At 57.8% G+C, this 227,831-nt stretch carries 202 protein-coding genes and 7 pseudogenes (1 of these 209 running past the window's edge); 112 read left to right on the top strand and 97 right to left on the bottom strand.

The features are described 5' to 3' along the window. From ACX3YD_RS15715 to ACX3YD_RS15690, 6 genes are all read left to right on the top strand, one after another. Positions 1–1,479 carry the 3' portion of a heavy metal translocating P-type ATPase gene (locus ACX3YD_RS15715; protein WP_454838521.1) on the top strand. It extends 870 nt beyond the left edge of the window, so only the last 1,479 of its 2,349 coding nucleotides appear in the window; its start codon lies off the left edge, out of view; its stop codon occupies positions 1,477–1,479. 111 nt (positions 1,480–1,590) lie between these two features. Further along, on the top strand, positions 1,591–1,791 hold the full coding sequence (locus ACX3YD_RS15710; RefSeq protein WP_454838522.1) for a heavy-metal-associated domain-containing protein: 201 nt from the start codon (positions 1,591–1,593) through the stop codon (positions 1,789–1,791). Positions 1,792–1,994: 203 nt separating this feature from the next. Then, complete coding sequence (locus tag ACX3YD_RS15705) at positions 1,995–2,201, top strand: co-regulatory protein PtrA N-terminal domain-containing protein (protein WP_454838523.1); 207 nt, start codon at positions 1,995–1,997, stop codon at positions 2,199–2,201. Between the two features lie 220 nt (positions 2,202–2,421). Further along, positions 2,422–4,371: a copper resistance system multicopper oxidase gene (locus ACX3YD_RS15700; protein WP_458960477.1), complete on the top strand. Its 1,950-nt coding sequence runs from the start codon at positions 2,422–2,424 to the stop codon at positions 4,369–4,371. A 12-nt stretch (positions 4,372–4,383) separates the two neighbouring features. Then, positions 4,384–5,307, top strand: a complete 924-nt coding sequence (locus ACX3YD_RS15695) for a copper resistance protein B (protein ID WP_454838525.1) — start codon at positions 4,384–4,386, stop codon at positions 5,305–5,307. Between the two features lie 167 nt (positions 5,308–5,474). Beyond that, positions 5,475–5,942: a DUF411 domain-containing protein gene (locus tag ACX3YD_RS15690; RefSeq protein WP_454838526.1), complete on the top strand. Its 468-nt coding sequence runs from the start codon at positions 5,475–5,477 to the stop codon at positions 5,940–5,942. A gap of 301 nt (positions 5,943–6,243) precedes the next feature. Here ACX3YD_RS15690 and ACX3YD_RS15685 read toward each other — a convergent pair whose 3' ends face one another. After that, a complete protein-coding gene (locus ACX3YD_RS15685; RefSeq protein ID WP_454838527.1) occupies positions 6,244–6,510 on the bottom strand; it encodes a heavy-metal-associated domain-containing protein in 267 nt (88 codons plus the stop codon). Positions 6,511–6,789: 279 nt separating this feature from the next. On the opposite strand from ACX3YD_RS15685, the gene ACX3YD_RS15680 reads away from it, so the two are divergent. The 8 genes from ACX3YD_RS15680 to ACX3YD_RS15645 all read left to right on the top strand — a co-directional run bounded on the left by ACX3YD_RS15680 (position 6,790) and on the right by ACX3YD_RS15645 (position 11,976). Further along, positions 6,790–7,185, top strand: coding sequence for a hypothetical protein (locus ACX3YD_RS15680; protein WP_458960476.1), 396 nt, complete (start codon positions 6,790–6,792; stop codon positions 7,183–7,185). Between the two features lie 103 nt (positions 7,186–7,288). Then, complete coding sequence (locus ACX3YD_RS15675) at positions 7,289–7,696, top strand: hypothetical protein (RefSeq protein ID WP_454838529.1); 408 nt, start codon at positions 7,289–7,291, stop codon at positions 7,694–7,696. A gap of 166 nt (positions 7,697–7,862) precedes the next feature. Then, positions 7,863–8,093 carry a DUF2933 domain-containing protein gene (locus ACX3YD_RS15670; protein WP_458960475.1) on the top strand — a complete coding sequence of 77 codons (231 nt, stop codon included), beginning with the start codon at positions 7,863–7,865 and terminating at the stop codon, positions 8,091–8,093. A 2-nt stretch (positions 8,094–8,095) separates the two neighbouring features. Then, positions 8,096–8,782: a methyltransferase family protein gene (locus ACX3YD_RS15665; protein ID WP_454838530.1), complete on the top strand. Its 687-nt coding sequence runs from the start codon at positions 8,096–8,098 to the stop codon at positions 8,780–8,782. Next, on the top strand, positions 8,779–9,048 hold the full coding sequence (locus tag ACX3YD_RS15660) for a DUF5676 family membrane protein (protein ID WP_454838531.1): 270 nt from the start codon (positions 8,779–8,781) through the stop codon (positions 9,046–9,048). The genes ACX3YD_RS15665 and ACX3YD_RS15660 overlap by 4 nt, the downstream gene beginning before the upstream one ends. Positions 9,049–9,088: 40 nt before the next feature. After that, complete coding sequence (locus ACX3YD_RS15655) at positions 9,089–11,257, top strand: heavy metal translocating P-type ATPase (RefSeq protein ID WP_458960474.1); 2,169 nt, start codon at positions 9,089–9,091, stop codon at positions 11,255–11,257. Beyond that, complete coding sequence (locus ACX3YD_RS15650; protein WP_454838533.1) at positions 11,254–11,472, top strand: hypothetical protein; 219 nt, start codon at positions 11,254–11,256, stop codon at positions 11,470–11,472. Before ACX3YD_RS15655 ends, ACX3YD_RS15650 begins: the two co-directional genes overlap by 4 nt. Positions 11,473–11,628: 156 nt before the next feature. Next, a complete protein-coding gene (locus ACX3YD_RS15645; protein ID WP_454838534.1) occupies positions 11,629–11,976 on the top strand; it encodes a DUF2933 domain-containing protein in 348 nt (115 codons plus the stop codon). A gap of 242 nt (positions 11,977–12,218) precedes the next feature. Here ACX3YD_RS15645 and ACX3YD_RS15640 read toward each other — a convergent pair whose 3' ends face one another. The 3 genes from ACX3YD_RS15640 to ACX3YD_RS15630 are packed head-to-tail and all read right to left on the bottom strand — an operon-like array spanning position 12,219 to position 14,193. Next, positions 12,219–12,716 (bottom strand): TPM domain-containing protein, encoded by a 498-nt coding sequence (locus ACX3YD_RS15640; protein ID WP_454838535.1) that lies wholly within the window; start codon positions 12,714–12,716, stop codon positions 12,219–12,221. Positions 12,717–12,718: 2 nt separating this feature from the next. Next, positions 12,719–13,555 (bottom strand): TPM domain-containing protein, encoded by an 837-nt coding sequence (locus ACX3YD_RS15635; RefSeq protein ID WP_454838601.1) that lies wholly within the window; start codon positions 13,553–13,555, stop codon positions 12,719–12,721. A 5-nt stretch (positions 13,556–13,560) separates the two neighbouring features. Then, the gene (locus ACX3YD_RS15630; protein WP_454838536.1) at positions 13,561–14,193 is read right to left on the bottom strand and encodes a LemA family protein; all 633 of its coding nucleotides are present in this window, start codon (positions 14,191–14,193) and stop codon (positions 13,561–13,563) included. Between the two features lie 422 nt (positions 14,194–14,615). Here ACX3YD_RS15630 and ACX3YD_RS15625 point away from each other — a divergent pair, with 422 nt between their 5' ends. From ACX3YD_RS15625 to ACX3YD_RS15595, 7 genes are all read left to right on the top strand, one after another. Further along, positions 14,616–15,026 carry a hypothetical protein gene (locus ACX3YD_RS15625; RefSeq protein WP_454838537.1) on the top strand — a complete coding sequence of 137 codons (411 nt, stop codon included), beginning with the start codon at positions 14,616–14,618 and terminating at the stop codon, positions 15,024–15,026. Between the two features lie 11 nt (positions 15,027–15,037). Then, positions 15,038–16,522 (top strand): multicopper oxidase family protein, encoded by a 1,485-nt coding sequence (locus tag ACX3YD_RS15620; RefSeq protein ID WP_454838538.1) that lies wholly within the window; start codon positions 15,038–15,040, stop codon positions 16,520–16,522. A gap of 750 nt (positions 16,523–17,272) precedes the next feature. Further along, the gene (locus tag ACX3YD_RS15615) at positions 17,273–17,614 is read left to right on the top strand and encodes a hypothetical protein (RefSeq protein ID WP_454838539.1); all 342 of its coding nucleotides are present in this window, start codon (positions 17,273–17,275) and stop codon (positions 17,612–17,614) included. 101 nt (positions 17,615–17,715) lie between these two features. After that, entirely contained in the window at positions 17,716–18,972 is a 1,257-nt protein-coding gene (locus tag ACX3YD_RS15610; RefSeq protein ID WP_454838540.1) for a TolC family protein, read from the top strand. Then, a complete protein-coding gene (locus ACX3YD_RS15605; protein ID WP_454838541.1) occupies positions 18,969–20,453 on the top strand; it encodes an efflux RND transporter periplasmic adaptor subunit in 1,485 nt (494 codons plus the stop codon). Before ACX3YD_RS15610 ends, ACX3YD_RS15605 begins: the two co-directional genes overlap by 4 nt. Beyond that, a complete protein-coding gene (locus ACX3YD_RS15600; RefSeq protein ID WP_458960473.1) occupies positions 20,450–23,608 on the top strand; it encodes an efflux RND transporter permease subunit in 3,159 nt (1,052 codons plus the stop codon). The genes ACX3YD_RS15605 and ACX3YD_RS15600 overlap by 4 nt, the downstream gene beginning before the upstream one ends. A gap of 226 nt (positions 23,609–23,834) precedes the next feature. Then, complete coding sequence (locus tag ACX3YD_RS15595) at positions 23,835–24,224, top strand: DUF6957 family protein (RefSeq protein ID WP_454838543.1); 390 nt, start codon at positions 23,835–23,837, stop codon at positions 24,222–24,224. On the opposite strand, the gene ACX3YD_RS15590 is transcribed toward ACX3YD_RS15595, so the two are convergent. From ACX3YD_RS15590 to ACX3YD_RS15575, 4 genes and pseudogenes are all read right to left on the bottom strand, one after another. Further along, positions 24,216–24,572 carry an ATP-dependent nuclease gene (locus tag ACX3YD_RS15590; protein ID WP_458962053.1) on the bottom strand — a complete coding sequence of 119 codons (357 nt, stop codon included), beginning with the start codon at positions 24,570–24,572 and terminating at the stop codon, positions 24,216–24,218. The genes ACX3YD_RS15595 and ACX3YD_RS15590 overlap by 9 nt on opposite strands. Before the next feature lie 324 nt (positions 24,573–24,896). Then, positions 24,897–25,373, bottom strand: coding sequence for a type II RES/Xre toxin-antitoxin system antitoxin (gene parS / locus ACX3YD_RS15585; protein WP_454838545.1), 477 nt, complete (start codon positions 25,371–25,373; stop codon positions 24,897–24,899). Between the two features lie 154 nt (positions 25,374–25,527). Next, positions 25,528–25,785 (bottom strand): BPSL0761 family protein, encoded by a 258-nt coding sequence (locus ACX3YD_RS15580; protein ID WP_454838546.1) that lies wholly within the window; start codon positions 25,783–25,785, stop codon positions 25,528–25,530. A 195-nt stretch (positions 25,786–25,980) separates the two neighbouring features. Next, positions 25,981–26,314: pseudogene (locus tag ACX3YD_RS15575) on the bottom strand (DUF2790 domain-containing protein). Positions 26,315–26,982: 668 nt separating this feature from the next. Here ACX3YD_RS15575 and ACX3YD_RS15570 point away from each other — a divergent pair. From ACX3YD_RS15570 to ACX3YD_RS15540, 7 genes are all read left to right on the top strand, one after another. Next, positions 26,983–27,342, top strand: coding sequence for a DUF305 domain-containing protein (locus ACX3YD_RS15570; protein ID WP_454838547.1), 360 nt, complete (start codon positions 26,983–26,985; stop codon positions 27,340–27,342). A 42-nt stretch (positions 27,343–27,384) separates the two neighbouring features. Then, positions 27,385–27,654, top strand: coding sequence for a DUF2933 domain-containing protein (locus tag ACX3YD_RS15565; protein ID WP_454838548.1), 270 nt, complete (start codon positions 27,385–27,387; stop codon positions 27,652–27,654). 2 nt (positions 27,655–27,656) lie between these two features. Beyond that, positions 27,657–28,304: a methyltransferase family protein gene (locus tag ACX3YD_RS15560; protein ID WP_454838549.1), complete on the top strand. Its 648-nt coding sequence runs from the start codon at positions 27,657–27,659 to the stop codon at positions 28,302–28,304. Positions 28,305–28,556: 252 nt separating this feature from the next. Continuing rightward, a complete protein-coding gene (gene ppk2 / locus ACX3YD_RS15555) occupies positions 28,557–29,432 on the top strand; it encodes a polyphosphate kinase 2 (protein WP_454838550.1) in 876 nt (291 codons plus the stop codon). Between the two features lie 22 nt (positions 29,433–29,454). Then, positions 29,455–31,881: a heavy metal translocating P-type ATPase gene (locus ACX3YD_RS15550; RefSeq protein WP_454838551.1), complete on the top strand. Its 2,427-nt coding sequence runs from the start codon at positions 29,455–29,457 to the stop codon at positions 31,879–31,881. A 427-nt stretch (positions 31,882–32,308) separates the two neighbouring features. Continuing rightward, entirely contained in the window at positions 32,309–32,563 is a 255-nt protein-coding gene (locus ACX3YD_RS15545; RefSeq protein WP_454838552.1) for a heavy-metal-associated domain-containing protein, read from the top strand. A 116-nt stretch (positions 32,564–32,679) separates the two neighbouring features. Next, entirely contained in the window at positions 32,680–33,909 is a 1,230-nt protein-coding gene (locus ACX3YD_RS15540) for an MFS transporter (protein WP_454838553.1), read from the top strand. A 140-nt stretch (positions 33,910–34,049) separates the two neighbouring features. Here ACX3YD_RS15540 and ACX3YD_RS15535 read toward each other — a convergent pair whose 3' ends face one another. Beyond that, positions 34,050–34,382, bottom strand: a complete 333-nt coding sequence (locus tag ACX3YD_RS15535) for a hypothetical protein (protein WP_454838554.1) — start codon at positions 34,380–34,382, stop codon at positions 34,050–34,052. A 69-nt stretch (positions 34,383–34,451) separates the two neighbouring features. Here ACX3YD_RS15535 and ACX3YD_RS15530 point away from each other — a divergent pair, with 69 nt between their 5' ends. Further along, on the top strand, positions 34,452–35,456 hold the full coding sequence (locus ACX3YD_RS15530) for a YVTN family beta-propeller repeat protein (RefSeq protein ID WP_454838555.1): 1,005 nt from the start codon (positions 34,452–34,454) through the stop codon (positions 35,454–35,456). Positions 35,457–35,643: 187 nt separating this feature from the next. After that, the gene (locus ACX3YD_RS15525) at positions 35,644–35,940 is read left to right on the top strand and encodes a hypothetical protein (protein WP_454838556.1); all 297 of its coding nucleotides are present in this window, start codon (positions 35,644–35,646) and stop codon (positions 35,938–35,940) included. Positions 35,941–36,111: 171 nt separating this feature from the next. On the opposite strand, the gene ACX3YD_RS15520 is transcribed toward ACX3YD_RS15525, so the two are convergent. The 6 genes from ACX3YD_RS15520 to ACX3YD_RS15495 form a co-directional block, all read right to left on the bottom strand. Continuing rightward, positions 36,112–36,414 (bottom strand): hypothetical protein, encoded by a 303-nt coding sequence (locus tag ACX3YD_RS15520; protein ID WP_458960472.1) that lies wholly within the window; start codon positions 36,412–36,414, stop codon positions 36,112–36,114. Positions 36,415–36,563: 149 nt separating this feature from the next. Then, positions 36,564–36,716: a hypothetical protein gene (locus ACX3YD_RS15515; protein ID WP_454838565.1), complete on the bottom strand. Its 153-nt coding sequence runs from the start codon at positions 36,714–36,716 to the stop codon at positions 36,564–36,566. A 198-nt stretch (positions 36,717–36,914) separates the two neighbouring features. Then, complete coding sequence (locus ACX3YD_RS15510; RefSeq protein ID WP_454838566.1) at positions 36,915–37,166, bottom strand: hypothetical protein; 252 nt, start codon at positions 37,164–37,166, stop codon at positions 36,915–36,917. Between the two features lie 253 nt (positions 37,167–37,419). Further along, entirely contained in the window at positions 37,420–37,641 is a 222-nt protein-coding gene (locus ACX3YD_RS15505) for a hypothetical protein (protein ID WP_454838567.1), read from the bottom strand. Between the two features lie 57 nt (positions 37,642–37,698). Continuing rightward, a complete protein-coding gene (locus tag ACX3YD_RS15500; RefSeq protein WP_454838568.1) occupies positions 37,699–38,238 on the bottom strand; it encodes a hypothetical protein in 540 nt (179 codons plus the stop codon). A 169-nt stretch (positions 38,239–38,407) separates the two neighbouring features. Next, a complete protein-coding gene (locus ACX3YD_RS15495) occupies positions 38,408–38,653 on the bottom strand; it encodes a hypothetical protein (RefSeq protein ID WP_218538288.1) in 246 nt (81 codons plus the stop codon). 393 nt (positions 38,654–39,046) lie between these two features. Between ACX3YD_RS15495 and ACX3YD_RS15490 the strand changes: the two genes are divergently transcribed. From ACX3YD_RS15490 to ACX3YD_RS15480, 3 genes are all read left to right on the top strand, one after another. Next, positions 39,047–39,298, top strand: a complete 252-nt coding sequence (locus ACX3YD_RS15490) for a hypothetical protein (RefSeq protein WP_454838569.1) — start codon at positions 39,047–39,049, stop codon at positions 39,296–39,298. A 389-nt stretch (positions 39,299–39,687) separates the two neighbouring features. Further along, positions 39,688–39,990: a hypothetical protein gene (locus ACX3YD_RS15485; RefSeq protein WP_282382581.1), complete on the top strand. Its 303-nt coding sequence runs from the start codon at positions 39,688–39,690 to the stop codon at positions 39,988–39,990. A gap of 712 nt (positions 39,991–40,702) precedes the next feature. Then, positions 40,703–42,028 (top strand): OprD family porin, encoded by a 1,326-nt coding sequence (locus ACX3YD_RS15480; protein ID WP_282382579.1) that lies wholly within the window; start codon positions 40,703–40,705, stop codon positions 42,026–42,028. Between the two features lie 376 nt (positions 42,029–42,404). Here the strand turns inward: ACX3YD_RS15480 and ACX3YD_RS15475 are convergent, their stop codons facing one another. The 5 genes from ACX3YD_RS15475 to ACX3YD_RS15455 form a co-directional block, all read right to left on the bottom strand. After that, entirely contained in the window at positions 42,405–42,737 is a 333-nt protein-coding gene (locus ACX3YD_RS15475) for a DUF2790 domain-containing protein (RefSeq protein ID WP_454838570.1), read from the bottom strand. 143 nt (positions 42,738–42,880) lie between these two features. Further along, positions 42,881–43,078, bottom strand: coding sequence for a co-regulatory protein PtrA N-terminal domain-containing protein (locus ACX3YD_RS15470; protein WP_017341679.1), 198 nt, complete (start codon positions 43,076–43,078; stop codon positions 42,881–42,883). A gap of 143 nt (positions 43,079–43,221) precedes the next feature. Beyond that, positions 43,222–46,437 carry a CusA/CzcA family heavy metal efflux RND transporter gene (locus ACX3YD_RS15465; protein ID WP_458960471.1) on the bottom strand — a complete coding sequence of 1,072 codons (3,216 nt, stop codon included), beginning with the start codon at positions 46,435–46,437 and terminating at the stop codon, positions 43,222–43,224. Between the two features lie 26 nt (positions 46,438–46,463). Beyond that, positions 46,464–47,693, bottom strand: coding sequence for an efflux RND transporter periplasmic adaptor subunit (locus ACX3YD_RS15460; RefSeq protein WP_454838572.1), 1,230 nt, complete (start codon positions 47,691–47,693; stop codon positions 46,464–46,466). An 88-nt stretch (positions 47,694–47,781) separates the two neighbouring features. Further along, entirely contained in the window at positions 47,782–49,068 is a 1,287-nt protein-coding gene (locus ACX3YD_RS15455; RefSeq protein WP_454838573.1) for a TolC family protein, read from the bottom strand. A gap of 366 nt (positions 49,069–49,434) precedes the next feature. On the opposite strand from ACX3YD_RS15455, the gene ACX3YD_RS15450 reads away from it, so the two are divergent. The 4 genes from ACX3YD_RS15450 (at position 49,435) to ACX3YD_RS15435 (ending at position 54,101) form a co-directional block, all read left to right on the top strand. Further along, positions 49,435–50,109, top strand: a complete 675-nt coding sequence (locus ACX3YD_RS15450) for a heavy metal response regulator transcription factor (protein WP_045061360.1) — start codon at positions 49,435–49,437, stop codon at positions 50,107–50,109. Next, entirely contained in the window at positions 50,106–51,536 is a 1,431-nt protein-coding gene (locus ACX3YD_RS15445; protein WP_454838574.1) for a heavy metal sensor histidine kinase, read from the top strand. Before ACX3YD_RS15450 ends, ACX3YD_RS15445 begins: the two co-directional genes overlap by 4 nt. Before the next feature lie 481 nt (positions 51,537–52,017). Continuing rightward, positions 52,018–52,692 carry a heavy metal response regulator transcription factor gene (locus tag ACX3YD_RS15440; RefSeq protein WP_045061362.1) on the top strand — a complete coding sequence of 225 codons (675 nt, stop codon included), beginning with the start codon at positions 52,018–52,020 and terminating at the stop codon, positions 52,690–52,692. Beyond that, positions 52,689–54,101: a heavy metal sensor histidine kinase gene (locus ACX3YD_RS15435; RefSeq protein ID WP_458960470.1), complete on the top strand. Its 1,413-nt coding sequence runs from the start codon at positions 52,689–52,691 to the stop codon at positions 54,099–54,101. The genes ACX3YD_RS15440 and ACX3YD_RS15435 overlap by 4 nt, the downstream gene beginning before the upstream one ends. A 41-nt stretch (positions 54,102–54,142) precedes the next feature. On the opposite strand, the gene ACX3YD_RS15430 is transcribed toward ACX3YD_RS15435, so the two are convergent. After that, positions 54,143–54,472: a DUF2790 domain-containing protein gene (locus ACX3YD_RS15430; protein ID WP_149415354.1), complete on the bottom strand. Its 330-nt coding sequence runs from the start codon at positions 54,470–54,472 to the stop codon at positions 54,143–54,145. Positions 54,473–54,756: 284 nt separating this feature from the next. Continuing rightward, a complete protein-coding gene (locus tag ACX3YD_RS15425; protein WP_454838602.1) occupies positions 54,757–55,434 on the bottom strand; it encodes a heavy metal response regulator transcription factor in 678 nt (225 codons plus the stop codon). Between the two features lie 1,276 nt (positions 55,435–56,710). Here ACX3YD_RS15425 and ACX3YD_RS15420 point away from each other — a divergent pair. Continuing rightward, positions 56,711–58,411, top strand: coding sequence for a phosphoethanolamine transferase (locus ACX3YD_RS15420; RefSeq protein WP_454838576.1), 1,701 nt, complete (start codon positions 56,711–56,713; stop codon positions 58,409–58,411). A 249-nt stretch (positions 58,412–58,660) separates the two neighbouring features. Here ACX3YD_RS15420 and rloA3 read toward each other — a convergent pair whose 3' ends face one another. The 5 genes and pseudogenes from rloA3 to tnpC all read right to left on the bottom strand — a co-directional run bounded on the left by rloA3 (position 58,661) and on the right by tnpC (position 65,428). After that, positions 58,661–59,176, bottom strand: a complete 516-nt coding sequence (rloA3, locus tag ACX3YD_RS15415; RefSeq protein ID WP_454838577.1) for a retropepsin-like aspartic peptidase RloA3 — start codon at positions 59,174–59,176, stop codon at positions 58,661–58,663. Between the two features lie 72 nt (positions 59,177–59,248). Further along, complete coding sequence (locus ACX3YD_RS15410) at positions 59,249–60,163, bottom strand: cation diffusion facilitator family transporter (RefSeq protein ID WP_017341666.1); 915 nt, start codon at positions 60,161–60,163, stop codon at positions 59,249–59,251. A 181-nt stretch (positions 60,164–60,344) separates the two neighbouring features. Beyond that, a complete protein-coding gene (locus ACX3YD_RS15405) occupies positions 60,345–60,713 on the bottom strand; it encodes a TFIIB-type zinc ribbon-containing protein (protein ID WP_458962052.1) in 369 nt (122 codons plus the stop codon). Positions 60,714–60,803: 90 nt separating this feature from the next. Further along, positions 60,804–63,164, bottom strand: coding sequence for a heavy metal translocating P-type ATPase (locus ACX3YD_RS15400; RefSeq protein ID WP_454838579.1), 2,361 nt, complete (start codon positions 63,162–63,164; stop codon positions 60,804–60,806). 728 nt (positions 63,165–63,892) lie between these two features. After that, positions 63,893–65,428 (bottom strand): annotated as a pseudogene (tnpC, locus tag ACX3YD_RS15395) (IS66 family transposase). On the opposite strand from tnpC, the pseudogene copD reads away from it, so the two are divergent. The 7 genes and pseudogenes from copD to ACX3YD_RS15360 all read left to right on the top strand — a co-directional run. Further along, a pseudogene (gene copD / locus ACX3YD_RS15390) lies at positions 65,421–65,936 on the top strand (copper homeostasis membrane protein CopD); the annotation flags it as partial. The pseudogenes tnpC and copD sit on opposite strands and share 8 nt — an antisense overlap. A 74-nt stretch (positions 65,937–66,010) precedes the next feature. After that, complete coding sequence (locus tag ACX3YD_RS15385) at positions 66,011–66,352, top strand: hypothetical protein (RefSeq protein WP_454838580.1); 342 nt, start codon at positions 66,011–66,013, stop codon at positions 66,350–66,352. Positions 66,353–66,451: 99 nt separating this feature from the next. Further along, entirely contained in the window at positions 66,452–67,708 is a 1,257-nt protein-coding gene (locus ACX3YD_RS15380; protein ID WP_458960469.1) for a TolC family protein, read from the top strand. After that, positions 67,705–69,189, top strand: a complete 1,485-nt coding sequence (locus ACX3YD_RS15375; protein ID WP_454838582.1) for an efflux RND transporter periplasmic adaptor subunit — start codon at positions 67,705–67,707, stop codon at positions 69,187–69,189. The genes ACX3YD_RS15380 and ACX3YD_RS15375 overlap by 4 nt, the downstream gene beginning before the upstream one ends. Continuing rightward, positions 69,186–72,344, top strand: coding sequence for an efflux RND transporter permease subunit (locus ACX3YD_RS15370; protein ID WP_454838583.1), 3,159 nt, complete (start codon positions 69,186–69,188; stop codon positions 72,342–72,344). The genes ACX3YD_RS15375 and ACX3YD_RS15370 overlap by 4 nt, the downstream gene beginning before the upstream one ends. Further along, entirely contained in the window at positions 72,341–72,691 is a 351-nt protein-coding gene (locus ACX3YD_RS15365; protein ID WP_454838584.1) for a copper-binding protein, read from the top strand. The genes ACX3YD_RS15370 and ACX3YD_RS15365 overlap by 4 nt, the downstream gene beginning before the upstream one ends. Positions 72,692–73,178: 487 nt before the next feature. Next, positions 73,179–73,817, top strand: a complete 639-nt coding sequence (locus ACX3YD_RS15360) for an antitoxin Xre/MbcA/ParS toxin-binding domain-containing protein (protein WP_454838585.1) — start codon at positions 73,179–73,181, stop codon at positions 73,815–73,817. Between the two features lie 633 nt (positions 73,818–74,450). Here the strand turns inward: ACX3YD_RS15360 and ACX3YD_RS15355 are convergent. Together ACX3YD_RS15355 and ACX3YD_RS15350 are read right to left on the bottom strand one after the other, a co-directional pair. Continuing rightward, complete coding sequence (locus tag ACX3YD_RS15355) at positions 74,451–75,176, bottom strand: methyl-accepting chemotaxis protein (protein WP_371919880.1); 726 nt, start codon at positions 75,174–75,176, stop codon at positions 74,451–74,453. 132 nt (positions 75,177–75,308) lie between these two features. Beyond that, positions 75,309–75,476 (bottom strand): annotated as a pseudogene (locus tag ACX3YD_RS15350) (HAMP domain-containing protein); the annotation flags it as partial. A gap of 973 nt (positions 75,477–76,449) precedes the next feature. Here ACX3YD_RS15350 and ACX3YD_RS15345 point away from each other — a divergent pair. The 5 genes from ACX3YD_RS15345 to ACX3YD_RS15325 all read left to right on the top strand — a co-directional run bounded on the left by ACX3YD_RS15345 (position 76,450) and on the right by ACX3YD_RS15325 (position 83,614). Continuing rightward, positions 76,450–77,352: a LysR family transcriptional regulator gene (locus tag ACX3YD_RS15345; protein WP_458960468.1), complete on the top strand. Its 903-nt coding sequence runs from the start codon at positions 76,450–76,452 to the stop codon at positions 77,350–77,352. 127 nt (positions 77,353–77,479) lie between these two features. Next, entirely contained in the window at positions 77,480–78,106 is a 627-nt protein-coding gene (locus ACX3YD_RS15340; protein WP_047535364.1) for a glutathione S-transferase family protein, read from the top strand. A gap of 63 nt (positions 78,107–78,169) precedes the next feature. Then, positions 78,170–80,200, top strand: a complete 2,031-nt coding sequence (locus tag ACX3YD_RS15335) for a 2Fe-2S iron-sulfur cluster-binding protein (protein ID WP_458960467.1) — start codon at positions 78,170–78,172, stop codon at positions 80,198–80,200. 110 nt (positions 80,201–80,310) lie between these two features. Then, positions 80,311–81,507 carry a DUF3142 domain-containing protein gene (locus ACX3YD_RS15330; RefSeq protein ID WP_458960466.1) on the top strand — a complete coding sequence of 399 codons (1,197 nt, stop codon included), beginning with the start codon at positions 80,311–80,313 and terminating at the stop codon, positions 81,505–81,507. Next, the gene (locus tag ACX3YD_RS15325) at positions 81,494–83,614 is read left to right on the top strand and encodes a hypothetical protein (protein WP_458960465.1); all 2,121 of its coding nucleotides are present in this window, start codon (positions 81,494–81,496) and stop codon (positions 83,612–83,614) included. Before ACX3YD_RS15330 ends, ACX3YD_RS15325 begins: the two co-directional genes overlap by 14 nt. On the opposite strand, the gene ACX3YD_RS15320 is transcribed toward ACX3YD_RS15325, so the two are convergent. After that, positions 83,615–84,244 (bottom strand): LysE family translocator, encoded by a 630-nt coding sequence (locus ACX3YD_RS15320; RefSeq protein WP_458960464.1) that lies wholly within the window; start codon positions 84,242–84,244, stop codon positions 83,615–83,617. Positions 84,245–84,389: 145 nt separating this feature from the next. On the opposite strand from ACX3YD_RS15320, the gene ACX3YD_RS15315 reads away from it, so the two are divergent. Continuing rightward, a complete protein-coding gene (locus tag ACX3YD_RS15315; RefSeq protein WP_103402998.1) occupies positions 84,390–84,863 on the top strand; it encodes an Lrp/AsnC family transcriptional regulator in 474 nt (157 codons plus the stop codon). A 109-nt stretch (positions 84,864–84,972) separates the two neighbouring features. Here ACX3YD_RS15315 and lpdA read toward each other — a convergent pair whose 3' ends face one another. Further along, a complete protein-coding gene (gene lpdA / locus ACX3YD_RS15310; protein WP_458960463.1) occupies positions 84,973–86,373 on the bottom strand; it encodes a dihydrolipoyl dehydrogenase in 1,401 nt (466 codons plus the stop codon). A gap of 219 nt (positions 86,374–86,592) precedes the next feature. Between lpdA and hflK (ACX3YD_RS15305) the strand changes: the two genes are divergently transcribed. The 5 genes from hflK (ACX3YD_RS15305) (at position 86,593) to cfaB (ending at position 93,966) form a co-directional block, all read left to right on the top strand. Further along, a complete protein-coding gene (gene hflK, locus ACX3YD_RS15305) occupies positions 86,593–88,554 on the top strand; it encodes a protease modulator HflK (protein ID WP_458960462.1) in 1,962 nt (653 codons plus the stop codon). After that, on the top strand, positions 88,551–89,594 hold the full coding sequence (hflC, locus tag ACX3YD_RS15300) for a protease modulator HflC (protein ID WP_047535344.1): 1,044 nt from the start codon (positions 88,551–88,553) through the stop codon (positions 89,592–89,594). Before hflK (ACX3YD_RS15305) ends, hflC begins: the two co-directional genes overlap by 4 nt. Next, positions 89,591–90,649, top strand: coding sequence for a protease modulator HflK (gene hflK / locus ACX3YD_RS15295; protein WP_103402995.1), 1,059 nt, complete (start codon positions 89,591–89,593; stop codon positions 90,647–90,649). Before hflC ends, hflK (ACX3YD_RS15295) begins: the two co-directional genes overlap by 4 nt. Beyond that, positions 90,646–92,553, top strand: coding sequence for a cation-translocating P-type ATPase (locus tag ACX3YD_RS15290; RefSeq protein ID WP_103402994.1), 1,908 nt, complete (start codon positions 90,646–90,648; stop codon positions 92,551–92,553). Before hflK (ACX3YD_RS15295) ends, ACX3YD_RS15290 begins: the two co-directional genes overlap by 4 nt. Before the next feature lie 225 nt (positions 92,554–92,778). Then, on the top strand, positions 92,779–93,966 hold the full coding sequence (gene cfaB, locus ACX3YD_RS15285) for a C17 cyclopropane fatty acid synthase CfaB (RefSeq protein WP_458960461.1): 1,188 nt from the start codon (positions 92,779–92,781) through the stop codon (positions 93,964–93,966). Here the strand turns inward: cfaB and cls are convergent. Next, positions 93,963–95,402, bottom strand: coding sequence for a cardiolipin synthase (gene cls, locus ACX3YD_RS15280; protein WP_458960460.1), 1,440 nt, complete (start codon positions 95,400–95,402; stop codon positions 93,963–93,965). The two genes, cfaB and cls, sit on opposite strands and share 4 nt — an antisense overlap. 133 nt (positions 95,403–95,535) lie before the next feature. On the opposite strand from cls, the gene ACX3YD_RS15275 reads away from it, so the two are divergent. Further along, on the top strand, positions 95,536–96,057 hold the full coding sequence (locus tag ACX3YD_RS15275; RefSeq protein WP_047535330.1) for a DUF3617 domain-containing protein: 522 nt from the start codon (positions 95,536–95,538) through the stop codon (positions 96,055–96,057). Positions 96,058–96,135: 78 nt separating this feature from the next. On the opposite strand, the gene ACX3YD_RS15270 is transcribed toward ACX3YD_RS15275, so the two are convergent. The 5 genes from ACX3YD_RS15270 to folE2 form a co-directional block, all read right to left on the bottom strand. Further along, a complete protein-coding gene (locus tag ACX3YD_RS15270; protein ID WP_103402991.1) occupies positions 96,136–97,041 on the bottom strand; it encodes a His/Gly/Thr/Pro-type tRNA ligase C-terminal domain-containing protein in 906 nt (301 codons plus the stop codon). A gap of 167 nt (positions 97,042–97,208) precedes the next feature. Continuing rightward, complete coding sequence (locus ACX3YD_RS15265; RefSeq protein WP_458960459.1) at positions 97,209–98,084, bottom strand: metal ABC transporter substrate-binding protein; 876 nt, start codon at positions 98,082–98,084, stop codon at positions 97,209–97,211. 11 nt (positions 98,085–98,095) lie between these two features. Then, complete coding sequence (locus ACX3YD_RS15260) at positions 98,096–98,962, bottom strand: metal ABC transporter permease (protein ID WP_458960458.1); 867 nt, start codon at positions 98,960–98,962, stop codon at positions 98,096–98,098. After that, complete coding sequence (locus ACX3YD_RS15255) at positions 98,962–99,630, bottom strand: metal ABC transporter ATP-binding protein (protein ID WP_458960457.1); 669 nt, start codon at positions 99,628–99,630, stop codon at positions 98,962–98,964. The genes ACX3YD_RS15260 and ACX3YD_RS15255 overlap by 1 nt, the downstream gene beginning before the upstream one ends. Next, positions 99,627–100,523, bottom strand: a complete 897-nt coding sequence (folE2, locus tag ACX3YD_RS15250) for a GTP cyclohydrolase FolE2 (RefSeq protein ID WP_103402987.1) — start codon at positions 100,521–100,523, stop codon at positions 99,627–99,629. The genes ACX3YD_RS15255 and folE2 overlap by 4 nt, the downstream gene beginning before the upstream one ends. A 106-nt stretch (positions 100,524–100,629) precedes the next feature. Between folE2 and ACX3YD_RS15245 the strand changes: the two are divergent. Continuing rightward, positions 100,630–100,827 (top strand): annotated as a pseudogene (locus tag ACX3YD_RS15245) (N-acetylmuramoyl-L-alanine amidase); the annotation flags it as partial. A 3-nt stretch (positions 100,828–100,830) separates the two neighbouring features. On the opposite strand, the gene ACX3YD_RS15240 reads toward ACX3YD_RS15245, so the two are convergent. Continuing rightward, positions 100,831–101,208, bottom strand: coding sequence for a glutamine synthetase (locus ACX3YD_RS15240; RefSeq protein ID WP_458960456.1), 378 nt, complete (start codon positions 101,206–101,208; stop codon positions 100,831–100,833). Positions 101,209–101,352: 144 nt separating this feature from the next. Between ACX3YD_RS15240 and zigA the strand changes: the two genes are divergently transcribed. Both zigA and ACX3YD_RS15230 read left to right on the top strand, forming a co-directional pair. Continuing rightward, a complete protein-coding gene (gene zigA / locus ACX3YD_RS15235; protein ID WP_458960455.1) occupies positions 101,353–102,558 on the top strand; it encodes a zinc metallochaperone GTPase ZigA in 1,206 nt (401 codons plus the stop codon). After that, positions 102,558–103,223 (top strand): DUF1826 domain-containing protein, encoded by a 666-nt coding sequence (locus tag ACX3YD_RS15230; RefSeq protein ID WP_458960454.1) that lies wholly within the window; start codon positions 102,558–102,560, stop codon positions 103,221–103,223. Before zigA ends, ACX3YD_RS15230 begins: the two co-directional genes overlap by 1 nt. A 4-nt stretch (positions 103,224–103,227) precedes the next feature. Here the strand turns inward: ACX3YD_RS15230 and ACX3YD_RS15225 are convergent, their stop codons facing one another. Next, positions 103,228–103,584 carry an NADH:ubiquinone oxidoreductase gene (locus tag ACX3YD_RS15225; protein ID WP_103402983.1) on the bottom strand — a complete coding sequence of 119 codons (357 nt, stop codon included), beginning with the start codon at positions 103,582–103,584 and terminating at the stop codon, positions 103,228–103,230. Between the two features lie 26 nt (positions 103,585–103,610). Here ACX3YD_RS15225 and ACX3YD_RS15220 point away from each other — a divergent pair, with 26 nt between their 5' ends. Continuing rightward, positions 103,611–104,582, top strand: a complete 972-nt coding sequence (locus tag ACX3YD_RS15220; protein WP_458960453.1) for a CobW family GTP-binding protein — start codon at positions 103,611–103,613, stop codon at positions 104,580–104,582. A 10-nt stretch (positions 104,583–104,592) separates the two neighbouring features. Here the strand turns inward: ACX3YD_RS15220 and ACX3YD_RS15215 are convergent, their stop codons facing one another. Further along, positions 104,593–105,006: a DUF3301 domain-containing protein gene (locus ACX3YD_RS15215; RefSeq protein WP_047535298.1), complete on the bottom strand. Its 414-nt coding sequence runs from the start codon at positions 105,004–105,006 to the stop codon at positions 104,593–104,595. Positions 105,007–105,126: 120 nt separating this feature from the next. Here ACX3YD_RS15215 and pdxY point away from each other — a divergent pair, with 120 nt between their 5' ends. Further along, positions 105,127–105,999, top strand: a complete 873-nt coding sequence (gene pdxY / locus ACX3YD_RS15210) for a pyridoxal kinase PdxY (protein ID WP_047535295.1) — start codon at positions 105,127–105,129, stop codon at positions 105,997–105,999. 49 nt (positions 106,000–106,048) lie between these two features. On the opposite strand, the gene ACX3YD_RS15205 is transcribed toward pdxY, so the two are convergent. Next, on the bottom strand, positions 106,049–106,531 hold the full coding sequence (locus ACX3YD_RS15205) for an acyl-CoA thioesterase (RefSeq protein ID WP_003229693.1): 483 nt from the start codon (positions 106,529–106,531) through the stop codon (positions 106,049–106,051). A gap of 283 nt (positions 106,532–106,814) precedes the next feature. On the opposite strand from ACX3YD_RS15205, the gene ACX3YD_RS15200 reads away from it, so the two are divergent. Continuing rightward, the gene (locus ACX3YD_RS15200; protein ID WP_047535289.1) at positions 106,815–108,578 is read left to right on the top strand and encodes a cation:proton antiporter; all 1,764 of its coding nucleotides are present in this window, start codon (positions 106,815–106,817) and stop codon (positions 108,576–108,578) included. Positions 108,579–108,600: 22 nt separating this feature from the next. On the opposite strand, the gene ACX3YD_RS15195 is transcribed toward ACX3YD_RS15200, so the two are convergent. The 4 genes from ACX3YD_RS15195 to uvrD all read right to left on the bottom strand — a co-directional run bounded on the left by ACX3YD_RS15195 (position 108,601) and on the right by uvrD (position 112,870). After that, positions 108,601–109,008 (bottom strand): SMI1/KNR4 family protein, encoded by a 408-nt coding sequence (locus ACX3YD_RS15195; RefSeq protein WP_047535286.1) that lies wholly within the window; start codon positions 109,006–109,008, stop codon positions 108,601–108,603. A 139-nt stretch (positions 109,009–109,147) separates the two neighbouring features. After that, entirely contained in the window at positions 109,148–110,026 is an 879-nt protein-coding gene (locus ACX3YD_RS15190; RefSeq protein ID WP_103402981.1) for a Tim44 domain-containing protein, read from the bottom strand. A gap of 179 nt (positions 110,027–110,205) precedes the next feature. Beyond that, on the bottom strand, positions 110,206–110,646 hold the full coding sequence (locus ACX3YD_RS15185) for an EamA family transporter (protein WP_103402980.1): 441 nt from the start codon (positions 110,644–110,646) through the stop codon (positions 110,206–110,208). A gap of 40 nt (positions 110,647–110,686) precedes the next feature. Further along, the gene (gene uvrD / locus ACX3YD_RS15180; protein WP_458960452.1) at positions 110,687–112,870 is read right to left on the bottom strand and encodes a DNA helicase II; all 2,184 of its coding nucleotides are present in this window, start codon (positions 112,868–112,870) and stop codon (positions 110,687–110,689) included. A gap of 258 nt (positions 112,871–113,128) precedes the next feature. Here uvrD and ACX3YD_RS15175 point away from each other — a divergent pair, with 258 nt between their 5' ends. Beyond that, positions 113,129–115,999, top strand: coding sequence for an EAL domain-containing protein (locus ACX3YD_RS15175; RefSeq protein ID WP_103402978.1), 2,871 nt, complete (start codon positions 113,129–113,131; stop codon positions 115,997–115,999). Between the two features lie 62 nt (positions 116,000–116,061). Here the strand turns inward: ACX3YD_RS15175 and ACX3YD_RS15170 are convergent, their stop codons facing one another. Beyond that, complete coding sequence (locus ACX3YD_RS15170; RefSeq protein WP_103402977.1) at positions 116,062–116,376, bottom strand: hypothetical protein; 315 nt, start codon at positions 116,374–116,376, stop codon at positions 116,062–116,064. 351 nt (positions 116,377–116,727) lie between these two features. Between ACX3YD_RS15170 and hexR the strand changes: the two genes are divergently transcribed. Both hexR and ACX3YD_RS15160 read left to right on the top strand, forming a co-directional pair. Then, positions 116,728–117,594: a transcriptional regulator HexR gene (hexR, locus tag ACX3YD_RS15165; RefSeq protein ID WP_047535270.1), complete on the top strand. Its 867-nt coding sequence runs from the start codon at positions 116,728–116,730 to the stop codon at positions 117,592–117,594. A 160-nt stretch (positions 117,595–117,754) separates the two neighbouring features. Then, on the top strand, positions 117,755–117,967 hold the full coding sequence (locus tag ACX3YD_RS15160; protein WP_081997966.1) for a PA3496 family putative envelope integrity protein: 213 nt from the start codon (positions 117,755–117,757) through the stop codon (positions 117,965–117,967). Here the strand turns inward: ACX3YD_RS15160 and ACX3YD_RS15155 are convergent. After that, complete coding sequence (locus tag ACX3YD_RS15155) at positions 117,909–118,871, bottom strand: LysR family transcriptional regulator (RefSeq protein WP_047535268.1); 963 nt, start codon at positions 118,869–118,871, stop codon at positions 117,909–117,911. The two genes, ACX3YD_RS15160 and ACX3YD_RS15155, sit on opposite strands and share 59 nt — an antisense overlap. A gap of 190 nt (positions 118,872–119,061) precedes the next feature. Here ACX3YD_RS15155 and ACX3YD_RS15150 point away from each other — a divergent pair, with 190 nt between their 5' ends. Together ACX3YD_RS15150 and oadA are read left to right on the top strand one after the other, a co-directional pair. After that, positions 119,062–120,477: an acetyl-CoA carboxylase biotin carboxylase subunit gene (locus ACX3YD_RS15150; RefSeq protein ID WP_103402976.1), complete on the top strand. Its 1,416-nt coding sequence runs from the start codon at positions 119,062–119,064 to the stop codon at positions 120,475–120,477. Between the two features lie 11 nt (positions 120,478–120,488). Next, complete coding sequence (oadA, locus tag ACX3YD_RS15145; RefSeq protein WP_458960451.1) at positions 120,489–122,297, top strand: sodium-extruding oxaloacetate decarboxylase subunit alpha; 1,809 nt, start codon at positions 120,489–120,491, stop codon at positions 122,295–122,297. Positions 122,298–122,405: 108 nt separating this feature from the next. Here oadA and ACX3YD_RS15140 read toward each other — a convergent pair whose 3' ends face one another. Beyond that, on the bottom strand, positions 122,406–123,242 hold the full coding sequence (locus tag ACX3YD_RS15140; RefSeq protein ID WP_458960450.1) for an amino acid ABC transporter permease: 837 nt from the start codon (positions 123,240–123,242) through the stop codon (positions 122,406–122,408). Beyond that, entirely contained in the window at positions 123,239–124,060 is an 822-nt protein-coding gene (locus tag ACX3YD_RS15135; protein ID WP_047535257.1) for an ABC transporter substrate-binding protein, read from the bottom strand. Before ACX3YD_RS15135 ends, ACX3YD_RS15140 begins: the two co-directional genes overlap by 4 nt. Positions 124,061–124,172: 112 nt before the next feature. Between ACX3YD_RS15135 and ACX3YD_RS15130 the strand changes: the two genes are divergently transcribed. Further along, positions 124,173–125,072 (top strand): homocysteine S-methyltransferase family protein, encoded by a 900-nt coding sequence (locus tag ACX3YD_RS15130; protein ID WP_090466316.1) that lies wholly within the window; start codon positions 124,173–124,175, stop codon positions 125,070–125,072. A gap of 119 nt (positions 125,073–125,191) precedes the next feature. On the opposite strand, the gene ACX3YD_RS15125 is transcribed toward ACX3YD_RS15130, so the two are convergent. The 3 genes from ACX3YD_RS15125 to ACX3YD_RS15115 are packed head-to-tail and all read right to left on the bottom strand — an operon-like array spanning position 125,192 to position 126,961. Then, positions 125,192–125,863: a GNAT family N-acetyltransferase gene (locus tag ACX3YD_RS15125; RefSeq protein ID WP_458960449.1), complete on the bottom strand. Its 672-nt coding sequence runs from the start codon at positions 125,861–125,863 to the stop codon at positions 125,192–125,194. A gap of 17 nt (positions 125,864–125,880) precedes the next feature. Further along, complete coding sequence (locus ACX3YD_RS15120; RefSeq protein WP_103402972.1) at positions 125,881–126,327, bottom strand: GNAT family N-acetyltransferase; 447 nt, start codon at positions 126,325–126,327, stop codon at positions 125,881–125,883. A gap of 10 nt (positions 126,328–126,337) precedes the next feature. Next, positions 126,338–126,961, bottom strand: coding sequence for an FMN-binding negative transcriptional regulator (locus ACX3YD_RS15115; protein ID WP_103402971.1), 624 nt, complete (start codon positions 126,959–126,961; stop codon positions 126,338–126,340). Between the two features lie 92 nt (positions 126,962–127,053). Here ACX3YD_RS15115 and pdxR point away from each other — a divergent pair, with 92 nt between their 5' ends. Further along, entirely contained in the window at positions 127,054–128,607 is a 1,554-nt protein-coding gene (pdxR, locus tag ACX3YD_RS15110; protein WP_458960448.1) for a MocR-like pyridoxine biosynthesis transcription factor PdxR, read from the top strand. Between the two features lie 33 nt (positions 128,608–128,640). Here pdxR and ACX3YD_RS15105 read toward each other — a convergent pair whose 3' ends face one another. The 5 genes from ACX3YD_RS15105 to ACX3YD_RS15085 form a co-directional block, all read right to left on the bottom strand. Next, positions 128,641–133,185: a hypothetical protein gene (locus ACX3YD_RS15105; RefSeq protein ID WP_458960447.1), complete on the bottom strand. Its 4,545-nt coding sequence runs from the start codon at positions 133,183–133,185 to the stop codon at positions 128,641–128,643. After that, positions 133,178–137,791 (bottom strand): dermonecrotic toxin domain-containing protein, encoded by a 4,614-nt coding sequence (locus ACX3YD_RS15100; protein ID WP_458960446.1) that lies wholly within the window; start codon positions 137,789–137,791, stop codon positions 133,178–133,180. The genes ACX3YD_RS15105 and ACX3YD_RS15100 overlap by 8 nt, the downstream gene beginning before the upstream one ends. Before the next feature lie 161 nt (positions 137,792–137,952). Then, positions 137,953–139,053, bottom strand: coding sequence for a polyamine ABC transporter substrate-binding protein (locus ACX3YD_RS15095; protein WP_458960445.1), 1,101 nt, complete (start codon positions 139,051–139,053; stop codon positions 137,953–137,955). A 12-nt stretch (positions 139,054–139,065) separates the two neighbouring features. After that, complete coding sequence (locus tag ACX3YD_RS15090) at positions 139,066–140,097, bottom strand: histone deacetylase family protein (protein WP_458960444.1); 1,032 nt, start codon at positions 140,095–140,097, stop codon at positions 139,066–139,068. A gap of 198 nt (positions 140,098–140,295) precedes the next feature. After that, complete coding sequence (locus ACX3YD_RS15085; protein ID WP_047535230.1) at positions 140,296–141,294, bottom strand: AraC family transcriptional regulator; 999 nt, start codon at positions 141,292–141,294, stop codon at positions 140,296–140,298. Between the two features lie 217 nt (positions 141,295–141,511). Here ACX3YD_RS15085 and ACX3YD_RS15080 point away from each other — a divergent pair, with 217 nt between their 5' ends. Next, a complete protein-coding gene (locus tag ACX3YD_RS15080) occupies positions 141,512–144,922 on the top strand; it encodes a dermonecrotic toxin domain-containing protein (RefSeq protein ID WP_458960443.1) in 3,411 nt (1,136 codons plus the stop codon). 76 nt (positions 144,923–144,998) lie between these two features. On the opposite strand, the gene ACX3YD_RS15075 is transcribed toward ACX3YD_RS15080, so the two are convergent. From ACX3YD_RS15075 to aspA, 3 genes are all read right to left on the bottom strand, one after another. Beyond that, positions 144,999–146,003: an asparaginase gene (locus tag ACX3YD_RS15075; protein WP_458960442.1), complete on the bottom strand. Its 1,005-nt coding sequence runs from the start codon at positions 146,001–146,003 to the stop codon at positions 144,999–145,001. Between the two features lie 106 nt (positions 146,004–146,109). After that, complete coding sequence (locus tag ACX3YD_RS15070) at positions 146,110–147,558, bottom strand: alanine/glycine:cation symporter family protein (RefSeq protein ID WP_047535227.1); 1,449 nt, start codon at positions 147,556–147,558, stop codon at positions 146,110–146,112. A gap of 269 nt (positions 147,559–147,827) precedes the next feature. Further along, a complete protein-coding gene (gene aspA / locus ACX3YD_RS15065) occupies positions 147,828–149,252 on the bottom strand; it encodes an aspartate ammonia-lyase (protein ID WP_047535225.1) in 1,425 nt (474 codons plus the stop codon). Positions 149,253–149,432: 180 nt separating this feature from the next. On the opposite strand from aspA, the gene ACX3YD_RS15060 reads away from it, so the two are divergent. Then, a complete protein-coding gene (locus ACX3YD_RS15060; RefSeq protein ID WP_103402963.1) occupies positions 149,433–150,344 on the top strand; it encodes a LysR substrate-binding domain-containing protein in 912 nt (303 codons plus the stop codon). A gap of 50 nt (positions 150,345–150,394) precedes the next feature. On the opposite strand, the gene ACX3YD_RS15055 is transcribed toward ACX3YD_RS15060, so the two are convergent. Then, complete coding sequence (locus tag ACX3YD_RS15055; protein ID WP_458960441.1) at positions 150,395–150,988, bottom strand: reprolysin-like metallopeptidase; 594 nt, start codon at positions 150,986–150,988, stop codon at positions 150,395–150,397. 402 nt (positions 150,989–151,390) lie between these two features. Between ACX3YD_RS15055 and purE the strand changes: the two genes are divergently transcribed. The 4 genes from purE (at position 151,391) to ACX3YD_RS15035 (ending at position 153,954) form a co-directional block, all read left to right on the top strand. Further along, positions 151,391–151,882, top strand: coding sequence for a 5-(carboxyamino)imidazole ribonucleotide mutase (gene purE / locus ACX3YD_RS15050; protein ID WP_017341565.1), 492 nt, complete (start codon positions 151,391–151,393; stop codon positions 151,880–151,882). Between the two features lie 11 nt (positions 151,883–151,893). Then, positions 151,894–152,976, top strand: a complete 1,083-nt coding sequence (locus tag ACX3YD_RS15045; protein WP_047535216.1) for a 5-(carboxyamino)imidazole ribonucleotide synthase — start codon at positions 151,894–151,896, stop codon at positions 152,974–152,976. Between the two features lie 107 nt (positions 152,977–153,083). Further along, positions 153,084–153,329, top strand: a complete 246-nt coding sequence (locus ACX3YD_RS15040; RefSeq protein ID WP_103402960.1) for a GlsB/YeaQ/YmgE family stress response membrane protein — start codon at positions 153,084–153,086, stop codon at positions 153,327–153,329. Positions 153,330–153,417: 88 nt separating this feature from the next. Beyond that, complete coding sequence (locus ACX3YD_RS15035; RefSeq protein WP_103403008.1) at positions 153,418–153,954, top strand: DUF3299 domain-containing protein; 537 nt, start codon at positions 153,418–153,420, stop codon at positions 153,952–153,954. Positions 153,955–154,017: 63 nt separating this feature from the next. Here ACX3YD_RS15035 and ACX3YD_RS15030 read toward each other — a convergent pair whose 3' ends face one another. Both ACX3YD_RS15030 and ACX3YD_RS15025 read right to left on the bottom strand, forming a co-directional pair. Then, the gene (locus ACX3YD_RS15030) at positions 154,018–154,917 is read right to left on the bottom strand and encodes a D-hexose-6-phosphate mutarotase (RefSeq protein WP_458960440.1); all 900 of its coding nucleotides are present in this window, start codon (positions 154,915–154,917) and stop codon (positions 154,018–154,020) included. Between the two features lie 73 nt (positions 154,918–154,990). After that, positions 154,991–155,395, bottom strand: a complete 405-nt coding sequence (locus tag ACX3YD_RS15025) for an acyl-CoA thioesterase (RefSeq protein WP_047535207.1) — start codon at positions 155,393–155,395, stop codon at positions 154,991–154,993. A 363-nt stretch (positions 155,396–155,758) separates the two neighbouring features. Between ACX3YD_RS15025 and ACX3YD_RS15020 the strand changes: the two genes are divergently transcribed. From ACX3YD_RS15020 to ACX3YD_RS14985, 8 genes are all read left to right on the top strand, one after another. After that, on the top strand, positions 155,759–157,057 hold the full coding sequence (locus ACX3YD_RS15020; protein ID WP_458960439.1) for an MFS transporter: 1,299 nt from the start codon (positions 155,759–155,761) through the stop codon (positions 157,055–157,057). A 231-nt stretch (positions 157,058–157,288) separates the two neighbouring features. Next, a complete protein-coding gene (locus ACX3YD_RS15015) occupies positions 157,289–158,290 on the top strand; it encodes a phosphate ABC transporter substrate-binding protein PstS (protein ID WP_090466337.1) in 1,002 nt (333 codons plus the stop codon). A gap of 163 nt (positions 158,291–158,453) precedes the next feature. Continuing rightward, positions 158,454–160,736, top strand: coding sequence for an ABC transporter permease subunit (locus ACX3YD_RS15010; RefSeq protein WP_458960438.1), 2,283 nt, complete (start codon positions 158,454–158,456; stop codon positions 160,734–160,736). 15 nt (positions 160,737–160,751) lie between these two features. Further along, complete coding sequence (gene pstA, locus ACX3YD_RS15005) at positions 160,752–162,422, top strand: phosphate ABC transporter permease PstA (RefSeq protein WP_458960437.1); 1,671 nt, start codon at positions 160,752–160,754, stop codon at positions 162,420–162,422. Positions 162,423–162,536: 114 nt separating this feature from the next. After that, positions 162,537–163,370, top strand: a complete 834-nt coding sequence (gene pstB / locus ACX3YD_RS15000; protein ID WP_047535196.1) for a phosphate ABC transporter ATP-binding protein PstB — start codon at positions 162,537–162,539, stop codon at positions 163,368–163,370. Between the two features lie 118 nt (positions 163,371–163,488). After that, a complete protein-coding gene (phoU, locus tag ACX3YD_RS14995; RefSeq protein WP_047535192.1) occupies positions 163,489–164,250 on the top strand; it encodes a phosphate signaling complex protein PhoU in 762 nt (253 codons plus the stop codon). Positions 164,251–164,416: 166 nt separating this feature from the next. After that, positions 164,417–165,334 (top strand): response regulator, encoded by a 918-nt coding sequence (locus ACX3YD_RS14990; protein ID WP_047535189.1) that lies wholly within the window; start codon positions 164,417–164,419, stop codon positions 165,332–165,334. A gap of 207 nt (positions 165,335–165,541) precedes the next feature. Beyond that, the gene (locus tag ACX3YD_RS14985; protein WP_047535186.1) at positions 165,542–166,438 is read left to right on the top strand and encodes a peptidoglycan DD-metalloendopeptidase family protein; all 897 of its coding nucleotides are present in this window, start codon (positions 165,542–165,544) and stop codon (positions 166,436–166,438) included. Between the two features lie 68 nt (positions 166,439–166,506). On the opposite strand, the gene ACX3YD_RS14980 is transcribed toward ACX3YD_RS14985, so the two are convergent. From ACX3YD_RS14980 to phoB, 3 genes are all read right to left on the bottom strand, one after another. After that, positions 166,507–167,847 (bottom strand): hemolysin family protein, encoded by a 1,341-nt coding sequence (locus ACX3YD_RS14980; protein WP_458960436.1) that lies wholly within the window; start codon positions 167,845–167,847, stop codon positions 166,507–166,509. A 111-nt stretch (positions 167,848–167,958) separates the two neighbouring features. Further along, the gene (phoR, locus tag ACX3YD_RS14975) at positions 167,959–169,245 is read right to left on the bottom strand and encodes a phosphate regulon sensor histidine kinase PhoR (protein WP_256590110.1); all 1,287 of its coding nucleotides are present in this window, start codon (positions 169,243–169,245) and stop codon (positions 167,959–167,961) included. A 137-nt stretch (positions 169,246–169,382) separates the two neighbouring features. Further along, positions 169,383–170,072 carry a phosphate regulon transcriptional regulator PhoB gene (gene phoB / locus ACX3YD_RS14970; RefSeq protein WP_034149326.1) on the bottom strand — a complete coding sequence of 230 codons (690 nt, stop codon included), beginning with the start codon at positions 170,070–170,072 and terminating at the stop codon, positions 169,383–169,385. Positions 170,073–170,224: 152 nt separating this feature from the next. Between phoB and ACX3YD_RS14965 the strand changes: the two genes are divergently transcribed. Further along, entirely contained in the window at positions 170,225–170,611 is a 387-nt protein-coding gene (locus ACX3YD_RS14965; RefSeq protein WP_103402953.1) for a COG4315 family predicted lipoprotein, read from the top strand. 54 nt (positions 170,612–170,665) lie between these two features. Here ACX3YD_RS14965 and ubiA read toward each other — a convergent pair whose 3' ends face one another. Next, positions 170,666–171,556, bottom strand: a complete 891-nt coding sequence (gene ubiA / locus ACX3YD_RS14960) for a 4-hydroxybenzoate octaprenyltransferase (protein ID WP_458960435.1) — start codon at positions 171,554–171,556, stop codon at positions 170,666–170,668. After that, on the bottom strand, positions 171,556–172,119 hold the full coding sequence (locus ACX3YD_RS14955; protein WP_458960434.1) for a chorismate--pyruvate lyase family protein: 564 nt from the start codon (positions 172,117–172,119) through the stop codon (positions 171,556–171,558). Before ACX3YD_RS14955 ends, ubiA begins: the two co-directional genes overlap by 1 nt. 200 nt (positions 172,120–172,319) lie before the next feature. Here ACX3YD_RS14955 and ACX3YD_RS14950 point away from each other — a divergent pair, with 200 nt between their 5' ends. From ACX3YD_RS14950 to ACX3YD_RS14930, 5 genes are all read left to right on the top strand, one after another. Next, positions 172,320–172,487 (top strand): rubredoxin, encoded by a 168-nt coding sequence (locus tag ACX3YD_RS14950; protein WP_007954349.1) that lies wholly within the window; start codon positions 172,320–172,322, stop codon positions 172,485–172,487. A 21-nt stretch (positions 172,488–172,508) separates the two neighbouring features. Further along, the gene (locus ACX3YD_RS14945) at positions 172,509–173,657 is read left to right on the top strand and encodes an NAD(P)/FAD-dependent oxidoreductase (protein WP_103402950.1); all 1,149 of its coding nucleotides are present in this window, start codon (positions 172,509–172,511) and stop codon (positions 173,655–173,657) included. 194 nt (positions 173,658–173,851) lie between these two features. Then, on the top strand, positions 173,852–174,127 hold the full coding sequence (locus ACX3YD_RS14940) for an HU family DNA-binding protein (protein ID WP_003195589.1): 276 nt from the start codon (positions 173,852–173,854) through the stop codon (positions 174,125–174,127). Between the two features lie 41 nt (positions 174,128–174,168). Continuing rightward, positions 174,169–174,417: a hypothetical protein gene (locus tag ACX3YD_RS14935; RefSeq protein WP_458960433.1), complete on the top strand. Its 249-nt coding sequence runs from the start codon at positions 174,169–174,171 to the stop codon at positions 174,415–174,417. A 111-nt stretch (positions 174,418–174,528) separates the two neighbouring features. After that, the gene (locus ACX3YD_RS14930) at positions 174,529–174,912 is read left to right on the top strand and encodes a helicase (RefSeq protein WP_288099514.1); all 384 of its coding nucleotides are present in this window, start codon (positions 174,529–174,531) and stop codon (positions 174,910–174,912) included. Positions 174,913–174,943: 31 nt separating this feature from the next. On the opposite strand, the gene ACX3YD_RS14925 is transcribed toward ACX3YD_RS14930, so the two are convergent. Further along, positions 174,944–175,693: a Fic/DOC family protein gene (locus tag ACX3YD_RS14925; RefSeq protein WP_458960432.1), complete on the bottom strand. Its 750-nt coding sequence runs from the start codon at positions 175,691–175,693 to the stop codon at positions 174,944–174,946. Continuing rightward, entirely contained in the window at positions 175,690–175,947 is a 258-nt protein-coding gene (locus ACX3YD_RS14920) for a hypothetical protein (protein ID WP_047535149.1), read from the bottom strand. Before ACX3YD_RS14920 ends, ACX3YD_RS14925 begins: the two co-directional genes overlap by 4 nt. Positions 175,948–176,020: 73 nt before the next feature. Here ACX3YD_RS14920 and ACX3YD_RS14915 point away from each other — a divergent pair. Continuing rightward, positions 176,021–176,146 (top strand): annotated as a pseudogene (locus tag ACX3YD_RS14915) (helicase); the annotation flags it as partial. Between the two features lie 96 nt (positions 176,147–176,242). Here the strand turns inward: ACX3YD_RS14915 and ACX3YD_RS14910 are convergent. The 6 genes from ACX3YD_RS14910 to exbB all read right to left on the bottom strand — a co-directional run bounded on the left by ACX3YD_RS14910 (position 176,243) and on the right by exbB (position 183,127). Further along, a complete protein-coding gene (locus ACX3YD_RS14910) occupies positions 176,243–177,643 on the bottom strand; it encodes an aminoacyl-tRNA deacylase and HDOD domain-containing protein (RefSeq protein WP_103402946.1) in 1,401 nt (466 codons plus the stop codon). Between the two features lie 79 nt (positions 177,644–177,722). Then, positions 177,723–179,798, bottom strand: coding sequence for an ATP-dependent DNA helicase RecG (gene recG / locus ACX3YD_RS14905; RefSeq protein WP_458960431.1), 2,076 nt, complete (start codon positions 179,796–179,798; stop codon positions 177,723–177,725). Positions 179,799–179,807: 9 nt separating this feature from the next. After that, entirely contained in the window at positions 179,808–180,737 is a 930-nt protein-coding gene (locus ACX3YD_RS14900) for a hydrogen peroxide-inducible genes activator (protein WP_047535140.1), read from the bottom strand. A gap of 240 nt (positions 180,738–180,977) precedes the next feature. Then, positions 180,978–181,727: a TonB family protein gene (locus ACX3YD_RS14895; protein WP_458960430.1), complete on the bottom strand. Its 750-nt coding sequence runs from the start codon at positions 181,725–181,727 to the stop codon at positions 180,978–180,980. Continuing rightward, positions 181,724–182,152 carry a TonB system transport protein ExbD gene (gene exbD / locus ACX3YD_RS14890; RefSeq protein WP_047535134.1) on the bottom strand — a complete coding sequence of 143 codons (429 nt, stop codon included), beginning with the start codon at positions 182,150–182,152 and terminating at the stop codon, positions 181,724–181,726. The genes ACX3YD_RS14895 and exbD overlap by 4 nt, the downstream gene beginning before the upstream one ends. 6 nt (positions 182,153–182,158) lie before the next feature. Continuing rightward, positions 182,159–183,127: a tonB-system energizer ExbB gene (gene exbB, locus ACX3YD_RS14885; protein WP_458960429.1), complete on the bottom strand. Its 969-nt coding sequence runs from the start codon at positions 183,125–183,127 to the stop codon at positions 182,159–182,161. 189 nt (positions 183,128–183,316) lie between these two features. On the opposite strand from exbB, the gene ACX3YD_RS14880 reads away from it, so the two are divergent. Beyond that, complete coding sequence (locus tag ACX3YD_RS14880) at positions 183,317–184,174, top strand: SDR family oxidoreductase (RefSeq protein ID WP_458960428.1); 858 nt, start codon at positions 183,317–183,319, stop codon at positions 184,172–184,174. A 65-nt stretch (positions 184,175–184,239) separates the two neighbouring features. Here the strand turns inward: ACX3YD_RS14880 and ACX3YD_RS14875 are convergent, their stop codons facing one another. The 6 genes from ACX3YD_RS14875 to ACX3YD_RS14850 all read right to left on the bottom strand — a co-directional run bounded on the left by ACX3YD_RS14875 (position 184,240) and on the right by ACX3YD_RS14850 (position 189,542). Next, positions 184,240–184,980 (bottom strand): hypothetical protein, encoded by a 741-nt coding sequence (locus tag ACX3YD_RS14875; protein ID WP_047535125.1) that lies wholly within the window; start codon positions 184,978–184,980, stop codon positions 184,240–184,242. A gap of 67 nt (positions 184,981–185,047) precedes the next feature. Continuing rightward, positions 185,048–185,428: a RidA family protein gene (locus ACX3YD_RS14870; RefSeq protein ID WP_003229509.1), complete on the bottom strand. Its 381-nt coding sequence runs from the start codon at positions 185,426–185,428 to the stop codon at positions 185,048–185,050. Between the two features lie 24 nt (positions 185,429–185,452). Beyond that, the gene (gene spoT / locus ACX3YD_RS14865) at positions 185,453–187,558 is read right to left on the bottom strand and encodes a bifunctional GTP diphosphokinase/guanosine-3',5'-bis pyrophosphate 3'-pyrophosphohydrolase (protein ID WP_103402940.1); all 2,106 of its coding nucleotides are present in this window, start codon (positions 187,556–187,558) and stop codon (positions 185,453–185,455) included. Positions 187,559–187,615: 57 nt separating this feature from the next. Further along, positions 187,616–187,879, bottom strand: coding sequence for a DNA-directed RNA polymerase subunit omega (gene rpoZ, locus ACX3YD_RS14860; RefSeq protein WP_007921129.1), 264 nt, complete (start codon positions 187,877–187,879; stop codon positions 187,616–187,618). Between the two features lie 166 nt (positions 187,880–188,045). Then, the gene (gmk, locus tag ACX3YD_RS14855) at positions 188,046–188,666 is read right to left on the bottom strand and encodes a guanylate kinase (RefSeq protein ID WP_458960427.1); all 621 of its coding nucleotides are present in this window, start codon (positions 188,664–188,666) and stop codon (positions 188,046–188,048) included. Between the two features lie 12 nt (positions 188,667–188,678). Next, positions 188,679–189,542 (bottom strand): YicC/YloC family endoribonuclease, encoded by an 864-nt coding sequence (locus tag ACX3YD_RS14850; protein WP_103402939.1) that lies wholly within the window; start codon positions 189,540–189,542, stop codon positions 188,679–188,681. Positions 189,543–189,808: 266 nt separating this feature from the next. Between ACX3YD_RS14850 and rph the strand changes: the two genes are divergently transcribed. The 3 genes from rph (at position 189,809) to gltS (ending at position 192,566) form a co-directional block, all read left to right on the top strand. After that, complete coding sequence (gene rph, locus ACX3YD_RS14845) at positions 189,809–190,531, top strand: ribonuclease PH (RefSeq protein WP_047535109.1); 723 nt, start codon at positions 189,809–189,811, stop codon at positions 190,529–190,531. Between the two features lie 29 nt (positions 190,532–190,560). After that, positions 190,561–190,929, top strand: coding sequence for a DUF4870 domain-containing protein (locus tag ACX3YD_RS14840; RefSeq protein ID WP_047535107.1), 369 nt, complete (start codon positions 190,561–190,563; stop codon positions 190,927–190,929). A gap of 431 nt (positions 190,930–191,360) precedes the next feature. Next, entirely contained in the window at positions 191,361–192,566 is a 1,206-nt protein-coding gene (gene gltS, locus ACX3YD_RS14835) for a sodium/glutamate symporter (protein ID WP_103402937.1), read from the top strand. Between the two features lie 76 nt (positions 192,567–192,642). On the opposite strand, the gene ACX3YD_RS14830 is transcribed toward gltS, so the two are convergent. After that, a complete protein-coding gene (locus tag ACX3YD_RS14830; RefSeq protein ID WP_003176915.1) occupies positions 192,643–193,422 on the bottom strand; it encodes an exodeoxyribonuclease III in 780 nt (259 codons plus the stop codon). An 81-nt stretch (positions 193,423–193,503) separates the two neighbouring features. Here ACX3YD_RS14830 and pyrE point away from each other — a divergent pair, with 81 nt between their 5' ends. Continuing rightward, on the top strand, positions 193,504–194,148 hold the full coding sequence (gene pyrE, locus ACX3YD_RS14825) for an orotate phosphoribosyltransferase (protein WP_047535097.1): 645 nt from the start codon (positions 193,504–193,506) through the stop codon (positions 194,146–194,148). A 92-nt stretch (positions 194,149–194,240) separates the two neighbouring features. Here pyrE and argB read toward each other — a convergent pair whose 3' ends face one another. The 4 genes and pseudogenes from argB to coaBC all read right to left on the bottom strand — a co-directional run bounded on the left by argB (position 194,241) and on the right by coaBC (position 198,475). After that, on the bottom strand, positions 194,241–195,146 hold the full coding sequence (argB, locus tag ACX3YD_RS14820) for an acetylglutamate kinase (protein ID WP_047535093.1): 906 nt from the start codon (positions 195,144–195,146) through the stop codon (positions 194,241–194,243). A gap of 24 nt (positions 195,147–195,170) precedes the next feature. Continuing rightward, positions 195,171–196,574 (bottom strand): annotated as a pseudogene (locus ACX3YD_RS14815) (phosphomannomutase/phosphoglucomutase); the annotation flags it as partial. Between the two features lie 231 nt (positions 196,575–196,805). Then, the gene (gene dut, locus ACX3YD_RS14810) at positions 196,806–197,261 is read right to left on the bottom strand and encodes a dUTP diphosphatase (protein WP_047535088.1); all 456 of its coding nucleotides are present in this window, start codon (positions 197,259–197,261) and stop codon (positions 196,806–196,808) included. Between the two features lie 5 nt (positions 197,262–197,266). Beyond that, a complete protein-coding gene (gene coaBC, locus ACX3YD_RS14805) occupies positions 197,267–198,475 on the bottom strand; it encodes a bifunctional phosphopantothenoylcysteine decarboxylase/phosphopantothenate--cysteine ligase CoaBC (protein ID WP_047535086.1) in 1,209 nt (402 codons plus the stop codon). Between the two features lie 135 nt (positions 198,476–198,610). Here coaBC and radC point away from each other — a divergent pair, with 135 nt between their 5' ends. Further along, complete coding sequence (radC, locus tag ACX3YD_RS14800; protein WP_047535082.1) at positions 198,611–199,285, top strand: RadC family protein; 675 nt, start codon at positions 198,611–198,613, stop codon at positions 199,283–199,285. 107 nt (positions 199,286–199,392) lie between these two features. Here the strand turns inward: radC and ACX3YD_RS14795 are convergent, their stop codons facing one another. Beyond that, positions 199,393–200,976, bottom strand: a complete 1,584-nt coding sequence (locus ACX3YD_RS14795; RefSeq protein ID WP_458960426.1) for an ABC transporter substrate-binding protein — start codon at positions 200,974–200,976, stop codon at positions 199,393–199,395. A 447-nt stretch (positions 200,977–201,423) separates the two neighbouring features. Here ACX3YD_RS14795 and rpmB point away from each other — a divergent pair, with 447 nt between their 5' ends. Next, positions 201,424–201,657, top strand: a complete 234-nt coding sequence (gene rpmB, locus ACX3YD_RS14790; RefSeq protein WP_034147715.1) for a 50S ribosomal protein L28 — start codon at positions 201,424–201,426, stop codon at positions 201,655–201,657. 11 nt (positions 201,658–201,668) lie between these two features. Continuing rightward, complete coding sequence (gene rpmG, locus ACX3YD_RS14785) at positions 201,669–201,824, top strand: 50S ribosomal protein L33 (RefSeq protein ID WP_007894709.1); 156 nt, start codon at positions 201,669–201,671, stop codon at positions 201,822–201,824. Positions 201,825–202,025: 201 nt separating this feature from the next. Here rpmG and ACX3YD_RS14780 read toward each other — a convergent pair whose 3' ends face one another. Further along, positions 202,026–202,388 (bottom strand): cupin domain-containing protein, encoded by a 363-nt coding sequence (locus tag ACX3YD_RS14780; RefSeq protein ID WP_047535073.1) that lies wholly within the window; start codon positions 202,386–202,388, stop codon positions 202,026–202,028. A gap of 222 nt (positions 202,389–202,610) precedes the next feature. On the opposite strand from ACX3YD_RS14780, the gene ACX3YD_RS14775 reads away from it, so the two are divergent. Both ACX3YD_RS14775 and ACX3YD_RS14770 read left to right on the top strand, forming a co-directional pair. Next, the gene (locus ACX3YD_RS14775) at positions 202,611–204,104 is read left to right on the top strand and encodes an aldehyde dehydrogenase (RefSeq protein ID WP_090466368.1); all 1,494 of its coding nucleotides are present in this window, start codon (positions 202,611–202,613) and stop codon (positions 204,102–204,104) included. A 146-nt stretch (positions 204,105–204,250) separates the two neighbouring features. Then, on the top strand, positions 204,251–205,396 hold the full coding sequence (locus tag ACX3YD_RS14770) for an MFS transporter (RefSeq protein WP_458960425.1): 1,146 nt from the start codon (positions 204,251–204,253) through the stop codon (positions 205,394–205,396). 27 nt (positions 205,397–205,423) lie between these two features. Here the strand turns inward: ACX3YD_RS14770 and ACX3YD_RS14765 are convergent, their stop codons facing one another. Both ACX3YD_RS14765 and ACX3YD_RS14760 read right to left on the bottom strand, forming a co-directional pair. Continuing rightward, positions 205,424–206,989 carry a phospholipase D family protein gene (locus tag ACX3YD_RS14765; RefSeq protein ID WP_458960424.1) on the bottom strand — a complete coding sequence of 522 codons (1,566 nt, stop codon included), beginning with the start codon at positions 206,987–206,989 and terminating at the stop codon, positions 205,424–205,426. Positions 206,990–207,049: 60 nt separating this feature from the next. Next, on the bottom strand, positions 207,050–208,483 hold the full coding sequence (locus ACX3YD_RS14760) for an aminotransferase-like domain-containing protein (RefSeq protein ID WP_103402932.1): 1,434 nt from the start codon (positions 208,481–208,483) through the stop codon (positions 207,050–207,052). 179 nt (positions 208,484–208,662) lie between these two features. Here ACX3YD_RS14760 and ACX3YD_RS14755 point away from each other — a divergent pair, with 179 nt between their 5' ends. Further along, the gene (locus ACX3YD_RS14755) at positions 208,663–208,908 is read left to right on the top strand and encodes a DUF1127 domain-containing protein (RefSeq protein WP_103402931.1); all 246 of its coding nucleotides are present in this window, start codon (positions 208,663–208,665) and stop codon (positions 208,906–208,908) included. 101 nt (positions 208,909–209,009) lie between these two features. Here ACX3YD_RS14755 and ACX3YD_RS14750 read toward each other — a convergent pair whose 3' ends face one another. Continuing rightward, the gene (locus ACX3YD_RS14750; protein ID WP_458960423.1) at positions 209,010–210,323 is read right to left on the bottom strand and encodes an NAD(P)/FAD-dependent oxidoreductase; all 1,314 of its coding nucleotides are present in this window, start codon (positions 210,321–210,323) and stop codon (positions 209,010–209,012) included. Positions 210,324–210,470: 147 nt separating this feature from the next. Here ACX3YD_RS14750 and ACX3YD_RS14745 point away from each other — a divergent pair, with 147 nt between their 5' ends. Continuing rightward, the gene (locus tag ACX3YD_RS14745; protein ID WP_103402929.1) at positions 210,471–210,824 is read left to right on the top strand and encodes a YkgJ family cysteine cluster protein; all 354 of its coding nucleotides are present in this window, start codon (positions 210,471–210,473) and stop codon (positions 210,822–210,824) included. A 140-nt stretch (positions 210,825–210,964) separates the two neighbouring features. Here ACX3YD_RS14745 and ACX3YD_RS14740 read toward each other — a convergent pair whose 3' ends face one another. Further along, positions 210,965–211,453 carry an Lrp/AsnC ligand binding domain-containing protein gene (locus ACX3YD_RS14740; RefSeq protein WP_047535058.1) on the bottom strand — a complete coding sequence of 163 codons (489 nt, stop codon included), beginning with the start codon at positions 211,451–211,453 and terminating at the stop codon, positions 210,965–210,967. Positions 211,454–211,610: 157 nt separating this feature from the next. Here ACX3YD_RS14740 and dadA point away from each other — a divergent pair, with 157 nt between their 5' ends. From dadA to ACX3YD_RS14710, 6 genes are all read left to right on the top strand, one after another. After that, the gene (gene dadA, locus ACX3YD_RS14735) at positions 211,611–212,915 is read left to right on the top strand and encodes a D-amino acid dehydrogenase (RefSeq protein ID WP_047539144.1); all 1,305 of its coding nucleotides are present in this window, start codon (positions 211,611–211,613) and stop codon (positions 212,913–212,915) included. Next, positions 212,887–213,240 carry a RidA family protein gene (locus tag ACX3YD_RS14730; protein WP_047535056.1) on the top strand — a complete coding sequence of 118 codons (354 nt, stop codon included), beginning with the start codon at positions 212,887–212,889 and terminating at the stop codon, positions 213,238–213,240. Before dadA ends, ACX3YD_RS14730 begins: the two co-directional genes overlap by 29 nt. Before the next feature lie 97 nt (positions 213,241–213,337). Beyond that, entirely contained in the window at positions 213,338–214,411 is a 1,074-nt protein-coding gene (alr, locus tag ACX3YD_RS14725) for an alanine racemase (RefSeq protein WP_103402927.1), read from the top strand. Between the two features lie 128 nt (positions 214,412–214,539). Continuing rightward, complete coding sequence (locus ACX3YD_RS14720) at positions 214,540–215,088, top strand: cupin domain-containing protein (RefSeq protein ID WP_090326586.1); 549 nt, start codon at positions 214,540–214,542, stop codon at positions 215,086–215,088. Between the two features lie 182 nt (positions 215,089–215,270). After that, complete coding sequence (locus ACX3YD_RS14715) at positions 215,271–215,687, top strand: c-type cytochrome (protein ID WP_047535053.1); 417 nt, start codon at positions 215,271–215,273, stop codon at positions 215,685–215,687. A 162-nt stretch (positions 215,688–215,849) separates the two neighbouring features. Continuing rightward, positions 215,850–217,772 carry an acetyl-CoA hydrolase/transferase C-terminal domain-containing protein gene (locus tag ACX3YD_RS14710; RefSeq protein WP_458960422.1) on the top strand — a complete coding sequence of 641 codons (1,923 nt, stop codon included), beginning with the start codon at positions 215,850–215,852 and terminating at the stop codon, positions 217,770–217,772. A gap of 67 nt (positions 217,773–217,839) precedes the next feature. Here the strand turns inward: ACX3YD_RS14710 and ACX3YD_RS14705 are convergent, their stop codons facing one another. Continuing rightward, positions 217,840–218,412: a xanthine phosphoribosyltransferase gene (locus ACX3YD_RS14705; RefSeq protein ID WP_196584668.1), complete on the bottom strand. Its 573-nt coding sequence runs from the start codon at positions 218,410–218,412 to the stop codon at positions 217,840–217,842. 56 nt (positions 218,413–218,468) lie between these two features. Continuing rightward, on the bottom strand, positions 218,469–220,478 hold the full coding sequence (rep, locus tag ACX3YD_RS14700; RefSeq protein ID WP_047535049.1) for a DNA helicase Rep: 2,010 nt from the start codon (positions 220,476–220,478) through the stop codon (positions 218,469–218,471). 285 nt (positions 220,479–220,763) lie between these two features. Here rep and ACX3YD_RS14695 point away from each other — a divergent pair, with 285 nt between their 5' ends. Further along, a complete protein-coding gene (locus tag ACX3YD_RS14695) occupies positions 220,764–222,437 on the top strand; it encodes a putative bifunctional diguanylate cyclase/phosphodiesterase (RefSeq protein ID WP_047535048.1) in 1,674 nt (557 codons plus the stop codon). 135 nt (positions 222,438–222,572) lie between these two features. Here ACX3YD_RS14695 and ACX3YD_RS14690 read toward each other — a convergent pair whose 3' ends face one another. Next, positions 222,573–223,970: a NorM family multidrug efflux MATE transporter gene (locus ACX3YD_RS14690; protein WP_458960421.1), complete on the bottom strand. Its 1,398-nt coding sequence runs from the start codon at positions 223,968–223,970 to the stop codon at positions 222,573–222,575. 158 nt (positions 223,971–224,128) lie between these two features. On the opposite strand from ACX3YD_RS14690, the gene ACX3YD_RS14685 reads away from it, so the two are divergent. Then, positions 224,129–225,049, top strand: coding sequence for a LysR substrate-binding domain-containing protein (locus ACX3YD_RS14685; RefSeq protein ID WP_103402924.1), 921 nt, complete (start codon positions 224,129–224,131; stop codon positions 225,047–225,049). A 185-nt stretch (positions 225,050–225,234) separates the two neighbouring features. After that, the gene (locus ACX3YD_RS14680; protein WP_458960420.1) at positions 225,235–227,211 is read left to right on the top strand and encodes a methyl-accepting chemotaxis protein; all 1,977 of its coding nucleotides are present in this window, start codon (positions 225,235–225,237) and stop codon (positions 227,209–227,211) included. Between the two features lie 34 nt (positions 227,212–227,245). Here the strand turns inward: ACX3YD_RS14680 and ACX3YD_RS14675 are convergent. Then, on the bottom strand, positions 227,246–227,831 hold a 586-nt coding region (locus ACX3YD_RS14675), incomplete at its 5' end, for an ATP-binding protein (protein ID WP_458960419.1).

The following is a 227,831-nucleotide window of genomic DNA, read 5'->3' as shown; positions in this document are numbered from 1 at the left end:
GGTGATCACCTACGGGTAAGACCGGGTGAAAAAGTTCCTGTCGATGGCTCGGTATTGGAGGGCGAAAGCGCGGTCGATGAGTCGATGCTGACCGGCGAGCCCCTACCAGTGATGAAAAGAGGCGGAGATAGCCTGATCGGGGCCACGCTCAATACCCATGGCAGCCTGGTGATGGAAGCGCAAAAGATTGGTGCCGAAACCATGCTTTCGCAAATAGTACAGATGGTGGCCCGTGCCCAACGCTCTAAAGCCCCCATGCAGCGTATGGCTGACGCCGTTGCTGGTTACTTTGTGATGGGGGTAATCGGGATTGCCCTACTGACTCTTTTGGGGTGGGGGCTGTTCGGCCCTGAGCCCAGCTGGGTCTTCGGCCTGATTAATGCGGTCGCTGTGCTGATTATCGCCTGCCCTTGCGCTCTGGGGCTCGCGACACCGATGTCGATCATGGTGTCCACGGGTAAAGCGGCCAGCATGGGCGTGCTGTTCAGAGATGCCGGCGCTATCGAGAACCTTTGCAAGATCGACACCCTGATCGTCGATAAGACTGGAACCCTGACAGAGGGACGTCCGGTGTTTCACAGCGTGGAAGCCACGCAAAAGTTCGTCCCTAATGATGTACTTCAACTGGCCGCCAGCCTCGATCAAGGCAGTGAGCATCCCCTGGCTCATGCCATTGTTGATCATGCTCGTGCTGAAAATCTTGTTCTAACCAAACCTGAGTCGTTCGAGTCCGGTTCTGGAATCGGGGTCAGCGGTTTGGTCGATGGCAAGAAAATCCAGCTGGGTAATACCGCCTTGATGGAAGAGGCTGGTGTGAACATCAGTCCTCTCAAAAACCGTGCAGAGCAATTGCGCCTTGAGGGCATCAGCATCATCTACCTGGCGGTCGACGGAGTACTGGCCGGGTTGCTCGCAGTGTCAGATCCGATCAAGCCAACCTCCAAAGAGGCTGTCACCAAACTCAAGGCTGACAATGTAAAAATCATCATGGCCACTGGTGATGGTCTCACCACGGCACGAGCTGTCGCCAAGGAGATGGGTATTGAAGAAGTCCACGGTGAAGTGAAGCCTCAGGACAAGGAGCGTCTGGTCGCAGACCTTCAGCAATACGGTCGACGGGTGGCCATGGCTGGCGACGGTATCAATGATGCACCGGCCTTGGCCCGAGCAGATGTGGGCATCGCGATGGGGACAGGAACAGACGTCGCGATGAACAGCGCGCAGCTCACCTTGGTCAAAGGCGACTTGATGGGGATTCTTCGAGCGCGCGCACTTTCTGTCGCAACGGTAAAAAACATGCGGCAGAACCTGGGTTTTGCATTTATCTACAACTCGATGGGTATCCCTCTCGCAGCAGGTCTGCTGTATCCACTGACCGGACATCTCTTATCGCCGATGGTCGCCGCCATCGCCATGAGCGTCAGCTCCGCATCCGTCGTGTTCAATGCGTTGAGGCTGAGGAACACCCGTATAGAGTGAGGCCTCGACACCATTCAAGCCTGGGTTCAGGCACCCCTTGACCTTCCTATCGTGTCAACGTTGATGCTGTGGTTGCGGCTAAAGTTGCCGCTCAATACGAGAGGAATAACCATGTTCGTCTTAGATGTGTCAGGCATTGGTTGCGGCAGCTGCGTTAGAAAAATCACCAACGCCATTCAATCGCTGGATAATAAGGCAACAGTTTCGGTGGATCGTGATACCGGAAAGGTCAATGTCGAAAGCAACGAAAGCCCAGAGCGCGTCCGCGCAGTTGTTGACGTGTTGGGTTTTCCTTCGAAAATCAGCGCCTGAGGGCGCTGGTCAGTTCACGCGCTTACGTTTCTTATGAGCACTGTCTCCTTAGAATCGCAACCTGACACAACGGTAATGTTCACTTAAGGCTCCTGACAGGAGGAGAGTTTTAAGATTGCGTCGCGTCTTGAACTCTGCCCCCACGAATTACGTCTTGATGTAACTTCAACGGGGGTATCCAAATCTCATCCAAGGATACCCAAATGAAATCCATGAAAACCCTGTTTGTCATCGCAACCCTGACCGTTTCTTCTCTGGCGATGGCTGAAGGCGGTAGTGATCGCGCATTCGCACGCATGGAAGCGGCCAGACAGAACTCAATGGAAGCGTCCCAGGTCGCCCAAAAGCAAGGCCCCCAATCACCCATAGCAGAAAGCAAAGCCAAAGAGGGCGACCATGCTAATTGCTGAATAGCCTGGCGCATTCCCAAGCTGACAGAAATGTAATCACCGCGATTGTCCAAATGTGGCAATTTCTGAGTTCGCTTGCCGTATCAATTCGTCTTTAGCGACGGCGGGCGAAGCTCATCCGGGCTCAACACGAATTCCCGAGAGAGTGCCTTCAACCTGTATGAGCAACTCACTGGTTGTTTCGCTCAGCTTCCCTTTTGACTGATTGGACATAAACGGCATGCATTCCAAAACCTCTAGGCGGACGTTCGTCAAAGGCCTGGCCGCTGGTGGCATTCTTGGCGGCCTTGGCCTGTGGCGCACCCCTGTCTGGGCAGTGACCAGTCCGGGTCTGCCGAGCGTACTGACTGGCGACGAGTTTGATCTATTTATTGGTGAAACCCCGGTAAACATCACCGGTTCGCCGCGCACAGCCATAACCATCAACGGCACCTTGCCGGGGCCTCTGCTGCGCTGGCGCGAAGGAGAAACGGTCACACTACGTGTGAAAAACCGCCTGGACCAGGACACCTCGATCCATTGGCACGGGATCATCCTGCCGGCCAACATGGACGGTGTACCTGGTTTGAGTTTCCACGGCATCGCACCCGATGGCATGTACGAGTACAAATTCAAGGTTCATCAGAACGGTACGTACTGGTACCACAGTCACTCGGGCATGCAGGAACAGTCAGGCGTCTACGGTCCAATCGTGATCGACTCAAAAGAACCTGAACCTTTCCAATACCACCGCGATTACGTGGTGATGCTGACCGACTGGACCGATGAAGATCCTGGTCGAGTCATGGCCAAGCTCAAGAAACAATCGGACTACTACAACCACCACAAACGTACTGTTGGCGACTTCATCGACGATGTCAGCAAGCAAGGCTGGTCCGCGGCCGTGGCCGATCGGAAGATGTGGGCCGAAATGAAAATGAACCCCACCGATCTCGCAGACGTCAGTGGGGATACTTACACCTATCTCATGAATGGCCAGGCCCCTAACGGCAACTGGACCGGCATTTTCAAACCGGGTGAGAAGCTGCGCCTGCGCTTTATCAACGGCTCGGCCATGAGCTACTTCGACGTCCGTATCCCTGGTTTGAAAATGACTGTTGTGGCCGCCGATGGCCAGCACGTCAACCCGGTCAGCGTCGACGAATTCCGCATCGCCGTAGCAGAAACCTATGACGTGATCGTGGAGCCTGTCAGCGAAGAGGCTTACACCATCTTCGCCCAATCCATGGATCGAACCGGTTATGCACGCGGAACCCTGGCGGTACGCGAAGGATTGAAGGCGCCGGTACCGGCGATCGATCCGCGCCCTCTTTTGACCATGGATGACATGGGGATGGGCGGTATGGCCGGCATGGACCATGGCAGCATGGCAGGCATGGGCGGCGGCGATATGAAGCAAGGTGACATGTCCGGCATGGCCGGGATGGATCACAGCAAAATGACCGGCATGGATCAAGGTGATATGACCGGCATGACCGGCATGGACCAAGGTGACATGTCCAACATGACCGGCATGGATCACAGCAAGATGACCGGTATGGACCAAGGCGACATGTCCAACATGGCCGGCATGGATCACAGCAAGATGGCTGGGATGGATCATGGCGATATGTCGGGAATGGCTGGTATGAGCGGCATGGGTGATATGCAATCTCACCCAGCTTCCGAAACCAATAATCCCCTGGTTGATATGCAAGCCATGAGCGCTACGCCAAAGCTCAACGATCCCGGCATTGGCTTACGAAACAATGGCCGTCGCGTGCTCACATATTCTGACCTGAAAAGTACTTTCCAGGATCCTGATGGCCGCGAACCCAATCGCACCATTGAGCTGCATCTGACCGGTCATATGGAGAAGTTCTCGTGGTCATTCAATGGCATCAAATTCTCTGACGCCGAGCCGTTGCGCCTCAAGTATGGCGAGCGTCTGCGCATCACGCTGGTGAACGACACCATGATGACCCACCCCATCCACCTCCACGGCATGTGGAGTGATCTTGAGGATGAGAACGGCAAATTCATGGTGCGCAAACACACGATCGACATGCCGCCCGGAACCAAACGCAGCTATAGAGTCACCGCCGATGCTCTGGGTCGCTGGGCCTATCACTGCCACCTGCTATTCCATATGGAAATGGGCATGTTCCGTGAAGTACGGGTTGATGAGTAAGGGAGACGGACTATGAGCACATATCTAAATCATAAATCGCTGATGGGTTGCGTCTTTGCCACTGGCCTGTTGGGCGCTATCCCTCCCATGGCGCTGGCAGGGGAAAGTTCAATGGATCACGGTTCAATGGAAACCATGGACCATAGCAAGATGAACATGGACCAAGGCCAAATGGAGAGCATGGACCACAGCAACATGAGTATGGATTCAGGGGCGACTACCACAAGTCGAACCCCCATTCCCGTACTGACCGATGCTGATCGTGAAGCCGCCTTTCCGCCGCTGGCTGGCCATGGTGTCCATGACAAAAAGCTCAACTCCTTCGTCCTGCTTGATAAGTTCGAATACCAGGACGCCGATAACGGCAGCGCTCTGAGTTGGGATGCGAAAGGATGGATCGGTGGTGACGTCGATCGTTTGTGGCTGCGTTCGGAAGGTGAGCGTACCAACGGAGTCACAGAAAGCGCCGAACTCCAGGCGCTCTGGGGGCACTCAATCGGTCCATGGTGGGATGTCGTCACCGGCGTACGCCAAGACTTCAAACCCGGCTCACCACAGACTTGGGGCGCTCTTGGTATTCAGGGGATGGCCCTCTACAACTTCGAAACCGAAGCGACCGCTTACATCGGTGAGAACGGCCAGACCGCCGCTCGGTTCGAAGGTGACTACGACATTCTGCTCACCAATCGCCTGATCTTGCAGCCGACCGCTGAAGCGAATCTCTACGGGAAAAACGATCCTCAGCGCGGTATTGGCTCGGGCCTGGCGAATACCGAAGTGGGCTTGCGTTTGCGCTACGAGATTGTCCGCGAGTTTGCTCCCTATATCGGGGTTACCTGGAGTCGCTCCTACGGCAAGACTGCCGATCTGGCCAGCGATGAAGGAGAAGACACTAACGAGGCTCGATTTGTCGCCGGTATTAGGATGTGGTTCTGAGTCATTGCCATGAACAATACAATTAAATCCTTGAGCGATAGGGGCCCGTCCCCCCTACTCTGGGTGGAAATATCAAGTACGCCCGTACAGCCGATATCGAACTTCGCATGGGACTTCTGCTGCTCCGCCGAAGAGTCATGCCCCTGCTGATGCTAAGGAAAATACCCATGAAAAATAACTTCCGACTCTCAGGTCGAGCACTGCGCATTGCAACATTCGCGGCTCTGTTTCTGGGTTCAACTGCCCATGCAGCACAGTCCCAGACGATCGATATCCATCGGGATGCCAACTGTGGGTGCTGCAAGAAATGGATTCAGCACCTTGAGGCCAATGGCTTCACCGTCGTTGATCATGTAGAAACAAACATGAGCGCGGTCAAGCAGGACCTCGGTGTTGTTCCACGTCTCTCCTCATGCCACACCGCGATGATCGATGGGAAGTTTGTTGAGGGTCACGTACCTGCCGAGCAAATAGTCGCGTTGAGCAAGCGCGCTGACCTTGTCGGGATTGCTGTGCCGGGCATGCCGGCAGGATCACCTGGTATGGAAGCAGGCGGAAAGCGGGATGCCTATCAGGTAATCGGCCTAACCAAAGCAGGTACTGATCAAATCATCGCTGAGTACCCGAAAAACTAATCTTCAACCCTTTCTGAATACTTGCATGGTCACGGACCATGACCATGCAAGTTATGTGTACTTTCTTCCGTGTACAAAACCTAACCTATGCGCTCCTTTGACACCCGATGCACCACCTTGCAAGTACGTAGGTGTCTTGAGCCGCACCACTCAAGAGTAAGACGGGCAGAGCGGAAATGCGAAATTTTCCAGCATGAAACCATCCTGAAATGGCGGCTATTCCCCGAACCTTAAACTGCGTCGAGTTGATGCTCAAGCACCAATAAACACTTCCGAATTCGACTGAAATATACTCAACGGGTTATTTACAACAGCATCCTCTCCCGCTACCGCAGCCACCAAATTTCGACGCCGGTGTGACCACTGTTGCAAGTTGCGCTGGATAACCTGCGTTTTTTAGTGCCGTCAATAATGCCAATGGATCTGGCGAACCGTTAACACGGACATAACCAGATTGCAGATCAACCTTAATTTCGCCTATACCCGTGACCGTCTGTAAAGCATCGATGACATGTTTTACGCAGGAGCCGCAGCTCATGCCTTGGACGTTCAGTTCGGTGGTTCTCATGGTGAACTCCTCACAAGTGACCAGATTTTCTGGCCTTGACGCCATCGTCAACCTTAACCTTATGTCAATGTCAAGCGTATCATTTCGCACCATATGGTCACTTGGCGCAGCTGTAAGGATCGAGGCCGATGCCGAGCTCAGCCCTAACCAGGAGCGATTTAAGGCGAGCTTCGACTTCGGTCATCAAGCCATCCATTAGTTTGATCTAAGTCAATCTCTCCACTGTTTTGCTAGCTAAACTGAAAATCAATACGACGTAATAATTCGGGGTTGTACTTCATGTACTGGTTCCGCCGTCACCGCCGAAGCCTATTGCACCTCATCCTCGTGGTGTGGGTGTCGGCAGTGGTCGTGATGGCATTCCAGGGTTGTTTGGTGCAGCCGGATCACAATATAGCCGAGCCATACAATGCCGAGCTGTATATGGCGGATGGCCACGCTCTCCACGCCAGTGGTTGCCTTCAGAACTGTGAGGACACTGCCACGGCGATAAAACCTGCATTGCAGACTCCAGCATTAGACCCCATCCATTGGGCCGCCCTTTTGCTGCTAACTGCGGCAGTAATAATGGTGCTTAACCCCGAGGAGAAATCCTCCTTCGCCGCTCTTGCACTGAAACGCCCCGCACCGCCGGAAGTCCCGGTCCGCCTGATTTTCGTTCGTTCCAACGATTAACCCCTACTTCAGAGTGTCCGGGCACCGGTCGCTCTGTCTTGCTGCGCGGCTTTTTCGCGATTCAGCTATTTCTGCTTATCCCTCACATTCCCTGGAGTTCATCATGCAAACGCATTCCAAATTCGTTCTAGCTGCCATCCTGGCTAGCAGTGCGTTCATGGTCTCTGCCGAGGATGCGCACCACCCGGCCGACGCACCAGGCGACTCATCCGAGAGCACAGCACCAGCGTCGGCGGCCATGACTGAAGCCATGACCGATCAAATGCAGAAAATGCAGGCTGCGCATGACAAAGCAGCAGCGGCTAAAACTCCCGCCGAGCGCCAGGCGGCCATGCAAGAAGGCATGAAAACGATGAAGGACAGCATGGCCATGATGAGCAAGGAGCAGAGCGCAATGGGTTGTATGGGCATGTCTGGAGCTAAGGACGGTGGAGGCAAAGGGATGATGGACATGATGATGCAAATGATGGAGCAGCAGTCATCCATGATGGAAATGCCAATGAAAAAGTAAATGTGTAGTAGAGCTGATGCAAATTACAAAGCACTGATGCTGGCCGGATTAACGCAGACCGCACCCGTCTGATGTTTGTTGTTAAAGGCTCAACCCATGAGTATCCAGCATGGCGAGGTCGCTGACTGAGCCGACGTTGATGACTCCTTGGCAGTAGGAGGTTGATATGCATCACGAACCACAAGCGGATAACAGTCAGAGTCGCGGGATGTTCTGGGCCATGGGCACTATTTACAGTCCCTTACAGCCAACTGAGCACACAACACACGTGCAGGGCGCCTTACCCTACCTGCAATTAGCAACCTGCCCACTTGTGCACCTGTTTATGCCCCACGACCACGGCGACCATCAGCAAAGGCACGAACAGCAAACACACTCGGCAAGTGAGGAGCACTAACCATGAACCATACTGAATCGGCCTACGGTCTCTGGTCGCTGGTCATTATCAACTCATTAGTGTTTATCTTGTTCGCCTTCAGCTTCACCCGGCCTAAGACGAGCCGCGATTGGCGCTCCTTTGGTATGTTCTCGGCGTTCCTGGTGGCTCTGTTTACCGAGATGTACGGTTTCCCGCTGACTATCTACCTATTGATGCCCTGGCTCACTCGTAACTTCCCTGGCATCGACTTCCTCTCGCACGACGCAGGGCATTTGCTTGAAACAGTGCTGGGCTGGAAGGTCAATCCGCACTGGGGTCCATTCCACATTATCAGCAACCTGCTGATCGCTGGCGGCTTCTGGTTATTAGCGGCCGCCTGGCGTGTGCTCTACAAGGCCCAAAATACTGGGCAACTAGCGCTCGACGGGCCCTATGCGCGGATCCGTCACCCGCAATACGTTGGCTTCGTGCTGATCATGTTTGGCTTTCTGTTGCAGTGGCCGACATTGATCACCTTGGTGATGTTCCCAATCCTCCTGTTGGTCTATGCCAAGCTGGCGAAGCGGGAAGAACAGGAGATGCTTGCGCACTTCGGCGACGCCTACCGCGCTTACTGCGAACAGACTCCGGCGTTCCTACCCTGGTCAGCCCCCCGCAGTCCCAACACCCCTACTGGCGCCCCTCCGACCTCGGGAAAACAGTCATGAATGCTCCCTGGAAAACCGGCATTTCTCTGGCCCTGACCATGGCCATTTCCTACACCATCTGTGCGTTGCTCTATGCGCTATGGCCGGCGCAGGGTATCGCCTTTCTCAGCGCCTTGTTCCATGGACTCGACTTCGGTCGTCTTCAAGCTCCCCAAGACTACAGTGTGGCGACTTTCGTCGGGCCACTGCTGGTCTTGAGCGGATGGGGAGCAATGGTCGGCACCTTGTTTGCCTGGCTATCCGGCAAGCTCCATGGCAAGCCTTGATAGCTGCTTCAAGCAGGAGGCAGCGATGAACGAATCACACATGCAGCACAGCCAGCACCAGCAGGCGTTTGCATCAGGGAAAATGGCGAAAGATCCGATCTGCGGGATGATGGTAGATAAGACCACAGCGTTGTCACGAGAACGTGGCGGGCGCAGCTATTACTTTTGCAGCGATACCTGCCTGCGCACCTTCGAGTCGCCAGAAAGTGAACTGAAGGCGATGAAAACCCGCGTGACTATCGCCCTGACCGGTGTACTGGCCTTGGCGCTACTGCGTGCAGGCGCCTTCATCGCGCTGGCCGCCGGTGCCACACTGCTGACTTGGGTGCCGATCCCGGCGCTCCCTTGGTTCACGTGGGGTATATGGCTATTCCTGCTGGTAACACCGGTGCAGTTCATTGGTGGCTGGAGTTTCTATAAGGGGGCGTGGAACGCTATTCGCACCCGTAACATCAACATGGATTTCCTGATCGCCCTCGGCACGTCGGTCGCCTATTTCTACAGTGTCGCGGTGCTGTTCTTCCCGGACGTCCTGCCGGTGAAGGTGGCCGAGCGCGACATCTATTTCGAGGTGTCGGCGGTCATCATCGCCTTCGTACTGCTGGGTAGGTACATGGAGGAGATCATCAAGAAAAAGTCCTCCGCCGCGGTACGGCGCTTACTTGATCTCAAACCAGCGATCGCGCATGTGATTCGTGATGGGCAAGAAGTCGACTTGCCCGCTGAAAGCGTCATGGCCGGGGAGTTCCTGGTAGTCAAACCTGGCGAAAAAATTCCCACCGACGGTGATGTCAGTGAAGGTCGGTCAACGGTAGATGAGTCCATGCTGACCGGCGAGTCGATGCCGGTCGACAAACACCCGGGCAGTCCGGTGATTGGCGGTACGCTCAATGGCAGTGGTGTGCTCACTTTCAAGGCGAGCAGGATCGGTGCCGATACCGCACTGGCACAGATCATCAAGATGGTCGAGGAGGCACAGAGCAGCACGGCACAGATCCAGCGGTTAGCCGATCAGGTCACTGGCTATTTTGTGCCGGCGGTGGTGGCCGTCGCGCTGTTGGCGCTGGTCGGCTGGTCTCTTGCGGGGAATTTCCCGCAGGGGCTGTTGGCCTTTATCGCGGTTCTGATCATTTCCTGTCCCTGCGCACTCGGCGTGGCGACGCCCGCCGCGTTAATGGTCGGTGTTGGTAAGGGGGCTGATAACGGCATCCTTATTCGCGGCGGCGAAGTACTGGAGCGGGCAGAAAAACTGAGTACGGTGGTGTTCGACAAAACCGGCACCATTACCCAAGGCGAACCAAACGTAACCGATGTGATCTCGCTAGGCACAGCGTTGGAAAACGAGGTCTTGATGCTCGCCGCCGCCGTGGAGTCCGGTTCAGAACATCCGCTTGGCGCAGCGATAGTGCGCGCCGCCCGGCATCGCGACATTAGTCTGCCGAAAGCGACCGCCATCAATGGGATCGCCGGTCACGGCATCGAAGGCAGTGTCGACGGTCGCAAAATCTGGCTGGGCAACCGGCGTTTGTTCGCCCGCCAAGGCATTGCGACCGAGGCGGCCGAGGAACACCTCATCCGCCTGGAAGCCGATGGCAAGACCGCCATGCTGATCGGTGTCGACGACCGTTTGCTCGGGGTGATTGCGGTGGCCGATACCATTAAACCTGAAGCGGCTGAAGCCGTTGCGGCATTGCAGGCAAGCGGCATCAAGGTCGTGCTACTGAGCGGCGACAACCACCGTACTGCCGAAGCGGTCGCGCGACAGGTCGGCATTGAACGCGTGATTGCCGAGGTCTTGCCGGACGACAAGGTCGCAGTGATCCGTCAATTGCAAAGCGAAGGGCAGGTCGTGGCCATGGTTGGCGATGGTGTAAACGATGCACCTGCCCTGGCCACCGCTGACATCGGCATCGCCATTGGCTCGGGTTCCGATGTAGCCAAGGAAACCGGCGGCATTATCCTGCTCAAGAACGACGTACGCGACGTGGTCACCGCGATCAAGCTGTCGCGCGCAACCATGGTCAAGATCAAACAAAACCTGTTCTGGGCATTCATCTACAACAGTATCGGCATTCCAATCGCGGCCTTCGGACTGCTTAATCCCATCATCGCTGCCGCCGCGATGGCACTCAGCTCCCTGTCGGTAATCGCCAACTCCGCGCTGCTGAAACGTGCCCGTATCGGCTTGAGTCAGGAGGCTAAATCATGAACCGCGAAGTTTTAATTATCTGCCTCCTGGTCAGTGTTGTGGGCATCGCCACCGTGCTTTACCTGTTGGGGCTGACCGGCAAATCGTTTGTCATAGCAGCGATTTTCCTGCTGTGCCCGGTCTTGGTCGGGGTGCAACTTTTTCGCGGCGTCCGCCAATTTGATAAGGACATGGCCGGGGCTCATCGGCAACTGAAAAGGAAGAAACTGCCTTGATACTTTATGCGACTCACCACCCTGAATTACCGACGCATTGGACACGTAAACCGATGCTCTGGCTCGCTATGCTCGTACCTACGATAGCGCTTCAGCAGAATTGGAAGTGGCTTTGCGTTATGGCCGTCCCTCCCGTTCCCTCCAAGGAGTGCCATCATGAATCAACATAACTTGCCCCAGCACCGCGCAAGGGGCACCAACTGGTACTTTTTAGGCTTCCTGGCCATCGCCGGTTATTTCCTGTTCACCGAGCACAGGGCTCACGTCATTCCGTATCTGCCATTCCTGCTACTACTGGCCTGTCCACTGATGCATTTTTTCATGCACCGTGGGCATGGGCATGGCGGACATGAACACGGTGAAAGTGGTGAACATGAACACAGTAATAGTGGCGAACATGGCAGTGGCTGTGGCCATCAGCACACCAGCGCTCGCAATAGCCAGGAGCATGAGCACGAAGGTCTACCCGATAACAAGACGAAGCACCCCGATCGTCCTGCATAATGGATTCATCATATATGCGTAACGCCATGAAGCTCTTCGATCTTTGGATGGCTCATGGTTCGACTTTTTTGAAACGACGCATGAGTAGAATCAGGACGTAGCCGTTGCGATACTCGCAGAGAGAAAAGGTTTATCTCGCACCCGCTCGCAGAACGACGGAGAAAACGCCCATCAGGGGCACATCTAAGCCATCTTCAAACCAATGGAGAAACAATAAGACTGCGTCCGAACTTTATGACTTCTCAGAGTACCATCGGTTTGTCTGGTAACTCGTTCTGGTCAACACCGGAAGCGGGGAAGTGTTTCTTTAGATGCTGTGTAACTGCCCGAATACCACTGATCACGCCGTCTTCGAAATTGCCGTGTTTAAAGGCAGTTTCCATCTGGAGGCAAATGCTTTGCCATTCTTGAGAGCCCGTCTTCGCGTGAATCCCACGATCAGCGACAATCTCAACATCCCGGTCAGCAAGCAAAAGATAAATCAGCACACCATTATTATAAGTGGTGTCCCATATACGCAATTGAGAAAACACATCGACAGCACGATCTCTTGCGGATTGGCCCTTGAAAAGCGGGGTGCTATCCAGTGCCCCCTCCACGACGAAACGGATTTCTCCTACATGAGCGCTCTCACTTGCTTTTATCGCCTGCTCAATCGCTAACAACGTCTTGCGGGGGAATGCCCGGTTGACCTCCCAATGGGTCATAACAAGGTGCTTGATAATACGTTTGATACTCATCGTCACCACCTCCCCGATGCGCCGCCACCGCCAAATCCGCCACCGCCACCACCAAAACCACCACCGCCTCGACCGAATCCTCCTCGATGCCCTCCCATACCGTAGCCGCCGATACCGCCGCCAACCAATGTGAACAAAAGGGCCATCACGCCAGCACCAAGCGCGATGAACAGCGCGCCGGCCACCAACCAGGCGATGATAGCCACAACCCCGCCAGTGACTAGCGCGCCCGGAAATCTGCCCAATACGGGGCGCAGAACTCTGCCTATTACTAGCGCAAGAATAAAAATTAACGGGCCATACTGTCGAATATCTCCAATGTCACCGATAGGTTGTGCGTTGAGTGCTGGCAATTGCTCACCATCAATTACTCGGATCATCTGGTCAAACCCGGCAGCAATGCCATCGTAGAAATCCCCTTGCTTAAAGCGCGGCGTGATGACTTCGCTAATTATGCGTTTGCTGATAGCGTCATTGAGTGCGCCCTCAAGCCCGTAGCCTACTTCGATGCGAAGCGCACGATCGTTCTTCGCGATGACCAAAATTGCGCCGTCATCCACTTTTTTTCGTCCTAACTTCCATTGTTCCGCAACGCGCAAAGCGTATTGCTCGATCGCTTCCGGCTGGGTGGTAGGGACAATGAGAAGTGCAAGCTGACTGCCTTTTTTGGCCTCAAACGCCCGTAAAGTCTGTTCCAGACTAGCCATCTGCTCTGCCGTGAGCGTAGCGGTCTGGTCGGTTACCCGACTGACCAAGGGAGGTACTGCGATTTCAGCGCCCGCAAGGAAAGACCAGCAAAGCACAAAGACAAATAATGCTGCTGAGCTTGCCGTGCGCATCGTCGTCACTTGGCTGCTCCCTGAGACCCGATTGCGGGAACAGCAGGCGTCGTCCCAAAATCTACGGCAGGTGGCTTAGAAATTTCTTTTTCGTTTTCTACCGTGAAATTAGGCTTCTCTTTGTATCCGAATGCCATTGCCGTTAGATTGGAGGGAAACGAACGTACCGTGACGTTGTATTCCTGTACTGATTTGATGTAGCGGTTGCGCGCCACGGCAATGCGGTTTTCGGTGCCTTCCAATTGCGCCTGCAAATCGCGAAAGCCGGCGTCGGCTTTTAGTTGAGGGTAATTTTCACTCACTGCCAACAGTCGGGACAATGCTCCAGACAGCTCGCCTTGTGCAGCCTGAAATTTGGTAAAAGCGGCCGGATCATTGAGCACTTCTGGCGTCACTTGTATGGAACTGGCCTGAGCCCGCGCCTGCGTCACCTGGGTCAATACTTCTTTTTCATGTGAGGCATAACCTCTGACGGTATTGACTAGGTTAGGTACCAGATCTGTGCGCCGTTGGTATTGGTTCACGACCTCAGACCAAGCCGCCTTAATTTGCTCGTCTTGACTCTGGAACGTGTTGTAGCCGCAGCCGTTTAGACTTAACGCAACCAATGCTGCGAAAACCACCCATAACTTACGCATTTTATTCTCCAAAGAAGAACAAGTTTAAACCTGACAACATTGTGACTGTTGCTTCTGTCGGCATTACTTCTGCCATGTGTCTTGTGTTTTCTTTCAGCCAAAAATTAATACGACATGCTGGGAATGACAATTATTACGCATTGTTCAGAATAGCTCGGCTCCTCATATACGGTATCGCCGTACGTCGTTTTGATGACGCTAAAACTCTGCTCGATCCGCCATGGTGAAATCGACGCCGAACTCCGTAGCAGAATCCAGTAATGACAATAGTATTGGCTGGCACGCCTTTACTTGACCTCTGTCAACTCCCCCTCATTAGACGAAAGCTATTTTTACAAGCAACAGCGTCACCAATTAACTGAAGTGTCCTAATCCGCGCAGTCTATCCGCGCAAGCTTGTCCTTTACCCTATGGAGACCGTCATGCGATCACCACTGAAGCTTGTTCTAGCCGCCTTACTCGCTAGCACTGCCGCGTTCGCCAACGCAGCAGAAGCCCCTACTCCTGCCGGAACAGTGCCTCCTCCCGCAGAGACAAGCACTCAAGCCAAGCCTACCGGCAATCAAGTCATGACCGAGCAAATGCAGAAAATGCAAGCCGCGCGCGACAAAATGGCCGTCGCCAAAACCCCTGCCGAGCGGCAGGCTGCCATGCAGGAGGGCATGCACGCGATGAAAGGCTCAATGGCCATGATGCGTGATATGGGCACAGGTAACGGCTGCAAGAACATGGGCATGTCCGGAACTGAAAACGGCGGTACGCAAATGATGGACATGATGATGAAAATGATGGATCAGCAGTCGAGCATGATGAGCATGCCAATGACCAAGTGAAGGTGACCAAGATGCAACGACGTACCTTTCTCGGCGGGATGGCTGTAGCAGGACTGGCAGGCCCTTGGTTGCGAGCGTGGTCGGCCGAGACCATGGACTCCCTGTCGTCGCCTCTTGGACTGCCATTGCTGGCATCCGAGTTGCTGCCCGCAGGTGGCACACTTCGCGAACTCACCAAACTGACAAACACCAGCAATCAACCGGGTACCTTCCAAGGCAAGCTGACCGCTGCACCTGTGACATTGCCTTTTATCCCCGCTCACGCTTCGACCGAGTTCTGGGCCTATAACGGCACTCTGCCCGGTCCTTTGATCGAGCTATTTGAGGGGGACACGGTGGAAATAACCTTCGTCAATCAGCTCAAACAGCCGTCCACCATTCACTGGCATGGCTTGCCAGTGCCGCCCGAGCAGGACGGTAACCCGCGAGACCCAGTTCCACCTGGCGGAAGCCGTATCTACCGTTTCAATCTGCCGGAGGGTAGCGCGGGCACCTACTGGTACCACCCGCATCCGCATCAATATACAGCCGAGCAAGCCTTTCGTGGATTGGCCGGGCCGCTGGTGGTTCGATCGCGAAAAGACCCACTGACAGCACTGCCGGAAAGACTGTTAGTGATCTCTGATCTCAAACTTGACCGCTATGCTGCCATCGCACCAAATAACGAAAACGATTGGATGAATGGCCGCGAAGGCCAGTTCGCCTTGGTCAACGCCCAGCATCAGCCAGTATTGCCATTTGACATTGGAGGGCGCGAACGTTGGCGCATTTGGAATGCCTGTAGTGCCCGGTATCTGCAACTCACGCTGCCCGGTAGCACGTTGACTCTGGTCGGCACCGACGGCGGTTTACTGGAAGCTGCACAGCCAGGACTGACCGAATACTTGCTGGCACCCGGCCAACGGGTCGAACTCATCGTCGATGCCGGTGGCCGTCGAGACAAAGCAGAGCTAACCGCTAGTGTTTATCCACGGGGCAAGATGGGCAATGTGGTGCCTGATCAAATCATGCCACTGCTGACGGTTGATTTTACAGCCGTCACTACCAAGGTGCAGGCAGCCTTACCTGCTCATCTTGGCTCAGTGGCCGACCTTGGCCCGACCTCAACCCATAAGCAAGTGGTATTCAGCGAAAGCATGAGTATGGTCAACGGTCGCCACAGCATGCAGTTCCTGATCAACGATCAGGAATACGACATGCAACGGATCGACTTGGTCAGTCGAGTCAACGAAGTTGAACTATGGGAAATCGTCAACCGCACGGACATGGACCATCCCTTCCACTTGCACGGCACCCAGTTCCAAGTAGTTGAGCGCGAGTTCGAGGGGGTGGTCACGCCCGCTCCGTTCCGAGCATGGCTGGATACAGTCAACCTGCGCGCGAACGAAATCGTACGAATTAAAACGGTACAGCGTTGGCCCGGCCTACGCATGTTCCACTGCCACATCCTTGAACATGAGGCAATGGGCATGATGGGACAGCTCAAGGTAGTTTGAGCAAGAACCGCGAGATCCGGCTGGATCATTTCCGCGAAGCGGGTTCATCGAACGCTTTAACCGATGACCTGCTGCTGACCTGCTGCGCAAAAAAGGCCAGCCAGAATCACCTACCGGATTCAAGCTCTTAAGCTTACGAATCACGGACTGCCTATTGGGATCGGTCATACTCGAGGTAGTTCAATGAGCTTGGAGTGCGCCTAGGAAGTCTGGAGCGATTCAGTTGAACAACTCAGATTGCGCAAGCGGTTAAACGAGCTGTCCACACAAAGTCGAAGCGCTGCCGGCACCTTGAACCCTCAGGCTATTGGTAGACGACTTTTCTAGTGCTTTCGTGAATCAGCAGGAGCTGATGGTCCTGGAAACTTCCAGGCGGAAGCACGCACGATCTGAAGCAGATGCGACCAGGTCTCCCTAATATTTCTTCATCATGTCATTGCTCATTTCGTCTTTTTTCCATGCCATCGTTCTTCATGGCATCGCTTTTCATTTCGTCCTTTTTTCGAACATTGCGATGACGCTGAGCAACCACCTGGGCCGGTTCTGGATGACCTACCTTCTACAACTTGCCCGAAAGGAGAGCATCATGACTCGTAATAACCCCAGCATGGTCCGGCTGGGTTGTCTGTCTGTTTAGCGAGTCCTTGTTTCTACGTGAGGAGGTTCTTATTGACCTTCAGATGCATCCGACGGGCCTTCCTGACAGAGTCGTAATTGTACAGTCCGTCACCAACGACTAGACTCCCCCGCATGAAACGCTACCTGCGGTGCTGCCTCATTTTCCTGATTAGCCTAGCGCTTCCCCTCAGCGGGATGGCGGGCGTTCAGGCACCGACAGAACCTTGCCCAATGAAAACAACGGGCATGACGATGATGGGAGATATGGGCCAGGACTGTTGCCACGACATGAAAAGCCCCTCCGATCACGGCAAACCCTGCAAGCCGGGCCAGGAGTGCAAGACTGGCGGCATGCTGCAAGTCTCGATCATCAAGCCTCCTGTCACCTTGTCCAGTCCCATTGTGCTTTCCTTCCCCAACGACTTCCTGCCTGCCCAGGCCCCTTCTGGGGTTTGGCGACCGCCTCGCGCTTGATTCCTGTACCACACTGAGCCTCATCCCGTTTTAGCGGGATGGCCTATCTGCGCGCATGTATTCAAAGAGGTGCGCAGTGGATCATCACAGGAATCGTGAACATGAACTCCAAGTGCTATTGCACCGGTTGGTCCCTCGTGGCCGCCCTGGCGGCAAGCGTGCTGGCATTGCCGAGCCTTGCCGCGCCCCTGACACTCGATGAAGCGTTGCGGCTGGCCGAAAACAATGCACCGTCGTTAACCGCCCAAAACGCCAAACTGCAAGCCGCCAGCAGTGCTGCCATTCCAGCCGGCGAACTACCTGACCCGAAGTTAAAGCTCGGCGTACTGAACTACCCCGTTGGCGGTCCCGATCGCTGGAGCATCGACCAGGACTTCATGACCATGCAAATGGTTGGGGTCATGCAGGAGGTGCCCAACCGCGACAAGCGCCGGGCGCGCATCGAAGTAGCTGAGGCAGCCATTGACCGGGCTGCGGCTGAAGGTCGTGTGGAGCGCCTGAACGTCCGTCAGGCCACCGCACTGGCCTGGATCAGTAGCTATTCCGTCGAGCGCAAAGAGGCCCTGTTTCAGGACCTCTATCGAGAGAACCGTCTGTTGGCCGATACCGTTCGGGCGCAGATAGCCGGCGGTCGTGCTCAGCCTGTTGATTCGGTCACGCCGAAACAGGAGGCGGCTCAGTTGGCGGAACAACAGGACGAGTTAGTTCGCCTGCGTGCGCAAGCCCGAGCGGCACTCAAGCGCTGGATTGGCCTGGCGGCCAATGACCAGCCCGTCGGTAGCTTGCCCGAGTGGCCCATCGATACTTCAGGTTATTCCCATAAGCTGCAACATCATCCCACGCTGGCGGCTTTCACCCCAATGACCCGCGAAGCGCAGGCCAAGGTGCGTGAAGCCGAGGCGGAAAAGCAGTCCGACTGGAGCTGGGAACTTGATTACCAACGCCGCGGGCGGGAATTTGGGGACATGGTCAGCGTGCAGTTCACGTTCGATCTGCCACTGTTCCCCGACTCTCGACAAAACCCGAAGATTGCCGCCAAACACGCCGAACTGAATCAGTTGGAGGCTGAGCGCGAAGCCCTGGTACGCGAGCATACCGAGCAACTGGAGGGGGATCTGGCCGAATACGAGCGCCTGACTCGTGCCGTGCGCCGCAGCCAGGACAGCCTGCTGCCTCTGGCCAAGGAAAAGGTCGGGCTGAGCATGGCCAGCTACCGCGCCGGTAAGGGTGATCTGGCGCCGGTCATCGCTGCCCGACGCGAACTCATAGAGGCCCGCCTCAAACAGATCGACGTCGAAGAACAGCGAGCACTGACTAGCGCGCGCCTGTATTTCGCCTATGGGGAAAACAACCAATGAGCACACGAATCTGGAAAGTCGCTGTGTTGACCGGCTTGTCGGTCGCCTTAGGGGTTGTTGGCGGTTATTGGTTCGCTCGGCAGCACATGAACGTAATGCCTGGAACGGCCACCGAACTGCCCCCCAAGACACAAGACGAACGCAAGTTACTGTATTGGTACGATCCAATGCAGCCGCAGCAGAAGTTCGATAAACCGGGCAAGTCGCCCTTCATGGACATGCAGCTGGTACCCCAATACGCTGATGCAGCGACGGACAACGCGGCCATCAGTATCGACCCAAGCCTGACCCAGAATCTCGGCTTGCGTCTGGCCACAGTCACTCGTGGAGTCCTTGCTTCCAGGCTGGACGTGGTTGGTGTGCTGGCATTCAACGAGCGGGATGTCGCGGTGATTCAATCGCGTACTGCGGGCTTTGTGGAACGGGTGTATGCCCGTGCTCCGGGCGATGTACTCCAGGCCAATGCAGCTTTGGCCGATATCCTGGTACCAGAGTGGGCCGCAGCTCAGGAAGAGTTTCTCGCACTCCAACGCAGCGGCGATGCTGAATTGCTGGCGGCAGCACGCCAACGGCTGCGCCTCACGGGAATGCCGGCGGCGCTGATTACTCAGGTAGAACGCAGCGGTAAGGTCCAGCCAACCCTGACCCTCACCAGCCCCATTGGCGGTGTGCTGCAAGAGTTGAATGTCCGTACGGGAATGACCGTGGCGGCCGGCGAGACTCTGGCTCGCGTCAATGGCTTGAGCAGCGTCTGGCTAGCCGTGGCCGTTCCAGAGTCGGAGGCTGGATCAATCGTCGTCGGTCAAAGGGTCGAAGCACGCCTGCCAGCCTTCCCTGGGACTGTGCTCAACGGCACGGTCAGCGCAATTCTTCCCGAGACCAATCCGGACAGTCGCACCATACGTGTACGCGTCGAACTACCCAACCCTGCCGGGCGCCTCAGACCCGGATTGACGGCACAGGTGCGCCTGAGTCGTTCGACTGAGCAAAGCGTGTTGTGGGTACCTAGCGAGGCACTCATTCGCACCGGCCGACGCGTCCTGGTGATGCTTGCCGAAGACGCTGGTCGCTACCGGCCAGTAGAGGTGCAACCCGGGCAGGAAAACGAAGGCAAGACGGTGATGCTGAAAGGTCTGGAAGAAGGCCAGAAGGTGGTTACCTCTGGCCAGTTCCTGCTCGACTCCGAGGCCAGTCTCAAGGGCATCGTCGCAGGCACGGTGGAAACGCCACCCTCTACCGCCGTAGCTTCGGCCTTGCATGAGGCTGACGGGCAGATCGTTGAAATCAACAATAAAGACGTAACCCTTGCTCATGGGCCGTTCAAGACTTTGGGTATGCCAGGCATGACCATGACCTTCCCATTGGCTGACCCGGCGCTCATGCAAGGACTCAAGGCGGGCGACAAGGTTCGGATCGCAGTGAGCCAAACCGATGATGGGTTGCGCGTTGAGCGCCTGGAAAAAACCGGGGGCCAACCATGATCGCCGGCCTTATCCGCTGGTCAGTGGCCAACCGCTTCCTGGTGCTGCTGGCGACGCTCTTCGTCACAGCCTGGGGTATCTGGTCGGTTCAGAGCACGCCCATCGATGCACTGCCGGATCTCTCCGACGTGCAGGTGATCATCCGTACCCCTTATCCGGGACAAGCGCCGCAGATTGTCGAGAATCAGGTGACCTACCCGTTGGCCACCACCATGCTCTCGGTGCCGGGAGCGAAAACCGTGCGCGGCTATTCCTTTTTCGGCGACAGCTTCGTTTACGTGCTGTTTGAAAACGGTACCGACTTGTATTGGGCTCGCTCGCGGGTGCTGGAATACCTGAGCCAGATACAAAGCCGTCTACCGGCCAGCGCCAAGCCGGCATTGGGGCCGGATGCTACAGGGGTGGGCTGGATCTATCAGTACGCACTGGTGGATCGCACCGGCGGACACGATCTGGCGCAGCTGCGCGCGCTACAGGACTGGTTTCTCAAGTTCGAACTCAAGACTTTGCCGAGCGTTGCGGAAGTGGCCACCGTCGGCGGCATGGTCAAGCAGTACCAGGTGCAGCTTGATCCGCTCAAACTGGCCAGCCTGGGCATCACTCAGGCTGAGGTGACCGAGGCTATCGGCAAGGCCAATCAGGAAACCGGTGGCGCCGTGCTGGAGATGGCGGAGACCGAGTTCATGGTGCGTGCTTCCGGCTATTTGAAGACACTGAACGACTTCCGTGCGATCCCGCTCAAGCTCGGTGCGGGTGGCGTGCCGGTGACCCTTGGCGATGTGGCCACGATCCAGTTGGGGCCGGAGATGCGTCGCGGCATCAGCGAACTCGACGGCGAAGGCGAGACTGTCGGTGGCGTGGTGATTCTGCGCAGCGGCAAGAACGCCCGCGAAACCATTGCCGCGGTCAAGGCCAAACTCGACGAATTGAAAAGCAGTCTGCCGGCCGGGGTGGAAATCGTCACCACCTACGACCGTAGCAAGCTGATCGACCGCGCCGTGGAAAATCTTAGCCACAAGTTGATTGAGGAGTTCATCGTCGTCGCGCTGGTCTGCGGGATATTTCTCTGGCACCTGCGCTCATCGCTGGTGGCCATTATCTCTCTGCCGGTTGGGGTGTTGATTGCCTTCATCGTCATGCGCTACCAGGGGATCAACGCCAACATCATGTCCCTTGGCGGGATCGCCATCGCCATCGGCGCCATGGTCGATGCCGCCGTGGTGATGATCGAAAACGCCCACAAGAAGGTCGAGGCCTGGCATGCGGCCCACCCGGGGGAGGAGCTGAAGGGCGAACATCATTGGCATGTAATGACCGAAGCGGCGGCGGAAGTAGGTCCGGCACTGTTCTTCTGCCTGTTGATCATCACCCTGTCGTTCATTCCGGTGTTCACCCTGGAGGCGCAAGAGGGCCGCCTGTTTGGCCCCCTCGCTTTCACCAAGACCTACGCCATGGCCGCGGCGGCCGGACTGTCGGTGACTCTGGTACCAGTGCTGATGGGCTACTGGATTCGCGGACGGATTCCCAATGAGGAGCAGAACCCGTTGAACCGTTGGTTGATCAGAATCTATCAACCGGCCCTGGACGCGGTGCTGCGTCGTCCAAAAATCACCCTGCTGGTCGCGCTACTGATCTTTGTCAGCGCGTTGTGGCCGATCTCTCGCTTGGGTGGCGAGTTCCTCCCGGCGCTGGACGAGGGCGATCTGCTCTATATGCCTTCGGCTCTGCCAGGGTTGTCGGCGCAGAAAGCGGCGCAGCTGCTGCAACAGACTGACCGCCTGATCAAGACCGTCCCCGAGGTCGAACACGTCTTCGGCAAGGCTGGCCGCGCCGAAACTGCTACCGACCCGGCCCCCTTGGAGATGTTCGAGACCACCATCCAGTTCAAACCACGCGAGCAGTGGCGCCCGGGGATGACCCAGGAGAAGCTGGTGGAAGAACTGGATCGAGTGGTACGAGTCCCGGGGCTGACCAATATCTGGATACCGCCAATCCGCAATCGCATCGACATGCTCGCCACCGGGATCAAGAGTCCGATCGGGGTGAAAGTTGCCGGCACCAACCTGACGGAAATCGATGCGGCCACTCAGGCGGTCGAGCGCGTGGCCAAGGAGGTGCCCGGTGTCAGTTCGGCCCTGGCCGAACGCCTGATCGGCGGCCGCTATATCGATGTGGATATCGACCGCAAGGCCGCTGCCCGCTACGGGCTGAACATCGCCGATGTGCAGTCGATCGTGGCCGGCGCTATCGGCGGTGAAAACGTCGGGGAGACGATTGAAGGGCTCGCCCGCTTCCCGATCAATGTCCGTTATCCCCGTGAGTGGCGTGACTCGCTCGGCGCCCTGGAGCAGCTGCCGATCTACACCCCTTTGGGGAGTCAGATCACCCTTGGCACTGTGGCGAAGGTCAAGGTCAGCGACGGCCCTCCGATGCTCAAGAGCGAGAACGCCCGACCTTCTGGCTGGGTGTACATCGATGTGCGTGGCCGGGATATTGCCTCAGTGGTCGCCGACCTGCGCCGGGTCGTCAGTGAGCAGGTCAAGTTGCAGCCAGGTATGAGTTTGAGCTACTCGGGGCAGTTCGAATTTCTTGAGCGAGCCAATGCAAGACTCAAGCTGGTAGTGCCGGCCACACTGCTGATCATTTTCGTCCTGCTCTACCTGACATTCGCTCGCTTCGACGAGGCCTTGCTGATCATGGCCACCCTGCCGTTCGCCCTGACTGGCGGGGCGTGGTTCCTGTATCTGCTGGGGTTCAATCTGTCAGTGGCTACCGGTGTTGGCTTTATCGCCCTGGCCGGTGTGTCGGCCGAATTTGGCGTGATCATGCTGCTTTACCTGAAGAACGCCTGGGCTGAACGTGAAGACGCCGGCGACAACACTGAACGTGGCCTGGTCGCCGCTATTCGTGAAGGCGCGGTGCAACGGGTCCGCCCCAAGGCCATGACCGTGGCCGTCATTATTGCCGGCCTGTTACCCATCCTTTTGGGCAGCGGCACCGGTAGCGAAGTGATGAGCCGCATCGCCGCACCCATGGTCGGAGGCATGGTCACCGCCCCCTTGTTGTCCTTGTTTGTCATCCCGGCAGCTTACCGCTTGATGCGCCGTCGGCGCCTCGCTGTTGAATCCATACCCTCGGAAGGAAGCAGGCTATGAAGTGATTGTGTCCACGACTGCCTGCGTCACATCATCCAGCGGTCTGGTTTTCTGATTGGGCAGGGGACGACCCTTATAATCAGTCTGGGATCGAGCTCTATCGGCACTGCGTCACAACAAGGCTGATAGAGATCGACGCTAGAGGCTAATAGGCCCTGTTCGCACGGATTAACTGCAAGAGTGAAGGTGTATTTCCTCTGAGGCAGACCCTGAGGAATGTATGGAAATGTCAGGTTTGATCGATTTGCTGGCCGGCAAAGGAAACAGCTTGATTGGCAGTGTTCTGAGTGATGCCGAAGCGGTGTCGTTTGTTGAGGCGCATTCTCCGGGCAAAGCGTATTGCCTAGTAGCTGACTGGACGTTGATCGATGTTTCCGTTTCCGACGAGCAGGCCAAAGCGCTTGCGACGCTGGGCCTCGCGGCCAGCATCGTTTATGCGCTTTGCGTCATTGAAGACAGTCGTGGGCGTTTTCTTCCAGGCGACTGGGTTAAAAGCTCATATGAAGTTTCGTTCACCCACGGATGCCTATTCGAAACTCAAAACACCGTCTATGTATTGATGAGATACGGCCGCCGGTTGGGTGCAGATCTGGAATTTTTACTAAGCCTACGCTGATGGTGGATTGCTAAGCCCTGAGTACCGTTGGCCAGTCCTTGTGAGGCTCCTCTTCGATCTCAGATGTTTTTTTGGATTACAGGAGCGCAAGAACATCCCGTATGTCTCGATGCTTTTCAGTGGTGTATCAAGGTCGCGCAGGGTCACCGTGATATTGATCGGCTGGGTTACGTCCATACTGAAGAAGTCCACGTCGGTGATATGCGCGTTGCGCCTAAAACCAAGACATAAATCAATCGCATCAAGGATTGTAGATTTGCCGCTGTCGCCGGGGCCGATTAGGCAATTCAGGCCCGAACCAGGTGCCCACACGAGATTGCGGATACTTCGGAAATTCTGGATTTCCACCTTGCAGATTTTAGCCACGCACACTCCCTATGTTGCCTGTCAGCTCAGACCGCTGTGTTGTGAACGATCCCGACGCTAATTTACTGCCGAGAATTGTACGACTAGGTTAGCCAGGCGATAGCAATGTGCCGGTATTTGAGGGTGTGGAAGACACCACTGCACCTTATGGCTACCCAGATATAAATGAGTTAGAAAAGTTATCCTTGGAACATAAACTCGCTAATTTCCATATACATGACCGCATGACGCTAACCAAGAAGGACACAGGTTAAGTTCACAGGCTCCACATAGCTGACAGGCTCACATAGCTGCGAGTGAGCTAGCTCAGGCGGCACCACCCCATTCCAGAGCTTGAAGTACACGGCGAACCTGTTTGGCTCCGATCTCGGTTTCGCAGAGCATAATCGGCGCCCCTCCGCCGAGGGCTTTGTTCGGCTTCGACATCCACTGCGCGGTCGTCTCTCTGCTCTCAAAAACCTCTTCGGCCAGGTGACATACAGCGGCAATCCGGTCTAGTCGTTCTGACGCGACAGGATCGAGGGGCTTTTGTTCACGCCTACGCCGTTCGAGCGTGGAGATCGATGCATTGAGCAGCGTCTCCAAACTGCGCTCCTGAAGATCAAAGGTCACGCGAATAGCCTGGAAAAGGTCAGCACAAAACCCTTCCTTTATCTGGAGCAGTCGTTCCGAGTCCTTGAGCAAATCTCGATTGGCGCTGAAGTCCCAAAATGCAACGATGGCTAATTCGCGCGATTCGCCTTTCTTTTTTGCCTGACGCCGAACAGTCGTTGAGGTGTTCACCACTACTCCATCACATAAAATGATTTACCCGTGCAATGAGCATAGGTCTCCTATCTGGGCAGTGGGCTGCCTTTCAGCAGGGCGCTCCCATAGTCTGTGACTTATGGCAGTTGACTCACTGAACCAGCTTACGACGCGGGATTAGCTGCACAAATCAATGTTCAAAGCTTGAGCTGAACATACGCACATGAAGGCCAATAGCCATTTCCCGCGCTGCATCATCAGGTTTGGTTGCCGCCAAAAGTTCTTCAAAACGACCGAGCTCCATGATTTGGTCGGCCGTTGGATAATGGCGCAGTAAGCGCCTGGCTTCGTTGCGAATCGCATCGGGTAGTTCGGCGTTTTTGGACAGCTCTCGAAGGAATTCTTCCGCCTGGATAACGCTACGAGTGCGCTCATATGGCAGCGCCATATCAGCTCCTTTCAAAAGTGATTGGACTGGAGGGCCGCTTTGACTTTAGCTCAATGGGCAGCTCAAAGCAGTGATGCAGTACCTATTGGTTCGGCCTATGAGGCTATGCCAAGGGGATTTACCTTAACTTTCCAGGAGCCGGGATGCATCAAGCGGTGTTAATCATTTCAACCGGCCACATTCACCTTTAAGCGATCAGCCGCCATGAGGACAGTCGCTGCCCAACACTTGGTACTCGATGGTGTTGACTTTGCCATTGGAGTCTTCGTAGGTCATACGCGAAGGGACCAGCCCATAATATTTAGTGGTTGGAGTCACGTTAACCACTTTTGCAATATCAAGGTCCAGCCCATACTTAATAGTGGACAATTTCAGGTACGGCTATACCGTTTCTGATGGCATATTGCTCCATTGCGTACAGGTTCTCTTGCATCGTCCGACCGTAGACGCGATCCCCTCCGCGTTTAGCCATGGCTGCGGAGGAAGCTGCCAATATTGCAATAGCGATGCCTGCATTCAATATTTTCATGATTTTCTCTTTGCTATAACTAACTTGTTATTAGATGGTAGCAAGTGATGCCTGTCAAAAAGCTGTCTCTAATGTTACTTATGTGTCAGGTATGATATTTGTTTTTTATTAATGTCATCCCTGGCAGTGCACCTATTGTGGTTTACGCTTCGTCAGTTAAATAGGCTCGGATGGTGCTTAACACCCATGCGCAACGAAATGCTAACCAGCTAGAAGCTGACAGGAATGTAATCTTAATTTCAGTCGACTGTCCGTCAAACGTGGTCTAGGGTGAAATGTGAGCCTTTGGGTATGTGCTTACTTGAGCGTGGTGAAACAGCATTTTGCTCGAGTTGCGCTTGGTAGTTTTGAGGCTTGGGACAAACACCTTGAGGCCGAACATTTCGCCTAATGATCAACTGCGCCGAAAATCTATTAAACGTAGGCCAATTTTTTGTTGAGCGGTTCCGTTTCCACTTCCACGTGTGCGGGCCTGTGTGAATGCGCACAGCGTTGCCGAAAAATGGTTGGCACTTAGGGTTGGTCAGCCCCCATGCGGTTCAGAAATAGCAATTTCCGTGTTCGGGGGGCAATGGCCAACCCTCCGGCCCTAGCAGGAGATTCACAATGTCACAGCATATCAAGTACAACAGCTCTAGCCGGTCACTTTGTTGATGAGGGCGGTAGCGATGGTTGTCGCGGTAATGGCAGCAGCGCCGACGTTGGCCAATGCCGCAGAACCCGCGAAAAGCGAAACGATGCCGATGCCTTCCGAGCAGATGGATCAATCGAAGACCACGAAACAACTGGGCGGCATGTCCATGACTGGTGATGTGGATTATGACTTCGCGGCCAACATGCGCATGCACCACCAGATGGCAATTGAAATGGCGCAAGCCGAACTCAAGAGCGGAAAAAATCAGGAGATGCTTCATGTGGCCAAGGACATAATTGCCGCACAGAAGAAGGAAATTGCCGTATTCGATCAGTGGATTAAAGCGAAAAAAAACCATGACTATGGTGATGCACAAAATCTATTAGTGCGCTGAATTTTTGAAAGAAATACACGCGCCGGTTTGAAGGAGAATTTAGTGAATCACGACCACCTTCAGCACAACTCTGAGCCACCAGGCTTCTGGCGCTCGCGCTACTTGATCGGGTTGATCGTTTTTGGCGCCATTGCTGCGTTTTTCCTGTTCAGCGAGCACCGTGCCCACCTCTTCGGCGCGCTGCCGTTTCTACTGCTGCTGGCGTGCCCGCTGATGCACTTCTTCATGCACGGCGGCCATGGTCACCATCATGGAGACCCATCGACCAAAGTCCCCCCTGGACCATCGCAGCCGCCAAAGATTGGAGATTAGTCATGCACGACACCCCAGCTTACGGACTGTGGACGCTCGTCATTCTCAATTCGGCCATCTTCATCATGTTCGCGTTCAGTTTCTTCAAGCCTCAGACCGCACGCGACTGGCGCACTTTCGGGGCGTTCGCAGCCTTCATAATCGCTCTGTTCGTCGAGATGTACGGCTTCCCGCTGACCATCTACCTGATGTCGGGCTGGCTTCAGACGAAGTTTCCGAGCCTCGACCTACTGTCCCACAACACCGGCCATCTGTGGTCGACGTTACTCGGAGAGAAGGGCGATCCGCACTTCGGTGTGCTGCACATTGCCAGCTATGTGTTCCTTGGCTTCGGCTTCTATTTACTGTCCAGCGCGTGGAATGTCCTGTACCACGCGCAGCGGCGCAAAGGTCTCGCCGTATCAGGCCCGTATGCGCATATCCGCCATCCGCAGTACGTTGCGTTCGTACTTATTCTGCTGGGTTTTCTGTTCCAGTGGCCGACGTTGTTGACCTTGCTCATGTTTCCTATTTTGCTAGTGATGTATGCGCGGCTGGCTATCACAGAAGAGGCAGAGATGCGAAAGCAGTTCGGCGCGGAGTTCGAGGATTATGCTGCGAGGACACCACGCTTTCTGCCGTCGCTGCGCAAGCGGCTATCGGCCACCTGAATCGCGTTAGCAGGTTCAACAATGCAAGCAACCGCATCAATCCCATTCCAGCTGTTGACTGTTCGGGCCTTGTACCTCAGCAGAAGGAGCCTAATGTCGAGGGAGGTATCCGTATCGGGTGCGTGTGCAGACAGCGCGTAAGCGCCTAAAAATTCTGCGTCAGTGACACCGATCCAGATCGAACCGGTGGCAGCCAGAATCAGTTTTTCCCTGAAGGTCCGAACGACCGAGCTGGACGATGGAGTACTTCATATGAGCAAAAAGAAAAAAAATGTCAGGGGAAATGATGAAGTCGCTCTGCCGGTTGCAGGCGGCACAGGTATTTCGCCGGCTGAGCTTATCGTCAGCAGGGAGCAAACCGAGGCATTGATCTCACATGATGACTATGAAGCTCAGCTTCGTGTTTTGCAGATTGAGTTGGTCAAGCTGCAGAGGCACTTTATCGGCTGCGGCGATAAGATTCTCGTGCTGCTGGAGGGGCGAGACGCTGCCGGTAAGGACGGTAGCATCAAGCGCGTCGTCGAGTACCTAAGTCCGCGCGAAACACGCGTCGTGGCACTCGACAAACCCTCTGACCGCGAGCGCAGTGGATGGTACTTCCAGCGTTTCGTCGTCCACCTCCCCGTGGCTGGGGAGCTAGTTCTGTTCAATCGAAGTTGGTACAACCGTGCCGGCGTCGAGCATGTGATGGGCTTTTGCTCTAAGGACGAGCATGAGGAGTTCATGCAATCGGTGCCGAAGTTCGAGGAAGTGCTCGTCAACTCAGGCATCAAGCTGCTGAAGTATTACCTCGACATCAGCAAGGACGAGCAGCGGCGCCGACTAGACGAGCGGCAACGTAATCCGCTCAAGCAATGGAAGACGAGTCCGATCGATGCTGTCGCCATTAAACGTTGGAAGGCGTACTCCGCCGCGCGCGACGAAATGCTGATGCGAACGCATACCGCTATCTCACCGTGGCGCGTCGTACGGGCTGACAATAAGCGGTTAGCGCGTCTAAATCTTATACGCGACGTCCTCTCGCGATTACATTACGCAGGCAAGAAGAACAAGCTCGTCGAGCCGGATCGGGACATCGTATTCGAATTCACGCCCAATTGCGTCGACGCTGGGAAACTGGCGCGCTGATGTCTGCCCCTCAGGAGCGAACATGAAAACAAGCACCTTCGAAGTGGGGGAGTTAATCTCCACCCTGAGCGCGACCGGCGTCCACCGACAGATCGCAATGCTATCGGGTGTTCATCATGTCGAAGTGAACTATGTGGCCGGCAGTGCCACCGTGCACTTTGACGAAGCGAAAACGTCGCATCAAGAGATCCGCCAACGCATCATTGACTGCGGCTACCATTGCCGGGGTGAACTCGTTCCCGCTCACCTCTGCGAGCCTACAGATCACAAGACCGTAGACGCGCATAAAGGCTACATGGCGCATGGTGGTAGCAAGGGACACGCGCCGAAGGAAATGGAACCGGGGAGTGATCCCCATGCCGGCCACAGCGTCAAACCCGCGCAACCGATGAGCGACATGACGCACGATATGGGGCATGCGCCCGGCATGTCGATACAGGACATGGCCGACGATATGCGTAATCGCTTCTTCGTTGCCCTATTGTTCGCTATTCCAGTCTTCCTGTACTCGCCGATGGGCAAGATGTTCGGCGATTTCGCAACTCCGTTCGACCTTAATCGGAAGGTTTTTCTGTTCGTCGCCGCCACTGGCGCGATCGCTTATCCGGGTTGGCCATTCTTCGTCGCAGCCTGGCGTGCTGCGCGCAACCGGGTGGTCAACATGGCGACCCTGGTTTTACTCTCGGTCGGCACTGGGTATGTGTTCAGTGTGGGGGCCACCTTCCTCTACGAAGGTGAGGTGTTCTACGAAGCGGCAGCCGTGCTGCTGGTCTTCATTCTACTGGGCCACTGGCTTGAGATGCGTGCACGCGCGGGTGCCTCAGATGCGATCCGCGCCCTTATGGATCTGGCCCCGCCGATGACCACGGTGCTACGCGCTGGCGTCGAGACCGAGGTGGCCACCTCGGAGGTGCTGACAGGCGAGACGGTAATCATCAAGCCGGGCGACAAGCTTCCGGTTGACGGCGAAATCATCGAAGGTAACTCTGAGGTCGATGAATCTATGCTGACCGGCGAATCGATGCCCGTGAAGAAGACTCTTGGTGATGCCGTTATTGGCGCCACGATCAATAAGAGCGGTAGCTTCCGCTACAAGGCTACCAAGGTTGGTGCCGACACGGCGTTGGCCCAGATTGTCAAGCTCGTCCAGGAAGCCCAAAACTCCAAGGCGCCGGGGCAGCTACTCGCTGATCAAGCCTCGCAGTGGCTGGTTCTGGCAGCCATTGTCATTGGTTTACTCACTTTCGGCGTGTGGTTCTGGGTCCTGGACCAGCCACTGCTGTTAGCGTTGACGCTAACGATCACGGTGTTCGTGATTGCCTGCCCCGACGCGCTAGGCTTGGCCACCCCGATGGCCATAATGGTCGGTACGGGGCTCGGCGCTATGAACGGTATCTTGTTCAAAAACGCCGCCGCACTTGAGAACGCTACCAAGCTCACCATCATCGTTTTCGACAAGACAGGCACTCTCACACTCGGGCAACCTGATGTGGTAGAGATGGTCACCGCCCAGGACGTTACCGAAGCTCAGTTGCTGGCTACCGCTGCGGGGGTGGAGAAGTTCTCGGAGCATCCCTTGGCGTTGGCGGTGCTCAAAAGATTGGGGACCTCGCGGGCCGAGGTCGCGACGGGATTTACCAACATCGATGGTCAGGGTGCTCACGCGATGATCGACGGTGAGAAGGTACTGCTCGGAAACCTCAAGCTGATGGAGTCCGAAGACATCCCATTGCAGGCGCTGGCCACTGAAGCCTTCCGACTCCAGGGTGGGGGCCGAACCGTAGTGTATGTCGCTCGCGGCGGAAAGCTGATCGGTCTAATCGCCATTGCCGATGCCGTACGGCCGACCTCCATGGCGACGATCGCCAAGTTGCAGGAGCGCGGTGTAAAGGTGGCGATGATTACCGGCGATAATCAAGCCACGGCCGATCGCATCGGCAAGGAGCTTGGTATTGATATAGTGCTGGCCGACGTGCTTCCAGGCCAGAAAGCATCCAAGCTTAAGGAACTGCAAGAGCAGGGGCACAAAGTTGGCATGGTAGGCGACGGCATCAATGATGCGCCGGCCCTGACCCAGGCCGATGTAGGTTTCGCGATTGGTGCCGGCACCGACGTGGCTATGGAAAGTGCGCAGGTCATTTTGATGAAAAGTGACCCGTACGATGTCGTCGGTACTATAGAACTGTCACGTGCCACCCTGCACAAGATGCATCAGAACCTGTGGTGGGCGGTTGGTTACAATCTGATCGCCTTCCCGCTGGCAGCCGGCGTCTTCTACCCGTTTACTTTATCGCCAGAAGTCGCAGCATTATCGATGTCGGGTAGTTCGGCCGTCGTGGCAATCAACGCTCTGCTACTGAAACGGACCAAGCTCGCCGGTATCAAGCGTGTACGGCCACAAATTATACCTACGGCCGGCGCGCAGCCTTCCCTCGGCGTCTCGTTGTAACCATCGATATTTCCCACGGGCTCGATCATGCGGCAAGGAGGTAAAACGAACTACCGCAGTCTATACGTAAGCCTTGCTGCCGCAAGTGTGTTGCAACACCAGGTCAATGGATTACCAGGCAGGAGACGTACTCTGACTGTGGCCCTGTCAGCTTGCCGCTGACCAACACCGTCCAGGCTCTTTCCCGCTACCGGTGGTGACCAGAATGAATTACCGGATAAACCAATGGTTCTCTGAAGAGCTCTCTATCGTTGATAGCCGGCCAAAAAACTCAAGCACGCTCAGACGACGTGGTTAGATCCAAAGCAATCCTCGAGTCAAGTAATCCTGAGCAAACTGATCCGCATACAAATGTGAGCCACAGACGGGAGACTAAGAACGTATTACAACGATGTTTGTATTCCCTATCATAAAAAGGAGTATCACCATGCAAAGTGAAACGTTGAATGTAACCGGTATGACGTGTGGCGGCTGCGCCAGCAATGTGGCGAACGCGCTGAAAGCAATTCCCGGAGTTGATGACGTAGTAATGTCGCTCTCGACCGGCGAGGCTGCCGTGCGTTATGACGAGCGACTCACCTCGCTCGATCAACTGAAATCGGCCGTGAAAGGCGCGGGCTATGGAGTGAATGCGGCCAAGGCTACGCCCAATCATCAATCCAAGGGTGGTTGCTGCGGTTAACTCGCCCCTATGATACTCAGACGTCGGACCGCAGGCATGACTCGATGGCCTGCGGCTACATGAGGGCCGCCAGCGCGCGCTCAGCACGTTTGCCCGTAGCGACTACGGCCGTGCTTATGCTCAGCGTGTTCACTGTGTCGGTTGGCTTTGGCATCGTGCTTCCGCTTTTACCCTACCTAATTGAGCGGCTCTTGGGAGCTGAGGGTGATGCTGCGCTAGTTTCCCAGCACACCGGGTTACTGACTGCTGTCTACGCTCTCTCACTTTTTCTGTTTGCACCCATGTGGGGCCGACTTTCCGACCGACGCGGCCCGCGAGGTGTACTACTTGTTGGACTTCTCGGCTTTGGCGTAACCATGTTGGTTTTCTCTTTTGTTGAGAGTCTCGTCGCTGTTTACGCCGAGCGCTTCATAAGCGGTATGTTTGCCGCAGCGGTGACGCCCGTAGCAGCGGCTGTATTCGGCAACGTCACGACGACCGAGCAGGGACGGGCCCGTCGGCTTGCGTTCGTCAGCATGACAGGGATTAGCGGCTTCCTGCTTGGACCGATGCTGAGCGTGTTCGTGACGCGCTTTGCCGCATATACCTTCAGCCTCGCCTTGCCGGCAGGATCAGTCGCGGTTCCGCTCGCGGCGACGGGAGTGCTCGCCTTTCTAGTGGCCGGTGGAGTTGCGTTTTCAGTGCCGAGTATCGAAGGCCTTGGTCGGTCAAAGAAGAAATCTAATGCCTCGGCCGATCAAAACGCATGGCTGGTGCCAAAACTCCTCATCCTCACTTTCATCGTTTCGGTCGGCGTCGGGGCCTTCGAGGTCGGGCTCGCACTGCGTGGTAAACAGGAACTAGGTTTGAGTCCATATCAGATTGCGCTGATGTTTACCGAGTGCAGCTTGGTCATGTTTGGGATGCAAGCAATCGTATTCTCACCCTGGTTCAAGCCGGACACGACCCGCTGGCTCATCGCACCCGCACTCTCCGTGCTGGCAGCTGGGTTGTTCCTTGTACCTTGGGCATCTAATTTTATGTTGATGCTTGTCGTGATCGGTGCGGTCGCTACCAGCGCCGGCATCCTATCGCCGATCCTCACTTATTGGATCTCGGCCAAGGCTGGAAGCGCACAAGGCTGGGAGCTCGGCAAGCAAACGGCAGCGTCCAGTCTTGGGGCAACCTTAGGGTCGGCGGTCGGTGGAATCCTCTACAGTACTGTCTTTCTGCCTGGTGCCTCTTTTGTTCTGAGCGCGAGCCTCACAGTGCTTGGCTTCTTGCTAAGCTTTGGGCTGCCGCATTTACTAATGCTTCCTGATTTATGCTCTCGTTCGTTATCCGCACGATCGAGCAAGCAAAAATGAAAAAAGTAGGGCGTTAGATTTCTCGAGGTATTAAAAGCCCAGTCTGATCTCGATCACGAACATCATGCTGACTCGTTTAACGAATGATAAAGCGATTAAACGTTGTCAATCTTTTAAGTTTACGGCGCAGTAGTGACTTCCTACGCGGGTGCAGCGTTTTCAGCTGCCGCGGCGAATTGAAATACCAGGTGCTCATGTGCGCTGCGGCTTTGGGTGAGCGTGTCCTTGGCCCTGAGCAGGGTGTTTTGTAGGCGATCGTTGTCTTGCGCCAGGCCGGCGATAACGCGCTGTTGGCGGAAGGCTCTTATCAAGCCGCAGCAGGTAGCAAAGCTGTGCTCAAACTGGCGTTTCCCGGCAAGTCGGCTGAGCTGTTTCGCTTCGTCTTGCCGTGAGCAATAACTACTTTTTCCACAGCGCTCAATGCCGAGTAGTTGATTATGATCAATGAGCGACTGGTTGCGGCGGCGCAGCATGATAAGCAGGCGATTGCTCGCCGAACACCAGTCGCAATAGTCACTGTTTCGCTAAAAGGATCAGCGCTCATGTTCAAGTTCAAACTGCTTTTGGCGTCCAGTCTCGCTCTGGCTTTAAACGTAGCGCTGGCAGCGCCAGTTGGCACTGTGTACACGGCCAATGAGCGCGACAGTTCGATTAGCCAAGTCAGGCTCGACACGGGTGTGGTCAAAACGCTTGCCCTGAACATTGCACCGCATAATTTACAAATCAGCGCCGATGGACGCTGGCTGCTGGTGGTGGGCATGCCTGCGCATGCCGAGCATCAAACAGGAGCCATGAGGGCGGGTGAGTTGCTGGTGTTCAGCACTGCCACGCTAGATAAACCGGCCTTTAGCCTGCCGGCGGGGCAACATCCTGCCCACGTGGTGACTGACCTCAGCGGACAGCGGGCTTTCGTTAGCGACTCTGCCGCTAATCTGGTTCGGGTGTTTGACCTACAAGCACGCACTCAGCTCGGCACTGTCAGGACCGGTAGTTTCCCCCATGGTTTACGCCTGAGCCCGGATGGCAAGATGCTGTATGTCGCCAATATGCGCAGTGGCAGCGTATCAGTAATCGATACCGCAACGCTGAAAGAAGCCACGCAAATTGCCGTTGGTAACGGCCCTGTGCAAGTCGGCTTCGCCCCAGATGGGCGGCAGGCCTATGTGTCGCTGAGCGCAGAGAACAAGCTCGGAATCATCGATACGGAAACACAACGCTTGATAGGTAAAGTTGCCGTCGGCAGAACGCCGATTCAGATGTATGCCACGGCAGATGGTCGCCAGGTCTACGTGGCCAATCAGGGCAGCAGCAGTGAGCCGGATGACCGCGTCTCGGTGATTGACCCGCAGACCTTGAGCGTTGTCGCCACCCTGACCACCGGTAAGGGCGCTCACGGTGTGGCCATCAGCAGCGACGGCGCTTATGTGTTTGTTAGCAATATCGAGGCCGGCACCTTCTCTGTGATCGATACTGCCAGTCGCACAGTGGTAGCCAGCCATAAAGTCGGGGCCGGACCCAATGGCATTAGCTACCAAGTGCCTGAGTGAGCCGCAAACAACCGCTGGTTTGTGTGCCGGACTGCGGCAACCGAGTCTGACGGTCCAAAGACTTGTGTGTCCAACCACGCTTTTACCTTCATTCCGAAGAAGTGCTAGTGAGGTGGCCCGTTGGGTAAGCACCGCTATCCTGTAATGACCAGCCAAAAAATCGTGGAGATCTCTCAAGGGAGGGGCCATGAAAATCAGAACTGTCGAGACAATCGAAATTGTCACCAACGTAATTTGTGACGTTTGCGGTGTCAGCACCCGTGTCGAAGGCTACGGGATGCAATTCGGTACGGTGCAGGCACGTTGGGGGTATGGTTCTCAGCATGATGGTGAGTGTTATGAAGTGCATCTCTGCGAGGGCTGCTTCTTCCATACACTGGGCAATTTGCGCCGCGAGCGAATGGTTAACACGATGTTTGATGAGCAGGCCGCCGATCTGGACGACTTCGGTCGAGTTGCTCGCGATAGTTTTTTAGGCGAATAACCGTACGGTTCATCTCCGCGTGTATTGCAGGCATATCGCAGTCCTTGGCTCATAGAAAAGGTAGCGAAATCTATAACAAAGCCATTAACCTTTTTTTTGTATGGTTAATGTCACATTCTATTGTTGGAAATTACACGCTTTTTGCGGCAGGCACGCCAGCAGTGTCACGTTCTATTTATTTATGGAAAGAGAGCCGCTACCGTAACCTATTGATTTTATTGGGGCGCTAGTGTCACATTCTATTGTTTGGCACCACCAACCGGTGTCGGCATCAGAGGTGATCGGCGAACCGTAGCTATCCCGGTTCGGTAGCACCACATGGGCTTCACCTGGCACCAGGGCGATTTGAATCGGACGCAGGTAACCATTCCCATATGGTTCAAGCCAGCCATCTCCACCGAGCGTATGAAGGATCAGTTGTTCCACCCTTCGAGGCGACTGCGTTTTGATGTAGAACCTGTAGTAGATGGACATTCCGCTGTTCCTGTTGTTGCCACTCAAACTGGCGCTATGCGATCTTTAAAGTGAATTGGTAGAACGCCCACCGACTGTCCCCTGTCATCGACTCGCGTGGGCGATGAGCGCTCTACCAATACAGCCTAATAGATCCAGCCAAACTCATACTAAGCGTAAAAATTGCTTTCAAGCTTTTGCTTGGGCACCGTACCTATTGCGGCACAGGCCAGTGCGATCACGCCTAGTCCACCCATGACCCCATCCCCCAAGTAAATGCCGGCGGCGATCTCGATGACCGCAGCAAGTTTTATGATCAGCATATTCATTTCCAATGGTTGTCGAAAATCGCGAGCGTTATATGGTGGTCATCCCGTGAGAATACTTAGCAAGTATGGCCATAATTTCGATCATCCGCAGCATGCTACAGGTGTCTGATACAGCCTCATCGCGTAAAGCCTCCAACCAGGTCATGACGTGTTGATTTTGCTTCATGGTTACTCTACCGCACCTTTAAAGGGTCAAAATGCTTTAGCTTGTTGGTCAACGGAAATGCATTGGCCTTTTACTCGATCCAAATCCCTTCGTGTGATTTCTCGTCCCTCGCGGTTCGCATCCAAAAGAATCTTTTTGGCACAATGCGACACGGATGTTACGGACTGAATATCGTCGACAGATGCAGCCTCCCATTGCTTTCCGATCGGCTTTCCAACAAAAACCACAGCCATTAATGCCAATCCGATCAACCCAATTAATGCAGCCTTTGATTTCATTTTGAGACCTTAAACCTTGTTGATCTGACATAGGTAAGTGATGTTCTTATGGGCTAATCGCTGCACCAGAACGTAGGTACATCATCCCCTGTCAGAACCACATGCAAGGGCGGCTTCGGATCCTTTTACGGGTACCAACCTTCGTGAAGCGCACTTGATACGCGGCTCTCACTCAAATAAAAAAGGGCGACCATTGGCCGCCCTCTGATTAAACACGAACGAAAGCCCGGCAAACGCCGAACTACTGTGACCTTTAGACGTACGCGCCGATCTCGTAGCCGTCACGGCCTTCATCGAAATCGGCCCGATCCAAGTCAGGGTATTCAGACATCGCATAATCAAATGCTGCATCCAGATCATCCGCCGCTACCGTCCAAAGGGTGGCTGAATCCCAACCATTGGCCAATAAGCTGACGTGGAACAGTTTTGCACCTTTGCCGATTGTGGCGGCTGACAGGCTAATTAATAGGGACATCAGAAGGCACCTCAGTTGGAGAGCGATCCCCGTGAGGAGATCGCTTGAATTGACCGCTTAGAGAGCAACCAGCTGATACCCGGTTGTATCCGCGCCCCTTTTCTTCTTCAACTGAGCAACGATTTCCTCGGCCGTAGGATTAGTCATCCACATGATGATTTGGTAGTCATCGCCCCTGGTAGGGTGGACCCAAGTCGTAATGCGATGAGTGCACCCCTTAGCCTTGTATTTCGCATCATCCTTTTTCAGTTTTGCCTGATATTTCTTCTCAAAATCGTCGAACTCTTCATTCAACTTTTTCATGAAGCAACTCTCGCACTCACCATCTCGATTCGTGCGGCAGGATGAAGGATCAAACGCGGGTTTCTGGCAAGTTTTGCAAGGCATTATCTGGACTGTCTCCAGAAGAGACTTACAGTCATTCTCTGTAGCGTCCTTGATCGCAATTTCCTTGTTCTGAACGATGGTGTCACCACCGTTCGGCAAACGCACCGTTATCTGCAGGGGACTGCCGTACATGAAACAGCATGGACTGACTTCGGCAGTCAGTTCCACATCGCCACGCATTGCGGTGAATTTTTGGGCTTGAGTAAGCATGGTGTAGCTCCTGTGTAAAACTCGCGGAGCTACCCCGAGCGGGATGGCGTCCCGCGAGGGTAAGTAAAGTGCTGCGAATGCAGCATTTGGTGGCAGATATTGCCATTAAATCAAAAAATCTAGATCAGTAGATCTAGGTTGCCGAGCATCTGAATCAAATCAAGCAAGGCTAAATTACGCCCTGCTCTCGAAGGGTCTCAGACTGTTTTCTTCGGCGCATCTCTAATTGCAGTTCCCACATTCCAGGTCTTTTGGTTCCAAGAATGTAATGTGAGTTCCTCGTCTTCACCTCGCCTCGACGCGCAGCAACGATGGGCGAAGTCTGGATTTCACGACCGTCTACGATCCCGATTAACGAAATCGTATCTTCAGTGGTCGGAATAATTTTCCAGTCGGTAATGTTCTTTGTGCTCATCAGATCGCTTCCTGCAGAAAGGTTGAATTTAATATCTCAGCCTCACGTCGGATAGCAGTGAAATAGCGTGCAGGTTTAAACATTGGTGTAGCTCCTGGGAGAAAATCTGGCGGAGCTACCCCAAGCGGGATTGCGTCCCGCGAGGGTAGGTGAGGTGCTGCGAATGCAGCTCTAGGTGGCAGAATTACTGCCATTCAAACAGGCCGGAACATCCGATCTGAAAGAAACTTTTGAGTGGTGCCATAAGGCGATGGCCGGAGTATATCCTGGTGAAGGAAACTGGCAACCCCGTCCCGATCCAGCCAGAATCAAGCTGAGTGAATAAACCGCTCCAAACATATGCCAGTGTTATTCCGGTCTAGGAAAACCGCCCCCTTACCAAGGAGTCTGCAGATGAGCAATCCACCGCTTACCGTCACTCTCGACCCGGTACTCCTCGACAGCTTGGAGGCCTTTGTACGAACCCAAGTGGCATACATGGGATTGCCCCAATCCGCCTTTCTTGGCCAAGAAGGCAGACTACTCGCGGGTCAGGGAGCGCAAGCCGCCGTAGCGGTAACCCAAGCATTGCTTAAGGCATTGCCCGCCGATGGATCGGGCTCGCTGGGTGAGGCCCTGGCCGAGCTAAATGCGGCTCGATCTTAATGATATTGCTGACTAGGAAAATGCCATGTCGCCTCAAACGGACTTGATTGATGGCCAACCTGCTGCCCTAGACCCCCGACAGACTACGCGTATTGAGGCAGTTCATCGTGGCTTTCTCTACCAGCATCTATACGCCGTTGGCTTGCTGAGCACGCAGCATCCTCAACGGAGCTGGAGCGTGCGGCGGTTTTCATAAAGGCTGCGCTTTGCAGGAAATCTGGCTTATCCCTCGGCCACGTCGTTTTCAATCGCTCAGTGATAAACGTTAAGAGATGAAAACCCACCATTTGAAACTCCTGAGGCCATCACAGTTGGCGGTCAGCAGGAGCTTGCCACGTAGTCTACGTAATGAAGGTCCCGCGTCTTACATTAGCGACGAGAAATCCCAGATGAGCGTTGAACTGAATGAGGAGGATATGCGCTTGGCGCTATTCGGCTCCCCAAAACAATCCGACCCCGTAGTACTCGCAAAGCCGCAGCCGAGTCCAACGTCGCGACTAAACTCTAAACCGCTATCACCGAAGCTGAGGGTGACACTGCACGTTACCAAGGACTTCGAAGGCGACGTGAGCGTGTTCATTTATGATGCGAACACGCTGAGTACTCTTATCGCGGAACAAGAGGCTAAAAAAGAAGCTAAAAAAAAGAAATTCAAATATTTCGATGTGGTCTCGGTCAAACCCATCCAGTAACTATCGTGTCGTTAAAGAGCGTGCTTCATTGCACTGCTCTTGCTCCCTATGCAATACCACTTACCAGCCAGTTGTTTTCTTGCAGACATTCGTTTGCATGTAACTTGACCAGTATGCGCCGTAATAGGGACTAGCTGATAAAGTCCAAAAGCAACAACTCCAGCAGTATTAAAAAATACTCGGTTTTTTGAACAAGCGGATGGGGAACTCCACAACACTACATCCGGAATATTTCCGCTATCGCTATCCCATTTTGGTTAGCGGCGACCGCCTTCCGGGTACAGCTATTACCGCATCCCAACTTAACCGCGGTCACTGCTTGAATCATATAAAGCTGTGTGATGGTCAGATTGGTCAGGTGAGCCAAAAATCTAAACGATCTCGGTTCGACTTCACTGTGACGATGCATCGAGAACTGATTTCAGCTCCTGAGCATGCGCACTTTCAGGTGTGGATTCGTGCTGCTGGTTAAGAGAATTCCTGAGAAAAGCCCTAGTAAAGGTAGAGCCACCCATCGGTTGGGGGCATGCCGCAAAAGTTAATTTTGAAAAAACAGGCGAATATTACAGAATTGTAATTTTTCAATCATCTCCCCGTTATCTTCAAATTGCAACGATACAAGTCGGCGACGATACGGGAGCAGAAACTGCTCCCGTAAACAATAATTCCAGCCGAAGAGCTTTCTAGTTCTGCCGAACCTAAGGAGTGATTAATGGATAACAATACGAAATTTTCGATGGCCGCTTTGGCGTTGGTTGTCAGTTCTGGGCCTTCTATAGTGTTTGCGGAGGAAAAGACTGGGGGGTTTATCGAAGACAGCAGCCTTACCGTGCTCAATCGAAATTTCTACTTCAATCGTGATCATCGTAACGGTCAATCAAGCCCCACGGGCAATGGCTACTCCGAAGCTTGGTCGCATGCGATTATCAGTAAGTTCGAATCCGGGTTTACCCAAGGCACTGTAGGCGTGGGCGTCGACGCTTTCGCGATGATCGGTTTGAAGCTTGATACGGGTGACGGTCGTAACGGCGGTCGTAGTTCATTCGATGTGCTACCTGTCAATGGCGACGGCGAAGCTCGAGATGAATACACGAAAGTCGGTGGCGCGGCAAAAGTTCGCGCTTTTGACACTGTGGTGAAAGTAGGTGATGTATTTCCCGCCAACCCTGTCGTGGCTTCTGGCGACTCAAGGCTTTTACCGGAAAGTTTCCGTGGTGTGACCGCTACCAATACCAGCATCGAAGGGCTGACAGTTCAGGGTGGTCGCCTGCATGCTATGAGTCAACCAGTCTCCAGCAATATGCGCGACAACTTCGCAACCTTCTATGCAGGCCCAGTTAACTCACCTTGGGTCGGCTATTTTGGTGGCGACTACAATGTGAATAAGAATATTATCGTTAGTCTTTACTCCAGTCGTCTCAAAGACGCCTGGAATCAATACTATGCTGGCACCGGGTTGAACTACTCCTTGTCTGATGAGCTTTCCGTATTCGGCGGTGTGAATTACTACAAGGCCGTTGACGAAGGGAAAAAACTGTTGGGCGAGTTCGACAACAATATTTGGAGCGCTAAGGTTGGCGTGAAGTATGGCGCACACTCACTTGCACTTTCTCACCAGCGAAATAATGGTAACGACGACTTCGACTATCTGCGTCAGTCGGATTCCATCTTTCTCGACAACTCAATCCAGTACAGCGACTTCAACTCGCCAAAAGAACGTTCATGGATGGTGCGTTACGACCTCGACATGAGCTCGTATGGTGTACCTGGCTTGTCGTTTATGACACGTTATGGTCGTGGCACCGACGCCGACTACTCCAACGCCAACGCCACATACATGCGGCGCGATGCGGATGGAAACCCGTTGACCGATCAGAAACGTTGGGAGCGCGACATCGAAGTAAAATACGTCGTTCAGACAGGCTCCTTGAAAGATATGTCCTTCCGCTTGCGACAAATGAACACCCGTGCAACCGCGTTTGAGTCTGATTTGGATGAAGTCCGTGTGATCGTTGAGTACCCACTAGCGATTCTGTAATACCTGAACGGGATAATTCGTTCTTCACGAATATCCCGTTTTCGCTAGAAAGATTTCAAAAATGTAATTTTTCAATCATCTTCATGTTAACTTGAATTGCTTATAGTGAGTGGGAGTTAATAGGAATCTAGCTAGCGCATCTGGTTGGAGTCCTATAGACAAGTAGCTAGTATGTGAAAATCTGAAACTCATCGCTGTTCAGTTAAAAGCTCCAAGCTCACCTTTAGAAGCTCCTTTGGAAAAAGGTGAATTTTTAAGACGTCCCTCGGGGCGTCTTTTTTATGCCCGTTAAAACACGAGCATATAAAAAACGCCCGATACCTCTAAGTATTGAGGTTAATCGAGCGTACAAATCCCTCTGACAGCAGCATAGCTGCTAGCCGCCTCGTTTACGACACTCTCCAGCCACAGTGTACCTAATTGTATTTAGCTGTCCTTTTGAATCTTCATAGGTCATTGCGGCGGGCACCACTGCGCAGACTTTTGCAGGCCGCACCACACTGATAACCTTCACAACATCCACCTTCATCCCGTACTCGTATTCTTTCGACACAGGGGCGCTTTTCCCCTGGCTAATTGCATACTGCTCCATGGCTTTAGCATTCGCCGCCATCATCTTTTCAAAGGCTTTGTCTCCTCCCCCTTCCGCCAGTACGAGAGAGGATAACGTCAGAGCTCCAGCGAAAGTAATAATATTCATGAACTTCATATTTAGTACCTCATATATTAACTGTTACAAGGATATCAATTCGAACATTGCGATGGCGTGGCGGCTAGGTTACGAATGTGTAATAAAGCCGTAAAAAAAACCGCCGCCGGAAACCGGAAGCGGTTTTTTTATACGCAGTACTACTACATTTTACCTGTCTCATCTTTAGCATCACTTGACACCACGGGAACGCTCTTCCCTTCTCTAGCAACATATGCCTCCATTGCCACATCTCGCGCCGCCATCATTTTTTCGAAGGTTCTGTCCCCCCCACCTTCGGCTAAAGCAACTGAAGAAAGGATTAAAGCACCCGCAAGAGCGCAGATTTGAGCAATTTTCATACTGACACCTCATATAGTTAACGCTAGTAGGGTATCAATTCGAACCTATCAACACGGTGGCGCCAAGATTACAGATTCGTTATGTAGCTCACATAAAAAAGCCCACTATCGAATCTCGATAGTGGGCTTTTAAAACTAAAGAATTATACGGCTTCTATTTTATCGTCTTCGTCTTCGGCTTCGTCTTCGTCTTCGTCTTCGTCTTCGTCTTCGTCTTCGGCTTCTTCCTCGTCTCGGCGGTGCGCCCATTGATAAAGCGCAGGCAATATCAGCAGGGTCAACGCAGTTGAGGATAGGATGCCCCCGATCACCACGGTAGCCAGGGGTCTCTGGACCTCTGCCCCCGTTCCGGTGGCCAGTGCCATCGGAATAAAGCCAAGAGAGGCCACCAGAGCTGTCATCAACACTGGGCGCAACCGGGTAAGAGCCCCTTCATTGATTGCGGAACTCAACGAATGTCCTTCCTCCCGAAGATTGCGGATGAACGCAATCATCACCAGACCATTCAGCACCGCCACGCCCGACAACGCGATGAAACCAACACCTGCCGAGATCGACAGCGGTATGTCTCGGAGCCATAAAGCCATGACTCCCCCCGTCAACGCGAATGGAATACCGGTGAACACCAATAGGCCATCCTTGAGGTTGTTGAACATCATGAACAAGAGTGCGAACACCAAGAGCAGGGCCACCGGGACTACAATCTGTAGTCGCTTGGCAGCGGATTGGAGCTGCTCGAACTGTCCTCCCCAGTTGGTCCAGTAACCGGCCGGGATCTGCACTTCTTTATCAATGGCGCTACTGGCCTCCTGTACAAATGAGCCGATATCACGCCCACGCACGTTGGCGCTGACGATCACCAGACGTTTGCCGTTTTCACGACTGACCTGGTTAGGTCCCAACACTAGATCGAGGCTAGCCACCTCTGAAAGAGCAATAAACCCGATCTGATCGGCATTGGTGTTAAGCAGCGCCGGTACCGGGATTAGCAGTGTGGACAATCCCTCGAGATCCTTACGCATGGCGTCGGATAAACGCACCACCATGTCGAATCGGCGGTCTCCCTCATACATCGTACCGGCTTGACGACCACCGACCGCCACCGCAATGGTGTCTTGTACGTCGCCAACGTTCAGTCCGTAACGGGCGGCTTTGTCACGATCGATGTTGATGGTCAGTACCGGCAGTCCCGACGTTTGCTCGACTTTGACCTCGGAGGCACCATTGATCTTCTGCATGGACGCGGCAATTTTTGCAGCGGTGCTGTTAAGCACCGCCATGTCATCACCGAAGACCTTGACCGCCACATCACTGCGCACGCCTGAAATCAGCTCGTTAAAACGCAATTGAATAGGCTGAGAAAGCTCATAGTTGCTTCCGGGCATTCCGGCTGCAGCTTTTTGGATATCAGCTACCAACGCCTCTCTGGATTTATTCGGATCAGGCCATTGATTCTTCGGCTTGAGCATCACGTAGCTGTCAGAGATGTTTGGTGGCATTGGGTCTGAGGCAATTTCTGCTGTACCAGTACGAGCAAACATCCGCTTGACCTCCGGTACCTTTGCTAACACAAGTCTTTCCAGACGTTGCTGCATTTCTACCGATTGCGTCAGGCTGGTACCTGGTACACGCAGTGCTTGCAACGCGAAATCCCCTTCACTGAGGCTCGGCACAAACTCGCTGCCCATTCGACTGGCGACCACACCGCACACCGCGATAACGGCTAGTGCTATGGCGAATGCCATTGATCGATGGCCCATGACCCATTCTAGCGCTGGCGCATACACCCGACGGGCGCCACGCATGATGAAGTTCTCTTCTTCCTTGACCTTACCGGTGACGAACATCGCAATCGCCGCCGGGACAAAGGTCACCGACAACAGCATCGCGCCGAGCAAGGCAATCACCACAGTAAACGCCATCGGGTGAAACATTTTTCCTTCGACGCCGGTGAGGGCAAAAATCGGTAGGTACACGACCATGATGATCAACTGGCCGAAAATCAGCGGTCGGCGTGCTTCCTTGGCCGCCGCGAACACTTCGTGAAAGCGTTCGGAGCGGGTGAGGATGCGTCCGTGGTGTTGCTGTGCATGGGCCAGACGACGGATGGCGTTTTCGACAATGACCACCGCGCCATCAACGATGATGCCAAAGTCCAACGCTCCGAGGCTCATCAGGTTGGCGCTGACCTTGTTGGTAAACATGCCAGTGAATGTGAATAGCATCGCGAGCGGGATCACCATGGCAGTAATCAGAGCCGCGCGAATGTTGCCAAGGAACAGGAACAGAATCGCGATCACCAGGATCGCACCTTCAATCAAGTTCTTCTTAACGGTGGCAATTGCCTTGTCCACCAAATTGGTACGGTCATAGACGGTGACTGCCACCACCCCTTTTGGCAGTGAGCGGTTGATTTGCTCAAGCTTGCTAGCAACGGCTTGGGCCACGGTGCGGCTATTCTCACCGATCAGCATGAACACTGTGCCGAGCACCACTTCACGACCGTTTTCGGTCGCTGCCCCCGTGCGCAATTCACGGCCGATGTCCACGGTTGCGACGTTCTTGACACGGATGGGCGTACCGTCGACGTTGGCCATGACGATATTGGCGATATCTTCGGTGGTCGCTACTTGGCCAGGTGCGCGAATCAGTAACTGTTCGCCACTGTGCTCGATATAACCGGCACCGACGTTGGCGTTGTTGCGCTCCAGCGCTGTAACAAGGTCAGTCAGCGTAAGCTTGTAAGCCGCCAAGCGTTTTGGATCGGGTGCAATCTGGTACTCCTTGGCGAACCCGCCAATGGTATTGATTTCGGCGACCCCGGGAACATTGCGCAGCTGAGGCTTGATGATCCAGTCTTGGATCACCCTCAGGTCGGTCGGCGTATAGGGACTGCCGTCCTCCTTGACGGCACCTTCTTCAGCCTCGACCGTCCACAGGAAAATTTCACCCAGACCGGTTGAGATCGGCCCCATGACGGCTTCCACCCCCTCGGGTAGTTGCTCCTTGGCCACCTGCAACCGTTCGTTGACCAATTGTCGGGCGAAGAACAGGTCAGTGCCTTCCTTGAAGATCACTGTGACTTGCGACAAACCCGAGCGTGACAGCGAGCGAGTTTGTTCTAGAGCCGGCAAACCAGCCATTGCAGTTTCGATGGGAAACGTGATGCGCTGCTCGGTTTCCAGTGGTGAAAAACCTGCTGCCCCTGTGTTGATTTGCACCTGGACGTTGGTGATATCGGGAACGGCGTCGATCGGCAGCTTCTGGTAGCTGGCTATACCGAGGCCGGCCATGAGGAGAACCGCGAGCAGCACGATGATGCGCTGCTCGATGGCAAATTGGATCAGGCGTTCGAACATGAGAACCTTCTCGTGGAAGTGGCGGATCAGTGGGCGTGTTCAGCCGAGGCTTTACCCAGTTCTGATTTCAGAATGAAACTGCCGGCAGCGGCGACTTGAACACCGGGCTCCAGGCCCTCCGTGATCTCGACCAGACCCGCCGAACGGCCACCTGTCTCCACTGGCTGAGCTTTAAACCCGTTGTCCGTTCGAACGAAAACAGTTTGCTTGTCCTCGACTGTCTGGATAGCCGCTTCTGGTACTGCGACCTTTGTTTGCCGAGTATCAGTGTCAACCTGCACGGTCACGAATAGCCCGGGACGCCATGCACCTTGTGGATTGGCCAAGGTCACGCGGACCGTGGCTGTACGAGTTTGCTCGCCCAACAAACTGCCGACATAGGCCACGGTTCCAGTGACTTCGGCATTCAGTTCCGACGCACTGACCGTGACCGACTTGCCCACCAGTACCTTGTTTAAATCCTTTGGCGAGACACCAAAGGTCACCCACACACGCGACAAGTCGGAGAGGGTGAAGGCATTAGTGGTTTCGCTGACAACCTCACCGAGGCCCAAGTGTTTCTCAACGACAACCCCGTCAAACGGCGCACGCAATTCATATCGGTTACCCCCGCTGGTGACCGAGCTGCCACTGAGTACGCTGATTTTTTGTCGAGCATTGCTGAGGGCGATTTCGGCTTCTTGCAAAGCCTGGCGGGCTTGCAGGAAATCCTGTTCGGCAGAGATTTTGTCCTGCCATAACTGTTGCTCTCGCTCGTAGGTAGTACGGGCCAACTCAAGACGACGTTGCGCCGCGGCTTGTTCACTACGTTGATCAGAAATTTGTTGGCTGGCGATCACGGCCAGCAACTGGCCTTTTTTCACCGGCTGACCAAGATTGACATGGACCGACTCAACGACACCGGGTACGCGGGGCACCACATGCGCAGTGCGGTCTTCATCAAAACGGATTTCTCCAGGAAAGGGCAATGAAAGGCTAATGCTCTGCGCCTTGGCTTCGACCAACTGGATGCCGGCTGAGCTGATCTGCTCTTCGCTCAGAGTCAAATGACCCTCTTCCGCTTCTCCTTCGGCGTGTTCGCCCTCGGCCGACTTTCCGCCAGTAGTTTCATCGCCGTGATCGTCATGGCCTTTGCCCTCCTGAGCCTGAGCCTGAGCTTCGGCTGAGGGCACCGATGGGCTGCTCATCCACAACGAGCCGATGCCTATACCCACCGTCAAGGTCAGTACAGCGACGAGGATTAGTTTTTTATCCATGGAGACTCCCTGCGCAGCCCAGTCGGCAGTCACGGATTACCGTGGTATTGCGATGCTGAGCAGCGGTAAAAAAAGCGTTATATGAAATTCACGGGGTTCGAGTGAGAAGGGCGACATCACCGAAAATTCGCTCGATGCGCACCCAGGCATCTGTCGCCTCGGCGATAGCCTGGATGTATTGCGTTCGGGCGCTGATCAAAGTGCGCTGAGCATCGAGCACGTCGAGGAAGTTAAACTTGCCCATTTCGAAACCTCGGGTAGCGGTGTCGACGGCACTTTGCGCGGCAGGCAGGATGGTTTGATTGAACGATGCGACTTCAGTGTTAGCCGTTATCCACTGATCCAGGGTGGTCTGGATTTCTGTGCGCAGGCGTAACTCACTGGCGTTACGAAGGTCGCGGGCTTGATCGGTACGACGGGCGGCGGCCAGTACGTTGCCCTGGTTACGGTTAAACAATGGGATGGGCATAGACAGCCCCACGACATTCACCCGCTCGCGCTCGCGCTCGTCGTATTGGCTCCCGATACTCACGGTCAGGTCCGGAATTCGCCGAGCCTTCTCAAGGCCAAGGGAGGCTTCCCGCTGGTCTATTTGCAGTTTTGCCAATCGTAGCTCCGCGGTTTCACCTATGCGAGTAAGCAGCAGTGACGGCTCCGGCACGGTCGGCATCCCCCGGCTTGGATCGCCCACAGACACGAATGCAGGCAAAGGCGCGCCCATGACCTGAGCGAGTCGCTGGTAGGCACTGGCCTCATCCCGCTCAGCCCGCCTCAGCTCCAGGCGCACTTCTGATAGCTGAACCTCTGCGCGTGTACCTTCAACGGGTGAGGATTTGCCACTCTTGATGCGACCTTGCGCTACCCGCAAACCGCGCTCGGCGAGCTCAAGTGATTGACGTGACAACAGCAGCCTTTGCTGAGCCGTTGAGGAGCTGTAAAACGCCTGAATGACATCGGCACGCAGAACATTGCGTTTGCGCTCCAATTCAATCCCGGCCGCGTCCTGAGCTCGACTTGCCACTTCGATCCTAGCCCCGCGCTTCCCGCCAAGCTCGATCGGCTGGTTGATCATCACCGTCGTAGTGCGCGAGTTTCTCCGAGTATCTTCAGCCTCCCAGGAAACCTCAGGGTTAGGGATCAACCCTGCCTGCTGTCGCTCTCCCTGAGCAATACCAGTCTCCCATTGAGCGGCCGCCAGATCAGGGTTATTGGCAAAAGCAGTTTCAAGCGCCTGATCCATTGTGAGCATTTGAGTGGTCGCCGCAAACAAAGGACTAGTCAAAAGCGCAAGGATCGAAATGAGACCTGCTCTTAGCATGGTCTTATGCGTGATTGGGTGAGCAATAAACTTTCTACACCGAAGTAATTCCATCATTCCTTAAAACCTTTAAAACAAAAAAATTCCCCATGAGGCAAATGTAATTCTCCGCACCTATCAACAAGGTGACTGAAAAATTACAAATACGTTATCCAGCGGAAAAACCTCAATTAATGCATTAGGATGAAGTCAACAAGTGCTCGCGCCAAGAAACAACCCGAAACAAAAAAAGGGGAGCCGAACCTAGTACTTTAGGAGGTCAAGGAAACATGACGAACCTTGCAAAGCTTTAAAAAGACCATGTTGCGAAGAAAATTAAAGATGTAGCCAGAATCGAAACGTTTATACAGATTAATAAAGCCCTTAAACCATGTTTAACGAGCATCCAATCATTCCGATACATTTACCAGAGGGTGAAATCCTATGCGAATCCTTGTGATAGAGGACGAGCTGAAGACTGCTGAGTACTTACATCAAGGCCTGACTGAAAGTGGCTATATTGTAGACTGCGCATCGACCGGGGCTGATGGACTCCATCTAGCACGTCAGCAAGCTTATGATCTGGTAATACTAGACGTAAATCTACCTGAAATTGACGGTTGGGACGTTCTTGAAAATATTCGGCAGACTAGTAGCACTCGGGTAATGATGCTGACTGCAAGAGGGCGTCTGGCAGACAAAATCAAAGGATTGGATTTGGGAGCCGATGATTACCTGGTCAAGCCATTTGAATTCCCTGAGTTGCTTGCAAGAGTACGCACTTTAATGCGTCGCAGCGAACATATTCCAGTTCCAGAGGTATTAAAAGTCGCTGACCTTGAACTTGATCAAGGCAGACATCGCGCATTTCGCGGAAAGCAACGCATAGATCTGACGACAAAGGAGTTCGCGCTGCTTCATCTGTTGATGCGTCAATCAGGAGAGGTGTTATCTCGCACTCAAATTATCTCTTTAGTGTGGGATATGAACTTTGACTGCGACACAAACGTTGTCGAAGTTTCGATACGAAGATTGAGAGCAAAAATAGATGATCCATTTGAAACAAAATTAATACATACCCTTCGTGGCGTAGGCTATGTATTGGAGGCGAGGAAATGAAACCGGTCAGCCTATCGATGCGGCTGGGGTTGACAGTTAGCATTATGGGAGCGGTACTAGTAGTGCTGTTAGCGATACTAGCTTTTTTAGCGCTTACTCACGAACTTGATTCGCGCGCAAAAAATTGCTTAGAGAAGAAGATGAGTCAGATTGAGCACAGTCTACTGATGGATATCAGTACCCGTGACATGAGTTTAAAACCACACGTGCTATTAGATCAAGTGCTGGGACACGACAATCTTAACCTGACCATCTTTGATGATGACAACATGAGTGAACCTCTGCTGAGTTTTGGAGCAGATATACCTGAAGTATCTACGAATCAAGCCGGAACAGCCGCCAGTAATAAGCTGTCGTACTACTCCCCAGCCGAAGAGTCCGGAATCCACATCCTCACCGCCTCTAAGCTCATGAAATTAAAGGATGGTGAGTTCGTATCGGTCCTACTGTCTATTGATCGCTCGAATGATGAAACGCTATTGAGCGCCTACCTGAGTTCGACCATTGTAGCGGTTCCACTGTTGCTGATTCTGATTGGTATCAGCGCCTGGGCTATTGTGCAACGAGGCTTATCCCCCCTCCGGGAATTCCGGAAAGTTGCAGCAATGGTGTCGGCCCAGGATTTAAGTCATCGACTCTCAGTTGTCAAGATGCCCCAAGAACTCAGTGAGCTTGCTCACGGTATAAACTTCATGCTGCACCGTCTTGACGGCGGAGTTCAACAACTATCGCAATTTTCTGATGACTTGGCGCATGAGCTGCGGTCACCGATTACGAACCTTATGGGGAAAGCTCAGGTAACACTTTCTCGAGAACGCCCGGCAAAAGAGTACAAGGCTGTTTTAGAGTCATGCACCGAGGAACTAGGACGAGTCACCAGAATTGTTTCAGACATGCTTTTCTTGGCCCAAGTAAGTCATCCGGCTGCACTCGTGCCGTTTGAAAGCATTTTACTAGAGGATGAAGCGCTAAAAGTCATCGACCTTTTTTCTCTATCGGCTGAGGAAAAGAGCGTTGGTATAACTGTCAGCGGATGGGGCAAAGTTTTAGGTGATCGACTCATGATTCAACGGGCTATTTCCAATCTTTTATCAAATGCCATTCGTCACTGCCCAGCAGGGCAGTCCATTGCTATAGCGATTGAAACGCAATCTGAAAAAGTATCCCTATCAATAAGTAATCCTGGGGTAGGAATTGAGCACCAGCACTTGTTTCATATTTTCGATCGCTTCTATCGTGTGGATAACAGTCGCTCACGAGCTGAAGGTGGTACTGGATTAGGGTTGGCCATTGTCCGATCCATCATGAGCCTGCACCAAGGAATGGCAGAAGTCCAAAGTATGCCGGGCCATCTGACAGTTTTTCGACTTACATTTCCAAAATATAATGCACAAAGCAACTTAAAAGCCAAAAAACCAAGGGAGTGATTTTAGTAAAACCGTAACTAAAATCACGACAAACAATAGTCTAAGAACGAGACTCCGAAAATTCATAGAGCATAGATAGCGCGGGGTACTTACAAATCGCAAAGCGAGATCAACTCCCCTTGGTACATCCTGCCAGTCTCCCCAAAAAGATGCGTGCAGCATTAAATTGACTATCTGCGCCGTAACACTTCGAAACGATTCCCCATAGATATCAGCCGAGCGGAGCTTGGCTTCTGGCTGAAATGAATGTATTGGAGTCGCGCATTAACATGCCTGCGACATATAGTCGCAAATACTTTTATCGTAAAATGTCCTCCTCCTGTTGACCCTGTAGCAGCTTCAGGCTTGATACTGACCACTTGAGCAATGCGCGGTTTTGAGATTTTTATGATCGAATAGTTCTACATCATTTCTTAGTCGGGCACTTAAATAAATTTCGAAAGTTTATTATTCAATTCATATTACATAGGGCGGCACTACCATGCGAATGCTTGTAGTTGAGGATGAGCTTAAAACTGCCGAATACCTGCATCAGGGTTTGACTGAAAGCGGCTATATAGTAGACCGGGCGGCGAATGGTACGGATGGACTTCACCTTGCGCGTCAACAAACCTACGACTTGGTAATACTTGACGTCGATCTACCACAACTTGATGGCTGGGGTGTGCTCGAGCGACTGCGCCAAAGCAGTAACACCCGGGTCATGATGCTAACCGCTCGCGGGCGCCTGGCGGACAAGATCCGCGGCCTGGACCTGGGTGCCGATGACTATCTGGTCAAGCCATTCGAATTTCCGGAACTGTTGGCCCGGGTACGAACTTTAATGCGTCGCAGCGAACAAGTTTCCGTCCCTGAGGTCTTGAAAGTCGCCGATCTGGAACTCGACCAGGGCCGCCATAGGGCCTTCCGGGGCGAGCAGCGCATCGACCTGACGACCAAGGAGTTTGCTTTGCTGCACCTTTTGATGCGCCAGTCGGGTGAGGTGCTTTCCCGCACTCAGATCATTTCATTGGTCTGGGACATGAACTTCGACTGCGACACCAATGTGGTCGAGGTTTCAATCCGCCGCCTGAGGGCCAAGATTGATGATCCTTTTGACAAGAAGCTAATCCATACCCTGCGCGGCGTTGGCTATGTACTGGAGGCCCGGGAGTGAAGTCGGCAAGCCTGTCGATGCGGCTGGGTTTGGCGGTGAGTATCATGGGCGCATTGTTGGTGTTATTTCTGGCGGTTCTTGCGTTCCTCGCGCTAACGCATGAGTTAGATAAACTGTCAAAAGACAACTTGAGCGAGAAAATGCGGCAAATCGAGCACAGTCTTTCGCTGTATGAAAAACCTGTCGACATCAACATTAAACCGCACGTTTTGCTGGATCAGGTGATGGGGCATGACCACCTCAACCTTACCATTTATGACCTGATAAATATGAGGACGCCGCTCTTGAAGTCAGGCTTTGGCTTGACGGACCCCAGGGTGGAGTTGAAGGCGGCAGGGGTTGCCACCGACAAGGTGTCGTACTCCCGAAGCACCGATGATCAGGGCCGGCACTTCCTGACTGCATCCAGACTGATCCGCTTACCGAACGGTACGAATGTCGCCGTATTGCTGTCGCTTGATTGCGCCAACGATGAAGCGCTGCTCAGCACATATCTAAGCTCAACGATCATGGCCTTGCCGTTGCTGCTGCTACTTATCGGCCTCAGTGCCTGGGCAGTGGTAAAACGGGGGCTCGCGCCGCTGCGGGAGTTTCGCAAGGTGGCCGCCATGATCTCTGCTCAGGACCTCAGCCATCGACTCTCGGTGGTCAAGATGCCGCAGGAGCTCAGCGAACTGGCCCATGGCATCAACTTCATGCTGCACCGACTAGACAGCGATGTTCAGCAGTTGTCGCAGTTCTCCGATGACTTGGCCCACGAACTACGAGCACCCATTTCCAACCTGATGGGCAAAGCCCAGGTGACGTTGTCCCGGGTGAGGCCGGCCGAGGAGTACAAAGCGGTTTTGGAGTCCTCCACCGAAGAGCTTGGGCGCGTAGCCCGGATTGTCTCGGACATGCTTTTCCTGGCACAGGTCAGTCATCCCGCTGCGCTGGTCCCGTTTGAGACCATTGCTCTGGAGGATGAAGCCTTGAAGGTCATCAATCTGTTTTCACTGTCGGCGGAAGATAAACAGATCAGCGTGAGCGTTACTGGCAGGGGGTCGACCATTGGTGATCGGTTGATGATTCAGCGGGCAATTTCCAACCTGATGTCCAATGCAATCCGCCATTGCCCAGTAAGCCAAGCCATCACAATCACCATCGAAGTCCATGCCACAGAAGTCTCGCTACATGTAGCCAACCCAGGCGCAGGTATTGAACCTCAACACCTACCGCACTTATTCGATCGTTTTTATCGAGTTGACACTCATCATTCGCGCGCTGAAGGAAGTACCGGGCTTGGTTTAGCCATTGTGAAATCAATCATGAGTTTGCATCAGGGAGTCGCAGAAGTTAATAGCTGCCCGGGCAAGATCACGACCTTCAAGCTGGGTTTTCCAAACATCCATGGACACACCAGCTGGTGACACCAACCATTGAAAAAACAGCCCTTATTCACGTCATCCGTTCATTCGTGCGTGTTACGACACACACCCATAATTTGGTATTCAATAGTGTGAAGCTTTCCAGCTGAGTCCTCATAGGTCATTCGAAAAGGTACAATGTTGCAAGAGCGAATTGGTGGGGTCGTACTCACCACTTTTGCGATATCAAGCTTCATTCCATCACGATATTTCTGAACTTCCGGAGCTGTCTTACCTTTTTGGGCTGCGTAGGCTGCCTTTGTTTTCTGATTTGCTTCCATGGCGTTGTCGTTGCGATCACCACGGCTTTCAGCGAATGTTATCGAAGACAATGATAGCGTCAGCGCAACAGCACTTAATTTTAAAGCGCTCATCGCAGAGTCTCTTTGAAGTGGTTACAAAGCTGTTAAACTTACGTAAGTTTAACGAGATAAACCTTTCTGACTAATTTTAGAAAAATTACTTATTTGTAATTTCCACCCGTTAGCCTCAAAAGCTTAGTGAGGTATCAAAATCAGCCAGGCGCAGTACCGTCCCACCCAGGAGCCATTTGGAAATCCTATAAAACTGACTATTAGAGCAAATATTTGTGCATTCTGAATTTAAATTGAATGTCGATTATTTCACACAATTTCAAAATTCGAAGGATTAAGAGGGCTCATTGATCACGCGTTTCGAGAACATATCCAGCACCACGCAAGGTATGGATTAGCTTCTTGTCAAAAGGGTCATCAATCTTAGCCCGAAGCCTTCTCATTGCTACTTCAACAACATTGGTGTCGCAATCAGCATTCAGCCCCCAGACAGAGGACATGATTTGCTTGCGTGACAGCGTCGTACCAGTCTGGCGCATCAAGAGGTGTAGCAAGGCGAACTCCTTGTTGGTCAGTTCAATCCGCTGCTTGGCGCGACAGGTACGGTGTCTGCCCAGATCGAGTTCCAGGTCGCCGACACACAGCACATCGGGCAATGCCGACAATTCAGTGCGACGCATCAGAGTACGTACTCGGGCCAACAGTTCTGGAAACTCAATTGGTTTGACCATGTAATTGTCGGCGCCTAGGTCGAACCCTTTGATTTTGTCCTCCAGACTACCTTTAACGGTAAGTATCATGATAGGCGCAATAATGACCTTGCGAATGCTTACAAGTAGACCCCAATCGTCACGTTGCGGTAGGTTCGCGTCGAGCACTACAAGATCATAAGCCTGTTGGGATACTAAGCGTAAGCCATCGATTCCGCTGGCGACGCAATCAACGACGAATCCACTTTCAGTCAGCCCCTGATGTAAATAATGGGCGGTTTTCAGCTCGTCTTCTATTATCAAAATACGCATTTTCATAAAATCTCGATACTAAATAATAAAACTTCCTTATACGCGCATAGATAACTTCACTCACCAACCCATTCCAACATATTTGCATTGATCGATTTTAGTCAGTAAGAATTTATCACGCATTATCGAGGCTCCGCTACGCAATCGACGTAAAACATACAAACCTCCACACTAAATAGATCTTAGACTAATTGTCCGCAGCAGATGGGCTTATAACAAATTTGTAATTCTTCAGTCACCCTTCTGATAACTGCTCAGCAGTACATTGAGTGTGCAAAAAATCTACGCGTCATAGGATTCTTCGGACGGGGCGACTTCTGATCGAATCCAGACACCTGAAATCGATGCTCGCAGTTTTTTTAGACCATCAAATATTTATTAGTGAACAAAGAAACAGTGCGCTTTGGGGGCGTAAATCTCGTTATGCGATCTCGCATTAGAAAAATGTTGTGGGCGGTTGGTCCACTGTCTCGTGTTTCGTCGTTGATGACGGCGTCGCGACAGGAAGCCCACGTCGAGGCTAGGACCAAACCCCAAACCGCATTACTCAATAACCCAAGCCCCGTAGATGTCCAGTGGGATATCCAAACTGTCCAAACGGGGCACCAACAGACTGATTTGATCCCTAATCCAGTACTAATGGATGCCAAAGCCTTCCGCGAAAATTCGAACACCACCAACGTAAAGCTCCGTCGGACGCCGAAAGTGTGCGTCATGCGTGCACAGCAAGGTCTGATTTCAGTTCAGAGTTCGCAATGTCTGGCGGAACGAGGATGACCAGCATCCGGAAGCGGTTGACCCTGGTGGGCGCTTCAACACCGATTTTGTCCTTCGGCCGCAAACTAAAAAGTATTTCGTCGGCGGCCAGCCGTACCTATCAGTCTCGTGATCTGCACAACGTCACCAAGCTACGCCTGCGGTACGAAATCCGCCTCGCTGTAGACAAGCGCTCGACGGCCAACAGAGCAACAAAGTCTACGCGGCCCCGCACCCAGTATTACGCTTCAGCACAACTACTGGTGTTCAAGGACGAATCGAGCAGATCTACAGCCACGTCGCTTACTTGGAAGGGTACCTCATGAAAAAGATTTTCATCAGTTTGGGGTGTCTGGCGGTTCGGCTAGTCGCAGATCGCCAACTAGCTGACGAGAACGTTCAGGGTCACTGGTGCATCCACGAGTTGCACCGCGCCATTGGCGATTTTTTCTTACCTAAAACGTAGTGACACTCCGGTGGCAGCTCGCGCCTGGATACGTCGAGATATTCCGGAGTACCCATGAATAACAAAGTACCAATTCGCAGTTGGGAAATCACACTCGGTAGTAATCAGTTAATTCTTGCAGTTTCAACCTGGCTTCTATTGTTTAGTAACTGGCCATTTTGGCGAGCTGTCTGGCAAGGCGTGGGAGGCCTACAGGACGGAAACACCATATTCGTGCTTAGCCTGCCTTGGTTCGTGTTGATTTGGCTATACGTATTGCTCAGCGTGATGGCCTGGGGACGCTTGATAAAACCTGTGCTAGCTATCGTGCTGCTGGTTTCGGCAGCAACGAGTTACTTTATGAATAGCTATGGCATAGTAATTGATTACAGTATGCTAACGAATGTGATGCAGACGGACAGCTCCGAGGCCACGGACCTGCTGAACTGGGAACTACTGCTGTGGATGCTGGGCTTTGGTGTTATACCGGGGTTGATTTTCACCCGAGTCCGTTTGATCCAACGATCGTGGTCTCGCGCACTTGCTCATCGATTGATGGGTGTGGCGGTAGCGCTCACCTGCTTGGCGGTCATCGTATTTACGCTTTATCAATCCTATGCATCGCTGATGCGTAACCATCGCGAACTCCGATTGATGTTGGTTCCGTCGAATGTGGTTTCGGCAATCCATGGGTATACGCGTCGCCAGCTAGCAGTTCCCACCGAATTAAAAACCATTGGTGCTGATGCCCGCCGTGAAGAAGCCACTGCTGGTGTACGCAAACCACGGCTAACGCTACTTATGGTGGGGGAAACCGCTAGGTCCGCTAACTTCTCCCTCAATGGCTATACCCGGGATACCAATCCGGAATTGGCCAGGCGTGGTGTCTTAAGTTTTACCAATGTCAGCTCATGTGGAACAGCTACGGCCGTTTCCTTACCCTGCATGTTCCTGGATGTGGGTAAAGAAGGCTACAAAGACGGTATGGCGCTGCGTAGAGAAGGACTATTAGACGTTTTGCAGCGGGCCGGAGTATCGGTCCTTTGGAGAGACAATAACTCGGGTTGCAAAGGCATTTGCGACCGAGTACCAAATGAAAAATTGAACAATCAAAAAACGCTGGGATTATGTAGAGCCGACGAGTGTTACGACGAAGTCTTATTGCAAGATTTACAAGCCTACTTGGATAAACAGCAGCGGGATTCAATCGTGGTGCTACACATGAAAGGCAGTCACGGCCCATCCTACTCGAAGCGCTATCCGCCAGCGTTCGAACGATTCGGGCCCGTTTGCAATAATAACCAACTTGAACGTTGTACGCGCGAAAGCATTGTCAGTGCCTATGATAACAGTCTCAGTTATACGGACTACGTACTTGGGCAAACGATCGACCTGCTAAAGCGTAACGCTGAACGTTTTGATACGGCGATGCTTTATGTCTCTGATCACGGTGAGTCCCTCGGCGAGAATGGGCTTTACTTGCACGGACTTCCTTATGCTATGGCTCCCAGCGAGCAGACTAGTATCCCCATGGTAATCTGGATCTCCAAAGACATGCAGTCGCGTCAATCCCTCGATTCCCAATGTTTGAAGGAACAGCGTGACGTATCACTGTCCCATGACAACTTATTCCATTCTATATTGGGGTTGATGGGTATTCAAACTACATCATATCGCCCAGAGCTTGATCTGTTCAGTACCTGCCAGTCCAAAGCGTCAACACCGTTAAAGCTCGCGCAGACATTTGAGCGTCAATCAATGAAAACACCGAAATAAGTGGAGCTGCGCGAGAAAGATCTAAAATGACCCTATAGTATGAGCATACTTTGATTAGAAGCCATGCAACTATTAATCGTTGCATGGCGCCACTTCTAACTCTTCCTAAAAATCAGCATCCGGGTGAGCTTTTTTTTTAAGACTATTTAGTCGGCCACATCAAGCATCAAAAAAGCTGCAAAATTCTGCCGAGCTATTTTCTCAATACATTCACCCTGCACGTATAGATAAAATGTATAATTCAGGTGTTTAATTACAGTTTGGTTCGTTAGTGAATGTGCGTGAAACATCGACCGCCCCCAAGCCCCCCAAAGTTTTGCGACCAATCAATACGGGGTAGTTCATGTCGCCTCGATCCTTCAGTGAAAACTCTTCCTTATAAATTTTATCACCTATGCACATCGTCATCATGACTACTGGACGATGTTCAGCGCCACCGGCGCCTCGAACCTTTACATTTCTTTCGACGCGTCGCTCGAAGAGTGCGTTACTCACCTTCTTAGTTTTTGTGTCTTTTACTTTAACGTTGAAACGAACCCATTCCTCTCCATTTTTACGGAATCGTTCTAAGTCTTTCGCATCCATCGAGGATGTAAGAGCCCCTGTATCTAACTTTACTTTCACAGCAATATTTTCTGGTAAAAGTATTCCTTCCTCAACCCACCCGTATACCCTTTCTGGATTAGCAGGTGTTGAAAAAGCTGGCTGCGCAACAAAAGCCAAAAACAAAGCCAGCCCAGAATAACTTAAAATATTTCTGACCATTTTAATCGACCCTTTTGATCTGTATCGCGACGTATAAACGTTCATCCAGCTTAAATAAATACCACGACTCAGTTAGTGGACCATACCCTCATGATCGTCAGCCAGTTGATCGTGAAAATCAGAACCTTCCATTTGGACGGTAGTATGGCTGATGTGGAACTTATCACTCATAAGGCTGGTTACTTCAGCCAAGATAGCTTGCTCGCTGCGGGAAGCCGAGTCAGCGACAAGATGGACGCTCATAACACTTTTACCACTGGTCAAAGCCCAGATATGCAAATCGTGGATATTCTTGACCCCCTCAATGCCATAAAGCGTTGCCTCTACCTTCTCAATATCGATGCCCTCTGGAACCCCTTGCAGCAATATGTTCATGCTTTCCTTGAGCAATGACCAAGTCCTGGGCAGCACCCAGAACCCGATGCCAGCCGCGACAAGTGAATCAACCCAAGTCCAGCCGGTGAAACGGATCAAAAGAGCTGCGATGATGACGCCAATTGACCCCACCATATCGCTCCAGACCTCTAAATAAGCGCCCTTCACATTGAGGCTTTCCCCACTGGCAGCACTCAGTAGGCGCATTGAAACAAGGTTGACGATGAGCCCGAACACCGCAATGACCAACATGCCAGTCGACTGGATTTCCGCCGGGACTTTAAGTCGCAGATACGCTTCATAAACGATGTATATAGCGACTAAAAACAGCAAGACCGCATTGAAGGTGGCTGCAAGTATTTCAAATCGTGCGTACCCGAAGGTCCGCTTCCTATCCGCAGAGCGCTTGGCTATATGAATAGCGACCAAGGATATCGCCAAAGCCGCAACGTCCGTCAGCATGTGGGCCGCGTCGGATAATAAGGCCAAGCTGCCGGTGACAAAAGCTCCAATGACCTCCGCGACCATAAAGCTTGTCGTCAGGGTGAGTGCGATCCACAGCAACTTTTCGTGACCGGCGCGTACCTGGCCGTGACTGTGTCCTGAACTCATAACCTTTTCCTCAAACGCCGCTCGCTGAAACTCCAACCACCCAGGTAGCACCCTTGCTACGAGTCGATTGCAGGATATAAAGACCAGCTAATACCCAAAACCGTTCCATCTCATGAAACACCCTATTTCAGAATTGGTGCTGGTTCGAGGTATATCCCGATCAAAGCGCGAAATCGCAGCCTTAATCGAACATCTCCTGCAAAAATGATTTTTTGCGGTACGACTGTTGCCCCTGATGCCCACTCTGGTTTTGATGTCCACCATGACTTTGATGGCCGCTCTGATGACTGCTCTGATGGCCACCTTCTCTCCAACCGCCACCGTGACTTCCTCGCTGATCTCCATGAGCTTGGCTATCTCCATGCTGGCTGTAACCGGGTTGTACTGCTGGAGGAGCATTCTGTACGGGTGGAATTGGGTTCTGTGGAAGAAACCTAACGGCCTCCTGTTGTTGGCTGCGCTCGATGATCTTGTCGAGTTCACCTCGGTCGAGCCAAACGCCACGGCATTGAGGGCAATAATCAATTTCGATGCTTTGGCGCTCAGTCATTACGAGGGCAGTATCTTTGCAGATCGGACATTGCATGATTTGATTTCCTTGTGTGGGCATGTAATTGAAGACGAAGTCGCAGCTTTCGTATCACCGACGCAGTAGCCGCAGTCCGTTGAATACGACCAGCAGGCTCGCTCCCATATCGGCGAAAACAGCCATCCACAACGTAGCGTGGCCGGACAATGCAAGCGCCAAAAATACAACTTTGATACCCAAGGCCAGTCCGATGTTTTGCTTCAAAACAGAGGCACATCGACGACTCAGGCTAATAAAATCAGCAATCTTGCGTGGGTCGTCATCCATGATGGCGACATCAGCCGTTTCAAGGGCTGTGGCAGTCCCTGCGGCCCCCATCGCAAAACCAATGTCGGCTTGCGCCAATGCTGGAGCATCGTTCACACCATCGCCCACCATGCCAACAGTACCAAAGCGGCGTTTGAGTTCCGCGACGGCGACTTGTTTATCCTCCGGCATCAAGTTTCCGCGTGCATCCTGTATACCGAGCTGCGCGGCGATGGACTTGGCCGTTGCAGGATTGTCGCCCGTGAGCATCACCGGTACGACATTCAATGCTTTCAGAGCAGTTACGGCTGCAATGCTTTCAGGTCTTACTGTGTCCGCCACAGCAAAAATCGCCACCGGACCTCTGGCGGCGCAAAGCACGATTACTGTTTTTCCTGCGTTTTCGAGCAACGACAATCGGGCTTCAAGCGCAGGCGAACACAGACCTAACTCCTCAACCAAGCGGTGGTTGCCCAGGTGCCATAATTGACCATCAATAACGCCTTTGACACCACGACCGTTGAGTACACCGAAGTCCTCAACCGAAAAGGGAGCGACGTCTGGTTGCTGTAATTTCCAGCCGTTGACCAACGCCTTTGCCACTGGGTGCGTGCTGTGGTCGTCGAGACTCGCAGCGATCTTCAAAGCCAATTCGATGGGTAGATCACCAAACGGCTCGGTATCAGTCAGTACCGGCTTGCCTTGGGTCAAAGTTCCGGTTTTGTCGAGTGCCACAACTTTAAGAAGTCGCCCGCTTTCGAGGTATGCACCGCCCTTAATCAAAATGCCATGTTTGGCAGCCGCGGCAAGTCCACTGACAACGGTAATTGGCGTTGAAACTACCAAAGCACACGGGCAGGCGATGACTAGGAGGACCAGCGCCTGATAGAGCCAATCGCCCCAGGTACCAGCGAACAGAACGGGGCCCAACGCAGCAACCAACAGGGCAAGAACCACTACAGCCGGGGTGTAATAACGTGCAAACTGATCTACAAACCGTTGAGTAGGGGCTCGTTGAGCTTGCGCGTCTTGTATGGCCGCAGCGATACGAGCAAGAGTGCTTTCTCCTGCTACGGCCGTCACAGTCGCTTCAACCACTCCGTCGGTAACGATACTGCCTGCGTAAAGCGGGTCACCGACCTGCTTATCAACTGGAAGGCTTTCGCCAGTAATTGGGGCCTGATCAAGCGCAGCGCGACCAGACTCGACGCTGGCATCCAACGGTACTCGCGAACCTGTACGAACCCGAATACGACTACCGAGTAACACATTCGCCACGGGCTGATCTTTCCAGGCACCGTCAATCATTACTTCGGCGGTTTCCGGCGCCAACGCAGTTAGCGACTTGATCGCGTTACGCGCTCGCTCCAAAGAAAGTGCTTCGATAGCTTCAGCAATAGCGAAGAGGAAAACCACCATCGCAGCTTCAGGCCACTTACCAATGACGAGAGCACCAACGACAGCCAGCGACATCAGAAAATAAATGTTCAGAGTAAAGTTCTTAATCGCAATCCAACCCTTTTTTAGGGTAGGCAAGCCAGCGCTAAGAATGGAAAGAGCGGCAAGCACCATCACCGGCCAAGAGCCTTCCTGCCCAGTTGTCCACGCGATGACTTCAGCGGCGATAGCAGCCAAGCCGCTGATGGCCAGCAATCCTTTCAGTTTGGCGCTCAAGGCCGGGGGAACCGCTGATGGCGCGGCACCGGCCTCAAGCAGGCTCGGACCCATGTCCAAAGCGACTAAGGCGGCGACGATTGGTTGCGGATCATCCAGCCGATGATGGACTGTCAGCTCTCGATTCAGGAGATTGAAGTCGAGCCGAACAATTCCGGCCATTGGCTCCAGTCGGTTTCGGATCAAGCGCTCCTCAGTAGGGCAATCCATTTTATCGATGCGGTAGCGAACCCTGTTAGTCCCTTCCGGGGCGGGGCTGCTCTTGGTAATAGCCACACCTTCGGTAGCTAGTGTGCCATGAGCACAGCACGCATCGGCATGCGCATGCTTGTGATCGTGATCGTGATCGTGATCGTGATCGTGGCCATGTTCTTTGTGATGCCTGGGTTCAGCAGCCTTAACAGACCCATGCTGATGGTCAGATCCGCAACACTCTTCTTTCTTCTGCACGTGAAGACGGAGGACCGGCTTGAGCTTGTTTTCTTGGTTCATGATGCTTCTACCGCGAAGGATAATTCCCCCATTCAACAGCCTGTACCTACTACAGGGTCAAGTGCCCAATGAAGTTATTTGTAGCTGCTTTTGTGTGCGGATAGCTTGGTCCTCCTTGAACAGCACCGAGCCTATAGACATGCGCGCGGGCACTGACACCTCGCTTGCTCGGGCAACCTATCCGTGGCGCAGCAAGGACACGCCTTAGTATTGGGAGAATGTGTGACGACAGCCGGCCACGGTAAGCAGTAGGATCTGGTGACACGCAAGGAAGAACAACATGAAATCGAGCAGATTGTTAACCAGAGGTGTGCGGTATGCCAACCAGTGACGAGTGGACGGAGTGGCACCTAACACCCAGGGGCTGGAAGTGTGGCACTGAGCAGAAGGATTACCGTCGGGTGGACCGCACGCCTCCAGCAGACCGAGTACTAACCAGTAAATATAGGCTGTACCTGGGATCATCGAGCTCTATGGTGGACAAAGGTAACGAAGATATATGGCGATCTCCTGATAGCGATGTGGTGGAAGAACTTCTCAAGCTATATGGCAATCCGCCTGAACACCTCTAGAAGGGAAACCCGCCGAATTCGGAAAACCTTCGCGTACGATTTTTTCCGAATTCTGCGGGCCCCCCAATTTTAGTGGGAGATTCGACATGGACGCTGCATAAGAAACCAACCACCCGCGCAAAGGAGCCTGACCAATGCCGAACCCTCATTACATTTTTACGCCGGCTGCCCCTTATGCGGCAGCAACACGTCAATCTGACTCATCTTCTGCGTCGGCAGCCGCGCCAACACGTCTTTCATATAGGCATACGGATCATGCCCATTGAGCCGTGCCGACTGGATCAAACTCATGATCGGAGCCGCACGTTTGCCGCTGCGTAAAGAACTTGCGAACAGCCAGTTCGAACGCCCAATGGCCCACGGTCGGATCTGGTTCTCCGCCCGATTATTGTCAATGGGCACCGCGCCATCGTCGAGGTAGCGCGTCAACGCCGTCCAGCTTTTAAGGCTGTAATCCAAGGCTTTGGCGATGGCTGAGCCTTCGGGTACCAGCTGGCGCTGCGCGATCATCCAGGCATGCAGTGCATTGATGAGCGGCGCGGTTTTTTCCTGCCGTATTCGGCGTCGTAAATCCGCTTCCAAGTCACGTACTTCACGCTCGACTTCGTAAAGGTTTGCGATGTAGTAAAGAGTCTTTTCGGCGATCTGGCTTTTGTTGGTCGCATGTAAATCGAAGAACTTGCGCCGAGCGTGAGACATGCAGGCGATTTCGGTCACGCCTAGGTCAAAGCTGGCGCTGTAACCGGAGAAGCCGTCGCACACCAACTGGCCCTTCCAATCGTGTAGGAAAATGCGGGCATGTTCACCCGCGCGGCTGGGCGTGAAGTCGTAAACGACAGCGCTCAGCTAAGCAAATGGTGTCGTGGCATAGACCCAGACATACGCTCGATGGGTTTTCCTGGCGTCTGTTGAAAGCATCTGCACCGACGTTTCGTCGGCATGTATTACGTTGTGTTGGAGCACGACGTCGCGTAAGGCGTCGACCAGCGGTTGCAACTGTACGCCGCAGGCACCGACCCTGCGCCAGCGTCGAGCGCGGTATGGCCAAGCCGGCACGGCTGAAGATTTTTTCCTGGCGATACAGCGGTAAATGATTGGCGAACTTGGCGATCATCACCTGGGCCATCAGCCAGGCGGTTGGGATAACTTTGTCGATCACATGCGCCGGTACCGGCGCCTGAATCAGTGTTTCGCACTGATCGCAGATCCAATTGCCACGGATATGACGTTCGACGGTAAATACGCCCGGTGTGTAATCGAGTTTTTCGCTGACATCTTAGCCAATACGCTTGAGGGCGCAGCCACAGGTGCATTGCGTGTTGTTCGGTTCGTAATGGATTAGCTTGTGGGGCAACTGCGCGGGCAACGGCGCGCGCTTTGGTTTTTGGCGCACCTCAGACGAAGCGGGGGCGGATTGCAGAGCCTCCAGTTCGGCTTCGATGGCGGCAATGTCGGTGTCGAGCAGATCATTGAGGAGGCTGGCTTGCGCCGGGTTCAAATGTTCACTGCGCTTGGCAAAGCGATGGCGCTTGAGCAGCGCGATTCGTGAGTGAGTTGTTCGTTGACCGTTTTGAAGTGATGGACTTGTTTGTCGAGCTTTTCGACGAGTTGATCCAGGCTCTCGACACGCAGCATCAACTGCGCCGCCAGGGTGCGCAGTTGTTCAGGATGTTTGGACAGGGCAGGCGCCATGGATGAAGGCAGCCGACGCTACTGGCATTTCATCACCGATATATTCCATCTTTTAGCCGCAGGTGGCTGGTTGGGTGCTCTATTGGCATTCGCTCTACTGCTGCGGTTGAAATCGCCAAAGGGCGAACAAGAAGCTCGAATTCTTGCACGGGTGCTGACTGGTTTTGAATCGGACGGCGCTGTGATCGTAGTGATCATAAGCATTACAGGCGTAGTGAATTACCTGTTTGTCATCGGTCCAAATCTCGATGAAGTGATGCTCAGTACGTACGGTGTACTGCTGTTTTTGAAGGTCCTGCTCTTTGCCGGGATGATCGTGTTAGCCACGCTGAACCGCTTTCACCTAAGTCCGGTATTGGAGCGGTCAGTTCGAAATGGAGAATACTCAGCCGCGGTCAATGCCTTACGCCGCAGCATGACACTCGAGTTTTTAATGGCCGTCATCATAATTTGTCTTGTCGCATGGTTAGGCACTTTAAGTCCGGAAATGGAAATGAGCGCGGGATAGAGGTTGGTGACAGCCGACTAAGGAGTCTAGAAGGTGAATTGTAAGGGCCATTTCCACCGGCTACACTCCAGCCCATGAAACGCTATCTGCGGTTTTGCCTCATTTTCATGATTAGCCTGGCGCTACCCCTCAGCGGGATGGCGGGCGTTCAAGCATCGACAGAACCTTGCCCCATGAAGACGATGGGCATGGCGATGATGGACGACATGGGGATGGACTGCTGCAACGACATGAAAAGCCCTTCCGAGCACGGCAAACCTTGTAAGTCGGGTCAGGAATGCAAGACTGGCGGCATGCTGCAAGTCTCGATCTTCAAGCCTCCTGTCACCGTATTCAGCGCTGTAGTGCTTTCCCTCTTCAGCGATTCCCTACCCGTACAAACCCCGTCCGGGGTATGGCGACCGCCTCGCGTTTGATTCCTGTCCCACATTGAGCCTCATTCCGCGTTAGCGGGCTGGACTAGCTGCGCGCATGCCTTTTGCCGCGCGCAGTGGATGATCACAGGAATCATAAACATGAACTCCAAGTGCTATTGCACAGGTTGGTCCCTCGTGGCCGGTCTGGTGGCAAGCGTGCTGGCATTGCCGAGCTTCGCTGCCGCATTGACACTCGATGAAGCGTTGCGGCTGGCCGAAAACAATGCGCCGTCGCTGACCGCACAAGACGCCAAAATTCAGGCTGCCAGCAGCGCGGCTATTCCAGCCGGTGAGCTACCTGACCCCAAACTGCTGCTAGGTGTGCAGAACTACCCCATTGGCGGTCCGGATCGCTGGAGCATCGATCAGGACTTCATGACTATGCAAATGGTCGGGGTCAGGCAAGAAATGCCCAACAGCGACAAGCGCAAAGCGCGCGTCGAGGTCGCCGATGCGGCCATTGATCGCGCCGCTGCGGAGCGTCGAGTCGAACGTCTGAAGGTACGCCAGTCCACGGCGTTGGCCTGGATCAGTAGCTACTCGGTTGAGCGCAAAGTTGCACTGTTCCAGGACTTCTACAAAGAAAACCGCCTGTTGACCGATACCGTCCGGGCCCAGATTGCCGGTAGCCGCGCTCAACCCGCCGATGCGGTGACACCCAAGCAGGAAGCAGCTCAACTGGCGGAGCAACAGGACAATCTGATTCTCCAGAGAGCGCAGGCCCGAGCAGCCCTCAAACGCTGGATTGGCTCCGCCGCCAACGACAAGCCTGTGGGTAGCCTGCCTGAATGGCCTGTCGAAACCTCAAGCTACTCCCATAAACTGCAACACCATCCCGAGTTGGCCGCGTTTGCGCCGATGACCCGTGAAGCGCAAGCCAAACTTAATGAAGCGGTGTCGGAGAAGCTGTCGGACTGGAGCTGGGAACTGGATTACCAGCGCCGTGGCCGTGAGTTCGGCGATATGGTCAGCGTGCAATTTTCCTGGGACCTGCCGCTGTTTCCTGACTCGCGCCAAAACCCCAAAATTGCAGCCAAACAGGCTGAACTCAGTCAGCTTGAGGCCGAGCGCGAAGCCCTGTCTCGCGAGCACACCCAGCAACTGGAAAACGAACTGGCTGACTATGAACGCTTGAATCGTGCTGTGCGCCGCAACCAGGAAAGCCTGTTGCCGCTGGCCAAGGAAAAGGTCGAGCTCAGCATGGCCAGTTATCGTTCCGGCAAAGGCATTTTAAGCGCCGTTGTTGCCGCCCGACGTGAACTCATCGAGGCCCGCCTCAAACAGATCGACGTGGAAGAGCAGCGAGCGCTGACCAGTGCGCGTCTGTATTTTGCTTATGGGGAGTCCAGCCAATGATCCTTAGAAAATGGAACTGGGCATTACTGGTAGGTATCTCGCTGGCATTGGGCGTTGCCGGTGGCTACTGGTTCGCTCATCAGCGCATGAGCGGAGTACCAGCTACCGCTCCAGATCAGAGTCTCAATTCACCGGATGAACGCAAGGCTCTGTATTGGTACGACCCCATGTACCCGCAGCAAAAGTTCGATAAGCCGGGGAAATCCCCCTTCATGGACATGCAACTGGTTCCCCAATACGCCAGTGGCGCAGGGGACCGTGCGGCCGTCAGTATCGATCCAGGTCTGACCCAGAATCTAGGTCTGCGTTTTGCGACTGTCACTCGTGGGATCTTTGAGTCGAGCCTCGATGTGACAGGTGCCTTGACGTTTAACGAACGTGATGTCGCTGTGATTCAGGCACGCACCACTGGCTTTGTGGAGCGGGTCTATGCGCATGCTCCCGGCGATGTACTCAAAGCCAACGCGGCGCTGGCGGATATCCTGGTGCCTGAGTGGGCCGCTGCCCAGACAGAGTTTCTTGCCCTGAAGCGCAACGGGGATGCAGACCTGTTGGCTGCGGCTCGCCAGCGACTACGACTCACAGGGATGCCGGCAACACTGATTACTCAGGTAGAGCGTGGCGGTAAGGTTCAGCCCTACCTGATGCTCACCAGCCCCATTGCCGGTGTGCTGCAAGAATTGAACGTACGTGCGGGCATGACCGTGGCGACTGGCGATACGTTGGCACGCGTAAATGGCTTGAGCAGTGTCTGGCTAGCCGTGGCCGTTCCAGAATCGGATGCCGGATCGATCACCGTGGGGCAGGCGGTCAAAGCGCGTCTGCCAGCCTTCCCAGGGACAACGCTCAATGGCAAGGTCAGCGCGATTTTGCCCGAGACCAATCCGGACAGCCGCACCCTTCGTGTGCGGGTGGAACTACCCAATCCGGACGGGCGCCTCAGGCCGGGTTTGACGGCGCAGGTACGCCTGAACCGCTCGACCGGGCAAAGTGTGTTGTGGGTGCCGAGCGAAGCCGTCATACGCACGGGCCGACGTGCTCTGGTGATGCTCGCCGAAGACGCCGGCCGCTACCGTCCCGTGGCGGTGCAACTCGGGCAGGAAAGTGATGGCAAGACAGCGATATTGAAAGGTCTGGAAGAAGGCCAGAAAGTGGTTACCTCTGGCCAGTTCCTGCTCGACTCGGAGGCCAGTCTTAAGGGCATCGTTGCAAGCTCGGAGGAAGAGTCACCACCCAGCGCAGCAGCCTCCAGCTTTCATGAGGCGGATGGGCAGATCGTTGAGATCAACGACAAAGAAGTCACGCTCGCCCATGGTCCTTTCAAGACGCTGGGCATGCCTGGTATGACGATGACGTTCCCACTCGCCAACCCGGCGCTGATGCAGGGCTTCAAAACGGGTGACAAGGTTCGGGTTGCGGTGAGTCAGACCGACGATGGCCTGCGTGTTGAGCGCCTGGAAAAATCGGGGAGCCAGCCATGATCGCTGCCCTGATTCGTTGGTCAGTGGCCAACCGATTCCTGGTGCTACTGGCGACGCTGTTTGTCACGGCTTGGGGCATTTGGTCGGTGCAGAGCACGCCCATCGATGCGCTGCCAGATCTCTCGGATGTTCAGGTGATCATCCGCACCCCTTTTCCGGGACAAGCGCCGCAGATTGTCGAGAACCAGGTGACCTATCCGTTGGCCACCACCATGCTCTCGGTGCCGGGAGCCAAGACGGTGCGTGGCTATTCCTTCTTCGGTGACAGCTTCGTTTACGTGCTGTTCGAAGACGGCACTGACTTGTACTGGGCTCGCTCGCGGGTGTTGGAGTATCTGAGCCAAATACAAAGTCGGTTGCCGGCCAGCGCCAAACCGGCGTTGGGACCGGATGCAACGGGAGTGGGCTGGATCTATCAGTACGCACTGGTGGATCGCAGTGGCGGGCACGATCTGGCGCAGCTACGCACACTTCAGGACTGGTTCCTCAAGTTCGAACTCAAGACCCTGCCCAACGTTGCAGAAGTAGCCACCGTGGGGGGCATGGTCAAGCAGTACCAGGTGCAGCTTGATCCGCTCAAACTGGCCAGCCTCGGTATTACTCAGGCTGAGGTGACCGAAGCCATCGGCAAGGCCAACCAGGAAACCGGTGGCGCGGTGCTGGAGATGGCAGAGACCGAGTTTATCGTGCGTGCTTCCGGTTACCTGAAGACGCTCAATGACTTCCGTGCGATCCCGCTCAAGTTGGCTTCGGGAGGAGTGCCGGTGACCCTTGGCGATGTAGCCACGATTCAGTTGGGACCGGAAATGCGGCGTGGCATTACTGAACTCGACGGCGAAGGCGAGACCGTCGGCGGCGTGGTGATATTGCGCAGCGGCAAGAATGCGCGCGAGACCATTGCAGCGGTCAAGACCAAGCTCGACGAACTGAAAAGCAGTCTGCCGGCCGGGGTGGAAATCGTCACCACCTACGACCGTAGCAAGCTGATCGACCGCGCCGTGGAAAATCTCAGCCACAAGCTAATCGAAGAGTTCATCGTTGTCGCGTTGGTGTGTGGGATCTTCCTCTGGCACCTGCGCTCATCCCTGGTGGCTATCATTTCGCTGCCGGTGGGGGTGCTGATTGCCTTCATCGTCATGCGCTACCAGGGCATCAACGCCAACATCATGTCCTTGGGCGGGATAGCCATCGCCATCGGCGCCATGGTCGATGCTGCCGTGGTGATGATCGAGAACGCGCACAAGAAGATTGAGGCTTGGCACGTGGCCAATCCGGGGGAAGAACTGAAGGGTGAGCGTCATTGGCATGTAATGACCGAAGCGGCCGCAGAGGTAGGCCCGGCGCTGTTCTTCTGTTTGTTGATCATCACTCTGTCGTTCATTCCGGTGTTCACCCTGGAAGCTCAAGAGGGGCGTTTGTTTGGCCCGTTGGCTTTCACCAAAACCTACGCCATGGCCGCAGCGGCGGGATTGTCAGTGACCTTGGTGCCGGTGCTGATGGGCTACTGGATTCGAGGACGAATTCCCAGTGAACATCAGAACCCGTTGAACCGGTGGTTGATTCGGATCTATCAGCCAGCCCTGGACGCAGTCTTGCGTCGACCAAAGATCACGCTGCTGGTGGCGCTGTTGGTTTTTGTCAGTGCGCTATGGCCAATGTCTCGCTTGGGTGGCGAGTTTCTCCCCCCGTTAGACGAGGGCGACCTGCTCTATATGCCTTCAGCTCTGCCGGGATTGTCGGCGCAGAAAGCGGCACAACTGCTGCAACAGACCGACCGTCTGATCAAGACCGTGCCTGAAGTCGAACACGTCTTCGGTAAAGCGGGGCGCGCTGAAACCGCCACCGACCCGGCACCGCTGGAAATGTTCGAGACCACCATCCAGTTCAAACCACATGAGCAATGGCGTCCAGGCATGACCCAGGAAAAGTTGGTGGAAGAACTGGATCGAGTGGTACGAGTCCCTGGGCTGACGAATATCTGGATACCACCGATTCGCAACCGTATCGACATGCTGGCCACGGGGATCAAGAGTCCCATCGGAGTGAAAGTTGCCGGCACCAACCTGACGGAGATCGATGCCGCGACTCAGGCGGTCGAGCGAGTGGCCAAGGGGGTACCCGGTGTCAGTTCGGCTCTGGCCGAGCGACTGACCGGTGGCCGTTATATCGATGTGGATATTGACCGTAAGGCGGCTGCTCGCTACGGACTGAATATCGCCGATGTGCAGTCCATCGTGGCCGGCGCTATCGGCGGTGAAAACGTCGGCGAAACCATTGAAGGGCTCGCACGCTTCCCGATCAACGTGCGTTACCCACGGGAGTGGCGTGACTCGCTCGGTGCCTTGGAGCAACTGCCGATCTATACCCCGCTAGGTAGCCAGATCACCCTCGGCACAGTGGCGAAGGTCAACGTCACGGACGGTCCACCGATGCTCAAGAGCGAGAACGCACGACCCTCTGGTTGGGTTTACATCGACGTGCGTGGCCGGGACATTGCCTCGGTAGTCGCCGATCTACGCAGGGTGGTCAACGAGCAGGTCAAATTGCAGCCCGGTATGAGCCTGAGCTACTCGGGACAGTTCGAGTTTCTCGAAAGGGCCAACGCACGACTCAAACTGGTGGTGCCTGCCACGCTGTTGATCATCTTCGTGCTGCTCTACCTGACTTTTTCCCGCTTCGATGAGGCCCTGCTGATCATGGCCACACTGCCATTCGCTCTCACGGGCGGGGCATGGTTCCTCTATCTATTGGGATTCAATTTGTCAGTCGCCACCGGGGTCGGCTTTATCGCCTTGGCCGGTGTTTCCGCCGAGTTTGGCGTGATCATGCTGCTCTACCTGAAGAACGCCTGGGCCGAACGTGAAGACCTCGGCGACAGCACTGAGCGCGGTCTGGTTGCGGCGATTCGTGAAGGCGCCGTGCAGCGTGTTCGACCCAAGGCCATGACCGTGGCCGTCATCATTGCCGGCTTGTTACCCATCTTGCTGGGCAGCGGAACCGGCAGCGAGGTGATGAGCCGAATTGCTGCACCCATGGTCGGCGGCATGGTCACGGCACCCTTGCTTTCCCTGTTTGTCATTCCGGCGGCCTATCGCCTGATGCGTCGCCGCCGCCTCTCAGTTGAACCCATCAACCCTCAAGGAAAAGTCGTATGAAACTGACCCTGATTGCAGTTGCCAGCACCGTAGTAGCGTTGTCTTTTTCTGCCCTGGCAGAGGACATGCCGGGCATGAAAATGGACGGAATGGAGGGCATGCAGATGAAGCAGGAAACAACGCAGGCTCCAGTCGCCACCGCCGACGGAACGATCAAGGCTATCGATACTGTGAAGCATACGGTGACCATCTCTCACGGCGCTGTTCCAGCTGTGCAATGGCCGCCGATGACCATGGCCTTTTCCGTTACGGAAGATCAACTGACAGGGCTGTCGATCGGAGACCGCGTATCGTTTTCCTTTACGCTAGAGGGTGGCAAAGCCACTATTGTGTCTATTAAAAAGTGAAACAGCAGTAGTGAAGTTGGTCGGCACGCTTTGTCGTGCCGGTCATTATCACTAAATCCGCAGGTCAGAAAAAACGGTACACCTGTGATGTACTTGACTGGCTGCTTAGCCGATTACGGCCTTTCGTCTACAGCGGTTTTGAATCGCTAGCAGTCGAGGTTCGGACTAGGTTGATGGTGACTCCAGCCAATGGAAAGTCACCAACTCGCGTTACGACTGATTTCCTTCCATTCGGCGAGTCTCTATCTGACTATACCGATGGCTGTCGCAGACCCATTACCGTCCGATGTAGCACTCGAAAGTGAAAACGGCAGGCGTGCAGTCGAGCTTTCGCTGGCATCTTTGCCGATGCGCCGGAGGGCGCAGCCGCTCGTCGCAATAACTAGCAAGAATTGCCTCTATGCACGGTTATCCAATGACGAGATCAGCTCTGCGCGCGAGCATAATGACGTGTCTTCTCTAATGACGAAATGAGAGCCGGACGATCATGAGTGAAAGCGAGCGTTGGATAGTCAAATGCCAGAATACTGAAGACGGTAGCGGCGATGTCATCGTTGATTTACCTCCAGAATTGCTTGTCAAAATGGGGGTAGGTGTTGGGGACGATCTGACGATTACGGTAGTGAATGGCACAATAGTGCTGAAGCCTACGCATGGCACAACATCAGTGCAGCCCGTGTTTGCTGGAGTCCTGCGTGATGATGCTTATCATGCCTACCGCATCCGGCTGGAGGCGTCTCTAAATATCCCCTCAAACGCCTCTGATCAGGACATTCACGACATGATCGTAGCTGGCTTCTCGGCCAGCATGATCATGTCGCTTTGCGACGTTGGAACCATAAGTCCGGAAGAACGCGACAGAATCATTCCACCCAAAACACTCAAAACAAAATTGGCCAGCAATCAGCTCTTAACGGTGGATGAGAGCGATCGACTGTTCCGCTTTGCACACATTACCGCCATGGCCGAGGTGATCTTCGGGGATGCGGGAAAGGCCAAACAATGGCTTTCCAAACCCAAATCCCGTTTTTCGGGCCAAAGTCCAACTGCAATGCTGACTACAACCCACGGCACACATCGGGTCGAAGAAATGCTGATTCAGGTAGCTGAGGGCATGTCATTTTGATCCAACGGCAGCTAAGTAGAACCATCACACGCGGGTACGCGACCGCAACTATTCATTCAGCTAGCGTGCTCCGTTAAGCCGCTTACCCCCCGAATTCAATGAGCCGCTGGTGTCAAAATATTTTGTTCGGCACCAGTCTCGACTTTAAATTGGCTCCTGCGGGTAGTGTCAATCTATGTTGTTATAAACTCATCCCGTCATTCGAATATCACCATGGGTTGTGTCAAGTTATGTTGTCATCTGGGGAGCGCTGAAGGTTCTATAAATGACTGATTTTATTGATGTTCGTGTGTCAAACTATGTTGTTGGGCACCATCCTTGGCTTTAGAGAATAGAAACTGTCGCGGGAGCTGGAGGGGTTATCCTCCAGGCTCCCGCTGTTGCTTCAGGCCCGGATCCACACCTATCTTCCCGACACATCTCCCTATCCAGCCGTTAGATGCTGCCGCGAAAACAAAGTAGTGAATCTCTGCGCTCCTCTGTAGAGCGGAATTTCCTGAAAAAAGTGCTATTGCGTAAAACAACAATGAACTAACAGAAGGGAAGGTCTGATTTTCGATTAAGCAGCTGTTTTTGAATTTCAGACACGAGGTCGCTAAAACGGCTGCTGACTTCAGACCTCCTTGGCATTACCTAAAGTTTGAACTGACGCACAATCTGCAACAACCGCTCAGCGTCTCCACCGCTCGCCCGGCCACGGCTGAGGGTGCTCTGCGCAAGTACAACGGTGGTGTTCGCGACTACCGAAACACTACTGATCCGGCGATTGATTTCATCGGTAACCATGGCCTGCTCTTTGGCAGCCTCAGCAATGTGCAGGCTCATATCGGACACTGAAGACACCAGTGCACTTATTCGCTGTAATGCTTCGCCAGCGCTAAGCGCCTGCTGCACTCCACGTTCAGCAAAGTCACGACTGTCGTCCATCACTTTAACCGCATGCTGTGAAGCATTTTGCAGCCGTTCGATCATATCGTTGATTTCTTGCGTAGATTTTTGCGTACGACTAGCCAACGTGCGGACTTCATCTGCCACTACCGCAAAACCACGACCTTGCTCACCGGCGCGAGCAGCTTCGATGGCGGCGTTAAGCGCCAGCAAGTTGGTTTGTTCGGCGATGGTGCGAATCACCTCCAGCACCCCACCGATTTCACGTGAATGGCCTTCCAGATCAGCGATCACTTGGGCAGCTTGACCCACTTCTTCTGCCAAGGAGCGAATATCAACGATGGTTTTATCGACGACGGCAATCGCCTCTTTTGCCTGTGTAGAGGCGTCACGCGTTTGAACAGAGCTGGCTTCGGCGTTGCTGGCCACCCCCTGCACGTTGGTAGCCATTTGATTGGCCGCCGCCGCCACTTGTTCAACTTCAATTTGCAAATCCGTAGCACTTTGCTGAGAGGCACCGGCATCACTTAGCAATTGTTCGGCCGATTGCTCTAGCCCCTTCGAAACATCCGCAACGGTCGAGATTTTGCTACGCAAGCCGCCTAAAAATGTATTGAATAGCCCAACAACCTGACCTATTTCATCATCTCGCTTTGACTGGATGCTGCGGGTAAGGTCGCCGCTCCCGTCATTTAATGCGCTCAGTGACCTGCTCAGTTGCTGCATCGGCGGTAGCACTCGACTAGCAATCAGCCACAACACCCCGAGCATAATTAAAAGTACGGTTCCCCATGCGACGAGGCTGGTGACCTGGATTTTTGTGCGCGCGGCTTCACTGTCATCCAACTGCTGACGATACAACTTGTCCAATGGCTGACTAAAAGCAGCAAACTCGGAAATAACTTTCGCCGAACGCTGGTCAAAATCTTCCATAACTTTATCGCCGTCAGCTTTGTTACTGGCATAGGCCTGTACCATTAGCTTGCCGGTGCTGTTGAGTTGGTCCAGTGGCGTGCGCAGGGCCTGAAGTCGGCTGGAAAGACTTGGAACGATTTTCTCTATCTCCTCCAAAAGCTGTAGCGAAGCTGCGTAATGCTGCTGCGCTTCCTCCATCGGCTCATGGTCTTGAGTAAGGCTTGCATCGGTATAGAACTGTTGAATTTGCGCGCTCTCGTAGCGCAATTTTTGAGTCGACTCAAGAGCGTTTCCCAGTCGCTCGATTTCGGATCCAATGGCATCTAGGACGTTAAATTGGGTTTGCATCAATGTAGTTAAACCCATTGCTATAACGATCAAACCAGCAGCACAGAAAGCCATCAAACGAGAAATACTGAATATCATAAGGTAGTCCGGTAAAAGGGAACGTAGATCAAAAAAATCGTGTGTTTTTAACGATTAACAGTAGAAACCACCGATTTTTCAAAGTCCTGTCTTGTTTGGTTGAAAGTAACTGATTTTTTGAGCAACAGATTTCCATTTTACTCTCTACGCACCACTACTTTACGGATTCAATAGTCGTAGTGGGGGTGGGGAAGCTCCAGGCAACTTGCTGCAATCGCGCGGCAAGTGGAAAATGTCATGGCGTTCGGCGCTATATCTGGCGAAACATCCGGGGCGCTCCCCCAAGATATGAGTTGGCCAATGTTCTCGGGGCTCGTTGTGACAAACTATGTTGTAAGCCACCACCCTCTGAAAAATCGCAGCCAATGGTTGCGATTTTTTTATCCGAATCCAGGACATGCTCATGGACCGCTTCCAGGAAATGCAAGTCTTCGCCGCAGTCGCACAAGATCAAGGGTTTTCGGCGGCCGCGCGGCGTCTGGGCATGTCGGCAGCCAGTGTCACGCGCGCGGTGGCGGCGTTGGAGAAGCGTATTGGTACGCAGCTGCTGACGCGCACGACACGCAGCGTTCATCTGAGTGAGGCGGGCCAGCGTTATCTTGAAGATTGTCGGAGAATTCTCGCCGAGTTGCAGGAAGCCGAGGACTCGGCGGCGGGCAGTCACGCCCAACCCCGTGGGCAACTGACGATTACCGCACCGGTATTGTTTGGTGAGCTGTTTGTCACGCCATTGATGGTGAATTTTCTGACGCAATTTCCCGATGTCACGATCAATGCGTTGTTGGTGGATCGTATGGTCAGCGTGGTGGAGGAGGGCATCGATGTGGCCGTGCGAATCGGTGAGCTGCCCGACAGCAATCAGCATGCAATTCGGGTGGGGGAGGTGCGACGGGTTATTTGTGCGTCGCCACGGTTTCTTGCCACTTTCGGACGGCCAAATCACCCGCAAGACCTGGCCCAGGCACCGGTTATTGCGACGTCCTCGATCGGACAGTTAAGAAACTGGCCATTCCTCGTGGACGGCGACCCGCTGAGTGTCCGGCCTGAACCGCGGCTGGTGGTCACGGCGAATCAGGCGGCCATCGCCGCTGCCAGCCTCGGTCTGGGATTCACACGAGTCCTGTCTTATCAGGTTGCGGGCAAAATAGCGGCTGGGGAGCTGGAAATCATCCTGGCCGACTTCGAAATGCCGCCATTGCCCATCCATGTGGTCTACCAGGGCGGACGTAACGCCCCGGCGCGGGTTCGCAGTTTTGTCGATTTTACGGTGAAGGCACTCCGGGAACATCCGGCCTTGCGCCGCTGATGCATTATTGCTGCAGATGAAATAATGGATTCCACTTGCTGGTTATTCTGTTGCTTTCGGGACTGGTAGAAGATGGCTGCCATCGGTGCTGATCTTCCGAAGCGCCACTTACCCTGCGGAGTCGACCATGCAAGCCATCAAACTCTACAACTTTCCCCGTTCCGGCCACGCTCACCGTGTGGAGCTGATGCTTTCGCTGCTGCAATTACCCACCGAGTTGATCTTCGTTGACCTGGCCAAGGGCGAACACAAGCAGCCGCAATACCTGGCACTCAACGCTTTCGGACAGGTGCCTGTACTGGATGACCAAGGCGTGGTGCTGGCGGATTCCAACGCGATCCTGGTTTATCTGGCACAGAAATACGGCAAGGGTCGTTGGCTGCCAACCGATCCGGTCGGTGCCGCCAAGGTACAGCGTTGGTTGTCGGTGGCTGCCGGGCCGATTGCCTTTGGTCCAGCCAGGGCCAGGTTGATCACAGTGTTTGGTGCACCTTACAACGCTGAAGAAACGATCGCTTATGCTCATACCGTGCTGAAGGTCATCGATCACGAACTGGCCAACACGCCTTGGCTGGCGGGCGGCGAGCCGACCATTGCTGACGTCGCGGCCTACAGCTACATCGCCCATGCACCTGAAGGCAATGTCTCGCTGGACGACTACGCCAACATCCGCGCCTGGCTGGCACGGGTCGAAGCCTTGCCAGGATTTGTCGGCATGCCGCGCACCGTCGCCGGCCTGCAAAAAACCGCCTGATGCTTGTGGCCCGACGCTGTCGGGCCGTTCACGCTGCGCCGAGGGTGCAGGGGAGTAGCCGTAATGGACCGTTCACCGTGGCATGCTGGCGAAAAACAGATGCAGGCTCGTGTCGGCGTCGCCGAGCGAATGGAGGTGTTGGGGCGTCGGGTGATTCGCAGCGAGATGCCAGACCAGCACCGCACGTTCTATCGGCAACTGCCGTTCATGCTTTACGGCGCGGTGGATGCCGAGGGCAACCCGTGGGCCAGCGTGCTTGAAGGTGAGCCAGGCTTCGCCCATTCACCTGAACCAGGGCTGTTGCAATTCAGCAGTCTGCCGACTGCCGATGATCCGGCGCAATTGACTGACGGCGCTGCGATTGGCCTGCTGGGGATCGAACTTCACACCCGGCGTCGCAACCGTATCAATGGTCGTGTCGGTGCCATGTCGGCGAGCGGCTTTAGCGTGACGGTGCAGCAGTCCTACGGTAATTGCCCGCAATACATCCAACTGCGCCAGTTTCGTTCGGTGCCGCTGGAAGATCCGGCAACGCGACGCGCGCAGCATGACAGCGAGCTGGATGATGCGGCCAGCGCGATGATTGCCGAGGCAGATACCTTCTTTGTCGCCAGCTATGTGGACGTCGAGGGTGAGCGTTCGGTGGATGTCTCCCATCGCGGCGGTCAGTCCGGTTTCGTACAGGTTGAAGGTAATCGCCTGACCATCCCGGATTTCGCCGGCAATCTTTTTTTCAACACGCTGGGTAATCTTCTGGCCAATCCCAAGGCCGGTTTGTTGTTCATCGATTTCAACTCAGGTGACCTGCTGCAACTCAGCGGGCGCACCGAAATCATTCTTGAGGGCCCACAGGTCGAAGCCTTTCAAGGCGCCGAACGTTTATGGACGTTCCACGTGGAACATGTGGTGCGTCGGCCGGGAGCTTTGGCGTTGCGCTGGCGTTTCGACGGCGTCTCTCCCACCAGTTTGCTGACCGGCACTTGGGCGCAGGCCAAGGCTCGTCTGCAAGCGCAGGCCCTGGGCGATAGCTGGCGGCCGCTGCGGGTGGTGCGGATTGAACCGGAAAGCCACAACATTCGCTCGATCTATCTGGAACCCGCCGACGGTGCCGGGTTGCCGTTGTTCCACGCCGGGCAGCATCTGCCTTTGCGGTTCAACATTGATGGCGAGGTGCATATCCGTACGTACAGCCTGTCGAGCGCACCGTCGGACGACTTTTTCCGCATCAGCGTCAAACGTGATGGACGTGTGTCTTCACACCTGCACGAACAGATCCAGGTCGGCGATCTGCTGGAGGCGCGTGCGCCTCAAGGGCATTTCACCGTGGCCCCTCATGAGCGCCGTCCGCTGGTGTTGATGGCCGCTGGCGTCGGCATTACGCCGCTTTTGTCGATGCTTCGAGAGGTGGTTTATCAAGGTTTGCGCACCCGCCGCATTCGGCCGACCCTGTTCCTGCAGAGTTCGCGTACGTTGGGTGATCAAGTGTTTCGTCGTGAACTGGACCGCTTGCTTGGTGACGCTGGGGATGCCGTCAGGGTGGTGCGGCTGCTGAGTCAGCCAGAGCCTTCGGCGCGGGAAGGTGAAGATTTCGACCTGACCGGACGGATTGACGTCGCACTACTCAAGGATCTGCTTGAGGCCGATGACTACGATCAGCTGGATTTCGTTCTGTGTGGCCCTGGAAGTTTTACCCAAGCGATGTACGACGGACTACGCGAGCTGGACATCCGCGACGTAAGGATTCACGCCGAAACCTTCGGGCCCTCCACATTGCGTAGACAGCCAGACCCCGACGCCGTGGTTATCGAACAGCCGCCAGCCGCTACCACCTCGGTGCCGGTGGTGTTCCAGCGCTCCGCCAAAGAGGCGCGCTGGCAACCCGATGGCGGCAGTCTTCTGGAGCTGGCAGAGAGTCGCGGGTTGCGACCGGAATTCAGTTGCCGAGGGGGTTCCTGCGGGACCTGCAAGACTCGCCTGATCAGTGGCTTGGTGCATTATCCACAGCCGCCCGCCGAAGTGCCGGAGGAGGGACAGGTGCTGATTTGTTGTGCGATTCCGGCTCAGGGCGAGCAGCCTTTGGTGCTGGATATCTGAAGGATCGTCACATGCCATCATTGCCCGTGGGTCGATGGCTCAGTAGGGTAGAGCGCAGAACGAAAGGGCCGTCACTGGCCCTTTCTGCATTTTCAGGGATAGGCGCTTTCATGGTTTTTCTGACTCGCTGGATCCTCCTGCTGACGTCGCTCGCCCTGTTCAGTGGTTGCGAACGGCAGGACGCTCCGCCACTCGATCAGCAGCTCTACGTCTGGCAACGACAATGGACATCCGACCACGACGTCGCACTGAGGGACAGCCGCACAGACTTTTCCACTTTACGGGTGCTGGCGCTACAAGCCTTTCCCCAGGCTGGCTGGAGTCGTGCACGAGTTGATCCTGCATTGCTCAAGCGAGACGGGCGGCCACTGATTGCGGTGATTCGCCTTGATGGTCAGCTCAAGTCATTGGATCAGGATGAGGTGACGACACAGATTCAACAGGTGATCAGCGATTGGCAGGCGCTGGGACTGAGCCTCTGCGGTGTGGAAATCGACCACGACGCCGGTAACGCTCGGCTACCGGCCTACCGCGAATTTCTTCAGCGGCTGCGCGCCCATCTGCCGGCCTCATTACCCCTGAGCATTACCGCGTTACCGGCGTGGCTCGACAGTCGCGAATTGCCTGCGTTGTTATCCACAGTCGATAGCAGCGTGCTGCAAGTGCATGCCGTCGGCGACCCGCGTCGTGGGTTGTTCGATCCGGTCCAGGCCCGGCAGTGGGCGAACGCCTGGAGCCGTATCACTTCGAAACCCTTCTATTTGGCTTTGCCGGCCTACGGCGTCGCGTTGTTGCCTGGTGGCGGCGGTGTGCCGATCGTGGAAAGTGAGATACGCATCGAACGTGAGGGCAAGCGCCAGGAGTTGCTGGCCGATCCCCAGCAACTCAGTCGGCTCAGCGCCGAGTTGCGCGCCGATCCACCGGCGCATCTGGCCGGACTGATCTGGTTTCGCCTGCCACTGGCCAACGACCGTCGAGCCTGGAGCCTGACGACCTTGCGCGCGGTGGTGCGCGGTGATGCCTTGAGCAGTCGGTTGGCGCTGAAACTCTCCGCTCAGGAAGGCCTCTATGACATCGGCATCAGTAACGAGGGCAACCTCGACAGCGCCTGGCCCGAACGTGTGACATTGGCGGCGCGAGGGTGTGAGGGGGCTGATGCGCTGGCCGGTTATGCGTTGCAACAAGGCCCGGATCTGCTTACCTTCACCCGCCTGCATGAAGGTCGAATAGCGGCTGGCGGACAGCGGGCCATGGGGTGGGCACGCTGCGCACATATTGATCAAGGAGGTTCGAATGTTTACCCGTAATTGGCCCCGCCATCTGCTTTGCCTGAGTCTCAGCCTGCCGCTGGGTTCGGCGTTGGCATGCGGGCCGGATTTCCCCATGCGCCTGCTGGACAACCGTGGCCAGTCGCTGGCGGAACTGCCTGAGGGTAACTTCAATTTCGAGGTCAATCGCCTCGGGCATGCCATTGCCGGGCTGAAACACGTCACCCAAGCCGTCAACAGCATGGAAGCAACCGACTATGCAGAACAGCGCAGTCAGGCCGAGCAGGCAGGTTTGACGGCCGAGCAGCAGGCGCTGGTGCAACAGTTGCGTGGTTTGACCGATGCCCGGCGGGTTGAGGTTGAGGGTGAAAGTCTGCCGGCCGAGCTCAAGTTCTATCTGGCCGGTGCCGTGGCATTTGCTGGCGGTGACCATGGTCTGGCGGCGGAATATTTTCAGAAAGTACTGGCGCTGCCGGCCGATCAACGGCTGCTACGCAGCACCTGGGCCGCTTACTCGTTGGGACGGGCGTTGTTTGCCATGAGCTCGGAAGCGGGCGCCGGTCCCGATGTGCTGGCGCAGTCGCGCCAGGCGTTCGAACAAACTCGGCAACTGAGCATCGATGGCTTCAGCGATCCGCTGGAGCTGGGTGTGGCCAGTCTGGGTGAACAGGCCCGCGTTGCCCGGACGGAGGGCGACTGGAACAGCGCCATCGAGCTGTATGCCACGCAAAACCTCCAGGGGTCGGCGGTCGGCTACACCTCGCTGAAGCTGTTGATGGCTGATCTGTCAGCGATGCCGGACGATCAACTGGCCGAACTGCTCAAGGGCAAACCGGTGCAGCAACTGATCACGGCGTCCTTGATCAGTCGACTGGGTTGGTCGTTCGGTGATCAGCCGGCCAATGAACAGAAATTGATCAAACTTTTGCAGAGCAGCACGCGGGGCACACTCGATAACGCGGATCGCCTGGCGGCGGTCAATTATCAACAGGGTGACTACGCCAGTGCCAAGGCCTTCCTCGAACACGCCGGTGATGGTGGCCTGGCTTGGTGGCTGCGGGCCAAACTGGCGGTGCGCGAGGGTGATAAAAGCGCCGCGGCTGCCGCTTATGCGAAGGCCGCCCAGGCTTTCCCGCAGAATGAATCCTGGGGTGAGCGCAGAACGCCGGACTACGACTACGAAACGCTCCAGCCCAAGTGTCGGGTCGATGGCGAAAGCGCGATTCTGGCCTTGCAGCGCGGGGATTATCTGCAGGCGTTTGATCAGCTTTATCGAAGCAACGACATTTACTGGTTCGATGCGGCAACAGTTGCCGAGCGTGTGCTGACCGTCGATGAGCTCAAACATTACGTCGACACTCAGGTGCCGGCGCCACCACCCCTGACTCAGCAGGATCGCGATAACTATGTGCCGCTGCCGGTGGCCGCCAAGCTGCGCAACTTGCTCGGGCGGCGCTTGTTGCGTGAAGCACGTTACGACGAGGCACCGGCCTACTTCGACAGCCTGGATTTGCAGAAAAAGGCAACGTGGTATGGGCAGTTGCGCCACGACGCTGAATCAAAATGGTGGCCGAGCAAGCGTGCGTTTGCCTACTTCCACGCTGCAACGCTGGCCCGATTCAATGGAATGGAACTCCTGGGTTACGAGATGGCTCCGGACTACGCCACACTGGCTGGCAATTACAGTCTCGAAAGCAACGAACTCAAAGTCGGTCCATGGGTGGCTGAAGAGGAAATCGTTCGCCAGCGAGCCAGCGCTGCCCAACCCGATCAGCGTTACCACTACCGTTATGTCGCGAATGCATTGGCCAGCCGTGCCGCTGATTATTTGCCTCATACCAGTCAGGCTTTTGCGGCTGTGCTGTGTGAGGCGACGGGGTGGAACACCGGTCCGGATGAAAAACGCGCTTTCTATCAGCGCTATGTCAAAGAGGGGCCTTATGTGGATTGGGCAGTGTTTTTCGGCGAACGCTGCCCTTATCCGGATTTCCAGAATGCTGATAAGCGTTATGTGACCCAAGCGGTGGCGCCCATCCGTGCAGCCCTTCGACCCTACAAAAAGTGGCTGGAGATGGGGGGTGTCGTGGTGTTAACAGCGATAGCCCTGCTGCTGGTCAACCGTCATAAGCGCAAGAAACGAGCTTAATTACGCCTGCTGAACAAAGGTCAGCCGCACGGCGAAACCAATCAGCAGGCTGCCGAACAGCCACTGCTGCAGGCGTTGGGCGGATGGACTGCGTTGCAGCCATCGGCCAAGCGCCGCACCGAGCAGCGCATAAGCACTGTCGAACAGCAAACCGACGGCCACCAACACCACGCCCAAGGTCGCGAATTGTACGAGCACCGGGCCGGCGTGTGGATTGATGAACTGTGGCAACAGCACAGAGCAGAACAACAACGCCTTGGGGTTGAACAGGTTCGTCAGCAAACCGCGCTGGATCGCCTGCGCCCAGTGCGGTTTCCCGGTGGTTTGATGGGCGCCATTGAGGTTCGGCAACAGGGTCGTGCGCAGGCACTGAACACCGATCCACAACAGGTACGCGGCGCCGGCCAGACGCACCACGTCGAAGGTCCAGGGCGCCGCCTTGAACAGCGCCGCCAAACCCAATGCCGCCAGCGCCACATGGCAGGCTCGGGCGATGGCCAGGCCCACCGCCGTGGCCAGCGCCGCGCCTTTGCCCTGGCGAGCACCGGTCTGCAACAGCAGGATCATGTCGGGGCCGGGCAATAAATACACCACCGCCAATGCCATGAAAAACAGCCAGAGCCCCGCCATGTCGCACCCCATTCGTTGTCGATTCGGTAGGGCCAGTCTAGGGCGCAAGGGCGGGGCAGGTGGTTGCGTAGTTCGCTTCTAAAACGGCCAGCCTTGGCATAATCTGCCAGGCTATGACCTCTGTGCTATCGGGATCTGCCAAACCATGAAACTGGATGCCTACGACCGCAAGATTCTTGCCGCGCTGCAACGGGACGGTCGCTTGAGTAATGTGCAGCTGGCTGACGAAATCGGACTGTCTGCGTCACCCTGTCTACGGCGGGTGCGGATGCTTGAAGAGGCCGGGGTGATTCGTGGCTACCAGGCCAATCTGGGCCGTGATGAAGTCGGGCTTGGCTTGACCGTGTTTGTTGGGGTCAAGGTCGAGCGCCACAACGACGAGCAGGCAGAAGCCTTCCGCCTGTCAGTGACGGCGTTGCCCGAAGTGATTTCGGCGTTTCTGGTGTCAGGAGAGTCGGATTTTCTTTTACAGGTGGTGGTGCCGGATTTGCGCGCCTATGACCGTTTTCTCACGGGATGCTTGTTGAAATTGCCGGGCGTGAGCGATATCCGCAGCAACTTTGCCATTCACACGGTGAAGACGCCGGGGGCGTTGCCCTTGGGGCATTTGCCGCTTTAGCTCAGGCGATCTTTTCGCGAGCGGGCTCGCTCCCACAGATGAACGCATTTCAAGTGGGAGCGAGCCTGTTCGCGAAAGCGATGGACTCGCCACAGAAAAATCAGGCGCCTTACATCTGCGTCGCCATCCCCTCCACATTCATCGCGGCCTGGCGCAACGCCTCGGAGCGTGTCGGGTGTGGGTGGCAGGTCAGGGCGATGTCTTCGGCGGACGCGCTGAACTCCATGGCCACGCAATACTCGCCAATCATTTCACTGACGCTCGGGCCCACCAGATGCACGCCGAGGATTTCGTCCGTGCGCTCATCGGCCAGCACTTTGGCAAAGCCTTCGGTTTCGTGATTGATCTTCGCCCGGCTGTTGGCGGTAAAGGGGAATTTGCCGACTTTGAATGCGCGACCTTCGGCCTTCAGTTGTTCTTCGGTCTTGCCGACGCTGGCCAGTTCGGGTTTGGTATAGATCACGTTGGGGATCAAGTCGTAATTGACCTCGCCGGCCTTGCCAACGATCTGCTCGACGCAGGCCATGGCTTCGTCTTCGGCCTTGTGCGCGAGCATCGGGCCGGAGGTGACATCACCAATCACCCAGATGCCAGCGGCTTCCGTGCGGTGGCCCTTGTTGGCGAGCATGCCGCGTTTGTCAGTGGCGAGGCCGACGTTTTCCAGCCCCAGGCCCTGTGTGTAAGGTCGGCGTCCGATGGCCACCAGTACGTAATCGGCTTCAATCGACTCTGCGGTGCCACCTGCGGCGGGCTCGACGCTGAGTTGGACGCCGGTGGCGGATGGGGTGGCGCGGGTCACTTTTGAACTCAACTTGAAGCTGATCCCTTGTTTGCTCAATGAGCGCTGCAGGGTTTTGCCCGCTTCGCCGTCCACGCCCGGGCAGATCCGGTCCAGGTATTCGACCACGGTCACCTGAGCTCCCAAACGCCGCCAGACCGAACCCAGCTCCAGGCCAATCACCCCAGCGCCGATCACCACCAGGTGTTTCGGGACTTCGGTCAGTGACAGTGCGCCGGTTGAATCGAGGATGCGTTGGTTATCGATCTCCACGCCGGGCAGGGGAGTGGGTTCGGAACCGGTGGCGATAATGATGTCTTTGGCGCTCAGTTCGGTCTTGCCACCGGCACTGTCCGTTACCGTGACTTTGCCCGGCCCGTCGATATGGCCCCATCCCTTGATCCAGTCGACCTTGTTTTTGCGAAAGAGGAACTCGATGCCTTTGGTCAGCCCGGTCACGCTTTCGTCTTTCTGTTTCATCATTTGAGCCAGATTGAGCGTGGGTTTGACCTCAATCCCCAGGTTGGCGAATTCCGCGCCCATCGCCGCGTCGTAAAGTTCGGAGGCATGCAGCAAGGCTTTGGATGGCATGCAGCCGACGTTCAGGCAGGTGCCGCCCAGCGTGGCGCGTCCTTCTACGCACGCGGCTTTCAAACCCAGTTGGCCCGCGCGGATCGCTGCGTTGTAGCCACCGGGGCCACCGCCAAGTATCACAACGTCATAACTGCTCATGGATTACTCCTGGAATGAAAGCGATTGGGGGAAGGGGTAAACGTAGTCTTTGATAAAAAATTACGATCATAATATGAGCGTTTAAGTGCATTTCGGTCAAGGCTTCAGGCTAGCGACAGGTTGAGCCTTTTTAGATAGCGCACATATGTACGGAAATTTCACTGGTTGCGTTATATCGTAACTAAATGTGACGTTGGCCAATGTAAACACTGGGGTGGTATGCAAGTCGATCTCGATGAGGAAGGAGCGCAGGCAGCCGGATTGCCGCGCTTTCAGCAGGCCGTTTTTCAAGGGCGACGATTGCGTCTGCTCACCATCGGTCTGGGTGTGCTCGCGGCGATGGGTCTGGTGTCTGGTTTTTTTGTCGGGCTGTTTGCGCCGCAGTCCCTTTGGCCTGCCCTGTTGTTCAATCAGAGCGCTGCGTTGTTGGTGCTGGTTGCAGGCTTGCAATCCGCCGGGTGGGTGACGCAATGGCGCGCGCGGGCAATGAGTCCGCTGGCGCCGTTGATGGTCGCCCCGGCAGAGGCAGAAGCCCCGGCGGGCGGGTACGAGCAGCTTCGTGAGCGGATCCGTCAGCGATGGCTGAATCTGCTCGGGCAAATCGGTGCGCCAACACTGTGGTTGGGTGGTTGGGCGCTGCTGGCATTACTCAGCGTCGAGCAAGCCTGGAACCTTGATTTACCGCCCGCCGCTTTGGGCTTGTCGGCCACTGTCGGTGCTGCCATGGCGCTGTTGCTGGGCTTTGGCTTGCTGGTTCTTGAGCGTCAGCTGACGCAGGAAGGCAGCGCCCAATGGCCAGAAGCCGGCACGTTGGCACAGTTGATCCGGGTGGCAATCATCAGCCTGATACTCGGTGCGTCATGCCTGTTGTTTGGCAATGAAACCTCGGTCTGGCCGGTGCGTCTGGCTGTACTGATCGGCCTGTTGCCGGGACTCGTTGCATCCGAATTGTTGTTGCGTGCCGTGTTGTCATTGTTCAGCCCTCGTCGAGATCGACTCGAACCTGCTTTACTGGCGCGCAGTTTTATCGCCGACATGCTGCGCTGGCCGCCACAACCCTTGCTGGCCCTGCAGCACGAATTGCACAACCGCTTCGGCATCGACCTGCGACAGATCTGGGCCTTCACTTACATGCGTCGGGCGTTTTTGCCGGTGCTGGGCGTTGTCGCTCTTGTCGGATGGTCGCTGACCGGTATTCATGAAATACCGTTGCAAGGGCGGGGGATCTACGAGCGCTTTGGCCAACCAGTGGCGGTATTCGGTCCTGGATTACAGGCAGGTTTACCCTGGCCGTTGGGCAGGGTGGTGAGTGTCGAAAACGGAGTGGTTCATGAATTGGCCACCAGCGTGGGTGAAAAATCAGCCCCCGTGCAGGCCGACCCCGCCGAAGGCCCGGCGCCGATAACGGCCAACCGGTTGTGGGACGCCAGCCATGTGAATGACAAATCCCAGGTGATTGCCAGCAGCCGTGCCGACAAACAGAGCTTCCAGATCGTCAACATGGACGTCCGATTTGTCTATCGCATCGGTTTGGATGATAAAGCTGCGCTGGCGGCGACTTATAACAGCGCGGACGTGCCGACCCTGATCCGCAGCACCGCCAGCCGCATTCTGGTCCACGACTTCGCCTCGCGAACCCTTGACGGTTTACTCGGTGAGGACCGGGTCGGGCTCGCCGAAGAGATTGGTCGGGCCGTGCAGGCCGACCTGCAGAAGCTCGACAGTGGCGTTGAAATTCTCGCCACGGTGGTCGAGGCGATCCATCCACCGGCAGGGGCGGCCAATGCTTATCACGGCGTTCAAGCGGCGCAGATCGGCGCGCAGGCCCTGATCGCCCGTGAACGCGGCGCCGCCGCCGAAGCCACCAACCAGGCCCTGTTGCAGGCCAGCATGGCCCGCGATCAAGCCACGGCGAGTGCCGAGGAAATCAATGCGACGGCCAAGGCTGCCGACCTGAAATTTGCCGCCGAGAAAAAGGCTTATGCCAGTGCGGGCCAGGCCTTCGTGCTTGAGCAGTACCTCAGTCAACTTTCGCAGGGCCTGGCCAATGCCAGGTTGCTGGTCCTCGATCATCGCCTGGGCGGCAGCAGCAATGCGCCGACCATCGACCTCCGTACGTTCACGTTGCCGGCTGACCCTGCGCCGTCGCGTCCATCCGCTCAGCCAGGAGCCGCCCATTGAGCCAGTCGCATACCCACGATCATGATGACCACAGTGGCCACGATCACGGCCATGGCGGGCATCACCACCACGGTCATCACCATCATCACCACGGCGATCCACAAGAGGCCGGCCCTTTCCCTTGGCGACGCATGGGGTGGGCCGCGTTGCTGGTGGCGGTTGCGGTGGCGGCCGCGAGCCTGGTGCAAGTGCGCTCGGGTGAAGCGACGGTGATTACCCGTTTCGGTAATCCGTCGCGGGTCTTGCTTGAACCCGGTCTGGGGTGGCGTTGGCCGGCGCCGTTCGAAGCGGCGATCCCGGTTGATTTGCGGTTGCGCACCACGTCCAGCGGTTTGCAGGATGTCGGCACGCGCGACGGTTTGCGCATCATCATCCAGGCGTACGTGGCCTGGCAGGTGCAGGGTGACCCTGACAATGTGCAGCGCTTTATGCGTGCTGTGCAAAATCAGCCGGACGAAGCGGCGCGACAAATCCGCACCTTTGTCGGCTCGGCACTGGAGACCACGGCCAGTAGTTTCGATCTCGCCAATCTGGTGAACACCGACGCCAGCCAAGTTCACATCGCTGATTTCGAAGCGCAACTGCGTAAGCAAATCGATCAGCAGTTGCTGACCACCTATGGCGTGCGGGTACTGCAAGTGGGTATCGAACGCCTGACCTTGCCTTCAGTGACGCTGACGGCGACGGTTGATCGTATGCGCGCCGAGCGTGAAACCATCGCCACCGAACGCACGGCTATCGGCAAGCGCGAAGCGGCACAAATCCGCTCCGCGGCGGAACGTGATGCGCGGATCGTCCAGGCCGATGCGACGGTGAAAGCGGCGGACATCGAGGCGCAATCCCGGGTCGAGGCCGCGCAGATTTATGGCCGCGCGTATGCCGGTTCACCACAGCTCTACAACCTGCTGCGCTCGCTCGATACCTTGGGCACTGTAGTCACGCCGGGTACGAAACTGATTCTGCGCACTGATGCCGCGCCTTTCCGGGTGTTGGTTGATGGCCCGCCAACCCTCGATAACAAGTCCGGATCGCAGCCATGAGTTGGGTTCCACGTGGAACAAATGAGTTGAGCAGCCCCTGGATACAGGCCGGGCGCCTGGCATTTCTCGCGCTTTACGCGGTAACGGTCTTGGCTGCTTTGGCGTGGGCGTTCTCCAACGTGCGGCAAATAGACCCACAAAATCGTGCGGTGGTGTTGCACTTCGGTGCCCTGGATCGCATCCAGAATGCTGGTTTGCTATTGGCCTGGCCGCGACCGTTCGAGCAGGTGATTTTGCTACCGGCGGCGGACCGGGTGATCGAGCGTCGCGTGGAAAACTTGCTGCGCACCGACTCCGCCTTGCAGGCCGATCGCGTGGCCAGTTTCGCAACGCCGATCAGCGATGCGCTGGCAGGTTCCGGTTACCTGCTGACGGGGGATGCCGGTGTGGTGCAACTGGATGTTCGGGTGTTCTACAAGGTTACTGAGCCATATGCCTTCGTGCTTCAAGGCGAACATGTACTCCCGGCACTGGACCGAATGGTGACCCGTAGCGCGGTGGCACTGACCGCCGCACGTGACCTGGACACCATTCTGGTCGCCCGACCGGAACTGATCGGTGCCGATAATCAGGCAGCCGAAAGACGTGAGCGCCTGCGAGGTGATCTGGTGCAAGGCATCAATCAACGCTTGGCTCAATTGGCGGCGACGGGGCAGGGACTGGGGATCGAGGTGTCGCGGGTTGATGTGCAATCGAGTCTGCCAGACCCTGCGGTCACCGCCTTCAACGCGGTGTTGACGGCCAGCCAACAAGCCGACAAAGCCGTGGCCAACGCGCGCACGGAAGCGGAGAAGCTGACCCAGACTGCCAACGAACAAGCCGACCGCACACTGCAGGTCGCCCACGCTCAGGCCAGCGAACGGCTGGCGAAGGCCTCTGCGGATACGGCCACGGTGTTGAGCCTGACCCAGGCGCAACAACAGGGCACCGACCCGCAAATGTTGCTGCGTATCTACCGCGAGCGGATACCGAAGATTCTTGGCCAGGCTGGCTCGGTCACCACGGTTGATCCGAAAGACGATACCCGCCTGATCATTCAGGGAGCTGCACAATGACCGCTCAAACTGCTGCGCCGAGCATGTTGTCCTCGGCAGAACAACGCAGCGCTGCCCGTCAGTTGACGCTGGCCATGCTTGCACTCGGCTTGCTCGCGCTGGGCCTCTTGTGGCGCTGGTGGGCGCCGGATCAGATCGGTGTCAGCCAATTGCTCCTGGGTTTTGCTTCCGTACTGGTGGCCGTGCCGGTCATGCGGTCGGCCTGGTACAGCCTGCGGTATCCGAGTTTGCACGGGATTACCGATCAACTGATCGCCCTGGCCATGCTGGGGGCCTGGGCGACAGGCGATCTGCTGACGGCGGCGTTGTTGCCGATCATCATGATCTTCGGCCACGTGTTGGAAGAGCGCAGCGTCATTGGCTCGCAAGAAGCCATTCACGCCCTCGGCAAACTGACTCGCAGCCATGCACGCAAGGTCCAGGCGGATGGCTCCATCGTCGAGGTGGACAACGGTACGCTCAAGGCTGGCGATCGGGTGGAAGTTCGCGCCGGTGACCGGGTGCCGGCGGACGGTCGGGTGTTGTCCGGTCAGGCGAGTCTGGACACCGCGTCCATTACCGGCGAATCGGTGCCGATGGAGGCCGGCGTCGGCATGCCGGTGTTCGGTGGCGCGATTAATCTCGATGGCCTGCTGCGCATCGAAGTCACCCGAACCGGCCGCGAATCGACCCTCGGCAAAGTCATCGCACTGATGCAAAACGCCGAACGTTCCAAGCCGCCGATCACCCGGTTGCTGGAGCGTTACGCCGCAAGCTACATGGTGCTGGTATTGCTACTGGCCGCCGTGACCTGGTTCATCACCAACGATGCTCAAGCCATGCTTGCGGTGCTGGTGGCGGCTTGTCCTTGTGCGCTGGTGTTGTCCGCGCCAGCGACTGCGATTGCCGGGGTGGCGGTGGCGGCGCGGCACGGCATTCTGATTCGCAGCTCGGCGTTTCTTGAAGAGCTGGCAGACCTGACGTCGCTGGTGGTCGACAAGACCGGAACCCTGACCTTCGGCACCTTGCGCCTGCAAGCCATCGACAGCCCGCTGGAGGACCGCAGCCACGTCCTGAAACTCGCCGCCAGCCTCGGTTCCGCCAGCAGTCACCCGGTCAGTCGGGCGCTGGCCGGGCTGGTGACGCAGGATCATTTTTTGCTGTTGTCGAACATTCACGAGCGTCAGGGCTTGGGCGTGGTGGCCATGACGGAGCAAGGCGAAGCCGCATTGGGGCGACCGGAGTTGTTCGCTCAATTGGGCATCGCCACCTCAGATGTTCCAGACCACGACGGTCCGATTGCCGGGCTGGCGCTAAACGGTGAATTCCTTGCCTGGTTGTTGTTGGCCGACAGCGTTAAACCGGAAGCGAAATATGCCTTGAACGAGTTACGCGAGCTTGGATTGGGTCGGCAGCTGTTGCTGACCGGCGACCGACAAAGTGTCGCGCACTCGCTCGCTCGGGACGTTGGCATCAATGACGTCGAAGCGCAGGCCTTGCCCGAGGACAAGTTGAACCGCGTGCTCAAGGAGATCGGCAGCGGTTTCCGGCCGATGGTGGTGGGGGATGGAATCAACGATTCGCTGGCGCTCAAGGCGGGTGTGGTCGGTGTTGCAATGGGCGCGGGCGGGGCGGATATCGCCTTGGCGTCGGCTGATGTCGTGCTGATCGGCAGCGACTTGCGCCGCCTCGGTACGTGCGTGCGCTTGAGTCGGCAATGCCGACAGACGTTGCAGGTCAATGTGATCATCGGCCTGGGGTGGACCCTGGCGATTGTGGCCTTTGCCGCGTTCGGCTGGCTCGGTGCGGCGGGCGCGATGATTGCGGCGGTCTTGCATAACCTCAGTACATTGTTGGTATTGGGTAACGCAGGGCGGCTGCTGCGCTTTCAAGAACCGCTGCTCAAGTTAAAGGATGAGGACTGAGTGCAATTCGGCAGCGGCTCTAGCGCGCGGGATGCCCGGTTGAAAGATTTCAGAACTGTGTGCGCCGTTCGCAGTCATTTAAGGTGAGGGCACGGCATTTTGTGTATTGGCGGCAAGCGGGCGTTTTGCCGCGAATTATAGAAATTGGCTATTAGTTCGATAGCCAGCTATTTTTCCAAGATGGTCTACCCTCTGATCAGACGTCTGAAACAAGGGGGATTATCCATGCTCGCGCAACTTCCACCGGCCTTACAGAATCTGCAGTTACCGCTACGCCTGCGACTCTGGGACGGCCATGAATTCAATCTGGGGCCGACACCCAGCGTCACGATTGTGGTCAAGGACCCACAAATGGTTACCCAGTTCACCCGTCCCAGCCTGGACGCGCTAGGGGCAGCGTTTGTCGAAGGCAAACTGGAGCTGGAGGGTTCCATCAGCGACGTCATTCGCGTGTGTGATGAATGGAGTCAGGCGCTGCTAGCGGAGGACGATGGCAGTCAACCTGTACGTACCGTCCACGACAAGGAAACCGACGCCAAGGCGATTTCCTATCACTACGACCTTTCCAATGCGTTTTATCAGCTGTGGCTCGATAGCGACATGGCGTATTCCTGCGCTTATTTCGAGACCGGCAGCGAGCCCCTTGAGCAAGCCCAACAAGCGAAATTCCGCCATCTGTGCCGCAAGTTGCGCCTGCAACCGGGCGATTATCTGCTCGATGTCGGCTGCGGTTGGGGCGGGTTGGCGCGGTATGCGGCCCGTGAATTCGGCGCGAAAGTGTTCGGCATTACGTTGAGCAAAGAGCAACTGGCCCTGGCCCGTGAGCGCGTTAAAGAGGAAGGGCTGGAGGACCTGGTCGAGCTGCAGTTGCTCGACTACCGCGATTTGCCGCAAGACGGTCGGTTCGACAAGGTGGTCAGCGTCGGAATGTTCGAACACGTCGGTCACGCCAACCTGGCCGAGTACTGCAAAACCTTGTTCGGTGCGGTGAAGGAGGGTGGCCTGGTGATGAACCACGGGATCACGGCCAAGCACACCGACGGTCGTCCGGTGGGACGTGGCGCTGGGGATTTCATTGAGAAATACGTATTCCCCAACGGCGAGCTGCCACACCTGTCGATGATCTCTGCCGAGATCAGCGAGGCAGGGCTCGAGATTGTCGATGTCGAGAGCCTGCGTCTGCACTACGCACGCACCCTGGACCACTGGAGCGAACGCCTCGAAGATAACCTTGAAGCCGCCGCCAAAGAGGTGCCGGATCAAGCGCTGCGGATCTGGCGGTTGTACCTGGCAGGATGCGCCTACGCGTTCGCCAGGGGCTGGATCAACCTGCACCAGATCCTTGCGGTGAAGACCCACCCCGATGGCAGCCATGAACTGCCGTGGACCCGCGACGACATCTACACGCCTTAAAGAATCGGCGAAATAAGCCGGGCAACCCGCATGCCGACCTGTTGCAGGCGGTGGGTTTCCCGGCTTTCTTCTTTGGCGATTTCGTGTGCCTGGGCGAAGTCGTCGTTGAGCATGTGCTCCACCTCGGCAGCAAAGGCGCTATCGACCGTCAGCAACATCACTTCGAAGTTCAGCCGGAACGAACGGTTGTCCAGGTTGGCGCTGCCAATGGCGCTGATTTCACTGTCGATCAAGACCACCTTCTGATGCAGGAAACCGGGCTGGTAGCGGAACACGCGCACCCCGGCACGCACGGCTTCGAAGGCATACAGGCTGGAGGCTGCGTAGACGATTCGGTGATCGGGTCGTGACGGCAGCAGCAGCCGCACATCCACCCCGCGCAATACCGCCAGGCGCAAGGCAGCGAACACCGCTTCGTCCGGAATGAAATAGGGGCTGGTGATCCACACCCGCTCGGTCGCCGCATGGATGGCTTCGACGAAGAACAACGAACAGGTCTCGTAGGAATCCGCTGGCCCGCTGGCCAGCAATTGGCAGAGCACTCCGTCATCCGGGTACACATCCGGCAGAATCAGGGGCGGCAGTGCGCGCGCGGCCCAGAACCAGTCTTCGGCAAAGGACTCCTGCATGCACGCGACCACCGGGCCACGGACGCGCACATGGGTATCACGCCAAGGGGCCAGGGGCGGTTTCTCGCCCATGTATTCGTCGCCGACGTTGTGCCCGCCGACGAAGCCCAGCATCCCGTCCACGACGACGATCTTGCGGTGATTACGAAAGTTGACCTGAAAGCGGTTAAGCCAGCCGCTGCGGGTCGCGAAGGCCTTGACCTCGACGCCGCCCTCGCGCAACGACTGCACATAACTGTGGGGCAGGGAGTGACTGCCAATCCGGTCGTACAGCAAGTAAATCGCCACGCCTTCAGCGGCTTTGTGCAGCAGCAAATCTCGCAGACGCTGACCGAGGCGGTCGTCGTGGACGATGAAGAACTGGATCAGGACGGCTTCCTTTGCCTGGCTGATGGCGTCGAAAATCGAATCAAACGTGGCTCGACCGTTGATCAACAGTTGCACTTCGTTGTTGGCCAGGCACGGCATACGGCCCAACTTCGGCATGGCTCTTAATGAGGCGTATGCGGTGGAGGCGCGGGCCGTGAGCGCTTCTTCTACCCATGGCCGCCAATTGAGCTCGGAGATCGCCCTGCGCATTTCTTCGTTGGCCTGGCGCCGGGCCTTGATGTAAGCGTTGAACGTACTGCGGCCAAACACCAGATAAGGGATGAGCGTCAGGTAAGGTATAAAAACCAGGGACAGGGCCCAAGCGATCGATCCCTGGGCGGTGCGTACGGTCAGCACCGCGTGTATCGCCGTGATCATGCCCAGAAAGTGCAGTAGCGCAATCGTGTAGCCAAAAATATGGGGGCCAAAATAATCCATGGGGGGCAGCCTTGCTCCTGAAGATTCAATGCGTAACAGATCATGTTCCGGGCAGAATGTCGCTATTTAATTGACCCATGAACCGAAGCCCGTGGCTGACGTCTAACGGCCACTACTGATCAGGAGTTACACGATGAACGTTCGTCTGCTGGGTTTGGCCATGGCACTGGGTTTGGCACTTCCTGTGGCCGCTCAGGCGCAAATGCTTCAGCCAGGCTTGTGGGAATTGACCTCAAGCAATATGAAAGTCGATGACCAGAACCTGCCGGATCTGCAACTGATCCTCGGCCAGCTTCAAAGTCAGATGACCCCTGAACAGCGCGCGCAGCTGGAAAAGCAGGGCATCACCATGGGCGGTAAAGGAATCCGCGCGTGCTTGACCCCGGAGCAGGTCAAGACTGACAACATTCCACTGACGGACCCGCAATCGGGCTGCAAGCAGGAAATCACTGATCGCAGCGGCAACCAGTGGAAATTCCGCTTCAGTTGTCCTAAGGCGCAAGGTGCAGGTGTCGCCACGTTCCTCAGCGATCGTGAGTTCACAACCAAGGTTAACGGCACCTTCAATGCCACTGGTATTCAGCAGAAGGGCAGTCTCGATACCCGCGCCGTGTGGTTGGGGCAGGATTGCGGAACCGTGAAGCCCAGGGCTTAAAAGCTTCGCGGGCCAGCCTCGTTCCTGCAGAGGTCACCGACTGACAGGGAATGAGGCGGGTTCGCGAGGGTGCTGCGTTTACACGAGCTCATTTCCCGGTTGCTTCAACCATTCACACGCCGCCTCAACCTTCATCCTGCCGAAATCCTCACCGGTGCGACTGCGTACACTGACGAACCCACCCGCCTGCTCTTTCTCGCCAATCACGATCAGGTAGGGCACCGTTTGGCTGTGCTGGCGAATCTTGTAACCGACTTTTTCATGTCGCAGATCCGCCGCGGCGCGCACGCCAGTGCGGCGCAAGGTTTCGGTCACCGATTGTGCATAAGTCGCCTGACGTTCATCGATGCTCACGACCATCACATGGGGAGGCAGGCGCCACTGTTGCAACTCCTGGTGGCTGGACCAACACGTACCGTAGATTCGTTGCTGCAAGGTCCCGCTGATGTGATCAAGGGCGAATGCTTGCAGAACCTTGGTGGTGGGCACGTGCGGGCCAGTCGTTAAATACTCGGAGTCACCCAGGCGGTAGACCGACAAGTGCTCAGGGTGCATGGAGGGAGAGGGCGTCTCACGGCGACGTATTGAGTGGTTGGTCGCGGCCAGTGACTGCATGCGCGCTTCGATCAGGGGCAGATCGGTCGAGGTCAGGGGTCGCTCGACAGCAAACTCGCAAAAGAATCCGTCACCCAGCACCGAGCCCGTGCGCATTTGCGCGTGGGAATGCAGTTGCTTGACCGCCATGGCCAGCATCAACGAGCAGGACCGTCGCAGGATTTCCAGCCCATCGGGCTCGCGCGGCGTCACAATGCTGACCCTGGCGTTCGCCTTGATCATGAATTCGCAGTCCACTAGCGCACCTTCCACCCGGCCTGCTACTGCCGCATTGGCCAGCCCTGGACCGATACTCGCGGCAACCTCATGGACGGATAGCGGTTGATCGTATTCACGCAATGAACCATCGGGGAGGGTGATCTTGATCATGGTTATTGTTCTCAAATGCTTCGATCACACGCATGAACATTAGAGGTAAAGGTTATCGTTTGTCATTTAGACCTTCTTCCTATCCGACCACTGCCCCCGACGGCCATGTTCAGAACTCGTTCTTCAGGGCCTTGTAGCCAGGCGCCAGAACTGGGTAGGTCACCGGATCATGGTTTGCTCAACGCGTTGTAGAGGGTATTGAGGTTGTGTTCGAACAACCCGGCAAACGTACTGGCCTGACCGCTCGACGCGAGCGCGTCGGAGTACAGGGTGCCGCCGATCTGCGCCCCGCTTTCGTCGGCGATCTGCTTGAGCAGGCGGGCGTCCTTGATGTTTTCCATGAACACCGCTTTGACCTTGGCCTGACGAATCTGGGTGATCAGCGCAGCGACTTCGCTGGCCGAAGGTTCGCGTTCGGTCGACAGGCCCTGAGGCGCCATGAAGTCGATTCCATACGCCTGGCCGAGATAGCCGAAAGCGTCATGGGACGTGACGATCTTGCGATTGCCCGGGGGAAGCGAGCCGAGCTTGGCCTTGGCTTCGGCCAGCAGTGCGTGGATCTGCTTCAGGTAGGTTTGGCTGTTGCGTTGGTAGTCGTCTTTATTTGCGGGATCGGCGGCGATCAGGGCTTTGGCGATGTTGTTGATGTACAGCTCGGTGTTCGCCAGGTTGTGCCAGGCATGGGGGTCTGGAATAGATTCGCCGTCCTCCTCCAGTGAGCGCGGAATGACGCCGTGGCTGGCGCTGATCAACGGTGCTTTGGTTTCACTGCTGGCCACCAGGCGATCCAGCCACGGTTCGAAACCCAAGCCATTTTTGATGATGAGTTTGGCCTTCAATAGCGCTTTCGCGTCATCTGGCGTCGGTTCGTAAGTGTGGGCATCGGCGTCCGGGCCGACCATGTTGGTGATCTGGATATGTTCGCCACCGACCTGATGTGTCATGTCGGCGAGGAGGCTGAAACTGGTGACCACCTGAAGTTTTTCTGCAGCGGACAGCGACATCGACAGCATCAAACTGAACAGCACGAGTAAAGCGCGCATCGGGTAATACCTCATTGGGATGTGAGCAAAGGTGGGCGGCGCAGCAATCCGTGCACCGGTCCGAACACCACGGACACCAGATAGAAACCGCCGGCCACCAGCACAATGGCGGGACCGCTGGGAAGCGAGTCATGGAATGACAGCAGCAGACCGAGCCACACCGAGACGCTGCCGAGCAGCGCGGCAACGGCGATCAGTACCGGCAGGCGACGGCTCCAGAAGCGCGCAGCGGCGGCCGGCAACATCATCAAGCCAACCACCATCAAGGCCCCGATGGCCTGGAAACCAATAACCAGATTCAGCACCACGAGCGTCAGGAAGACGCCATGGACCAGTGGGCCGAGCCGGCTGACGATTTGCAGGAAAAGCGGGTCTAGGGTGTCCAGCACCAGCGGACGGTAGATCAACAGCAGGGTGATCAGGCTGACGCCGCAGACCCATAACATACCGGTCAATGTCGGAGCATCGACCGCCAGCGCGGAGCCGAACAGCAGGTGCAGCAAGTCCAGGCGTTTACCGGCCATCCCGAGGATCAGTACGCCGCTGGCCAGGGAGATCGGGTAGATAGCAGCGAGGCTGGCGTCTTCCCGCAGGCCGGTGCGACGGGTGACCCATGCGGCGAGACCCGCCATGCCAAGGCCTGCGGCGAGACCGCCGATGGTCAGTGCGCCGAGGCTCAAACCGGCGAGCCAGAAGCCCAGTGCTGCACCGGGCAAGATGCCATGGGCCACCGCATCACCCATCAGGCTCATGCGTCGCAAGATCAGAAATACGCCAAGCGGCGCTGTGCTGCACGCCAGCGTCAGGCCACCGAGCAGGGCTCGGCGCATGAAGACGAACTCGTGAAAGGGTTGCCAAAAATCGACGGCAGCGAGCATCAGGCCACCTGCGTTTGCGGTTGTTGATGGATCAAGTCCACGCTCTGCCCGAGGACGCACCCACTGCTTTTGATCAGTAGGGTTTGGGGCATGTGTTGGCGAACGGCGGCCAGGTCGTGGCACACGACGACCAAGGTCCGGCCCTCGGCATGCCAGGCGTGAATGTGTTCCCAGAGCAGCGCCTGACCCGATTCATCGAGGGCCGCATGAGGTTCATCGAGCAACAACAAGGGCGCGTCCGAGAGGCTCAAACGGGCAAGCAGGGCACGCTGCAGTTCGCCGCCGGACAGTGCCATTAACGGGCGTTGTTCCAGGCCGTTCAGGTGCCAACTTTCAAGCACGGCTTCTAGGCGTTGCTTGCGTGTCTCTGGCGCGTGCTTGCTGCCCCAGAAACCAGCGGCCACCAAGTGCTGGAGGCTGATGGGAAATTGCCGGTCCAGATGTTGTTGCTGTGGCAGAAATGAAAGGGCGCCCCGACGTGGAACCCCCAGCACAACCTTGCCAGCCAGGGGCTTTTGCAGCCCCGCGATGACTTTCAACAGGCTGCTTTTACCTGAACCGTTCGCCCCGACAATGGCGGTCAGGCTGCCCTTGGCTAATTCGAAATCCATCGGTGGCGTCAGCGGTTGTCCGGGCGCTCCCCATTGCAAGGCTTGGCAACGGATCATGCGGCCTCCCAATTCCAGCGACTGTCAGCCACGGCATCGTGGGCGTGCAGGCTTTCCGCGTGGACGACTCGAATGTGGAAGGCATTAATGCCCGGGGCGCGTTTCAGGGCCTGGTTCAAACGTCGCGCGGCGTCTTCACAGAACATCAAGTTCTGACCGTTGGCCAAGGCGAAGGCTTGCTCGTCTGCGCGCTTCACTGCGGTTTGCACGGCGGTACCGAGGGCCGCTTCGGCGTCGTTGATGATTGCAACCAGCGGCAGTTCATCCAGATAGTCATCCAGACGAAGACGCAATTGGGCACTGCTGCGTTGACTGTGCGGCGTCGCGACGATGCCGTTTGTTGACCCGAGCCACGCCAACACGTCGGCATGTTGCAGGGAGGTATTGGCGAAGTCAGTGATGAATTGTTGCTGAATCAATTGCCGGGCCAGTGCCGCTGAGCAGGGACAGGTTGAGGAATACGGCAGGTCGATTTTTAGTTCCACGTGGAACATTGCGTTTTTCAAACGCGCTTCGATGGTCACTGGATAGCTTTTCCAGCCGGCCAGCGGGCTAATCAATGCGGGTCTTTTTAGCAGTAAATCGGTGTGAATTTTTATCGATGCGCTGCTGGAAAGCCCTCGGTGGCTGTCGAGAAAGCGCTGTAAAACTCGCTGTAGAACAGCGGGCGAGAGCGTTTCCTGTTCCAGTTGTTCCAGCGCCAGATAAAGACGCGACATGTGGATGCCGCGTGCTTCTCCATCGTCCAGGCTCACTCCGGCATCAGCGGTTGCCACCAAGCGTTGGCCATCGAACAAAACAGGAAGAGCAATGCCGCACATGCCCACCCACTCCAGTGGCAGGGCTTGGCGTGCGGCCTGCGCGGCGATATCCGGCAGAGTCAGCGCATTCATGGGCAGGTCCATCGTGGGAGTTAATTTGACATGTTATATTATAACAATCAAATCGACGATGCCTTTTTCACGAGCGGGCTTTCACCCTGCACAGAGGCAAGCACAGCAGTCTCCGGACGTGCTGTCGCTCCTGGTGGAAACCGGCTTCATTTCCAATGCCTGCGATAGTCAGCGATGGGTCACGGCACGCCATCAGCAAGCATTGGCTGACGGCTTGTTTGAAGGTTTGTAGCGCTACTTTCAGAAGAACCCGCCGGACCACAGCTTCATCGCCTGGCGGCAGGCGCAGAAAACGTCCCAAGCCTGGCTAGCAGCCAGCAACTCGGCTGCAGGTGAACCTGGCACTGCTACCGCCGGAGCTGGAAAACCGATTGATCGTGGTCCAGCCGACGCGCCGGTTATAGCCGACCCAGGTTTCACCGTCAGAGGCTATGCCAGTGAAAAACGTCAGTTGGCCGTAACGACTGTTGGTTTGTGCCCAGTAGCGTTTTCCGGCCGCTTCGAACCCGCGCAGATAAATTGTGCTGCCGACCGTGTTGACGCTGTAGGCATTGCCATCGGCGTCCACGCAAGCCAGCAAACTGGCGCTGCGGGTGCAGGTGGCCAACGTTGGAATTTGCCCCCATGTATCGACGGCGACCAACAATGCAGCGCTCATCAGCGCCAATTTCAGGGCATTAGGCATGGCGTTTCTCTTGGCTGGAAGGGGCTTTGGCATTCTGCCTTTTGTCATCGCGGGCAAAAAGGGAGTAGTTTGGTTATTTAGTTATATTATAACATTTAAATAAGCCCGACGATTTGACCGGGCATTTCTTGTGAGGAGCACCTGATGCCCGATCGTCTTCCCGTCACCGTGTTGTCCGGCTTTCTGGGCGCCGGAAAAAGTACACTTCTTAATTACATACTACGTAATCGCGAAAACCTGCGGGTCGCTGTCATCGTCAACGACATGAGCGAAATCAACATCGACGGTAGCGAGGTGCAACGGGATGTGCGCCTCAATCGTGCTGAAGAAAAACTCGTGGAAATGAGCAACGGCTGCATTTGCTGCACGTTGCGCGAAGACTTGCTTGAGGAAGTGAGCAAACTCGCGATGGACGGTCGCTTTGATTACTTGTTGATCGAGTCCACCGGCATTTCCGAACCGCTTCCCGTCGCGGAAACTTTCACCTTCCGCGACGAAAGCGGCCAAAGCCTCAACGACATCGCCCGGCTCGACACCATGGTCACTGTGGTCGACGGCATGAACTTCCTGCTCGACTACCAGGCCGCCGACAGCCTCGACTCCCGTGGTGAAACCCTTGGCGAAGAGGATGAACGTTCGATCACCGACCTGTTGATCGAGCAGATCGAATTCGCCGACGTCATCCTGGTCAGCAAGATCGACCTGATCAGCAGCCGCGAACGGCAAGAGTTGATGGCGATCCTCGAACGGCTCAACGCCCGCGCGGAAATCATCGCGATGGTCATGGGCGAAGTACCGCTGAAAAAAATCCTCAACGCCGGTCGATTCGACTTCGAAAAAGCCGCCGAGGCACCGGGCTGGTTGCAGGTGTTACGGGGTGAGCATGTGCCGGAAACCGAAGAATATGGCATCGCATCTGCGGTTTATCGTGCGCGCCGCCCCTTCCATCCGCAGCGTTTCTTCAGCTTTATCGATCGTCCGTGGGTGAACGGCAAACTGCTGCGTTCCAAAGGTTTTTTCTGGCTGGCGAGCAAGCACAAGGATGCGGGCAGTTGGTCCCAGGCCGGGGGGCTGATGCGACACGGGTTTGCCGGACGCTGGTGGCGTTTCGTGCCGAAAGACCAGTGGCCTCAAGAGGAAGAAAGCACGGCCGGCATCATGGCGCACTGGACTGCCGCCACGGGTGACTGTCGACAGGAGCTGGTGTTCATCGGCCAGAACATCGATTTCGCGCACCTCACCGACGAACTCGATGGCTGCCTGCTGACCGAAGAAGAAATGGCGCTCGGTGTCGAGGGCTGGCAACGTCTGCCAGATCCATTCGGTCCCTGGCATGAAGAGGCGGCCTGATGTTGACGCTGACCCCTCTGGGCGCGGGCCCGGTCGCGACGCGCGCCCTGTATCAACATCAGGCTGCCACGCCAGAGTCCTTGACCCGCATCCTCGACGATGATGTGAACCTCGCTGTCTGGAATCGCCAGCTCCCGGCCCATATCGCGGATTTCTCAACCCTGCTGCTGTCCATGAACGAGCCGCTGGCCGAGTCGTTGCCACTGGAAATGCCCGATGACGAAGCAGAGCCCGATCTCCACGGATTGGCCTCACGTTTCAGTGATGTTCAGGGCTACGAAGGCTTCATCGCCGACCTGTCGTGGCTGGTCCGTGCGTTCGCCTGTTTGCTCGGCGCCAGGCGCATCGGCCTGCGTCTGCGGGTTTTGGACAAGGCCATGTGCCCGCGTTTTCACGTCGATCACGTACCGGTGCGGCTGATTACCACCTATGCCGGGATCGGCAGCCAGTGGCTGATGGAAGGCGCGATGGACCGCCGACAATTGGGCAAGCCTGACGCGGAACCCCAGGACAACTCGCTGATCGGGCAGATCGCCAGCGGCGACGTGGCGTTGCTCAAGGGGGAGAAATGGCACGGCAACGAAGGTTTCGGATTGATTCACCGCTCGCCGCAACTCGCTGCTGGCGAGCGGCGTTTGATCCTCACCCTCGACTGGTTGAGCTAGCGGCTCAGGGTTTGAGCCAGGTGCCCTGGCTCTGGGCCTCGCAAAACGGCTTCAAATACGCCGCGTCGGTGGCCACGCCGTAATAGTGAATATCCTGCCGGTAAGGCATATTGGCGACTTGAGCGTTGCTGCAGACGCCGAATGCCCCGGCAGGGCATTGGTCGAGGTACTGGACCTCGACTTTCTGTCCGGCCAGATTCGGTTGGCAAAAGCCGTCGGCGAACAGTTTTTCCGGGATGTTGCGGTTCTGCTGACAGACTTTCACGTCGAGCCTTTCAGCCTGACTGTGGACGATGCAGGCTTGAGCCAGCGCCTCGCCGCAAGTCAGCGTCAGGAGCAACGACAATCCCCTCAACCGCATCCTTACCCCCTCAGAAAACCTCGATCATGTTGCAGAACATTCCTACCCACGTCATCGCCGGGCCATTGGGTGCCGGCAAGACCAGTTTGATCAAGCACCTGCTGGCGCAGCGCCCGGCCGGAGAACGCTGGGCGGTGTTGATCAACGAGTTCGGCCAGATCGGCCTCGACGCCGCGCTGCTGACACAGGACGCCGATGGTATCGCACTGGGTGAAGTCGCCGGGGGCTGTTTGTGTTGCGTCAATGGCGCGCCGTTTCAGATCGGGCTCGGCCGCTTGCTGCGCAAGGCGCGACCGGATCGGTTGTTCATCGAGCCGTCCGGGCTGGGGCATCCGGCGCAGTTGCTCAGGCAGTTGAGCGAGGCGCCGTGGGTCGGCGTGTTGGCGGTGCAGCCCTGTGTGATGGTGCTCGATGCCCAGGCTCTTGCCAGCGGCAAGGCGTTGCCCGAGTCGCAACAGGACGCGTTGGGTAGCGCCGGCTTGTTGCTGCTGAACAAGGCGGAAGGCCTGGATGCCAGTGATCGCCAGCGAATCGCTGCACAGTTGCCTGCTCGTTCATTGTATTGGACGCAGCAAGCGCTCTTGCCACTGAGCGAACTGCCGGGACTGGCGGCTCAGGGAGCGGCGGGTGTGGATAACTTTGTGATGCCCAGGGGGCTGGGGCAAATACCGGCAATCTGGAGCGATCCGGCGCTGCCGATTTGTTTGAGTCAGGAACAGGAGGGCGGCTGGAGCATCGGCTGGCGCTGGCATCCGAGCCAGGCATTCGATGTGACGCTTGTTTCCCGGTGGCTGACCAGCCTGGACTGGCGACGGGCGAAGTTGGTTATCCACAGTGTCGAGGGGTGGGTCTCGGCAAATGCGCTGGACAATGCCGAATTGCAATGGCTGGCCAGTGAGTGGCGGCAGGATTCGCGGATCGAGCTGATTTTCAGTGCGCCGCAGGATGTCGACTTACTGCAGCAAAGCCTCGCCGAGTGTCGGTTGAGCGGGAGTTAACTCGCCGCGCTCAAGGCCGCCATTTGCTGTGTTCTTGCCGCCAATGGCTCAGTTCGATCACTTCGGCACTGGGCCTCGCTACATCGACCACCGGTGGCGTGTCGTCGAACGGTGCCGGGTAGGGTGCCAATTCGATCTGCGCACTGTGGGCGCCGAACTGGGTGATGGTGCCGTTGTGGCGAGTTTCGCCCGTCACGGTGAATTCGAAGTTATACACACGGGCCAGGCGCCGACGACCACTGGCATCCTTGATGAAGCCGATTTTTTTCAACGCCACGTTGCCATCCAGCAACTCGATTCCGAGTTTGCCGCAATGCTGCTTGACCCGCTCCAGCGCTCGTTCGCGCAGGCCGTGGTTGTGCCAAAGCCAAGCGCCCGCCGTGGCGAACAACATCAGCACGAAAATATTTCCAAGGGTCAGCATCAACAGGGTGCTCCAACAAGATAGTGTCAGCTTAACTGCGTCGCCGGTCTGTCGTACAGGCTGCGTTTAGTCGCATACTGCGCGGCTCGAATTTCAATCGTTTTACGGATAACTCACCGCATGAAACGTACACCCCATCTGCTCGCTATCCAGTCCCACGTGGTGTTCGGCCACGCTGGCAACAGTGCCGCGGTTTTCCCGATGCAGCGGGTCGGGGTAAATGTATGGCCGCTCAATACCGTGCAGTTCTCCAACCACACTCAGTACGGCCAATGGACCGGCGAAGTGCTGGCGCCTCATCAGATCCCCGACCTGGTTGAAGGTATCGCGGCGATTGGCGAACTGGGCAATTGCGATGCGGTGTTGTCGGGCTATCTCGGCAGTGCGGCCCAAGGCCGGGCCATCCTCACGGGTGTGGCGCGGATCAAGTCGATGAATCCCAAGGCCTTGTACCTGTGTGACCCAGTGATGGGGCATCCGGAGAAAGGTTGCAGCGTGCCGGCGGAAGTCAGTGATTTCCTGCTGGAAGAGGCCGCCGCCGTGGCGGACTTCATGTGCCCGAATCAATTGGAGCTCGACAGCTTTTCGGGGCGCAAGCCGCAGTCGCTGTTCGATTGCCTGGCGATGGCGCGAGCGTTGCTGACGCGCGGTCCGAAGGCGGTGCTGGTCAAGCATCTGGACTATCCCGGCAAAACGCCGGACGTCTTCGAGATGCTCCTGGTGACCGCAGAAGGCAGCTGGCATTTGCAGCGTCCGCTGCTGGCGTTCCCGCGTCAGCCGGTGGGTGTTGGCGACCTGACCTCCGGGCTGTTCCTGGCTCGTGTACTGCTGGGTGACAGTCTGGTGGCCGCTTTCGAATTCGCCGCGTCGGCGGTGCATGAGGTGTTGCTGGAAACCCAGGCCTGCGCCAGTTATGAACTGGAGCTGGTGCGGGCGCAGGACCGGATTGCCCATCCGCGGGTGCGGTTTGAAGCGACTTCGATCAGTTTGTAAGCCGATCGCGAAAAAAGATCGCAGCCTGCGGCAGCTGCGATCTTTTGCCTTAAGCGTCGCCCTTGATTTCCTGATAACGCTTTTCCAGTTCCTGGCGAATCTGTCGGCGCTGTTGAGCCTGCATGTAGCGACGCTTGTCTTCACTGTTTTGCGGTTGCAGGGGCGGCACGGCTGCCGGTTTGCGCTGGTCATCCACCGCGACCATGGTGAAAAAGCAGCTGTTGGTGTGGCGCACCGAGCGCTCACGAATGTTTTCGGTCACTACCTTGATGCCCACCTCCATCGAAGTGTTGCCGGTGTAGTTGACCGAAGCGAGGAAGGTCACCAGTTCGCCGACATGAATCGGCTCACGGAAAATCACCTGGTCTACCGACAGGGTCACCACGTAGCGTCCGGCATAACGGCTGGCGCAAGCGTAGGCCACTTCATCGAGGTATTTGAGCAAGGTCCCGCCGTGAACATTGCCAGAGAAGTTGGCCATGTCAGGGGTCATCAATACCGTCATCGACAGCTGGGCGTTTCCGGGTTCCATAGCATTCTCACGGGTCAAGGCAAGGTCTGAGGGGACGCACCTCTGCGGGTGCCTGTACGGTTTTTTCAAACCAACGTTATCGGGACGCCGCAGCGTGCGCCGCCGTCACGCCGGATCGATCTGTTTCCTTATATTGCACTGCCTTTCTGCCGGAAGTCGCGGTGTTACCCTTCAAAAGCCCATATCCAGGGGCAATTCCTACGCGGAAAGCGGATTTATTACCCTGCTTGATCAGACTTTTCCTGCGTCCGATTGAGCGATGTCAGTCAAGGAGCCTCACACCATGCATGCCATCAGTTTCATTCAGGATTTGGCAGTCATCATGCTGGTCGCAGGTGTGGTAACCGTGCTTTTTCATCGGTTCAAGCAACCGGTGGTTCTGGGCTATATCGTCGCCGGCTTCATCATTGGCCCACACACCCCGCCGTTCGGCTTGATCCACGACGAAGAAACCATCAAGACCCTGGCCGAGCTGGGGGTGATTTTCCTGATGTTCTGCCTGGGTCTGGAGTTCAGTCTGCGCAAGTTGTTCAAGGTGGGCGCCACAGCGTTTATCGCGGCGTTCCTGGAAATCGTGCTGATGATCTGGATCGGTTACGAGATAGGCCGATGGTTCGACTGGAACACCATGGATTCGCTGTTCCTGGGCGCGATCCTGGCGATTTCCTCGACCACCATCATCGTCAAGGCGCTCAACGATCTGAAGATGAAGAACGAGCGCTTTGCGCAGCTGATTTTCGGGGTGTTGATCGTCGAGGACATTCTGGGCATCGGCATCATCGCTTTGCTATCGAGTATCGCGGTCAGCGGCACGGTCAGCTCCGGCGAAGTATTCTCCACGGTCGGCAAGCTCTCGCTGTTCATGATCGTCGCGCTGGTCATCGGCATTCTGTTGGTACCGCGATTGCTGGCCTATGTGGCCAGATTCGAGAGCAATGAAATGCTGCTGATCACGGTGCTGGGCCTGTGTTTTGGCTTCTGCCTGCTAGTGGTCAAACTTGAATACAGCATGGTGCTGGGCGCGTTCCTGATCGGTGCAATCATGGCCGAGTCCCGGCAGTTGCTGAAGATCGAGCGCCTGATCGAACCGGTTCGCGATTTGTTCAGTGCGATTTTCTTCGTCGCCATCGGGTTGATGCTGGACCCGATGATCCTGCTGCAATATGCCTGGCCGATTGCGGTGATCACCGTCGCCGTAGTGCTCGGCAAGATGTTGTCCTGCGGTCTTGGCGCCTTTATCGCCGGCAATGACGGACGCACCTCACTGCGGGTGGGGATGGGGCTGTCGCAGATCGGCGAATTTTCTTTCATCATCGCTGCCCTGGGCATGACCCTGCAGGTCACCAGCAACTTCCTGTATCCGGTGGCGGTGGCGGTATCGGTGATTACCACGCTGCTGACACCCTATTTGATTCGCGCGGCCGATCCTTTGTCGATCAAGCTGGCCGCCGTGATGCCGCAGCGTCTGGGGCGAGTACTGGGGATGTATGGCGAATGGCTTCGCAGCATCCAGCCGCAGGGCGAGGGTGCGCTGCTGGCATCGATGATTCGACGAATTCTGCTGCAAGTTGGGGTCAATCTGGCATTGGTGATCGCGATCTTCTTCGCCGGCGCTTATTTCGCCGAGAAAGTGTCCGCCTATGTGCAAGATCTGATCAGCGATCCGAGCTGGCAGAAGGCGCTGATATGGGGTGGAGCGCTGCTATTGTCGCTACCCTTCCTGATTGCCGCGTATCGCAAGCTCAAGGCACTGTCGATGTTGCTGGCGGAAATGGGCGTGAAGCCGGAGATGGCCGGGCGCCACACACAGCGAGTGCGTCGGGTGATTGCAGAAGTCATCCCGATCCTCTCGCTGTTGGTGATCTTCCTGCTGTTGGCAGCCTTGTCGGCCAGTATTCTGCCGACCAACAAGTTGCTGATGCTGATCGTCGTGGTCGCAGCCGCCGTGGCGGCGCTGCTGTGGCGCTGGTTTATCCGTGTCCACACCAGGATGCAAATTGCGTTGCTGGATACTCTGGACAATCACAAGGACTCATCCGGGCACTGACCCGTTGGGGGCGTCTGCGCACTCAGCTTTCCAGCCAGACGTCCCGCGCCCAGTGCCAAACCGATTCCCAGGTTTCTTCGGCGAGCAGCTCGTCTTCGGCCTGCCAAAGCGCCACGGTGCCATCCTCTTCGACCACGTAGTAGTCATCACCGTCCTGGCAGATTGGAATCATGCTGCGATCAACGCCAGCGTCCCAGGCGTTGGCGGCAACGTCCGGCAGGTAAGTATGGGATTGTGGGTCGGTGACGGTCACCGGCTCCAGGCTGCCGTAGACCACGTCGCTGACGGTCAGCAGAAACTCTCTGAAGACGAAGGGAATGTCGATGAACAGCTGTTCTTCGATTTCCACCAGCAGGTCTTCGTCCGGCAACTCCAAGGGGACCGGTACCGGTTCATTGGCTTCACGCAGCTGTTCGATGATTTCTTCCACGTCCGGGATCCTCTTGCTTGAATGGCGCGGTTTATATGGGGCGGTTTATACAGTAGCTCGCTATAGATGCAACCGTGAAATAGAAAACCCCGGACGAGTCCGGGGTTTTCTATTACTGCACGTAAGGCGCGTAGGTCAATCAGCCGTTCTGGCGGATACCGGCCACCAGCCAAGGCTGGTTTTCGCCCTGGGCACGTTCCATGTTCCAGCTTTCACTGAACACTTCGCCCTGGTCGAAACGCGAGGTTTTCGACACGCCGCTGAAGGTCAGGGTGGCGATGGTCTTGTCGGCGCGATCATCCACACCGTCCAGTTGTACAACGAGGTTATCGATGTAGGTGGACTGGAAGCCGTCGCCCAGATCGGCACGTTCGCGCTTGAGGAAATCCAGCATTTGCGGGGTCACGAACTCGGCGATCTTGTCCATTTCGTTGGCATCCCAGTGTTGTTGCAGGGACTGGAAATGGTTGCGGGCCGCTTCGATGAAGTTCTTTTCATTGAACCAGGCTGGCGCATTGATCACCGGACGTGCAGCAACCGGTGCGGCCGAACCGCCGAAGATCGAGCCGCCGGCAGGCTTCTGCTCGAACACTTCACGCTGCATGGGGGCGTAACCTGCCGGAGCCATGTGCTCCTGCTGCTTGCGACGACGAGCGGCAATAAAGCGGAAGATCAGGAAGGCGATGACCGCCATGATCAGGATGTCGAAGATCTGCATGCCCTGGAAGCCACCGCCCATGAACATGGACGCCAACAGGCCACCGGCGGCGATGCCGGCCAGAGGGCCGAGCCAGCGCGAAGCACCACCGGCCTTGGCTGCGGCACCCGCGGCACCTGCAGCGCCAGCGGTCGCAGCAGCGCCGCCCATGCCTGGAGAAGAAGGTGCCATCTGGCTGGTTTGGTGCGTCGGCGCCGCGCCGGCGCTTTTGCCACCACCGAAGCGCTTGGCGGCATTGACGTCGAGACTCATCGTCAGGCCAATGCACAGCGCCATGGCGATGCTAAGAAAACGTTTCATAAAGGGAATTCCCGTTTGTGGAGGGCACGCGCGCCATGTTGCACAGCTGAAGTGTCACTGGCTAGCGGCAGAGTGTTTCGGGCTTTTGCTTGACAGGTTTCATTCAGCTTTAGTCAATGCAATAAGGCCTGTTAACTTTGGTCTGTAAGATAAGTGGATAAGTTCTGTAGGGAAGATCACTAGCGTCGCAGCGCCAGCATGACGACGCCGGCCGTGATCAGACCGATTCCGCTCCATTGGCGCAGGTCGAGTTTTTCACCCAGCAGGATCACGCCGAGCACCGCGACCAGCACCACGCTGAGTTTGTCCACCGGAGCGACCAGTGAGGCAGGGCCGACCTTGAGCGCGCGGAAGTAGCAAATCCACGATGCGCCAGTGGCCAGCCCCGACAGCAGCAGGAACAGATAGCTCTTGGGGGAAATCGATCCCAGTGACTGATATTGGCCCGTGGCGCACAAAATCAAGGCCAGGCTGACCAGGACCACGATGGTACGCAACAGGGTGGCAAAGTCGGAATTGACGTTTTCAATGCCGACTTTCGCGAAAATGGCCGTCATTGCCGCGAATGCCGCCGATAACAGGGCCCAGAACGTCCAGGAAGAAAAAAAGCCTGAGCCCATCTCATCGCACCTTGAATTCAAATGTCGGCCTGCAGAAAAGCTAGATCGCTTCCAGCTTCGCATACCCCAACATCAGCCACTTGCTGCCTTCGCTGAAGTTCACTTGCACGCGGGCCTGGGCCCCGGCGCCTTCGAAGTTGAGGATCACACCATCGCCAAACACTGAGTGGCGTACGGTCTGCCCCAGGCTGAAGCCGGTCTGCGGGATCTCGCTGCCGCTGAACAGGTTGCTGCCACTCATCGACTGGTTGCCACTGAAAGGACGGCTGACGCTGTTGGAAAGGCGCACTTCCTGAATCAGGCCTTTCGGCACTTCGCGTACGAAACGCGAGACTTTGTTGTAGGTCTCGCTGCCGTACAGACGTCGGGTTTCAGCATAGGTCATCACCAGGTTCTGCATGGCCCGGGTGATGCCGACATAGGCCAGGCGACGTTCCTCCTCAAGACGGCCGGGCTCTTCCAGACTCATCTTGTGCGGGAACAGGCCTTCTTCCATGCCCACCAGGAACACATAAGGGAATTCCAGGCCCTTGGCGCTGTGCAAAGTCATCAACTGAATGCTGTCTTCGTGCTCGTCGGCCTGGGTATCCCCGGCCTCCAGCGACGCATGACCGAGGAACGCCGCCAGTGGCGTCAGGTCCTCGTCTTCTTCGCTGTTTTCGAAGTTGCGCGCTGCGCTGACCAGTTCCTCAAGGTTTTCCACCCGGGCCTGGCCTTTCTCGCCTTTTTCCGCTTCGTGATAGGCAATCAGCCCGGACTGCTCGATGACGGTCTGGGTCATCAGGTGCAGCGGCATCTCCATGCATTTGGCAGCGAGATTCTCGATCAGCTCGACAAACGCGCCCAGAGCGCTGGCCGCGCGACCGGTCAGGCCCTTGTTGGCCACGAGCTGACGCATGGCTTCCCACATCGACACATCGCTGTGGCGCGCGTGGTCACGAATCGCTTCGACGGTTTTCTCGCCAATGCCACGGGCCGGGACGTTGATCACCCGTTCCAGTGCCGCATCGTTGCCTCGACCTTCAAGCAAGCGCAGGTAGGCCATGGCGTTCTTGATTTCCGCGCGTTCGAAGAAGCGCTGCCCACCATAGATGCGGTACGGGATGCGCTCACGCAGCAAGGCTTCTTCCAAAACGCGCGATTGGGCGTTGGAGCGATACAAAATGGCGATATCGCTACGGGCCAGGCCGGTTTTCAGCGCGCTTTCGATGGTTTCGACAACATAGCGAGCTTCGTCGTGTTCGTTGAACGCAGCGTACAGATTGATGGCTTCGCCTTCGCCGCCGTCAGTCCACAGCTCTTTGCCCAAGCGCCCGGTGTTGTTGGCGATCAAGGCGTTGGCGGCCTTGAGAATCCCGGCGGTGGAGCGGTAGTTCTGCTCCAGGCGAATGGTTTGGGCGTCCGGGAAGTCTTCGGAGTACTGATAGATGTTCTCGATTTTCGCGCCACGCCAGCCGTAAATCGACTGGTCGTCGTCGCCAACCACCATCAGGCTGTCGCCACCCTTGGCCAGCAGACGCAACCAGGCGTACTGCACGGCGTTGGTGTCCTGGAACTCATCCACCAGAATGTGGCGGAAACGCTTCTGATAATGCGCCAGCAGTCCCGGGTGATCGCGCCACAGGTCCAGTGCGCGCAACAGCAGTTCGGAAAAGTCGATGACACCCGCACGCAGGCACGCGGCCTCGTAGGCTTCATAGATGCTGCGCATGGTGGCCAGAAACAGGTCGCCGCTGGCTTGAATGTGTTGCGGACGCAGACCTTCGTCTTTCTGCCCGTTGATGAACCATTGAGCCTGACGGGCCGGCCAGCGTTGTTCGTCCAGGCCGAGCTCGCGGATGACCCGCTTGACCAGTCGCTGCTGATCGTCGCTGTCGAGAATCTGGAATGTCTGGCTCAGCCCGGCTTCCTGCCAGTGCGCCCGCAACAGGCGGTGCGCCAGGCCGTGGAAGGTGCCGACCCACATGCCGGCCGGGTTGATACCCATTAACTGTTCGATGCGATGACGCATCTCGGCAGCCGCCTTGTTGGTAAAGGTCACCGACAGAATGGAGTGGGGCGAAGCGTTTTCGACCTGGATCAACCAGGCGATACGGTGCACCAGCACTCGGGTTTTACCGGAACCAGCACCGGCCAGGACCAACTGACGACCCACGGGGGCTGCTACGGCCTGCCGTTGGGCATCGTTGAGGGAGTTCAGCAGAAGGGAGAGATCATCGCGCATCGGGGCATTCTAGGGGGCTGCGTCACACCGGGCAAACCCCGCTTTGTTTTAGCCGATGAAAGAGGCGCGCGGGACGACCGGTCAGTCATTGTCCGCAGGCGCTGGCCGGCCTTGCCCAGCGGCTTTTACTCCCGAGACGGGTGGTCGTACTTTTGACTGTTTTTTAACCTGTAGCTGTTTGGTCCGGGCATTTGCTTGTGTATGCTCCGTTCACGTTTCGGGCCTGTGCTCGTCATTATAAGAACAAGAATATTGCCTATGATCTTCAGCTCCCACCTGTCGGGCCCCACAGTGGAGCCTCGGGTTATCCGTAAACAATACGCCATGGAAATGGCGGTCGAACGCACGCGTCTGCTTTATCAGGGCTCTTTGCTGCCGACATTGTTCATGTTGATCAATGGTCTGGTCTGCGCCGGGTTGCTCTGGAGTCCGCAGCGGTACTTCCTGGTCAGTGTCTGGATGGTGTGGTTGCTGTCCCTGGTGGCCTTGCGCGTCATTCAGGTCGCCGCCTTCGATTCGGCGATTCCCAACCGTCAGGCGCATCCCGTCTGGCGACGCATGTTTTTGCTGGGCTCCGGTCTGACGGGCTTGACCCTCGCTGGCGCAGGCATCGCGCTGGTTCCCGCCGATAACTTCATCCAGCAGGCCTGGGTTTTCGGTCTGATCGGCGCCGCGGCACTCTCAGCCAGTGTGGCCTATGCGGTCAGCCTGCCGGGGTTCCTGTCGTTCACTTTGCCCTGTTTGTTGCCGGCCATCGCCTATCTGTTCTGGGGCGGCGATGAGCAGGCGCAAGGCTGGGGCTGGTTCGGCCTGATTTTGTTGGGCGCCCTGAGCGTGGTGGCCTGGCAGGTCAACCGCCTGATCGATCGAGAGTTATTGCGACGTTTCCAGAATCAGGCGTTGATCGAGCATTTGCAGCAGGCGCAAAACTGCAGCGACCAGCTCAATCAAAAGCTGGCCAGCGAAGTTGAGCAGCGCCGTCGCGCCGAAGGCGAACTGCGTGAAATTCAGGCCGGCCTGGAAAGCCGTGTTGCACAACGCAGCCTGGAGCTGGACGCCGCCAACCAGGCGCTGAGCAAGAGTGAGGCACGACTGGCCCTGGCATTGGAGGCCAGTGAGCTGGGTCTATGGGACTGGAACCTGCAAACCGATGAGGTTCATCACACCCTGATTCAGGAGTTGTTCGGCCTGGAGCCGGAATACGTGACGGCCATGCTGCGTCATCTCAAGCCGCGCCTGCATCCCGACGATCTTCCTGCGCTGAGAAAGGCGTTGGTCGAGCATTTGAAGGGGCGCACCGAGGATTACCAGATCGAATACCGCGTGCGTCATGCCGACGGCCACTGGGTGTGGATCGAAGATCGCGGGCGAGCGGTGGAGCGCGCTGAAAACGGCCGGGTGATCCGCATGGTCGGCACCCGCCGTGACATCAGCGCCAGCAAGGCGCTCGAAGAGCAACAGCGACTGGCGGCGACCGTGTTTGAGGCGGCCAGCGAAGGCATCGTGATTTTTGACCCCAATTACGCCCTGATCGCCATCAATCAGGCCTTCAGCCGCGTGACTGGCTATGAGATCGAAGACATGCTGGGGCGCAACGTCGTCGAGCTGCCCTGCAGTCGCGATGCGCGCCGACACTACGGAGCGATTCACCAGGCGCTGGAGCAATACGGCAGCTGGCAGGGTGAGCTGGTGGAAACCCGCAAGAACGGTGAGATGTACCCGCAATGGCTGCAATTGAACACTGTGCGCGATACTCGGGGAAAGGTCAGTCATATTGTCGGCTTCTTCTCCGATCTTTCGGCGCGGCGAGAATCCGAAGAGCGCATGCGCTATCTGACCCATTACGACGAACTGACGGGCCTGGCCAACCGGGCGATGTTCCGCGAACGGCTCAGCGAAGCGCATCAGCGCGTGCGCCAAGGCGGCTATCGCAGCCTGGCACTGCTGCATATCAATCTGGATCGCTTCAAACAGCTCAACGATAGTCTTGGTCACGAAGTCGCCGATCAGTTGCTGCAGAAAATGGCTCGGCGGTTGGTCAACGCGCTGCCCGAGGCGGACACCATTGCGCGTTTGTCGGGCGATGAGTTTGCTGTGTTATTCAATTCCTACGGCAACCTCTCGAGCCTGGCGCGGGTAGCGACGCGCTTGTCGAATAAGTTGCGTTTGCCGTTGACCATCGATGGCCATGAACTGGTGGTCAGCTCATCCATGGGCATCAGCCTGTTGCCGGACAACGCCCGGGAGATTTCCGCGTTGGTCAGCCAGTCGAACATGGCCATGCAACATGCCAAACATCTGGGCGGCAATAATTTCCAGTTCTACACCGACAGCCTGCAAGCCAGCACGCTGGAACGCTTGCAGCTGGAAAACCAGCTGCGCAAAGCCATCGATGAGAATCAGTTGATGGTGTTCTACCAGCCGAAGCTGTGTCTTGCCACGGGCAAGCTGAACGCTGCCGAAGCCTTGGTGCGCTGGGACCACCCGACCATGGGTCGCGTGCCGCCGGGAGACTTCATCGGCCTGGCGGAAGAAACCGGGCTGATCGGTCCAATCGGCGAGTTCGTGTTGCGTCAGGCCTGCTGGCAGGCCTGTGAGTGGCAGCGACAGGGGCTTGAGCCGATTCGGGTGTCGGTCAATCTGTCGGTGCATCAACTGCGTCAGGGCAAACTGGTCAGCCTGGTTCGGCAGGTGCTGGAAGAAACCGGTCTGGCGCCGCGTTACCTGGAGCTGGAGCTCACCGAAAGCCAGTTGCTGGACAGCGTCGAGCACATCATCGCGACTTTCCAGCAGTTACGTGATTTGGGCGTGAAGCTGGCGATCGATGATTTCGGTACCGGCTATTCGTCACTGAGCTATCTCAAGCGCATCCCGGTGGATTACGTGAAGATTGATCAGGCGTTCATTCGAGGCCTGGGGGAGGGCAGCGAAGACGCGGCGATTACCCGGGCGATCATCGCCATGGCTCACGGCTTGTCGTTGAAGGTAGTGGCGGAAGGGGTCGAGCGTCAGGAGCAACTTGAATTCCTCAAGCAAGAGCACTGCGACGAGGTGCAAGGGTATCTGATCAGCCGGCCCATCGAGGCGCAGGGCCTGGCGATCCTGTTGCGGGAGCAATTCGCCGGTTGAATGGCAAGACTTCCCGTCGGGCAGTTTTGAATGCCGACGGGAAATCGGGAATATGATGTTTTTTAGTGGGTCATCAGAACTTCATCGATATGGTGAATTAACTTGCCGTCGTGAAAGATACTGACGCCGGTGACATAGGATTCGCCAGATACTTTATATTCGACAAGTTTGTCGGTCTCGACCTGTAAAGAAATCTGATTGGAAGTTTCAAGTTTCAACTCCAGGCTAAGGTCATAGGATTTGTCCTGTATCGGACTGAGTTCAAGCTTGGGTGTGATGCCCGTATGGGCAACGGTCACAGTACCGAAGGTGCGGAAAGATTTGGCGCCAGGCATGCGATCGATTTGTGCGGTCCAGTTCTTGGTTTTAATGCTCATGATATAGAGTTCCTTTAATTAATTGTTGTTGCTTCCTGCGGCGTTAATATATCGAGCAAAGTTTGATTGCGGGTAATAAAATAAAGTTGTGTTTGTAAGGTTATGTATATTGTTTTTATTGTTCTGGCGAGTCGGGATGCACCATCACTTAGCCGGCTGAAGACCGTAGTGAGCGCGAAAAGGGGAGGCAAGGGCTGCTTCAAGCATCAGGCAGGACTGCTACATGAAGCGCAGGCACGTGAAATCGAGGGATCTGGTTACGCATTGAGCAGGCAAAAAGCCGTTTCATGTAGTATAACTACAAGCTTGCTACATCCCCCGGCGCTTGCCCATAACAAAGAGTCCACCCCTTTGAATCTGCTGCAACACATCGCCCAGTCTCGCCACCTGTTACGCAAGTCGGAGCTCAAGGTCGCCGACCACGTGCTGCTTGATCCTGCGGCCGTGATGCACAGTTCCATGGCTGATCTGGCCCATAGCGTGGGCATCAGCGAGCCGACCATCGTGCGCTTTTGCCGCGCCATCGGTTGCTCCGGGTTCCAGGACCTGAAGCTGAAGCTGGCCCAGAGCCTGGCGGCAGGCGCGAGCTTCGGGCAGTTCGCGATCCACGAAGACGATTCGGTCGCTGATTACAGCCTGAAGATTTTCGACACCACGTTGCACACCTTGATGGAGGTTCGCGAGAAGCTCGATCCCCTGGAGTTGCAGCGAGCCGTGACGCTGATGTCACAGGCTCAGCGCGTGGAATTCTACGGTTTCGGCGCATCGGGTGCGGTCGCGGCGGATGCCCAGCACAAGTTCTTCCGTTTGCTGCTCACGGCTGCGGCCTATTCCGACCCTCACATGCAGGCAATGTCGGCGGTGACCCTGAAACCGACCGACGTGGCGATCTGTATTTCCCAGTCTGGACGTTCCAAGGATTTGCTGATCACCGCCAACCTGGTGCGTGAAAGCGGCGCGTCATTGATCACGCTTTGTCCGAGTCAGACGCCGTTGGCCGAACTGTCGACCGTCAACCTGGCGATCGATGTGCATGAAGACACCGAAATCTACACACCGCTTACCTCGCGCATTGCTCACCTGGTGGTGATCGATGTTCTGGCGATGGGGGTGGCCATGGCCCGTGGTCCGAGCCTGGTCAATCACCTCAAGAGCGTCAAGCGCAGCCTTCGCGGCTTGCGGTTATCGCCCAAGTCGGTGAAAGCACTGGACGAATGATTTCAAGGTTGGCGTGGACTTTTTGGCGAGGGAGCAAGCTCCCTCACCACAGGTGCCGCGGCGACCAACAAATTTTCATCAGTCTGTAACTTCAGAGCCGCCAAAGCGTCATCCCGCGCGCCTATCTTGAAGCTCCCGTACTCGCCTTGGGAGACTCGAAATGGCCCTGCCTTACGAAGAACGCAACAGCGCTGTCAAAACCCGTCGCCAGCAAGAAGATCAGCGCCGCATGGAATTTCGCCGCGCCATCGAAGATCGCTGTGAACGCCGTCAGCTTCTGGCCGAGATTGGTGATTTTCCTGAAGATCCGGAACTCAACTTTTGGCAGGCTGCATCGACAGCTTCCCGTCGAAACGCTCAACCAGCGCGCTGATCTGTACGCGTTCGCTGCGAATGAACGCAAGGAATGCGTGAGCCACCGGTGACAGCCGTTTAGCCTTGGCCTGCACCAGGCACCAGCTGCGATACAGCGGCAGCTCCTCGACCGGTAACTCGATCAATCCGCCGGTCGCCAGTTCAAGGTTCAGGGCGTGGCGCGTCAACAGCGCCACGCCCAGACCCGCCAATACGCATTCACGCTGGGCTTCGGCTGACGAGACTTCCTGGGTCTGGTTGAAGTGCACGCGCTTCTCTTTGAAATACTCTTCGCAAGCCAGTCGCGTCCCGGAGCCGGACTCGCGCATCAGCAGTGTGTAGGGCTCAAGATCCTGCAATCGCAGCGGCCCCATGTGACACAGCGGATGATCCGGCGGCGCGACGGCGACGATGGGATTGTTGAGGAACGGCAAGAATTCCAGGCCCATGTCCTGCGGCACCATCGACATGATTACCAGGTCGTCGCGGTTGTCCGACAGGCGTCGAATCACCTGTCCGCGGTTGACCACCGTCAGTTGCAGGTTCACTTCCGGGTGCTGGCGCTTGAAGGCGGCAAACAGGTGCGGAACGAAATACTTGGCGCTGGATTCCACCGCCAGCTTCAATTGGCCCTGCAGCGAGCCCTGCATGTCCGAGAGCTGCATGTCGAGGTTTTCCAGGCGCCCGAAAATGTCCCGGCTGGCGCGTTGAAGGGCTTCCGCCGCTTCCGTCATGTAGAGTTTCTTGCCGACGTAGTCGAACAAAGGCTGGCCAATCAGTTCCTCAAGTTGCCGAATCTGTAGGCTAACGGCCGGTTGTGTGAGCGACATTTCGTCGGCTGCACGGCTGTAGGACCTCAGGTCACAGACTTCATTGAAAATCTGCAATTGACGCAATGTCATACGCATCAATGACTTACGCATTTTTTGCTCGCTCTCTTCGCCGGCAGATGTTTCAACTATAAGTCTTTACTTATGCATGACCCAATAATTATTCATTTTTGTTAATTCCTTGTGAGGGCTAGTGTGGGGCCGCGACCAGATTGAAACATTTGGTCACGCGTCGACCTGGTCTAGCAGGTCGTGGGTACCACCGGCTCATGGGAACCTCCAAGTGATAAAAAAGATCCTGATCGCCAACCGTGGTGAGATTGCCGTACGAATCGTGCGTGCTTGCGCCGAAATGGGCATTCGCTCGGTCGCGATCTATTCCGACGCCGACCGTCATGCCCTGCATGTGAAGCGTGCGGACGAAGCCCACAGCATTGGTGCCGAGCCGCTGGCCGGTTACCTGAACCCGCGCAAGTTGGTGAACCTGGCTGTGGAAACCGGTTGCGATGCGCTGCACCCCGGCTACGGATTCCTTTCGGAAAACGCCGAACTGGCGGACATCTGCGCCGAACGCGGGATCAAATTCATTGGTCCATCGGCTGAAGTCATTCGTCGCATGGGCGACAAGACCGAAGCTCGCCGCAGCATGATCAAGGCAGGCGTGCCGGTGACTCCAGGCACCGAAGGCAACGTGTCGGGCATCGAAGAGGCCCTGACTGAAGGCGATCGCATCGGTTACCCGGTGATGCTCAAGGCCACTTCCGGTGGTGGCGGTCGCGGCATTCGTCGTTGCAACAGCCGCGAAGAACTCGAACAAGCCTTCCCACGCGTCATTTCCGAAGCCACCAAGGCGTTCGGTTCCGCGGAAGTCTTTCTGGAAAAGTGCATCGTCAACCCGAAGCACATCGAAGCGCAGATCCTCGGCGACAGCTTTGGCAACGTGGTGCACCTGTTCGAGCGTGATTGCTCGATCCAGCGTCGCAACCAAAAGCTGATCGAGATCGCCCCGAGCCCGCAACTGACCCCTGAACAGCGCGCCTACATCGGCGACCTGTCGGTGCGTGCAGCCAAGGCTGTGGGTTACGAGAACGCCGGCACTGTGGAGTTCCTGCTCGCCGAGGGCGAGGTGTACTTCATGGAAATGAACACCCGGGTGCAAGTGGAACACACCATCACCGAAGAAATCACCGGCATCGACATTGTTCGCGAGCAGATCCGCATCGCCTCCGGGCTGCCGCTTTCGGTGAAGCAGGAAGACATCCAGCACCGTGGTTTCGCCCTGCAGTTCCGGATCAACGCCGAAGACCCCAAAAACAACTTCCTGCCGAGCTTCGGCAAGATCACTCGTTACTACGCTCCCGGCGGCCCGGGCGTGCGGACCGACACGGCGATCTACACCGGTTACACCATTCCGCCGTTCTACGATTCCATGTGCCTGAAACTGGTGGTGTGGGCGTTGACCTGGGAAGAAGCGCTGGACCGTGGCCTGCGTGCCCTCGACGACATGCGTCTGCAAGGGGTCAAGACCACCGCCGCGTACTACCAGGAAATCCTGCGTAACCCGGAATTCCGTAGCGGCCAGTTCAACACCAGCTTCGTTGAAAGCCACCCTGAACTGACCAACTACTCGATCAAGCGCAAACCCGAAGAGCTGGCCCTGGCCATCGCCGCCGCCATCGCCGCCCACGCAGGCCTGTGAGGAATAAAACAATGTCCAAGAAGATTCACGTAACCGACACCATCCTGCGCGACGCCCACCAATCGCTGCTCGCCACGCGCATGCGCACCGAAGACATGCTGCCGATCTGCGACAAGCTCGACAAAGTCGGCTACTGGTCGCTGGAGTGCTGGGGCGGCGCGACTTTCGACGCCTGCGTCCGCTTCCTCAAAGAAGACCCGTGGGAGCGTCTGCGTCAACTGCGCGCCGCGTTGCCTAACACCCGCCTGCAAATGCTCCTGCGCGGCCAGAACCTGTTGGGCTACCGCCACTACAGCGACGACGTGGTCAGGGCGTTCGTGGCCAAGGCGGCGGTCAACGGCATCGACGTCTTCCGCATCTTTGACGCGATGAACGATGTGCGTAACCTGCGCGTGGCCATCGAAGCAGTGAAAGCCGCCGGCAAACACGCCCAGGGCACCATCGCCTACACCACCAGCCCGGTGCACACCATCGACGCGTTCGTGGCGCAAGCCAAGCAAATGGAAGCCATGGGCTGCGACTCGGTGGCGATCAAGGACATGGCCGGCCTGCTGACGCCGTACGCCACCGGCGAATTGGTCAAGGCCTTGAAATCCGAGCAGTCGCTGCCCGTATTCATTCACTCCCACGACACCGCGGGTCTGGCCGCGATGTGCCAACTCAAGGCGATCGAAAACGGCGCCGACCACATCGACACCGCGATCTCCAGCTTCGCCTCTGGCACCAGCCACCCGGGCACCGAGTCGATGGTTGCCGCCTTGAAAGGCACCGAGTTCGACACCGGCCTGAATCTGGAACTGCTGCAAGAGATCGGCCTGTACTTCTACGCCGTGCGCAAGAAATACCACCAGTTCGAAAGCGAATTCACCGCCGTCGACACCCGTGTTCAAGTCAACCAGGTTCCGGGCGGGATGATTTCCAACCTGGCCAACCAGTTGAAAGAGCAGGGCGCATTGAACCGTATGGGCGAAGTGCTGGCTGAAATCCCGCGCGTTCGCGAAGACCTCGGCTTCCCGCCGCTGGTAACCCCGACCTCGCAGATCGTTGGCACCCAGGCATTTTTCAACGTGCTCGCCGGTGAGCGTTACAAGACCATCACCAACGAAGTGAAGCTCTATCTGCAAGGCGGTTACGGCAAGGCGCCGGGCACCGTGAACGAGCAACTGCGTCGCCAGGCCATCGGCAGCGAAGAAGTCATCGACGTTCGCCCGGCCGACCTGCTCAAGCCGGAAATGGCCAAGCTGCGTGCCGACATCGGTGCCCTGGCCAAGTCTGAAGAGGATGTGCTGACCTTCGCCATGTTCCCGGACATTGGCCGCAAGTTCCTTGAAGAGCGTGCCGCTGGCACCCTGACGCCGGAAGTGTTGTTGCCTATTCCAGAAGCCGGCGGTATGGCCTCGGCGGGCGGCGAAGGCGTACCGACCGAATTCGTCATCGACGTCCATGGCGAAACTTACCGCGTCGACATCACCGGCGTGGGCGTGAAGGCCGAAGGCAAGCGTCACTTCTACCTGTCCATCGATGGCATGCCGGAAGAAGTCGTGTTCGAGCCGCTCAACGAGTTCGTCAGCGGCGGCAGCAGCAAGCGCAAGCAAGCCACTGAGCCGGGACACGTCAGCACCACCATGCCGGGCAACATCGTCGACGTGTTGGTCAAGGAAGGCGACACCGTCAAGGCTGGCCAGGCTGTGCTGATCACCGAAGCGATGAAGATGGAAACCGAAGTCCAGGCCGCCATCGCCGGTAAGGTCACTGCCATTCACGTGGCCAAGGGTGACCGGGTGAATCCGGGCGAAATCCTGATCGAGATCGAAGGCTGATTTAACAGCCTCGATAAAACGCTTTAAACCTCGGGGGGGCATGTGCTCCCCTTTTTTTTGGGTTGTTGGCCGAGTCGTATTTATGAAGTCACCACACTTCAAGTGAACTCATCGGTTATGCAAATACGCCTTCCCGTAGTGCCGCTCCATTCTTGCCTGAATCAACTCCAATCCAATCGACATCAGCCAGTAAATCACCGCCGCAGTCGTCAGCATCTCAATGTACCGATAGCTCGACCGCCCATAGGATTGCGCCAAAAACATCACTTCCCAAACCCCCATCACCGAGATCAGCGACGAGTCCTTGAGCATGGAGATGAACTGGTTAGTGGTTGGCGGGATGATGGTGCGCATGGCTTGGGGCAGGGTGACGCGCCAGAAAATCACGGTTTCGCGCATGCCCAGGGCCAGTGATGCTTCCCGCTGGCCATGGGGAACGCCGACGATGCCTGCGCGAAAAATTTCGCTCAGGTAGGCGCCGTAATTCAGCGACAGGGCGATGATCCCGGCTGCGATGGCGCCCGGTACGACGCCCAGTTGCGGCAGGCCGAGGTAGATCAACAGAATCTGTATCAGCAATGGCGTGCCGCGAAAGAACGAGGCGTAGAAACTGGCGATGCCGAACGCCACGGCGCTTTTCGACAGCCGCCCCAGGGCGGTGATGAAACCCAGCAGCGATGAGGCGACGATAGAGCACAGGCACAGAAACAGCGTCAGCGCCGCACCTTGCAGGAAGCCGTTGGGCGCCAGGTGCAGGCCGACGAGGTTGGGCAGTTTGTCGAGGATGATCGAGAACTTCAGGTCGAAGCTCAGGAAGAAACTGGTGAACAACCCGAGCATGGCCGCCCAGGTCAGGTACAGACGCGTGCGGAAACTGAACATCCGTTGCAGTCGTGACTCAGCCACCGGTTGCGGTGGCTGGGGAGGTTGCTGGAAAGAAGTCATTTACTGATATCGGCGCCGATCCATTTTTGCGAGAGCTTGCTCAATGTGCCGTCCTGTTTCAACTGGGCGAAGACTTCACGCACTTTGCTGTCCCACTGGGCGTCGCCCTTTTCAATGGCGACCGAGTTCGGCTCCGAGTACAGCGGGTCGCCGGCCAGTTTGAAGCGCTTGTCTTCGTTCAGGCGCGGTTGGGCGGTCACCAGGTTAGTGAGAATCGCGTCCAGTCGAACCCCGGCCCCCAGGCCCAGGTCCTGGAAGGCGACGTTGTCGGTGTCATACGGGGCGATCTGCACGTCTTCGAACGGGTACTGCAACTGCGTGTCTTCGGCGCCTTCGATCACCAGGTTTTTGTTCAGGTAGCTTTCGTAGCTGGAGGCGCTGGTGAGGCCAACTTTCTTGCCGCTCAGGTCCTTGGCATTGTGAATGCGTTCATCCTTGGCGTTCACCACGATCACCGCCGGCGAGGCGTAGTACTCGACCGGGAAGTCGAAGACCTCGGCGCGGGCCTTGCTCGGGGTCATGGAGCAGATGCAGATATCGTAACGACCACTCCAGCGGCCAGCGGCAATCACGTCCCAGGACGGGGTTTCGAGGCGCAGTTTCACACCCAGCTTCTCGGCCACGGCTTTAGCCACATCGACGTCGAAACCGTCGAGTTGGTTCTGGTCGTTGAGGAACGAGAACGGTGGATAACTTTCCATCAACACGCCCACCAGCTCTTTCTTTTGTTCGATGCGATCCAGCGTGGCGCCGCCAAAGGCTTGGGTGGAGGCAGCCAGAATCGTCAGGCCCAGGGCCAGTAGCGGTTGGAATTTCACAGTCGATCCCTGATAAAAAAATGATTGTTATTAACCGATTGGTGCGCATTAAATAGTTATAACAACGACTCTGGTAGTGAGTTATTTTCATAAGCTTATGAGTGAATAGCATATGGGCGCAGCAAGCACAGTGATTCTGGATGGTGGCATGGGCCGCGAGTTGCAGCGCCGAGGGGCTCCATTCAGGCAGCCCGAATGGTCGGCGCTGGCCTTGAGCGAAGCACCGCAAGCGGTAGAGGCGGTGCACGCGGCTTATATCGAAAGCGGCGCGAATGTGATCACCAGCAACAGCTACGCGGTGGTGCCGTTCCATATCGGTGAAGAGCGTTTCGCCGCTGAAGGTCAGGCTCTCGCGGCGTTGGCCGGTGAGCTGGCGCGGCGAGCAGTCGATGCGGCGGGCAAACCGGTGCGCGTGGCAGGTTCATTGCCTCCGCTGTTTGGTTCTTATCGTCCGGACCTGTTCGACGCCAAACGTGTCACTGAATTGCTGACGCCACTGGTGAAGGGGCTCGCGCCGCATGTTGACCTATGGCTGGCGGAAACCCAGAGCTCGATCGTTGAGGCGCGAGCGATACACGCCGGTCTGCCGAAGGACGGCAAGCCGTTCTGGCTGTCGTTTACCTTGAAGGATGAAGACGTCGACGAAGTGCCGCGTTTGCGTTCTGGCGAGCCAGTGGCCGAGGCGGCGGCAGTGGCGGTTGAGCTGGGCGTCGAGACGTTGCTGTTCAACTGCAGCCAGCCGGAAGTGATCGGCGCGGCGATTGACGCGGCGCGGGAAGCGTTTGAACGGTTGGGGGTGAACATTCAAATCGGCGCGTACGCCAATGCCTTCCCGCCGCAACCGAAAGAGGCGACGGCTAACGATGGGCTGGACCCGTTGCGCGACGATCTCGATCCGCCAGGTTACCTGCAATGGGCGGCGGATTGGCGCAAGCGTGGGGCGAGCCATTTGGGCGGGTGCTGCGGGATCGGGCCGGAGCATATTGCGGTGCTTGCCCAGAAACTGGCGTGAAGCCATTCGCGGGCGGGCTCGTTCCCACAAGGTTTGGATTGGCCACGGTAATGTGACCATCGCAAGACCCTGCGGGAGCGAGGCTTGCCCGCGAAGGCGTCCGTCCAGGCGCTGAAAATCTACCCGCGGCACTCTGCGAGGGTTTTCACCTGTCCCGATTCCGTCTGGTTCTCATCGCTCAACCAGCGCTCGAACCCGGCTCCAATCGCCGGCCATTCCGAATCGAGGATCGAGTACCACGCGGTATCGCGGTTCTGTCCCTTGACCACCATGTGCTGGCGAAACACGCCTTCAAAACTGAATCCCAACCGCTCGGCCGCGTATTTGGAGCGGGCGTTGGCGTTGTTGCATTTCCATTCCAGGCGCCGGTAACCCAGGGCGAATGATTCCTTGGCCAACAGGTAAACCGCCTCGGTACTCTTTGGCGAGCGTTGCATTGGCGCGCCGAAGGTCACATGGCCGATTTCGATGCGACCCTGGGCCGGCACGATCGACATCAGGCTGAGAATGCCTTGAATCTCGCCTGTGGCTTTATCGATCACGCTGAAGAAGTACGGGTCGCTATTGGCCGCATGGTTGTTCAGCCAATCGTTGAACGCGCTGCGCTGGGGGAAGGGACCGTAAGGCAAGTAATCCCAGAGTTTGGGGTCGGCGCCCGGGCCTTGCAGGGCTTCGAACAGACCGTCGCCGTGGCGCGCCGGGTCGAGCTTTTCCAGGCGGATGAAACGCCCTTCGATGAGTTGGACCGAGGGTGCCGGGACGCCTTTCCAGTCCGCGAGTGAAATCGACATGTTGTTCTCCTTGAACCTTAAATGGCTTTGCGAAACTGGATGAAACCGGGACGTTCGGCGATGCGCTCGTAGAGCTGGATCGCGGTGGCGTTGGTTTCGTGGGTCAGCCAATGCACCTTGCAGCAACCGTCGGCCTTGGCTGTGGTGTAGACGAATTCGATCAACTGGCGGCCCACGCCCGTGCCGCGGGTTTCTGGCACTACCAGCAAATCTTGCAGGTAGCAGGAATTTTCGATGCTCCAGTTTGAACGATGGTAGATGAAATGCACCATGCCCACGGCTTTGCCGTCGGCCCAGGCCAGAGCGGCGTGGGTCGGTTCGTTTGTGGCGAGGATGCGCTGCCAGGTGCTTTGGGTGACAGCATCCGGCAATTCGGTGTTGTAGAAGCGCAGGTAGGCTTGCCATAGAGGCAACCACGCGGCGTGGTCGTCAGCGGTGACTGGGCGAATGTCGATTTGACGCATGGCGAATTCCTTAGCGCATCAATTGGGCGAGGGTTTGGTCGTTGACTTCGGGGCTGGCGGCCAGGCCTTCACGTACGCCGGCGATGTCGGCGGCGCTGCGGTTCTGGCTGAGCTTGCGCTTGCCTTCCAGACGGTCGATGGGAATGGCGAAACCGACGATGGCCTTGAGCATGCCGTCGATGTAATCGGCAGGGGCATCGGCCACTGACCACGGTTGAGTGCGGCCAGCTTCATGGCGGTCGGTGAGGGTGCTGACGATGTCCAGCAGCCGCCCGCCATCGCTGAAGGTTTCGGCTCGGCCATAGGCGTGTACGGCGACGTAGTTCCAGGTTGGCACGACTTTGCCGTGTTCGGCCTTGCTCGGGTAGAAGCCGGGGCTGACGTAGGCGTCGGCACCGGCAAAAATCAGCAAGGCTTCGGCACCGTCGCGCAGGTCTTTCCACTGCGGGTTGGCTTTGGCCAGATGCCCGTACAACGTGCCGTTCGAGCCTTGTTCGCAATGCAGCAGCACCGGCACATGACTGGCTTGCAGGCCGCCCTCGCCCTGGGTAACCAATATGGCGAGGCGGGTGGCGAGGATCAGTTCATGCAGTTGGGACAACTCGTCGATGGCAAAAGCGCGCGGCGTGTACATGGGGATATTTTCCTTGGCGAATGTCTGCATCCTAGGCAGGCTATTGGTCTGTTGTAAGAGCCATTAACGACCAATTTCATAGGTCCATTGCCATGACGGACGCGCCGCTTTCCTTGTCGTTCAATCCCGCTGGTATCGAACTCGACCGCCGCCAGGGGCTGAGCCGCCAGCTCTATCAGGCTTTGCGCCTTCGCGTCCTCGATGGACGATTGGCCAGCGGCACGCGACTGCCGGCCAGTCGTGATCTGGCCGCAGCGTTGGCGATTTCCCGTAACAGCGTGGTGCGTGCCTACGATCAGCTCTATGCCGAAGGATTTATCGAAGGGCGCGTTGGTGACGGGACCTATGTGGCTCAGTTACCGCAAACCGCAATACCGGCAAAAAAACTATCCACAAAAGTATCCACAGGGTTGTCAACAGGCTTACCCACAGCCTTATCCACAAATCGGCTGGATTTACCTGTGGTTTCATCCAGCAAAGTTATCCACAGCGATGCGTTGGAGCGCGTAAAAAAGAACCATCTGGCGATGCCGCCGAGTGGTCCGCCGCGAGCATTTCGGGTCGGTGTTCCGGCGTTCGATCTGTTTCCCTTTGAGGTCTGGGCCAAGCTGAATGCGGCTTTCTGGCGTAAACCCGATCTGCAGCAGTTGTGTTACGGCGACCCGGCAGGCGATGCCCGATTACGCGGGTTGATTGCGGCCTACTTGCGCAGTTCGCGAGGCATGCAGTGCACGGCTGAGCAAATAGTGATCACCAGTGGTGCGCAGCAGGGGATCAGCCTTTGTGCACAGTTGCTGGTGGAGCCGGGCGACGGCGTGGCGATTGAAAATCCGGGGTATCGCGCGGCGGGCCATGCGTTTGCCGTCGCCGGTGCGCGGTTGCACGGGGTCGCCGTGGACAGCGAGGGCATCGACTGCGACGAGCTGGCCATGCTCAGTGACTGCCGGCTGACCTACGTCACGCCCTCGCATCAGTACCCCACAGGGGTGGTCATGAGCCTGGCGCGTCGTCTGGAGTTGCTGGCCTGGGCCGAGCGCACGCAGGGCTGGATCGTCGAGGATGATTACGATGGCGAGTACCGCTACAGCGGCGCACCGCTGGCACCCCTGGCGGCATTGGATCGGCAAGGCCGGGTGCTTTACGTCGGCACGTTCGGCAAGGTGGCGTTCCCTGCCTTGCGTCTGGGGTATCTGGTATTGCCGACAGGGCTGGTGGATGCGTTTTCCCAGCGCCGTGCCGTTGATGTTCGCCATTCCGAAGTCAGTACCCAGGCGGTGATGGCCGAGTTCATGGCGGCGGGGCACTTCCAGCGACATATCCGCCGCATGCGCCGAGCGGCGCTGAGCCGGCGCAATACGCTGCTCAATGGTTGGCCGCTGGACATGCCCGGCGTCGGCCCGTTACCCACGGTTGCCGCCGGGCTGCACATGACCGTGCCGGTCGAGAATGTGGCGCGTGAGCAGGAACTGATCGAATGGGCACGTGGTGTCGATGTCGAGATCAATGGCCTGAGCAGTTATTGGCTGCCGGACTCCGCCACCCCGATCGATCAGCGTGCCGGGCTGGTGCTCGGCTTTGCTGCGGTGCCCGAGAAATCAATCGAAGCGGCGCTGGCGCGATTACGCACGGTGTGGCGTGCCGGCTGAAGAGGGCGGCCTGTCGGGCCGCCCACGCGCACGTCAAGGTTGCGTCTCGAGTTTGAAGAACGGGGACGGATCGCTGATGCGCCGCAGCACGTAGTCCAGTGGCGTCAGAGTGGTCAGTGCCTGGCGCCGTTCGGCCGAGAATTGCTGCAGGTGCGGTTCGGCGATTTTCAGGTGTGCGGCGGTGTATTGCTCCAGCGGCGCATCCACGGACGCATAGTGAAAATGCGCGAGCCACAGCGGCTTGTCGTGGCCGGCGATGTCCAGCACCTGGTACTCCTGAAAGTAGTCCCGGCGTTTTTTGGTCCTGATCCGGCCTTGGCCGTTCTTGACGATGCGCACCTGGTTGTTATCCAGCAGCCACTGCAAATACGCCTGTCGGGGCTGCCGATCCTTGAGCAGGCGGGCGCGGATACTGACGCCCTGAGCACGTAACCGGACGGCTGCACTCTTGAGCTCCCCGCTCAGGTTGCCCACAGGAAGCCGCGCTCCGCCCGATGCGCGTATGCGCTCCAGTGCCTGCTCGACATTGATCGCTGCCTGCTCCAGTCGTTGAGCCTGATGATCGAAAAGATCCTGCATGTCCGCTGGAATACGATTGGGCTTGAAGGCATCTTTGCGGGTTCGATCAATGAACGCCTGTACGTCCTCATTCAGGGTCAAGGCATCGTCGACTGTGTCGACGTCATCCAGCACGGGCTGTAGACCGGGGGCCGGCCTGGTGGGAAGTACTTCCCTCAGGGGCAGTTCGTCCGCTGTGGAAGCCTTGGCGGGCGCAGAGTCACGTGGTCGAGTCTTGGTGACTTTGCCAATAGGGCGGGAGGGACCGGCAACTGCGGGTTTGGGCATCACCGGAGGATCGTTTTGTCTAACCTCGGGCAGTAGCGTATTCAGTTGCGTCTGGGCCAGTTGCTTGAACTCGCCGATCAATGCGCTGACCCGTTTAAGCTCGGACGCTTCCACCTTGTCGGGGTATTCGCCGGGCAGGTCTTCGAGACGCTGATTCACATCGGCGTAGACATCGATCAGCCGGCTCAGAGTGTCGATGCGCTGTGCGGTGGCTTCACCGCTGTCCTGCGTTCTGATCAAGGCGGCATGCTGGTGGGTGGCGGTTGCGGCCTCGATAATCAACGAGCCGACCGCTTCACGCGCCGGCTCGTCGTTCTCGGAGGCGGTACCGCGCATGCACAACTCGTGGGACATGCCGATTTCGTTGGACTTCAAGTCCCACTGATTAAAAGCGGGAAGCAGCTCTCGCAGGCTTTGCGAGGTGGTCATGCCTGCGTGGCCAGCCGCCTCCAGGTTCTCAAGCGATGCCTGGGAAAGCTGCAGGCGGGCGATGATCTCCTGGCTCAATGCCAACGCCTGCCTGACTCCCTGAACATGTGCCTGCAATAAAGCGTTGGAGTCGATGACCGTGTCTTGCGCCAGCATTTCGGTGAGTTTGGCGTAGTCGTTGCGCTTGAATACGAGCCACAGGCAGATGTTCTTTTGCAGCACGATGGTCATGCGCTCTAGATTGTTGAGATAGCCTTCGGTTCCTCCTGTGAGACGCCATTGCTCGAGATTTTTCAATGCCTGATCGTATTCATCGATCAGCTTTTCCAGACGAGTGAGGTAACGCTGTGTCGCCTGCTCATGCGCGAGCCCGGTTGCGCCCAGCATTTCTGTATAGGCCTCCTTCAACTCGGCATTGTTGGCGACCTCCTGGCCTTTGAAAGTCTCCAGCGCAACGCCCAGTCGTTTCTTCTGCTGCTCCTTGGCCTTGCGTTGTGCTTTGAGCTGGCTTTGCAGACTGGTGCCCCCGGCGCCCCCGCGCAAGCGCAATCGGGTGTCGACAAACCACTGTCCTTGCGTGTTATGAATCAACAGCGGGCCGGTTTTCGAGGGGGTCTGCGGATCGACGATTTGCACCTGCTCGTTGTCGTTTTCCACGACACGGAACCAGCGCTCGCCAACCTGTGCGTAGGTGTTGCCGTCCAGGCGATACAAGGGCGCGGTATCGTGCGAGAGGGTTTCCAGCGACGGAGTCGTGAGATCGACAGTCGGCACTTTCAGGCCCTCCAGATACAGCGCCAATGCCGTGCCTGAGCGATGGGGCACTGAGCCGCCAGGCTCAAGTGACGAGTAATGGCTGGACGCAAGTTCGCCGGTCAAAGGTGTCGTCATTAACGTCACGGTGGGCATGGCAAGTGCTGTCGATGGCGTGACGCCGACCTTGAGCTGCCTGTCGTGCTCGTCCCGTGGCCCTGCCTTAAGCCTGGCCCGGCGTCGAGTGGCGGCATGTTGCGCCAGGAGCATGCCCAGGTTCAGAAGCATATCGGCGATGGCGCTCCATTGAGCATGAGCATCACCGCGATTGTGCGCGTCCAGAACTTGCTCGATTTCGCTGATGCTTTGCCAGACCCAAACCGCAGCCCCTGCCGGGCCACTGAGAAAATTCGAGGCAATGTTGAACAGCGCCCAACCGCTGTCCCGAAGCAGGGCCCAGCGTCGTTGTGCATTGGATAACGATTGGCGGTCGGCGAGTTCGGCCATGGCCAGGGCATGGTTCTTGAACAGGGTGGGGAATACATCGCCGCTCAGTTCCGTTGAAGAAAGTTCGACGGGACCGGCCCAGCCCGAGGATGTCCAGGGTTCGGAGAGCAGTTGTACGCTCAGCCACGGGTTGGGAAAGCCGATGGGAAACGTGTATTGGGCGTATTTGAAAGCGAGGGTGGAATCGGGCAGCCACGCCAGCACCGAGTCCCTCAACTCGCCTGGCTGGTGCAAGGCGTACAGCAGGTTTTGCGCTGACGGGAATTGCAGCAACGGTTGTTCGAACAGCGGGCGATAGAGCAGGCAAGGACCCTTCTCTGGCTGGCGCGCAGCGATGATGAACATATTGGCAACGGTGTCGCCGGCGGTTTCCCCGGCCCGGATGAAGGTCAGGGGACGAATGACCACCGGTTGAGCGTGACCAGGCGTCGGCTTGAGCCATTCGCGCACATAGCGACACCCCAATTCGTCTACGCCGCCAATGCGCCGGATCTTGCACTCCAGCGCAATCAGCGGCAGCAAAGCGCGCAACTGGCTGATGTAGAAGTGCTCCTGCAAGGGTGCCTGCACCGGATCGTCAATCAATTTGTCCTTGATCAGGCGCGGATACGCCTCGCCAATATCGACCTTGCTCGCGATCTTCGTCAGGTAGCCTTCATCCAGCCATTCGGGGACCGTTTGCGGCGGGTTGAATCGAAGCGTTGCCTGATACGGCGCGGAGTTTTGAACGGCGTATTCGCCGAGCGTTTCGGTATGAACATCGAGCGGGTTGGGCAGCGTCAAACCACCTGACTCGAAGCTGTTGGTGATGGTGATCTCGAGGCTATCGAGCGGCAGTCCGGTTGCGGATGGTTTGTCAGCCACGATCGCTTCGCGCATGCGCTGCTGGGCGAAGGTGGTCATGGGCGGAATCCGGAACAGTTGTTTGTCAGTCTGCCTGTACAGCTTGCCCAGCGCATTGATCGATTGGCTGTAGTGATCCAGGTCCGTCACCGAAGCACCAAAAAGCCAGTCGGGTATTGCGTCGGCCAGCTCGACGAGCGCGTTTTGCTCCTGGATATTGGCGTTTTCTACCTGAGGAGCCGAAGCCAAAGGGGTATCCAGTTCGGCGGCAAGGCCTTGAGCTGTAATCGCGGCAATGGAATCGAGTTGGTTGGCGATCAGGGCCCAGGCCATGTGGTCGAAAATATTGCCCTCCGGTTCAAACAGTTGCCATTGCAAATTTTGTCCGGGCGGCAGCTTATCGAGGCGGGCCGGCAACGAAGCACCTAACTGTTCCAGTGAATTGAAGGTTTCGTAGCCATATCCCACGGTGTACATCATGACCAGATCGCGCTCTTCATAGCGCCCTGTAATCACCGCGGCTCCCGCCAGTGTCTGGTGTCGGGTGATGCCTTGTGCGTCGAGGGTGTCACAGTCGACGAGGCTGACCTGAATAGTCGAAAACGTCGGGTCATGAGCCAGGCGCGACTGTTTATCAGGATGACGCGAGATGGCGCGAGCCACCCGACACTGATCCTTATCCCAACCGTTGACACTTTGAACATTGAGGGCTTTGCGCAAGGCTGCGGACAGCTCCAGCCAGTGCGGTGCCAGCTGCCCCTTGAGGTTCCAATAGGCCAGTTGCTGTTCGCCATAGCCAACCAGGAGCAGGGGTGAATAGTCATTGAGCAACTCGGCGATGGCTTCGATATCGATATCCAGATGCACGACAGGCGTGGCCAAGGGATTCAATGTCAGGAAGTGCTCGCCTTCGAGATAGTTGGCGCTTGTTGAGGTAGCGAACAGGTTTATCAACGTCTGGGTCAACGATTCAAACTGTGTGGGCCTCGCCTCGAGCACGCCGTCCAGGATTTGCCATTGAGGCGTGCCGATCATGGTTTGGTCGGGGTCGATATCGCGCTTGGGATACCGCGCCTTCAGCGCTTGGCGCAGTAGCAGGGCGGCGACCTCATCGACCGTGGGGCCTCTGCTGGTCTGGTGAATCACTTGGCTTTTTTTTAGCAGTGCGGGAGTTTCGGTATCTTCCGGGTGTTCAGTCATCGCCAACTTCCTTTTTGACGTTCGAGGCTTTTGAAAAGAACAGTGAATTGGCCAGCGGCGGGCTGATTTCGCTGCGATAGATGGCGATCAGCTGGCTGCTGGAAGCCGAATTCAGATCGAATGCCCCGGCCATCAGTCGTTGGTTACGCAGTTTCAGGTGGGCGGCAGTAAACGCTTCGGCGGGGCTATCGGGGCCGGCATAGTGGAAGTGGGCGTACCACAACGGTTGCCCGGTGCCTGCCTCGCGAATCTCGTATTCCTGCAGGTAATCCTTGCGCGGGCCTTTGAGTCGACGCCGTTCACCATTCGGCACGATATCGATTTCATTTTTGCCCGATAGCCATTCGACGCGAGCGGCCGTGGGCGGCTGTTGCTTGATCATCTCGACCCTGATTCGATAGCCCTCGGCATAGAGTCGATCGCGCGCTGCGCTCAATTGCGTCACCAGCGCTGTCGTGGAGGTCGTGGTATTCGAACCGGTCGGGGTCTGTTCCAGTGTCCTGGCGCTTTTGTCGAGTTGCTCGGCTTTGTGCTGGAACAACTCCTCGATTTCCACCGGTATACGGCCAGGCTTTTTGGCGCTCGTTTCGGTTTGCCGAATGAAGGTTTCCACGCTCTCGAGCAACGTCTGGCCTTGAGCAATTTGCATCTGGAGGTCAGGTACCTGGAGGGTCGGATGCCGCTTGGGTTGCACGCGCTCGACCCACACGCCAGGTGTCTTCTCGTGGAAGGTGGCGATCACTTTGCCGGTCATGGGCGATTTCACATCCAGCAGGACCGGTTGTCCCGATGCCGAGGGACGAACTTCGCCAACGACCGTGCCCTTGAAGCGCGTTTTGACGACCCGTTTGCGCGATGCCGGTGCGGGCCTTGAAGGGCCGGGACGGGGCTCCACCGGCAGTTGTTCGCGCAGCAGTTGCGCCAGATAGGCTTCGGTCTCTTGCTGGAATTCGCTGATCCGTTTACGTACGTGTTTGAACGGTTGCTCCAGAACCGCTTCCTTATGGCTGAGGCTGAAGTCTTCGAAGGATTGGTCGATGGCGGCAAACTGTTCGAGCATCCCGTTGAGGCCTTCGATGCGGTCGCCCTCAGCCCATGTACTGTCTTTGAGCATCAACTCCTGCGACGTCTGGATAACCAGGTTGGTGGTATCGAGCAGGCGTTCGAATGCTCTTCGAGCATCAGTCAACCCAGCACTGTTTCCTTCTTTCACACAGACGTCGCGAGCCAGCGAAACCTGGAGTGCCTTGAGATCGTTAAGGCTGAAAGCAGGCAATTTTGCCCGATAGGTGCTGGCCACCTCGGCAGCACTTCTGCCGAGTCGGCTCAACGCCTGGAACTGCGATTGTGCAAACTCGATTTTGCCGATCATGCCCTCGGTCAGGTCGGTCATTTTCTGGTAGGTGGCGCGATCGCCGGCACCCCCTGCCGTTTCTTCAGCCTCCAGCAGCGCCAGGGTTTCCCTCAGGGTTTGAGCGAACGTTGGACTGCGTTGGTCAAGCCACGTCTGGTTGAAGAACAGCTGAGTGCCGAGCATCTCGATCATGGATGCCCGGTAGTTGGGCACTGTTTCCAGCAGGTTCAGGGATTTCATCTGTTCGATGGGAGCGGCGTAGTCTTGGGTGCGTTGCTCGAGCTTTTCGAGGAATTGCGTTTGCGCGGTCAGCAGAGCCTCGTCGCCGACCGAATTTTTCATGGCCTTGTGGGCGTCCGTCAGCTCCTTGCGTGCCTGTTCGCGTCCGTCGCTAAACTCGGCCAATTGCCTCTTGAGTTCAGTGATGCGTGCACGGTTTTGTTGCTTCAGTGCCTTGCGTTGGCTCGACAGTCCGCCGCCCCGCAAGCGCAGGCGCGTGTCGACGAACCATTCGCCGCGGTTGTTGCGGATCAGCGCCGGACCGCTGCGCACAGGCTGCTCCCGTGAGTCGATGATCGACACGTCGCCCGTGTCCTCGACCGCGACCTCGAACCAGCGCTCGCCCACCGGTGCGTAACAGGCGTTGCCCTTTCGATAGAGGTGACGATACAGGTCGCTGTCGTTGACGGGCGCTGATAGCTCTTCGGGTGGCGTGATATTGAAGCGGTCCAGGGTTCTGGCAAGGTCCAGGGCCGTATCGGTCGCCACGGACTGGCGATGTTGTGCGGGAGGGTGTTCGCTGGGAAGGTCGGGCAACTGCACGACGGACACGGGTTGCGGGGCCGGTTTTTCCGGGGGCTCGATCGCTGTTGCTATCGGCTTTTCCTCGGCTCTGCGCACAGGCGAATTACGCGTACTGGCGTGATGGGCAAGCACCATGGCCAGGGTCAGCAACAGATCGGTCATGGCGGATGTCTGTTGCTGATCGCCACTGTCGGCAGCGTCGAGGGTTTGCTGCAAGTCATCCAGCACTTGCCAGATCCACGCGGCCGTCCCGACGGTGCGACCGAGAAAGGGCAGTGCGGCATTGAGCAGCGTCCAGGCTACGCGTTTGAAAGTCTCCCAGCGATATTGCGCATTGGACAACGATTGCCGTTGTGCCATTTCAACCAGCGCATTGACGTTGGCCTTGTACAAGGTGGCCAGGTAAACGCCGCTGAGGACCCGCTGGCCAAGGGTGACCGGGCCGCTCATTTGCAGGGAGGTCAACGGGTCGGCCAGCTGTTGGGAAATGCTCCAGACCGAAGGTCGGTCGCCGGTGAACGCATAGTTGGCGTAGTTGGCGCGGGCGTCGTCCGGCAGCCAGGCGAGTACCGATTGGCGCAACATCGGCGAGTGTTTGATGGCGTAGATCAGGTTGGCCGGCGTCGGGTACTGGCTCAACGGTTGCTCAAGCATTGGCCGGTAAAGCAGGCATGGTCCCTTGTCCATCTGCCGGGGGCCGATCACGAACATGTTGGTCACTTCATCGGTGGCGCCCCCGACGCGCCAGCCAGGCGTGAAGGCCAGTGGGCGAATCACGATCTCCTGGCCATCCACCCAGCGATTGGCGTCGAGCACCTGGACCACCGCGGCGACATAGCGATAACCGGTTTCATCGATGCCGTTCTGCCTGCGAATCTTCAGCTGCAAGGCCAGCAGCGGCAACTCGACGCGCAAATGACTGGTGAACAGATTCTGCCGTCGCAGGCTGTCAACGGGATCGACGAGCAGCTTGCTTTTGATCAGCGCCGGGTAGTTCTGGCCGATGTCGATGCGAGTGATCAGCGCCTCCAGATAGCTTGGCGTCATCCATTGCGGCAGCGCGGCGGCGCTGGAACTGCGCACGGATTTGTTGCCCTGGGGCAGGGCAATCAGGTTTTGCAGTGCCAGGTCGACCAGGCTCAGTGTCGTGCGCTCGGGCTCCACCAACGGCACAAAGCTGCCCCAGACCACCACGCTGTCGACCACGATCTCGATGTCCGCCAGGTTCAGTCCTGCCGCATCGGCATGATCTTTGAGCATGGCCTCGCGCAGTTGATCCAGCGCAAATTGGCGGATCGGCTTGAGCCCGTCCTGAAAGGACTTCCCGGCGTTCTGATTACGCACGGTCACCAGGTCCATCAGATGCCGACTGTAGGCGGTGAGATCAGTGGGAGAAGCATCGGCCATCCAGTCAGGCAGCGACTGCTCGACCTGATTGAATCGCGAGGATGACTGCTTGTCCGTCGGGTCCAGCTCACGGGTGGTGCGGCTGACGTGGGGCGCCAAGTCTGGATTGCTTGCAGCGGGTTCGTTGGCCAGCGCACCGATGGCGTCGGCTTGCAGGGCGATGAGGTTGCACGCCAGGCGGTCGAAATAATTGCCCTGGGGTTCGATCAGGCGCCAATGCAGCACGTTGCCCGGTGCTTGCCCATCGACGTCCGCCACCAACGACGCGCCCAGTTCCTCCAGGGAGTCGAACGTCTGGAAGCCACGGGGGATGGTGTGAGTGATCACCAGGGTTCGAGTGCCCAGGGTTCCGATCAGGACTGCCATGTCGAGGATGTTGACGTGCGTCGAGGCAGCACCGCTCATGACGTCCAGGTCGATCAGGCAGGCGCGTGACTGATAGGGGTCATGGGAACGGCGTACGCTTTTTTCCGGGTAGGCGAACAGTTTGCCGGCCATCGCGTGTTGGTCGCTGTCCCAGTCCGGGTTGGCCTTGATGTTCCATAGATCGCGCAAGGATTTGGACAGCGCCTGCCAGCGCGGAGTCGACGCGCGGGTGTACTGGTTCCAGTAATCGACCTGCTGTTCTTGAAACGCGACAAACAGCAACGGCGCCAGCTCATTGAGCAGGCGCCCGATGGCCTCAATGCTGACGGGCAGTTGTACTGGCGTCTGCTCCTGAGGCTGCAGCGTGAGGTAGTGTTCACCGTCGAGGTAGATCACTGGCGTGCCCGCTACACCATGGTGCACCAGCGTGTCGGTCAGCGATTTGAAGTGCCGTGGCCCGGGTTCGACGCGCCCATTGTGATAGGCCCAGGTTGGCATCACCACCATGGCCAGGCGCGGATCGATATGTAGATTCGGGTACAGCGCTTTCAGGGCAGGCTGCAGCGCGTGGGTGGCGACTTCCCTGATCGAGGGGCCGGTGACCAATTGGGTGAGCAGGGCATTCTGGTCGGAGGAAAGGCCGGGTAAAACGGGAGGGCTGGTGGCGTCGGTCATGGTCACATCCTTTGTGTGGTTAGCGGGCACCGCAGAACATTCGGTGCGCGAAGCGTTGCAAGGTAGTGACGGGCCGATGGGCGATGGCGGTAAATAAATATCGCGGGCAAAAAAAGACCCGCGCATGCGCGGGTCCGGGGAAGCGGTTGAAGCGATACGGGTCAGGTGCCTGACTTGATTTTTGTCCAGGCCCGGGTCCGCGCACGTTCGGCATCGCGAGGCAGCGGTTGCAGGGTATAGAGCGTGCCCATCGCCGTTTCGGTCGGGTACAGGTTCGGGTTATTGCGGATCGCCGGGTCGACCAGCTCGGTGGCGTCCTTGTTCGGATTCGGGTAGCCGACGAAGTCGCTGACCGGCGCAATCACCTGCGGTTGCAGCAGGTAGTTGATGAAGGTGTAGGCGTCTTCCGGGTTCTTCGCACCCTTCGGAATGGCGAGCATGTCGAACCAGATCGGCGCGCCTTCTTTTGGCAGGCGCATGTCGACGACGACACCATTCTTGGCTTCCTTGGCGCGGTTGGCGGCCTGGGAAAAACTGCCGGAATAGCCCACGGCGACGCAGATGTCACCGTTGGCGATATCAGCCATGTACTTCGATGAGTGGAAGTAGGTGATATACGGGCGAATCTTCATCAGCAGCGCTTCAGCCTTGTCGTAGTCCGCAGGCTTTTTGCTGTTGGGGTCCAGGCCGAGGTGTTGCAGGGCCAGGGGCAGTATCTCCGATGGCGAGTCGAGCAGGGCGACGCCGCACTGCTTGAGCTTGCTGATGTTCTCTTCCTTGAAGATCAAGTCCCAGCTGTCGACCGGCGCGTTATCACCCAGTACTGACTTGACCTTGGCCGGGTTGAAGCCGATCAGGATGGTGCCGTACATGTAAGGCACCGCGAATTTGTTGCCCGGGTCGTTGGCTTCGATCAGCTTCATCAGCTTGGGATCGAGGTGGTTCCAGTTCGGCAGTTTGCTGCGGTCCAGCGGCTGGAACACGCCAGCCTCGATCTGCTTGGCGAGAAACACGTTGGACGGCACCACCACGTCGTAGCCGGAGTTGCCGGTCAGCAGCTTGGCTTCAAGGGCTTCGTTGGTGTCGAAGATGTCATAGACCAGTTTGGTCTGGGTGTTCTGCGCCTTGAAATCTTCGAGGGCTTTGGGGGTGATGTAGTCGAACCAGTTGTAGACGCGCAACGTTCGCTCTTCGGCGTGCACGGCGCCACTGAGCACCAGGGCACTCAGGGCCGGCACGATAAAACGCTTGAGCCTTTTCATTGTTTTAATTCCTCACTGAGCGCTTTCAAAACCTTCAAGGACGTTCACCGCGTTGATGCCGATTTCCTCGACCGCGTAACCGCCCTCCATCACGAACAGCGTTGGTTTGCCCAGGGCTGCGATGCGCTTGCCCATGGCCAGGTAATCCGGGCTGTCGAGCTTGAATTGCGAGATTGGATCGTCCTTGAACGTATCAACGCCCAGGGACACGACAACGATGTCCGCGCCGTAACTTTCGATCTCTTTGCAGGCTTGTTCCAGCGCCGCGCTCCAGGTGTCCCAGCCGCTGCCGGCGGGCAACGGGTAGTTGAAATTGAAGCCCTCACCGGCGCCTTCACCCAACTCATCTTCATAACCGAGGAAGAACGGGAACTCGGCTTCCGGGTGGCCGTGGATCGAGGTGAACAGCACGTCGTTGCGTTCATAGAAAATCGATTGGGTGCCGTTGCCGTGGTGGTAGTCCACGTCGAGGATCGCGACCTTTTTGTGACCCTGGTCGAGGAAGGCCTGGGCGGCGATGGCCGCGTTGTTGAGGTAGCAATAACCCCCCATCAAGTCGCCGGCAGCGTGGTGTCCTGGTGGACGGCACAAGGCAAAGGCACTGCGCGCGCCAGCCTGGATTTCCGCCTGGGCGGTCAATGCCACTTGCGCTGCGCTGTACGCGGCTTGCCAGGTTCCGGCAGTGATCGGCGCACCGCCGTCGAAGCTGTAGTAACCGAGCTGGCCGTGCAGGCTGGTCGGTTTGATTTGGCGCAGGGTGCGGGCCGGCCAGGTGTAGGGCAGCAGGTCGCCGTCGGTGTTGAATTCGGTCCAGCGCGCCCAGGCGCCTTTGAAGAAATCGAGGTAGTCGCGGCTGTGTATGCGCTCGATGGGGCCGAGGCCGAAATCCTTGGGCGCTTCTACCGCGCCGAGGTTCTGGTTTTGCACCCGGGCCAACACGTGGTCGGCGCGCGAAGGCATTTCGAAGCAGGGCTTGAGTTGCCCATCTATCAATTCACAACGGCCGTGGTGCAGATGGTGATCGTTCGAGTAGATCGTCAGCATTTCTTGTTCTCCGCAGGCTGATTCGGTTGAACACAGTCTTGCGGCATGGACGATTTTGGAAAACGGCAGGAAAGGCCAAAAGGGGATCAATATGGCCAAAAAATCTGACCGAAATTCGCCCCTTTTTAATGCGCCAAGCCCTGGCATGGCGCGTGGAATTCAGACCCTGTGGAAGCGGGCTTGCCCGCGCCCCCAGGGTTATCCATGTGGGCGGAACTGGCTTGGCGCTACACCACTCCAGCGCACGAAGGCATGGCGAAAGCTCGCGGTCTCGCTGAAACCCAGGGCCTCGGCAATCTGATAGATCGGCAACTGATCCTCGCAGAGCATTTGCTTGGCCTGTTCGAAGCGCAATTCATCGAGCAATTCCTGATAGCTGCAGCCCAGGTCCTTGAGATGCCGACGCAGGGTTCTCGCCGAGCAGTTCATCTGCTCCGCCAAGCCCTCCAGCCCAGGCGCCGCATTCAGTTGCGCGCTCAGCAATTGGCGGATTCGCCCCAGCCACGCCTGGCGTCCGGTGAACTCGGTATTCTGCTTGCGGCAACGTTCGGCCATGGCTTGATGGGTAATCACGTCGGCCAAGGGCAAGGGTTGATCGAGCCAGTGCTTGTCGAAGGCGAAGGCGTTGTCCCGTGCCCCGAAATGCAGCGGGCAGTTGAAGTGTTCGGCATAGGTCGCTTCGTAGTCGGGTGCGGCATGTTCGAAGCGAGCGGCGAGCAGTGGCAGCGGATGACCGAGCAGGTCGTCGCAGATGACCTTCAGCGAGACCAGGCAGAACTCGGCGTTGAACACCGCCATCGCCGGGCTCTCGCGATAGTCGGCGGCGACGAACCAGACACGCTCGCCATCTTCCTCCAGGCTCAGTTCGAAAAGTGTTCCCAGCAGCGCCGGATAACGCATCGCCAGACGCAAAGCGTCACCGAAGGTGGCACTGGTGAGCAGTGCATAACCGAGAATGCCGTAGCAGGACACGTGCATCCGCCGGCCCAATTCCAGGCCGATGTCACGCTTGAGTGCGACAGCGTTGGCACAGACTTGCATCTCTTGATTGGTGGTGATGCGCGTGTCGGCGCGGTTCAGATCCGCCGCACTGATGCCGCTGCCGGCCAATAGCGCCTCACTGGACAAGCCTTCAGCCTTGAAGGTGTTGAGGATCAGCGAGACGGCATTGAGGGTCGTGAGATGAGAGTGGAGCATGGCGACTTCCAGTCTTGATTTGCTGGAATGGGAGCAAGTTGTGTGCCGGGCCCGGAGTCATGGGGGGCGGCACGCCCGGTGAAGCCAACGGTTACAGAAGCTATACGTGGATACCGCCTTCCGTGTCTGCAAGGTTATTACCTTGGTCATGACGGTCACACGCCCGAGCGTTGGCTGTCGTGACGACATTTCATGTACCCAGGGATGGACTTTAATCATGACCTCTTCAGACACGACCTCAACCGATACCCGCCTGCTGCGTCCCCTGCGGCCGGATGCTGAGGTGGCTTCACAGGCCTTGAGCATTTTGCACCTGTTTGCCAATCGCCCCACCTTGCGAGAAACGGCCCGAAGGACCTTGCAACAAGTCCTGGATGACCTGTTTCCCAGCCTCGATATCAAGGTTGCAAGCGCTGTCGTACTCGAACCTCGGTGGAATGAAACCCCGGGAGGGTCAAGCTTTGCGGGTTATCTAAGCTACGGACTGACGGATCTGTTGCTCGAAAGTTACTGGAAGGGTAGTTGCAGGGTTTTCAGTGACAAGAGCTTTCTCTCACGCTACTCCAACGTAGAAACGCCTCCAGCCATTAACGTTGAATTGAGCGAAATCAGCGAGGTGCTCGATGAATGGGGGCCGCAGTTGCTGCAGTGCTATCAACAAGAGCTGGTCGACTTCTGGAGCCAATCGAGCGGGAACGACGCCGCTCTCTGGCAACGACTGCGCGATCTGTTCCGAGAGCAACTGCGGATAGCCTCCCAAGCACTTGCCGGTGAAGCACGGCTGGCGGTACAGGGTGTGCTTGATTACCCCGTTAACACCCAGCGCGAAAGGGTCCAGGGCGATGCGGCGACCCAGGCTGCCGTGACATTCGTGTATGAGGACGTCAGCACCGCCACTGCGGATGATGTGCTGGTCCTGTCGATGACCCGCAATGTGGGCGGGCGAACCATTGCGCTACTGTTCACATTGTCCGGCGGAATCGAAGTATTCAGCTCCGAGGAAGCCATGACGCGATCCTGGTTTGGTGTGCGCCGTGCGGGACCCCTGTCGCTAAGAAACTACTGGCCTGAACATGACATTTTCGACGCGCTGACCCTGAGTCTTCTCGAGCGTCAGCTGCAGGTTATTGCGGCGATCAAGCCCGAAGTGTTCGCCGACTTGCCGACGCTCGAACGACGGCTGGAGCAGGTCAGTAGTCCCTCGACGCTACTGGGTGCCTTTCGTTCAGGTCATGAAACCCGGTTGTCGACCCTGGAAGACTTGTTGCCATCATGGCTAAAGCAAGCCAGTCCGGCGGATCGCGTTGCTTACAGCAAATTGCTGGCCTCGCAGGCGGACCAGAGTCGAACCGGTACTTCATTCCTGTCGGACATCGCGCCCATTCATGAGTATGCCGAGCAGGCATTGAAGGCGCTGATGGTCGCAGACGATCCGACCCGAAAGCTTATCAATGTGCGCGATATCGAGGTGACGCAGCGGCGGTTGGAGAACACGGCGTTCGAAATCATTGATCCGCCATTTCCCGAGCCTCGCTACCAGACAACCCGCTCGGCATTTTCGCAACTGGCCGTGAAAAATATCGGCGCGTTGCCTCTGGTTCCATCGCAGATCCATTATCGCAACGGCGAACCACCGGCGTGGCTGACCTATGACTATCTGAGGGACCTGACTACTCGCGCTGACATCGGCCAGCGTTATCCCGACCTGTTGCAGCGCAAATTGCTGGGCGACTCCGATGAGTCCCAAAAGCGACGAAAACAATTTCGCGCAAGCATGAGCATTCAACTGCCGTTGTTGGCACTGGAACTGAAAATCCGCAAGCGCTTGTCCGATCCGGCTTATCGACAGGTTGTCGCCGCCCTGCAAACGGCCGCGGTCGATCGTCAGGTCGAGGGACATGCCATGGTGGTCCGACCGCTGGGATTCCAGGCTGGAGCCGACTCCAGAACGGACTACGTCTTGAACATGTTTGTGATCGGCCCGCAGGAGCTTGGACGCGGGCCACACATTCTCTACCGACCTGCTTCGGACGAACCAATGCTCGAGTTTGTCTCGTGGGCAGATTTGTTGAGCGCCATTCAGGAGGATGAGTCATTGCAGCGCAGCGTGCTTGCCGGGCTGGCACCCTCGATTCGCCACATCTATGCCAACGGCGGCTTCGTGGAGCCCCATGTAGGAGGGGTCATTCTCGGTGAGTTCGACGTGCTCCAGTTGCAACGCGTCTCGCTCGCCAGCGCGGTCTCAGTGGACGTGTTCAGCGCGCTGTACCGGGCTTGCGCCCAGGCACTGATCGAGCAGGCCAAAGGTGATTCCGTATCGAACTCTGAGGCCCGCTGGGATCAACTCAAGGACTTCGGGTGGGTATTGTTCAACCTGTTACAACCATTGTTGGACGGCCCATTGGCTACTATCGGCCTTTTGGTCCAACTCACCAAAAGCATTGAAGGGCTTGTTCAACGCGAAAATGCCGAGAATCGATTGGAAGCAGCGGCAGATGTGTTGATGAACCTGGCCTTGATACTGGTGCACTCGGGTTCGCCCGTGCCTGCGATTGCGCGCACCGAAGCGTCTGGCGTTGTCGGCGAAACCGCGCTCGATCTGCGCATCCTGCTCGACAATAAAATTGACAGGCGGCCTGTCGGCCCTTTCGGGGGAGAGCCGAAGCTTTCTTTTGGCTGGAACAGTGCGCGAGGCCAGTTGTCAGCTCCACAGCTGGCCAATCTCAAGTCTTTCAGGCTTTCGGCGCCGCTGCGCGGAGATTCGTTGGTCAAATCCGGCGAGTTTCGCGGGCTATATAAGCAAGGCGGCAACTTGTATGCCTGCGTCGAAGATGACTGGTTTCGGGTGTCGCCTACATTGGATGGGGTTGTGATCACCGATCTGACGAGGGCGTCGCGCAGGGGCCCTTGGTTGAAAAGCGATGAGCAGGGTCGCTGGAGTTTCGATTTCCGACTACGGCTGCTGGGAGGCATGCCGCTTAGTGTTCGGGCCACAAGGAAGCTTGGAAAACTGGAGAAAAATGCGCGAGATCTATTGGCCGGATACGACAGGCAGGTGGCTGAGGCCGGGCGCATGGCCAAATCCGATCGTCCGCCGGCCGATATAGAAAGTCTCATCATGAACCAGGCTGACCCGTTTGACGCTGCCGCCAACAACATCGAGGCGTTGACCCGGTCGGCGGGTGAAGTGTCATTAGAGCCAGTCGTCGGTCAATTGAGGGATAGAGCCACGCGCCTTCGGAAGCTGGCACAGCAAACACGCATCGAAATGTACAAGTCGCGGAACCCGACCGCGGGGGCGGTGGAGTATCTGTTGGAGGCAGAAGAGATAAGCATCCGCAAGGTCGGCGGGCGAACCGACAGCTCTGGGGGTAAAGGCACTGACTTTTTGCAGGAATACGAGATCCGCGACACCGACAACAATGTGCTGTGGTATGCCCATTTTCACTACCCGACAAAAGAGGCTGCTACAGATTCCTTTGCCAAGGCGCATTTGAAAACGGTCGCGCAGCGCCGACTGGGCCTGAATTTTCAGAAGGATCAACAGGCGGCTGGCCACGCAGTGACCAGCATATGGCGTGGCGACATTAGCCGAACGACGGCCAGGCAGGTGTTTTTCCATCAATAGACTGAAGTGACAGGGCAAGCCTTCCTGACGGCGACGGACAGGAAGGCTTGCTAAGTTGCAACCGGCCCTGTTTGCCTCAGGCCAGCTCGCCACAGAGGTCGAGTTCTACAAGTTGTCGGACTTCGCTCGTTTCCAGCCCCGCCCCCAACAACCCGTGCAACTTGCCGAACGCCGCTTCACGGGTCATGCCGCCGCCGGACAACACGCCGACCCCGCGCAAGCGACTGCCGGCCTCGTATACATCCAGCTCGACGCCACCTTCATGGCACTGCGTGACCGCCACTACCACCACGCCTTTGTCCCGCGCTCGCCCCAGGCTGGCGAGGAACCCCGGATTGTCGCTGGGCCCGGTTCCACTGCCATAGCACTCCAGCACCAGGCCTTGAATGCCGCTGGCGAGCAAGCCGTCCAGTACCTCGGCGCCGATGCCGGGGAACAGTGGCAGTACCGCGACGTTCGCCAATTGCCTGGGTTGGTTGTAGTTCAACTGCGGCGCAATCGAAGGCGCTTTCACGCCGCCGCCCTGACGTTCCAGGCGCTTGAAGGGATGGCGGCCAAAACTGCGTACTTTCGCGCAGCGGGTCGGTGCCAACAGCTCGCCATGGAAGTACAGGTGCACACCCGGTGCCAGGCCTTGGCCCAAGGCAACCAGCGCGCCGCTGAGGTTTTCCCAGGCATCGCTATCAGTGACGCCGGCCGGCAGCATGGAGCCGGTGAAGCACACGCGGGCCTGCAGGCCGAGCAACTGGAAGCTCATCGCCGCAGCGCTGTAGGCCAGGGTGTCGGTGCCATGCAGGATCAGCACGCTGTCGCAGCCTTGCACGTCAACGGCATCGACCACGGCTTCACGCAGTTGCTGCCAGTAGGCCGGGGTCATGTTGGCGCTGTCGATCAGCGGCGACATCTCGCGAAAGCGCCACTGCGGCACGACCAGTTCCGGTTGGCTGTGCAGGTACTCGCGCATGCGCGCTTCGAAACCGGAGGCCGGGGCCAGACCATGGGCGCTGGCTTGCATGCCGATGGTGCCGCCGGTGTAGAGCACCATGACGTGCTGGGCGGCAGGGTAGTTCGAGGAATTCATGGGGAGTCTCCGGAAGGAAGAGTGCCTGTGGAAGTGAGCTTGCTCGCTTCCACAGTTTTTCGAACTTTAACTGACGGGCGCGGAGTATGCGCCCGTCATCTACCCGTCAGCGTTGCGCTGCAGGTACGCCATGCGGTTCGGCTTGGGCCTTGGTGGCGGCTGGCGGATTGGCCGGCCACGCCTGGCGATCCAGGTCCAAGTCCGGGAACTTGGCGGAATCGAACACCGGCGTCTTGATCCCGGCGGCGCGCTGGTCGTCGTAGTCACGCAGGATGCGCATGCCGACCTTGAACAGCAGGAACAGCGCGATCAGGTTGACGAACGCGAGCAGGGTCATGGTGATGTCGGCGAAGGCGAACACGGTGCCGAGGTTCTCGATGGCGCCCCAGAAAATCAACACCAGCACCAGCGCACGGTAGCCCATCAGCGCCTTGCGGTTTTCGCCGATCAGGAAGCGCAGGTTGCTCTCGCCCAGGTAGTAGTTGTAGAGGATCGAGGTGAACACGAACAACGCCAGCGCCACGGAAATGAACATCCGGCCCCAGTCACCGACCACGGCGGCCAGTGAGTTTTGGGTCAGGGCGATGCCATCGCCTTCGAAGCCCGGGGTGTAGAAGCCCGAGAGCAGGATCAGCAACGCCGTGCAGGTGCAGATCACGAAGGTGTCGAGGAACACGCTGAAGGCTTGCACCACACCTTGCGCTACCGGGTGCTCGACCGAAGCCACTGCGGCCACGTTGGGCGCGCTGCCCAGCCCCGCTTCGTTGGCGAACACGCCACGCTTCACGCCCATGACGATGGCGCTGCCGATCAGGCCGCCGAAGGCCTGGTCCAGACCAAAGGCGCTTTTGACGATGGTCATCAGCATGGCTGGAACGTGATCGAACTGCAGCACGATCACGTAGAGGGTCACGCCGATGTACACCAGGGTTTTCACCGGCACCAGCAGGTCGGCGACCTTGGCGATGCGCTTGATTCCGCCAATGAACACCAGGCCCAGCAGCACGGCCAGGCCGATGCCGGTGTAGGTCGTGTCCAGACCGAAGGCATTGTTCAGTGAGTGGGTCACGGCGTGGGCTTGCAGGCCGTTGAAGGCGAAGCCGAACGTCACCAGCAGCAGGAATGCCATGAGCATGCCGAGCCCGCGTTTTTGCAGGCCATGCTGGATGTAGTAGGACGGGCCGCCCCGGTAGGTGCCGTCGGCATCGGCGCGTTTGTAGAGCTGGCCAAGGGAGCATTCAAAGAAGCTGCTGGACATGCCGACCAGCGCGGTCACCCACATCCAGAACACCGCGCCTGGTCCGCCAAGGGTCACGGCGATGCCGACACCGGCGATGTTGCCTGCACCGACGCGGCCGGCAAGGCTGAGCATCAGGGCCTGGAACGAGCTGAGTTGCCCGGCGCTGCTTTTAAGGCTGTCGCGGAACACGGCGAACATGTGGAAGAAGTGACGCAATTGAACGAAACGCGAGCGGATCGTGAAATAGCTACCGAGCCCGACAATGAGCACGATCAGTACTTTCCCTGAGAGGAAGTCGTTAATGACTTCGAGCATGGATTTTTCCTCGCTGTTTTTTGTTTAGGCAAATGCTGGCCGGACGGACACATTGCGTTACACCCGTTGGCGCTCGGCACAACAGGCGGGTCGATGTTCGTCCCGGTTTCATATCGCGGGTTTGTTGTTAGGTCGGGTTTCGCAGGGGTTGAGGTTTTGCTTCTGTCGCGGATAAAAAAAGGGCCTGGAGAATGATCTCCAAGCCCTCAAAAGGTGAGAGGTGTCTAGTCCCTCGACCTGGTGAGCGGTGCTACAGGTAACGCGTCGGATCAGGCCTTAAGCGGAACCAGACGCGGAGCAATCATGTTTTCCGGGCGCAGGATGTCGGCGAGCATGGCGTCGTCGAGCAAGCCTTCTTCGCGCACCAGTTCCAGCACGCCGCGACCGCTTTCGAGTGCGATACGGGCGATGCGGGTGGCGTTTTCATAGCCGATGTACGGGTTCAGTGCGGTGACCAGGCCGATCGAGTGTTCGACCAGTTCACGGCAGCGCTCTTCGTTGGCGGTGATGCCGACGATGCAGTGCTCGCGCAGCATGTCCATGGCGCGTTGCAGCAGGCGGATCGAGTCGAAGATCTTGAACGCGATCAGCGGCTCCATCACGTTCAGTTGCAGCTGGCCGCCTTCGGCCGCGATGGTCAGCGCCAGGTCGTTACCGATGATCTGGAACGCGACTTGGTTAACGGCTTCCGGGATAACCGGGTTGACCTTGCCTGGCATGATCGAGCTGCCCGGCTGACGCGCTGGCAGGTTGATTTCGTTGATGCCGGTGCGTGGACCGCTGGACAGCAGGCGCAAGTCGTTGCAGATCTTCGACAGCTTGACTGCGGTACGCTTGAGCATGCCGGAGAACAGCACGAACGCGCCCATGTCGGAAGTGGCTTCGATCAGGTCGGCTGCCGGTACCAGCGGATGACCGCTGATGGTTGCCAGGCGCTGAACGGCCAGGTGCTGGTAGCGCGGGTCGGCGTTGATGCCGGTGCCGATCGCGGTGCCGCCCAGGTTCACTTCGGTCAGCAGTTCAGGTGCCAGCGTTTTCAGGCGTGCCAGGTCTTCGCCCAGGGTCGTGGCGAAAGCACGGAATTCCTGGCCGAGGGTCATCGGCACGGCGTCTTGCAGCTGGGTACGGCCCATCTTCAGGACGTGGTTGAATTCTGCACCTTTGGCGGCAAACGACTGAATCAGGCTGTCGAGGCTGGCCAGCAGCGCATCGTGACCCAACAGCAGACCCAGGCGGATAGCCGTCGGGTAAGCGTCGTTGGTCGACTGCGCCATGTTCACGTCGTTGTTCGGGTGCAGGTACTGATATTCGCCTTTCTGGTGACCCATGGCCTCCAGTGCGATGTTGGCGATCACTTCGTTGGCGTTCATGTTGGTCGAAGTGCCAGCGCCGCCTTGAATCATGTCTACCACGAACTCTTCGTGGAAATCGCCGCGGATCAAACGTGCACAGGCTTCGCTGATGGCCGCGTGCTTGGCTTCACTGAGGTGACCCAATTCACGGTTGGCGTCAGCGGCGGCTTGTTTGACCATGGCCAGGCCGACAACCAGCTTCGGGTAGTGCGAGATCGGAACGCCGGAGAGACGGAAGTTGTTCACCGCTCGCAGGGTCTGGATGCCGTAATACGCTTGAGCCGGTACTTCGAGTACGCCAAGCAGGTCTTTTTCTGTGCGGAAAGATGCAGCGGAGGACATGATAGAAATCATCTCGATATGGACCCGGTCTGTGCCGGAACACTGCAAATGCTAGGCTTGTGGAGAAATTTGGGCCAATGCTGTTAAACACTGGCTTATGCACATTCGGCATAATGCCGGTGTGACGCCGTGTGTGCGGCGAGCGTGTGACCTAAATTGGTGCGTGTCCGGGAGGACGTGATGAATCTGGAAAGCAAATGGCTGGAGGACTTCAGTGCTCTGGCTGCCACCCGCAGCTTCTCCCAGGCGGCGGAACGGCGTTTCGTGACCCAGCCGGCGTTCAGTCGGCGGATCCGCAGCCTGGAAGCCGCGCTGGGCCTGACGCTGGTCAACCGCTCGCGCACGCCGGTGGAGCTGACGGCGGCGGGGCAGTTGTTCCTCGTCACCGCACGGACCGTGGTCGAGCAACTCGGTGAGGTGTTGCGTCATTTGCATCATCTGGAAGGCGGGCAGGGTGAAGTGATGCAGGTCGCTGCCGCTCACTCGCTGGCGCTGGGGTTCTTTCCGCGCTGGATCGCCCAGCTGCGCAACGAAGGCCTGAACATCGCCACACGATTGGTGGCAACCAACGTTGGCGATGCGGTGCATGCCTTGCGGGAAGGTGGCTGCGACCTGATGCTCGCGTTCTACGACCCGGATGCGGCCATGCAGATGGACCCGGAAATCTTCCCTTCGCTACACCTGGGCCATACCGAGATGCTCCCGGTTTGCGCGGCGGATGCAGAGGGCAAGCCGCTGTTCGATCTGGAAGGTGAGGGCAGTGTGCCTTTGCTGGCCTACAGCGCCGGTGCGTTTCTCGGTCGCTCGGTGAACATGCTGTTACGTCAGCGAGCGCTGCGTTTCACCACCATCTACGAAACCGCCATGGCCGACAGCCTCAAAAGCATGGCGCTGGAGGGACTGGGCATCGCCTGGGTGCCGCAACTGAGTGTGCGCGCCGAACTGGCGCGCGGTGAACTGGTGGTCTGCGGCGGCCCGCAATGGCATGTGCCACTGGAAATTCGCCTGTATCGCTGCGCGCTGGTGCGCAAGGCGAATGTGCGGTTGTTGTGGCGCAAGCTGGAGGGTGGGGCGGCGAGTGGTAATAGCTGAGTCGTTAAATGTGGCCGCGTTGAAGCTGTCCATTTCGACTGGATTCAACTTCATGCCTTGCTATTCAGATACCTTTTTATGTTCTCCCGATTGGCCGGGCTGTAAGCATAACAAATGGATTTCATGGGGTCCCTTTCGGGCGTCATATAAGTTTCGCACCACCAGCCGTTGTACTGGACTTCCGAATTTTCATGTGTCGCACCCAGCAAGTGCCCAATTTCATGGCCCACCGTTATGTAGCTGGTCAGTGAGGCGATTGCAAAGTTCCCGGTTTGAAAGGGGGGGCGAATGAGTGCGACGCCAGCAGCTTGTTCATTTAGATAATCATGGGTAAGCAGAACTACCAAGGGCGGCTTTTCAAAGATGTGACCTTGCTCTTCCAGTTTTTTTATGTACCTGTAGCCATGGTTTTCCCATTTTGCTAGCGTTCTCAATGTATCGCTACCCCTGTAGTCAAAGTTGCTATAAGGGGCGCCTTTGCCAAAAATGACATGGAATTTTCGACCGGTGAAACTTTCCAGTTCCGTTATAAATGGACGAAAGTGATCATCGTAAATCGTTTTCCGTGCGGTGGCAGCTACATCGTCGTGAATGATGGCGATAATGATGATGGGTTTTTTCTTTTGCTCAATGGTGTTCGTCATTATTAAGTCCTTTTAATAATAGGTTGTTTCGGCTGTGTGTTTGTTGATCGTGGAGTTGGTTAATTTATGTCTGTTACTCTGGGGTTGCGAATAAATCTATGTTTCTTTCAATTTCATAGTGTCTATTTTTTGCAAATTAGTTGCTGCTGAAGTTGGTGTTTTTATCTATATGAGCCGTGCATCTGGAATAGCCGTGCCGGCTGACTTTAAAGTCAGTAAATATTCATGCCGCCTCAGATGACAGATGGTCGCAAGAGGGGCTGTTTATCTGGCGTATTGCGGTATACTGCGCGGCCTTCGGCCGGTTCGCCCGGCCATAATTCGTACAATCAAGCCACGCATTTTGCGTGGCTTGTTGTTTTTTGATGCGCCTGCGGGCGCCCAGAGAGAAGAGGCACGACGATGAGTGCATTGGTTGGCGTGATCATGGGCTCCAAGTCCGATTGGTCCACCCTTAGCCACACCGCCGATATGCTGGAAAAGCTCGGCATCCCCTACGAGGTGAAAGTGGTCTCTGCCCACCGCACCCCGGACCTGCTGTTCCAGTACGCTGAAGAAGCCGAGGCGCGTGGCATCGAGGTGATCATCGCCGGTGCCGGTGGCGCGGCCCACTTGCCTGGCATGTGTGCGGCCAAGACCCACCTGCCGGTGCTGGGCGTGCCGGTGCAGTCGTCGATGCTCTCGGGTGTCGATTCGCTGCTCTCTATTGTGCAGATGCCTGCGGGCATTCCGGTCGCCACCCTGGCCATCGGCAAGGCTGGCGCGATCAACGCCGCGCTGCTGTCGGCGAGTATCCTGGGCGCCAAGCACCCGCAGTTCCACGCGGTGTTGAAAACCTTCCGTGCTGAGCAGACAGACAGCGTCCTGGAAAATCCAGACCCACGCATCGCCTGAGGTTGTTGACGATGAAGATCGGTGTAATCGGTGGCGGCCAGTTGGGCCGCATGTTGGCGCTGGCGGGCACTCCGCTGGGCATGAACTTCGCTTTTCTGGACCCGGCGCCGGACGCCTGCGCTGCGGCATTGGGTGAACACCTGCGCGCCGACTACGGTGACCAGGATCACCTGCGTCAGTTGGCCGATGAAGTCGATCTGGTGACCTTTGAATTCGAGAGCGTCCCGGCCGAAACCGTGGCGTTCCTGTCGCAATTCGTTCCGGTTTATCCGAGTGCCGAAGCCTTGCGCATTGCCCGCGATCGCTGGTTCGAGAAGAGCATGTTCAAGGACCTGGGGATTCCAACCCCGGCGTTTGCCGACATTCAGTCGCAAGCCGATCTCGACGCCGCTGTGGCCTCCATCGGTCTGCCGGCCGTGCTCAAGACCCGCACCCTCGGTTACGACGGCAAGGGCCAGAAAGTCCTGCGCACCCCTGAAGATGTGGTCGGCACGTTTGCCGAGCTGGGCAACGTCGCCTGCCTGCTGGAAGGCTTCGTGCCGTTCACCGGTGAAGTCTCGTTGATCGCCGTGCGTGCCCGAGACGGTGAGACCCGCTTCTACCCGCTGGTGCACAACACCCACGACAGCGGCATCCTCAAGCTGTCCGTGGCCAGCACCGATCATCCGCTGCAAGCCCTGGCCGAAGACTATTCCAGCCGTGTGCTCAAGCAACTGGATTACGTGGGGGTGATGGCGTTCGAGTTCTTTGAAGTCGACGGTGGCCTCAAGGCCAACGAAATCGCCCCGCGCGTACACAACTCCGGGCACTGGACCACCGAAGGCGCCGAGTGCAGCCAGTTCGAAAACCACCTGCGCGCCGTGGCCGGCCTGCCGTTGGGATCGACGGCCAAGGTCGGTGAGAGCGCCATGCTCAACTTCATCGGCAAGGTGCCCGAGACCGAGAAAGTCCTGGCCATCGCCGATTGCCATCTGCACCACTATGGCAAGGCCTTCAAGGTCGGGCGCAAGGTCGGTCACGCCAACCTGCGTTGTGCGGACCGCGAGACGCTGGCCGCGCAGATCCTCAAGGTCGAAGCGCTCATTGCCGAATAGTTTCATGTGGCAGCGGCGGAACCATTCAGGGGCCGCCGTTCTCTCATGGCAGGATGCCAAAGTCTGACTAGGCTTTGGCATAGCCACTTCATTCAGAGGGAAATGCCATGGGAATTATCGGAACCATCTTTATCGGCTTGATCGTCGGCCTGCTGGCACGGTTCCTGAAACCGGGCGATGACAGCATGGGCTGGATCATGACCATCCTGCTCGGTATTGGCGGTTCGCTGGCAGCTACATATGGCGGCCAGGCATTGGGCATTTACCAGGCCGGGCAAGGTGCAGGTTTCATTGGTGCGCTGGTCGGCGCCATTGTGTTGCTGGTGGTCTACGGCCTGATCAAAAAGAACTGATTCGTGCGACGAAGTCCTCTCGGCCGCGCAACCCGAGAGGGCTAAAATGCCCGGCGAATTACTGTCCTTCCTTTTACCGAGCACCTTCATGCGCCGTCTATTGTTGACACTTCTTTTCCTGGGAACGGGCCTTGCCCACGCCGGCGAACTGCCGGAAACCGACTGGCTCGAACTGATGCCCAAGTCGGACCAGAAAGCCCTCGAGGCCATGCCTGAAATCGACCACAACTCCCCCGAGGCCAATGGCACCTTTACCGAAAAGGGTGGCATGAAGCAGAGCAAAGGCTTGCCGGCGGTGATGTATTCGACCAAAACCGTTGCGTCGATGAACGACAAGAACATTCGTATCGGTGGTTATCCGGTGCCGTTGGAGACCGACGCGAAAGGACGCAGCACGCTGTTTTTCCTGGTGCCGTACCCGGGTGCCTGCATCCACGTGCCGCCACCACCACCGAATCAACTGGTGCTGGTGCGTTATCCGCAAGGTTTGAAACTCAACGACATCTACACACCGCTGTGGGTGACCGGCACGCTGAAGATCGAGAAGGTCAGCAATGACCTGGCCGATGCGGCGTATGCACTGGATGCGGCGAAGGTGCGGGTGGTGAAAGAGTCGGATCTGTAACGGCAACACTAAACCACTGTGGGAGCGAGCTTGCTCGCTCCCACAGTGTTTTTGTAGTGCGGCTTAGAGCGGCTTGCTGGCGATGCTGACGCCCAGGGTATGGCTTGCACCCGGCGCCAGCGAAACCACATCACCCATCACATTCGCGGTCTCGATGCATAACATGCGCTGCCAGCCATCGTTGGCCATGTCGCTGAACGCGGCGGCGCGCTCGATCCATGGGTTCCAGATCACTGCGGAGCGTGAACCACTGCTGGTCAGCGCAATGCGGCGCTCCCAGGCTGGATCGACGATGCTCAGCGTCGCCGGGGTATTCAGGTAGATGCGATCGGTCTCGCCGGTAAAGCGCAAGTCGCCGGACTGAGTGACGGTTTTCCAGTCGTCCAGCGTCTCGATGTAATCCAGGCCATCCAGCCCTTCGACATGCACGTTGCGCACATCGCTAACGGCGAAATAGCTGTGTAGCGCCTGGCTGATGGTGACGTTTTCAGCGCCCTGGTTGTGGCTGGTCAGGTGGATATGCAACTGTTCATCCAGACGAATGCTCAGCGTCAAGTCCACCTGATGCGGCCAGCCCGGCAGACCGCCTTCGGGGTAGGGCAGGAGGAATTCGATCTTGAGGCTATCGCCCTCTGCTTCTATGCCGCCCAGTTCCCAGTCCATCGCTCGCACCAGGCCGTGAGCTGCGGCCGGTTCGTGGCTGACGCGCATCGACTGAACGCTCTGTGGGTTGCGCGCCAGGTTGCCGAACCACGGCCAGCAAACCGGTACGCCGGCACGAATGCTCTTGCCCGTCTTGAACACCGCCTCGTCGTTGAGCCAGATCAACGGTGGCTGGCCGGCCAGTTGATAACTGAGGATCTGCGCACCTTGCTGGGCGACCAGCAATTCGGCCTGGCCGTGGCGGATGCGCCAGCAGTTCAGTTCATCCAGTTTCACGGCTTCAACGTTGGGCGTGTTCATGGGGCAGCTCTCGATCGGGAACAATGACGACTACAGACTGCAAAAAGATCGCCGGGTTTAACAAAGCGTTTTATTAACGAGCTCTGGGCGGAACCGAACGGGTGCGGCCGCTGCCATCGATGGCGACGAACACGAACACCGCTTCAGTGACTTTACGCCATTCGCTGGACAGCGGATCGTCGCTCCAGACCTCGACCATCATCTTGATCGAGCTACGGCCGATTTCCAGTGCCTGCGTATAGAAGGAGAGCTGAGCGCCCACCGCCACCGGTACCAGGAACGCCATACGGTCGATCGCCACCGTGGCCACGCGCCCACCGGCAACCTTGCTGGCCATAGCGGTGCCAGCCAAGTCCATTTGCGAAACCAGCCAGCCGCCGAAAATATCGCCAAAGCCGTTGGTTTCGCGAGGAAGGGCGGTGATTTGCAGGGCCAGGTCGCCTTGCGGGATCGGATCTTCTTGTTCGAGCTCTATCATGCCGGGGGGCCTCTGACCCGTGACTCTTCGTTGGTATTGCTGGTGGTAGCCGTCTTCGCGAAAAACGATCCAAGCACCGAACATACTACGTTCGTCACGTTTTTCTTAAGGCGCCTAAAGGGAAACTCTGCGAAATCGCCTATGAACCTGACAGGCGTTTTCGCACAGCAACCCTTTCGAACTGCAGCGAGATTGCGAGTATATCGGTCGGTAGACTCCGAGACGACCGTCCGGTTCTCATTTTGACTGTCAAAAACGCGCCTCTATGTGCTTTTTCGAACAATTTGTTATGGTGCCGGTCCTGCCCGAGCCCTTGCCAGCGTTGTTGGGGCGGCAGATTTGACTATAAGAGAAGCCCTTGCCATGACCACAGCGCCCTCGAGTATCGCGCAGCCAAGCCAACCTGCACGTCCGCTGACCCGCAACGACTACAAGACCCTATCGCTGTCGGCCCTGGGCGGCGCGCTGGAATTCTACGACTTCATCATTTTCGTGTTCTTTGCCACGGTAGTGGGGAAACTGTTCTTCCCGGCGGACATGCCGGAGTGGCTGCGCTTGATGCAGACTTTCGGCATTTTTGCCGCCGGCTATCTGGCTCGACCACTGGGCGGCATCGTGATGGCGCACTTCGGCGATCTGCTGGGGCGCAAGAAGATGTTCACCCTGAGCATTTTCATGATGGCGGTGCCGACCCTGATCATGGGCCTGCTGCCGACCTATGCGCAGATCGGCATGTGGGCGCCTATCCTGTTGCTGCTGATGCGGGTGATCCAGGGCGCGGCCATCGGCGGCGAAGTGCCGGGCGCCTGGGTCTTCGTTTCCGAACACGTCCCGCAGCGGCACATTGGCTACGCCTGCGGCACCCTGACCAGCGGCCTGACGGCGGGCATCCTCCTGGGATCTCTGGTGGCGACGGCGATCAACAGCCTGTATACCCCGGTGGAAGTGGCGGATTACGCCTGGCGGATTCCATTCCTGCTCGGCGGTGTGTTTGGCCTGTTCTCGGTGTACCTGCGCCGCTGGTTGCACGAAACCCCGGTGTTCGCCGAACTGCAATTGCGCAAGGCCCTGGCCGAAGAAGTGCCGCTGCGTGCGGTGCTGCGTGACCATCGTGGTGCCATCGCGATTTCCATGCTGCTGACCTGGCTGCTGTCGGCCGGGATCGTGGTGTTGATTCTGATGACCCCGACCGTGTTGCAAACGGTCTATCACTTCTCGCCAACCACATCCCTGCAGGCCAACAGTGTGGCGATCGTGTTCCTGAGCATTGGCTGCATCGTTTCCGGCGCCCTGGCGGATCGCTTTGGCGCGGGTCGAGTATTCGTGTTCGGCTGCGCCGCCTTGCTGGTCAGCTCCTGGACCTTCTACCACAGCCTGGCCGACCATCCAGACTGGCTGTTCCCGCTGTATGCCCTGACCGGCCTGCTGGTCGGCACCATCGGTGCGGTGCCGTACGTCATGGTCAAGGCGTTCCCGCCTGTGGTGCGCTTCAGCGGCTTGTCCTTTTCCTACAACGTGGCCTACGCCATTTTCGGTGGCCTGACGCCAATGATCGTCAGTCTGTTGCTCAAGGAAAGCCCGATGGGGCCGGCCTATTATGTGGCGGTGCTGTGTGGCGTCGGGATTGTGGTGGGCGGTTATCTTTGGAAGAAAGGGCGCTGATCCCGCGGTTCTCTGTGGCTGTACCGGTCCTATCGCTAGCAGGCTAGCTCCCACATTGGATTGCATTTCAATGTGGGAGCTAGCCTGCTAGCGATTTGGGGCGCCCCGAATCACCCGGTAAAAACGCGATACTGGCCTTTCATCCAATTGTCATATTTCAGCCATAGAGTGTTCACACGGCCTGCTGATACTTGGCCCCGAATAACACACCCTATCTGCTAGGAGTAAGGCATGAAACTGAAGCGTTTGATGGCGGCAATGACTTTTGTCGCTGCTGGCGTTGCGACTGCCAACGCGGTTGCCGCTGTTGACCCGTCGATCCCGAGCTACACCAAGACCACTGGTGTGTCGGGCAACCTGTCCAGCGTCGGCTCCGATACCCTGGCCAACCTCATGACCCTGTGGGCTGAGAACTACAAAAAAGAATACCCGAACGTAAACATCCAGATTCAGGCCGCTGGCTCCGCCACCGCGCCACCTGCGCTGACTGAAGGCACCTCTAACCTGGGCCCGATGAGCCGCAAGATGAAGGACACCGAACTGGCTGCCTTCGAGCAGAAGTACGGCTACAAGCCAACCGCTATCCCGGTTGCCGTGGACGCCTTGGCGGTGTTCGTGCACAAGGACAACCCGATCCAGCACCTGACCATGGAACAAGTCGACGCGATCTTCTCGTCCACTCGTCTGTGCGGCGCCAAGACCGAAGTCAAAACCTGGGGTGACCTGGGCGTGACCGGCGACCTGGCCAACAAGCCGGTGCAACTGTTCGGTCGTAACTCGGTATCCGGCACCTACGGCTACTTCAAAGAAGAAGCCCTGTGCAAAGGCGACTACAAACCAAACGTCAACGAACAACCAGGTTCGGCTTCGGTCGTGCAGTCGATCAGCTCCTCGCTGAACGGCATCGGTTACTCGGGCATCGGTTACAAGACCGCCAGCGTGAAGACCGTGGCCCTGGCCAAGAAAGGCAGCACCGACTTCATTGAAGACAGCGAAGAAAACGCCCTGAACGGCAAATACCCGCTGTCCCGCTTCCTGTACGTATACGTCAACAAGGCCCCGAACAAGCCTCTGGCCCCGCTGGAAGCTGAATTCGTGAAGCTGGTTCTGTCGAAACAGGGTCAGGAAGTGGTCGTGAAAGACGGTTACATCCCACTGCCAGCCAAGGTTGCTGCAAAAGCACTGGCTGACCTGGGGCTGTCGGAAGGCGGCGCTGAAGTCGCAAAAAAGTAACAAATTGAATCCGGTGTGAACCTCACCGGATTCACATGGGGGCGGCAGGAGCTGCCCTCATACACCTCTAATTCTCTATCCACTGCCAGCCACCGCTGGCGGCGGATTTGTTGCGTCACTGCATTGTCATCTTTCTGTCATACAGGATCGCTAGGGTGTGCGCATGAATGATCTGGCCAATTCCAACATGACTACAAATCCCCCCAAGCGAATTGATTTCAATACGCCTGAGCTGCAACGCAAGCGCCGCATCCGCGCGCTCAAAGATCGCCTGACCCGCTGGTACGTCCTTGTGGGTGGCCTGGCCGTGCTGGGTGCGATCACGTTGATCTTTTTCTTCCTTGCCTACGTCGTCGCGCCCCTGTTCCAGGGTGCCAGCCTGACCGCCAAGGACGCCATCACGCCTGCCTGGATGCAAGACGCCGGCAAGCCGCTGATGATCTCCCTGGAAGAGCAGAACCAAGTGGCCATGCGGGTTTCCGACAAAGGCCAGGCCCTGTTCTTCGATATCGACAGTGGCGCTGAACTCAAGCGCGTCGATTTGCCTGTTCCGGCCGGCGTCACCGTGACCTCCATCGGAGAAGACCAGCCAGGTCACCCGTTGGTGGCCGTGGGCCTGTCCAACGGTCAGGCGCTGGTGTTCCGTCACACCTATAAAGTCAGCTACCCGCAAGGCAAGAAAACCATTTCGCCAGCGGTCGAGTACCCGTACGGCGAAGCACCTATCGTGGTGAACGAGGCGGGTGGTGCGCTTGAGCACGTCAGCCTCAACGCCAACGATTCGACCCTGATGCTGGTTGGCGCCACCGGTTCGCAACTCAATGTGTTGTCGCTCACCAGCGAAGAAAACATGATGACCGGCGAAATCACCAACGAGCAGAAGCGTATCGATCTGCCGCAAATGACTGAGCCGGTGAAAAACATCTTCGTCGATCCGCGTCAGCAGTGGCTGTACGTGGTCAACGGGCGTGCCCAGGCCGACGTATTCAGCCTGCGCGACAAGAGTCTCAACGGTCGCTACAAACTGCTTGAAGACGGTGAAGCCCAAGTTACTGCCAGCACTCAGCTGGTTGGCGGTATCTCGCTGATCGTCGGCGACTCCAAGGGTGGCCTGGCTCAATGGTTCATGGCACGCGACAAAGACGGCGAACAACGCCTCAAGCAGATCCGTACCTTCCAGATGGGCACCACGCCTATTGTTGAAATCACTGCCGAAGAACGCCGCAAGGGCTTTATCGCCCTCGACGCCTCCGGCAAGCTCGGCGTATTCCACAGTACGGCCCACCGCACCTTGCTGGTGGATCAAGTGGTCGAAGGCCAGGGCATTTTCGGCCTGTCGCCACGGGCCAACCGCGTGATCGTGGAAGCCGGCGGCAAGCTGCAACCGTTGCTGCTCGACAACCCGCACCCGGAAGTCTCGTGGAGCGCGCTGTGGAGCAAGGTCTGGTACGAGAACTACGACGAGCCTAAATACGTCTGGCAATCGACCGCCGCCAACACCGATTTCGAACCCAAGCTGAGCCTGTCGCCGCTGACCTTCGGTACCCTCAAGGCCGCGTTCTACGCGATGTTGCTGGCGGCTCCACTGGCCGTTGCCGCTGCGATCTACACCGCGTACTTCATGGCACCGGGCATGCGCCGCAAGGTCAAGCCAGTGATCGAACTGATGGAAGCGATGCCGACGGTGATCCTCGGTTTCTTCGCCGGTCTGTTCCTGGCGCCTTATGTAGAAGGGCACTTGCCGGGCATCTTCAGCCTGCTGATGCTCCTGCCGATCGGCATTCTGGTCGCCGGTTTCGTCTTCAGTCGCCTGCCTGAGTCCATTCGCCTGAAAGTGCCGGATGGCTGGGAAAGCGCGATCCTGATCCCGGTGATCCTCTTCGTTGGCTGGCTCTCGCTGTACATGAGCCCGTTCATGGAGAACTGGTTCTTCGGCGGCGACATGCGCATGTGGATCTCCCACGACCTGGGCATCACCTATGACCAGCGCAACGCACTGGTGGTCGGCCTGGCCATGGGCTTTGCGGTCATCCCGAACATCTACTCCATCGCCGAAGACGCCGTGTTCAGCGTACCGCGTGGCCTCACCCTCGGCTCCCTGGCCCTCGGTGCCACGCCGTGGCAGACCATGACGCGCGTGGTGATCCTCACCGCCAGCCCGGGCATCTTCTCGGCGCTGATGATCGGCATGGGCCGTGCGGTCGGGGAAACCATGATCGTGTTGATGGCCACCGGTAACACCCCGGTCATGGAAATGAACCTGTTCGAAGGCTTGCGCACCCTGGCCGCCAACGTCGCGGTGGAAATGCCCGAATCGGAAGTCGGTGGCAGCCACTACCGCGTGCTGTTCCTCTCGGCGCTGGTGTTGCTGTTGTTCACCTTCGTCATGAACACCCTCGCGGAACTGATTCGTCAGCGTCTGCGCAAGAAATACTCGTCGCTTTAAGAAAGGTAGAAGTCTGTGAAACAGAACTCCCTGAATGGATGGTTCAAGAGCGGCGCCCCCGGCGTCTGGATCAGCGGTGGCGCGGTGTCCATCGCGGTCATCATGACCATTGGCCTGCTGGCGGTGATCGCCGTGCGCGGCCTGGGTCACTTCTGGCCGGCGGATCTGATCCACGCCAACTACGACGTGCCGGGCCAGGCTAATCACCTGGTCATTGGCGAAGTGGTACAGAAGGAAGAAGTGCCCCGCGCACGTCTGAAGTCCGCTGGTTTGCCGGTGCCGGATCAAGGCCCGGAATTCATGACCCGCGAGCTGATCAAGGTCGGCAACCGCGACCTGAACGGCAACGACTTCACCTGGACCGTCGGCGAGTGGCTGACCAACCAGACGACGCCGCCGGAGCTGATGGCCATCGAGCGTCGTGAGTGGGGCAACTTCTACGGCTACCTGGTCAACGTCAAGCAGGACGGCAAGGTCATCGCTGAAGGCGAAGCCGCATGGCCTGAGCTGCAGGCCCGCGTGGATCGCGTCAACAAGCTGGCTGCGCAGCTCAAGAGTCTGGAAAAAACCGACATTGGCGCGATCAACGCCGGTCTCGAGCGCATCCGCTTGCACGGTCGCAAGCTGGAACTGGAAGGCAAACTCGACCCTGCCGCGCAAGCGGACATGGAATCGGAGCGCGCTGAACTGAACGCTCGCTACCAAGACGTCGAAGCACGTTTGGCCGATCTGCACGCGCAGTTCAACCGCGACAGCCTCACGGCCCGCGATGCCAACGGCAAGGAAGTGGAAATCGGCATCGGCAAAGTGGTTCACGCCTATCAGCCGAACGCCATGAGCACCCTGACCAAGATCGGCTTCTACTTCAGCAAGGTCTGGGAATTCCTGAGCGACGACCCGCGTGAAGCGAACACCGAAGGCGGGATTTTCCCGGCGATCTTCGGCACCGTGATGATGACACTGATCATGGCGATGATCGTCACCCCGTTCGGCGTGCTGGCGGCGGTGTACCTGCGTGAATACGCCAAGCAGAACACCCTGACCCGCGTGATCCGCATCGCGGTGAACAACCTGGCGGGCGTTCCGGCCATCGTGTACGGCGTGTTTGGTCTGGGCTTCTTCGTCTACGTACTGGGTGGCTCGGTCGACCGGTTGTTCTTCCCGGAAGCCTTGCCGGCACCGACCTTCGGTACGCCGGGCCTGCTCTGGGCTTCGCTGACCCTGGCACTGCTGGCGGTGCCGGTGGTGATCGTGGCCACTGAAGAAGGCCTGGCGCGGATTCCTCGCACCGTTCGCGAAGGCTCGTTGGCCCTCGGCGCGACCAAGGCTGAAACCTTGTGGAAGATCGTGCTGCCGATGGCCAGCCCGGCGATGATGACCGGCATGATCCTTGCCGTGGCACGCGCTGCCGGTGAGGTGGCGCCGCTGATGCTGGTGGGTGTGGTGAAGCTGGCGCCGTCACTGCCGGTGGACGGCAACTACCCGTACCTGCACCTGGACCAGAAGATCATGCACTTGGGCTTCCATATCTATGACGTCGGCTTCCAGAGCCCGAACGTCGAGGCCGCGCGGCCGCTGGTATACGCCACGGCGCTGCTGCTGGTCCTAGTGATCGCGACATTGAACCTGTCGGCCGTGTGGATCCGTAACCACCTGCGCGAAAAATACAAAGCGCTGGATAGCTGATAAATAAGCCACAAGCGGCAAGTTCCAAGCGGCAAGCTTTAGGCCGCAAGCCGCTTTTGCTCAAACTTGCAGCTTGCAGCCAGAAGCTTGCAGCTACGAACGGAGTGAGACCCCATGCAGCACGAAGCACATACTCACGGCATCAACATGTCGGCCCTGGGTCGCGACAAGCAGAGCCTGAATCTCGAGCAGGAAACCGTGGCCATCGAGGTACCGAGCCTGAGCCTGTTCTACGGTGAGAAACAAGCGCTGTACGACGTCAGCATGAACATCCCGAAACAGCGCGTGACCGCCTTCATCGGCCCGTCCGGCTGCGGCAAGTCCACATTGCTGCGTACGTTTAACCGCATGAACGATCTGGTGGACGGCTGCCGCGTCGAAGGCGCGATCAACCTGTACGGCAACAACATCTATCGCAAGGGCGAAGACGTGGCCGAGCTGCGTCGTCGCGTCGGCATGGTGTTCCAGAAGCCCAACCCGTTCCCGAAAACCATCTATGAAAACGTGGTCTACGGCCTGCGGATCCAGGGCATCAACAAGAAGCGCATCCTCGACGAAGCGGTCGAGTGGGCGTTGAAAGGCGCGGCCCTGTGGGATGAAGTCAAAGACCGTCTGCATGAATCGGCACTGGGCCTGTCCGGTGGTCAGCAGCAACGTCTGGTGATCGCCCGCACCATCGCCGTGGAACCGGAAGTGCTGCTGCTCGATGAACCGTGCTCGGCACTCGACCCGATCTCGACGCTGAAAGTCGAAGAGCTGATCTACGAACTGAAATCCAAATTCACCATCGTCATCGTGACCCACAACATGCAACAGGCCGCTCGGGTATCCGACTACACGGCGTTCATGTACATGGGCAAACTGGTGGAATTCGGCGACACCGACACCCTGTTCACCAATCCGGCGAAGAAGCAGACCGAAGACTACATCACCGGTCGTTACGGCTAGCCCTACAGCCGCAAGCGTCAAGCTGCAAGCGGCAAGAAAAGCGGTGCGATATCAGGACTTATACATAACTGCTTGAAGCTTGCAGCTTGAAGCTTGCAACTTTCGCGGAGCGAAACAGATGATTAGCAAAGAAGGCCTTACCCACCACATCTCCCAGCAGTTCAACGCCGAACTGGAGGAAGTGCGCAGCCACCTCCTGGCCATGGGCGGTCTGGTGGAAAAACAGGTCAACGACGCGGTCACCGCGCTGATCGAGGCCGATTCCGGCCTGGCCCAGCAGGTTCGCGAAATCGACGACCAGATCAATCAGATGGAACGCAACATCGACGAAGAATGCCTGCGCATTCTGGCCCGTCGTCAGCCAGCGGCGTCTGACCTGCGTCTGATCATCAGCATCTCCAAGTCGGTGATCGACCTGGAGCGCATCGGTGATGAAGCGACCAAGATCGCCCGTCGTGCCATCCAGTTGTGCGAAGAAGGCGAAGCGCCGCGCGGCTACGTCGAAGTGCGCCACATCGGCGACCAGGTCCGTAACATGGTTCGTGACGCATTGGACGCCTTTGCCCGTTTCGACGCCGATCTGGCGTTGTCCGTGGCGCAGTACGACAAAATCATCGACCGTGAATACAAGACCGCTCTGCGTGAGCTGGCGACCTACATGATGGAAGACCCGCGCTCTATCTCGCGCGTCTTGAGCATTATCTGGGTGCTGCGTTCGCTGGAGCGCATCGGCGACCACGCGCGCAATATTTCCGAGTTGGTGATTTACCTGGTGCGCGGCACTGACGTACGTCACCTTGGCCTCAAGCGCATGAAAGAAGAAGTTGAAGGAACCGCCGGCGAAACCGCTAATGTTCCGGGCAAACCTGACGATAAGTAAGATTGCCCAAGTAAAGCGCCCGGCCTTTTGGCCGGGCGTTTTTGTTTGCGGCTCTCGAATTCGAAAAGCAGCACCCGCGAACGAAAAGTCCCGGCGTGACTGAAGGTTTTGGCAATATGCCATCAGCAAAGCGGTATGCTTGCCGGGGTTTTTTAAGGGGTTATGGATGAGTAAGGTCAGTGTGTTGGTCGTGGACGATGCCTCGTTTATTCGTGACCTGGTGAAGAAATGCCTGCGTAACTATTTCCCGGGCATGCGGATCGAAGACGCAATCAATGGCAAAAAGGCTCAGGCATTGCTGGCCCGGGAAGCGTTCGACCTGGTGCTGTGCGACTGGGAAATGCCGGAAATGTCCGGCCTGGAACTGCTGACTTGGTGTCGCGCGCAGGACAGCCTCAAAACCATGCCGTTTGTGATGGTGACCAGCCGTGGCGACAAGGAGAACGTCGTCCAGGCAATCCAGGCCGGGGTTTCTGGCTATGTCAGCAAGCCGTTCACCAACGAGCAATTGATCAACAAGGTCAGGCAGGCACTGCACAAGGTCGGCAAGCTCGACGCGTTGGTGAACGTTGCATCGACCAAAACGACTTCGGCGTTCGGCAACGACTCCCTGAATGCATTGACTGGCGGCAAGGCCACCGTGGTCGCGCCATCGCCTTCTGCCCCGACTCCTGCTGCCGCGCCATCCCGTGGTTTGCTCAACAGTCCGCCGGTCAAGGCGCCCGCTCCGGCTGCCTCTGGGGCGGGTGGGCGTGGTCAGGGGCAATTGCGCCTGCCCAACGGTATCCAGCAATGCGTGATCAAGGCGCTGAGCCTCAAGGAAGCGCTGCTGGTGGTGAAGCGTTCCGAAACACTGCCACAAGTACTGGACAGTGCCGTGCTCGACCTGGAGCAGGGCGACAACGCCGAGACTGCTCGTCTGAATGGCTATTTGCACGCCGTCGTCGCCCATGAGCCCAAGCCGGACAGCGACTGGTTGCAATTGACCTTCCGTTTCGTCGATCAGGACTCGCAGAAGCTCGATTACATTTCCCGCCTGATCGCCCGTGGCACTGCACAGAAGCACTTCGTTCCGGGCGCGTAAGTCAGGCGTCGCCTGTCAGCCAGCCATCGCGGGCAAACCCGCTCCCACAGGTACAGTGCAGAACCTGTGGGAGCGGGCTTGCCCGCGATGACGCTAAAGCAATCACCACACATCTGCTAAACCATCCACTTTGAAACATCTGTCGACAACACAGGTCAATTCCGACTGCTAGGCTCATTCCAGGCCTCACACGACAGAATCCTGCCCATGCTCGCGCGCCTGCTGTTTTTATGTGGTCTGTTCATGGCCGCCACCCCGGCGATGGCCGTGACTATCTACAAGTCCACCGACGCCAATGGCGTGGTCTCCTACAGTGACCGCCCCACGAAAGGCTCCAAGGTGTTCACCTTCCGCGATCGCATGGAAGAGCACCTTGAGCGTCAGGTGTACCTGGTGATCATGAAAAAGGAAGGCGTGGACAGCGTATACGTGCGAAACGACCTCTATGCGCCGGTGGAAATCGAATTGAGTTTCGATGGCTTGAAGAACGTCAGTGGCGCGCCGAGCCGGCCGATTCGTCGGGTGATGCCGTCACGCAGCAGCATTCGCCTGGCGATGCTCACGGCCACAGAGGCCACAAGGCCGATCGCCTATATCCCCAGGTTCGAATACTCCCTGGGCGACCCCGCAGGCGCCTCCATGGCCTATCGATACCCGTTGCCCTGGCGTGGCGGGCCGTTTCGGGTGAGTCAGGGTGCCGAGGGCCAATACAGCCACTTTGGGCCGAAGAACCGTTACGCCATCGACATCGCCATGCCCGAAGGCACACCGATCATTGCCGCACGTGGCGGGGTCGTGGTGAAGATCGAAAACGGACAGACCGGACGCGGCACCAATCCATCGGGCAATTTCGTGCGGGTGTTGCACGATGACGGGACCATGGGCGTTTACCTGCACCTGAAAAAAGGCTCGGTCAGCGTTCGGGAGGGGCAAAGGGTCATGGTGGGCACCGCGCTTGCGCTGTCGGGCAATACCGGCAACAGCAGCGGGCCGCACCTGCATTTCGTGGTGCAGCGCAATACCGGGATGGGCCTGGTGTCGATTCCGTATCAGTTCAACCAACCGGTGAGCTCATTACCCAACTTTGCGTTGGGCAAGCAATAACGAGGGCTTGCGAAAACTAATTGTGGCGAGCAAGCAAGCTCCCTCGCCACAAGCGACGGGTGCTGCACTCAGCCCAGCATCAAGACCTTGGCCAGAATGATCTTCGGCCCTTTCATCTTCTTGATGATGATGCGCAGGCCTTCGACTTCCAGCACTTCTTCCTCTTCCGGTACGCGTTTCAGGGTTTCGTAGACCAGCCCTGCGAGGGTTTCGGCTTCAACGTGGTCCAGGTCGATACCCAGCAGCCGTTCGACCTTGAACAGCGGCGTATCGCCCCGTACCAGCAGTTTGCCCGGCTGGTAGGCGAGGATCCCGCGTTCGGCCTTGCGGTGTTCGTCCTGAATGTCGCCCACCAGCACTTCCAGTACGTCTTCCATGGTCAGGTAGCCGATGATGTTGCCGTCGGCCTCTTCAACCACGGCGAAGTGCGAGCCGCCCTTGCGGAACTGTTCGAGCAGTTGCGACAGCGGCATGTGCCTGGACACGCGCTCCAGCGGACGGGTCAGTTCGGCCAGGTTGAACGACTCGGGAATATGATCCAGTGCCGCCAGTTCAAGCAGCAGGTCCTTGATGTGCAGCAAGCCGACGAACTCCTGGCGCTCGCTGTCGTACACCGGATAACGGCTGAACTTGTGACGACGGAACATCGCCAGGATTTCCTTGAGAGGGGCGTTGAACTCCAGTGTCACCAGGTCTTCGCGGGAGTTGGCCCAGTCGACCACCTCCAGTTCGCCCATTTCCACCGCCGAAGCCAATACGCGCATGCCTTGGTCGCTCGGGTCCTGGCCACGGCTGGAGTGCAGGATCAGTTTCAGTTCTTCGCGGCTGTAGTGATGCTCGTGATGCGGGCCGGGCTCGCCCTGGCCGGCGATGCGCAGGATCGCGTTGGCGCTGGCGTTGAGCAAGTAGATCGCCGGGTACATGGCCCAGTAGAACAGGTACAGCGGCACGGCGGTCCACAGCGACAGCAGCTCGGGCTTGCGGATGGCCCAGGATTTCGGGGCCAGTTCGCCCACCACGATGTGCAGGTACGAGATGACAAAAAACGCAGCGAAGAACGAAACGCCTTTGATCACTTCGGCCGACTGCACGCCGACGGCGTCGAGCAGCGGTTCGAGGATGTGCGCGAACGCCGGTTCGCCGACCCAGCCGAGGCCCAGGGAGGCGAGGGTGATGCCCAATTGGCACGCCGACAGGTAGGCATCGAGCTGGCTGTGCACGGTCCGCAGGATCTGCCCGCGCCAGCCGTGTTGTTCAGCGATGGCTTCGACCCGGGTCGAGCGCAATTTGACCATGGCAAATTCCGCCGCAACGAAAAAACCGTTGAGCAATACCAGGATCAGAGCAAAAAGAATCATGCCGAAGTCGGCGAATAGTGTGGCGAGGGTCAAACCAGGGGAAGGGTCCATGATGGAGTTTTGCGGGTTCCGTGTATTCGAAAGGAAAGAAAAAGTGGGCCTGAAAGGCAGGCACAAGTCAGCCAATGTAGCGGCTGACTCAGCGATTGCCTAGTACTGCCATCAGTCCGTTGGACTAATGACTCTGGATTTGCTGACCTGGGCGGGGGCGAAATGGCAGGTAAAAGTGCTCCCGTGCCCCGGCACGCTGCTGATTTCCATCCGTGCGCGGTGGCGCAACAGCACGTGTTTGACGATCGCCAGCCCCAGGCCGGTGCCACCGGTATTGGAGTTGCGACTGGAGTCGACGCGATAGAAGCGTTCGGTCAGGCGCGGCAGGTGTTTGCTGTCGATGCCGATCCCGGAATCCTGCACGCTCAGGTGCGCGCCTTGTTCATCGCCCCACCAGCGAATGCGGATGTTGCCTTCGGCCTGGGTGTACTTGACCGCGTTGAACACCAGGTTGGAAAAAGCGCTGCGCAGTTCGGCTTCGCTGCCCTTGAGCAGAATCGTCGGGTCGGTTTCCAGGGTGATGTGCTGGTTTTTCTGGCCGGAGAGCTGCTGAGCGTCACTCTTGATCGACTGCAACAGGCCATCGATGGCCACTGGCTGGTTATCCGATGGGTAATCGGTCGCTTCGAGCTTGGCCAGCAGCAGCAAGTCATTGAGCAGCGTTTGCATGCGCCCGCCTTGTTGCTGCATTTGCTGCAAGGCGCGACTCCAGCGCGGGTTCACGTCCTCGACGTTGTCGAGCAGGGTTTCCAGGTAGCCGCATATCACCGTCAGGGGTGTGCGTAATTCATGGGAAACGTTGGCGATGAAGTCTTTGCGCATCTGTTCGAGCTGATGGATGCGTGTGACGTCGCGTACCAGCATCAGGTGCTCGTTGTTGCCGTAGCGGGTGATGTACAGCTGAATACGCATCCGGTCGTTGGTCGGCGAAGGGATTTCCAGCGGCTCGGCGTAGCTGTCCTGCTCGAAGTATTCCTTGAAGCGTGGGTGGCGCACCAGGTTGGTCACCGGCTGACCGCTGTCCTGTGGCGTCTTGAGGCCCAGCAAGGTTTCGGCGGCGCGGTTCCACCATTCCAGGTTGCCGTCGCTGTCGAGCATGACCACCGCATCTTTCAATGCGGCGGTGGATTCCTGAACCCGGTCGATCACCGCTTGCAACCGCCCGCGCACTCGCTGATCGCGACGCTGCAGGTGATAGATGCTGTCGAACACTTCGCCCCACAGGCCATAGCCATCGGGCGGAGCTTCATCGGGTTGGTGCAGGCGCAGCCACTCGTGCAGGCGCAGCAGTTGCTTGAGGGTCCAGGCCAGGTAAAGGCCCAGGCCCGCGGCGAGGCTCCAGCCGTAGTAGCCGCTGATCAAGCCGATCACCAGGCAGGCGGTGACCAGTAGCAGCATGTGGCGAATCAGGGTGCCATGCCAGTTTTGGTTCAAGGGGGCGTCCTAGCGCAGCTTTCAGTTTCTAGCCGCAAGCTGCAAGTTATAGCGGGCTGTGCTTCTGCTTGCCGCTTAAAGCTTGGCGCTTGCAACTGCTTTTATGCCTTTGTAGAGAACCGGTAGCCGGTTCCGCGCACGGTTTGTACCAGGTTTTCGTAGGCGTCGCCGAGGGCTTTGCGCAGGCGGCGGATGTGCACATCGACGGTGCGCTCTTCGACATAGACATTGCCGCCCCAGACCTGATCCAGCAACTGGCCGCGCGTGTAGGCGCGTTCCTGGTGGGTCATGAAGAATTGCAGCAGGCGGTATTCGGTCGGCCCCATTTCGGCCGGCTTGCCGTCGATGGTCACGCGGTGACCGATCGGGTCCAACAGCAGGCCACCGACTTCAATCGGCGCTTCGCCATCGGTAGGACCGGCGCGGCGCAGCACGGCTTTGAGGCGTGCGACCAACTCACGGGGGGAAAAAGGTTTGGTGATGTAATCGTCGGCACCGACTTCCAGGCCCTGGATCTTGTTGTCCTCTTCGCCCTTGGCGGTGAGCATGATGATCGGGATATCACCGGTCAGTTCATCGCGCTTGAGGCGGCGGGCCAATTCGATGCCGGAGGTGCCGGGCAGCATCCAGTCGAGCAGGATCAAGTCCGGTTTGCGGTCGACGATAATGGCGTGGGCCTGCTGGGAGTTCTCGGCCTCCAGGCAGTCATAGCCGGCCATTTCCAACGCAACGGCGATCATTTCGCGAATAGGCGCTTCGTCGTCGACGATCAGAATGCTCCTGCCAACCATGCCTTAATCCTCTTGTCATTTAACTGTCTTGCGCCGCATTAGATAACGGAATTATTGCAGTCGTGTGACAGTATTTTAGTCGCCCGGCGATCGTCGTGAACCTGAACTAAGCTCTAAGTCCGAATCCTGACAACCGCAAGAGGAAGGTTTCCATGAATTACATCGCTCAATCCTGGAAGGCGTTACTGGTAACGGCCGTGCTAACGCTGCCGACCCTGGCGCTCGCCGCTGAACCGGTGATGATGAAAGACGGCATGATGGTCGACCATAAAGGCATGACCGTATACACGTTCGACAAGGACTCGGGCGGCAAGTCGATGTGTAATGGTGACTGCGCGAAGAATTGGCCACCCATGATGGCTCCGGCCGGTGCCAAGGCCGAAGGCAAATTTACGCCCATCAAGCGCGATGACGGCATGATGCAGTGGGCGTATGACGGTAAACCGCTGTACACCTTCGTGAAGGACGAAAAGCCTGGAGAAATGAAGGGTGACGGCATGAAAGACGTCTGGCACGTCGTTCACGAGTCGCAGAAGTAACCAACGTGATCCGCCCCCGCATGAATGCTCTGCGGGGGCGATATCAATCCTGCCTCAACGCAACCCGTAATCCAGCACGATCCCGACAAAAATCGCCAGCCCGGCCCAGTGATTGTGCAAAAACGCCTTGAAACAGCGCATCCGGTCCTTGTCGCGGGTGTACCAGAACTCCCAGGCGAAGCAGCCTGCCGCCACCGCCAACCCAAGGTGGAACCAGCCACCGAGCTCGAATTTCGAACCCGCCAGCAACAGACAACCCAGCGCCAATCCTTGCAGGGTCAGGATGATCACCCGGTCCGCCTCGCCAAACAGGATCGCCGTGGATTTCACGCCGATTTTCAGATCGTCGTCGCGGTCGGTCATTGCGTAATAGGTGTCGTAGCCCACTGTCCACATCAGGTTGGCGATGTACAGCAGCCACGCCGCTGCCGGTAAATCACCGGTTTCGGCGGTGAATGCCATCGGCATGCCCCAGGAAAACGCCGCGCCCAACACCACCTGCGGGTAATAGGTGTAGCGCTTCATGAACGGGTAAGTGAAGGCCAGCGCCAGGCCGCCGAGTGACAGCCAGATCGTGGTCGCATTGGTGCACAGCACCAGCAGGAAACTCGCCCCCATCAGCAGCGCAAAGAACACCAACGCTTCCTTGGAGCTGATCTTGCCGCTCGCCAGTGGGCGCTGTGCGGTGCGTTTCACATGGCCGTCGACCTTGCGGTCGGCCCAATCGTTGATCACGCAGCCACCGGCGCGAGTCAACACCACGCCAAGGACGAAAATCACGATGTTGGCCAGCGACGGCGAGCCCTTGCCGGCAATCCACAGCGCCCACAGCGTGGGCCACAGCAACAGATAGATGCCGATCGGCTTGTCCATGCGCGTCAGCTGAATGAAATCCCAGGCCCGTGGGTTCAAGCGGTTCAGGGACTTGAGCAGGCTCTGGTACATCAGCAATTCTCCGGATGGGCGCGGGCGGCGTTCCACAGGGTCGGCAGGAAAATTTCGGCCACCAGCACGCTCAAGGTGCCACGGTCGAACCGTGAGCGGCGGCCCCATAGCTCAGGCGATCGGACCTCGTTCGGCAGCCACGCTTGAGGATAGTGGCAAACCTCGATGGCCCGGCGCTGGAAGGCGTGATCGCAAAACAGCAATTCGCCCAGGGAGCGGCTGCCCAATTCGTCCATGTGCAAGCCGTCGCCCTGCAATGCACTGCGCGAGGCCACGCTGCGGGCAAACACCCATGCCTCGCCGTGACCGCGCAGGTACACCTCGCGGACCCAGCCCTCACTGCCGTCGGCCAGATCCAGCGCGGCGCATTCGTCGGCGCGCAGGGTCTGCCAGCCTTCGAACAGCGGCGTGACGCTGAAGCCGTCATTCGACAAACGGGTCAGGCGGCGGGTCAGCGAACCTTCGTCGAATAGCCAGTCGAGGGTAGACGTATCGGGGAGGGGCGTCAGTTGGCTGTGAGGAAGCCAGAGCGGGGCCGGGCAAGCGGATTTTGAGTGCGGCACAGTGAGTCATTATTGGCAGCAAAGGAGGCGGCGAGCTTAACATGTCGGCTCATGAATTTGAGTGATCTGGCCGCCCGTTGCGCCGAACAGGCTTGCATCTGCGCGGCCCCATCAGTACAAAACGCCCTGAGCCGGACGGCAGCGCTGCAACCATCGACCGTTCGCGCCGGCAAAAGCCTGAATCCTGAGGAAGTACCTGAATGAAAAAGTGGCAATGTGTGGTCTGCGGCCTGATCTACAACGAAGCCGACGGCTGGCCGGATGACGGCATCGCGCCGGGCACCTTGTGGCAGGACGTGCCCGAAGACTGGCTGTGCCCGGATTGCGGCGTCGGCAAAATGGATTTCGAAATGATCGAAATCAACTAAGACACCTGGAAGGAGTAAGGAATGAACGCACCTGTCGTGATCGTCGGCACCGGACTGGCGGGCTACAACCTGGCCCGCGAGTTTCGCAAACTCGATGGCGAAACTCCGCTGCTGCTGATTACCGCCGATGACGGACGCTCTTACTCCAAGCCGATGCTCTCCACCGGTTTCGGCAAAAACAAAGACGCCGATGGCCTGAGCATGGCAGAACCCGGCACCATGGCCGAGCAGTTGAAAGCCGAAGTGCGCACCCACACGCGCATCAGTGGCATCGACCCGGGCCACAAGCGCCTGTGGATCGGCGAAGAAGCGGTGTACTACCGTGACCTGATCCTGGCCTGGGGCGCAGAAACCGTGCGCGTGCCCATCGAAGGTGATGCGGCGGACTGCGTATTCCCGATCAACGACCTCGAAGACTACGCACGCTTTCGCGCCGCAGCGGCCGGCAAGCGTCGGGTGCTGTTGCTCGGCGCCGGGCTGATCGGCTGCGAGTTCGCCAACGACCTTAGTCTGGGCGGCTACGAGGTGCAACTGGTGGCACCGTGCGAACAAGTCATGCCGACCCTGCTGCACCCGGCGGCGGCTGCGGCGGTGCAGGCCGGGCTGGAAAGCCTGGGTGCACGTTTCCACCTCGGGCCGGTGCTCAATCGCCTGCAGCGCGTCGCTGATGGGCTGGAGGCGCACCTGTCCGATGGCCAGGTGATCCCGTGCGACGTGGTCGTGTCGGCCATTGGCCTGCGTCCGCGCATCGACCTGGCCGCCGCTGCCGGCGTGCAAGTCAATCGCGGCATCGTGGTCAACCGCCACCTGCAAACTTCCCACGCCAACATCTACGCCCTGGGCGACTGTGCCGAGGTCGATGGGCTGAACCTGTTGTACGTAATGCCCCTGATGAGCTGTGCGAGAGCGCTGGCCCAGACCCTCGCCGGCAACCCGACGACGGTCACTTATGGCCCGATGCCCATCACCGTCAAAACCCCGGTGTGCCCATTGGTGGTGTCCCCGCCGCCACGCGGCACGGAGGGCGTCTGGACCGTCGAAGGGCAGGGCGCCGACATCAAGGTTTTATGCCGCGATGCCGGCGGCAAACTGCTCGGTTATGCCCTGACAGGCGCGGCGGTGACGGAAAAACTGGCCCTGAACAAAGAACTTCCGGCGCTGCTGGCGTAAATACCGGTCGTTCTGTCGGAATCACCCCCCTTTTGCCCATACATTGGCCGCGCCGACACTGGCGCGGCTCCTCACTGCGTGCCATCCTCACTCCCGTCTGCCGCAGAGTAGAGCACCTGCGGCGCTTTGGGCGCTGCTCCGCAGAGAGCAGCACGGACATAACAACAAAAAACCGTCAAAGGGGCTTCACTAATATGCGTAAACCAGATCTCGCCGCAGCAATTGCTGAAAAAGCAGACCTCACCAAAGAGCAGGCCAACCGCGTTCTCAACGCCGTTCTCGAAGAAATCACCGGCGCCCTGCACCGCAAAGATAGCGTCACGCTGGTAGGTTTCGGCACCTTCCTGCAACGCCACCGCGGCGCCCGCACCGGCAAAAACCCGCAAACCGGTGAGCCCGTCAAAATCAAGGCCAGCAACACCGTTGCGTTCAAGCCAGGCAAATCGTTGAAAGACAGCGTCAATCCGTAATCCGTCGCCATACCCTGCGTAGCAGGGGAGCCGAACAAAGAATGGGCACGCCAACCAGGTTGGGTGCCCATTTTTTTGGTTTTCGCGCCATCCCGGAAATTGATAACACATCACCTGTAGGGGCGAGCTTGCTCGCGATGGTCGTTAACGATAACGCGTGTGGACTGGATAAACGCGGCGCACGTGAGGTCATCGCCGCCAAGCCGGCTCCTACAGAATGTGTTTCGTTTGGTGTGGGAATGACGTGGCGAGTGGTCTGGCAGAAGGCGTTATTAATTGTGACTTGGTAGTCATCGTGCCGCTAATGGTTATGATCTCCTCCTAATGAAACCGGATACTGGCGTTATGGCTTGAAGCCGTTAAACTGCCCCGGCCGTTCATTTTCCTTTTGAGGCTTGCGCATGAAATTTCGTTTTCTGCTGTGGATGCTGGGTTTGTTGATGGGCAAGGCCAGTCGGACCAATCCTGCGTTTCAGCAGCAGTTGGGCGACAAGGACCTGGTGTTTCAGCTGCAGACCCTGGACGGGAAGGTGGCGCGGCATTTCCGGGTGAAGGATCAGCGCATTACCAGCAAGGCGGGCGTGTATGCCGAGCCTGCGTTTGCCATTGCCTTCAAAGATGCCGCTTACGGTTTTGCCACGATGCAGGCGAAGAACAAGCAGTTGGCGTTCATGACGGGGATTCAGGACAAGTCGATTCAGATCAAGGGCAATCCGGCGCTGGTGATCTGGTTCCAGGGGTTGACCAAGTATTTGAAGCCGAAGAAGGCCAAGCCAAAGGCTTGAGGTTGTCTCCAGCTTTTTACCTTACGACATCCTACGGGCCTGATGTGTCGAGTGGTCGTGCCCTGTAAGCCTTGTATATCTGCTGGACTTCCGGATTGTCCAGGCTCTCGTAGGTGATGCCTTCCTTGTCCAGGCCATCCAGGCCACGGATGCTGCTGATGGTCGCTGGCCACTCGTCTCGACTGGCGATATCGACCACGAACGGTTTCAGGTAGTGATCGAGATGCCTCTCGCGAGGCTCTCGAATTTCATCACTGAGCGCCCGCAGGTAGTCGTCCTTGATGGTCCTTGACCAGTCGATGGCGAACCGGGCCCGATAGCATAGCTCCATGAAGACCAACAGGATCGTGCGGCCGTTGCCGTCGAGAAAGGGGTGTGCGAATGCTAGTTGGCCCATTACTTCGCCAGGGCGATCTCTGAAACGTTTCTGGTTTGCTGCTAGCTCAAGCGCATAGTCGACAGACATCTTGATGGAGTTCGGATGCTCAAAGACGGTGCTTCGCGGATCGCCATGTAAGCCCTTGAAGACAGCCAAGTGAGGGACTAGCTCGCATCGATCTTTCCCTGCCCAAGGATAGAAGCCGGAGAAAAGGATCTCGTGAACTTTGAGGACTGACTTGTAATCGATTGGCTGGGTCTTGGCCAAATAGGTAAGAGCGTCTTCGATGCTCAGTTCGAAGGAAAAATGCTCTGATTCTTTAACTTCAGTGGGATCTTTCAGGCCCAGCGAGTTTTGAAGGTAGCCAGCCGTTTCGAAATCGCCGAACGGGTCAAAAGTCATGCGCTATGTTTCTTGGAGCGCCTCTCCTGAAGGTACCGCCCTTGGAGCACCAAGGCTTCTGATTTGCTCAGTGCGCCTTTTTTCTTCAGATTGACGAGCAACTGTTCAACGCCATCCAGCACGACGATATCACCAGCCAGACAGGTGATGGTCACGGCCATACGGCTCATGCCGTCAGGTTCGGCAGTGATCTTGTGGTCCTTGGCAAGCTTGCGGACTTGACTTGCAACACTGTTAGCCGCTGTTTGGGTCATCGGAAAGCCCTCTATTTACGCTCAAATCTTAGCAGTGCGCTTGCTTTTTGTCGTTGCTGGCTCGTCGACCAATGCATTTATGACGGGGATTCAAGACAAGTCGATTCAGATCAAGGGCAACCCGGCGCTGGTGATCTGGTTCCAGGGGGTGACCAAGTATTTGAAGCCGAAGAAGGCGAAAACTGTCGCCGAGGTTTGAGTGGGTCAGTCAGACCGGGTTGGATTCATCGCGGGCAAGCCCGCTCCCACAGGGATCATCTAAATCCTGTGGGGGCGTGGCTTGCCCGCGATACTTTCAGCCCTGAGTGAATTGCGAAGCGAGTTCGCGCAGCAATACTTCGGCTTCAAGGACTTTGCTGACCGCGTCTTCGGCCTTGTCGCGAGTCAGGCCCAGGCGTTCGAGCAGGGCATCGGGGATGTCTTCGTCGGGGCCGGAACCAATGCCGCGGCTGCGCAGCAAGCGCACGCTCAGGCACACCAGGTTCGGGTACTCGGCGTAGTCGCCGTCGTAATGGGGGTCGTGCTGGAAGCGCAGCGCGGTGGCCAGTTCATCGGGCATGTCCCAGTAGCGCATCAGCCAGGCGCCGATCTGTTCGCGGCTGATGCCCAGCAAGTGTTGCTCGATGTAGCTGTGGCACAGGTGCGGGTTGACCTCCAGGTGGCGGCAGATCAGCGAGAAGTGCGGCGGGAACACGTGGGCCAGCAGCAGGTAGCCGAAGTTGTGCAGCAGGCCGGCCAGATAGGTCAGGCCGGCTTCCGGACGCTGGGCGCGCGGCATGGCGCGGGTCAGGCCTTCGATGACGGCGGCGGTGTAGATCGATTGCTGCCAGTAAGGCGTGCTGTGTTGTGGGTGGTCCTTGGGCAGGCTCAGGGTTTTGCCCAGGGCCAGGCCCAGCGCCAGGTTGATCACCAGGTCGAAACCCAGCACGCGCACGATGGCGTCTTCCACAGAACGGATCTTGCCCGGCGAAGCGTAGTACGGCGACGCCGCCCAGCTCACCACTTGCGCCGCCAGCGCCGGGTCGGTCTCGACCACGCCGGTGATGTCGTCGATGGTAGCGTTGGGGTCGACGCGCAGTTTGATGATCTTTTGCGCGGTCTCGGCCAGCGGCGGAATCTCGATGGTCGCTTCCAGGCGTTGCTGGATGCGCCGCGCGGTGAACGCTTGAACGGCCTGGGTGATTTCCTCGCGGTCGTCGTCGGGGCGGTCGAGGTTCGGGCGGATGCTGGTCAGCGCTTCGCCGAAGTTGGCGGCGCTGGCTTTATTCAGCATGGATTTGAAGGCTTCGCTGGTGATTTCCAGCAGTACGCCAGGCTCGCCGGAGTTGACCAGCACCATCGGCTCATGCAGCAGGCTTTCGTCGTACAGGCACGGTGAGCTGGTCAGTGCCGGCAGGCCGGGCAACAGGCTCAGGTTATGCTTGCCGAGCATCTTTTCCAGGCGCTCGGTCGGCACCGCAGTGAGGCGGCGGCCGGTGAGTTCGGTGAGGCGATTGAGGTCCAGCAATTGGCTTTGCGGGAACAACACCATCAGCGCACCGACGGCGTCATCAAGCAGCGCAGCCTGAACTTTGCGCGCGGGGTTCAGGCCGTGGTGGTCCAGGACTTCCTTGTAGGCAATGCCCATTTTGCCCAGCAACAGCCGAATGACCGACGGCGCGTGCGGGGTAGCGGGTGCGAGGGCAACTTCGGTCATGGTCTGTATCCGTTTTAAAACAATTGGCAGGAGTATAACCAGCTTGCTCGAACCCATCGCTCAGAAACTGAGACGGTGCTCACACTTGGCCGTATTGCTGCCCATGACGCAACCAACGATCAAGTAATGGGCTGACGTGATCGGGCCAGCGTTCGAGCAAGGCCTGAGCGGCATCGCGCACCGCCGGCAGCAGGTCGGCGTCGCGCATCAGGTCGGCGACTTTGAATTGAAGCAGACCGGTCTGCCGCGTGCCGAGCATTTCACCGGGGCCGCGCAGTTCGAGGTCTTTTTCGGCGATGACGAATCCGTCATTGGTTTCGCGCATGATGCCCAGTCGCTGGCGCCCGATCTGCGACAGCGGTGGATGGTAGAGCAACACGCAATGGCTGACGGCGCTGCCTCGCCCGACGCGACCGCGCAACTGGTGCAGTTGCGCCAGGCCAAGACGTTCCGGGTTTTCGATGATCATCAGGCTGGCGTTGGGCACGTCGACACCTACTTCGATCACGGTGGTGGCGACCAGCAGCTGCAAGATGCCGGCCTTGAATTCGGCCATCACGGCCGCTTTTTCGGCAGGCTTCATGCGCCCGTGAATCAGCCCGACTTTCAGTTCGCCGAGCGCGGCGGTGAGGTCTTCATAAGTGGTTTCGGCGGCTTGGCAGGTCAGCTCTTCCGACTCTTCGATCAGCGTGCACACCCAATAGGCCTGTCGACCTTCGGCACAGGCGCCGCGCACCCGTTCGATGACTTCGACGCGCCGGGTGTCGGTGATCAGCACCGTGTTCACCGGGGTTCGGCCGGGCGGCAATTCGTCGAGGATCGAGGTGTCGAGGTCGGCGTAGGCACTCATGGCCAGCGTGCGCGGGATAGGTGTCGCAGTCATGATCAGCTGATGCGGACACATGCGCCCGCCGACACCTTTCTGGCGTAACGCCAGGCGCTGTTGCACACCAAAGCGGTGTTGCTCGTCGATGATCACCAGCGCCAGGTTCTTGAACTGCACCTCGTCCTGAAACAGCGCATGGGTGCCGACCACCATCGGCGTACCGTTGGCGATTTGCTCCAGCGCGGCCACGCGGTTTTTGCCCTTGAGCTTGCCGGCCAGCCACGCGACTTCGATGCCCAAGGGTTCGAGCCAGCGCTTGAAGGTGATGAAGTGCTGCTCGGCAAGAATTTCGGTGGGCGCCATCAAGGCGACCTGATAACCAGCCTCCAATGCTTGCAATGCAGCCAGCGCCGCGACCACGGTTTTGCCCGCGCCGACGTCACCTTGAATCAAGCGCAGCATCGGCTCGTGTTGACTGAGGTCATAGGCGATTTCGTTGCCCACCCGCTGCTGTGCACCCGTGGGGCTGAAGCCGAGGTTGGCCAGGTATTGGACCGGTAGCTTCGTGGCTTTGGGCATGGCCGGTGCGCGCAGCGAACGCATGCTTTCGCGCAGGCGTTGCTGGGACAGTTGATGGGTCAGCAGTTCTTCGAAGGCCAGGCGGTGCTGGGCCCAGTGGTGGCCGAGGGCGAGTTCGTCGACATCGGCATCGGCCGGCGGATGATGCAGGTAGCGGATCGCATCGGCCAGCGGTGCCAATTGATAGTCGCGGGCGAGTTCGGTCGGCAGCCAGTCGGGCAGGCTGGTGGGGCCGAGTAACGTCAGGGTCTGCATGCACAGTTGGCGCAAGCGCTGTTGCGTCAGGCCTTCGGTGAGCGGGTACACCGGCGTCAGGGTTTCGTCCACCGGCGGCGGCTCGTCGCCGGTAATGGCGCGGTATTCCGGGTGGTAGATTTCCAGACCCGACGCACCGGGTCGCGCTTCGCCGTAGCAGCGAATTCGCGTGCCGCGCTTGAGGCCTTCTTTCTGGGCGTTGCTGAAATGGTAGAAGCGCAGACTGAGTCCGCCGGTGCCGTCCTGCAGGCGCACCACCAGGCTGCGGCGTCGGCCCATGACCACGTCGGCGCCGCTGACCGTGCCTTCGATCACGGCGTCCTGCCCCGGGCGCAACGCACCAATCGGGACTACACGCGTGCGATCCTGGTACCGCAATGGCAGGTGAAACAGGACGTCCTGGAGATTTTCCAGGCCGACCTTGGCCAGTTTCTCGGCCATGGCTTCGCCGACACCCTTGAGTGCCGTCACCGACACTTGCGACAACTCAGTCATGACGCGTGCTTAGCCGGCCACCACCGGTGCGGATGGCTTGGCCACCGAGCACAGGCGAATGGAGTCAGCGAGGATTTCAATGGCTTTCGGACGCGGGAAGCTCGCACGCCAGGCGATGGCCACGGTGCGAAACGGTACCGGCGCCGACAACGGCCGAACTTCGATCACGCCAGGGGCGTAGTGATGGCTGTCGACGGCCGACAGCGGCAGGATCGAAATCCCGAGGCCGGAGGCAACCATGTGGCGGATGGTTTCCAGCGAACTGGATTCCACCGTGGTGTGTTTGGCGCCGTCGTTGCCCTTGGTCAGGGTCGGGCAGGCTTCCAGCACTTGATCGCGGAAGCAGTGGCCTTCGCCGAGCAACAGCAGGCTCTTGTCATTGAGCAGGCTGGCGTCGATGGATTCTTTTTGCGTCCATGGGTGCTGCGCCGGCATCAGGACGTAGAACGGCTCGTCGTAGAGTTGCAGGGTCAGGACGTCGGCTTCATTGAACGGCAGGGCGATGATGATCGCGTCGAGCTCGCCGTTGCGCAGCTTGTCACGCAGGATGTGGGTGAAGTTTTCTTCGATGTACAACGGCATCTGCGGGGCAACCCGGTGCAGTTGCGGGATCAGGTGCGGGAACAGATACGGGCCGACGGTGTAGATCGCGCCGACTTTCAGCGGGGCGGTCAGCTGGTTCTTGCCGGCTTGTGCCAGTTCGCGAATGCCTTGGGCCTGTTCCAGGACTTTCTGTGCCTGGGCCACGATGCCTTCACCAACCGGGGTCAGGCGCACGGCGCTTTTGCTGCGCTCGAAAATCAGCACACCGAGTTCGTCTTCGAGCTTTTTCACGCCTACCGAAAGGGTCGGCTGGCTGACGTGGCAACGCTCGGCCGCGTGGCCAAAGTGCTGCTCTTGGGCGAGGGTAACGATGTAGCGTAATTCTGTAAGAGTCATAGCAAGCGTCCATGAAGTTGCGGGCCAAGCATAACGCTTGCAATCGATAGACGCACGTTATCAGACAGTATGTGCTGAGTGACACCGGGTAATGCACGTTTGCCGTTTCCAGATAGGCGAAAGGCACCTTTTCGGTGCCTTTCGCATGGTGGAGCGAGCTTGCTCGCGATAGCGGTGTAACAGTCAACGATGATGTTGGATGTCAGGCAGCAATCGCGAGCAAGCCCGCTCCCACATTAGTCAGCGTCGGCGTTTGTCTATCGAGTAAACAAAAGGTGCAACGATTTCGATGGAGCCATTTTTGAGCATGTCGGCCGGAGGTTTTGGCAGCGGCTGAGCGCGGCGGATCATGTCCAGGGTCGCCCTGTCCAGATCGGCAGTGCCTGAGGCGCCCACCAGCTCGAATGACAGGACGTTGCCTTCGGCATCCACCACGAAACGCAGGCGGTTAATGCCTTCCTTTCCCCGAGCCTGTGCACTGGGCGGGTACTTTTTGTACTTTTGCAGGTGCGCCAGCAAGGTGCCTTCCCAACTGGCCTTGGCCGCTAGTTGAGCTGCCGATGGCCCAGGAGCGGGCTGAGCGGATTTCTCCGTTGGTGCCGGCGTTGGTGGTTCTTCGCTCGGTTTTGCTTTGGACGGCTTTTCCTTCGGCGGTTCCGGTTTTTTCTCCACAGGCTTGGGCGGTTGAGGCTTCGGCTTGGGTTTGACCGGTTTGGGCACCGCGATTTCCGCCTTCGGCGCCTCGGCGAGTTTCGGTATCGGTAGTTCCTCTACCGGGGCCGGTGGCTGTGGCGGTGTGATGACCTTTGGCGGTGCAGGCGGTGGCGGGGCGGGAAGCGGCGCCAGTTCGACCATCATTGCCTGGGGCGGCAATTCGATGGGCGGGCGGGCGGTCCAGTTCACGGCCAGCGCGATGGCCAGCGCATGAACGCCCAGCACCACGGCCAGGCTTCCGCCATATCGCGTCAGCTTTTGGCGCGTCGTGATCATTTCTTGACTGCCGACTCGAGACCGACCAGACCCACCTTCAGGTAACCGGCGGAGCGCAGGGTGTCCATCACGCTCATGAGGTCGCCGTAATCCACGCCTTTATCGGCCTGGAAGAAGATCGTCGTGTCTTTCTTGCCCTGGGTCTTGGCGTCGAGCGTAGCGCCGAGTGCTTCGGCCTTCACTTCATCTTCGCCGAGGAACAGGCGTTGGTCAGCCTTGACGCTGAGGAACACCGGTTTTTCCGGCCGCGGCGCCGGTTTGGCGGTGGACGCGGGCAGGTCGACTTTGATGTCCACAGTGGCCAGCGGCGCCGCCACCATGAAGATGATCAACAGCACCAGCATCACGTCGATGAACGGCGTGACGTTGATTTCGTGATTCTCGGCCAGATCGTCGTCTGCGCCTTCTTTCAAATGCAGGCCCATGGCCGATTACCCCACTTTCACCATGTGCGGTTGCGAGCTGCGCTCAGGCTGGTGGTCGAGGTCGCGGCTGACCAGCAGCAGCACCTGTGCCGACGCGTCGGACACCTGAGCCTTGTAGCCGGCGATGGAGCGGGCAAACACGTTGTAGATCACGACCGCTGGAATCGCTGCGACCAGCCCCAGGGCGGTGGCCAGCAAGGCCTCGGCAATGCCGGGAGCCACGACGGCGAGGTTGGTGGTCTGGGTTTTGGCGATGCCGATAAAGCTGTTCATGATGCCCCATACGGTACCGAACAGGCCCACGAATGGCGCGGTTGAACCAATGGTGGCAAGCACGCCGGTGCCGCTGCTCATGTTGCGACCGCAAGCCGCCACCAGGCGTTCGAGGCGGAAGCTGACGCGTTCCTTGATGCCTTCTTTTTCGCGACTGTTTACCGACAGGCGCATCTCTTCGAGAGCGTCGTGCACCAACAGATTGGCGAGGGTGCCTTCCTTCGCCGCCGTGACGCTGGCTTCCTTGAGCGAGGCAGATTTTTTCAGCTGGGCGATTTCACTGCGCAGACGGCGCTTGGCGCCCATCAGCTCCAGGCCTTTGGCGATCCAGATGGTCCAGGTGATGATCGAAGCGATGGCCAGGCCGATCATCACGATTTTCACGATGATGTCGGCGTTTTTGTACATGCCCCACGGCGACAGGTCGTGGGCCATGCCCAGGGTGTTGTCGGCTTCGAGTACTTCGGGAGCGTCTTCGCCGGCGATCGCTTGGGTCTGCGCTGGGTCGTTGGCGACCGGAGTGACAACCGGGGCGGCGTGATCGGCTGGAGCCGGTGCGGTGGCGGCGGTCGGAGTGGCCGGCGCTTGCGCATCAGCGAACGCGGCGGCAGGCGCCAGCATCAGGCTGAACAGCAGGGCGGCCACCGCGCTCCAGGCACGAGGTCGTTTGGTTGGCAAAGCGGAGAGTTGATTACATGTCATGCTGGGCCGGACCTGAGAGGAAAATTCGATTAATGTTCTTCCAGGCCTCGTGAGGCCGAGAACAAAGTGGCGTGCATTATTGCAATTAATTCTTGTTAACAAAAGCGATAGAGTCTTTTTTTTCCTGAATTGCTAACCGCTCGTCCACTGTCGGCGCTAGCTTATCCGTTTCCGAGAGGAGTTTTTTTGATGTCCGCACCTTCTGTTCTGATCGCCGGTTGCGGTGATGTCGGCAGTCGTCTGGCCACGCAATTGTTGGCTTTGGGGTGGGAGGTTCATGGCCTGCGGCGTGACATTTCACGTTTGCCCGAGGGTGTCATCGGCGTTGCGGGCGACTTGTTCAATGAGGACTGTCCGGCCACCTGGCCAATCGGTGCCGTGGACTACCTGGTGTATTGCGCGGCCGCTACCGATCACGATGAAGCCGGCTACCGGGCTGCTTATGTCCAGGGCTTGCAACACGTTCTGGGCTGGTTGGACGACTATGGGCAGGTTCCTGAACGCTTGTTGTTCGTTTCCAGCAGCAGTGTTTATGGGCAGCAGGAGGGCGAGTGGGTTGACGAGACTTCGCCAGTGGTGGCGGCGGGCTATTCCGGTCGCGTGATGCTCGAAGCCGAGCAGATTGCCCTTAAGAGCGGCATCCCGGCCAGTATTGTGCGGTTGACCGGTATTTATGGTCCGGGCCGCGAGTGGTTGCTGACCCAGGTGCGCCGAGGCTATCGCGTGGCGGTCGATCCACCGTTGTATGCCAATCGGATCCATGCCGATGACGCTACAGGGTTGATGGCGTTTTTGCTTGAGGCCGCTCGACGTGGCGTGGTGTTGGAGGATGTCTATATCGGCGTCGATGACGCGCCCGCAGCGTTGGCGGATGTGGTGGGTTGGTTACGCGAGTATCTGGGTGTGACCGAATGGGCCGACGATGCCAGCGTGCGCCGCACCGGAAGCAAACGCTGCAGTAATGCCCGGGCAAAAGCCTTGGGCTGGGTGCCGAAGTATCCGAGTTTTCGCGAAGGGTATGCCGCGATTCTTGAAGGGCGCTGCTGACGTTCAGGCTTCACAAACACCTGAGGGAGCAAGCAAGCTCGCTCCCTCAGGTGTTTGTGTATTGTTTACTGCTTCTCGAGCAGCCACTTGCGATCACCCGGTGTGAACGAAGGCATCTCGTCTGCCTGTGCGGTGTTCACGGTCTGGAAGATTTCCAGTTCTTTGCCTTTACGGGTAAAGATCCACGCATTTCCTTGCCCGTTGAGTTGCAGCCACATGTTGTCATTGCCGCCGCTCATCGACGCACAATCGCCAGCCAGGCACAGCGCGTAGCGATCAGTGTTCGGCAAACCGGTCACCTGGCCGTCGGCCTGGAACTGCACGGTATTGCCTTCACCGGGACCGCTGACGATTTTCCAGCTACCGCCCATGTAAGCCGAATACAGCGCGCGTTCGAAGCTGGCGCCAATCGGTGCGCCCTCCGGTACCGGGATCAGTGCGCGGTCGAAGACTTGCGCCGGCTCGTTGTCGCTGGCGGACTGGCTAAGTTGCTTGCCGTCACGTTTCAACTCGCTGGCCGAGCTGCCATAAAAGTCGATTTTCCAGGCGCCGGACTCTTCGCCCAGCATCTTGCCTTCGACATTTTCAAAGCCATTGGTGTAGCGGGCCTGACCGGCCTTGGTGTTGACGTTCCATTCCAGGTTCGGGCCATAGGTCTGGAGCGCCTCACGCAGGGGGACGCCTTTGGATGCAGTATCGATCGCCGCCTGATTGATCCAGGTGCCGCTGATATCACGGTCGGCAGGGTTGCTGGCACAACCGCCCAAGAACAGGGCGAGCAGCGAGAGAGCAAGCGCTTTGCGCATGGTGGAATCCTATCAAGCTTTCCTTACAGCAGAGCAGTCGGCGCAGCCAGAGGCTGCGCCGGACGCATTACTCGATGACCAGAATGGCATCCATTTCAACCTGCGAACCCTTTGGCAGGGCTGCTACGCCAATGGCGGCGCGGGCTGGGTACGGTTGGTCGAAGTACTTGCCCATGATCTCGTTGACCTTGGCGAAGTGGCTCAGGTCGGTGAGGAAGATGTTCAGCTTGACGATGTCCTTGAACGAACCACCGGCGGCTTCAGCCACGGCCTTGAGGTTCTCGAAGACCTGGACGGTCTGGGCTTCGAAGCCTTCAACCAGTTCCATGGTTTTTGGGTCCAGAGGAATCTGACCCGACATGTAAACGGTGTTGCCAGCCTTGATTGCCTGGGAGTAAGTACCGATGGCGGCCGGGGCCTTGTCGCTGGTGATAACGGTCTTGGTCATTGATGACTCCTTGTAATGGGTGGCTTAGGCGCGCATCCGGGTGATGCGGATCACTCCGGTCAGGGCGCGCAGTTTCTTGATCACGCGGGCCAGGTGCACGCGGTCGTGCACGCTGACCACCAGTTGGACCACGCTGATGCGACCATCGCGTTCGTCCATGCTGATTTTTTCGATGTTGCCGTCGGCCGCGTTGACGCTGCTGGCCAGCAGGGCGATCAGGCCACGCTGGTGTTCCAGCTCGACGCGCAGTTCGACATTGAATTCGCCGGTGACATCCTTGGCCCACGAGAGCTGGATGCATTTTTCCGGATTGTGGCGGATTTCGCTGATGTTGCGGCAGTTGTCCAGGTGCACGACCATGCCTTTGCCCGCGGACAGGTGGCCGACAATCGGGTCGCCCGGGATCGGCGTGCAGCACTTGGCGTAGCTGAGCACCAGGCCTTCTGTGCCGCGAATCGCCAGCGGACCTTCCGGGCTCGGTAGCTGTTCGCCTTCGCCGAGCAGGCGACGGGCGACGACGTAGGCCATGCGATTGCCCAGGCCGATGTCTTCCAGCAGGTCTTCGATCAGCTCGAGGCGATACTCGGTGAGCATCGCCTTGACGCGCTCGGCCGGGATTTTCTCCAGCGTGCTGTCGAAGCCGTTGAGGACTTTGTTCAGCAGGCGTTCGCCCAGGCTGATGGACTCGGAGCGGCGTTGCAGTTTCAGTGCATGGCGGATGTGCGTGCGCGCCTTGCCGGTGACCACGAAGTTGAGCCACGCCGGGTTCGGACGCGCGCCTGGAGCACTGACGATTTCGACCGTGGAGCCACTTTGCAGGGGTTCGGACAGCGGTGCGAGTCGACGGTTGATCCGGCAGGCAATGCAGCTGTTGCCGACGTCGGTGTGCACCGCATAGGCGAAGTCGACTGCCGTGGAGCCCTTGGGCAACTCCATGATCCGGCCTTTGGGCGTGAACACATAGACCTCGTCCGGGAACAGGTCGATCTTCACGCTTTCGATGAATTCCAGCGAGTTGCCGGCGCGCTGCTGCATTTCCAGCACGCCTTTGACCCATTGACGCGCGCGGGCGTGAGTGCCTTTTGGCTGCTCGTCGCCGCTGGATTTATACAGCCAATGGGCGGCGATGCCGTTGTTGGCCATCTCCTCCATTTCGCGGGTGCGGATCTGGATCTCGATCGGAACGCCATGCATGCCGAACAGCGTCGTGTGCAGCGACTGATAGCCGTTGGCCTTGGGGATTGCGATGTAATCCTTGAAGCGACCCGGCAGCGGCTTGTACAAATTATGCACAGCACCCAGAACGCGATAGCAGGTGTCGACCTTGTCGACGATGATCCGGAACGCGTAGACGTCCATGATCTCGTTGAAGGCCCGGCGCTTGCCACGCATTTTCTTGTAGATGCCGTAGAGGTGTTTCTGCCGACCGCTGACCTCGCCCTGAATACCATCGATGGCCAGGCAGTGGCTGAGGGATTCCTCGATCTTGTTGACGATTTCCTTGCGGTTGCCCCGGGCGCGCTTGACCGCCTGGTAGATTCGCGCGGAACGCATCGGGTGCATGGCCTTGAAGCCGAGGTCTTCGAATTCTATGCGGATGGCGTGCATGCCCAGCCGATTGGCGATGGGCGCATAGATTTCCAGGGTTTCCTTGGCGATGCGACGGCGTTTTTCGCCGGACAGCACTTCCAGCGTGCGCATGTTGTGCAGGCGGTCGGCCAGCTTGACCAGGATCACGCGAATGTCGCGCGCCATGGCCATGGCCATTTTCTGGAAGTTTTCAGCCTGGGCTTCGGCCTTGGTCTCGAAGTTCATCTGGGTCAGTTTGCTGACCCCGTCGACCAATTCGGCCACGGTTTCACCGAACTGCGCTTGCAGTGCTTCCTTGGCGATACCGGTATCTTCGATCACGTCATGCAGCATGGCTGCCATCAGGCTCTGATGGTCCATATGCATTTCGGCAAGAATATTCGCCACCGCGAGAGGGTGCGTGACGTACGCCTCGCCACTGCGGCGGCGTTGGCCGTCGTGGGCTTGTTCGGCGTAGAAATACGCCCGGCGGACCAGGTTGACCTGGTCCTTGCCGAGGTAGGTCGATAAGCGATCGGCGAGGGCGTCTATGCTCGGCATGATGACTCCTGCCGCAAGCTGTGATCCCGCGCCGTGCTACGTCGACCAGGCATAGGCTTAGACGGCCTCGTTGGACTCGTCCTCGAATGCAGCAAAAAGCGGTTCATCTTCAACGATTTCGGCTTCGGCGATAGCTGCGTAGTCGATCAGGCCTTCAGCGATTTCACGCAGGGCGACGACGGTAGGCTTGTCGTTTTCCCAGGCTACTTTCGGCTCTTTGCCGCCGGTGGCCAGTTGACGGGCACGCTTGGTAGAGAGCATGACCAGCTCAAAGCGGTTATCCACGTGTTCTAGGCAGTCTTCAACGGTTACGCGGGCCATGGTCTTCCTCGTAGCAAATGCAATATGCGCGCTGCCCGGATGGGCGAGCGGACTCAACAGTTTAAAAAATCACCAGCGATTAGGGAAGCGCTGATTTTTGACCAAGCCCTTCAACGCGCTGCAAGTGCCAATGTAAAGCCCTTGCAGCGGTTTTGGGAAGAGCTGATTAGTCGAGCAATTCAGCCAGCAACTTGCCAAAACGCTGTTGTTGGCGTTTCTGTTGCAGCTGATTGGCGCGGAAAATCGCCTTCAGGTCGTTCAGTGCGTGGGCGAAATCGTCGTTGATGATCAGGTAGTCGTAGTCGACGTAGTGGCTCATTTCGCTGACAGCTTCGCGCATCCGGCCGTCGATGATCTCGTCGCTGTCCTGGCCACGGTTGGTCAGGCGCTGGTGCAGGGCCTGAAGCGATGGCGGCAAAATGAAGATCGAGCGGGCCTTGGGCATCAGTTGACGCACTTGCTCGGCACCCTGCCAGTCGATTTCCAGGATCAGGTCGTGGCCTTCGTCGAGGGTCTGCTGCAGGTGGCTTTGCGAGGTGCCATAGAGGTTGCCGAAGACTTCGGCGCGCTCGAGGAAATCCCCGTGTTCGATCATCTTCACGAACTCACCGCGTTCGACGAAGTGGTAGTTCACGCCGTTCACTTCACCGGGGCGCATGGCGCGGGTGGTGTGGGAGATCGAGACGCGGATCTCCGGATCGGCGTCGGTCAGGGCCTTGACCAGGCTGCTTTTGCCCGCGCCCGAAGGGGCGGAAATGATGTACAGGGTGCCGGTGCTGTGGGTCATGTCGGGAATGCCTTACTCAATATTCTGCACTTGTTCGCGCATCTGCTCGATCAACACCTTGAGGTTGACCGCAGCCTGGGTGCTGCGCGGGTCGAAGGCTTTGGAGCCCAGTGTGTTGGCTTCGCGGTTGAGTTCCTGCATCAGGAAATCCAGGCGCCGCCCGGCAGCGCCACCGGACTTGAGTACCCGGCGAACTTCGATGATGTGAGTGCTCAGGCGATCCAGTTCTTCGGCGACGTCGCTTTTTTGCGCGAGCATGACCATTTCCTGCTCCAGGCGCTGCGGGTCCATCTCGGCTTTCATGTCGGCGAAGCGGTCGAGGACTTTCTGGCGCTGGGTGGCGAGCATCTGCGGGACCAGTTCGCGCAAGGTCACCACGTCTTCTTCAATGGAGGTCAGGCGCTCGTTGATCAACCGCGCCAGCTCTGCGCCTTCGCGCTCGCGACCGGCCTTGAGTTCTTTCAGGCCCTGGTTGAACAGTGCCAGTGCTTCGGCGTTCAGCGCTTGCGGGTCGGTGGCATCGCCTACCAGCACGCCGGGCCAGGCCAGGACTTCGAGGGGGTTCAGCGCTGCCGGATTTTTGATCAGGCTGGCGATCGTCTCGGCGGCGGCGACCAATTGCGCGGCGCGCGCCTGATCGACTTGCAGCGGTTTGCCCGTGTTTTCTTCGGTGAAGCGCAGGGTGCATTCGAGCTTGCCTCGGGATACGCCCTGGCGCAGCGCTTCGCGAACGGCGCCTTCGAGGTCACGAAAAGACTCGGGCAGACGCAAATGGGGTTCCAGGTAGCGGCTGTTGACCGAGCGCAGTTCCCAGCTCAGGGTGCCCTGAACGCCGGCTTTTTCGACGCGGGCGAAGGCGGTCATGCTGTGCACCATGGAGGTACCTCGCAATGCAGATCGGCCGGAACAGCGATTCCGGTCATCCGATATCAATGAATTTAAGCCGACTGGCAGCAAAGGCGCAGGATTGTAGCGCAGTGGCGCGGATGCGCCCAAACACAGGCTGTCACAAATGGCTGCAACGCTCCGGCGATGGGCTGTTCAGAGCCTTCGGTCGTCGGAGGATTTTTTTAGAAGTGCCCAGCGGTGGCCGTCGGCTCTATAATGCTCCGCAGTTTTCCGTCCCCGTACAGGTATCCCTTATGAAACGTCCAAGTGGTCGCGCTGCCGATCAGCTCCGCTCGATCCGCATTACCCGCAACTACACCAAACACGCCGAGGGATCTGTACTGGTCGAGTTCGGTGATACCAAAGTCATCTGCACCGTCAGCGTGGAAAACGGCGTGCCGCGTTTTCTCAAAGGTCAGGGCCAGGGCTGGTTGACCGCCGAATACGGCATGCTGCCGCGTGCCACCGGCGAGCGTAACCAGCGTGAAGCGAGTCGCGGCAAGCAAGGCGGCCGTACCCTGGAAATCCAGCGCCTGATCGGCCGTTCCCTGCGCGCAGCACTGGACATGTCCAAGCTGGGCGACGTCACCCTGTACGTCGACTGCGACGTGATCCAGGCCGACGGCGGCACCCGCACCGCGTCCATCACCGGCGCCATGGTTGCCTTGGTCGATGCCTTGAAAGTGATCAAGAAGCGCGGCGGCCTCAAAGGCGGCGACCCGCTCAAACAAATGATCGGTGCCGTTTCGGTGGGTATGTATCAGGGCGAGCCAGTGCTTGACCTCGATTACCTGGAAGACTCGGCTGCCGAGACCGACCTGAACGTGGTGATGACCAGTACCGGTGGCTTCATCGAAGTCCAGGGCACTGCCGAAGGCGCGCCGTTCCAGCCTGAAGAGCTGAACGCCATGCTCGAGCTGGCGAAGAAAGGCATGAACGAAATCTTCGACCTGCAAAAGGCTGCGCTGGCCGACTAACCGGAATGATCCAAGGCAAGGAGGACGCCATGAGTGACGAACAGCAACTGCTTCCCACCCCGAGCAAAGAAGCTCGGCAGTGGGCGATGTTTTGTCACTTGTCCGCCTTGCTGGGGATCTGGATTCCGTTCGGTACGCTGATCGGGCCGTTGATTCTCTGGCAGATGAAGCGAGAGATGGACCCGTTTGTCGATGCGCAGGGAAAGGAAGCGCTGAACTTTCAGCTGACCGTTGCTATTGCATCTGCCATTTGCTTCCTGCTGATGGTCGTCATCATCGGGTTCTTCCTGTTTGGTTTGATCGCGATCGGTGCGTTAGTGCTGACGATCATTGCTGGCGTGAAGGCCAATGAAGGGGTGCCTTATCGGTATCCGTTCACCTGGCGTCTGATCAAATAAGCAACCCGTCCCCTGTAGGCGCAAGTTGTTGTCTAGAGAAGTCGACTTTACTCGGTCGTCTTTCCCGATTTAAGTCAATGCTTCAATTTCGGGGTGTTGGCTATTCTAAGTGCAGCTGAATGTTTCAAGTTGTGTGTAACAGTTGCCATTACGGAATTCAGGCGCTGCAGAAATTTTCTCACACACTTGTATGGATTCGTCTTACACGTTTAGTCACAACTGCAAGGCTTCATCACGGCCTGTCTGCTTGGCAATGGGGCTGCGTGGTTGATAAGGTTGCGCCAAGTAATATTCATCAAGAAATATTTCGATATATTCAAACCATTGACGGTACTTGAATCTCAATTAATCAGCGTTGATATATCAACCTGTTCAAGAGGCGAGTCCAGGTAAAAAGTTCGCCCCTGAATATATGTAAATGAATTATCACAATGCTTCAGCTCGATTTTTACGGAACACTTGTGGCTGCCTCCCTGGTGCTGTTACTGGGGCGCGGACTTGTCACGCGCGTTGGTTTTTTACGCACCTACAATATCCCTGAGCCTGTAGCAGGCGGTCTGCTGGTTGCTCTGGTTCTTCTGGCCTTGCGAAGCCTGGACATTGAAGTTCGATTTGATACCTCGCTGCAAACACCCTTGATGTTGGCGTTTTTTGCGACCATTGGCTTGAGTGCAGACTTCGCCAGCTTGAAGAAAGGCGGGCGCGTAGTGGGGGTTTTTCTACTGGCGGTCATCGGGCTTCTGGTGGTTCAGAATGCCATGGGCATCGGTCTCGCAACGGCGTTGGGGCTCGATCCGTTGATGGGCCTGTTGACAGGCTCCGTTACGCTGGCGGGTGGGCACGGTACAGGCGCTGCGTGGAGCGCGACGTTCAGTGAGAAGTATGGTCTGGCTTCTGCTTCCGAGCTTGCGATGGCTTCTGCAACGTTTGGCCTGGTGCTGGGCGGATTGATTGGGGGACCGGTCGCTCGCCTGCTCATCAACCGTGTCCAGGTACCTGGTCTCGAGCAAGCGAAGCCAGGGATGCCAAAGGGCTTCGAGCAACCGAACAAAGAGCGCTCGATCACGCCATTTTCGTTTATCGAGACGCTCGCCCTGATCGCCGTCAGCTTGCTGGTGGGTTCACTCCTGAACGGCCTGCTGAAAGACACGGCCTTCGAGCTGCCAACGTTCGTTTGTGTCTTGTTCGTGGGTGTGGTTTTACGCAACGGGCTTTCAGCGCTTGGCTTGTATCAGGTGTTTGAGCGTGAAGTTTCCGTGCTGGGTAATGTCAGCTTGTCGCTGTTTCTGGCGATTGCGCTGATGTCACTCAAGCTTTGGGACCTAGCCGCACTGGCTTTGCCCATTTTCATTATCCTGGCGGCGCAAACGCTGGTCATGGCGCTGTTTGCGATGTTCGTGACCTTCAGGGTCATGGGCGGCAACTACGATGCCGCAGTGCTGGCAGCAGGACACTGCGGGTTCGGGCTGGGCGCCACGCCAACGGCGATCGCTAACATGCAAGCGGTGACTCAGCGTTACGGACCTTCACAGATAGCGTTTCTAGTGGTGCCGATGGTGGGAGCTTTCTTCATCGACATCATTAATGTGATCGTGATCAAGTCATACCTTGCGTTGCCGATCTTCGCCGCTGCCTGAAGAGCCGAACACCGCCGATGATGCAAAAAAATGCCCGTATCTTGCGATACGGGCATTTTTTCATTCGGCACAACGCTTAGATGGTCAGCGTCCAGTCGTAGTCCACGATCAGCGGCGCGTGTTGCGAGAAGCGCGGCTGGCGCGGCAAGCGTGCGCTGCGTACGAAACGACGCAGGCCCGGGGTCAGCAGCTGATAGTCGAAACGCCAACCGAGATTGAGCATTTCGGCTTGTTCATTATCCGGCCACCAGCTGTACTGATCGCCTTCACGGCTGACTTCGCGCAGGGCATCGACATAGCCCATGTTGCCGACAATCTCGTCCATCCAGGCACGTTCAGGTGCCAGGAAGCCCGGGGATTGCTGGCTGTCGCGCCAGTTCTTGATATCCAGCTTCTGTTGCGCTACGTACAACGAGCCACAATAAATGTACTCGCGACGTTTGCGTCGCTGTTTATCGAGATAACGGGCGAAGTCGTCCATTAGCTTGAACTTCTGGTTCAAGTCTTCATCGCCGTTCTGCCCTGAAGGGAGCAGCAAGGTCGCGATGCTGACCTTGTCGAAATCGGCTTGCAGGTAGCGCCCGTAGCGGTCGGCCGTCTCGAAACCAAGACCGCTGATGACAGCCTTCGGTTGCAGCCGCGAATACAAAGCCACGCCACCTTGGGCGGGGACTTCGGCATCGCAGGCATAAAGGAAGTATCCATCCAGTTGGAAGGCTGGATCGTCCAGTTCAAAGGCGGAGGCGCGGGTGTCCTGCAGGCAGATGACGTCGGCATTCTGTGCTTGCAGCCAACTGAGCAAACCACGCTCGACTGCTGCCTGAATACCATTGACGTTCACACTGATGATCCGCATAAATGGCCCCAAAAATCGCGTGCGTGTATGATACACGGCGTCAAGCTAATTAGCTAAATCCGTGGTATTTGGGGTTTTTCCATGCAAGCGTATCAACGCGATTTCATTCGTTTTGCCATCGATCGCGGCGTTTTGCGCTTCGGTGAGTTCACCCTGAAGTCCGGGCGTACCAGTCCTTACTTCTTCAATGCGGGCCTGTTCAATACGGGTGCTGCCCTGGCGCAGCTGGGGCGTTTCTACGCCGCGGCCATCGCCGAGAGCGGTATTTCCTTCGATGTGCTGTTCGGTCCGGCCTACAAAGGCATCCCGTTGGCGGCGACTACCGCCGTGGCGTTGGCAGAGCACCACAACCGTGACCTGCCCTGGTGCTTCAACCGCAAGGAAGCCAAGGCCCACGGCGAAGGCGGCAGCCTGGTCGGCGCGCCATTGACCGGTAACGTACTGATCATTGACGACGTGATCACCGCTGGCACCGCCATCCGTGAAGTGATGCAGATCATCGCGTCTCAGGAAGGCGCCAAGGCCGCTGGCGTGTTGATCGCCCTGAACCGTCAGGAGCGTGGCAACGGCGAGCTGTCGGCGATTCAGGAAGTGGAGCGCGACTTCGGCATTCCGGTGATCAGCATCGTTTCGCTGAATCAGGTATTGGAGTTTCTGGCCGACGATCCACAGCTCAAGCAGCACTTGCCGGCGGTAGAGGCTTACCGCGCCCAGTTCGGCGTCTAAGCGCAATCCCAGGCTCGCTCTTACAAGGATCGCAAACAAAAAAAGACCCCGCTCAGCCAGGCTGAGCAGGGTCTTTTTATTTGCGCGATCGCTTAGTGACGCTTGCGATTGCTGATCAAGGTGCCCACACCGGTATCGGTGAAGATTTCCAGCAGGATCGCATTCGGCACGCGACCGTCGATGATCAGCGAGCTGCCGACGCCGCCCTGAACCGCTTCCAGTGCGCAACGGATCTTCGGCAACATGCCGCCGTAGATAGTGCCATCGGCGATCAGGTCGTCGACTTGCTGAGTGCTCAGGCCGGTCAGGACCTTGCCCGACTTGTCCATCAGGCCGGCAATGTTGGTCAGCAGCATCAGCTTCTCGGCTTTCAGCGCTTCGGCGACTTTACCGGCCACCAGGTCAGCATTGATGTTGTAAGACTCGCCGTTCTCACCGACGCCGATAGGCGCGATCACCGGAATGAAGTTGCCTTTGACCAGCAGGTTCAGCAGTTCGGTGTTGATCCCGACCACTTCGCCCACCTGACCGATGTCGATGATTTCCGGTTGGGTCATCTCCGGCGTCTGGCGAGTGACGGTGAGCTTCTTCGCGCGGATCAGCCCGGCGTCTTTACCGGTCAGGCCTATGGCGCTGCCGCCATGGCGGTTGATCAGGTTGACGATGTCCTTGTTGACCTGGCCACCGAGAACCATTTCCACAACGTCCATGGTCGCAGCGTCGGTGACGCGCATGCCATCGACGAAATGGCTTTCGATCGACAGGCGCTTGAGCAAATCACCGATTTGCGGGCCGCCGCCGTGAACGACCACCGGGTTGATGCCCACGGCTTTCATCAGCACGATGTCGCGGGCGAAGCCGGTTTTCAGCTCCTCGCTTTCCATCGCGTTGCCGCCGTATTTGATCACCAGTGTCTTGCCGACGTAGCGGCGAATGTAAGGCAGCGCTTCGGACAGGACCTTGGCGGTGTTGGCGGCGGCTTCGCGTTCGAGGGTCATTCAGGGCTCCGGTGCTTCAATAAATCAAAACGGTAGTTGGAGATCAGGTGCAACACGCTTCAGTTGGACTTTGAAGACGTCCTTGATGCGCTGCAATTCAGCCTCGTCATCGGCCTCGAAACGCAGCACCAGCACCGGTGTGGTGTTGGATGCGCGAACCAGGCCCCAGCCTTTGGCATAGTCGACTCGCACGCCGTCAATGGTGGTCAGGTCGGCGCCTGCGCCCCACTGCGCGTCGTGCAGTGCATCAATGATGCTGAATTTGCTCTCTTCGGTCACATGGATATTGATTTCCGGCGTAGAAATATCATTCGGGAAGGTCGCGAACAGCTCTTCGGCCGATGATTTTTCCTTGCTGAGGATCTCCAGTAGCCGCGCGGCGCTGTAAATGCCGTCGTCGAAACCGAACCAGCGCTCCTTGAAGAAGATATGCCCGCTCATTTCGCCGGCCAGCAGGGCGCCGGATTGTTTCATTTTCTTTTTGATCAGCGAGTGACCGGTCTTCCACATCAGCGGACGGCCGCCGTACTCCTTGATCAGCGGGATCAGGCGACGGGTGCATTTGACGTCGAAGATGATTTCCGCGTCCGGGTTGCGCGCCACCACGTCGCGGGCGAACAGCATCAGCAGGCGGTCCGGATAGACGATGCTGCCCGTGTTGGTCACGACGCCGACGCGATCGCCATCGCCGTCGAAGGCCAGGCCGATATCAGCGTTGGTTTCCTTGACCTTGGCGATCAGGTCAACGAGGTTTTCAGGCTTGCCCGGATCCGGGTGGTGGTTCGGGAAGTTGCCGTCGACTTCGCAGAACAGCGGAATGACTTCGCAGTTCAACGCTTCGATCAATTGCGGAGCGATCACACCGGCCGCGCCATTGCCACAGTCCACGACCACTTTCAGGCGACGGGCCAGTTTGACGTCCTGGACGATTTCGGTGGTGTAACGGTCGAGGATCTCGACTTTGGTGATGCTGCCCTTGCCGCTGCTCAGGTCGTTGTTTTTGAGGCGGTCGTGCAGGGCCTGGATCTGTTCGTTGGCCAAGGTATCGCCGGCGATGACGATCTTGAAACCGTTGTAGTTCGACGGGTTGTGGCTGCCGGTCAGCATCACGCCGGATTTGCCGGCCAGGATATTGGCGGCGTAGTACAGCGCTGGCGTTGGCACCAGGCCGACATCGCTGACGTGGCAACCGCTTTCGGCCAGGCCTTGAATCAATTTTTCCACCAGCTCCGGGCCGGACAGGCGACCGTCACGGCCAACGGATACGTTGGGTTCGCCCTGCGCGAGGCTCTGTGCACCGATGGCGCGACCGAGCCAGTAGGCCGTTTCTGCGTTCAGAAATTCCGGGACGGTGCCGCGAATGTCATAGGCGCGGAAGATGCTGTCTGGGAACTTGGGGGCAATTTGGGCCGGGGTGCTCATCTGGGGAAACTCCATCTCGAATGTGGTTGGACCTGCCTGCGAGTGACTCGGCAGACTCAAACTGAAGGGTATGACGGCGTTTTACACAGAGAGTTCGTGGTGCGAAAAGGCCATCTTGCCGAAGTCAGCGGCTAACGGGTTGGCCAATGCCTTGATTTTGGGCGGGCAACCTTACTGTTGGGGCCGTTTGAAATCCGTGGCGAGAGCGCTTTCTCGCCACAGAGATCCTCTATCGGATCAATGGCTACCGGAATGACCGAAACCGCCGGTACCGCGCTGGGTCTCGACGAACTCTTCGACCATCTCGAAATGTGCCTGCACCACCGGTACCAGCACCAGTTGCGCCAGACGCTCGCCCACCGCCATCGTGAAGTCGGTCTGGCCACGGTTCCAGCAAGAAACCATCAGCGGGCCCTGGTAATCAGAGTCAATCAGGCCCACCAGGTTGCCCAGCACGATACCGTGCTTATGGCCCAGGCCGGAGCGCGGCAGGATCAGCGCGGCGAGGTTCGGATCGCCGATGTACACCGACAGGCCGGTAGGGATCAGCACGGTTTCACCCGGTTTGATCACGATGTCCTGCTCCAGCATGGCGCGCAGGTCGAGGCCGGCGGAGCCCGGTGTGGCGTATTGCGGCAACGGAAATTCGGTACCGATGCGGGGGTCGAGGATCTTGGCTTGCAAAGCGTGCATGTAAATTAAACCTGGTTCAGACGTTCGGCGATAAAAGTGATCAGCTGACGAGCAATCTTGCCCTTGCTGGTCTGGGCGAAAAGTGTGGCGTGAAGCTCGCGGTCGATCACACTGCAGGCGTTTTCTTCGCTGTTGAAGCCAATGCTCGGGTTGGCGACGTCGTTGGCGACGATCAAATCGAGGTTCTTGTCTTTCAACTTGCGGGCAGCGTAATCGAGCAGGTGTTCGGTTTCAGCGGCGAAACCAACACTGAACGGACGGTCGGGGCGTGTCGCGATGCTGGCCAGGATGTCCGGGTTGCGCACCATTTGCAGCAACAAGCCGTCGCCGTTCGTAGGATCTTTCTTAAGTTTTTGTGGTGCGACTACTTCCGGGCGGTAGTCCGCAACTGCGGCAGAGGCGATGAACAGGTCGCAGGGGATCGCAGCTTCGCAGGCGGCAAGCATGTCGCGGGCACTGACCACGTCGATGCGTGTGACACGGTCCGGGGTCGGCAGATGCACGGGGCCGGTGATCAGCGTCACTCGAGCGCCGGCCTCAACAGCTGCTTCAGCGAGGGCGAAACCCATTTTTCCGGAGCTGTGGTTGGTGATGTAGCGCACCGGGTCGATGTTTTCCTGGGTCGGGCCAGCGGTGATCAGCACGTGCTTGCCGGTCAGCGCCTGGCGCTGGAAGCAGTCGGCGGCGCACTGGGCCAGATCGGTGGCTTCGAGCATGCGCCCCAGGCCGACGTCGCCGCAGGCCTGGCTGCCAGAGGCTGGGCCAAAGACTTTCAGGTCGCGACTTTCAAGGGTTTGCAGGTTGGCCTGGGTCGCCGGATCGCGCCACATGGCCTGGTTCATCGCCGGGGCGACGGCGACGACCGCGTCGGTGGCCAGCACCAGTGTGGTCAGCAAATCATCGGCAATGCCTTGGGCAAGACGAGCGATCAGGTCGGCGGTGGCCGGCGCGATCAATACCAGATCGGCCCATTTCGCCAGTTCGATGTGACCCATGGCGGCTTCGGCTGCCGGATCCAGCAGATCCAGATGAACCGGGTGCCCGGACAGGGCCTGCATGGTCAGCGGGGTGATGAACTCGGCGCCGCCACGGGTCATGACTACGCGCACTTCGGCGCCCTGGTCCATCAGGCGGCGAACCAGATCGGCGCTTTTATAGGCAGCGATACCGCCGCCGACGCCCAGAACGATGCGTTTCCGATACAGCCGCTGCATAGGTCTGCCTTTCAATTCGTTGGTGGCTGCTTGGCGATACCCCCTCCCCAGGGATGAATTCGCCAGCAAAAAAGATGGGCTACGATATCACAGCGTCCGCTACGGAACAGCGGCGCCCACAGACAGGGAGGTGCTATGAGTATTCGCAATTGGCCGGCGGCGGAGCGGCCGCGGGAGAGATTACTGACACTGGGAGCCGCGAGTCTTTCAGACGCCGAGCTACTGGCGATATTTTTACGAACCGGCGTATCCGGCAAAAGCGCGGTGGATCTGGCGCGGCATCTGCTGGGCCAGTTTGGCAGTCTGCGCGCACTCCTCGAGGCCGATCAGGTCATGTTCAGCATGCATTTGGGGCTGGGCCCGGCAAAATTCGCTCAATTGCAGGCAGCCCAGGAAATGAGCCGGCGGCATTTGGCTGAACGGGCGCGCCAGAAACCGGCACTGGAAAACCCTCACGTGGTCCGAGAATATCTGAAATCGATGCTGCGTCACGAACCGCATGAAGTGTTCGGTTGCCTGTTTCTGGACTCCAAACATCAGGTACTGAGCTTCGAAACGCTGTTTCGAGGGTCCATCGACAATACGAGTGTGCATCCGCGGGAGGTGGTCAAGCGTGCGCTGGCTAACAATGCAGCAGCCTTGATCCTCTGCCACAACCACCCGTCAGGGAACTCCGACCCCAGTCAGGCTGATCGGGTGTTGACCAAGCGTTTGCAAAAGGCGCTGGAGTTGATCGATGTGCGGGTGCTGGATCATTTCATCATCGGCGACGGCGATCCGTTGTCCATGGCCGAGTATGGGTGGATGTGAGTAGTGCATCACGGCAGGAACGAACTTGCTCGCGATGAGCCCGCGAACGCCAGGGGATGTCAGGTTTCCCGCTTTATCGTTGACGATCATCGCGAGCAAGCTTGCTCCTACAGTTTGACCTTCGAATAGTCCTGACGCCCAAACGGGCTGACTGAATAACCCTCGACATTTTTGCGCGTCAGGGTGAAAGCCGTCGGATGAGCCAGCGGTAGCCACAGCGCCTGTTGCTGGATCTGCGCTTGCGCTTGCTCATAAAGCTTGGTGCGAACGCCTTGCTCGCCGGTGGTTTTGCCGGCACTGATCAGCTTGTCCAGATCCGCATTGCAATAGCGTGCGAAGTTGGTGCCGGATTTGACTGCCGCGCAGGAAAACTGCGGCGTGAGGAAGTTGTCCGGGTCACCATTGTCGCCAGCCCATCCCATGAACAGCAGGTCATGCTCACCGGCCTTGGCGCGGCGGATCAGTTCGCCCCATTCGATCACGCGGATCTCGGCCTGAATGCCGATTTCCGCGAGGTCAGATTGCAGCAGCTGCGCGCCGAGGCTCGGGTTGGGGTTCAGCAGACTGCCGGAAGGGCGGGTCCAGATGGTGGTCTGGAAGCCGTCCTTGAGCCCGGCCTTGACCATCAAGGCCTTGGCTTTCTCGATGTCATGGGGGTAGCCCGGCAGGTTTTTCGCGTAGCTCCAGGTGTTGGGTGGGTACGGGCCGTTCGCCGCTTCGGCGGTGTCCTCGAACACGGCTTTGACGTAGTTGGCCTTATCGAAGGCGAGGTTGATTGCCTGTCGCACTTCGGGCTTGTCCAGCGGTGGATGTTGGCTGTTGATGCCAACGAATGCGGTCATGAAGGCGTCAGTCTTTTCCACTTTCAGGGTCGGCTCTTTCAGCGCGGCCTGTACGTCCAGCGGTTTGGGCGACAGGGCGATCTGGCACTCGTTGCGGCGCAACTTCTGCAAGCGCACGTTCGCGTCCGGGGTGATGGCGAAGATCAGCGGGTCCACGGACGGTTTGCCGCCAAAGTAGTCCGGGTTGGCTTTGTAGCGAACCGAGGCATCCTTCTGGAAACGCGTGAAAACAAACGGGCCGGTGCCGATTGGCTGGTTGTTGAGCTTGTCTGTGGTGCCGGCCTTCAACAATTTGTCCGCGTATTCAGCCGAGTAGATCGAGGCGAAACCCATGCTCAGGGTCGCGAGGAAGGTCGAGTCCGGGTGGTCGAGGGTGAAGCGCACGGTCAGTGGGTCAAGGGCGTCGATTTTCTTGATCAGCGCTGGCAATTGCATCGATTGCGCATGGGGGAAACCGCTCTGGGCAACCTGGTGCCACGGGTTGGCGGGGTCAAGCATGCGGTCGAAGCTGAATTTGACGTCTTCGGCGGTCAATTCGCGGGTCGGGCTGAAATACTCGGTGCGATGGAATTTCACCTGCGGTCGCAGTTTGAAGACGTAGATCAGGCCATCGGGGCTGACTTCCCAGCTGTCCGCCAGGCTGGCGATCACTTTGCCGCTGGCGGTGTCGAAGTCCACCAGCCGATTCATCAGTACGTCGGCCGAGGCGTTGGTGGTGGTCAGCGAGTTGTACTGCACCACGTCAAAGCCTTCCGGGCTGGCCTCGGTGCAGACGCTCAGGGCGGCGGCGAAGGCCTGTGGGCTCAGCAAAAACGGGGCGAGCAACAACGGTAGGGCAGCGAGGCGCATGGTCGGGTTCCTTTACAGATCGAAGGCCCATCTGCAAGTGCAGTCTGGAAAAGGCTTACCCTAGTGGGCTCGATTGCAAATGACTATCCCCTTTTTGATTTTGAGGAGACTATAGGCGACTGATTTTGCTGTGTGCCGGTTGGAAAAAACGCTGGGACGGCGTGTCGGGCGATTCTCTGCGACGAGCGGTAGAAGTCGACGATAGCCTTTATCCAAAGCGCCTGACGCTCGAAAAACAGGGTTTTTATCAACTCAATGTACAGCGAATGTTGTTGCTCTCTAGTCTTTCTGGTATAAAGCAGCGCTCTTTTCTAGGGGCCCGGTTCCTTCGTTTGTAGGTGTAGCCGGTAAGACCCTTAAAGAAACGCGGCGCCTGGCGCCAAATGACTGAGAGATTAAGCGGCCAACCCATGCCGGGTTGGGCATGTGGTTTTAGAGGGCTGAGGCATGTCTAGAGTCTGTCAAGTTACCGGTAAGGGTCCGGTGACTGGGAATAACATTTCCCACGCAAACAACAAAACCCGTCGTCGTTTCCTGCCGAACCTGCAGCATCACCGCTTCTGGGTTGAAGAAGAGAAACGTTTCGTGCGTCTGCGCGTATCTGCCAAAGGCATGCGTATCATCGACAAGCGTGGCATCACTGCCGTGCTGGCCGAAATCCGCAAAGCCGGCAAGATCTAAGGGAGCTAATCATGCGTGAATTGATTCGTTTGATTTCGAGCGCCGGTACTGGTCACTTCTACACTACCGACAAGAACAAGCGTACTACTCCGGACAAAATCGAGATCAAGAAATTTGATCCGGTTGTTCGCAAGCACGTGATCTACAAAGAAGGCAAAATCAAGTAATTGATTTTTCCCTCTTACGAAAAAGGCCCGTATCGCGAGATACGGGCCTTTTTTGTTGCTTGAGCTTTGTGATGTTTGTCAGGGCCTCATCGGCGTAGATTCGCCCGGAGCCAGCCCGCTTCCAGAGGTTTCGCAAACGACGCAGATCTCTATGGGGGCGTGGCTTGCCCGCGATGAGGGTGGTCCAGGCAATGAAAGTCTTCAGGCCTTCTGCTCAAACGCCACATAAATCTTGCGGCAAGGCTCCAGCACTTCCCAGGTGCCCCGGAAACCGGCCGGGATGACGAAGCGATCACCTGCGCGCACGGTTTTGCTGTTGCCATCGTTATCGCGCAGGACGGAAACGCCCTGAACGATTTCGCAATATTCATGCTCGGTGAAGTTCACCAGCCACTGGCCGACTGCGCCTTCCCACACGCCGGCATTCAATTGGCCGCAAGGACTGTTGTAGTGGTTGTAGACCACTTGCTCAGGATCGCCCTTGAGCACCTTTGCCGGGTCTGGTCGATAGCGCTCGGGCTCGGTGGTGGCCTGGCCGAAGTCGACGATGTTCTGGATGCTCATTGTTGTATTCCTCCGTTATTGTTGGTATCGCCAAAGTCTATGTTTATTAAAATGAACATCGCAAGGTCGTTTACCGGCCTTGTGTCAAATATATTGAAACTTCCCCTGCCGCTGGTTTAGGGTGGCAGTTGCCTTGGGCCGAAAGCAGGCTGACCGGGCAGAATTCCTGACAGCGCCCGCGAAGAACGCGGGTGTCGTATTCAATAAGAGGAGGACACTCGTATGACCACCCTGACTCGTGCCGACTGGGAGCAACGGGCTCGCGATCTGAAGATCGAAGGCCGCGCCTACATCAATGGCGAATACACCGATGCTGTCTCCGGCGAGACCTTCGAGTGCATCAGCCCGGTCGATGGCCGTCTGTTGGGCAAAATCGCCAGCTGCGATGCCGCCGACGCCCAGCGCGCTGTTGAAAACGCCCGTGCCACCTTCAATTCCGGTGTCTGGTCGCGCCTGGCGCCGACCAAACGCAAAGCCACCATGATTCGTTTTGCCGGCCTGCTCAAACAGCACGCCGAAGAGCTGGCCCTGCTTGAAACCCTGGACATGGGCAAGCCGATCAGCGATTCCCTGTACATCGACGTTCCCGGCGCAGCGCAAGCCCTGAGCTGGAGCGGCGAAGCCATCGACAAGATCTACGACGAAGTCGCAGCTACCCCGCACGATCAACTGGGTCTGGTGACGCGCGAACCGGTCGGCGTTGTCAGCGCCATCGTGCCGTGGAACTTCCCATTGATGATGGCGTGCTGGAAACTCGGCCCGGCGCTGTCCACCGGTAACTCGGTGATCCTCAAGCCATCGGAAAAATCGCCGCTGACCGCCATCCGCATCGCTGCTCTGGCAGTCGAAGCCGGGATTCCGAAAGGCGTGCTCAACGTCCTGCCGGGTTACGGTCATACCGTTGGCAAGGCCCTGGCCCTGCATAACGACGTCGACACCCTGGTGTTCACCGGTTCGACCAAGATCGCCAAGCAACTGCTGATCTACTCCGGCGAATCGAACATGAAGCGCGTCTGGCTCGAAGCCGGCGGCAAGAGCCCGAACATCGTGTTCGCCGACGCGCCGAACCTGCAGGAGGCCGCTGAAGCTGCTGCGGGTGCTATCGCCTTCAACCAGGGCGAAGTCTGCACCGCCGGTTCGCGCCTGCTGGTGGAGCGTTCGATCAAGGACAAATTCCTGCCACTGGTGATCGAAGCCCTGAAAACCTGGAAGCCGGGCAACCCGCTGGATCCGGCGACCAACGTCGGCGCGCTGGTGGATACCCAGCAGATGAACACCGTGCTGTCCTACATCGAGTCCGGTCACACCGACGGCGCCAAACTGGTAGCCGGTGGTAAACGCATCCTCCAGGAAACCGGTGGCACCTACGTTGAACCGACGATTTTCGACGGCGTGAGCAACGCGATGAAAATTGCCCAGGAAGAAATCTTCGGGCCAGTGTTGTCGGTCATCACCTTCGACAGCGCCGAAGAAGCCGTCGCGATCGCCAACGACACGCCGTATGGTCTGGCCGCAGCAGTGTGGACTTCCGATATCTCCAAGGCGCACCTGACCGCCCGCGCACTGCGTGCCGGTAGCGTGTGGGTCAACCAGTACGATGGCGGCGACATGACTGCACCGTTCGGTGGCTTCAAGCAGTCCGGCAACGGTCGCGACAAGTCGCTGCACGCGTTCGACAAGTACACCGAGCTGAAGGCGACCTGGATCAAGTTGTAAGTCAGTAGGGAAGCCTGATCCAGGTCAGGCTTCCCAAACGACACAGATCCCTTGTGGGAGATCTATGACTGAGGGCTTCCCCTCAACCATAGATCTCCCACAGTGTTTTGTGCCGTACAGAAAAATTATCCACAGGAGCGTGGAACATGCGTTGGGCGACGTATTTCGCCGTGTTGGCGTCTGTCTTGAGTGTCGGCCTGGCCCTGGGTGTCAGCATGCCGCTGGTGTCGTTTCGCCTGGAAAGCTGGGGTTACGGCTCGTTTGCTATCGGTGTGATGGCGGCGATGCCGGCCATTGGCGTATTGGTCGGGGCGAAAATTTCCAGTCGTCTGGCGGCGCGCCTTGGTACGGCCAATTTGATGCGTCTATGCCTGTGGGCCGGAGCGGTTTCCATCGGCTTGCTGGCGCTGTTGCCGAGCTACCCGATCTGGCTGGTGCTGCGGCTGATGATCGGGGTGATCCTGACGCTTGTATTCATCATCGGTGAAAGCTGGATCAACCAACTGGTGGTCGAGCAATGGCGTGGGCGCCTGGTCGCGCTGTATGGCAGCAGTTATGCGCTGAGTCAGTTGGCCGGACCGGTGTTGCTGGGCTTTCTTGGCACCGAGCACGATTATGGTTTTTGGGTGGGTGTCAGCTTGCTGATGGCGGCACCGTTTCTATTGCTCGGTCGCAGCGGTGCGCCGAGCAGTGAGGCCGGTAGCGTGACCTTGAGGGATTTGCTTGAGTTCTGCAGGGGGCTGCCGGCGATTGCCTGGGCGGTGTCGCTGTTCGCTGCGTTCGAAGCGATGATCCTGACGCTGCTGCCGGTCTACTGCTTGCGCCAGGGGTTCACCACGGAAATCGCTCTGGCGATGGTCAGTACGGTGGTGGTGGGTGATGCCGTGTTGCAGTTACCGATTGGCGCGTTGGCCGATCGCTTGTCGCGGCGCACCTTGTTTACCGGGTGCGCGGTGGTGCTGCTGGGGTCGAGTCTGGCCATTCCGTTGCTGATCGACACGCTGCTGATCTGGCCGCTGTGGGTATTGTTCGGCGCCAGCGCGGGTGGGTTGTTCACCTTGTCGCTGATTCTGATCGGTGAACGTTATCGCGACGATGCGCTGGTCAGGGCCAATGCGCACATCGCGCAATTATGGGGCATCGGTTGCCTGATCGGACCTTTGCTGGCCGGTGCCGGCAGCCAGTGGATCAGCGGGCACGCCTTGCCGTTGCTGATGGCGGCGGGGGCGTTGGGCGTGCTGATCGTGGTGTCGCGGCAAGGGGCATTTGGCTCGGTTGCCGAACCGGCCTGACACCTGTGGGAACGTGCTCCCGCAGGGTCATAACATCCGTTCCAGGCCAACCGTATTACTGAACCAGGCATTGAAGTGCCGCCACCAACTGCCTGGCTCGCTGGTCAGGGTGTGCAGTTTGCCGTTGTCTTCGGTGACCCAGACAATCTGGCTTTTTTCCAGTTCCACTTTGTAGCTCAGGGGCGGTGCCATGCCTTGCAGCGCCAGTTCACGCGCGTGTGCCGCAAGCTCCGGGCTGTCCACCAGTACTCCGACTTCGGTGTTCCACAGCACCGAGCGCGGATCGAAATTGAACGAGCCGATGAAGGCTTTCTGCTGGTCGAAGATGATCGCCTTGCTGTGCAGGCTGGAATCGGAGCCGCGATAGGATCGGCTGTAGAACAGGTTAGGGCCGCTGCCGCCTTCGCCAGGCTGGCGGCGTAACTCGAACAGTTGCACGCCGTGTTCCAGCAGCGCCTTGCGATACGGTGCATAACCGCCATGCACCGCCGGTACGTCCGTGGCCTCCAGCGAGTTGGTCAGCAGCCGCACTGAGACCCCGGCGTCGGCGCGCCCGGTCAGGTATACCAGCCCCGGCTGGCCCGGCACGAAATAGGCCGAGACCATGATCAATTCTTTGCTGACGCCATCGAGTTCGGGCGCCAATTGCGTGGTCAACAGCAACTGAGGGTCTGGTTCGCCATCGGCCAGCACCTTGCTTGGTGCATCCCACAGCGCCTGGTTCCAGGCCCAGATCAGCTCTTTTCGCCAAATATCCAGGCGCGGTTTGGTCGCGTAAGTCATCAGGTGTTTGTAGAGTGCGTGGTTCTCTTTGCGTGTTTCCTCCAGGGATTCTTCGAGCCGGGTCCGGGTATTTTCCAGGTCCTTGGCGGTCGGTTTGCTGTAGAGAAACCCATCGATCGGTTTGCTCAGGGCGCTGTTCCAGTACTGGTCGAAACTGTGTCCCAGCTGCTCGGCAACCGGGCCTGCGCCAAGCATGTCGATGTCGGTGAAGTTCAGGTTGGGTTCGGCATCGAAATACTCGTCCCCCAAATTGCGTCCCCCGACGATGGCCATGCTGTTGTCGGCCAGCCACAGTTTGTTGTGCATGCGCCGGTGTTGCCGCGACAGGTTGAACAAGCGGCCCATGGCCCGCGTCACGCCGGTGCTGCGGCCCAGATTCAGCGGGTTGAACACGCGAATCTGGATCTGCGGATGCGCCGCCATCGTGGCGATGGTGAAGTCCAGGCCGTCGCTGGTGGTGTCGTCGATCAGGATGCGCACGCGCACGCCACGGTCAGCGGCCTTGAGCAGTTCATTCGCCAGCATTCGTGTACTGATGCCGTCGTGAATGATGTAGTACTGCAAATCGAGGCTGCGTTGCGCATTGCGGATCAGCTCGGCGCGCGCAGTGAAGGCCTCGGTGCTGTCCGAGAGCAGGCGAAAACCGGACTGCCCTTGATGGGGCGCTGCCTGGGCCTGGACCGAGCGACCGAATGCCGAATCATTGGCTGGCAGCGCCTGGCTCGGTTCGCGCTGCACGTCGAGACTGGCGCAGCTGCCGAGGAGCGAGGCCAGTAACACAAGAGCAAGCAGAGGCTTTGTGACTCTCACGTGGGATCGTTCCGGTTGGCGGCAGGTATTGGCATATGGACGTTGGTATCCGCAGAAAGGTCAGTCGTTGAGCTCGCTGGTTTCGGCCAGCAATTGAATGGCCGCAGCGCCGACCTTGCGCACCGCGTCTTCGATCTGTGCTGTCGGTTTGGCAGCGTAGTTCATCCGCAGGCAATTGCGGTACTTGCCCGAGGCGGAAAAGATGCTGCCGACGGCAATCTGTACGCCCTGGTCGTGCAAGGCCCGATTCAGTTTCAGGGTGTCGAATCCTTCCGGCAATTCAACCCACAGCATGAAGCTGCCTTGTGGGCGACTGGCGCGCGTGCCCGCCGGGAAGTAGCGGGTGACCCAGTCGATCATGGCGTCGCGATTGCGCTGGTATTGCGTACGCATCCGCCGCAAATGGGGTTCGAAATGGCCGCCCTTGAGGAATTCGGCGATGGCAATCTGTGGCTGTGGCGCCGTGGAGCCGGTGCTGATGTATTTCATGTGCAGCACCCGCTCCAGATAACGACCGGGCGCCACCCAGCCGATGCGCAGGCCGGGGGCCAGCGTCTTGGAAAATGAACTGCACAGTAAGACGCGGCCGTCCTCGTCGAAGGATTTGATCGTGCGAGGGCGCGGGTATGTGTAGGAAAGTTCGCCATACACATCGTCCTCGATGATCGCCACGTCGAAACGCTGTGCGAGCGTCAAAAGCGAGCGTTTGCGCGACTCCGGCATGATGTAGCCCAGCGGGTTGTTGCAGTTGGGGGTCAACTGTATGGCCTTGATCGGCCATTGTTCCAATGCCAGCTCCAGCGCTTCCAGGCTGATGCCGGTGAGCGGGTCGGTAGGGATTTCCAGGGCTTTCATGCCCAGGCCCTTGAGGGTTTGCATGGCGCCGTGAAAGCTCGGTGAGTCGACTGCCACGATGTCGCCCGGCCCGCAGATCGCCCGAATGCTGGTGGACAGCGCTTCATGGCATCCGGTGGTCACCACCAGGTCGCCGGGGCTCAGTTGGCAGCCGGAATCGAGCATCAGGCGTGCAATCTGTTCGCGCAGGCCGAGATTGCCGTGGATGTTGTCGTAATACAGACCGGGCATGTCCTGCCGGCGGCTCAACTGTGCCAGACCGCGCAATAGCGGTTTGAGGGTGGGCGTGGTGATGTCCGGCATGCCGCGACCCAGTTGCACCACATCCTTGCGCGGTACCGCGCGGATCAGCTCCAGCACCTGATCCCATTGCGAAATGTCCACAGGGCGTTGGGCCGGGCGACCGATCGCCGGCAGTTCCGGCAGCTCGCGACCGACCGGCACGAAGTACCCGGATTTGGGTTTTGGCGTGGCCAGCCCGCTGTCTTCCAGCATGCGATAGGCCTGCTGCACCGTGCTCAGGCTGACCCCATGTTCAACGCTCAGCGCCCGTACCGACGGCAGGCGGTCACCCGGGCGATAGAAGCCCTGTTCGATACGCGTGCCGAGTAATTCGGCGAGGTTCACATAAAGGGTCATGGCACTGCCTCGGTGCGGGGGATTCGGTCAACCAGTACAGATGTGGCAAAAATCGACAATTCAGTGCTTCGAACAGCAAATCTGTATGGGGATAATACATGGCTGTTGAATCTGTAATGGTTTTGCTCGCCCGCGCATCATGGAATCTCTGGCTACCCAAGTAAACAGGAGCGATGAAAATGAACGGCTTGAGCGATGTGCGGCTGACGTTACACAGTCAGGAACTGGTGGCAGGGCAGGGCAACGGTGCGCAGAGGTCCGTCATGCGCAACGCACCGTCCGGCCTGAGTCGCTGGGATCTGTTCTGGCATCGTCTGCACACGCGCAAGGCGTTGCTGAGGCTGACGCCCGAGCAGCTCAAGGATGTCGGGCTGACCCGTGAACAGGCACGGGAGGAGGGGCTCAAGCCTTTCTGGCGGATCTGAGTGGCGAACCAATCGCGAGCAAGCTCGCTCCCACAGGGATGAGATGGACCCGTGGGGGCAAGCTTGCTCGCGATGTAGCAGGTAAGAGCGAAATCAATCCTTCAAACCCACTCTTTCAGCCGATGCCACAACATCCCCAGCGCCAACAATGGCGAGCGCAGATGCTTGCCGCCGGGGAAGGTGATGTGTGGCACCTTGGCGAACAGATCGAACCCACCGCTGTGCTGACCACTGATGGCCTCGGCCAGTAACCTGCCCGCCAGGTGCGTGGCATTCACACCATGGCCGGAATAGGCCTGAGCGTAATACACGTTCGGCTGGTCGTTGAGTCGACCGATCTGAGGCAAGCGATTGGCGCCGATGCCGATCATGCCTCCCCATTGATAATCGATCTTCACGCCGGCCAACTGCGGGAACACGTCCAGCATTTTTGGCCGCATATAGGCGGCGATGTCTTTCGGGTCGCGACCTGAGTAATGGCAGGCGCCGCCGAACAGCAAGCGTCGATCCGCCGAGAGCCGGTAGTAATCCAGCGCCACCCGCTGATCACAGACCGCCATGTTTTGCGGCAGCAAAGCGTGTGCCTGTTCCTCGCTCAATGGTTCGGTGGCGATGATGTAACTGCCGGCGGGCAACACCTTGCCGCTGAGTTGCGGATTGAGTTGATTGAGGTAAGCATTGCAGCCCAGTACCAGGGTCTTGGCGCGGACCGAGCCTTGGGCGGTATGAACCTTGATCTCGGGGCCGTAATCGATTCGGGTAACGGCGGACTGTTCGAATAGTTTGACGCCCAATCGTTGTGCGGCAGCCGCTTCGCCCAGTGCCAGGTTCAGGGGGTGCAGGTGCCCGGAACCCATGTCGACAAGACCGCCGACGTAGCGCTCGGAGCCCACCACCGTGTGCATCTCATGGGGTTGCAGCAGGCGGGTTTCGTAGCGATACCCGAGGCTGCGCAGTTCTTCGGCGTCTTCGGCGAAGCCTTCGAGGTCGCGGGGTTTGTTGGCCAGGTCGCAGTAGCCCCAGGTCAAGTCGCAGGGGATCTGAAATCGCTCGACGCGCTGTCTGACGATTTCCACCGCTTCCAGGCCCATGAGTTTCATCTGACGCACACCGTCCGCACCGATCACGTTGGCGAACTGATCGAGGCCGTGCCCGACACCGCGAATCAACTGCCCGCCATTGCGTCCGCTGGCGCCCCAACCGATCTTGTGCGCTTCGAGCAACACCACGCCGAGGCCGCGTTCGGCCAGTTCAAGTGCCGTGTTCAATCCCGAGAACCCGCCGCCGACCACGCACACGTCGGCCAGCACTTCGCCCTTGAGCACCGGATGCTGCGGCTGCGGCAAGCTGCTGGCGGCGTAGTAGGAGGCCGTGTGCTGGTGGTTCGAGACGGGTTGCCGAGCACGAGCAGTCATCTGCGTGATCCTGATTCTTGTGTTTATAAAATTTGACGGAGCATAAGCCGGACCTTCGCAGACGGGCAACATTGGTCGGTTGCTGCTGTCTGGAAAAGGGCTTTTGCGTCAGAATCACGCTCTATTCCGATATCGGTCACCGCTTCGATGAGCTGCAACAGTCAGAAAATCCGCACGCTTCGCCAGCAGATTCCCTCGTTCGAGTGCGTCCCCGGCTGCCATGACTGCTGTGGTCCGGTGACGACCTCGCCGGAAGAAATGTCGCGCCTGCCGCGCAAGACCCGGGCCGAGCAGGACGCGGCGATGGAGGCACTCAACTGTGTGCACCTGGGACCGAACGGTTGCACGGTGTATGAAGAGCGGCCGCTGATCTGCCGGTTGTTCGGCACGACCAAGCGCTTGCCGTGCCCTAATGGCCGGGGACCGGTGGAGCTGATTCATCCGCGGGTGGAGAAGCAGGTGTTCGAGTACATGGCTTCGAATCGGCAGGTCCTCGTCTGAGGGAAGACCGAGTCGCCTGTAATCGCTAGCGGGCTAGCTCCCACACTGGATCTGTGTCATGCACAGAATGTGTGTCCGCTGAAGATCAATTGTGGGAGCTCGCCTGCTAGCGATGGGGCCAGACCTGACAACGCAGCGCTTCAATCCGCAATCGGCAAATTCAAGCTCTCTTTCACCTCTTCCATCACGATGTAACTCTTGGATTCGCGCACATGGGGCAGCTTGAGCAGGATGTCGCCCAGCAGCTTGCGGTACGAGGCCATTTCGGAGATCCGTGCCTTCACCAAATAGTCGAAATCCCCTGACACCAAATGGCACTCCAGCACGTGTGGCAGCTTCAGCACCGCGCGTCGGAACTCTTCGAAAGTGTCGCCGGACTTGTAGTCGAGACTGATCTCCACGAACACCAGAAGGCTGCCCTTGAGGTGCTGCGGATTGAGCCGCGCGTAGTAACCCATGATGATCCCTTCGCGTTCCAGGCGCCGCACCCGCTCTGTGCAGGGCGTGGTTGAGAGTCCGACCTTCTCCCCCAGCTCGGTGAAGGAGATACGCCCGTCCGCTTGCAGGATCCGCAGGATGTTGCGGTCGATCTTGTCCAGCTCTCGTTTGGTTTGAGTGTTGGTACGCATAGGGGATGCGCCTCCGTGAAAAGGGTTTTTGCCGAGAATTGTCGCCAAATATAAGCGCTTATATAGTGAAAATCACTGGCTATTCTTTTTTACACTGCGCCTATCTAAAGCTCTGAACAACAAACGTCAGCGGTTAGCCGCGATGAGGGATATGAAAATGCGCGTCATGGTCTTGGGTAGCGGCGTCATCGGTACCACCAGTGCTTACTATCTGGCGCGTGCCGGGTTTGAAGTGGTGGTCGTCGACCGGCAGCCGGCTGCCGCGATGGAGACCAGTTTCGCCAACGCCGGCCAGGTTTCGCCGGGTTATGCCTCGCCGTGGGCCGCACCGGGCGTGCCGCTCAAAGCCATCAAGTGGCTGTTGCAGCGTCACGCACCGCTGGCGATCAAGGCCACCGGCGACATCGACCAATACCTGTGGATGGCGCAGATGCTGCGCAACTGCACCGCCAGCCGTTACGCGGTGAACAAGGAGCGCATGGTCCGTCTGTCCGAGTACAGCCGTGACTGCCTCGACGAATTGCGCGCCGAAACCGGCATTGCCTACGAAGGCCGCAGCCTCGGCACGACTCAATTGTTCCGCACCCAGGCCCAACTCGACGGCGCCGCGAAAGACATCGCCGTGTTGAAAGAATCCGGCGTGCCGTTCGAACTGCTGGACCGCGAAGGCATTGCCCGCGTCGAGCCGGCCCTGGCCAGCGTCACCGACATCCTCGCCGGTGCCCTGCGCCTGCCGAACGACCAGACTGGCGACTGCCAGATGTTCACCACCAAGCTTGCAGAGATGGCCGCGAACCTCGGTGTGCAATTCCGCTTCGGTCAGGACATTCAGCGCCTCGACTTCGCCGGCGATCGCATCAACGGTGTGTGGATCGACGGCAAACTGGAAACCGCGGACCGCTACGTCCTGGCACTCGGCAGCTACTCGCCGCAACTGCTCAAGCCATTGGGCATCAAGGCTCCGGTGTATCCGCTCAAGGGTTACTCCCTGACCGTGCCGATCACCAACCCGGCCATGGCCCCGACTTCGACCATTCTCGACGAGACCTACAAGGTCGCAATCACCCGTTTCGACAACCGCATCCGCGTCGGCGGCATGGCTGAAATCGCCGGTTTTGACCTGTCGCTGAACCCGCGTCGGCGCGAAACCCTGGAGATGATCGTTAACGACCTTTATCCTCAGGGCGGTAATCTGGCCGAGGCCAGCTTCTGGACCGGCCTGCGTCCGACCACTCCGGACGGCACGCCGATCGTTGGCGCCACACCGTTCAAGAATCTGTTCCTGAACACCGGTCACGGCACCTTGGGCTGGACCATGGCTTGTGGTTCCGGCCGCTTGCTGGCTGATCTGATGGCGAAGAAGAAGCCGCAGATCAGCGCCGAAGGCCTCGATATTTCCCGTTATGGCAACAAAACCCAGGAGTCCGCAAAGCATGTCAATCCAGCGCCAGCTCACCAATGAGCGCATGAGTCAGATCGTCACCCACAACGGCACGGTTTATCTGGCCGGGCAGGTTGGCGACGACATGAACGCCGGGATTGAACAGCAGACTCGTGAAGCCCTCGCCAACATCGAGCGTTTGCTCGATCTGGCCGGGACCGACAAAAACCGTCTGCTGTCGGTGACGATTTACCTGAAAGACATTGATGCACACTTCGAAGGCATGAACTCGGTCTGGGACCAGTGGTTGCCCAAAGGCGCCACACCGGCCCGTGCTACCGTCGAAGCGAAACTGTGCGAACCGGAAATTCTGGTGGAGCTGTCGGTTGTAGCCGCTCTGCCATAAGCAAGTCTGAAAGATCCCTCTCCCGGCGCTGCTGGCGGCTAATGTCATCAGCCAGCGCCGGTTTTTCTTCCAAACGACCGACCAGAAGTCTGCCGCCATGCGTCCTGCCCGTGCCCTGATCGACCTTCAAGCCCTGCGTCATAACTACCAAATCGCCCGTGAAGTTTCGGGTGCCAAGGCCCTAGCGGTCATCAAGGCTGACGCTTATGGCCATGGCGCGGTGCGTTGCGCCCAGGCGCTGGAAGCCGAGGCCGACGGTTTTGCCGTGGCCTGCATCGAAGAAGCCCTGGAACTGCGGGCTGCGGGCATTCGTGCGCCGGTGCTGTTGCTGGAAGGTTTTTTCGAAGCCGATGAACTGTCGCTGATCGTCGAGCATGACTTCTGGTGCGTGGTGCATTCGCTGTGGCAGCTCGAAGCGATCGAGAAGGCTGCATTGAGCAAACCGATTGTGGTCTGGCTCAAGCTCGATTCGGGCATGCACCGGGTGGGCCTGCATCCGAAGGATTACCAGGCGGCCTATCAACGTCTGCTGGCCAGTGGCAAGGTCGCAAAGATCGTGCTGATGAGCCACTTCGCCCGTGCCGATGAGTTGCACAGTCAAGCGAGCGCCGAGCAGGTCGCGGTGTTTGAAGCGGCGCGTCAGGGGTTGTCGGCCGAGGTCAGCCTGCGCAACTCGCCGGCGGTGCTCGGTTGGCCTCAGGTACCGAGCGATTGGGTGCGCCCGGGCATCATGCTCTACGGCGCCACGCCATTCGAAGAAGCCAATGCCCTGGCTGCACGCCTGCAACCGGTGATGACCCTCGAATCGAAAGTGATCTGCGTGCGTGAGCTGCCGGCCGGCGAGCCGATTGGTTATGGCGCCAAATTCATCACCCAGAAACCGATGCGCGTTGGCGTGGTGGCCATGGGTTACGCCGATGGCTACCCGCGCCTGGCGCCAACCGGCACGCCAGTGTTGGTCGCCGGGCAACGTAGCCAATTGATCGGTCGCGTGTCCATGGACATGCTGTGCATCGACCTGACCGATGTGCCGCAAGCGGGCCTGGGTTCTACCGTGGAGCTGTGGGGCAAGAACATTCTGGCCAGTGACGTGGCCATTGCGGCCGGGACAATTCCTTACCAGATCTTCTGCAACCTGCGCCGGGTGCCACTGCTCTATTCCGGGAGCTAAGGCCAGACAGGCCGGACCGGAAGTTGTCTCGCCGAACAGGATTCAGGTCAAAGTGTTGTAAATACTGAACGCTGTCGCCATGATAACGCTCATTATTCCAACAACCTGAATTCCTGGAGGCTCCAGCATTGGACGTCGGTGAGCGACTGCAATCAATCCGTAAGCTGAAAGGTCTTTCCCAGCGTGAGCTCGCCAAGCGCGCGGGCGTCACCAACAGCACCATTTCGATGATCGAGAAGAACAGCGTCAGCCCCTCGATCAGCTCGCTGCGCAAAGTGTTGGGCGGGATTCCCATGTCCATGGTCGAGTTCTTCTCGGAAGAAATCCTGCAGGAAAAACCGGCTCAGATCGTCTACAAAGCCAACGAGCTGATCGATATTTCCGATGGTGCAGTGACCATGAAACTGGTTGGCCGGGCACACCCGAGTCGGGCGATCACGTTCCTCACTGAAATCTACCCGCCAGGCGCCGATACCGGTGAAGAGATGCTCACCCATGAGGGCGAGGAAACCGGCATTTTGGTCGAGGGACGGCTGGAGCTGGTGGTGGGACTCGAAACATTTGTGCTCGAAGCGGGCGATAGCTACTACTTTGAAAGTACCAAGCCGCATCGTTTCCGTAATCCGTTCGATGCGCCGGCGCGACTAATCAGCGCAGCTACGCCGGCGAACTTTTAAGGAAAGAGGCGCCCTGCCAGCATGGCCGAGGCCCCCGGGCGGTTTTACCGTTACGCAACAAGACCCCTTCGACTTTGGGGTTGTTTCAGTGTCGCGGGCTTACCGCTATACTTGCGCCCGCCTGCGAACCGTGGCCGTAGGCGTGACTAGCCACCATTGAGGGTGAACGCGTGAATCTAATTATGAAAATGCTGGCTGCACCAGCAACCGTATTGGCCCTCTGGGCTGTCAGCGCTCAAGCTGCGACCAACGACGATATTGCCAAGCGCCTTGAGCCAGTCGGCCAGGTGTGTGTTCAGGGTAAAGAGTGCAAGGGCATGGAAGTCGCCGCCTCTGCCGGCGGCGGTGGCGGTGCCAAGACGCCTGACGAAGTGATTGCAAAACATTGCAACGCTTGCCACGGCTCCGGCCTGCTGGGCGCACCGAAAATCGGTGATGCCGCTGCCTGGAAAGATCGTGCCGATCACCAGGGCGGCCTGGACGGCATCCTGGCCAAAGCCATTACCGGTATCAACTCGATGCCGCCTAAAGGCACTTGCGCCGATTGCTCCGACGCCGAGCTCAAAGGCGCGATCCAGAAGATGTCCGGCCTGAAGTAAGGCGCTGCATCTTTCGCAAAAAACCGTCTCCGGACGGTTTTTTTGTGCCCGCGGATCGCCGCTCGCTCCTACAGGGTTTTGTGTTGCTTGCAGGCTGTTCATTGCAACCAAGACCCGGCAAGCTCAGTCCAACCCCGCATCATGGAATGTCAGGAGGTTTGGATGGTTCAGCTGTGTTCTATCGAGCAAGCGGTTGATGACGTGTTGGCACGGTTGCCGGCGCATATCCACATGGGCCTGCCTTTGGGCTTGGGCAAGCCCAATCACTTCGTCAACGCGTTGTATCAACGTATCGCGCAATTGCCGCAGCGGCGGCTGACGATCTACACCGCGCTGTGCCTGGGGCGCCCCGCGCTGGGTGACGGGTTGCAAAAGCGTTTCCTCGAACCCTTCACCGAACGGGTTTTCGGCGATTACCCGGAACTGGATTTCCTTGCCGACCTGCGTCGCGACAGCTTGCCGCGCAACATCCATATCCAGCAGTTTTTCATGCAGCCCGGCAGTCTGCTGCACAGTGAATCGGCTCAACAGGATTACATCAGCAGCAACTACAGCCATGCCGCGCGGGATATCAACGCCGCCGGGTTGAACCTGGTTGCGCAGTTGGTGGCCAGTCATGCCGAGCATCCAGACCGCTTGAGCCTGAGCTGCAACCCGGACATCACCCTCGACCTGTTGCCAATGATCGCCAGGCGCCGGGCCGCCGGGGAGACGATCCTGATGCTTGGCCAGGTGCACAACGATTTGCCCTACATGCCCGGTGATGCCGAGGTCGGCATCGATACGTTTGATCTGCTGATCGACGAAAAGGACAACACCACGCTGTTCTCCACGCCAAACATGCCGGTGGGGTTCCAGGATCACTTCATCGGTTTACACGCCAGCACGCTGGTGCGCGATGGCGGCACCTTGCAGATCGGCATCGGCGCCATGGGCGATGCGCTGACTGCCGCGTTGCTGGCACGGCAGGCCGATAACAGCGGCTACAAGGCGCTGCTGGCGGATCTGAATCTGAGCCAGTGGGCTCAATTGATCGACCGCGAAGGCGGCACCGAGCCGTTCGCCAGGGGCCTTTATGGTTGCAGCGAAATGTTCGTCAACGGTCTGCTGGTGCTGGCGGATGCCGGGATCGTACGGCGCAAGGTCTACCCGGATGTGCCGACCCAGCAACAGGCGAATGCCGGCACCCTGGAAGAAGCGGCGCAGACTGGCGGCATTTCGGTGCATGGCGGCTTCTTCCTCGGGCCGCGCAGTTTCTATGAGCGCTTGCGCGAATGGCCGCAAGGCAAGCGGCTCGCATTCAACATGACTCGTATCAGCTACATCAACGAACTCTATGGCCAGGAAGAGTTAAAGCGCTTGCAGCGCCTCGATGCACGGTTCATCAACACCGCATTCACCATGACCTTGCTCGGCGCGGGCGTGGCGGATCAGCTTGAGGATGGACGCGTGCTCAGCGGCGTGGGCGGGCAGTACAACTTCGTTGCCCAGGGCCATGCATTGCAGGGCGCGCGCTCGGTGCTACTGCTGCGCAGCTGGCGCGAGTCGGGCGGCGATGTCAGTTCCAATATGGTTTGGGAGTATGGTCACTGCACGATACCGCGGCATTTGCGCGACATCGTGGTCACCGAGTACGGCATCGCCGATCTGCGGGGCAAGACCGATGCTGCAGTGATTGAGGCGTTGTTGAATATCAGCGACTCACGTTTCCAGCCGGGGCTGATCGAGCAGGCGCAGAAGGTCGGCAAATTGCCGAAGGATTTCCGTCTCGATCCGCGTTTCACCGATAACAGCCCGCAACGTTTGCTGGCAATTCAGGCGCGGCACCCGCACTTGTTTCCGGAGTATCCGTTGGGCTGCGATTTCACGGAAGTGGAGCGGGACTTGTTGCGGGCGCTGAATTGGCTCAAGAGCAAATTCAAGCTGAGCGAGATTCTGGAGTTGGGCAAGGCTGCGCTGGATGCGCCGGAGCCCGATGCGTTTCCTGAACACTTGGAACGCATGCAACTGACCAGCCCTGAAGGATTGAAAGAGGATTTGTATCAGCGATTGTTGCTCGCGGGCCTTAAGGCCACCGCGCCATAACGCCCACCGCAAAACCAACTGTGGGAGCCAGCAGGCTGGCTCCCACAGGTATTGCAGTGTTCGGGCGTTATTCGATGAAGGTCACGACGCCGCCAGCCAGGGATTTCACGCGCGCCAGGGACTCGACGCGATAGCCCTGCGCATCCAGCTCCGCACGACCGCCCTGGAACGACTTCTCGATCACGATCCCCAAACCAGCCACGGTGGCGCCGGCCTGCTTGATGATCGAAATCAGTGCCTGGGACGCCTTACCGTTGGCCAGGAAGTCATCGATGATCAGCACGCGGTCGCTACTGGTCAGGTGGCGCGGGGAGATTGCCACGGTGCTCTCGGTCTGCTTGGTGAACGAGTAGACGGTCGCCGACAGCAGGTTTTCGGTCAGGGTCAGGGACTGGTGCTTGCGGGCGAAAATCACCGGTACGCCAAGGTTCAGGCCCGTCATGATCGCCGGGGCGATGCCCGAGGCTTCGATGGTGACGATCTTGGTGATGCCCGAGTCCTTGAACAGCGAGGCGAACTCGTCGCCGATCAGCTTCATCAGGGCAGGGTCGATCTGGTGGTTCAAAAAGGCATCGACCTTCAGGACCTGGTCGGAAAGCACGATGCCTTGTTCGCGAATTTTCTGGTGCAGTGCTTCCATGAAACTGTCCTCTTTTGGCGTCTTTTGCGCCGAAGGTCTAGTAAAAGTGGTCAATTCTAGCGCTTTAACATCGCGCGTATATCCGCCAATGCGCTATTGCCGCGAACGGCTTTGACTTCGGTCGGGGTGTCGTCGTTGCCTTCCCAGGCCAGGTCGTCCGGCGGCAGTTCATCGAGGAAGCGACTCGGTGCGCAGTCGATGATCTCGCCGTATTGCTTGCGCTTGGCGGCAAAAGTGAAGGCCAGGGTCTGACGCGCGCGGGTGATCCCGACGTAGGCCAGTCGGCGTTCTTCTTCGATGGTGTCGGCTTCGATGCTGGAGCGGTGGGGGAGGATTTCCTCTTCCATGCCCATGATGAACACGTAAGGGAATTCCAGGCCCTTGGAGGCGTGCAGGGTCATCATCTGCACACCTTCGGCACCGTCTTCCTCTTCCTGTTGACGCTCCAGCATGTCGCGCAGCACCAGTTTGCCGATGGCGTCTTCGACGGTCATTTCGCCGTCTTCGTCTTTTTCCAGGGTGTTCTTCAGCGCCTCGATCAGAAACCAGACGTTACCCATGCGGTAGTCGGCGGCCTTGTCGCTGGAGCTGTTGGTACGCAGCCAGTTCTCGTAGTCGATGTCCATGACCATGCTGCGCAGGGCCGAGATCGGGTCTTCGCCGGCGCATTGTTCGCGCACCTTGTCCATGAAGCGCTTGAAGCGCGACAGGCGATCGGTGAAGCGTGAATCCAGGTGCTCGCCCAGGCCGATTTCGTCGGTGGCGGCGTACATCGAGATTTTTCGCTCGGTGGCGTAGTTGCCCAGCTTCTCCAGCGTCGTCGAACCGATTTCCCGACGTGGAACGTTGATCACCCGCAGGAAGGCGTTGTCGTCGTCCGGGTTCACGATCAGGCGGAAGTAGGCCATCAGGTCTTTCACTTCCTGGCGTCCGAAAAAGCTGTTGCCGCCGGACAGGCGATACGGCACCTGGTGGTGCTGCAATTTCAGCTCGATCAGCTTGGCCTGGTAGTTACCGCGATACAGGATGGCGAAATCGCTGTAAGGGCGATCGGTGCGCAAGTGCAGGCTGAGGATTTCCACGGCCACGCGCTCGGCTTCGGCGTCTTCGTTGCGGCAGCGGATCACGCGGATCTCGTCGCCGTGGCCCATTTCACTCCACAGCTGCTTTTCGAACTCGTGGGGGTTGTTCGAAATCAGCACGTTGGCGCAGCGCAGGATGCGGCTGGTGGAGCGATAGTTTTGCTCCAGCATCACCACTTTCAACGACGGGTAGTCGTCCTTGAGCAGCATCAGGTTTTCCGGGCGCGCGCCGCGCCAGGCATAGATCGACTGGTCGTCGTCGCCCACCACGGTGAACTGGTTACGTTTGCCGATGAGCATTTTCACCAGCAGGTACTGGCTGGCGTTGGTGTCCTGGTATTCGTCCACCAGCAGGTAACGCACCTTGTTCTGCCACTTTTCCAGGATGTCGGCGTGTTCTTCGAACAGCTTCACCGGCAGCAGGATCAAGTCGTCGAAGTCCACCGCGTTGAACGCCTTGAGCGTGCGCTGGTAGTGGGTGTAGACGATGGCAGCCGTCTGTTCCTTCGGGTTGCGTGCGTTTTCCAGGGCCTGGGGCGGCAGGATCAGGTCGTTCTTCCAGGCGCCGATCATGTTCTTGATCTCGTCGACGCCGTCGTCGCCCGAGTATTCCTTCTGCATGATGTCGGTCATCAGGGCCTTGACGTCGGCCTCGTCGAAAATCGAGAAGCCCGGCTTATAGCCCAGCCGCGCGTGCTCCTTGCGGATGATGTTCAGGCCCAGGTTGTGGAAGGTACAGACCGTCAAACCGCGGCCTTCACCGGCGCGCAGCAGCGTGCCGACCCGTTCCTTCATCTCGCGCGCCGCCTTGTTGGTAAAGGTCATGGCGACGATGTACTGGGCGCGGATGCCACAGTTCTGGATCAAATGTGCGATCTTGCGCGTGATCACGCTGGTCTTGCCGGAGCCAGCGCCGGCGAGCACCAAAAGAGGGCCGCCGACGTAGCTCACGGCTTCTTGCTGCCGGGGATTGAGTCGGGACATACGTAAATTCAGGAGTCAGTACGAAATGGGCCGGCATTTTAACAGGCTCAGCGATTTGTGCTGCTCTGTCCGACTTGTGACGTATAACGCGATCTCTATTTGCCGGTTTTGTTACTTTCACGCAGGATGCGCGACCAAATTGCGTCTACTGTTCGTAATTCCGGATACAAAGGCTTCGTTTTGATAACTGATGTCATTGGTCATTGGTCATTGGTCATTGGTCATTGGTTATCGGCACGGCATAATGCCCACCGCCTACATATTTGCAGAGTCTAGGGAGCTAGCTTGTCTACGCCTGTCGAACCCTTGCGTTTGCTGCTACTGGCCGAAGAGCCAGCGTGGGCAGCGTTGTTGCGCGAGTGTCTGGCTCCGATGGGGAGCTCGGCCGTGCTCATCAGCGCGCCGAGTTGGGAGTCGGTCAGCAGTCTGTTCGATGACAACCGCAGTGCGGTGTTGTTGACCGTCCCGGCTCTTCAGCCGGCGCCTGGCCGTTGCTGTCTGCCGACGGTGTTGCTGCTTGAACATGAACCGCTGACTCCACCCGACGGTGTGAGTGACTGGCTGGTACGCGAGCATCTCGACCCGAGCATGCTGCGCCGGTGCCTGCGGCATGTGCGTGAGCGTGGCGTGCTGGAAACCACCCTGCAACGACTCGCCGAGCAAGACCCGCTCACCGGCATTGCCAATCGCCAGGGCTTCCAGACCTTGCTGACGGCTCGATTGGCCGAAAACGAAGGGCGAGGCCTGGCGCTGGGCCACCTGGACCTCGATAACTTCCGTCATGCCAACGACGCCCTCGGCCATCAGGCCGGTGACCGGTTGATCCTGCAAGTGGTCGCGCGGCTCAAAAGCCAGCTTGAGGCCGGCGATCAACTGGCACGGCTGGGCAGCGATGAATTCGCGTTGCTGATCGACACCCGCCGCGCGCCTCAACGCGCGGAATGGATGGCCGAGCGCATCACCGAAGCGTTGGCCGAGCCTTATTGGGTCGATGGTGAGAGCCTGCTGATCGGTTCCAGCCTGGGCATTGCCCACGCCCGGGCCCAGGCCGGTGCCGATCCGTTGATGTGGCATGCACACATCGCCATGCAACAGGCCAAGAGCACTCAGGGCTGTACCTTCCATATCTTCAACGAACGCATCAACCGCAATGCCCGCAGCATCGCCGACCTCGAAAGCGAACTGCGCCGGGCATTGCGCCGCGATGAGCTGGAACTGCATTACCAGCCACGCCTGAACCTTGAGGACGGGCAAATCGTCGGACTCGAGGCGTTGGTGCGCTGGCGCCACGGCGAGCGTGGCTTGTTGCCACCGAGCGAGTTCGTGCCGCTGGCCGAGCAAAGTGGTCTGATTGTGCCGCTGGGGTACTGGGTCATTTCCCGGGCCTTGCGCGACATGCAGGCATTGCTCGAGCTCGGGATACCGCCATTACACATGGCGATCAACCTGTCATTCCGACAGTTTCAAGACAGTCAGTTGCTCTCGACCCTGAGCCGGCTGATTGCCGAACGTGGCGTCGAGGCGCAATGGCTGGAGTTCGAATTGACCGAAACCGCGGTCATGCGCCGTAGCGATCTGGTGAAGCAGACCATGGATGCCCTCGGGCGCCTTGGGGTGCGCTTCTCCCTCGACGACTTCGGCACCGGGTTTTCCTCGTTCGTACACCTCAATAGCCTGCCGATTACCTTGCTGAAGATCGACAAGAGTTTTGTCGGCGGCATGGAGCAACGGGAAGAGAATCGCAAACTGGTCCACGCGATGATCAACCTGGCGCACAACCTCAACCTCGAAGTCGTCGCCGAAGGGGTGGAGACGTCGGAGCAACTGGACTTGTTGCGCGGGTTTGAGTGCGATCAGGTACAGGGTTATCTGATCAGCAAGCCGTTGGCCTTGGCGGATCTGGTGGAGTACCTGACGTTTGACTCCAGTCAGAAGGCGCCGCTGGAAATCGTCAGCTGACCGCGAATAATTGGCTGCCACGGAGCCCTGTAGGAGCGAGCTTGCTCGCGATGATCGACAACGATAACGCTGGTTCGCAGGTGCACCGCGGCGTTCTCAGGTTTATCGCGAGCAAGCTCGCTCCTACAAGGGATCTCAGTCGGTCTGAGCAACCCCGAAGCGCTGCTCTGATGTTGTGTCCCGCCGAATCATGCGCTTCATCTTCCACTCGAACGCCAGTGTCAGACTCACCGCCGAGCACGCCAGGCCCAGCGCCAGGCCCCACCAGACGCCCGTCGGCCCCCATTGCAAGTCGAACGCCATCCACCAGGCCGCTGGCGCGCCGATCAGCCAATAGCAAGCCAATCCAACCAGGAACGTGGTCTTGGCGTCCTTGAGGCCACGAATGCAGCCCATGGCGATGGTTTGCGTCCCGTCGAACAGCTCGAACCACGCCGCCACCGCCAACAGGCTCACCGCCAGGTGGATGACGTCGCGAAACGCCGGGTCGTTGTGGTCAAGAAACAGCCCCACCAACTGGTTCGGCAACAGCCAGAACACCATCGCAAAACACAGCATCGCCGCAGCACCGAAAGCGAGGCCGACCCGGCCAGCCAGTCGTGCGTCGGGCAGTTGCCCGGCGCCGTAGTGCTGGCCGATGCGCATGGTGATCGCGTAGGAAATCCCCGCTGGCACCATGAACGCCACCGAAACGATCTGCAGGGCGATCTGGTGTGCTCCCAATGGCGTGCTGCCCATGGTGCCCATGCACAGCGCCGCGAAGGCAAACAACCCGACCTCCACTGCGTAGGTGCCGCCAATCGGCAGGCCCAGACGCCACAGCTCTTTCAGGTACGGCCGGTTGAGCCGCAGCAGGCCATGACGTAGCGGATAGGCGTCGTAAGCCGGATGCCGACGAATGTGCAGCGCCAATGCCAGGGCCATGAGGTTGGCGACAATCGCCGTGACCAGGCCAATCCCCATCAGCCCCAGTTTCGGCAGGCCGAACAGGCCGGTAATCAGGGCGTAGTTGAGCAGGAAGTTCGCCACCGTACCGCCCAGGCTGATCACCATCACTGGCGTGGCCCGGCCGATGGCGCTGGTGAAACCACGCAGGGCCATGAAGCTCAGGTAGCCGGGCAGGGCGAATGGCAGAAAGATCAGAAACTGACCCGCCGACTGGACGTTGATCTCAGCCTGGCCGAACAGCAGCAGCACCGGTTTCAGATTCCACAGCAGCAAACCGGCGACCAGTGCCATCAGCCACGCCAGCCACAATCCGGCCTGGGTCAACCGGGTCGCGCCGAGGATATCGCCGGCACCCTGACGGATCGCCACCAGGGTGCCGACCGCAGCAATGACGCCGATACAAAAAATCGACACGAACGAATAGGTCGCCGCGCCGAGTCCACCACCGGCCAATGCCTCGGGACTCAGGCGCGCCATCATCAAGGTGTCGGTGAGGACCATCAACATGTGCGCCAACTGCGAGGCAATCAACGGCCCCGCCAGCCGCAGGATGGCCCAGAGTTCAATACGCGCTGGATGCTGCATGGTCATCACGCTCGTTTATCAAAGAGGACAGGAAAGCGTCGATTCTCGGCGCTCTGCGCGGAATGCACAAAGGGATAAAAAGGATGGGTGGCATGATTAAAACTCATGCTGGAGAGTTTCTGCTAGGGTGGCCTTATCCCGCTGTAGGAGCTTTCCCAATGTCACGTCGCCTTCCTCCCTTGTATGCCTTGCGCGCATTCGAAGCTGCGGCGCGGCACAGTTCGTTTACGCGAGCGGCTGAAGAACTGTCGATCACCCAGAGTGCGGTCAGCCGGCACATTCGTACGCTCGAAGAGCACTTTGCCTGCCGCCTGTTTCATCGCAGTGGTCGCCATCTGCAACTGACCGAATCGGCTCGCTTGCTGTTGCCGGGCATCCGCGAGGGGTTCACCGCACTGGAGCGCGCCTGTAACACCCTGCGCGCCGAAGACGACATCCTGCGCATGAAAGCGCCGTCGACCCTGACCATGCGCTGGTTGCTGGCGCGCCTGAGTCGTTTCCGCCATCTGCAACCGGGCAACGAGGTGCAATTGACCAGCGCCTGGATGGATGTCGATTCGGTGGATTTCAACGACGAGCCGTTCGACTGTGCCGTGTTGCTGAGCAACGGGCACTTCCCGCCGGATTGGGAGGCGAGTTATCTGTTTCCCGAGGAACTGATCCCGGTGGGCGCGCCCAACCTGCCGAGCGATCAGCCCTGGGACGCGGCGCGGCTGGCGAACACCGAGTTGCTGCACCCGACACCGGACCGGCGCGACTGGCGTAACTGGCTGGAGCGCATGGGCCTGGCCGATCAAGTGTCACTCAAGGGGGGGCAGGTGTTCGATACGCTGGAACTGGGCATGATCGCGGCCGCCCGCGGCTACGGCGTGTCCATGGGGGATCTGCTGATGGTGGCGGAGGATGTGGCGCAGGGACGCTTGAGCCTGCCATGGCCGACGGCGGTCGCCAGCGGCGAGCGTTATTACCTGGTCTGGCCGAAAACCCGTCCCGGTGGCGAGCGTATGCGTCGGCTCAGCGATTTCCTGCAAAGTGAAGTCCGGGCGATGGAATTGCCGGATGTCGAGCACTTGAGCTGAAACGATAGAGCCGCCGCAATGGCGGCCTTAAGCAATATCCCGGTTTTTTACTCAAGTATTCCCTCCCTCCGCCGAAAATCTGCAAGTGGGACCTTCGTGCAGGTTCGACGCTTTCCCCATTATCAGAAATTTTGCTGAGTGTGCGTTGCGATCAGGATGATCCGGGCGCTCGGCCAGGAGCCGTCATGTCTCAACCTCGTGCCCGGATCGCCTCGCAGTTGGGTCTTGCGCTCGCTGTGATTCTGGTGACTGTCATCAGCGCAAGTACCTTGTTCGCCCTGCGTTCGCTGAACACCGCCAACCTGGCCACCCGCGAAGAGCATCTGGCGAGCGAAGCCCGGTTATTGGCCGATCAGCTGAGCACCTTCCACGGTACGTTGCGTGAAAGCACCCAGCGCCTGGCGGGCCTGTTCGAAAAGCGTTTCAGTGCTGGCCTGAGCGTGCACCCTGATGAGCCGGTAACGGTTGCGGGCACGCAGACTCCGGGGCTGCATCTGGGCAGCGAAGTGCTCAACAACAACTTCAAGGAAGTGGATGAGTTCAAGCAGATGACCGCTGGCGTGGCGACAGTGTTCGTGCGCAGCGGCGAAGACTTTATCCGGGTCAGTACCTCCCTGAGCAAACAGGACGGCAGCCGGGCCATCGGCACCCTGCTTGATCATGCTCACCCGGCCTACGCACGCCTGATCGCGGGGCAGGGCTATGTCGGGCGTGCCTTGCTGTTCGATCGCTCTTACATGACGCAATACACCCCGGTACGGGACAGCAGCGGCAAGGTGATTGCCGTCCTGTTCGTGGGCTTCGATTACACCGACGCGCAGAACGCGCAGTTCGAAAACCTCAAGCGTTTCCGCATCGGCCAGACCGGTTCACTGGCACTGTTGGACGAGCAGAACAAATGGCTTGTGCCGATTGCCGGTGTGCAAGCGCTGGATCAGGCCGTGCCGGCCGTCGTGGCGCTGGTCAAGACGCCGGGCAAAGGCCGGTTCTGGAGCGACAAGTCCGAAGACTTCTACAGCATTGCCGTGCCGTTTGAAGGCGGGCCGTGGTCGGTGGTGGCGAGCATGCCGAAAACCGAAATCAGCGCTGTGACCTGGAGCGTCGGTATCCAGTTGGCTATCGGCAGTCTGTTGGCGATGTTGCTGGCGGTCGGCGCGGCCGTCTGGCTGTTGCGCAGCAAACTGGCGCCGCTGGGGGATCTGGTGCGTCAGGCCGAAGCCTTGGGCGCCGGTGATTTGAGCGTGCGTCTAAGCGTGTCGAGCAACGATGAAATCGGCCAGTTGGCTCGTGCGTTTAACCAGATGAGTCAAGCGTTGTCGACCATGGTCGAGCACATTCGCAACGCCTCGATGGAGGTCAACAGCCGCGCCCAGGCCTTGTCCGGTTTGTCTGGCGGTGCCTACGAAGGGATGGAGCAGCAATCGGGCGAGATCACCAGCATGGCCGGGGCCGTGGAAGAGTTCAGCGCCACCTCCCTGAACATTGCCGACAACATGGGCAACACCCAGCGCCTGGCCCAGGAAAACGCCCAGCAAACCCGGATCGGTCGCACGTCGATGGACGAAGCGTCCTCGTCCCTGGAGCAAATCGCCGGTGCACTGAACAGCACCGCGACGGTGATCAACACTTTGGGCCAGCGCTCTCAGGAAATCGGCGGCATCGTTGGCGTCATCACCTCGATCGCCGAACAAACCAACTTGTTGGCGCTTAATGCTGCGATCGAAGCGGCGCGTGCCGGTGAGCAGGGGCGTGGCTTTGCCGTGGTGGCCGATGAGGTGCGCAACCTGGCTTCGCGCACCCGTCAGGCCACGGACGAGATTTCCGTGATGATCCAGAGCATCCAGCAGGAAACCGGCAACGCCATCAGCACCATGGAGCAGGGTAATGTGCTGATGCAGGAAGGCTTGTCGCGCAATGCCAATGTCGCCTCCGCGCTGGCGCGTATCGACGAGCAAAGCCGTTCGGCTGGCCAGCAATTCGCCGCGATCACCACGGCGACCCAGGAGCAGAGCAGCACCGCGACCTTGCTCAGCAGTAACTTGCAAAGCATTGCCCTGGCGAATAGCGAGCAGCGGGAAGTGGTGTCGAACCTGGCGGTCACTGCCAAAGAGTTGGAGAAGCTGGCGGCAGACTTGCGTGCCGAGGTTGACCGGTTTCGTTGAGGTGCCTTTGAAATAGTCGATGCGGCGTCGGCACTTATTGCGTCGCCGGCCGATACTGCAATGCTTCCGCCAGATGCTCACGCCTGATCCCGTCGACCTGCTCCAGATCCGCCAAGGTTCGCGCCACCTTCAGCAGCCGATGCGCCGAGCGCAGCGACAGGGTCAGCCTTTCACAGGCCGTTTCCAGCCAGGTCTCATCGACTGTGGATAACGTGCAGTGCCGGCGCAGCCCCGGCAAATCGAGAAAGGCGTTGGCGCACCCTTGGCGCTTTTGCTGTCGTTCACGGGCTTCAGCGACCCGCTCCGCCGCGCTGGCGCTGTCCTCTCCGGGTTTCACCGTCGGATTCAGCGCCGTGGCCTCCCGCGCAACCGTCAGGTGCAAATCGATCCGATCCAGCAACGGCCCGGACAGTTTGTTGCGATAGCGCTGGACCATGTCCGGGGTGCAGGAGCAGCGGCCAGTGGGTTCGCCAAGATATCCACAGGGGCACGGATTCATTGCCGCCACCAGCTGAAAACGTGCCGGGAATCGCACGCGATCCTTCGCTCGGGAAATCACGATATGGCCCGACTCCAGCGGCTCCCTTAACACCTCCAGTACTTTGCGGTCGAACTCCGGA

This window comes from Pseudomonas fluorescens group sp. PF-1 (genome assembly GCF_054481335.1).
Note: the sequence above shows the minus strand (reverse complement) of the source record. Positions and strands in the feature narration are given on the sequence as shown.

Excerpts from the sequence above, each read along its gene's own strand:
- ACX3YD_RS14900 (WP_047535140.1), bottom strand. The coding sequence starts at position 180,737 with ATGACTCTTACAGAATTACGCTACATCGTTACCCTCGCCCAAGAGCAG.
- ACX3YD_RS15330 (WP_458960466.1), top strand. The coding sequence starts at position 80,311 with ATGGTTTTTCTGACTCGCTGGATCCTCCTGCTGACGTCGCTCGCCCTG.
- ACX3YD_RS15070 (WP_047535227.1), bottom strand. The coding sequence starts at position 147,558 with ATGCTCGAAGTCATTAACGACTTCCTCTCAGGGAAAGTACTGATCGTG.
- ACX3YD_RS15440 (WP_045061362.1), top strand. The coding sequence starts at position 52,018 with ATGCGAATGCTTGTAGTTGAGGATGAGCTTAAAACTGCCGAATACCTG.
- ACX3YD_RS15155 (WP_047535268.1), bottom strand. The coding sequence starts at position 118,871 with ATGCGTAAGTCATTGATGCGTATGACATTGCGTCAATTGCAGATTTTC.
- ACX3YD_RS15675 (WP_454838529.1), top strand. The coding sequence starts at position 7,289 with ATGCAAACGCATTCCAAATTCGTTCTAGCTGCCATCCTGGCTAGCAGT.
- ACX3YD_RS15315 (WP_103402998.1), top strand. The coding sequence starts at position 84,390 with ATGAAACTGGATGCCTACGACCGCAAGATTCTTGCCGCGCTGCAACGG.
- ACX3YD_RS14870 (WP_003229509.1), bottom strand. The coding sequence starts at position 185,428 with ATGACCAAGACCGTTATCACCAGCGACAAGGCCCCGGCCGCCATCGGT.
- pdxR (WP_458960448.1), top strand. The coding sequence starts at position 127,054 with ATGACGGACGCGCCGCTTTCCTTGTCGTTCAATCCCGCTGGTATCGAA.
- ACX3YD_RS15705 (WP_454838523.1), top strand. The coding sequence starts at position 1,995 with ATGAAATCCATGAAAACCCTGTTTGTCATCGCAACCCTGACCGTTTCT.
- ACX3YD_RS14910 (WP_103402946.1), bottom strand. The coding sequence starts at position 177,643 with ATGACCGAAGTTGCCCTCGCACCCGCTACCCCGCACGCGCCGTCGGTC.
- ACX3YD_RS15645 (WP_454838534.1), top strand. The coding sequence starts at position 11,629 with ATGAATCAACATAACTTGCCCCAGCACCGCGCAAGGGGCACCAACTGG.
- ACX3YD_RS15030 (WP_458960440.1), bottom strand. The coding sequence starts at position 154,917 with ATGAACACGCCCAACGTTGAAGCCGTGAAACTGGATGAACTGAACTGC.
- cls (WP_458960460.1), bottom strand. The coding sequence starts at position 95,402 with ATGGATTATTTTGGCCCCCATATTTTTGGCTACACGATTGCGCTACTG.
- ACX3YD_RS14710 (WP_458960422.1), top strand. The coding sequence starts at position 215,850 with ATGGTTCAGCTGTGTTCTATCGAGCAAGCGGTTGATGACGTGTTGGCA.
- ACX3YD_RS15140 (WP_458960450.1), bottom strand. The coding sequence starts at position 123,242 with ATGACTTCTTTCCAGCAACCTCCCCAGCCACCGCAACCGGTGGCTGAG.
- ACX3YD_RS15480 (WP_282382579.1), top strand. The coding sequence starts at position 40,703 with ATGGATAACAATACGAAATTTTCGATGGCCGCTTTGGCGTTGGTTGTC.
- ACX3YD_RS15545 (WP_454838552.1), top strand. The coding sequence starts at position 32,309 with ATGCAAAGTGAAACGTTGAATGTAACCGGTATGACGTGTGGCGGCTGC.
- ACX3YD_RS15475 (WP_454838570.1), bottom strand. The coding sequence starts at position 42,737 with ATGAAGTTCATGAATATTATTACTTTCGCTGGAGCTCTGACGTTATCC.
- ACX3YD_RS15255 (WP_458960457.1), bottom strand. The coding sequence starts at position 99,630 with ATGATCCGTTGCCAAGCCTTGCAATGGGGAGCGCCCGGACAACCGCTG.
- ACX3YD_RS14850 (WP_103402939.1), bottom strand. The coding sequence starts at position 189,542 with ATGGTGCACAGCATGACCGCCTTCGCCCGCGTCGAAAAAGCCGGCGTT.
- ACX3YD_RS15020 (WP_458960439.1), top strand. The coding sequence starts at position 155,759 with ATGACCACAGCGCCCTCGAGTATCGCGCAGCCAAGCCAACCTGCACGT.
- ACX3YD_RS15265 (WP_458960459.1), bottom strand. The coding sequence starts at position 98,084 with ATGCGCGCTTTACTCGTGCTGTTCAGTTTGATGCTGTCGATGTCGCTG.
- ACX3YD_RS15665 (WP_454838530.1), top strand. The coding sequence starts at position 8,096 with ATGAACCATACTGAATCGGCCTACGGTCTCTGGTCGCTGGTCATTATC.
- zigA (WP_458960455.1), top strand. The coding sequence starts at position 101,353 with ATGCCCGATCGTCTTCCCGTCACCGTGTTGTCCGGCTTTCTGGGCGCC.
- ACX3YD_RS15365 (WP_454838584.1), top strand. The coding sequence starts at position 72,341 with ATGAAACTGACCCTGATTGCAGTTGCCAGCACCGTAGTAGCGTTGTCT.
- ACX3YD_RS14935 (WP_458960433.1), top strand. The coding sequence starts at position 174,169 with ATGGGCACGCCAACCAGGTTGGGTGCCCATTTTTTTGGTTTTCGCGCC.
- rpmG (WP_007894709.1), top strand. The coding sequence starts at position 201,669 with ATGCGTGAATTGATTCGTTTGATTTCGAGCGCCGGTACTGGTCACTTC.
- ACX3YD_RS15685 (WP_454838527.1), bottom strand. The coding sequence starts at position 6,510 with ATGAGAACCACCGAACTGAACGTCCAAGGCATGAGCTGCGGCTCCTGC.
- ACX3YD_RS15100 (WP_458960446.1), bottom strand. The coding sequence starts at position 137,791 with ATGACCGACGCCACCAGCCCTCCCGTTTTACCCGGCCTTTCCTCCGAC.
- ACX3YD_RS15320 (WP_458960464.1), bottom strand. The coding sequence starts at position 84,244 with ATGGCGGGGCTCTGGCTGTTTTTCATGGCATTGGCGGTGGTGTATTTA.
- ACX3YD_RS15700 (WP_458960477.1), top strand. The coding sequence starts at position 2,422 with ATGCATTCCAAAACCTCTAGGCGGACGTTCGTCAAAGGCCTGGCCGCT.
- ACX3YD_RS15160 (WP_081997966.1), top strand. The coding sequence starts at position 117,755 with ATGGCCCTGCCTTACGAAGAACGCAACAGCGCTGTCAAAACCCGTCGC.
- ACX3YD_RS15635 (WP_454838601.1), bottom strand. The coding sequence starts at position 13,555 with ATGCGCACGGCAAGCTCAGCAGCATTATTTGTCTTTGTGCTTTGCTGG.
- ACX3YD_RS15625 (WP_454838537.1), top strand. The coding sequence starts at position 14,616 with ATGCGATCACCACTGAAGCTTGTTCTAGCCGCCTTACTCGCTAGCACT.
- ACX3YD_RS15525 (WP_454838556.1), top strand. The coding sequence starts at position 35,644 with ATGAAAATCAGAACTGTCGAGACAATCGAAATTGTCACCAACGTAATT.
- ACX3YD_RS15230 (WP_458960454.1), top strand. The coding sequence starts at position 102,558 with ATGTTGACGCTGACCCCTCTGGGCGCGGGCCCGGTCGCGACGCGCGCC.
- exbB (WP_458960429.1), bottom strand. The coding sequence starts at position 183,127 with ATGACATGTAATCAACTCTCCGCTTTGCCAACCAAACGACCTCGTGCC.
- hflK (WP_103402995.1), top strand. The coding sequence starts at position 89,591 with ATGAGTTGGGTTCCACGTGGAACAAATGAGTTGAGCAGCCCCTGGATA.
- ACX3YD_RS15105 (WP_458960447.1), bottom strand. The coding sequence starts at position 133,185 with ATGACTGAACACCCGGAAGATACCGAAACTCCCGCACTGCTAAAAAAA.
- pstB (WP_047535196.1), top strand. The coding sequence starts at position 162,537 with ATGCAGCACGAAGCACATACTCACGGCATCAACATGTCGGCCCTGGGT.
- ACX3YD_RS14685 (WP_103402924.1), top strand. The coding sequence starts at position 224,129 with ATGTCACGTCGCCTTCCTCCCTTGTATGCCTTGCGCGCATTCGAAGCT.
- ACX3YD_RS15225 (WP_103402983.1), bottom strand. The coding sequence starts at position 103,584 with ATGCGGTTGAGGGGATTGTCGTTGCTCCTGACGCTGACTTGCGGCGAG.
- ACX3YD_RS15215 (WP_047535298.1), bottom strand. The coding sequence starts at position 105,006 with ATGCTGACCCTTGGAAATATTTTCGTGCTGATGTTGTTCGCCACGGCG.
- phoB (WP_034149326.1), bottom strand. The coding sequence starts at position 170,072 with ATGGTTGGCAGGAGCATTCTGATCGTCGACGACGAAGCGCCTATTCGC.
- exbD (WP_047535134.1), bottom strand. The coding sequence starts at position 182,152 with ATGGGCCTGCATTTGAAAGAAGGCGCAGACGACGATCTGGCCGAGAAT.
- ACX3YD_RS15260 (WP_458960458.1), bottom strand. The coding sequence starts at position 98,962 with ATGCTCGCTGCCGTCGATTTTTGGCAACCCTTTCACGAGTTCGTCTTC.
- aspA (WP_047535225.1), bottom strand. The coding sequence starts at position 149,252 with ATGTCCTCCGCTGCATCTTTCCGCACAGAAAAAGACCTGCTTGGCGTA.
- ACX3YD_RS15455 (WP_454838573.1), bottom strand. The coding sequence starts at position 49,068 with ATGATGGAATTACTTCGGTGTAGAAAGTTTATTGCTCACCCAATCACG.
- ACX3YD_RS14840 (WP_047535107.1), top strand. The coding sequence starts at position 190,561 with ATGAGTGACGAACAGCAACTGCTTCCCACCCCGAGCAAAGAAGCTCGG.
- ACX3YD_RS15465 (WP_458960471.1), bottom strand. The coding sequence starts at position 46,437 with ATGTTCGAACGCCTGATCCAATTTGCCATCGAGCAGCGCATCATCGTG.
- ACX3YD_RS15040 (WP_103402960.1), top strand. The coding sequence starts at position 153,084 with ATGGGAATTATCGGAACCATCTTTATCGGCTTGATCGTCGGCCTGCTG.
- ACX3YD_RS15240 (WP_458960456.1), bottom strand. The coding sequence starts at position 101,208 with ATGCCTAATGCCCTGAAATTGGCGCTGATGAGCGCTGCATTGTTGGTC.
- ppk2 (WP_454838550.1), top strand. The coding sequence starts at position 28,557 with ATGAGCAAAAAGAAAAAAAATGTCAGGGGAAATGATGAAGTCGCTCTG.
- radC (WP_047535082.1), top strand. The coding sequence starts at position 198,611 with ATGAGTATTCGCAATTGGCCGGCGGCGGAGCGGCCGCGGGAGAGATTA.
- ACX3YD_RS14780 (WP_047535073.1), bottom strand. The coding sequence starts at position 202,388 with ATGAGCATCCAGAACATCGTCGACTTCGGCCAGGCCACCACCGAGCCC.
- ACX3YD_RS14880 (WP_458960428.1), top strand. The coding sequence starts at position 183,317 with ATGTCCGCACCTTCTGTTCTGATCGCCGGTTGCGGTGATGTCGGCAGT.
- ACX3YD_RS15560 (WP_454838549.1), top strand. The coding sequence starts at position 27,657 with ATGCACGACACCCCAGCTTACGGACTGTGGACGCTCGTCATTCTCAAT.
- ACX3YD_RS15115 (WP_103402971.1), bottom strand. The coding sequence starts at position 126,961 with ATGTACACGCCGCGCGCTTTTGCCATCGACGAGTTGTCCCAACTGCAT.
- ACX3YD_RS15485 (WP_282382581.1), top strand. The coding sequence starts at position 39,688 with ATGAGCGTTGAACTGAATGAGGAGGATATGCGCTTGGCGCTATTCGGC.
- ACX3YD_RS15410 (WP_017341666.1), bottom strand. The coding sequence starts at position 60,163 with ATGAGTTCAGGACACAGTCACGGCCAGGTACGCGCCGGTCACGAAAAG.
- ACX3YD_RS15580 (WP_454838546.1), bottom strand. The coding sequence starts at position 25,785 with ATGGCGCTGCCATATGAGCGCACTCGTAGCGTTATCCAGGCGGAAGAA.
- ACX3YD_RS15090 (WP_458960444.1), bottom strand. The coding sequence starts at position 140,097 with ATGCTGACGATCTACTCGAACGATCACCATCTGCACCACGGCCGTTGT.
- spoT (WP_103402940.1), bottom strand. The coding sequence starts at position 187,558 with ATGCCGAGCATAGACGCCCTCGCCGATCGCTTATCGACCTACCTCGGC.
- ACX3YD_RS15085 (WP_047535230.1), bottom strand. The coding sequence starts at position 141,294 with ATGCTCCACTCTCATCTCACGACCCTCAATGCCGTCTCGCTGATCCTC.
- ACX3YD_RS14755 (WP_103402931.1), top strand. The coding sequence starts at position 208,663 with ATGAACGGCTTGAGCGATGTGCGGCTGACGTTACACAGTCAGGAACTG.
- ACX3YD_RS15025 (WP_047535207.1), bottom strand. The coding sequence starts at position 155,395 with ATGATAGAGCTCGAACAAGAAGATCCGATCCCGCAAGGCGACCTGGCC.
- ACX3YD_RS15185 (WP_103402980.1), bottom strand. The coding sequence starts at position 110,646 with ATGGGCTCAGGCTTTTTTTCTTCCTGGACGTTCTGGGCCCTGTTATCG.
- alr (WP_103402927.1), top strand. The coding sequence starts at position 213,338 with ATGCGTCCTGCCCGTGCCCTGATCGACCTTCAAGCCCTGCGTCATAAC.
- ACX3YD_RS15650 (WP_454838533.1), top strand. The coding sequence starts at position 11,254 with ATGAACCGCGAAGTTTTAATTATCTGCCTCCTGGTCAGTGTTGTGGGC.
- ACX3YD_RS15605 (WP_454838541.1), top strand. The coding sequence starts at position 18,969 with ATGAGCACACGAATCTGGAAAGTCGCTGTGTTGACCGGCTTGTCGGTC.
- ACX3YD_RS14830 (WP_003176915.1), bottom strand. The coding sequence starts at position 193,422 with ATGCGGATCATCAGTGTGAACGTCAATGGTATTCAGGCAGCAGTCGAG.
- ACX3YD_RS15175 (WP_103402978.1), top strand. The coding sequence starts at position 113,129 with ATGATCTTCAGCTCCCACCTGTCGGGCCCCACAGTGGAGCCTCGGGTT.
- uvrD (WP_458960452.1), bottom strand. The coding sequence starts at position 112,870 with ATGCGCGATGATCTCTCCCTTCTGCTGAACTCCCTCAACGATGCCCAA.
- ACX3YD_RS15505 (WP_454838567.1), bottom strand. The coding sequence starts at position 37,641 with ATGTCCCTATTAATTAGCCTGTCAGCCGCCACAATCGGCAAAGGTGCA.
- ACX3YD_RS15010 (WP_458960438.1), top strand. The coding sequence starts at position 158,454 with ATGAATGATCTGGCCAATTCCAACATGACTACAAATCCCCCCAAGCGA.
- ACX3YD_RS15055 (WP_458960441.1), bottom strand. The coding sequence starts at position 150,988 with ATGACGAACACCATTGAGCAAAAGAAAAAACCCATCATCATTATCGCC.
- ACX3YD_RS15570 (WP_454838547.1), top strand. The coding sequence starts at position 26,983 with ATGGTTGTCGCGGTAATGGCAGCAGCGCCGACGTTGGCCAATGCCGCA.
- coaBC (WP_047535086.1), bottom strand. The coding sequence starts at position 198,475 with ATGCAGCGGCTGTATCGGAAACGCATCGTTCTGGGCGTCGGCGGCGGT.
- ACX3YD_RS15510 (WP_454838566.1), bottom strand. The coding sequence starts at position 37,166 with ATGAAATCAAAGGCTGCATTAATTGGGTTGATCGGATTGGCATTAATG.
- ACX3YD_RS15325 (WP_458960465.1), top strand. The coding sequence starts at position 81,494 with ATGTTTACCCGTAATTGGCCCCGCCATCTGCTTTGCCTGAGTCTCAGC.
- ACX3YD_RS14795 (WP_458960426.1), bottom strand. The coding sequence starts at position 200,976 with ATGCGCCTCGCTGCCCTACCGTTGTTGCTCGCCCCGTTTTTGCTGAGC.
- ACX3YD_RS15620 (WP_454838538.1), top strand. The coding sequence starts at position 15,038 with ATGCAACGACGTACCTTTCTCGGCGGGATGGCTGTAGCAGGACTGGCA.
- ACX3YD_RS15615 (WP_454838539.1), top strand. The coding sequence starts at position 17,273 with ATGAAACGCTACCTGCGGTGCTGCCTCATTTTCCTGATTAGCCTAGCG.
- purE (WP_017341565.1), top strand. The coding sequence starts at position 151,391 with ATGAGTGCATTGGTTGGCGTGATCATGGGCTCCAAGTCCGATTGGTCC.
- ACX3YD_RS14930 (WP_288099514.1), top strand. The coding sequence starts at position 174,529 with ATGAAATTTCGTTTTCTGCTGTGGATGCTGGGTTTGTTGATGGGCAAG.
- ACX3YD_RS15335 (WP_458960467.1), top strand. The coding sequence starts at position 78,170 with ATGGACCGTTCACCGTGGCATGCTGGCGAAAAACAGATGCAGGCTCGT.
- ACX3YD_RS15275 (WP_047535330.1), top strand. The coding sequence starts at position 95,536 with ATGAACGTTCGTCTGCTGGGTTTGGCCATGGCACTGGGTTTGGCACTT.
- ACX3YD_RS14940 (WP_003195589.1), top strand. The coding sequence starts at position 173,852 with ATGCGTAAACCAGATCTCGCCGCAGCAATTGCTGAAAAAGCAGACCTC.
- rep (WP_047535049.1), bottom strand. The coding sequence starts at position 220,478 with ATGTCCCGACTCAATCCCCGGCAGCAAGAAGCCGTGAGCTACGTCGGC.
- ACX3YD_RS15340 (WP_047535364.1), top strand. The coding sequence starts at position 77,480 with ATGCAAGCCATCAAACTCTACAACTTTCCCCGTTCCGGCCACGCTCAC.
- ACX3YD_RS15540 (WP_454838553.1), top strand. The coding sequence starts at position 32,680 with ATGCTCAGCGTGTTCACTGTGTCGGTTGGCTTTGGCATCGTGCTTCCG.
- ACX3YD_RS15595 (WP_454838543.1), top strand. The coding sequence starts at position 23,835 with ATGTCAGGTTTGATCGATTTGCTGGCCGGCAAAGGAAACAGCTTGATT.
- ACX3YD_RS15460 (WP_454838572.1), bottom strand. The coding sequence starts at position 47,693 with ATGGATAAAAAACTAATCCTCGTCGCTGTACTGACCTTGACGGTGGGT.
- ACX3YD_RS15120 (WP_103402972.1), bottom strand. The coding sequence starts at position 126,327 with ATGCGTCAAATCGACATTCGCCCAGTCACCGCTGACGACCACGCCGCG.
- ACX3YD_RS15080 (WP_458960443.1), top strand. The coding sequence starts at position 141,512 with ATGACCTCTTCAGACACGACCTCAACCGATACCCGCCTGCTGCGTCCC.
- ACX3YD_RS15515 (WP_454838565.1), bottom strand. The coding sequence starts at position 36,716 with ATGCTGATCATAAAACTTGCTGCGGTCATCGAGATCGCCGCCGGCATT.
- ACX3YD_RS15205 (WP_003229693.1), bottom strand. The coding sequence starts at position 106,531 with ATGGAACCCGGAAACGCCCAGCTGTCGATGACGGTATTGATGACCCCT.
- rpmB (WP_034147715.1), top strand. The coding sequence starts at position 201,424 with ATGTCTAGAGTCTGTCAAGTTACCGGTAAGGGTCCGGTGACTGGGAAT.
- ACX3YD_RS15710 (WP_454838522.1), top strand. The coding sequence starts at position 1,591 with ATGTTCGTCTTAGATGTGTCAGGCATTGGTTGCGGCAGCTGCGTTAGA.
- ACX3YD_RS15360 (WP_454838585.1), top strand. The coding sequence starts at position 73,179 with ATGAGTGAAAGCGAGCGTTGGATAGTCAAATGCCAGAATACTGAAGAC.
- ACX3YD_RS14705 (WP_196584668.1), bottom strand. The coding sequence starts at position 218,412 with ATGGAAGCACTGCACCAGAAAATTCGCGAACAAGGCATCGTGCTTTCC.
- ACX3YD_RS15680 (WP_458960476.1), top strand. The coding sequence starts at position 6,790 with ATGTACTGGTTCCGCCGTCACCGCCGAAGCCTATTGCACCTCATCCTC.
- ACX3YD_RS14760 (WP_103402932.1), bottom strand. The coding sequence starts at position 208,483 with ATGACCCTTTATGTGAACCTCGCCGAATTACTCGGCACGCGTATCGAA.
- ACX3YD_RS14990 (WP_047535189.1), top strand. The coding sequence starts at position 164,417 with ATGAGTAAGGTCAGTGTGTTGGTCGTGGACGATGCCTCGTTTATTCGT.
- ACX3YD_RS14770 (WP_458960425.1), top strand. The coding sequence starts at position 204,251 with ATGCGTTGGGCGACGTATTTCGCCGTGTTGGCGTCTGTCTTGAGTGTC.
- ACX3YD_RS14945 (WP_103402950.1), top strand. The coding sequence starts at position 172,509 with ATGAACGCACCTGTCGTGATCGTCGGCACCGGACTGGCGGGCTACAAC.
- ACX3YD_RS14875 (WP_047535125.1), bottom strand. The coding sequence starts at position 184,980 with ATGCGCAAAGCGCTTGCTCTCTCGCTGCTCGCCCTGTTCTTGGGCGGT.
- ACX3YD_RS15610 (WP_454838540.1), top strand. The coding sequence starts at position 17,716 with ATGAACTCCAAGTGCTATTGCACCGGTTGGTCCCTCGTGGCCGCCCTG.
- ACX3YD_RS15630 (WP_454838536.1), bottom strand. The coding sequence starts at position 14,193 with ATGCGTAAGTTATGGGTGGTTTTCGCAGCATTGGTTGCGTTAAGTCTA.
- ACX3YD_RS15290 (WP_103402994.1), top strand. The coding sequence starts at position 90,646 with ATGACCGCTCAAACTGCTGCGCCGAGCATGTTGTCCTCGGCAGAACAA.
- ACX3YD_RS15670 (WP_458960475.1), top strand. The coding sequence starts at position 7,863 with ATGCATCACGAACCACAAGCGGATAACAGTCAGAGTCGCGGGATGTTC.
- ubiA (WP_458960435.1), bottom strand. The coding sequence starts at position 171,556 with ATGTACCAGAGCCTGCTCAAGTCCCTGAACCGCTTGAACCCACGGGCC.
- ACX3YD_RS14690 (WP_458960421.1), bottom strand. The coding sequence starts at position 223,970 with ATGCAGCATCCAGCGCGTATTGAACTCTGGGCCATCCTGCGGCTGGCG.
- folE2 (WP_103402987.1), bottom strand. The coding sequence starts at position 100,523 with ATGAATGCGCTGACTCTGCCGGATATCGCCGCGCAGGCCGCACGCCAA.
- rloA3 (WP_454838577.1), bottom strand. The coding sequence starts at position 59,176 with ATGGTCAGAAATATTTTAAGTTATTCTGGGCTGGCTTTGTTTTTGGCT.
- ACX3YD_RS15535 (WP_454838554.1), bottom strand. The coding sequence starts at position 34,382 with ATGCTGCGCCGCCGCAACCAGTCGCTCATTGATCATAATCAACTACTC.
- ACX3YD_RS15520 (WP_458960472.1), bottom strand. The coding sequence starts at position 36,414 with ATGTCCATCTACTACAGGTTCTACATCAAAACGCAGTCGCCTCGAAGG.
- ACX3YD_RS15425 (WP_454838602.1), bottom strand. The coding sequence starts at position 55,434 with ATGCGTATTTTGATAATAGAAGACGAGCTGAAAACCGCCCATTATTTA.
- ACX3YD_RS15695 (WP_454838525.1), top strand. The coding sequence starts at position 4,384 with ATGAGCACATATCTAAATCATAAATCGCTGATGGGTTGCGTCTTTGCC.
- ACX3YD_RS14965 (WP_103402953.1), top strand. The coding sequence starts at position 170,225 with ATGAATTACATCGCTCAATCCTGGAAGGCGTTACTGGTAACGGCCGTG.
- phoU (WP_047535192.1), top strand. The coding sequence starts at position 163,489 with ATGATTAGCAAAGAAGGCCTTACCCACCACATCTCCCAGCAGTTCAAC.
- dut (WP_047535088.1), bottom strand. The coding sequence starts at position 197,261 with ATGCACGCTTTGCAAGCCAAGATCCTCGACCCCCGCATCGGTACCGAA.
- ACX3YD_RS15655 (WP_458960474.1), top strand. The coding sequence starts at position 9,089 with ATGCAGCACAGCCAGCACCAGCAGGCGTTTGCATCAGGGAAAATGGCG.
- ACX3YD_RS15400 (WP_454838579.1), bottom strand. The coding sequence starts at position 63,164 with ATGAACCAAGAAAACAAGCTCAAGCCGGTCCTCCGTCTTCACGTGCAG.
- cfaB (WP_458960461.1), top strand. The coding sequence starts at position 92,779 with ATGCTCGCGCAACTTCCACCGGCCTTACAGAATCTGCAGTTACCGCTA.
- ACX3YD_RS14775 (WP_090466368.1), top strand. The coding sequence starts at position 202,611 with ATGACCACCCTGACTCGTGCCGACTGGGAGCAACGGGCTCGCGATCTG.
- ACX3YD_RS15470 (WP_017341679.1), bottom strand. The coding sequence starts at position 43,078 with ATGAAAATTGCTCAAATCTGCGCTCTTGCGGGTGCTTTAATCCTTTCT.
- ACX3YD_RS14895 (WP_458960430.1), bottom strand. The coding sequence starts at position 181,727 with ATGATCACGACGCGCCAAAAGCTGACGCGATATGGCGGAAGCCTGGCC.
- ACX3YD_RS15405 (WP_458962052.1), bottom strand. The coding sequence starts at position 60,713 with ATGACTGAGCGCCAAAGCATCGAAATTGATTATTGCCCTCAATGCCGT.
- ACX3YD_RS15385 (WP_454838580.1), top strand. The coding sequence starts at position 66,011 with ATGAAACGCTATCTGCGGTTTTGCCTCATTTTCATGATTAGCCTGGCG.
- ACX3YD_RS14985 (WP_047535186.1), top strand. The coding sequence starts at position 165,542 with ATGCTCGCGCGCCTGCTGTTTTTATGTGGTCTGTTCATGGCCGCCACC.
- ACX3YD_RS15130 (WP_090466316.1), top strand. The coding sequence starts at position 124,173 with ATGGGCGCAGCAAGCACAGTGATTCTGGATGGTGGCATGGGCCGCGAG.
- ACX3YD_RS14925 (WP_458960432.1), bottom strand. The coding sequence starts at position 175,693 with ATGACTTTTGACCCGTTCGGCGATTTCGAAACGGCTGGCTACCTTCAA.
- ACX3YD_RS15045 (WP_047535216.1), top strand. The coding sequence starts at position 151,894 with ATGAAGATCGGTGTAATCGGTGGCGGCCAGTTGGGCCGCATGTTGGCG.
- ACX3YD_RS15370 (WP_454838583.1), top strand. The coding sequence starts at position 69,186 with ATGATCGCTGCCCTGATTCGTTGGTCAGTGGCCAACCGATTCCTGGTG.
- ACX3YD_RS14950 (WP_007954349.1), top strand. The coding sequence starts at position 172,320 with ATGAAAAAGTGGCAATGTGTGGTCTGCGGCCTGATCTACAACGAAGCC.
- ACX3YD_RS15420 (WP_454838576.1), top strand. The coding sequence starts at position 56,711 with ATGAATAACAAAGTACCAATTCGCAGTTGGGAAATCACACTCGGTAGT.
- ACX3YD_RS15345 (WP_458960468.1), top strand. The coding sequence starts at position 76,450 with ATGGACCGCTTCCAGGAAATGCAAGTCTTCGCCGCAGTCGCACAAGAT.
- ACX3YD_RS15270 (WP_103402991.1), bottom strand. The coding sequence starts at position 97,041 with ATGATCAAGATCACCCTCCCCGATGGTTCATTGCGTGAATACGATCAA.
- oadA (WP_458960451.1), top strand. The coding sequence starts at position 120,489 with ATGTCCAAGAAGATTCACGTAACCGACACCATCCTGCGCGACGCCCAC.
- ACX3YD_RS14920 (WP_047535149.1), bottom strand. The coding sequence starts at position 175,947 with ATGACCCAAACAGCGGCTAACAGTGTTGCAAGTCAAGTCCGCAAGCTT.
- ACX3YD_RS14750 (WP_458960423.1), bottom strand. The coding sequence starts at position 210,323 with ATGACTGCTCGTGCTCGGCAACCCGTCTCGAACCACCAGCACACGGCC.
- ACX3YD_RS15095 (WP_458960445.1), bottom strand. The coding sequence starts at position 139,053 with ATGAAAAGGCTCAAGCGTTTTATCGTGCCGGCCCTGAGTGCCCTGGTG.
- ACX3YD_RS15445 (WP_454838574.1), top strand. The coding sequence starts at position 50,106 with ATGAAACCGGTCAGCCTATCGATGCGGCTGGGGTTGACAGTTAGCATT.
- ACX3YD_RS15060 (WP_103402963.1), top strand. The coding sequence starts at position 149,433 with ATGAATCTGGAAAGCAAATGGCTGGAGGACTTCAGTGCTCTGGCTGCC.
- hflK (WP_458960462.1), top strand. The coding sequence starts at position 86,593 with ATGCAAGTCGATCTCGATGAGGAAGGAGCGCAGGCAGCCGGATTGCCG.
- ACX3YD_RS15640 (WP_454838535.1), bottom strand. The coding sequence starts at position 12,716 with ATGAGTATCAAACGTATTATCAAGCACCTTGTTATGACCCATTGGGAG.
- ACX3YD_RS15500 (WP_454838568.1), bottom strand. The coding sequence starts at position 38,238 with ATGCTTACTCAAGCCCAAAAATTCACCGCAATGCGTGGCGATGTGGAA.
- ACX3YD_RS15200 (WP_047535289.1), top strand. The coding sequence starts at position 106,815 with ATGCATGCCATCAGTTTCATTCAGGATTTGGCAGTCATCATGCTGGTC.
- ACX3YD_RS15190 (WP_103402981.1), bottom strand. The coding sequence starts at position 110,026 with ATGAAACGTTTTCTTAGCATCGCCATGGCGCTGTGCATTGGCCTGACG.
- ACX3YD_RS15220 (WP_458960453.1), top strand. The coding sequence starts at position 103,611 with ATGTTGCAGAACATTCCTACCCACGTCATCGCCGGGCCATTGGGTGCC.
- ACX3YD_RS15125 (WP_458960449.1), bottom strand. The coding sequence starts at position 125,863 with ATGTCGATTTCACTCGCGGACTGGAAAGGCGTCCCGGCACCCTCGGTC.
- ACX3YD_RS15430 (WP_149415354.1), bottom strand. The coding sequence starts at position 54,472 with ATGAGCGCTTTAAAATTAAGTGCTGTTGCGCTGACGCTATCATTGTCT.
- pdxY (WP_047535295.1), top strand. The coding sequence starts at position 105,127 with ATGAAACGTACACCCCATCTGCTCGCTATCCAGTCCCACGTGGTGTTC.
- ACX3YD_RS15530 (WP_454838555.1), top strand. The coding sequence starts at position 34,452 with ATGTTCAAGTTCAAACTGCTTTTGGCGTCCAGTCTCGCTCTGGCTTTA.
- ACX3YD_RS15490 (WP_454838569.1), top strand. The coding sequence starts at position 39,047 with ATGAGCAATCCACCGCTTACCGTCACTCTCGACCCGGTACTCCTCGAC.
- gmk (WP_458960427.1), bottom strand. The coding sequence starts at position 188,666 with ATGACCCACAGCACCGGCACCCTGTACATCATTTCCGCCCCTTCGGGC.
- ACX3YD_RS14980 (WP_458960436.1), bottom strand. The coding sequence starts at position 167,847 with ATGGACCCTTCCCCTGGTTTGACCCTCGCCACACTATTCGCCGACTTC.
- ACX3YD_RS15450 (WP_045061360.1), top strand. The coding sequence starts at position 49,435 with ATGCGAATCCTTGTGATAGAGGACGAGCTGAAGACTGCTGAGTACTTA.
- recG (WP_458960431.1), bottom strand. The coding sequence starts at position 179,798 with ATGACTGAGTTGTCGCAAGTGTCGGTGACGGCACTCAAGGGTGTCGGC.
- gltS (WP_103402937.1), top strand. The coding sequence starts at position 191,361 with ATGCTTCAGCTCGATTTTTACGGAACACTTGTGGCTGCCTCCCTGGTG.
- ACX3YD_RS14715 (WP_047535053.1), top strand. The coding sequence starts at position 215,271 with ATGAAAATGCTGGCTGCACCAGCAACCGTATTGGCCCTCTGGGCTGTC.
- pyrE (WP_047535097.1), top strand. The coding sequence starts at position 193,504 with ATGCAAGCGTATCAACGCGATTTCATTCGTTTTGCCATCGATCGCGGC.
- ACX3YD_RS15375 (WP_454838582.1), top strand. The coding sequence starts at position 67,705 with ATGATCCTTAGAAAATGGAACTGGGCATTACTGGTAGGTATCTCGCTG.
- rpoZ (WP_007921129.1), bottom strand. The coding sequence starts at position 187,879 with ATGGCCCGCGTAACCGTTGAAGACTGCCTAGAACACGTGGATAACCGC.
- lpdA (WP_458960463.1), bottom strand. The coding sequence starts at position 86,373 with ATGAGCAGTTATGACGTTGTGATACTTGGCGGTGGCCCCGGTGGCTAC.
- ACX3YD_RS15690 (WP_454838526.1), top strand. The coding sequence starts at position 5,475 with ATGAAAAATAACTTCCGACTCTCAGGTCGAGCACTGCGCATTGCAACA.
- rph (WP_047535109.1), top strand. The coding sequence starts at position 189,809 with ATGAAACGTCCAAGTGGTCGCGCTGCCGATCAGCTCCGCTCGATCCGC.
- ACX3YD_RS15015 (WP_090466337.1), top strand. The coding sequence starts at position 157,289 with ATGAAACTGAAGCGTTTGATGGCGGCAATGACTTTTGTCGCTGCTGGC.
- ACX3YD_RS15035 (WP_103403008.1), top strand. The coding sequence starts at position 153,418 with ATGCGCCGTCTATTGTTGACACTTCTTTTCCTGGGAACGGGCCTTGCC.
- ACX3YD_RS15600 (WP_458960473.1), top strand. The coding sequence starts at position 20,450 with ATGATCGCCGGCCTTATCCGCTGGTCAGTGGCCAACCGCTTCCTGGTG.
- ACX3YD_RS15550 (WP_454838551.1), top strand. The coding sequence starts at position 29,455 with ATGAAAACAAGCACCTTCGAAGTGGGGGAGTTAATCTCCACCCTGAGC.
- dadA (WP_047539144.1), top strand. The coding sequence starts at position 211,611 with ATGCGCGTCATGGTCTTGGGTAGCGGCGTCATCGGTACCACCAGTGCT.
- ACX3YD_RS14745 (WP_103402929.1), top strand. The coding sequence starts at position 210,471 with ATGAGCTGCAACAGTCAGAAAATCCGCACGCTTCGCCAGCAGATTCCC.
- argB (WP_047535093.1), bottom strand. The coding sequence starts at position 195,146 with ATGACCCTCGAACGCGAAGCCGCCGCCAACACCGCCAAGGTCCTGTCC.
- ACX3YD_RS14740 (WP_047535058.1), bottom strand. The coding sequence starts at position 211,453 with ATGCGTACCAACACTCAAACCAAACGAGAGCTGGACAAGATCGACCGC.
- ACX3YD_RS15075 (WP_458960442.1), bottom strand. The coding sequence starts at position 146,003 with ATGAATTCCTCGAACTACCCTGCCGCCCAGCACGTCATGGTGCTCTAC.
- ACX3YD_RS14680 (WP_458960420.1), top strand. The coding sequence starts at position 225,235 with ATGTCTCAACCTCGTGCCCGGATCGCCTCGCAGTTGGGTCTTGCGCTC.
- ACX3YD_RS15660 (WP_454838531.1), top strand. The coding sequence starts at position 8,779 with ATGAATGCTCCCTGGAAAACCGGCATTTCTCTGGCCCTGACCATGGCC.
- ACX3YD_RS15495 (WP_218538288.1), bottom strand. The coding sequence starts at position 38,653 with ATGAGCACAAAGAACATTACCGACTGGAAAATTATTCCGACCACTGAA.
- ACX3YD_RS14730 (WP_047535056.1), top strand. The coding sequence starts at position 212,887 with ATGTCAATCCAGCGCCAGCTCACCAATGAGCGCATGAGTCAGATCGTC.
- ACX3YD_RS15170 (WP_103402977.1), bottom strand. The coding sequence starts at position 116,376 with ATGAGCATTAAAACCAAGAACTGGACCGCACAAATCGATCGCATGCCT.
- phoR (WP_256590110.1), bottom strand. The coding sequence starts at position 169,245 with ATGCTGCTACTGGTCACCGCCTGCCTGGTGATCGGCTTGATCAGCGGC.
- ACX3YD_RS15380 (WP_458960469.1), top strand. The coding sequence starts at position 66,452 with ATGAACTCCAAGTGCTATTGCACAGGTTGGTCCCTCGTGGCCGGTCTG.